General features: G+C 69.2%; 190 protein-coding genes, 1 tRNA gene and 3 pseudogenes (2 of these 194 running past the window's edge). 101 read left to right on the top strand and 93 right to left on the bottom strand.

Annotated elements, in window-relative coordinates:
- From cmk to OG205_RS20545, 6 genes are all read left to right on the top strand, one after another.
- Nucleotides 1–127 carry the 3' end of a (d)CMP kinase gene (gene cmk / locus OG205_RS20570; protein WP_330278197.1) on the top strand. 560 nt of this gene lie to the left of the window's left edge, so only the last 127 of its 687 coding nucleotides appear in the window; its start codon lies off the left edge, out of view; its stop codon occupies nt 125–127.
- Nucleotides 124–756, top strand: coding sequence for a lysophospholipid acyltransferase family protein (locus OG205_RS20565; RefSeq protein ID WP_330277857.1), 633 nt, complete (start codon nt 124–126; stop codon nt 754–756). The genes cmk and OG205_RS20565 overlap by 4 nt, the downstream gene beginning before the upstream one ends.
- Complete coding sequence (der, locus tag OG205_RS20560) at nt 753–2,174, top strand: ribosome biogenesis GTPase Der (RefSeq protein WP_330277856.1); 1,422 nt, start codon at nt 753–755, stop codon at nt 2,172–2,174. The genes OG205_RS20565 and der overlap by 4 nt, the downstream gene beginning before the upstream one ends.
- Before the next feature lie 65 nt (nt 2,175–2,239).
- Entirely contained in the window at nt 2,240–2,872 is a 633-nt protein-coding gene (locus OG205_RS20555; RefSeq protein ID WP_330277855.1) for a response regulator transcription factor, read from the top strand.
- Entirely contained in the window at nt 2,869–3,981 is a 1,113-nt protein-coding gene (locus tag OG205_RS20550; protein WP_330277854.1) for a sensor histidine kinase, read from the top strand. The genes OG205_RS20555 and OG205_RS20550 overlap by 4 nt, the downstream gene beginning before the upstream one ends.
- Nucleotides 3,982–4,153: 172 nt before the next feature.
- Nucleotides 4,154–4,227: transfer RNA gene (locus OG205_RS20545), tRNA-Pro, on the top strand.
- An 82-nt stretch (nt 4,228–4,309) separates the two neighbouring features.
- On the opposite strand, the gene OG205_RS20540 is transcribed toward OG205_RS20545, so the two are convergent.
- Together OG205_RS20540 and OG205_RS20535 are read right to left on the bottom strand one after the other, a co-directional pair.
- Nucleotides 4,310–5,482 carry a tyrosine-type recombinase/integrase gene (locus tag OG205_RS20540; protein WP_330277853.1) on the bottom strand — a complete coding sequence of 391 codons (1,173 nt, stop codon included), beginning with the start codon at nt 5,480–5,482 and terminating at the stop codon, nt 4,310–4,312.
- A gap of 619 nt (nt 5,483–6,101) precedes the next feature.
- Nucleotides 6,102–6,587, bottom strand: coding sequence for a hypothetical protein (locus OG205_RS20535; RefSeq protein ID WP_330277852.1), 486 nt, complete (start codon nt 6,585–6,587; stop codon nt 6,102–6,104).
- A 382-nt stretch (nt 6,588–6,969) separates the two neighbouring features.
- On the opposite strand from OG205_RS20535, the gene OG205_RS20530 reads away from it, so the two are divergent.
- Genes OG205_RS20530 through OG205_RS20520 form a run of 3 tightly spaced genes read left to right on the top strand, consistent with a single transcriptional unit; the run spans nt 6,970 to nt 17,343 of the window.
- On the top strand, nt 6,970–10,089 hold the full coding sequence (locus OG205_RS20530) for a LamG domain-containing protein (protein ID WP_330277851.1): 3,120 nt from the start codon (nt 6,970–6,972) through the stop codon (nt 10,087–10,089).
- Between the two features lie 31 nt (nt 10,090–10,120).
- Complete coding sequence (locus OG205_RS20525) at nt 10,121–16,870, top strand: polymorphic toxin-type HINT domain-containing protein (RefSeq protein ID WP_330277850.1); 6,750 nt, start codon at nt 10,121–10,123, stop codon at nt 16,868–16,870.
- A gap of 5 nt (nt 16,871–16,875) precedes the next feature.
- A complete protein-coding gene (locus OG205_RS20520) occupies nt 16,876–17,343 on the top strand; it encodes an SUKH-3 domain-containing protein (protein WP_330277849.1) in 468 nt (155 codons plus the stop codon).
- A gap of 531 nt (nt 17,344–17,874) precedes the next feature.
- On the opposite strand, the pseudogene pssA reads toward OG205_RS20520, so the two are convergent.
- A pseudogene (gene pssA / locus OG205_RS20515) lies at nt 17,875–18,776 on the bottom strand (CDP-diacylglycerol--serine O-phosphatidyltransferase).
- Between the two features lie 720 nt (nt 18,777–19,496).
- On the opposite strand from pssA, the pseudogene OG205_RS46820 reads away from it, so the two are divergent.
- Nucleotides 19,497–19,583, top strand: a pseudogene (locus OG205_RS46820) (transposase); the annotation flags it as partial.
- A gap of 225 nt (nt 19,584–19,808) precedes the next feature.
- Here the strand turns inward: OG205_RS46820 and OG205_RS20510 are convergent.
- On the bottom strand, nt 19,809–20,852 hold the full coding sequence (locus OG205_RS20510; protein ID WP_330277847.1) for a DUF2330 domain-containing protein: 1,044 nt from the start codon (nt 20,850–20,852) through the stop codon (nt 19,809–19,811).
- 271 nt (nt 20,853–21,123) lie between these two features.
- On the opposite strand from OG205_RS20510, the gene OG205_RS20505 reads away from it, so the two are divergent.
- Together OG205_RS20505 and OG205_RS20500 are read left to right on the top strand one after the other, a co-directional pair.
- Entirely contained in the window at nt 21,124–21,564 is a 441-nt protein-coding gene (locus tag OG205_RS20505; protein ID WP_330277846.1) for a hypothetical protein, read from the top strand.
- A complete protein-coding gene (locus OG205_RS20500) occupies nt 21,561–22,451 on the top strand; it encodes a TIGR01777 family oxidoreductase (RefSeq protein ID WP_330277845.1) in 891 nt (296 codons plus the stop codon). The genes OG205_RS20505 and OG205_RS20500 overlap by 4 nt, the downstream gene beginning before the upstream one ends.
- 729 nt (nt 22,452–23,180) lie before the next feature.
- Here OG205_RS20500 and OG205_RS20495 read toward each other — a convergent pair.
- From OG205_RS20495 to OG205_RS20455, 9 genes are all read right to left on the bottom strand, one after another.
- Nucleotides 23,181–23,990, bottom strand: coding sequence for a CHAP domain-containing protein (locus tag OG205_RS20495; protein ID WP_330277844.1), 810 nt, complete (start codon nt 23,988–23,990; stop codon nt 23,181–23,183).
- A 67-nt stretch (nt 23,991–24,057) separates the two neighbouring features.
- Nucleotides 24,058–24,942, bottom strand: coding sequence for a peptidoglycan-binding domain-containing protein (locus tag OG205_RS20490; protein ID WP_330277843.1), 885 nt, complete (start codon nt 24,940–24,942; stop codon nt 24,058–24,060).
- A gap of 1,030 nt (nt 24,943–25,972) precedes the next feature.
- A complete protein-coding gene (locus OG205_RS20485) occupies nt 25,973–26,677 on the bottom strand; it encodes an AAA family ATPase (RefSeq protein ID WP_330277842.1) in 705 nt (234 codons plus the stop codon).
- A gap of 23 nt (nt 26,678–26,700) precedes the next feature.
- Entirely contained in the window at nt 26,701–27,516 is an 816-nt protein-coding gene (locus OG205_RS20480; protein WP_330277841.1) for a hypothetical protein, read from the bottom strand.
- A gap of 15 nt (nt 27,517–27,531) precedes the next feature.
- The gene (locus tag OG205_RS20475) at nt 27,532–28,029 is read right to left on the bottom strand and encodes a hypothetical protein (RefSeq protein ID WP_330277840.1); all 498 of its coding nucleotides are present in this window, start codon (nt 28,027–28,029) and stop codon (nt 27,532–27,534) included.
- Nucleotides 28,030–28,034: 5 nt separating this feature from the next.
- On the bottom strand, nt 28,035–28,187 hold the full coding sequence (locus OG205_RS20470; protein WP_330277839.1) for a hypothetical protein: 153 nt from the start codon (nt 28,185–28,187) through the stop codon (nt 28,035–28,037).
- Between the two features lies 1 nt (nt 28,188).
- On the bottom strand, nt 28,189–29,907 hold the full coding sequence (locus OG205_RS20465) for a hypothetical protein (protein ID WP_330277838.1): 1,719 nt from the start codon (nt 29,905–29,907) through the stop codon (nt 28,189–28,191).
- Between the two features lie 17 nt (nt 29,908–29,924).
- The gene (locus tag OG205_RS20460) at nt 29,925–30,383 is read right to left on the bottom strand and encodes a hypothetical protein (RefSeq protein WP_330277837.1); all 459 of its coding nucleotides are present in this window, start codon (nt 30,381–30,383) and stop codon (nt 29,925–29,927) included.
- Nucleotides 30,384–30,508: 125 nt separating this feature from the next.
- Nucleotides 30,509–31,087 carry a hypothetical protein gene (locus OG205_RS20455; RefSeq protein WP_330277836.1) on the bottom strand — a complete coding sequence of 193 codons (579 nt, stop codon included), beginning with the start codon at nt 31,085–31,087 and terminating at the stop codon, nt 30,509–30,511.
- A 230-nt stretch (nt 31,088–31,317) separates the two neighbouring features.
- On the opposite strand from OG205_RS20455, the gene OG205_RS20450 reads away from it, so the two are divergent.
- Nucleotides 31,318–32,022 carry a hypothetical protein gene (locus tag OG205_RS20450; protein WP_330277835.1) on the top strand — a complete coding sequence of 235 codons (705 nt, stop codon included), beginning with the start codon at nt 31,318–31,320 and terminating at the stop codon, nt 32,020–32,022.
- Nucleotides 32,023–32,245: 223 nt separating this feature from the next.
- On the opposite strand, the gene OG205_RS20445 is transcribed toward OG205_RS20450, so the two are convergent.
- The 6 genes from OG205_RS20445 to OG205_RS20420 are packed head-to-tail and all read right to left on the bottom strand — an operon-like array spanning nt 32,246 to nt 41,662.
- Nucleotides 32,246–34,417, bottom strand: a complete 2,172-nt coding sequence (locus OG205_RS20445; protein WP_330277834.1) for a CATRA conflict system CASPASE/TPR repeat-associated protein — start codon at nt 34,415–34,417, stop codon at nt 32,246–32,248.
- Nucleotides 34,414–34,704, bottom strand: coding sequence for a CATRA system-associated protein (locus tag OG205_RS20440; protein ID WP_330277833.1), 291 nt, complete (start codon nt 34,702–34,704; stop codon nt 34,414–34,416). The genes OG205_RS20445 and OG205_RS20440 overlap by 4 nt, the downstream gene beginning before the upstream one ends.
- Before the next feature lie 25 nt (nt 34,705–34,729).
- Entirely contained in the window at nt 34,730–35,296 is a 567-nt protein-coding gene (locus OG205_RS20435; RefSeq protein WP_330277832.1) for a hypothetical protein, read from the bottom strand.
- Nucleotides 35,296–38,544, bottom strand: a complete 3,249-nt coding sequence (locus OG205_RS20430; RefSeq protein ID WP_330277831.1) for a CHAT domain-containing protein — start codon at nt 38,542–38,544, stop codon at nt 35,296–35,298. The genes OG205_RS20435 and OG205_RS20430 overlap by 1 nt, the downstream gene beginning before the upstream one ends.
- Complete coding sequence (locus tag OG205_RS20425; protein WP_330277830.1) at nt 38,544–39,335, bottom strand: hypothetical protein; 792 nt, start codon at nt 39,333–39,335, stop codon at nt 38,544–38,546. Before OG205_RS20425 ends, OG205_RS20430 begins: the two co-directional genes overlap by 1 nt.
- Nucleotides 39,336–39,385: 50 nt before the next feature.
- Nucleotides 39,386–41,662, bottom strand: a complete 2,277-nt coding sequence (locus OG205_RS20420; protein WP_330277829.1) for an ATP-binding protein — start codon at nt 41,660–41,662, stop codon at nt 39,386–39,388.
- Nucleotides 41,663–41,744: 82 nt separating this feature from the next.
- Here OG205_RS20420 and OG205_RS20415 point away from each other — a divergent pair, with 82 nt between their 5' ends.
- From OG205_RS20415 to OG205_RS20395, 5 genes are read left to right on the top strand one after another with little or no spacing between them, the layout of a single operon-like run.
- Complete coding sequence (locus OG205_RS20415; RefSeq protein WP_330277828.1) at nt 41,745–42,989, top strand: cyclopropane-fatty-acyl-phospholipid synthase family protein; 1,245 nt, start codon at nt 41,745–41,747, stop codon at nt 42,987–42,989.
- Nucleotides 42,986–44,197, top strand: coding sequence for an FAD-dependent oxidoreductase (locus tag OG205_RS20410; protein ID WP_330277827.1), 1,212 nt, complete (start codon nt 42,986–42,988; stop codon nt 44,195–44,197). The genes OG205_RS20415 and OG205_RS20410 overlap by 4 nt, the downstream gene beginning before the upstream one ends.
- Nucleotides 44,194–45,450 (top strand): NAD(P)/FAD-dependent oxidoreductase, encoded by a 1,257-nt coding sequence (locus OG205_RS20405; RefSeq protein ID WP_330277826.1) that lies wholly within the window; start codon nt 44,194–44,196, stop codon nt 45,448–45,450. The genes OG205_RS20410 and OG205_RS20405 overlap by 4 nt, the downstream gene beginning before the upstream one ends.
- Nucleotides 45,447–46,163: a DUF1365 domain-containing protein gene (locus OG205_RS20400; protein ID WP_330277825.1), complete on the top strand. Its 717-nt coding sequence runs from the start codon at nt 45,447–45,449 to the stop codon at nt 46,161–46,163. The genes OG205_RS20405 and OG205_RS20400 overlap by 4 nt, the downstream gene beginning before the upstream one ends.
- A complete protein-coding gene (locus tag OG205_RS20395) occupies nt 46,160–47,368 on the top strand; it encodes a cyclopropane-fatty-acyl-phospholipid synthase family protein (RefSeq protein ID WP_330277824.1) in 1,209 nt (402 codons plus the stop codon). Before OG205_RS20400 ends, OG205_RS20395 begins: the two co-directional genes overlap by 4 nt.
- A gap of 10 nt (nt 47,369–47,378) precedes the next feature.
- Here OG205_RS20395 and OG205_RS20390 read toward each other — a convergent pair whose 3' ends face one another.
- Complete coding sequence (locus tag OG205_RS20390; protein WP_330277823.1) at nt 47,379–48,593, bottom strand: glycosyltransferase family 4 protein; 1,215 nt, start codon at nt 48,591–48,593, stop codon at nt 47,379–47,381.
- A gap of 62 nt (nt 48,594–48,655) precedes the next feature.
- Between OG205_RS20390 and OG205_RS20385 the strand changes: the two genes are divergently transcribed.
- Both OG205_RS20385 and OG205_RS20380 read left to right on the top strand, forming a co-directional pair.
- The gene (locus tag OG205_RS20385; RefSeq protein WP_330277822.1) at nt 48,656–49,666 is read left to right on the top strand and encodes an NBR1-Ig-like domain-containing protein; all 1,011 of its coding nucleotides are present in this window, start codon (nt 48,656–48,658) and stop codon (nt 49,664–49,666) included.
- On the top strand, nt 49,639–50,505 hold the full coding sequence (locus OG205_RS20380; RefSeq protein ID WP_330277821.1) for a hypothetical protein: 867 nt from the start codon (nt 49,639–49,641) through the stop codon (nt 50,503–50,505). The genes OG205_RS20385 and OG205_RS20380 overlap by 28 nt, the downstream gene beginning before the upstream one ends.
- Before the next feature lie 231 nt (nt 50,506–50,736).
- On the opposite strand, the gene OG205_RS20375 is transcribed toward OG205_RS20380, so the two are convergent.
- From OG205_RS20375 to OG205_RS20360, 4 genes are read right to left on the bottom strand one after another with little or no spacing between them, the layout of a single operon-like run.
- Complete coding sequence (locus OG205_RS20375; protein WP_330277820.1) at nt 50,737–51,891, bottom strand: trypsin-like peptidase domain-containing protein; 1,155 nt, start codon at nt 51,889–51,891, stop codon at nt 50,737–50,739.
- Nucleotides 51,888–54,851: an ATP-binding protein gene (locus OG205_RS20370; protein ID WP_330277819.1), complete on the bottom strand. Its 2,964-nt coding sequence runs from the start codon at nt 54,849–54,851 to the stop codon at nt 51,888–51,890. The genes OG205_RS20375 and OG205_RS20370 overlap by 4 nt, the downstream gene beginning before the upstream one ends.
- Nucleotides 54,838–55,878, bottom strand: coding sequence for a hypothetical protein (locus OG205_RS20365; protein WP_330277818.1), 1,041 nt, complete (start codon nt 55,876–55,878; stop codon nt 54,838–54,840). Before OG205_RS20365 ends, OG205_RS20370 begins: the two co-directional genes overlap by 14 nt.
- A gap of 13 nt (nt 55,879–55,891) precedes the next feature.
- Nucleotides 55,892–56,899, bottom strand: a complete 1,008-nt coding sequence (locus OG205_RS20360; RefSeq protein ID WP_330277817.1) for a hypothetical protein — start codon at nt 56,897–56,899, stop codon at nt 55,892–55,894.
- 408 nt (nt 56,900–57,307) lie between these two features.
- Between OG205_RS20360 and OG205_RS20355 the strand changes: the two genes are divergently transcribed.
- From OG205_RS20355 to OG205_RS20345, 3 genes are all read left to right on the top strand, one after another.
- A complete protein-coding gene (locus OG205_RS20355) occupies nt 57,308–59,068 on the top strand; it encodes a hypothetical protein (protein ID WP_330277816.1) in 1,761 nt (586 codons plus the stop codon).
- Nucleotides 59,065–60,531: an ABC transporter substrate-binding protein gene (locus OG205_RS20350; protein ID WP_330277815.1), complete on the top strand. Its 1,467-nt coding sequence runs from the start codon at nt 59,065–59,067 to the stop codon at nt 60,529–60,531. The genes OG205_RS20355 and OG205_RS20350 overlap by 4 nt, the downstream gene beginning before the upstream one ends.
- A 440-nt stretch (nt 60,532–60,971) precedes the next feature.
- Nucleotides 60,972–61,736, top strand: coding sequence for a hypothetical protein (locus tag OG205_RS20345; RefSeq protein ID WP_330277814.1), 765 nt, complete (start codon nt 60,972–60,974; stop codon nt 61,734–61,736).
- Here the strand turns inward: OG205_RS20345 and OG205_RS20340 are convergent.
- The gene (locus OG205_RS20340; RefSeq protein ID WP_330277813.1) at nt 61,664–63,196 is read right to left on the bottom strand and encodes a TIR domain-containing protein; all 1,533 of its coding nucleotides are present in this window, start codon (nt 63,194–63,196) and stop codon (nt 61,664–61,666) included. The two genes, OG205_RS20345 and OG205_RS20340, sit on opposite strands and share 73 nt — an antisense overlap.
- Before the next feature lie 223 nt (nt 63,197–63,419).
- Between OG205_RS20340 and OG205_RS20335 the strand changes: the two genes are divergently transcribed.
- Both OG205_RS20335 and OG205_RS20330 read left to right on the top strand, forming a co-directional pair.
- On the top strand, nt 63,420–66,941 hold the full coding sequence (locus OG205_RS20335) for a helix-turn-helix domain-containing protein (protein WP_330277812.1): 3,522 nt from the start codon (nt 63,420–63,422) through the stop codon (nt 66,939–66,941).
- A gap of 60 nt (nt 66,942–67,001) precedes the next feature.
- Nucleotides 67,002–67,940, top strand: a complete 939-nt coding sequence (locus tag OG205_RS20330) for a hypothetical protein (protein WP_330277811.1) — start codon at nt 67,002–67,004, stop codon at nt 67,938–67,940.
- A gap of 30 nt (nt 67,941–67,970) precedes the next feature.
- Here the strand turns inward: OG205_RS20330 and OG205_RS20325 are convergent, their stop codons facing one another.
- Nucleotides 67,971–68,588: a TetR/AcrR family transcriptional regulator gene (locus OG205_RS20325; protein WP_330277810.1), complete on the bottom strand. Its 618-nt coding sequence runs from the start codon at nt 68,586–68,588 to the stop codon at nt 67,971–67,973.
- Nucleotides 68,589–68,654: 66 nt separating this feature from the next.
- On the opposite strand from OG205_RS20325, the gene OG205_RS20320 reads away from it, so the two are divergent.
- The gene (locus tag OG205_RS20320; protein WP_330277809.1) at nt 68,655–70,721 is read left to right on the top strand and encodes a 2Fe-2S iron-sulfur cluster-binding protein; all 2,067 of its coding nucleotides are present in this window, start codon (nt 68,655–68,657) and stop codon (nt 70,719–70,721) included.
- Here OG205_RS20320 and OG205_RS20315 read toward each other — a convergent pair.
- On the bottom strand, nt 70,711–71,682 hold the full coding sequence (locus OG205_RS20315) for a helix-turn-helix transcriptional regulator (RefSeq protein ID WP_330277808.1): 972 nt from the start codon (nt 71,680–71,682) through the stop codon (nt 70,711–70,713). The genes OG205_RS20320 and OG205_RS20315 overlap by 11 nt on opposite strands.
- Before the next feature lie 62 nt (nt 71,683–71,744).
- Here OG205_RS20315 and OG205_RS20310 point away from each other — a divergent pair, with 62 nt between their 5' ends.
- The 9 genes from OG205_RS20310 (at nt 71,745) to OG205_RS20270 (ending at nt 87,563) form a co-directional block, all read left to right on the top strand.
- Nucleotides 71,745–72,206 (top strand): VOC family protein, encoded by a 462-nt coding sequence (locus tag OG205_RS20310; protein WP_330277807.1) that lies wholly within the window; start codon nt 71,745–71,747, stop codon nt 72,204–72,206.
- A 175-nt stretch (nt 72,207–72,381) separates the two neighbouring features.
- Nucleotides 72,382–73,392, top strand: coding sequence for a beta-ketoacyl-ACP synthase III (locus OG205_RS20305; RefSeq protein WP_330277806.1), 1,011 nt, complete (start codon nt 72,382–72,384; stop codon nt 73,390–73,392).
- Nucleotides 73,393–73,531: 139 nt separating this feature from the next.
- Nucleotides 73,532–74,281, top strand: a complete 750-nt coding sequence (locus OG205_RS20300) for a PP2C family protein-serine/threonine phosphatase (protein WP_330277805.1) — start codon at nt 73,532–73,534, stop codon at nt 74,279–74,281.
- Nucleotides 74,278–75,456 carry an FHA domain-containing protein gene (locus OG205_RS20295; RefSeq protein ID WP_330277804.1) on the top strand — a complete coding sequence of 393 codons (1,179 nt, stop codon included), beginning with the start codon at nt 74,278–74,280 and terminating at the stop codon, nt 75,454–75,456. Before OG205_RS20300 ends, OG205_RS20295 begins: the two co-directional genes overlap by 4 nt.
- Nucleotides 75,453–76,922 (top strand): serine/threonine-protein kinase, encoded by a 1,470-nt coding sequence (locus OG205_RS20290; protein ID WP_330277803.1) that lies wholly within the window; start codon nt 75,453–75,455, stop codon nt 76,920–76,922. Before OG205_RS20295 ends, OG205_RS20290 begins: the two co-directional genes overlap by 4 nt.
- A gap of 105 nt (nt 76,923–77,027) precedes the next feature.
- A complete protein-coding gene (locus OG205_RS20285) occupies nt 77,028–83,192 on the top strand; it encodes an Ig-like domain-containing protein (protein ID WP_330277802.1) in 6,165 nt (2,054 codons plus the stop codon).
- Nucleotides 83,193–83,216: 24 nt separating this feature from the next.
- Entirely contained in the window at nt 83,217–84,185 is a 969-nt protein-coding gene (locus tag OG205_RS20280) for an AAA family ATPase (RefSeq protein WP_330277801.1), read from the top strand.
- A gap of 1 nt (nt 84,186) precedes the next feature.
- Nucleotides 84,187–85,335 (top strand): DUF58 domain-containing protein, encoded by a 1,149-nt coding sequence (locus OG205_RS20275; RefSeq protein WP_330277800.1) that lies wholly within the window; start codon nt 84,187–84,189, stop codon nt 85,333–85,335.
- The gene (locus tag OG205_RS20270) at nt 85,332–87,563 is read left to right on the top strand and encodes a transglutaminase-like domain-containing protein (RefSeq protein WP_330277799.1); all 2,232 of its coding nucleotides are present in this window, start codon (nt 85,332–85,334) and stop codon (nt 87,561–87,563) included. Before OG205_RS20275 ends, OG205_RS20270 begins: the two co-directional genes overlap by 4 nt.
- Before the next feature lie 13 nt (nt 87,564–87,576).
- Here the strand turns inward: OG205_RS20270 and OG205_RS20265 are convergent, their stop codons facing one another.
- The 3 genes from OG205_RS20265 to OG205_RS20255 are packed head-to-tail and all read right to left on the bottom strand — an operon-like array spanning nt 87,577 to nt 89,942.
- Nucleotides 87,577–88,539: a hypothetical protein gene (locus OG205_RS20265; protein ID WP_330277798.1), complete on the bottom strand. Its 963-nt coding sequence runs from the start codon at nt 88,537–88,539 to the stop codon at nt 87,577–87,579.
- A complete protein-coding gene (locus tag OG205_RS20260; RefSeq protein WP_330277797.1) occupies nt 88,536–89,030 on the bottom strand; it encodes a SigE family RNA polymerase sigma factor in 495 nt (164 codons plus the stop codon). The genes OG205_RS20265 and OG205_RS20260 overlap by 4 nt, the downstream gene beginning before the upstream one ends.
- A 27-nt stretch (nt 89,031–89,057) precedes the next feature.
- Nucleotides 89,058–89,942: an SAM-dependent methyltransferase gene (locus OG205_RS20255; protein ID WP_330277796.1), complete on the bottom strand. Its 885-nt coding sequence runs from the start codon at nt 89,940–89,942 to the stop codon at nt 89,058–89,060.
- Nucleotides 89,943–90,165: 223 nt separating this feature from the next.
- Between OG205_RS20255 and OG205_RS20250 the strand changes: the two genes are divergently transcribed.
- The 11 genes from OG205_RS20250 (at nt 90,166) to OG205_RS20200 (ending at nt 101,379) form a co-directional block, all read left to right on the top strand.
- On the top strand, nt 90,166–92,949 hold the full coding sequence (locus OG205_RS20250) for an AIR synthase-related protein (RefSeq protein ID WP_330277795.1): 2,784 nt from the start codon (nt 90,166–90,168) through the stop codon (nt 92,947–92,949).
- The gene (locus OG205_RS20245; RefSeq protein WP_330277794.1) at nt 92,946–93,614 is read left to right on the top strand and encodes a phosphoribosylformylglycinamidine synthase subunit PurQ; all 669 of its coding nucleotides are present in this window, start codon (nt 92,946–92,948) and stop codon (nt 93,612–93,614) included. Before OG205_RS20250 ends, OG205_RS20245 begins: the two co-directional genes overlap by 4 nt.
- Nucleotides 93,615–93,701: 87 nt before the next feature.
- Nucleotides 93,702–94,781: a serine hydrolase domain-containing protein gene (locus OG205_RS20240; protein ID WP_330277793.1), complete on the top strand. Its 1,080-nt coding sequence runs from the start codon at nt 93,702–93,704 to the stop codon at nt 94,779–94,781.
- Between the two features lie 232 nt (nt 94,782–95,013).
- Nucleotides 95,014–96,165, top strand: a complete 1,152-nt coding sequence (locus OG205_RS20235) for a sensor histidine kinase (RefSeq protein ID WP_330277792.1) — start codon at nt 95,014–95,016, stop codon at nt 96,163–96,165.
- A complete protein-coding gene (locus OG205_RS20230) occupies nt 96,162–96,821 on the top strand; it encodes a response regulator transcription factor (protein WP_330277791.1) in 660 nt (219 codons plus the stop codon). Before OG205_RS20235 ends, OG205_RS20230 begins: the two co-directional genes overlap by 4 nt.
- 49 nt (nt 96,822–96,870) lie before the next feature.
- A complete protein-coding gene (locus OG205_RS20225; protein WP_330277790.1) occupies nt 96,871–97,398 on the top strand; it encodes a hypothetical protein in 528 nt (175 codons plus the stop codon).
- Nucleotides 97,399–97,423: 25 nt separating this feature from the next.
- A complete protein-coding gene (locus OG205_RS20220; RefSeq protein ID WP_330277789.1) occupies nt 97,424–98,332 on the top strand; it encodes an ABC transporter ATP-binding protein in 909 nt (302 codons plus the stop codon).
- Nucleotides 98,332–99,120, top strand: coding sequence for an ABC transporter permease subunit (locus OG205_RS20215; protein WP_330277788.1), 789 nt, complete (start codon nt 98,332–98,334; stop codon nt 99,118–99,120). The genes OG205_RS20220 and OG205_RS20215 overlap by 1 nt, the downstream gene beginning before the upstream one ends.
- 63 nt (nt 99,121–99,183) lie before the next feature.
- On the top strand, nt 99,184–99,681 hold the full coding sequence (locus OG205_RS20210) for a hypothetical protein (protein ID WP_330277787.1): 498 nt from the start codon (nt 99,184–99,186) through the stop codon (nt 99,679–99,681).
- The gene (locus OG205_RS20205) at nt 99,678–100,652 is read left to right on the top strand and encodes a hypothetical protein (protein WP_330277786.1); all 975 of its coding nucleotides are present in this window, start codon (nt 99,678–99,680) and stop codon (nt 100,650–100,652) included. Before OG205_RS20210 ends, OG205_RS20205 begins: the two co-directional genes overlap by 4 nt.
- A gap of 79 nt (nt 100,653–100,731) precedes the next feature.
- Complete coding sequence (locus OG205_RS20200; RefSeq protein WP_330277785.1) at nt 100,732–101,379, top strand: hypothetical protein; 648 nt, start codon at nt 100,732–100,734, stop codon at nt 101,377–101,379.
- A 4-nt stretch (nt 101,380–101,383) separates the two neighbouring features.
- Here the strand turns inward: OG205_RS20200 and OG205_RS20195 are convergent, their stop codons facing one another.
- From OG205_RS20195 to OG205_RS20180, 4 genes are all read right to left on the bottom strand, one after another.
- Nucleotides 101,384–102,193, bottom strand: a complete 810-nt coding sequence (locus OG205_RS20195; RefSeq protein ID WP_330277784.1) for a hypothetical protein — start codon at nt 102,191–102,193, stop codon at nt 101,384–101,386.
- Nucleotides 102,190–103,068, bottom strand: coding sequence for an ABC transporter ATP-binding protein (locus OG205_RS20190; protein WP_330277783.1), 879 nt, complete (start codon nt 103,066–103,068; stop codon nt 102,190–102,192). Before OG205_RS20190 ends, OG205_RS20195 begins: the two co-directional genes overlap by 4 nt.
- 76 nt (nt 103,069–103,144) lie before the next feature.
- The gene (locus OG205_RS20185; RefSeq protein WP_330278196.1) at nt 103,145–103,792 is read right to left on the bottom strand and encodes a response regulator transcription factor; all 648 of its coding nucleotides are present in this window, start codon (nt 103,790–103,792) and stop codon (nt 103,145–103,147) included.
- A complete protein-coding gene (locus OG205_RS20180; RefSeq protein ID WP_330277782.1) occupies nt 103,792–104,937 on the bottom strand; it encodes a sensor histidine kinase in 1,146 nt (381 codons plus the stop codon). The genes OG205_RS20185 and OG205_RS20180 overlap by 1 nt, the downstream gene beginning before the upstream one ends.
- A gap of 93 nt (nt 104,938–105,030) precedes the next feature.
- Between OG205_RS20180 and OG205_RS20175 the strand changes: the two genes are divergently transcribed.
- The 6 genes from OG205_RS20175 to OG205_RS20150 all read left to right on the top strand — a co-directional run bounded on the left by OG205_RS20175 (nt 105,031) and on the right by OG205_RS20150 (nt 111,942).
- Nucleotides 105,031–105,759 carry an ABC transporter ATP-binding protein gene (locus OG205_RS20175; protein WP_330277781.1) on the top strand — a complete coding sequence of 243 codons (729 nt, stop codon included), beginning with the start codon at nt 105,031–105,033 and terminating at the stop codon, nt 105,757–105,759.
- Entirely contained in the window at nt 105,760–107,667 is a 1,908-nt protein-coding gene (locus tag OG205_RS20170) for an FtsX-like permease family protein (protein WP_330277780.1), read from the top strand.
- 452 nt (nt 107,668–108,119) lie between these two features.
- Nucleotides 108,120–110,516, top strand: coding sequence for a sensor histidine kinase (locus tag OG205_RS20165; RefSeq protein WP_330277779.1), 2,397 nt, complete (start codon nt 108,120–108,122; stop codon nt 110,514–110,516).
- A 25-nt stretch (nt 110,517–110,541) separates the two neighbouring features.
- A complete protein-coding gene (locus OG205_RS20160; protein ID WP_030475700.1) occupies nt 110,542–110,979 on the top strand; it encodes a roadblock/LC7 domain-containing protein in 438 nt (145 codons plus the stop codon).
- On the top strand, nt 110,976–111,353 hold the full coding sequence (locus OG205_RS20155; RefSeq protein WP_330277778.1) for a DUF742 domain-containing protein: 378 nt from the start codon (nt 110,976–110,978) through the stop codon (nt 111,351–111,353). The genes OG205_RS20160 and OG205_RS20155 overlap by 4 nt, the downstream gene beginning before the upstream one ends.
- The gene (locus tag OG205_RS20150) at nt 111,334–111,942 is read left to right on the top strand and encodes a GTP-binding protein (RefSeq protein WP_330277777.1); all 609 of its coding nucleotides are present in this window, start codon (nt 111,334–111,336) and stop codon (nt 111,940–111,942) included. Before OG205_RS20155 ends, OG205_RS20150 begins: the two co-directional genes overlap by 20 nt.
- Nucleotides 111,943–111,994: 52 nt before the next feature.
- On the opposite strand, the gene OG205_RS20145 is transcribed toward OG205_RS20150, so the two are convergent.
- The 5 genes from OG205_RS20145 to OG205_RS20125 all read right to left on the bottom strand — a co-directional run bounded on the left by OG205_RS20145 (nt 111,995) and on the right by OG205_RS20125 (nt 117,945).
- The gene (locus OG205_RS20145; RefSeq protein ID WP_330277776.1) at nt 111,995–113,356 is read right to left on the bottom strand and encodes a tryptophanase; all 1,362 of its coding nucleotides are present in this window, start codon (nt 113,354–113,356) and stop codon (nt 111,995–111,997) included.
- Between the two features lie 25 nt (nt 113,357–113,381).
- Complete coding sequence (locus OG205_RS20140) at nt 113,382–114,566, bottom strand: tryptophan dimethylallyltransferase family protein (RefSeq protein WP_330278195.1); 1,185 nt, start codon at nt 114,564–114,566, stop codon at nt 113,382–113,384.
- 288 nt (nt 114,567–114,854) lie between these two features.
- On the bottom strand, nt 114,855–115,811 hold the full coding sequence (locus OG205_RS20135) for a lysyl oxidase family protein (protein ID WP_330277775.1): 957 nt from the start codon (nt 115,809–115,811) through the stop codon (nt 114,855–114,857).
- Entirely contained in the window at nt 115,787–117,121 is a 1,335-nt protein-coding gene (locus OG205_RS20130; RefSeq protein ID WP_330277774.1) for an NAD(P)/FAD-dependent oxidoreductase, read from the bottom strand. Before OG205_RS20130 ends, OG205_RS20135 begins: the two co-directional genes overlap by 25 nt.
- Nucleotides 117,121–117,945 (bottom strand): glycosyltransferase, encoded by an 825-nt coding sequence (locus OG205_RS20125; RefSeq protein ID WP_319973587.1) that lies wholly within the window; start codon nt 117,943–117,945, stop codon nt 117,121–117,123. Before OG205_RS20125 ends, OG205_RS20130 begins: the two co-directional genes overlap by 1 nt.
- 361 nt (nt 117,946–118,306) lie before the next feature.
- Between OG205_RS20125 and OG205_RS20120 the strand changes: the two genes are divergently transcribed.
- Both OG205_RS20120 and OG205_RS20115 read left to right on the top strand, forming a co-directional pair.
- The gene (locus OG205_RS20120) at nt 118,307–119,626 is read left to right on the top strand and encodes a sugar transferase (RefSeq protein WP_330277773.1); all 1,320 of its coding nucleotides are present in this window, start codon (nt 118,307–118,309) and stop codon (nt 119,624–119,626) included.
- Nucleotides 119,605–120,843: a putative glycoside hydrolase family 15 protein gene (locus OG205_RS20115; protein ID WP_442916794.1), complete on the top strand. Its 1,239-nt coding sequence runs from the start codon at nt 119,605–119,607 to the stop codon at nt 120,841–120,843. The genes OG205_RS20120 and OG205_RS20115 overlap by 22 nt, the downstream gene beginning before the upstream one ends.
- On the opposite strand, the gene OG205_RS20110 is transcribed toward OG205_RS20115, so the two are convergent.
- The 11 genes from OG205_RS20110 to OG205_RS20060 are packed head-to-tail and all read right to left on the bottom strand — an operon-like array spanning nt 120,824 to nt 130,791.
- Nucleotides 120,824–121,921: a glycosyltransferase family 4 protein gene (locus OG205_RS20110; RefSeq protein WP_330277771.1), complete on the bottom strand. Its 1,098-nt coding sequence runs from the start codon at nt 121,919–121,921 to the stop codon at nt 120,824–120,826. The genes OG205_RS20115 and OG205_RS20110 overlap by 20 nt on opposite strands.
- Nucleotides 121,918–122,982, bottom strand: coding sequence for a glycosyltransferase (locus OG205_RS20105; RefSeq protein WP_330277770.1), 1,065 nt, complete (start codon nt 122,980–122,982; stop codon nt 121,918–121,920). The genes OG205_RS20110 and OG205_RS20105 overlap by 4 nt, the downstream gene beginning before the upstream one ends.
- Nucleotides 122,979–124,379, bottom strand: a complete 1,401-nt coding sequence (locus tag OG205_RS20100; RefSeq protein ID WP_330277769.1) for an oligosaccharide flippase family protein — start codon at nt 124,377–124,379, stop codon at nt 122,979–122,981. The genes OG205_RS20105 and OG205_RS20100 overlap by 4 nt, the downstream gene beginning before the upstream one ends.
- A complete protein-coding gene (locus tag OG205_RS20095) occupies nt 124,376–125,626 on the bottom strand; it encodes a glycosyltransferase family 87 protein (RefSeq protein WP_330277768.1) in 1,251 nt (416 codons plus the stop codon). Before OG205_RS20095 ends, OG205_RS20100 begins: the two co-directional genes overlap by 4 nt.
- A complete protein-coding gene (locus OG205_RS20090) occupies nt 125,623–125,763 on the bottom strand; it encodes a hypothetical protein (protein WP_330277767.1) in 141 nt (46 codons plus the stop codon). The genes OG205_RS20095 and OG205_RS20090 overlap by 4 nt, the downstream gene beginning before the upstream one ends.
- A complete protein-coding gene (locus OG205_RS20085) occupies nt 125,760–126,002 on the bottom strand; it encodes a hypothetical protein (RefSeq protein WP_330277766.1) in 243 nt (80 codons plus the stop codon). The genes OG205_RS20090 and OG205_RS20085 overlap by 4 nt, the downstream gene beginning before the upstream one ends.
- A complete protein-coding gene (locus OG205_RS20080) occupies nt 125,999–126,853 on the bottom strand; it encodes a hypothetical protein (RefSeq protein WP_330277765.1) in 855 nt (284 codons plus the stop codon). The genes OG205_RS20085 and OG205_RS20080 overlap by 4 nt, the downstream gene beginning before the upstream one ends.
- Nucleotides 126,850–127,878 (bottom strand): glycosyltransferase, encoded by a 1,029-nt coding sequence (locus OG205_RS20075; protein ID WP_330277764.1) that lies wholly within the window; start codon nt 127,876–127,878, stop codon nt 126,850–126,852. Before OG205_RS20075 ends, OG205_RS20080 begins: the two co-directional genes overlap by 4 nt.
- Entirely contained in the window at nt 127,860–129,032 is a 1,173-nt protein-coding gene (locus OG205_RS20070; protein WP_330277763.1) for an O-antigen ligase family protein, read from the bottom strand. The genes OG205_RS20075 and OG205_RS20070 overlap by 19 nt, the downstream gene beginning before the upstream one ends.
- Nucleotides 129,023–129,967 carry a polysaccharide deacetylase family protein gene (locus OG205_RS20065; protein ID WP_330277762.1) on the bottom strand — a complete coding sequence of 315 codons (945 nt, stop codon included), beginning with the start codon at nt 129,965–129,967 and terminating at the stop codon, nt 129,023–129,025. Before OG205_RS20065 ends, OG205_RS20070 begins: the two co-directional genes overlap by 10 nt.
- Nucleotides 129,964–130,791: a hypothetical protein gene (locus OG205_RS20060; protein WP_330277761.1), complete on the bottom strand. Its 828-nt coding sequence runs from the start codon at nt 130,789–130,791 to the stop codon at nt 129,964–129,966. The genes OG205_RS20065 and OG205_RS20060 overlap by 4 nt, the downstream gene beginning before the upstream one ends.
- 124 nt (nt 130,792–130,915) lie before the next feature.
- Here OG205_RS20060 and wecB point away from each other — a divergent pair, with 124 nt between their 5' ends.
- A complete protein-coding gene (wecB, locus tag OG205_RS20055; RefSeq protein WP_330277760.1) occupies nt 130,916–132,040 on the top strand; it encodes a non-hydrolyzing UDP-N-acetylglucosamine 2-epimerase in 1,125 nt (374 codons plus the stop codon).
- Here the strand turns inward: wecB and OG205_RS20050 are convergent.
- Both OG205_RS20050 and OG205_RS20045 read right to left on the bottom strand, forming a co-directional pair.
- Nucleotides 131,973–132,839, bottom strand: coding sequence for a sporulation-delaying protein SdpB family protein (locus OG205_RS20050; protein ID WP_330277759.1), 867 nt, complete (start codon nt 132,837–132,839; stop codon nt 131,973–131,975). The genes wecB and OG205_RS20050 overlap by 68 nt on opposite strands.
- On the bottom strand, nt 132,824–133,384 hold the full coding sequence (locus OG205_RS20045) for a hypothetical protein (RefSeq protein ID WP_330277758.1): 561 nt from the start codon (nt 133,382–133,384) through the stop codon (nt 132,824–132,826). The genes OG205_RS20050 and OG205_RS20045 overlap by 16 nt, the downstream gene beginning before the upstream one ends.
- Nucleotides 133,385–133,831: 447 nt before the next feature.
- Here OG205_RS20045 and OG205_RS20040 point away from each other — a divergent pair, with 447 nt between their 5' ends.
- The 15 genes from OG205_RS20040 (at nt 133,832) to OG205_RS19970 (ending at nt 162,378) form a co-directional block, all read left to right on the top strand.
- Entirely contained in the window at nt 133,832–136,882 is a 3,051-nt protein-coding gene (locus tag OG205_RS20040; RefSeq protein WP_330277757.1) for an AfsR/SARP family transcriptional regulator, read from the top strand.
- Between the two features lie 102 nt (nt 136,883–136,984).
- Nucleotides 136,985–139,879: a BTAD domain-containing putative transcriptional regulator gene (locus OG205_RS20035; RefSeq protein WP_330277756.1), complete on the top strand. Its 2,895-nt coding sequence runs from the start codon at nt 136,985–136,987 to the stop codon at nt 139,877–139,879.
- A 105-nt stretch (nt 139,880–139,984) separates the two neighbouring features.
- Nucleotides 139,985–140,716 (top strand): thioesterase II family protein, encoded by a 732-nt coding sequence (locus OG205_RS20030; RefSeq protein ID WP_330277755.1) that lies wholly within the window; start codon nt 139,985–139,987, stop codon nt 140,714–140,716.
- Nucleotides 140,713–143,874, top strand: a complete 3,162-nt coding sequence (locus OG205_RS20025; RefSeq protein ID WP_330277754.1) for a non-ribosomal peptide synthetase — start codon at nt 140,713–140,715, stop codon at nt 143,872–143,874. The genes OG205_RS20030 and OG205_RS20025 overlap by 4 nt, the downstream gene beginning before the upstream one ends.
- Nucleotides 143,875–143,888: 14 nt before the next feature.
- Nucleotides 143,889–147,098, top strand: coding sequence for a non-ribosomal peptide synthetase (locus OG205_RS20020; protein WP_330277753.1), 3,210 nt, complete (start codon nt 143,889–143,891; stop codon nt 147,096–147,098).
- The gene (locus OG205_RS20015) at nt 147,095–150,067 is read left to right on the top strand and encodes a type I polyketide synthase (RefSeq protein ID WP_330277752.1); all 2,973 of its coding nucleotides are present in this window, start codon (nt 147,095–147,097) and stop codon (nt 150,065–150,067) included. The genes OG205_RS20020 and OG205_RS20015 overlap by 4 nt, the downstream gene beginning before the upstream one ends.
- Nucleotides 150,064–155,790, top strand: a complete 5,727-nt coding sequence (locus OG205_RS20010; protein WP_330277751.1) for a condensation domain-containing protein — start codon at nt 150,064–150,066, stop codon at nt 155,788–155,790. Before OG205_RS20015 ends, OG205_RS20010 begins: the two co-directional genes overlap by 4 nt.
- Nucleotides 155,790–157,136, top strand: a complete 1,347-nt coding sequence (locus OG205_RS20005; protein WP_330277750.1) for an MFS transporter — start codon at nt 155,790–155,792, stop codon at nt 157,134–157,136. The genes OG205_RS20010 and OG205_RS20005 overlap by 1 nt, the downstream gene beginning before the upstream one ends.
- Nucleotides 157,137–157,145: 9 nt before the next feature.
- A complete protein-coding gene (locus OG205_RS20000) occupies nt 157,146–157,322 on the top strand; it encodes an MbtH family protein (protein ID WP_093588364.1) in 177 nt (58 codons plus the stop codon).
- Nucleotides 157,319–157,546, top strand: coding sequence for an acyl carrier protein (locus OG205_RS19995; RefSeq protein WP_319973562.1), 228 nt, complete (start codon nt 157,319–157,321; stop codon nt 157,544–157,546). Before OG205_RS20000 ends, OG205_RS19995 begins: the two co-directional genes overlap by 4 nt.
- A complete protein-coding gene (locus OG205_RS19990; RefSeq protein WP_330277749.1) occupies nt 157,546–158,847 on the top strand; it encodes a hypothetical protein in 1,302 nt (433 codons plus the stop codon). Before OG205_RS19995 ends, OG205_RS19990 begins: the two co-directional genes overlap by 1 nt.
- Nucleotides 158,844–159,860: a 3-oxoacyl-ACP synthase III family protein gene (locus tag OG205_RS19985; protein ID WP_330277748.1), complete on the top strand. Its 1,017-nt coding sequence runs from the start codon at nt 158,844–158,846 to the stop codon at nt 159,858–159,860. The genes OG205_RS19990 and OG205_RS19985 overlap by 4 nt, the downstream gene beginning before the upstream one ends.
- A gap of 13 nt (nt 159,861–159,873) precedes the next feature.
- Nucleotides 159,874–161,727 carry an HAD-IIIC family phosphatase gene (locus OG205_RS19980; protein WP_330277747.1) on the top strand — a complete coding sequence of 618 codons (1,854 nt, stop codon included), beginning with the start codon at nt 159,874–159,876 and terminating at the stop codon, nt 161,725–161,727.
- Nucleotides 161,720–161,965 carry an acyl carrier protein gene (locus OG205_RS19975; protein WP_093588359.1) on the top strand — a complete coding sequence of 82 codons (246 nt, stop codon included), beginning with the start codon at nt 161,720–161,722 and terminating at the stop codon, nt 161,963–161,965. Before OG205_RS19980 ends, OG205_RS19975 begins: the two co-directional genes overlap by 8 nt.
- A complete protein-coding gene (locus tag OG205_RS19970; RefSeq protein ID WP_093588358.1) occupies nt 161,962–162,378 on the top strand; it encodes a VOC family protein in 417 nt (138 codons plus the stop codon). The genes OG205_RS19975 and OG205_RS19970 overlap by 4 nt, the downstream gene beginning before the upstream one ends.
- On the opposite strand, the gene map is transcribed toward OG205_RS19970, so the two are convergent.
- Nucleotides 162,360–163,187, bottom strand: a complete 828-nt coding sequence (map, locus tag OG205_RS19965) for a type I methionyl aminopeptidase (protein WP_330277746.1) — start codon at nt 163,185–163,187, stop codon at nt 162,360–162,362. The two genes, OG205_RS19970 and map, sit on opposite strands and share 19 nt — an antisense overlap.
- A 123-nt stretch (nt 163,188–163,310) precedes the next feature.
- Here map and OG205_RS19960 point away from each other — a divergent pair, with 123 nt between their 5' ends.
- On the top strand, nt 163,311–163,865 hold the full coding sequence (locus OG205_RS19960; RefSeq protein WP_330277745.1) for an EF-hand domain-containing protein: 555 nt from the start codon (nt 163,311–163,313) through the stop codon (nt 163,863–163,865).
- 172 nt (nt 163,866–164,037) lie between these two features.
- On the opposite strand, the gene OG205_RS19955 is transcribed toward OG205_RS19960, so the two are convergent.
- Complete coding sequence (locus tag OG205_RS19955; protein ID WP_330277744.1) at nt 164,038–164,862, bottom strand: alpha/beta fold hydrolase; 825 nt, start codon at nt 164,860–164,862, stop codon at nt 164,038–164,040.
- Between the two features lie 101 nt (nt 164,863–164,963).
- Nucleotides 164,964–165,785: an AraC family transcriptional regulator gene (locus OG205_RS19950; RefSeq protein ID WP_330277743.1), complete on the bottom strand. Its 822-nt coding sequence runs from the start codon at nt 165,783–165,785 to the stop codon at nt 164,964–164,966.
- A gap of 128 nt (nt 165,786–165,913) precedes the next feature.
- On the opposite strand from OG205_RS19950, the gene OG205_RS19945 reads away from it, so the two are divergent.
- From OG205_RS19945 to OG205_RS19930, 4 genes are read left to right on the top strand one after another with little or no spacing between them, the layout of a single operon-like run.
- On the top strand, nt 165,914–168,628 hold the full coding sequence (locus OG205_RS19945) for a helix-turn-helix transcriptional regulator (protein ID WP_330277742.1): 2,715 nt from the start codon (nt 165,914–165,916) through the stop codon (nt 168,626–168,628).
- 40 nt (nt 168,629–168,668) lie between these two features.
- The gene (locus OG205_RS19940; protein WP_330277741.1) at nt 168,669–169,133 is read left to right on the top strand and encodes an SRPBCC family protein; all 465 of its coding nucleotides are present in this window, start codon (nt 168,669–168,671) and stop codon (nt 169,131–169,133) included.
- 16 nt (nt 169,134–169,149) lie between these two features.
- Nucleotides 169,150–169,770, top strand: a complete 621-nt coding sequence (locus tag OG205_RS19935; RefSeq protein WP_330277740.1) for a hypothetical protein — start codon at nt 169,150–169,152, stop codon at nt 169,768–169,770.
- A gap of 9 nt (nt 169,771–169,779) precedes the next feature.
- Nucleotides 169,780–170,250, top strand: coding sequence for a MarR family winged helix-turn-helix transcriptional regulator (locus OG205_RS19930; RefSeq protein ID WP_330277739.1), 471 nt, complete (start codon nt 169,780–169,782; stop codon nt 170,248–170,250).
- A gap of 12 nt (nt 170,251–170,262) precedes the next feature.
- On the opposite strand, the gene OG205_RS19925 is transcribed toward OG205_RS19930, so the two are convergent.
- Entirely contained in the window at nt 170,263–170,961 is a 699-nt protein-coding gene (locus OG205_RS19925) for an alpha/beta fold hydrolase (RefSeq protein ID WP_330277738.1), read from the bottom strand.
- A 152-nt stretch (nt 170,962–171,113) separates the two neighbouring features.
- On the opposite strand from OG205_RS19925, the gene OG205_RS19920 reads away from it, so the two are divergent.
- From OG205_RS19920 to OG205_RS19910, 3 genes are read left to right on the top strand one after another with little or no spacing between them, the layout of a single operon-like run.
- Nucleotides 171,114–172,082 (top strand): hypothetical protein, encoded by a 969-nt coding sequence (locus tag OG205_RS19920; protein WP_330277737.1) that lies wholly within the window; start codon nt 171,114–171,116, stop codon nt 172,080–172,082.
- Nucleotides 172,083–172,095: 13 nt separating this feature from the next.
- On the top strand, nt 172,096–172,386 hold the full coding sequence (locus OG205_RS19915) for an antibiotic biosynthesis monooxygenase (protein WP_330277736.1): 291 nt from the start codon (nt 172,096–172,098) through the stop codon (nt 172,384–172,386).
- The gene (locus tag OG205_RS19910) at nt 172,383–173,237 is read left to right on the top strand and encodes an alpha/beta hydrolase family protein (protein WP_330277735.1); all 855 of its coding nucleotides are present in this window, start codon (nt 172,383–172,385) and stop codon (nt 173,235–173,237) included. The genes OG205_RS19915 and OG205_RS19910 overlap by 4 nt, the downstream gene beginning before the upstream one ends.
- Before the next feature lie 6 nt (nt 173,238–173,243).
- Here OG205_RS19910 and OG205_RS19905 read toward each other — a convergent pair whose 3' ends face one another.
- Entirely contained in the window at nt 173,244–173,801 is a 558-nt protein-coding gene (locus tag OG205_RS19905; protein ID WP_330277734.1) for a hypothetical protein, read from the bottom strand.
- Between the two features lie 28 nt (nt 173,802–173,829).
- Here OG205_RS19905 and OG205_RS19900 point away from each other — a divergent pair, with 28 nt between their 5' ends.
- Nucleotides 173,830–174,237 (top strand): winged helix-turn-helix transcriptional regulator, encoded by a 408-nt coding sequence (locus OG205_RS19900; RefSeq protein WP_330277733.1) that lies wholly within the window; start codon nt 173,830–173,832, stop codon nt 174,235–174,237.
- 51 nt (nt 174,238–174,288) lie between these two features.
- Here OG205_RS19900 and OG205_RS19895 read toward each other — a convergent pair whose 3' ends face one another.
- Nucleotides 174,289–175,764 carry a tannase/feruloyl esterase family alpha/beta hydrolase gene (locus OG205_RS19895; RefSeq protein ID WP_330277732.1) on the bottom strand — a complete coding sequence of 492 codons (1,476 nt, stop codon included), beginning with the start codon at nt 175,762–175,764 and terminating at the stop codon, nt 174,289–174,291.
- Between the two features lie 93 nt (nt 175,765–175,857).
- Here OG205_RS19895 and OG205_RS19890 point away from each other — a divergent pair, with 93 nt between their 5' ends.
- A complete protein-coding gene (locus OG205_RS19890) occupies nt 175,858–177,444 on the top strand; it encodes a serine/threonine-protein kinase (RefSeq protein ID WP_330277731.1) in 1,587 nt (528 codons plus the stop codon).
- Nucleotides 177,445–177,510: 66 nt separating this feature from the next.
- A complete protein-coding gene (locus OG205_RS19885) occupies nt 177,511–177,984 on the top strand; it encodes a cupin domain-containing protein (RefSeq protein WP_330277730.1) in 474 nt (157 codons plus the stop codon).
- Nucleotides 177,985–177,986: 2 nt separating this feature from the next.
- On the opposite strand, the gene OG205_RS19880 is transcribed toward OG205_RS19885, so the two are convergent.
- Both OG205_RS19880 and OG205_RS19875 read right to left on the bottom strand, forming a co-directional pair.
- Entirely contained in the window at nt 177,987–178,181 is a 195-nt protein-coding gene (locus tag OG205_RS19880; RefSeq protein WP_330277729.1) for a ferredoxin, read from the bottom strand.
- Nucleotides 178,182–178,184: 3 nt separating this feature from the next.
- Nucleotides 178,185–179,393: a cytochrome P450 gene (locus tag OG205_RS19875; protein ID WP_330277728.1), complete on the bottom strand. Its 1,209-nt coding sequence runs from the start codon at nt 179,391–179,393 to the stop codon at nt 178,185–178,187.
- 74 nt (nt 179,394–179,467) lie between these two features.
- On the opposite strand from OG205_RS19875, the gene OG205_RS19870 reads away from it, so the two are divergent.
- Nucleotides 179,468–180,106, top strand: a complete 639-nt coding sequence (locus OG205_RS19870) for a TetR family transcriptional regulator (RefSeq protein ID WP_330277727.1) — start codon at nt 179,468–179,470, stop codon at nt 180,104–180,106.
- Here OG205_RS19870 and OG205_RS19865 read toward each other — a convergent pair whose 3' ends face one another.
- A complete protein-coding gene (locus OG205_RS19865) occupies nt 180,107–180,421 on the bottom strand; it encodes a hypothetical protein (protein ID WP_330277726.1) in 315 nt (104 codons plus the stop codon).
- 68 nt (nt 180,422–180,489) lie between these two features.
- Here OG205_RS19865 and OG205_RS19860 point away from each other — a divergent pair, with 68 nt between their 5' ends.
- Nucleotides 180,490–181,353, top strand: a complete 864-nt coding sequence (locus tag OG205_RS19860) for an aminoglycoside phosphotransferase family protein (RefSeq protein WP_330277725.1) — start codon at nt 180,490–180,492, stop codon at nt 181,351–181,353.
- On the opposite strand, the gene OG205_RS19855 is transcribed toward OG205_RS19860, so the two are convergent.
- Genes OG205_RS19855 through cysD form a run of 6 tightly spaced genes read right to left on the bottom strand, consistent with a single transcriptional unit; the run spans nt 181,343 to nt 187,492 of the window.
- A complete protein-coding gene (locus OG205_RS19855) occupies nt 181,343–181,795 on the bottom strand; it encodes an SRPBCC domain-containing protein (RefSeq protein WP_330277724.1) in 453 nt (150 codons plus the stop codon). The genes OG205_RS19860 and OG205_RS19855 overlap by 11 nt on opposite strands.
- Nucleotides 181,792–182,571 (bottom strand): SDR family oxidoreductase, encoded by a 780-nt coding sequence (locus OG205_RS19850; RefSeq protein WP_330277723.1) that lies wholly within the window; start codon nt 182,569–182,571, stop codon nt 181,792–181,794. The genes OG205_RS19855 and OG205_RS19850 overlap by 4 nt, the downstream gene beginning before the upstream one ends.
- A complete protein-coding gene (locus tag OG205_RS19845) occupies nt 182,571–183,719 on the bottom strand; it encodes a sulfotransferase family protein (protein WP_330277722.1) in 1,149 nt (382 codons plus the stop codon). The genes OG205_RS19850 and OG205_RS19845 overlap by 1 nt, the downstream gene beginning before the upstream one ends.
- Nucleotides 183,716–184,771, bottom strand: coding sequence for a DUF1214 domain-containing protein (locus OG205_RS19840; protein WP_330277721.1), 1,056 nt, complete (start codon nt 184,769–184,771; stop codon nt 183,716–183,718). Before OG205_RS19840 ends, OG205_RS19845 begins: the two co-directional genes overlap by 4 nt.
- Nucleotides 184,772–184,829: 58 nt before the next feature.
- On the bottom strand, nt 184,830–186,605 hold the full coding sequence (gene cysC / locus OG205_RS19835; protein WP_330277720.1) for an adenylyl-sulfate kinase: 1,776 nt from the start codon (nt 186,603–186,605) through the stop codon (nt 184,830–184,832).
- Nucleotides 186,605–187,492 (bottom strand): sulfate adenylyltransferase subunit CysD, encoded by an 888-nt coding sequence (cysD, locus tag OG205_RS19830; RefSeq protein WP_330277719.1) that lies wholly within the window; start codon nt 187,490–187,492, stop codon nt 186,605–186,607. The genes cysC and cysD overlap by 1 nt, the downstream gene beginning before the upstream one ends.
- 72 nt (nt 187,493–187,564) lie before the next feature.
- Here cysD and OG205_RS19825 point away from each other — a divergent pair, with 72 nt between their 5' ends.
- Nucleotides 187,565–188,179, top strand: coding sequence for a TetR/AcrR family transcriptional regulator (locus tag OG205_RS19825; protein ID WP_330277718.1), 615 nt, complete (start codon nt 187,565–187,567; stop codon nt 188,177–188,179).
- Between the two features lie 16 nt (nt 188,180–188,195).
- Here OG205_RS19825 and OG205_RS19820 read toward each other — a convergent pair whose 3' ends face one another.
- Nucleotides 188,196–191,339: an AfsR/SARP family transcriptional regulator gene (locus OG205_RS19820; protein ID WP_330277717.1), complete on the bottom strand. Its 3,144-nt coding sequence runs from the start codon at nt 191,337–191,339 to the stop codon at nt 188,196–188,198.
- A gap of 220 nt (nt 191,340–191,559) precedes the next feature.
- On the opposite strand from OG205_RS19820, the gene OG205_RS19815 reads away from it, so the two are divergent.
- Nucleotides 191,560–193,422 (top strand): AfsR/SARP family transcriptional regulator, encoded by a 1,863-nt coding sequence (locus OG205_RS19815; RefSeq protein ID WP_330277716.1) that lies wholly within the window; start codon nt 191,560–191,562, stop codon nt 193,420–193,422.
- Here the strand turns inward: OG205_RS19815 and OG205_RS19810 are convergent.
- The 6 genes from OG205_RS19810 to OG205_RS19785 all read right to left on the bottom strand — a co-directional run bounded on the left by OG205_RS19810 (nt 193,409) and on the right by OG205_RS19785 (nt 199,643).
- Nucleotides 193,409–193,942 carry a cysteine dioxygenase family protein gene (locus tag OG205_RS19810; protein WP_330277715.1) on the bottom strand — a complete coding sequence of 178 codons (534 nt, stop codon included), beginning with the start codon at nt 193,940–193,942 and terminating at the stop codon, nt 193,409–193,411. The two genes, OG205_RS19815 and OG205_RS19810, sit on opposite strands and share 14 nt — an antisense overlap.
- 30 nt (nt 193,943–193,972) lie before the next feature.
- Entirely contained in the window at nt 193,973–194,968 is a 996-nt protein-coding gene (locus OG205_RS19805) for a YeiH family protein (protein ID WP_330277714.1), read from the bottom strand.
- A gap of 69 nt (nt 194,969–195,037) precedes the next feature.
- Nucleotides 195,038–195,940: a LysR family transcriptional regulator gene (locus tag OG205_RS19800; protein ID WP_330277713.1), complete on the bottom strand. Its 903-nt coding sequence runs from the start codon at nt 195,938–195,940 to the stop codon at nt 195,038–195,040.
- Between the two features lie 54 nt (nt 195,941–195,994).
- On the bottom strand, nt 195,995–196,636 hold the full coding sequence (locus OG205_RS19795) for a hypothetical protein (protein ID WP_330277712.1): 642 nt from the start codon (nt 196,634–196,636) through the stop codon (nt 195,995–195,997).
- 68 nt (nt 196,637–196,704) lie between these two features.
- A complete protein-coding gene (locus OG205_RS19790; protein WP_330277711.1) occupies nt 196,705–198,423 on the bottom strand; it encodes a S8 family peptidase in 1,719 nt (572 codons plus the stop codon).
- A 143-nt stretch (nt 198,424–198,566) separates the two neighbouring features.
- The gene (locus OG205_RS19785; protein WP_330277710.1) at nt 198,567–199,643 is read right to left on the bottom strand and encodes an alpha/beta hydrolase; all 1,077 of its coding nucleotides are present in this window, start codon (nt 199,641–199,643) and stop codon (nt 198,567–198,569) included.
- Between the two features lie 128 nt (nt 199,644–199,771).
- Here OG205_RS19785 and OG205_RS19780 point away from each other — a divergent pair, with 128 nt between their 5' ends.
- A complete protein-coding gene (locus OG205_RS19780; protein ID WP_330277709.1) occupies nt 199,772–201,730 on the top strand; it encodes an NACHT domain-containing protein in 1,959 nt (652 codons plus the stop codon).
- Here the strand turns inward: OG205_RS19780 and OG205_RS19775 are convergent.
- The 4 genes and pseudogenes from OG205_RS19775 to OG205_RS19765 all read right to left on the bottom strand — a co-directional run bounded on the left by OG205_RS19775 (nt 201,727) and on the right by OG205_RS19765 (nt 204,646).
- Nucleotides 201,727–202,308 carry an RHO alpha subunit C-terminal catalytic domain-containing protein gene (locus tag OG205_RS19775; protein ID WP_330278194.1) on the bottom strand — a complete coding sequence of 194 codons (582 nt, stop codon included), beginning with the start codon at nt 202,306–202,308 and terminating at the stop codon, nt 201,727–201,729. The two genes, OG205_RS19780 and OG205_RS19775, sit on opposite strands and share 4 nt — an antisense overlap.
- A 37-nt stretch (nt 202,309–202,345) precedes the next feature.
- Nucleotides 202,346–202,639: pseudogene (locus OG205_RS46815) on the bottom strand (aromatic ring-hydroxylating oxygenase subunit alpha); the annotation flags it as partial.
- 98 nt (nt 202,640–202,737) lie between these two features.
- Complete coding sequence (locus OG205_RS19770) at nt 202,738–203,292, bottom strand: TetR/AcrR family transcriptional regulator (RefSeq protein ID WP_330277708.1); 555 nt, start codon at nt 203,290–203,292, stop codon at nt 202,738–202,740.
- Nucleotides 203,282–204,646: a cytochrome P450 gene (locus OG205_RS19765; RefSeq protein ID WP_442916828.1), complete on the bottom strand. Its 1,365-nt coding sequence runs from the start codon at nt 204,644–204,646 to the stop codon at nt 203,282–203,284. The genes OG205_RS19770 and OG205_RS19765 overlap by 11 nt, the downstream gene beginning before the upstream one ends.
- 49 nt (nt 204,647–204,695) lie before the next feature.
- On the opposite strand from OG205_RS19765, the gene OG205_RS19760 reads away from it, so the two are divergent.
- Nucleotides 204,696–205,838, top strand: a complete 1,143-nt coding sequence (locus OG205_RS19760; RefSeq protein ID WP_330277706.1) for a HEAT repeat domain-containing protein — start codon at nt 204,696–204,698, stop codon at nt 205,836–205,838.
- A gap of 159 nt (nt 205,839–205,997) precedes the next feature.
- Here OG205_RS19760 and OG205_RS19755 read toward each other — a convergent pair whose 3' ends face one another.
- Entirely contained in the window at nt 205,998–206,738 is a 741-nt protein-coding gene (locus OG205_RS19755; RefSeq protein WP_330277705.1) for a DeoR/GlpR family DNA-binding transcription regulator, read from the bottom strand.
- Nucleotides 206,739–206,787: 49 nt separating this feature from the next.
- Here OG205_RS19755 and OG205_RS19750 point away from each other — a divergent pair, with 49 nt between their 5' ends.
- Nucleotides 206,788–207,150, top strand: a complete 363-nt coding sequence (locus OG205_RS19750) for a DUF4406 domain-containing protein (protein ID WP_330277704.1) — start codon at nt 206,788–206,790, stop codon at nt 207,148–207,150.
- A gap of 196 nt (nt 207,151–207,346) precedes the next feature.
- Nucleotides 207,347–208,465 carry a metal-dependent hydrolase family protein gene (locus OG205_RS19745; RefSeq protein ID WP_330277703.1) on the top strand — a complete coding sequence of 373 codons (1,119 nt, stop codon included), beginning with the start codon at nt 207,347–207,349 and terminating at the stop codon, nt 208,463–208,465.
- On the opposite strand, the gene OG205_RS19740 is transcribed toward OG205_RS19745, so the two are convergent.
- A complete protein-coding gene (locus tag OG205_RS19740) occupies nt 208,462–209,052 on the bottom strand; it encodes a phosphoribosylanthranilate isomerase (RefSeq protein WP_330277702.1) in 591 nt (196 codons plus the stop codon). The two genes, OG205_RS19745 and OG205_RS19740, sit on opposite strands and share 4 nt — an antisense overlap.
- Before the next feature lie 117 nt (nt 209,053–209,169).
- Between OG205_RS19740 and OG205_RS19735 the strand changes: the two genes are divergently transcribed.
- A complete protein-coding gene (locus OG205_RS19735) occupies nt 209,170–210,894 on the top strand; it encodes an L-aspartate oxidase (RefSeq protein WP_330277701.1) in 1,725 nt (574 codons plus the stop codon).
- Between the two features lie 40 nt (nt 210,895–210,934).
- Here the strand turns inward: OG205_RS19735 and OG205_RS19730 are convergent, their stop codons facing one another.
- From OG205_RS19730 to OG205_RS19720, 3 genes are all read right to left on the bottom strand, one after another.
- Complete coding sequence (locus tag OG205_RS19730; RefSeq protein ID WP_319973515.1) at nt 210,935–211,369, bottom strand: cupin domain-containing protein; 435 nt, start codon at nt 211,367–211,369, stop codon at nt 210,935–210,937.
- A gap of 40 nt (nt 211,370–211,409) precedes the next feature.
- Nucleotides 211,410–213,566: an ATP-binding protein gene (locus OG205_RS19725; RefSeq protein WP_330277700.1), complete on the bottom strand. Its 2,157-nt coding sequence runs from the start codon at nt 213,564–213,566 to the stop codon at nt 211,410–211,412.
- A gap of 210 nt (nt 213,567–213,776) precedes the next feature.
- A complete protein-coding gene (locus OG205_RS19720) occupies nt 213,777–213,947 on the bottom strand; it encodes a hypothetical protein (RefSeq protein ID WP_330277699.1) in 171 nt (56 codons plus the stop codon).
- Here OG205_RS19720 and OG205_RS19715 point away from each other — a divergent pair.
- Entirely contained in the window at nt 213,946–214,485 is a 540-nt protein-coding gene (locus tag OG205_RS19715; protein WP_330277698.1) for a hypothetical protein, read from the top strand. The two genes, OG205_RS19720 and OG205_RS19715, sit on opposite strands and share 2 nt — an antisense overlap.
- A gap of 1 nt (nt 214,486) precedes the next feature.
- Here OG205_RS19715 and OG205_RS19710 read toward each other — a convergent pair whose 3' ends face one another.
- The 3 genes from OG205_RS19710 to OG205_RS19700 are packed head-to-tail and all read right to left on the bottom strand — an operon-like array spanning nt 214,487 to nt 217,138.
- Nucleotides 214,487–215,518, bottom strand: a complete 1,032-nt coding sequence (locus OG205_RS19710) for a CU044_5270 family protein (RefSeq protein WP_330277697.1) — start codon at nt 215,516–215,518, stop codon at nt 214,487–214,489.
- Nucleotides 215,511–216,047, bottom strand: coding sequence for an RNA polymerase sigma factor (locus tag OG205_RS19705; RefSeq protein ID WP_330277696.1), 537 nt, complete (start codon nt 216,045–216,047; stop codon nt 215,511–215,513). The genes OG205_RS19710 and OG205_RS19705 overlap by 8 nt, the downstream gene beginning before the upstream one ends.
- Before the next feature lie 50 nt (nt 216,048–216,097).
- The gene (locus tag OG205_RS19700) at nt 216,098–217,138 is read right to left on the bottom strand and encodes an acyltransferase family protein (RefSeq protein WP_330277695.1); all 1,041 of its coding nucleotides are present in this window, start codon (nt 217,136–217,138) and stop codon (nt 216,098–216,100) included.
- 105 nt (nt 217,139–217,243) lie between these two features.
- Between OG205_RS19700 and OG205_RS19695 the strand changes: the two genes are divergently transcribed.
- The gene (locus tag OG205_RS19695; protein ID WP_330278193.1) at nt 217,244–218,527 is read left to right on the top strand and encodes a glycosyltransferase 87 family protein; all 1,284 of its coding nucleotides are present in this window, start codon (nt 217,244–217,246) and stop codon (nt 218,525–218,527) included.
- On the opposite strand, the gene OG205_RS19690 is transcribed toward OG205_RS19695, so the two are convergent.
- A complete protein-coding gene (locus OG205_RS19690; RefSeq protein WP_330277694.1) occupies nt 218,472–219,053 on the bottom strand; it encodes a DUF4360 domain-containing protein in 582 nt (193 codons plus the stop codon). The two genes, OG205_RS19695 and OG205_RS19690, sit on opposite strands and share 56 nt — an antisense overlap.
- 87 nt (nt 219,054–219,140) lie before the next feature.
- Nucleotides 219,141–219,965, bottom strand: a complete 825-nt coding sequence (locus OG205_RS19685) for a class II glutamine amidotransferase (protein WP_330277693.1) — start codon at nt 219,963–219,965, stop codon at nt 219,141–219,143.
- Between the two features lie 98 nt (nt 219,966–220,063).
- Between OG205_RS19685 and OG205_RS19680 the strand changes: the two genes are divergently transcribed.
- The 4 genes from OG205_RS19680 to OG205_RS19665 all read left to right on the top strand — a co-directional run bounded on the left by OG205_RS19680 (nt 220,064) and on the right by OG205_RS19665 (nt 222,850).
- Nucleotides 220,064–220,447 (top strand): hypothetical protein, encoded by a 384-nt coding sequence (locus OG205_RS19680; protein WP_330277692.1) that lies wholly within the window; start codon nt 220,064–220,066, stop codon nt 220,445–220,447.
- Between the two features lie 395 nt (nt 220,448–220,842).
- Complete coding sequence (locus tag OG205_RS19675) at nt 220,843–221,046, top strand: hypothetical protein (protein ID WP_330277691.1); 204 nt, start codon at nt 220,843–220,845, stop codon at nt 221,044–221,046.
- Nucleotides 221,046–221,867, top strand: coding sequence for a helix-turn-helix domain-containing protein (locus tag OG205_RS19670; RefSeq protein ID WP_330277690.1), 822 nt, complete (start codon nt 221,046–221,048; stop codon nt 221,865–221,867). The genes OG205_RS19675 and OG205_RS19670 overlap by 1 nt, the downstream gene beginning before the upstream one ends.
- Nucleotides 221,868–222,424: 557 nt before the next feature.
- Nucleotides 222,425–222,850 (top strand): helix-turn-helix domain-containing protein, encoded by a 426-nt coding sequence (locus OG205_RS19665; RefSeq protein ID WP_330277689.1) that lies wholly within the window; start codon nt 222,425–222,427, stop codon nt 222,848–222,850.
- Nucleotides 222,851–222,896: 46 nt separating this feature from the next.
- Here the strand turns inward: OG205_RS19665 and OG205_RS19660 are convergent, their stop codons facing one another.
- On the bottom strand, nt 222,897–223,385 hold the full coding sequence (locus OG205_RS19660; protein ID WP_330277688.1) for a GlcG/HbpS family heme-binding protein: 489 nt from the start codon (nt 223,383–223,385) through the stop codon (nt 222,897–222,899).
- A 111-nt stretch (nt 223,386–223,496) separates the two neighbouring features.
- Here OG205_RS19660 and OG205_RS19655 point away from each other — a divergent pair, with 111 nt between their 5' ends.
- Complete coding sequence (locus OG205_RS19655) at nt 223,497–224,459, top strand: sensor histidine kinase (RefSeq protein ID WP_330277687.1); 963 nt, start codon at nt 223,497–223,499, stop codon at nt 224,457–224,459.
- Nucleotides 224,456–225,061, top strand: coding sequence for a response regulator transcription factor (locus tag OG205_RS19650; protein WP_330277686.1), 606 nt, complete (start codon nt 224,456–224,458; stop codon nt 225,059–225,061). The genes OG205_RS19655 and OG205_RS19650 overlap by 4 nt, the downstream gene beginning before the upstream one ends.
- A gap of 3 nt (nt 225,062–225,064) precedes the next feature.
- On the opposite strand, the gene OG205_RS19645 is transcribed toward OG205_RS19650, so the two are convergent.
- From OG205_RS19645 to OG205_RS19635, 3 genes are all read right to left on the bottom strand, one after another.
- Entirely contained in the window at nt 225,065–226,399 is a 1,335-nt protein-coding gene (locus OG205_RS19645; protein ID WP_330277685.1) for a serine/threonine-protein kinase, read from the bottom strand.
- Between the two features lie 87 nt (nt 226,400–226,486).
- Nucleotides 226,487–227,059 carry an ester cyclase gene (locus tag OG205_RS19640; RefSeq protein WP_330277684.1) on the bottom strand — a complete coding sequence of 191 codons (573 nt, stop codon included), beginning with the start codon at nt 227,057–227,059 and terminating at the stop codon, nt 226,487–226,489.
- Between the two features lie 10 nt (nt 227,060–227,069).
- Nucleotides 227,070–228,086, bottom strand: a complete 1,017-nt coding sequence (locus OG205_RS19635; protein ID WP_330277683.1) for a hypothetical protein — start codon at nt 228,084–228,086, stop codon at nt 227,070–227,072.
- An 80-nt stretch (nt 228,087–228,166) separates the two neighbouring features.
- Here OG205_RS19635 and OG205_RS19630 point away from each other — a divergent pair, with 80 nt between their 5' ends.
- Entirely contained in the window at nt 228,167–228,835 is a 669-nt protein-coding gene (locus tag OG205_RS19630) for a TetR/AcrR family transcriptional regulator (RefSeq protein ID WP_330277682.1), read from the top strand.
- Here the strand turns inward: OG205_RS19630 and OG205_RS19625 are convergent.
- On the bottom strand, nt 228,808–229,125 hold the full coding sequence (locus OG205_RS19625; protein ID WP_330277681.1) for a hypothetical protein: 318 nt from the start codon (nt 229,123–229,125) through the stop codon (nt 228,808–228,810). The two genes, OG205_RS19630 and OG205_RS19625, sit on opposite strands and share 28 nt — an antisense overlap.
- 65 nt (nt 229,126–229,190) lie before the next feature.
- Between OG205_RS19625 and OG205_RS19620 the strand changes: the two genes are divergently transcribed.
- Complete coding sequence (locus OG205_RS19620; RefSeq protein ID WP_330277680.1) at nt 229,191–230,021, top strand: phosphatase PAP2 family protein; 831 nt, start codon at nt 229,191–229,193, stop codon at nt 230,019–230,021.
- Between the two features lie 84 nt (nt 230,022–230,105).
- Nucleotides 230,106–230,686, top strand: the 5' portion of a protein-coding gene (gene bla / locus OG205_RS19615; RefSeq protein WP_330277679.1) for a class A beta-lactamase. Its footprint extends 280 nt past the window's final position; 581 of the gene's 861 nt are visible here — the first part of the coding sequence; the start codon lies at nt 230,106–230,108; its stop codon lies off the right edge, out of view.

Here is a 230,686-nt window from a genome sequence, read left to right as displayed (position 1 = left end):
CGCCGTGTCGCCGTTGAAGGCGGCCGTCGACGCGGTGGAGCTCGACAACACCGACCTCGACCTCGCGGGCACCATCAGGGCGTTGCTGGAGCTCGTGGAGCGCCGTGGGCTGCGGGTGACCGGGTGAGCGTTCCCGCGGGGACGGTGCCCTGGCTGTTCGACCTCGGACGCTGGATCGGGCGGGTTCCCTACGCCTGGCAGTTCCGGATTCGGGTGCACGGCCTCGACCGCGTACCCTTGAGCGGCGGCGTGGTCGTCGTCGCCAACCACAGCTCGATGTCTGACGGGCCGATCCTGTTCGGGGCGCTGCCCCGGCGCGTGACGTTCCTGATCAAGCAGGAGATGTTCAAGGGCGTCGTCGGCACCCTTTTGCGCAAGATCGGTCAGATCCCCGTCAAACGGGGCGAGGCCGATCGCACGGCACTGGTCACCGCGCAGTCCCTGCTCAAGGCCGGCGGCGTGATCGGGATCTTCCCCGAGGGCACGCGCGGCGAGGGCGACGTGGCGAGTGCGCAGAACGGCGCCGCGTGGCTGGCCAAGACGTCCGGCGCGATGGTGCTGCCGATCGCCTGCCGCGGGACCTACCAGGCCAAGGGCTGGCGCCCCGAGGTCGACGTGCTGATCGGTGAGCCGTTCCACCTTCCCGAGGGGAAGGGACGGGCTGCTTTGGGCGTTGCCACCGAGCAGGTGCGTGATCGCCTGGCGACACTGGTCGCCGAACTTGATGGACTTCGTATGAGTGAGGGAAGACGATGACGGACCTGGACGGCACCTGGGAGGACGAGGCCGACTGGTCAGCCTTCGACGACCTCGACGGCTCTGACGGTGGGGAAGCCGCGCCGCCACAGCCGGTGCTCGCGGTGGTGGGACGGCCGAACGTCGGCAAGTCCACGCTGGTCAACCGCATCATCGGCCGCCGAGAGGCCGTGGTGCAGGACGTGCCCGGCGTGACGCGCGACCGGGTCGCGTACGACGCGCTGTGGAACGGCCGCAAGTTCACCGTGGTCGACACGGGCGGCTGGGAGCCGGACGCGGTCGGGTTGCAGGCCTCCGTGGCCGCGCAGGCCGAGCTCGCGATGGCGACCGCGGACGTGATCCTGCTGGTCGTGGACGCGTCGGTGGGCGCGACGCAGACCGAGGAGGCCGTCGCGAAGGTCCTGCGCCGGTCCAAGAAGCCCGTGATCCTCTGCGCGTCCAAGGTGGACGACGACAGGCTGATGGCCGACGTCGCGTCGCTGTGGTCGCTGGGCCTGGGCGAGCCCGTCGCGGTGTCCGGCCTGCACGGCCGCGGCTCCGGCGACATGCTCGACATCATCCTGCAGAAGCTGCCGGAGACCCCGCGCGACGACTTCGGCGCCGGCAACGGCGGCCCCCGCCGCGTGGCGCTGGTCGGCAAGCCGAACGTCGGCAAGTCGTCGCTGCTCAACCGCCTGACCGGCGAGAACCGCTCGGTCGTCGACTCGGTCGCGGGCACCACCGTCGACCCGGTCGACTCGCTGGTCGAGCTCGACGGCGAGATCTGGCGTTTCGTCGACACCGCCGGCCTGCGCAAGCGGGTCAAGTTCTCCGGCGGCGCCGAGTACTACGCCTCGCTGCGCACCAAGTCCGCGATCGAGACCGCCGAGGTCGCGGTCGTGCTGCTGGACGCGCACGAGCCGTTGGCGGAGCAGGACCTGCGCGTGCTGACGATGGTCGTCGAGTCGGGCCGCGCGTGCGTGCTGGCGTTCAACAAGTGGGACCTCGTCGACGAGGACCGCCGCACCGAGATGGTCCGCGAGCTCGAACGCGGCCTGGTGCGCGTGCCGTGGGCGGACAAGGTCAACATCTCGGCCCTGACCGGCCGCGCAGTGCACAAGCTCGCCCCCGCGCTGCGCACCGCTTTGAACTCGTGGGACACCCGCGTTCCGACCGGTCGCCTGAACCAGTGGCTGACCGAGCTGATCGCGGCCACCCCGCCGCCCGTGCGCAGTGGCAAGCAGCCCAAGGTGCTGTTCGCGACGCAGGCCTCGACCCGCCCGCCGACGTTCGTGCTGTTCACGACGGGCTTCCTGGAGGCGTCGTACCGCCGGTTCATCGAGCGCAGGCTCCGCGAGGAGTTCGGCTTCGAGGGCAGCCCGGTCCGCATCTCCGTGCGCGTGCGCGAGAAGAAGAAGGCCGGCGCCGGCAAGAAGTAGTTTCTCCGGGTGACGACCCAGCCGATCTGGTTGCCCTTTGTCATGGGGTGCGGTTGGTTGGGTCAGTGGCCGTACGCGTGGTGCTAGCCGACGACGAGGCCCTGCTGCGGCGGGGCCTGAAAGTCCTCCTCGAGGCCGACGGACGGGTAGAGGTGGTCGGCGAGGCAGCCGACGGCGCCGAACTCGTCGAAGCGGTCCTGGCCCACCTGCCGGACGTGGTGCTGGTGGACGTCCAGATGCCGGGCGTCGACGGCCTGGAGGCGGTGCGCAGGCTGCGCACCTGGGCCACGCCACCCGCCATCGCCGTGCTGACCACGTTCGACCTGGACGACTACGTAGCGACCGCCCTGGACCTCGGCGCCCAGGGCTTCCTGCTGAAGGACGCCGAACCGGAAGCCCTGGTCCGCGCCGTGGTCGACCTCGCGGCAGGCGGAGCCGTCCTGGACCCGCGCATCACCGCCCGCCTGCTACCGCGCCTGCGCGGCTTCCGCGCCAACCGCCAGCTCGACTCGCTGTCGGCCCGCGAACGCCAGGTCCTCGGACTGGTCGCGGCCGGCCGTTCGAACCACTCGATCGCCGAGGAACTCTGCCTGTCCGAAGCGACGGTGAAGAGCTACGTCTCCACCGTCCTGACCAAACTGGGCGTGGAGAACCGGGTGCAGGCGGCTCTCGTCGCGCACCAGGTCGGTGTGTGGTGAAACCGGTCCTGCGCGAAGTCCTCACCGTCGCCGTCACCACGGGAGTGGTCCTGCTGACCCAGGACCGCCCGTTCGAGTGGTCCCTGGGCGCCGCGATAGCCGCGTCGCTACTGCTGCCCTTACGCCTGCGCTGGCCGTGGCTGGCCTCCCTCTTGTGCATCCCCGCCGTAGCCGGCGGCCTGGGCTGGGCGCCAGCGCTGGTAGCCCAATACCGCTTGGGAAGCAAGGAGAAGTCGATCCCGGTCCAGCTCTTCTGGGCCTTGCTGATGACCGTGGCCTCCATAGCCCCCGTCCTCATGACCGAGGCCATCCCCCTAGGCCCACTACTGCTGGCCACCGCGTTCGCCTTCGGCCTGGCCGCCGCCCCCACAGCCCTGGGCGCCCTGATCACCACCCGCAAAGAGCTGACCCAGTCCCTCTACGAAACCCGCCGAGCCAGAGCCGCCGAACTAGAGGCACAAGAAACCTCGGCCCGTGCCGCGGAACGAGCCCGAATAGCCCGCGAAATCCACGACGCGGTAGGCCACCACGCAACCCTGATAGCCGTCGAGTCAGCCGCCCTGGCCGCCACAGCCCCAGACGCAGCAGTACGCGAGACCGCCCTCCGCCTACGCGCCCTGGCAAAGGAATCGCTGTCCGAAATGCGAGCGGCCCTGGGCCTCCTGAACTCCGACACCTCCTACCCGTCCCTGCAGGAACTGATCGAGCGAGCCCGAGTAGCAGGCGTGTCCGTGACGCTCTCGGAAACAGGCGACACCCCACTGTCCCCAGCCGTCTCCAGAGCCCTCTTCCGAGTAGTCCAGGAATCCCTCACCAACGTGACAAAACACGCCCCAGGCGCCGCCGTGACCGTAACGGTGGACCGAGCCACACCAGTGCGCGTAGCAGTGGTGAACGGCCCAGGCGACCTACCGTCCCTGGCCGACGGCGGAGGCGCGGGCCTGCACGGCCTGTCAGAACGAGTCCGCCTCGCCGGCGGCACCCTGACCACCTCATACCGAGCAGACGGCGGCTTCAGCGTCAGCGCAGTCCTACCGCCCGGTAAGTCGAAGGTTGACGGACAAGACTCGACTTTCGGAGGTGGCGCCCGAGACGCCGCCACCGCATGATCTGGGTGTCGGTCGAGGATCGGGGGATCGGTCGGACCGAGGGACGCGGGGACCCGAACTTCGGGTCCCCGCCGTATTTCCGCAGCTCGAGGCCTGTTTCGGGGGTCGTTTTTGATCTCTGTCCGGGGTGTTGTAGGATTTCCCATGCACGCCGGGAAACCGGACGTGTGGCCGGGACGTGGCGCAGTTTGGTAGCGCACTTGACTGGGGGTCAAGGGGTCGCAGGTTCAAATCCTGTCGTCCCGACGGCCAATGACCAGCGGGTTTACCTTTAGAGGTAGACCCGCTGGTGCCGTTTTTGCCCGATTGTGGTCGCAAAGTGGTCGCGCTACGCCGCTTCAGCTTCTTTCAGTGCCGTCTCGATCGCCTTCACCGCATCTAGCGCGACGTGCCGGAGCAGGTGGCCGTAGATCTCCGTGGTTGTCGACAAGGTCGAATGGCGCAGCGTCTTGGATGCCATGGCCAACGGAACCTGTGAGCTGAGCATCGTGGTTGCAGCGAAATGACGCAGGTCATGTACCCGGATCCTGGGCAGTCCGGCCTGCTCGGTGAGCTTGTGGAGTCGGTGCAGGACGTACTCGGGCCGCAGCGGTTGTCCTCCGCGGCGGGTGAACACCAGCGCGCGATCAGGTTGGCGTTCGGCTTGGTTCTGGAGTGCGGCGGTAACCCGGTTTGAGAGTCCGACCCAAGCGAGGCTGCTCTTGGTCTTGGGAGTCGTGAAGACCGGCGTCGTGTTGTTGACGTTGGACAAGGTCTGACGCACGAAGAGCACGTGCTCATCGAGATGGACGTCGGCCCAATGCAGTGCGAGCGCCTCGCCCTTGCGCATGCCGGTGCCGATGATCAATTCGAAGAGGTTGGTCAACGGTTCGTCGTGGTGAGCGCAGTACTTCAGGAACTGCGCGGCCTCAGCCGGAGACCAGCACGTTGGCTCATACTTCGTGGGGCGCACGACAGAGACGTATCTGGCTGCGTTGTACGGCAGACGGTGCTGCCGCACGGCGTCGCCCAGGGCGCTGGAAAGCGTTGCCAGGCAGCGGCGAAGTGTTGTGTGCCCGCGGCCGGCCTCCAGTTGGTTGCGGACATAGAGAACGACGTGCTGGTGGGAGAGATCTTCGAGTCTGATCAAGCCGATGTGTGGGATCAGATCCTTGTGGACATACGCGTGATAGTTCGCCATTGTGGTCGGCTTGAGCGTCAACGCCTTGGTACGCAACCAAGTAATGAGGTAATCGGCGACCGTCTGCCGATCGTCGATGACGATGCCGGTGCGTTCGTACTCCAGTACCTTGCCCAGCGCGGTCTGGGCGTCCGCCTTGGTGACGAAGCCGCTGCGACGGCGCGTCCGGCGCTTGCCGTCAAGCGTGGGTAGATCGACTGCGAAGGTCCAGGTTCCGTGCTTGCGGTTGGCGAGCTTCGGGCAGCGGGCGCCCAGTTGGCGACCATCGGCGCCACGGCAGGCACAACGGCGGTAAACGCGACCGCGGTTCGGGTTCTTCATGACGATGTCCTCCGGTTTCCTGCCACATCTGCTCCTGTTGGAGCAGTCAGAAACCGGAGCATGCGCCGGATGCGACCACTTTGCGACCACAGCTCGCATCATTGCTGGTCCGACCGATGCCACTTGTGACCATGTCAGCTGGCCGTCTGATCGAGCGTAGGGCGCGCCGTGAAGATCCTGTGGAGGACGGAGGCGTGATCAGCGCTGCTCGACCTGACCCGGCGCCTCACTCTTGGAGTCGTTCGGTTTCACTCGGATCGGTGACCAGATCGATGAGGAAGATGGGCTCTCTTCCAGGAATGGATCAGTTCCGCCAGGCCGGCCGCGCGTTGGGTGCGGAGTTCGGTCGCGTGCGTCATGACGTCCAATTCGTCGGTGGTCGCAAGCTCCGTGCAAGAACTCCCGCGGGATCCCGGTGAGAGCACGAAACGGGATGCCGTGCAACGCCGTGCGATCGTCCAGCTGCCTACGTTCTGGAAGCCCGGCGCGACGCGTGACCGCGGGGAGTAGCGGTTCGATCCGCGCTCACAACTCGTCGAACACGATCCAGGGAAGCTGCGCATCCTCCTGCATGCCAAAGTAAACGCATGGACGATCAACAGTGTTCCAAGATCATTCTTTAGGAGTTCCTGGTTTTGTCCGAGCTTCTCAGATCCTCGATGATCTGCTGCACGGCTTCCTTGATCTCGTCGTTCGACGGCAGCTCGTACACGTGCACCCGCACATTCCACCGCCCGGCAACGGCGTGCACCGACAGTTCCCCGTCTCCGGACTGCCCGGCCTCACAGGACTTGGTCTCGGAGTCCAGCACCCCGCTGGTGCAGAGCATCGGTGTGAGCCGCTCCGACTCCTCCTGACTCGCGTAAGCGACGAGCCCCAGACTGAGAACCTTTTTCCCGGTCGAGACGAACACCTGACAGCTGTTGGCCTCCGCGGAGTTCACCTCCGAGACCTCGAAGCCCTTGGTGATGACCGCCAGCGGTTCGGGCTTGAGCGGGCCGGGGCAGCCCGACTCCACCTTGTCGGCCAAGCCGGCTGGCACATCGGTGCCACACGCGGCCACGAGCGCGACTGCCGCCAGCGTGCCTACGAATCTGATTCTCACTTGTTCCCCCAGTTTCCGGTGCCTCATCGCGCGGCGCGACATGGCCGCACGCCGTGTCGGTGGGCCTGGAACGGACAATGTGGGCAGGGTCACTGGTGCTACCCGTTGTCAGATCGAGGTGACGTTCAGTTAGACCGGTTGGACGATTGCCCTCAAGCGAACGCTGGTCAAGGCTGGCTGTCGCTTAGGGGGATGTGTCTGACTTGGGGGGATCTTTGTGATGCGCCATAGACCGGCGCGCGGCTTTGGCATGCGCTCGTTCATTCTCGTGCTGGCTGTATCAGCTGGCTTGATCACACCTGTTGGGAGCGCGGAGGCTGCGCCGACTGAGCTTCCGACTGAGGCGTCTGCCCTTGCTGCGGCGCGGAAGTTCGATACGCCGGTGAAGGTGTCCGAGCTTACGACTGAGGCGTCGGAGACTTCGGCGAATCCGGACGGCACGATGACGGTGACTCAGACGCTCCGTCCGGAGCGGGCCAAGCGTGGTGACAAGTGGGTTCCGGTCGATACTGAGGTGCGCAAGCACTCGGACGGTCTGATCCGTCCTGAAGCGACCTTGGTGGATCTCCGGCTCGCCGGAAAAGGCAAAGGCACGCCGCTGGCTGTGGTGGCCAGGGATGGCGTTGAGGTGGGTCTGAGCTGGCCTGAAGCGTTGCCGGAACCGACGGTGGACGGTGCCACCACGACGTATCGGGAGGTGTGGTCGGGCATCGACCTGACGGTCACGGCGACCGAGACCGGCTTCAGCCAATTGCTGGTGGTGAAGACCGCGGAGGCGGCGAAGTCGGACAAGCTGCGCAAGATCACCTATGGCTCGCATGTCAAGGGCGGCACGCTGAGCCAGCGTGACGGCTTGCTGGAGGTCAAGGACAACAAGGGAGCCGTGCGGTTCACGGGTGACGCGTCGCAGATGTGGGATGCGACCGGTCGCGTGGCCAGGATGGGAGTCGAACTGACGGCTGAGACCATCTCAGTGGTTCCTGATCAGGCGTTCTTGGCTTCGTCGGAGACGACCTTCCCGGTGTCGATCGATCCGAGGTACGACTGGGCCGGATTCAAGAACCACCACGCGGTCGCACAGGAGAGCAATCCGGAAGCCCGCAACTACGACCGCACCGACGGGGAACTGGGTGACCTCAAGGCGGGCTGGCACAGCAGCACCGGCTTCTCTGTCTCCTATGTCGAGATGAACTTCGCGCCGATGGTCGGAAAGAAGATCCACTCGGCGAAGCTCGCGGTGAAGGTGATCCACTCGGCGAACTGCGACCTGGTAGAGCCGACCGCCGCGTGGCACACCGGGCCGATCGGTCCCGACACCAGGTGGAACGCCGGCCCTGCCTGGTACACCAAGCAGTCCTGGACGAACAAGAAGAACAACGCCAACTACTGCCCGAGTGACGGGCTGACTGAGTTCGACGTGCTTGGACAGGCGCAGCACCAGGCGGACAACGGCTTCACGAACCTGACTGTCGGGTTTGCGAGCGACAACTACGCGACGAATGACAAGGCGTGGCGCCGGTTCGATCTCAACCCGGTGCTGCGTATCCAGTACAACTCGCCTCCGTTGCCGCCATCAGACCGCAGCATGGAGCGTGGCTTGTTGCCGTGCCGAGAGGGTGGGATTGAGAACAGGGTGTACGTGCCCACCAGGACGCCCCGCATGCGGGCCAAGGTGGAGGACCCGGACGGCGGCGTGTTGTCGTCGGACTTCTGGGTTGGCAAGCCGGGGCGGCTTCCCGTGACCGTTGCGAGCTACCACGTCAACGACACCCCCTCGGGTTCCTATGCGGAAGCCCAGGTGCAGCCGGGAGCCATCACCGAGGATGGCGCGTATTACTGGAATGCGAGCACCTCTGATGGTGAACTCACGGGTGCATGGCCTACGTGGCTGGGCGACCCAGTATGTCGTTTCATCGTCGATACGGTGAAACCCGTTGTACCGGAGACGACTTCCGTCGAGTACCCGGCGTCGACGCCGGGGGGTGGCGTCGGTGTAACGGGGACGTTCGAGCTGGACTCGGTGAAGTCGGCGAGCGGCGACGTAGCGAAGTTCGTCTACTCGTTCACGCATGACGGCGGCGATGGTCTGGGCAAGGAGATGGCCGCCGGTGCGGACGGCAAGGCGACGATCCGGTGGACGCCAAACACCGCGGGCACCCAGACGCTGTTCGTGAAGACGGTGGACAAGGCCGGAAATCTGTCTGAGCTGAAGCGGTACGAGTTCATCGTGCTCACTGGTGGTCCTCCCGTCGCGCAGTGGGCCCTGGACGGCACGCTGACCGACTCCAACGGTGGCAACGCATTGACGTCGAACGGCGCTCCGAACCTCGCGGCCGCGGGCTATTCGGGCAAGGCTGCCGGTCTGAACGGGACCCAGGACTACCTCAGCGGCAGTGCGGTCATCGACACTTCGAAAAACTTCACGTTGTCGGCGTGGGCGAAGATGAACAGCGCTGATTCAAGCCGCGTCGTTCTATCCACAGTGGATAGTGCCGCCTTCAGTTCCAGCCTGTACTACGACCAGGGCAACAAACGTTGGGCGTTCGGCATGACGGCCGCCACCAACAAGGCCGACGCCAAGGTGGCGCATTCACTGCGCGAGGCACAGGTCGGTGTCTGGACACATCTGGCCGGCACCTACCAGGCAACGACCAAGACGCTCGCGCTTCACGTCGACGGCATCAAGCAGAGCGAGGTCACAGGGCTGGAGGGCTGGCAGGCGTCGCAGTTGCTGGTGGGCCGCCATCGCTGGAACGGCCAGGACGTCAGCGGTTTCGTCGGGTCGGTCGACGAGCTGAAGGTGTACAACCGCACGTTGAACGACGCCGAGATCAAGGTGCTGGCCAAGTTGGCCGGGGTCCGTGCCCATTACAAGATCGGTGAGGGCACCGGCACCTTTACGAAGGACGAGGTTACTGCCCGGAATGCCAGTCTCGGTGGCAAGGTCGGCTGGGAGAAGGACGGTGATCTCACGTCATTGCTTCTCAACGGGCCTGACGCGGAGGGTAACCCGCAGGACCTTGAGGCGTACGCCTCGGCCCCTGCTCCGGGTATCCGCACGGACCGCTCCTTCACGGTCTCGGCGTGGGCGCGGCTGGACCTGGACGCGCACGAGGACAAGGCGCGGACGGTCGTGAGTCTGGTGCACAACGGCATCTCGCAGCTCGATATCCGTTATGGCGGCGCTTCGAAGAAGTGGGAGTTCGTCATGGGCGATACCACTGTCGCGACCGCTTATCGCGCGGAGCTGCAGGAGTGGACGTACCTGACGGCCGTGCACGACACGACCGCCTCTGAGATGCGGCTCTACCTCAACGGTGTCTACATCACCAGGGTTCCGTTCACCGGTGGTTCGGCCACGACAGAGTCCACTGTGGAGCTCGGCAGGCTCACATCGACGACGGCCGCTGGTGCTTTTTGGAAGGGCGGCATCGATGACGTACGCGTCTACGTCGGCGCGCTCTCGGACGACGAGATCCTCGCGCTGCGAACCCACAGCTGATCCAGCACCTCACTCCTAACAGAGGAAGTTCATGCGCAACCACAGCAGGTGGTCGCGCGCTCTAGCCCTGTCGCTGGGCTGGGTCATGATCGCCGGCGTCGTTTCCCCGACGCCGGCGCTTGCCCAGCCCACGGGCAGAGACGTGCGCAAACCCGACACTCAGACCGAGAAGAACGTTCCCGGCGAGCCCGCGAAGCTGCGGCCCGTCACACCGATCGTGGCGAGCAGCCAGCCGGCGCCGAAGGTCGCCTGGCCGACGGCGGGCAAGTCCGACGTCGCCGCCGCCGGTGACCTTCGGCAGGCCGGCACGTCGCCGGTCAAGGTCAGCAAGGCGGACGCGGCCCCGGTTCGGGTCGAGACGTTCGGCCAGGACACGTCTGCGAAGATCGGCGTGGCCGGTGTCGTGCTCAAGGTGTCCGACAACGCGGGCAAGTCTCTCGGTAAGACGTCGGTCCAGGTCGACTACTCGGGCTTCGAGCACGCGTACGGCGGTGACTACGGTTCGCGCCTGCGGCTGGTGCGGTTGCCGGAGTGCGCACTGTCCACACCGGACAAGGCAGAGTGCAAGACGCGTACTCCGGTGCAGTCGCGCAACGACGTCAAGACGAAGAAGCTGACGGCCACCGACCTCGCGCCCTCCTCGGGTGCGATGGTTCTCGCGGCCGAGCCCGCCGCGGGTGGCGCCGGCGGTTCGTTCCAGGCGACCTCGTTGTCTCCTGCGGGAAGCTGGTCCGCCGGCGGTTCGAGTGGTGACTTCACCTTCAGCTACCCGATCAAGCTGCCGGGTTCGGTCGGAGGAGGCGCGCCCCAGGTGGCGCTGGGCTACTCGTCCAGTGGTGTTGACGGGCGCACCAGCGCGACGAACAACCAGGCGTCGTCGGCCGGTGACGGCTGGGACCTCAGCGCGGGTGGGTTCATCGAGCGCCGCTACAAGAGCTGCGGTGAGGACCTCAACGCCGCGATCGGTCAGAAGAAGACGGCCGACCAGTGCTGGGTGACCGACAACGCCACGATCCAGCTCGCCGGCATCTCGTCGGAGCTCGTCAGGGTCGGCACCACGGAGACGTGGCGGGCCAAGAACGACGACGGCTCGAAGATCGAGCGCCTCTACCGCACGCCGGTCGCGGGTGGTGACAACAACGGCGAGTACTGGAAGGTGACGACCCCGAACGGCACCCAGTACTTCCTGGGTTCGCGCGAGGCGGAGTCGACGTGGACCGTCCCGGTGTTCGGCAACCACCCCGGCGACCAGTGCTGGGCGGAAGGCAAGCAGTTCAAGGACCTGTCGTGCCGCCAGGCGTGGCGCTGGAACGTCGACTACGTGGTGGACCCGAAGGGCAACGTCACCCGGTTCTACTACCAGACCGAGAAGAACCGCTACGGCCGCAACCTCGAGGCCACCGACGGTGTGGAGTACGAGCGCGCAGGCCGGATGGACCGGATCGACTACGGCCTGCACAGCTCGGACGAGAACGCTCCGGCTCCCGGCCGGGTCCAGTTCCACTACTCGGAGCGATGCATTCCGTCGTCCGGGTTCGACTGTGCTCCGGGCAAGCTGAACAAGGACAACGCGAAGCAGTGGCCGGACGTGCCGTTCGACCAGATCTGTGCGCCCGGTGCGCGCTGTGAGAACCAGTACTCGCCGACGTTCTTCAGTCAGCTGCGGCTCACGAAGATCAGCACCCAGGTGCGCAAGGAGAACGTCGCCGCCGAGTGGCGTGACGTCGACCAGTGGGAGCTCGGCCAGTCGTTCCCGCCGTCCAACGACGGTCTGGACCCGGCGCTGTGGCTCGACAGCATCAAGCACACCGGTCTGGTCGGCGACGCGAAGTCGTTGCCCGCCACGAAGTTCGAGCGCATCACGCTGGCGAACAGGGTGGACGGCGACAGTGACGTGTACCCGCCGCTGCTGCGTGGCCGCGTCAAGCGCGTCCAGCACGAGGCCGGCGGCATCACCGAGGTCGAGTACACCGACAAGGACTGTGTGCCGGGCACGCGCATGCCCGTCCTCGCCAACGCGCACCTCAACACGATGCGGTGCTTCCCGTCGTACTGGACGCCGGAAGGCGCGCTGGAGCCGCAGCTGCACTGGTTCCACAAGTACGTCGTGCGCGCGGTCATCGCGGACGACCGGGTTCGCGAGCTGAGCGAGCAGACCAAGGTCTATTACGAGTACGAGAGCATCGCCGGCGCCCCGTTGTGGCACTACGACGAGAACGACTTCGGTGACCCGAAGTACCGGACGTGGTCGCAGTGGCGTGGCTACAACAAGGTCCGCACGATCTCCGGTGACACCAACGAGCCGGACCGGCCGGTCACCGAGAAGATCTACCTGCGCGGTATGGACGGCGACACCGTGCCGGGCGGCAAGCGGGATGCCTGGGTCGAGTACGACGGCGACCGGATCGAGGACCACGAGCGGCTCAAGGGCGTCGAGTGGAAGACGTTCTCGCTCAATGGCGGCGCGGTCCACTCGAAGACCACGAGTGAGCCGTGGATGTCTCCTGCCACCGCGGAGAACGGCGACGACAAGGCGTTGCTGCTCAACACCAAGACGGTGACCACGAAGACCTCGCTGGGCACCGACCGGTGGCGGACCAAGCGGGCGAGCACGACGTTCGACGACGCTTACGGCCGCGCCCTCACCGTTCAAGACGAGGGCGACATCGACGTCACCGGTGACGAACGGTGCACGACCACCACCTACGCGCCTAACGAGGCCGCGTGGATGTGGAACTACGCCAGCCGGATCCTCACCTACGCCGCGAAGTGCGATGTCGCGGCAACGGACGACAACACCGTCAGCGACACCATCTCCGCGTACGACGGCAAGGCGTCCGGGGAGGGCCCGACCAAGGGCCTCGTCACCACCGCGTCACGGTGGAACGGTCAACGCACGAGCCCGCGCGTCTACCAGGCGATCACGACCACCGAGTACGACGTCTACGGCCGGGTCAAGAAGACGACCGACCCCGCGCTCGGCGACACGAGCATCGTGAACGAGCCGGCGTTCGGCTTCCCGGTGCGCAAGGTGACCACCACCAACGCCAAGGGCCACAACTCGATCGTCGAGTACGACCCTGCACTCGGCCTGCCGGTCGCGCAGGTCGGACCCAACGGTGAGCGGATCGACGCGAAGTACGACGCGCTGGGCCGGTTGACCCACACCTGGCTCCCGCACCGAGAGCGGGATCTGGACGCGAGTGCTCAGTACGAGTACGTCTACGACGAGGCGACGGCGACCGTCATCGAGGTCTCGAAGTCGTTGCGCGAGCGCGACCAGCAGTACAACGTGTCGTACAAGATCTTCGACGGCCTGATGCGTGCCCGGCAGACCCAGGTGCCCGACGGTGAGCAGAAGGCCGGGGATCTCGGGCGGATCATCACGGACACGTTCTACGACTCGCGTGGCCTGGTGACCAAGACCAGCAACGCGTACTTCAACAAGCAGGCGCCCGACGGCAAGTTGTTCGTGGTGCTGGACGTTCAGGTGCCCAACCAGGAGTTCACCAAGTACGACAAGCTGGGCCGTCCGGTCAGCGTGGCCTTCCACAAGTTCGGCACCAAGCAGTGGGACACGACCACGGTGTACGCGGGCGACCGCGTGCACGTGACGCCTCCGGCGGGCCAGATCCCGACGACCGTCGTCAGCGACGCGCACGGTCGCGAGATCGAACGCATCCAGCACAACGGTCTCGGCGCCGACGTGACGAAGTCGAAGTTCAACTTCAAGGGACAGCTGGAGCAGGTCACCGACCCCGCGGGCAACAAGTGGACGTACGAGTACGACCTGCTTGGCCGCAAGTGGAAGGAGACCGACCCGGACCGCGGCACGAGCACAGTCGAGTACAACAACCTCGACCAGGTCGTGAAGACGACCGACAGCGAGAACCGGTCGGTGTCTGTCAAGTACGACCAGTTGGGCCGCAAGACCCAGATGCTCTCCGGCGAGACCAAGCTCGCCGAGTGGGCCTACGACACGAAGAAGAAGGGCATGCTCGACTCGGCCACCCGGTTCTCCGGCGGCCAGGCCTACGTCCAGCGGATCACGAGATACGACGCGTACAGCCGAATCCGCGAGTCGCAGGTCGAGATCCCCGCGTCCGAAGGAGGACTGGGCCGGACCTACAAGTTCGAGCGCGACTACACGCCGGTCGCTGGCGAAATTCTCTCCTCGCAGACGCCCGCCGCCGGTGGTTTGGCCGCGGAGCGGGTGTCCACCTTCTACAACGACCAGGGCGCACCGACCAAGACCGCCGGGTTGACCACCTATGCCAGCGACCACATCTACTCGAAGTTCGGCGAGACGCTGCGCCTGACCCTCGGCCCGGAGCCCAACCCCATCGACGGCGGCAACCAGCTGTGGCTGACGAACTACTTCGAGGAGGGCAGCCGCCGCCTCGAACAGTCCATCGTGGACCGTTCGCGTGACACTGACTGGCGGATCTCCAACCAGAAGTACTCGTATGACACCGGTGGCAACATCACGCGGATCGCGGACGAGCCGACCGACAAGTCGGCGTGGGACACCCAGTGCTTCCAGTACGACAAGCTGCGCAGGCTGACCAAGGCGTTCACTCCTCTGTCAGGCGACTGTGCGACCACCGTGGTCGGCGGCGCGGCCCCGTACCAGCACGAGTACCAGTACGACTCGATCGGCAACCGCACGAAGGAGCTCACGACCACGGGATCCAACGTGGTCGAACGCAAGTACAACTACGACACCGCGAACCAGCCGCACGTAGTCCGCTCCATCGAGGAAAGCGGGCCGTCCGGCACCGCCATCGACGAGTTCGGCTACGACAAGACCGGCAACACCAGCACCCGCAAGGTGGGCGGCAACACCCAGACGATCTCCTACGACGTCGAGGGCCGCACGTCCAAGGTCGTGGAGGCCTCCGGCAAGGAGTCGTCGTACCTGTACGGCGCCGACGGCAGCCGCCTGATCAAGCGCGAACCCGGCCGCACAACCCTGTACCTGCCCGAGGGCATGGAACTGGTCAAGGACGACGCGACCAACACGGTGTCCGGCAAGCGCTACTACGCGCACGGCGGCAACGTCGTCGCGGTGCGGACCTCCACCGGCCGGCTGTCGTACGAGGTGGGCAACCACCAGGGCACCCCGACGGTGTCCGTCAAGGCCGGAGACCTGACGTACCAGCGTCAGTACTTCGACCCGTTCGGCAAGGCCCGCGGCCCCAACGGCGGATCCTGGCCGGACGACAAGGGATTCGTCGGCGGCACCCGGGACACGTCCGGTCTGACGCACCTCGGTGCTCGCGAGTACGACCCGGCGACCGGCCGGTTCCTCGCCGACGACCCGATCATGAACACGGCGAACCCGCAGCAGGTCAACGGGTACTCGTACAGCAACAACAACCCCGTCACGTTCAGCGACCCGTCAGGCATGTACCTGGAAGGCGGCACGGACGGAAGCGGTCACAGCTGGGGCATCGACAAGGAACGCGACATCATCGTCGGCAATCCGCCAGGCAACAGCGGACTTGCACAAGCGTATCCGAGCGCTTCCAGGAAGCAGCAGAGGGGACAGGCTTCCACTGCGGCGGCACAGCAGGCCCGTTACGATGCTGCTGGCGGCAAGGACAAGTACGAGGAGTACCTGCGCGAGGCCAACAACTCGCAGTCCTGGTGGAGCATCATCGTTGCGGAGCTTCCTGACCTGTTGATGGATCTCACTGGCATCAACGACGTCAAGGACTGCTTCACCAACTTCGACATCCTCGCTTGCGTCAGCCTGGTGCCCGCGGCCAAGGCCTTCAAGCTGTTGCAGGCCGGTGAGCGGATCGTGAGAGCGATCGTCAAAGCGAACAAGGTCTTCGACAAGATCGCAGACGCCGCTAAGAGGTTGCGTCGGATCGAGGAGAAGGCCGAAGAAGCCGTTGAGGACGCGGCTGAAGCTCTGGATGCGGCGTCGTGTCTGGTCAACAGTTTCAAAGCTGGCACACGTGTGCTGATGGCGGATGGTTCGTCGAAACCCATCGAAGAGGTGAAGGTCGGCGACCAGGTACTTGCTGCTGCCCCCGAGCAGGACAAGTCCGAAGCGAAAGCGGTCGTGCGAACGATCGTCGGCAACGGAGAGAAAAACCTGGTTGAGGTCACGGTCGACGTCGACGGTGCCGCAGGTTCGGCCGTCGAACCGATCACGGCAACTGGCGGCCATCCGTTCTGGTTGCCTGATGAGCAGCGTTGGGCCAAGGCCTCGGAACTGTCTGTCGGGAAAGTTCTGCTCAACTCGAACGGTGTTCGGCAGAAGGTCAGCGGGGTGCGGGCATGGACCGAGCACACACGTGTCTTCAACCTGACGGTCGAAGGCATTCACACGTACTTCGTGCTGGCAGGCATCTCAGCGGTCCTGGTTCACAACTGCGGAGTCGAAGACGCCGCCAAGGCGGCAGCTGCGTCAGCACCTAAGGATGCCACGATGAGTGCAGCAGCTGGATTCCGGGGTTATGATGATCTGATCGAAACCGGGTACTCCGGGCACTCTTCTGCTCCGTCATTCTATGAAGCCGCGATCAGTGATGCGTTGCCCGCTGGTGGTCAGGTCGCTGGTCGGACAGCTGACAACTGTGCGGAAATTCGAGCCTGCAATAATCTGATCGCAGTACACGGCGGCGAGTTCTTCGAGAGGACGAACCGCGAACCGGAGTTGTCGGACATAATATTTTCCACGGTTCGCAACTCGACGCGCAAAAGAGAAGGGGCATGTATTTCGTGTCTGAATGTGCTGGTTCGTAGCGGTGCGAGAGAGTTGGGGTGAGAGAAGTGCGTGACACGGAGCTGAAAGAGTTTCTCGTCTCGTTCGGTTGGAATGAGGCTGAGGTGCGCGGCGAAGCGGGCGGCGCCGTAGTGGATCTAGAGCGCGTCGGCTTCGTCTCTCATCCGGAAGCGAGATCTTTCCTGGCTGCGTATTACGGCCTGAAGATCGACCATCCGCCGACCACGGTCATTGAAGGAAAGATGATCTCAAGTTGGACGAGCTTTGATCCGACTGCTGTGTGCACTGCCCGCGATGCGGACGTGGCTCGTCGATGCGCGGAGGTGGCTGATGCTGTTCTGTTCCCTGTCGGGGTGGACAGCTTTCATGTGACCTTGTACTCGGGAAACGACGGAAAGTTCTACGCGGGGTTTGACTCATCGGTCTACCAGTATGGGGAAGATCGAAATGAGATGTTCTCCATGATCAAGAACGGGGATCGTCCCATCCTTTTGGGTGAATGGCTGATGCAGTGAGATAGTGCTCGAGGCTTAGATGGCAAGTGGGGCCTTCGTCGATCGTGAAGTCGGCGAGGGCCCTGCTTCGTTTTCGGCTGCAGATTCGGGATGGGGCAGAAGCGTGTGACGCGCTGCACGGCTCTGGTGACGCTGGTCAGCATGGTGGTCCTGGAGATCAGGACCACCGCGAGGTCGCGGCGTGCTCCTGGAGCGGAGGGCGACGACTTCGTTGCTCGGATGTGGACGCTTGCCGACGGCGTCGACATTTTCGCATTTTCTGGGGAATTAGGTGCGAACGGCCTCGTGGCAAGGGTGCTTTCCAAGTGCTGGAGTGCGCTGGAAGTATCTCCGCCGGATGTGTACTTGGATCACCCGGCTTATGGCGCGGGACGAAGCTGCCATCACGGACTTCATCGATGTTGAGCGCGTTTGAGCGCGAGAAAGTTCGTGAGAGGGCTGAGAAGATGCCATGCGGCTAGTTCGAGAGTTCAGACGCCGAGGGTTGGCCACAACGATGGCGTTTGGCCCTCAGTCTGCTCCCGAGCACGGTCAGCGCTTCGGCTGGCGCCTCAAGCCCAGTCGCCGCCACGAGCGACGACGGCTGTTGGCCGAAGACGCACTCTCCCGCCGCGGTGGCAGCGGAGACGTCGCGCCGTGGCCGACGCACCGCGCGCACCAGCGACGCGGCCGCGCAAAGGCTGACGCAGGCCGAGACGGCGGGCAGCGACACCGTGCGCCCGCTTGATGGCCCGGCGATCAGCACCGGTGACGGTCCAGGCTTCCGGGTGCTTGGACAGCCACATGTACCGCCGCACCGAGTAGGGCAGGTGTGCCAGGTACACGACCATCGCGATGATCAGCGCTACCAACGGGTACGTGATGATCGCGGCCGCCAGCAGGCCGACGGCGACCAGCAACGGGGCCACCGCGCGCGGCGGCACCTTCACCGTCTTCACTGACAGGGTGGGGATTCGCGACACCAGGAGCATCGCCACCAGGACGGTCCACGCGCCCACGACGTAGGAGTTGTTCCACCAGCCGGCGGTGCGGACCTGCTCCTCGATGATCAGGGGCAGCAGCAACAACAATCCGCCTGCGGGAGCGGGGACGCCTACGAAGAACTCCTTCGCGAACGGCGGTTGTTCCTTCTCCAGCAACGTGTTGAAGCGGGCGAGGCGGACCACCATGCAGACCGCGAAGATCAGTGCGATGACCCAGCCGGCGCGGTTGCCCTCGAACTTCCACAGGTAGATCGCGAGGGCCGGCGCCACGCCGAACGAGATGGCGTCGGCTAGCGAGTCCAGCTCCGCGCCCATCTTCGACGTCGCGTCCAGCATGCGGGCGATGCGGCCGTCCAGGCCGTCGAAGACGGCGGCTGCCGCGATCGAGGCGATGGCCGCGCCCCACATGCCGACGTTCGCGAAGTGCACCGCGGACAGGCCCGAGCACATGGCCAGGACGGTGATCGCGTTCGGCAGCAGGCGGACGAAGAGTCGCTGGAGCCATCGGTTCTTGCTGCTTCAAGACTGTGGCGCCCTATCGGATGAGACCTGCAGATAGACGGTTTCGGCAACGGCCTGCTGGACTTCTTCGTGCGGCGTCGCAGGTGGAGCGAAGTCGTATGAACCTCAGGCACGAAGGAGTGGATCTTGGGCGGCTGCGTAAAAGGCAGCAACGCACTTGAGTTGCATCAAGTGCGCCGAATTGCGTCCAACGCGCCTGTTTTCGCAGGTCAGCGGCCTGTGAACCCGTATCTGGGGGATAAGTGCGCTCAACTGCGCTCAACGTCTTGTTTCTGTGGCTCGTAGGTTGTGAACGCCCTCATAGATAGCGCCATGCGGCCGGGCTCCGCGTAAGGGGAGAACCTTGGCGTCCCAGCGGTCGTGTTCTGGCACGGCGGCCCCCGCCTGGCCAGGCGGGGGCCGCCGCCGACGAAGACCACCCCGCTGTGCAGGGAGAATCTGGTCGGTGAGTGACCGCTCGGACATGCTGGAACGACCTCAGCCTGCGCAGAAAGAAGCACCCCGCCGGCCGTGCATGGCCTCAACAACTGCGGACTGTGGCGCACCCGGATCCTCGGCGGGCTCAGGAACGCGATCTCCTCGAACATGCTCTCAGTCGGGGCAGCCTGGCCGATTACGCAGACACGATGACTTTCCGAGCGGCACAGGATCGCCTGGCGACAGCTGCCCCACGGCTTCCCGCCCGCGAAGACCATCTACGACATCTTCCGCCGCTGGGCGAAAGTCGATGTGTGGCAACAGGTTCACGACGCACTGCGTGACCTGGTCCGCCTTCACGACGGACGGGATCCACTACCCACCAACGCGATCGTGGATTCCCACACAGCGCGCGGCGGCGACACCGTTCCCACCGCGAGCACCGGTTACGACGCGGGCAAGAAGACCAAGGGCCGCCACGACGCCAAGTTCCGGCGTAGTGCGCGCCCGCGCCCTTCGGTCACCCGTGAGCTACCAGGGCCCTCACTGGCGTTGTCGACGCCGCCGCACCAGGATGACCGTCCCGGCCGCGAGCCCGACCAGCACTACGCCGCCCAGCACCACCAGTGTCACCTCGGTGGTGGACGGGCCTCGGACGTACCGCGTCTGGACCACCACCGCCCGGTACGTCTCGTCCTCGGCCGCCTGGGTGAGGTGGATGTCGTCGGTGACTTTCGCCGGGTCGACCCGCGCTTCGTAGCGGGTCAGGAACCGACGCTCGGTCACCAGCTTCGCCAGCTCCGGATGCTTGTCGAGTTCGTCGGGCGTCAGCCAGTCGGCGAAGGTCAGGTCGGGCTCGCTGTCGCCGGGGGTGGGGTCGGTGACGTCCGTCTTGTGGTCGGCGAGCACGTACAGCCGCAGCGGTTGGCTGCGCTTGGCGGCGGCCGACAACCGCATCGGGTAGACCGGCTCGTCGGTGGCGAAGCTGATCCGCATCGGCGGCAACCCGTCGGCGAAGGTCTCTTTTGCCGCCTCCGGCCGCAGGTGCACCGCGATGACCAGCCAGCCCTCGGCCAGGTACGGGCCGAGGTGCGTGGCGAGGTCAGGGGGCAGGGTGAAGTCCTTGGCGGTGAGCCAGTCGCTGACCGCGCGGTTGTCGGTGCCGGTCAGTTGGGCCAGCTCGTAGGGCCCGACCTCGACGTGGTCGACGACCGTGACCTCGCCGCCTGGCGCCTCGACGCCACCGGCTCCGTTGCCGTCGATCCTCTTCTCGCGGTACTCGACCCTGGGCCGGCTCACCTCGTCCAGGTCGGTGAACAATGCAGCGTCGGCGATGGCGAACTCGGCCCGGCTCGGTACCGGCATGAGGAACGCCACCGAGTCCGACGTGGTGTCGGCGGTGATGTTCACCGTGACGTGCTCGGTCGGGCCATCCAGCTCGACCAGCGCGGTCTCCCGCACCGGCGTCAGGTTGTCGGCGATCGCCGCTCCGCACGCACAGGCGTTCGCCACGCCCGGCCCAACCAGCACCGCCCCGAGCAGGGTGAGCACGGTGAGCAGCCAGCGTGCCAGCACGAAAAGTCGCATGGTTGCTCAGAGTGCACCAACACTCTTGCGGTTCACGCCGTGACCAATCCGTTGTGACAGTCAGGCGGCGAGGTCGAGTGCGTCGGGGAGGTGGGCGCGCACACGTTGTCCCTGGCGACCCTCTTTGCGCATCGTGACCCGACACCGATCCCAGGTTCGGAACTCTGGGAGCCACCCAACCATCGAGTGAACTGCCCGGAGCAGGCACACGGGCCCGTGATGTCTCACGTGCGTGTCGTTGTTATGGTCGCGGAGGCGAGGGGTGGGCGGGATGGTCGTGATCGTCCAGCTGGTGTACCTGGTGTTGACGACACTGTGGCTGGGGTCGATGGTCTACAGCCTGGTCGTGGTGCAGCCCAGGGTCGCCAGGTTCTTCCGGGATGACGAGCAGCGCGAGGAGTTCCTCGTCGTCCTGGCCAACGGCAACCGGTGGCCGGTCGTCGCGCTCGTCGTCGGGCTGCTGTTCAGCGGGGGTGGCGTCGCGATCGCCGGCTCCGGGGCGGTGTCCGTCGGCTTCACCCTGGCCGTGGGGCTCGACGTGGTCGCGGCGGGGATCTTCGTCGACGTCTCGTGGCGGCACTGGCCGGCCAGGATCTTCGCGCTGCCTGAGGAAATTCCCGGCTTCCGCCGTCGGCTGACCGTGCGTGCGGCTACCATGACTGTTCTTGTCGGAGTGTCCTATGTGGTCGCTTTGGCAGTGAGTCTGCGATGAGGATCGTGATCGCGGGTTCGAGCGGTCTGATCGGGACCGCGCTGCGCCGGTCGTATGCCGCGGACGGGCATACCGTGATCCGGTTGGTTCGCAGGGAACCCACCGCCGCCGACGAACGACGCTGGGACCCCACTGCTTCACCGGATTCCGGATTGCTGGCCGGCGCCGACATCGTGGTCAACCTCGCCGGAGCCGGGCTCGGCGAGCGGCGGTGGACGCGCGCGTACCAAGACGTACTGCGGCGCAGCCGGATCGACACCGCGCACGCGCTCGCCGTGCTGACCGCGCAGGCCGACCCGCAACCCCGGATCCTGCTCTCGGCGTCGGGAATGCGTTACTACGGCGTGGATCGCGGTGAACTCGAGCTGACCGAGATCGCCGACTCGGCCCGGTCCGGTTTCCTGCCAGACCTCACCCGGGAATGGGAACGGGCCACCGAACCGGCCACGATTCCGGTGTGCCATCTGCGTATGGGTCTCGTGCTCGCCCGCGAAGGTGGGTTACTTCCCCAGTTGCTGCCGTTGTTCCGCAAGGGACTCGGTGGCCGGTTGGGTTCCGGCCGCGAGTACTGGAGCTATGTCGGCCTCACCGATGCCGTGCGCGCCATCCGGTTCCTCGCCGAATTGCCCGGTGCGCGAGGCCCGTACAACATCACCACGCCGAACCCGGTTCGCAGCATCGAGTTCACCCGCACCCTGGCCAGGGTGGTCGGCCGGCCCGCCGTGCTGCGCGTACCCACCTGGACCATGCGGCTGGCACTGGGCAAGGTCGCCCCCGAGGTGCTCGGCAGCCTGCGCGTGCTTCCGGCCCGTCTGACCGAGGGCGGGTTCCGGTTCACGCAGCCGGAGCTGAAACAGGTACTGCACCACGAACTCGTGCGGCGCTGAGTCACAGTCCGACGTGGAAGCCGGGGTTGGTGAACAACACCGCGACCGCGACCGGCGTCGATCGCTCAGGCACACCGGTGTCGCACCACAACGGGCGGCTGACCAACAGTGGCGACTTGGCGCGTTCACAAGGCCCGATCCATTCAGCGGATCTTGAGCAGCCGCACAACGAGCGCGAGCGCACTTGACCGTTCGTCAAGTACATCCAACTGCGTTGAGCGTCTTGTTTCTGCAGGTCAACGGGCTGTGAACGCGTGTCTGGGGGTCGAAGGGTCGCAGGTTAAATCCTGTCGTCCCGACGGTCTGGAAAGGCCCTCTGATCGTGACATAACGCCTGATCAGAGAGTCTTTTGCATGTCGCCGTTTTGATCACGCTCGTGATCTTGCTGGGGACCATTTGGGGACCTGAGTGACTAATTGAGCGACAACGGTCTAACCCGCCAGCGGGAAATGTCGTTCATCATGATGGCCGCATGCTGCATCCCGGGCACGATCTGATGGCGGTACACCGTCTCCGTGACCGTCGTGCTGCTGTGCCCGACCAGCGGGCGATGTCCTCGATCTTCACGCCGGACGCTGACAGCACCGAAACGAAGCTGTGCTTCATCTCCTGCGGCGTCCACTCCTTGGCGTTCAGCCTGGAGGCCTGGGCGTCTCGGGCTGCGTGGTAACCGGCGAACTCGAGGTGCCGTTAGGACTACCGGCACCTCGAGGGTGATCACTGGCCGGTCAGAAGTGGAGCATCCACTGGAAGTCGGCCTGGGCGTTGCTCACGTGGACGTTTTTGCGGGTGCCGTAGGCGAGTGGGTTGTTCCAGTTGTATTCCTCGACGTCGAACGAGCCGTCGGAGTGGACCGCGTTGACGTAGGCGACGTGGCCGACCCTGTGAACGTCGTTGACGGCGATGGCGCCGACCTTCGGGGTTTTGTTGACCGTGACGCCGCCGACGCGGCGGGCGGCGTCGTCCCAGGTGCCGGCGTTGCCCCAGGTGGTTCCGCCGTAGGAGTTGCTGAAGCTGGGGACGCCGAGCCTGCTGGCGACCCGGTAGGCCGCGAAGGCGGTGCAGTTGTTCTGGGCGAACCCGCGGGGACGGCCGTCGTAGTCGTTGGTGGGGCTTTGTGAACCGCCGCCGCCCCCGGTGAGGAACTTGTGGCTGGCGTTGTTGTTCTTCAGTGTGGCGTTGAGATTGCCGGCCGCGCCGGGTGCGAAGTCCTGGCTCGCTCCGCCGTAGCCGCTGTTGAAGTAGACCCGCACCGTGTGGCTGGTGCGGTTCCGCACTGATGCGGCGTTGTTCTTCACGCACACGCCTTTGCCGGCGCCGGCGCCCTTGAACTCGTAGCAGGACGGCTGAGTGGCGCCGAGATCGCTGATCGAGCCGGTGAAGTCGGAGAGCGAGCCGGCCTGGTTGCTGTTGTAGTAGTAACAGAACTCTCCGCTGTCGCAGTCGCCGTCCCTGCTCGCGGCGGACGCGGGCGAGGCGGTGGCGGCCATGAGGGGCGCGACCAGGGCCAGTGCGGCCCCGGCGACGGCGAGCGTCATGCGTGCGATTTTCACGGGTTTCCCTTTGGTGAAGTGTCAGTGATCCGGGTGGTGTCTGGGCTTCTGATCAGTTCGCGCGCTGGTAGTCCTCCCACGTCCGGATCGGGATGCGGGGGCCGTCGTCCGGGCGGTGGTTGGCGAGGCCGTTGAAGCCGAGGTAGTAGTCACCGACCTGGTTCTGGGCCTGGGTGGCCTGGTCGGTGTCGTTGATCGCCACGGCGTGGATGTGCCACGGCCAGTCGCCCTGGGACGGGCTGCGGACCCAGGCGGCGAAGCCGACCTGGCGCAGCGCACGGGCGATGGCGGTGCGGGTGGCGGCGGACATGCCGTCGACGTTGATGTCCACGACGCCGCCGCCGTCGTGGGTGCCGGCGGAGGTCGGGTCGCCGCCGGGGTTGTAGGAGCCCTGGTCCAGCACGAGGCGACGCCCCAGCAGACGTTCGGTCTCGGTGAGCATCGCCTGGGTACGGGTGTTGACGACGTACCCGTCACGCTGAACCTTCGAGCCTGGTTTGATCACGTGGGAGACGGTGAACCGGCTCTGCCCGAGCGTGGCCAGCGAACTCGGGCCGGGCAGCCCGTTCGCGGCCAGTCCGGTGTATCCGAGCGAACGCTGGTAGGCCGCGTACGCCTTGATGGTCGTGGTTCCGAAGTAGCCGTCGACCCACTGGGCGTCCAGCAGATTGCGTGCCTGGAGTGCCCGCTCGACGGCCAGCACGGAGTCCTTGGCGCCTGGGGTCAGCGTGTCGTCGGCGCGCCGGGGATCGATCTGGGCGGCCAGGACGGTGGCCTCCATGTTGACGACGGGCAGCGCGGCGGCGGTTTCGGCCGGGGACGGCAGCGCCCGCGGGGCTGCGGCTGAAGCCTGAGTCGCGCTCAACGTCAGGCAGCCCAGGACAGCGAAGGTCGCCAGTGCCGTAATGGCGCCCTGGGTCTTCATCTTCGTCTTCATGCGGTGGTTTCTTTCCGTTCGGTCAAAGCCTGGCCACGGCCTCGGTCCAGCGCCGGGAATCGTGTGCGTGCGGCTTGTCGTGGAAGTGCATTTCCTACGGCCAGCGGGTCAACTGCAGAGGTCGGCCAATGCGGTGGCGTCCTCGGAGGTGGACAGGGTGGAGGCCTGCGCGGTTCCTGCGGCGCCTACGAGGACCGGCAGAGTGACAGCCACGGCAGTGACCATTTTGGACATGGTTGTTCCCTTTGTTCTGGCAGCGGGACAGCGTGTGCGCAGTGCCCTTGGGCAAGGCTCCGACATGGCGCTGACAAAGCTCTGACACGGCGACGAGCAGAGGCTGTTCCTGCTGCTGGCAAGAGGCGACGGGCCCTGTTCTCCCCCTGCCGTTGCGCTACATCCCTGCCCGCAATGGGCCGCCCTGGTGTCCCTGGCTGCCGGGCACCTTGAGTCCTGACAGCGTGTGCTGTTGGGCGAGAGGATGTCGTCTCGTCCGACGAGGTATCCGGCGTTGTTCCGCCAGGATGCGCTTGCATGCGACATTGCGGTCGTGGGTGCGGGATGCGCGGCGGGCGAAGGACCGGAGCAGGTGGCGCAGGCCGAGCAGGCCCTGGAGACTGCGGCGATGCGCAAGCGCCCGGCAGAACTGGAGAAGGAGATTCTCCGCAAAGCGCTGTCTGTTTGCGCACGAGATGGATCGATGATCTACCGCTACCGGTTCATGTCCGAGCACCGCGCCATCTGTGGAGTCAGCGGTTGTGCCGATCCTCGGGCTCCGGCGGCAGGGATTCTACGAGTGGCTCGCCGCCGAGGCCGACCGTGACGGCCGGGCTGGGCGTGACGAAGGTCGGAGCATTGCCGCTCTGACACTGGATCTGGTCGCGGGCCGGGCCATGGCCTCTTCTTCACGTGTTCGCCCGCCTGTTGAAAGGCGGCCCACCGGCGCGCGACGGTTCGTGGCGTCGGAGTTCTCCAGGAATCGGCGTGCGAAAGGCTTAGAGCGATGCGTCGACGGCTGCACCCGCGGGGTATGTCAGCCGAGCACAACCCTGCGGGCCGCAGCCGGCTGATCGGCCGTGGCACGGGTCCGGCCAGACGCCGGGATCGCCCGGTCTCGCAGCTGCCTGATCTCCTCGACCTTCTCCGGCGCCGACCGCAGCAGTGGGATGACGTTGCGGAAACAGCTCAGGTAGTAGTCCTCACCGACGTTGTGGTCGCCGATCCGGATCGCTTCGTGGCAGATCTCGGTCACCGCCGACTGGATGTCGGAGCCGGCGAACCCGTCGCTGATCCGCACCAACTCGTCAACGAGGTGAGGCTCGACCGGCGTCCGCAGGTACTTGCGCAGGTAGATCGAGATGATCTCGCGCCGTTCGTCGGGCTCGGGCAGGTCGACGAAGAACATGTCGTCGAACCGGCCGCTGCGCAGCAGTTCCTGTGGCAGTGAGCGGACGTCGTTCGCAGTGGCGACCACGAACACTCTCGCGCGCGATTCCTGCAGCCAGTAGAGGAACTGACCCACCAGGCGGGTGGTGACGCCGGTGGAGTCAGTGCCGGAACCGGCAAGCCCCTTCTCGATCTCGTCGATCCAGAGCACGCACGGAGCCACGGTGTCCGCGGTCGCGAGGGCTTCGCGCAGGCGTTTCTCCGACTGGCCGACGTACGCGCCCAGCACCGAGCCCATGTCCAGGCGGTAGAGGGGGAGTTGCCAGTCTGAGGCGATCGTCTTGGCGGACAAGGACTTGCCGCAGCCGGGTACGCCTACGAGCAGGACGCCGCGCGGGGCTCGGATCCCCGGTCGCGCAGGTCCATGGTGAGCAGGTCGCGTTTGCGGTCCAGCCAGTGGCGGAGGCCGCTGAGGCCGCCTACTTCGTACTCGCCGGGGCGCAGTTCCACGCGTTCGATGCCGGAGAGTTCGCTGAAGATGGAGTCCTTGGCGCGGCTCAGTTCTACGAGGTCGGCCTTGGTGATCTCCTTCTTCACAACGAAGGTGGCGAGGATGTTCTGGGCCTCGGTCTTGGTGACTCCCGCGAGGATCGACGCGGCCTGCTCGTAGTCGGCCGGGTTCCACTCGATGCGGATGTCGGTGGTGTACGGGCGGAGGAACTCCCTGATCGTTTGGTGCATCTCGTCGAAGTCGGGGAGGTCGAGCCGCACCGACATGCCCATGCGCTGCAACGTGCTCCACACCGGGTCGGACGTGATGATCACGATGCAGCCACCGTGTTCCTCGGCGAGCGTGGCCAGGTCGGCGAACCGCCGCGACACGTCGTTGTCGTCGGAGAGGTGCTGTACGTCGGTGAAGACGATCGTGAGGTTCGACCTCGACTGGAACCACTCACCGGCGAGGTCGAGCGCGCCCAGCAGCGACTTGTCATCGCTGATCACGCTTCTGGTGCGCAGGTCGCGCAGGCCCTGGCTCAGGGTGTGTACCAGGACGTCGAGCTGCTTCTCGCGGGCCAGCTCGCCGAGCGCGTCCAGCACGCGGGTGCGCTCGACGGTGCGGATGGAGACGAACGGGATCCGGGCGAGCAGATACGACTCGACGCGGGCTTTGGTCTCCGCTCCGTTGGGCATGTGGTTCTCCGATGCTCAGATGATCACTCGCCGGCCAGGGCTCTGCCCGCCCGGCGCAGGGAGAGGGGGCGGTGCGGTCGTCAGCCGGTTGTCGCGCACCACCGCCTGCAACGCGATCGGCGCGTGCCGGACCGAGTCCTCAAGGCTGCGCTGCGAGGACCGCAAGGTCTCGTCGAGCGCGGAGGTGAGTTCTTCGCGCAGCGCCGGTGTCATGGCGGGGGACGCGCAGAACTTGCGCAACGGCGCGAGCCGGGTGCGGGCACTCGCCAAGATCGCAGCCAGGGCGTGCACCGGATCGCCGGTCAGGGTGCCGAGGTCGCGCTGGAACGTGTCCGCCCAGCGGCGTTGCCGTTGGGCGAACGCCTCGGCGATGTGTCGCATCAGGCGCTCCTGCACGTGCGGCCCCATCTGTTCGCCGATCGGTGCGAGGTGCTCGGCGGGCAGGTCGATGCCTTTGGCGAACGCGTCGAGCCACGCGCGCCAGTCCGCGTACGGTCCGGGAGCGTGCCGCATCGGGGTTACCGCCTGCGGTGGCGGTCGAGGAACTCCACGGGAGGCATGAGGTCCCACGTGGGCAACTCCAGGGCCATGTCCCGTTCGGTGACACCGTGGCGTGGCGTGACCGCCGGTTGTGGCACGCGCTGGTCCCGAGTGTGGGCTGGACCGGGCATGTCAGGCTCCTCGCAGCTGGTCGGGTGCGGTGGCGACGAAGGCGGTGGCGGTGAGCCCTTCAGCGAAGGCGCGCAGCGAGCCCGCTTTCGCGATCTCCTGCTGCCACTCGCCACGCAGGTCGACGAGTTCGGCGATCGCCCCGCGCAGCCGCACCACGGCGGCGACGCGGCGCTGGTCGCCCTTGCGGCGGATCTCCGCGCGGCGGGCGGGCAGCGCCCTGAGGTCGAAGGCGGCCCACGCGCCCAGCGCTGCCGCCACGAGCAACAAGAACAACGCGAACCCGCTGGCGCCACCGACCGCCGAGAGCAACGCCACCAGCAGTGCCAGGCCGCCGAAGATCGAGGCGGCCTGCGCCGCACCGCTCATCCGCACCTCGCTGACGGCCTTCTCCGTCTCCCGGTCGATGTGCTCGGACAGCGAGCCGACCAACTTCTGCTCGTCGGTGTTGCCGTCGACCCAGCCGGTCCAGCCCTCGGCGCGCAGTTCGACGCGGGACGGCATCGCGGCGATGTTGTCCGCCTCGAGCCTTCCCGCACCCTGCGTCAGCCAGTCGCGCGCCAGCGCCAGCGTGAACCGCTGGGTGCCGGCGGAGGCTCCGGCGCGGTCGCCGTGCAGGGCGGCGTTGCTGAGCAACGTCAGGAAGTCGACCGCCTGCTCGTGCAACGGGTCCTCGGCAGCCATCTTCCGCTTGGCCACGTCGTGGTCGCCGTCCGCGTCCACGACGGCCTGCAGCCAAGCCTCCCGCTTGCGGTACGGGGCTTCCTCGGCGTCGAAGTCGCGCACCAGGTTGTCGAGGATGTTGTCCACCCGCTCGTGGAGATCCTGGCTCTGCGGGATGGGCCCCTCGAACGTCGCGCGCAGCATCTCCTCCGCCGCGCCGTGCACGGTCGCGCCTTCGAGCAGGTCCTTGAGCTGCGGCCACGTCGGGCTGATCACGGGCAGCAGCTCGTAGCACGCGTCGGCCGGGCGGCGCATCGTGTCGATCATCTTCGCCCAGCGCTCGACCTGTCTGTCCACAGTGTCCTGATCCTGGCTCAGCCGTCCGTACCACTCGGACATCTGCTCCAGCAGCATCGGTTTCGCCTCGCGTCCGAACGCGCCGGTCGACACGGCGTCCAGCACGACGACGAACTCCCGGGAGAGCTTCGTCGGGTCCTGTCGCGCCGCGTACTGCCGCACCCAGGCGGCTGTTGCCCGGTCGCGCTGGTGCCGGCGCAGCACGAGCGCGAAGAACAGCGACGCCTTGTCGTTGTCCCTGCGCAGTGCCTCGCCGATCGCTTTCGTCGCGAGTTCCGGCTCGTCCCTGATCCAGGCGGCGACCGCGATCAGCGCGGGCGCGAGCCAGTAGCCCGGCGTGCGCAGCATCAGCTCCTCGGACAGGTCGCGGATGGCGCCCTGCGAGACGATGCCCGCGTCGAGCGCCTGCAACGTGCCGGTGGCGAGCTCGCGCACGTCGGCGAACTTCCCGAACCTGTCGTTCAGCTCGCCGCGCACCTCCAGGATCTGGACCTGGGCCAGTTGGAGGTTCTGCCGCAGCTCGTCGCGCCGGACGTACTCGACGAACTGCGCCTTGAGGCCCAGGAGCTCCTGCTGGGTGGTGTCCTGGTTGCGCTGCACGGTCGACATGGCGTTGTGCAGGACGACCTGCTGGTCGCCGAGCGCCTGCTGGTTCCGCGTCACCTGGTTCAGCGTGTTGACGACCTTGGAGAGGTCTGTCACGGATACATTGGTCGTGTTCACCGGTCACTCTCCAGCAGAACGGTCGAGCCGTCGGGACGGACGCACATCAGACGGTCCGGGTAGACCTCGATGGCGAGGTAGCGTTCGGACTCCGCGAGGGATCGCGCGCGATCCATGCCGTGCGGCAACGGTTCTCCGGCGCGGTAGTGCGAGATGATCGAGCCGTCCAACGCGAGCGTGTGCACTTCGTACGGCGCGCCGAGGTAACAGCGCGAGACGATGCCGAGCGGTGTCGTGCAGAACTTCTCGGCGAACTCCTTGTGCACGGAGCCGACGAGTTCGTCGACGTCGGCCGTGCTGAGCTTGCCGGAGCCGTCGAGTGCCTGCAGTGAGCGCAGATAACGCGCCGACCTGCGCTCGGAGAGCACCTTCGTCCGCGCCGATGCGTTCGACCTGGTCGTCCGCCCGGTCCAGGTCGTGGGCTCGGACCTGTTGTTCATCAGTGGCCTCGGCACGCCACCAGCTCCCTCATGTCCATCGAGGACGTCACGCGTTCGATGCCGGTCTCATCGAACGCAGCTCAAAAACCATTACGCCGTGCGGAACTTCCGTCGAACAGTCACTCGACCGGAGCAACCGTTCACCGCGAGAACACCAGCAGCCAGGCCACCGTGAGCGCAGCTCCGGCCCACAGGACGACGTTCAGCACCTCGGCGCCGCGCAAGATCCGTTGGGGTAGCGGCAACCTGGGTCGCGAAGCCTGTCCACCGTCCGTGACCAGCTCTCGGACCAGCACTGATCCCGTCCTGTCGACCCGGCCGTACACCTCGACGCCGGTACCCTCCAACGGGAGGCCGTGTGTCATCGAACCCCTGACGCGGCAAGGGTGTTCCGCGCCGGTCGCGTCCGTGACCCAGAAAGGGTGCACGTCGACCTTGTCCGGCTTCGGCGTCCAGCGGCGCAGAGCGCACGCCGCCGCCGTGACCACAAAGGTGGCCACAAACGCCTTGGCCAGCAAGGACATCCCGCCGAGTACAGGGCTGAACGCGACCTCGGCGACGGTCAGCGCGACACATCCCCACACTGCGACGGTCAGGCTGGTTCTTCTCACGAAGGGTTCCTGACGGACGGTGCCGATCCGGGTGACGGTGCCGACCGCCACCCGGCCCGGCACGCGCTGGTCCGTCAGATCTCCTGCTGCGGGACGGTTGTCGGTCATCGTGCTCTCCTCGTCATGCGAGAAACATCGCGCGATGCGGTGGCGATTGTTTCTGGTGGATGAGGTCTCGGGAAGGACGGACCGGCATGGAAGACGCCGCGAACACCGATTTGACAAGGAAAAACACGGAACCGCCGCGAGCTTCGCTGTGGGGTCCGGCACCGGTGAGGGGCACGCCGCCACCTGTCTCGCCGGCGGTGCCGATCTACGAGGATCCGCCTGCGGAGGTCGTGAGTGAGTTCATCTCGCCACCTGCGCCGCGGAAGTCCATGGAGGGCAAGGCGATCATCGCGGCCGTGGTCGCGTCGTTCGTAGCCGTGACCGCCGTGGTGGCCGTCAGTTTCGTGCGCGGTGACGAGAAATCTTCGACCGGGCAGAACGTTGGTGCCGCGCCAGTCCCCGTGACATCGAATAGATTGGGCCCCGTCACCACGACCACGACGGTGCCCCAACGGAAGTACACGACCACTCGACCGTCCACTTCGGTGTCCAGTGTCGCATCGACTCCGACGGGATACCGCGCGGTGACCGGTCCGAACGGCATCTTCGTCTCGATCCCGCAGACCTGGACGGTCGCCGCGGGCAGCCAGACGACCAACCACCAGGCGGACGATCCTGCCACGCCGGGCGCGCTCGTCCGGTACGGCGCGAGCGCGTCCGAGGTCCGGCCGCTCTACCACGCGGTCGCCGCCAACGAGTCCGGGGTGAAGACCGGCTACCAGCGGATCAAGCTGGCCACCGTCTCGTCCAGCGCTGAGGTGGTGGAGTGGGAGTTCCTGTACACGGCGGAAGGTGTGCAACGGCATGCGTTCGCGCGCTACTGGCGGCGGGCGGGTCTCGACTACATCGTCTACGGCGCTTCCAACGCCGCCGACTGGAGCCAGATGCAACAGGTCGTCGACCTCGTTCTGCGCACGGCCGGTCCCATCGCCTGACCGTCCTGTGAGGTCTGTTCTCATCGGCCCAGCGGCGTGAACCCGGCCCAGCGCTCTGAACTCCTGCGGCATTTCCTCAGGCAGCACGCGGCCGGGGCCGAGCATCCACAGCTGCGCCTGGCGCAACGCCTTTGCTGTCGACAGCCCTTCGTTGAGGTGGCGGTAGAATGCGGCAGGCTGCCTCACGTTCAGGAGGCCCCGGGCGGCCGCATGTCGCGGCGTGTCAAGGGTTCGGTTCGAAGCGGAGATCCAGCACCGTCGCGGCTGCTGTCGCCCAGGTCCGGTGTGTGGCCATCTCGGCTTGAACGGCTCGTGCGGTGTCGAAGGCGGCCACCCGGTTGCCCATGATCGTGTTGATCATCGAGCCCCACCGCTCAACGTCCACCTCGTCGCGGTCCACCACCGGCACCACGACGCGATCCGCGAGCTCTCTGGGCAGGACCTCGTGCAGGAGCATGCCCAGGCCGCTGTCGGCGCTCACCAGCAGTGGGGTGCCCGCCGTGATGGCCTCTGCGCCCACCAGCCCAAACCCTTCGGCGCGGGACGGCATCAGCACGAGGCTCGCGCGGCGGAGGTCTTCGCCGATGTGCTCGGAGTTGGTGGTGTAGGGACGGACGACGACCTGGACCATGTGGTGGCCGGCCCAGTCGCACACCGCGACCTGCACCGGCTCGGATTCACCTGGCGCCGCGCCGCGCACCAGCAGTTCCCACTTCTCCTGCGCGGATGAGAGCTCCCTGGCGCGGCCGAGTGCCTTGGCCGCGAGGTCGAGGCCCTTGATTCTCGCGTCGTCGATCCGGCCCATCACGAGGATCTGCGGATCGCCGTCGAGCGGTAGGCGAGACCTGTCGACCCCGCGGTCGAAACCGGGATCGATGCGGTGGACCGGCGGTGTCGTGCCGTTGAGTGCGGACAGATCGCGCACCGCCCATCTTGCGAGCTTCGGTCCGACGGGCAGCACTCTGGCTGCGTGCCGGGCGAGGTCCAACTCGGCGCGGGTGCGTTCGTCCGCGCGGCTGCCGGCGTCGGTGGCCCGGTCCTGCTTGAACCATTCGAGCTGATCGGGTGCCATGTGGAGCAGGTGCAGCCGCGCGGAGCCGGGGAAGTGGTCCTCCGCCTGGCACTTGGCCATGGGGCCGGTGATGCGGCCGTGCCCGATCACGATGTCAGGCGGGGTGCCGCCGGGCAGCACGGGTTTGCGCATCAACCTCTCGCGAACGGTGCTGCCGGGCAGATCAGGCGTGACCACCAAGACGACACCGGCTTCGGCGGCGTCGTCACGTTCCTCGCCGGACGCGGTGGGCAGCAGGCACATCACCTCGGCGCCGGCCTGGGCGACGGCGATGCACAGACGGCGGTTGAACACGCTGAGCCCGCCCTGGCTCGAGAACCACTCGTCGGCCACGGCGAGCACTCGGACCGGCCTGTCTCGAGGAGCCTCCACGGCCGCGGAGGGCGCCGTGCCGGGGCTCAGCGCGCCGTCCAGGAACGTGTCCAGGTAGACGATGGCGTCGTCGAGCCGCTGCCGGAACCACGCCGCGAGCTCCCGGTCGTCGGCCAGCGGATCCGCCGCATCGATGTCGGTGTGGTCGTGCGCCAGCGCGGATCTCGCGTTGGTCGTGGCGATGTCGACTGTGTGGCGCATCGCTTTGGCAGCGCTCACCGCTCGCGTCAACGCCGCGACGTCGCCGTAGTGGTTGCCGCACAGCTCGGCGATGTCCTGGAATGCCGACCAGACCCGCAGCTCGTAACGGATCTTGGCCACGTGCATGAGGTACCGCGCGAGACGCGGCATCTCCGGACGTCCGTCGTGCGACCACGTCCAGCTGCCGAGCGTCCAGTCGTCCTGAGGAACCGAGAGCGCGACGAACCGCCGGTGCGACCGTTCGTCGTCCAGCGGACCCAGCTCCCACAGGGCGAGTGAGCCGGCGAGGGAACTGTCGCGCCAGTCGGACGAACCGGCCCACGCGGGCAGGGCCGGACGTGCGAACGGCTCCTCGCTGTTGCCGATGAGGAAGAGCGCTGATCCGAGCAGAGGCTGGTCGTCCGCTGGTGTGAACAACGTGGGATCGGTGTGCTCCCAACGTCCTGTCGCTCCGGTGACCATGATGGACAGCGCCAGGACGTCGTGCTCGATGCGCAGGATCAGCTGGGCGGTCCGGTCGGGGCGCTGCGCCGCCGCCACCAGTGCTGATCCCGTGACGGCAGGCCGGGGGAGTGTCTGCGGGATGCGGGTCGGCAGACTGGTCGACGGAATCGGCGCTGTGGCGCCGAAAGCCTGCTGACATTCTGTCCACCTCTCCCGCACGAGGTCGTCCGCGGCGGAGACAGACCCGTCGAGCGGCGCGAAGAAGTGCGCGACCACAGCCTGGTTCGTCACGTCTGGTCGAGTCACCGCGATGGTCCGCTTCCCTGGTCGCCACCGAGCGCGTGCACCAACTGGTTCAGCCGGTCACGTACCGGTGGAGGTGGAGGTCCTGCAGGTTCCGATCCGATCGTGGGGATCCTGCGGGCCGCCATCTCCAGCTCGACGACCACCGCCAGCATCCCGTCGAGGTCGTTCGCGGCTCGTGCGCTCTCCATGCGGTGGAGCAGCGCGGTCACCTTCTGCCAGCGTTCCGCGCTCAGCCTCAGGTCGCTGACTTGGTTGAGCATCGAGAGAATCTCGTCTCGCGCGGACATGTCGGTTCTCCTTTCCGCTGGGCAGTCACCCGCTGCTGATGGCGAACAGCTTCATCTTGTCCTCGTCGGTGTTCTGAAACGGTTTCCCGCTCCACCTCTGGTTCGCGAACGAACAGTCGGCAGGGGTGCTCTGCACGTTGTTCTTCACCATGTTCAGCACCCAGTTGCTGATCTGCCCGACCGTCGGCGACTCCGGGTTCGCCCAGACGGCTTCGAACAGCGTGCCGTGGTTGAAGGTGTCGTAGAGCACCGCGCACATCGAACGGTCCTGGGTGATCGCGCTGTAGTACTTGCCGATCCGCAGGTTGCGGTTCAGATCGTTGACCCATTCGACCGTCGCGGTCACCTCCGGCGCGTCGACGGTGATCCCCGTCGAGATCTGCATGGTCCACAAACCTGGCTGCGCATTGGTCATGTCGACGTACGCGAGGGTCAGAGCGCCGCCGTGGTAGACGGTGAAGGCCTCGAAGTTCGGCAGTACGCCGATCGGGTGGTCCCCGACGCAGCCGGGGTAGATCCGCTCGAGGAACTGCCTGCAGTAGTGCACAGATCTCGTGATCAGTTCGGTGAGCCGCGGGTCTGGTGCTGTCATCAGCGAGTCTCCTGAAGTCCACTGTGGATGAACGGGGCCCATGAGAAGAACGGTCGCGGGTACGCGAGCGCCGAGCGGCCGTCCCGCACGGCGCACATCGCGTGGTGCAGCGCCGCGGCCGAACCGCACCGCGGATCAGCCAGCAGAGCGCGGTAGAAGAGCACGGCGACCTCGCGGGCGGGGCGGTCGGGGACCGGCCACCTGGTGGAGATCACCGAGCGGAAACCGGCTTGCTGGAACGCACCGGCGACGTGGATCGGCTCGTCGGCGATGTCGAGCCGGCCGCGGCCGCTGTCGCACGCCGACAGGTAGGCGAGCTCACCGGTACCGCGTTGCAACTCGGCGACCTGGAGGCTGGTCAGCGGACCGGTGGTCACGTCGTCGTACGGGATCAGCAGCGCGCTGTCGGGACGGTTCTGGTCGAGCTCACCGTGCCCGGCGAAGTGCAGCCAGCTGTGCCGCGCGATCTCGTGGGACAGCCTTGCGTGCGTGACTTCCTGCTCCAGCAACAGGACTCCGGCGCCGACCTCGTGCGCGACGGCCTCGGCCTCGATGCCCGCGTTGGCGATAGTGGGCTTGATGCCGCTCTCCGTGGTGGAAAGCCCGACGGCGAGCACGTCCGGTGGCCCAGGTGGTGGTGCCGGCCTGCCCAGCCCATCGACCAGCATGCGGATGGTAGGCGTGTAGGAGGAGATGACGTGGTCCATCGTCGACTGGCCGACCACGCGCTCGCCGTCCCACGCCCCCGGTCTGGCGCGGTACCACCCGGCGGCGTGCAGGGGCAGGCTGTGAACGAAACCCGTGGGGCACCACCAGAGCCGGGCGAGCCGGCCGTCGTGTGCAGGGAGCCCGAGTGCGTTCAGCACCGGTTGCACCGCGCCTCGCCACAGCCAGGTCATGACGGCGTGGGCGGTGCGCAGATCGCCGTCGTCGTTCTCGAGACACCGCAGGAACAACGAGGTCTGCCGCACCACCGCGTCGAAGCTCAAGCCCGGCAACGGCACCACGCGTACGGCACCGCGCCCCACCAGGATCGCGTCCGACCCGGCCCTCGCGACGTTGATCACCACGACCTGGCGGTCGCCGAGCATCGACACCAGTTCGGAGCACGGCGGCGGCAGGAGGAACCGGCCGAGGCCGCCACCGAGGGCACGGATCTCGCGCAGCACGTCGTCCTGGCGCCGCTGCACCTGGAGGCGGTGCTCGACGTCGAGCGCGGGACCGAGGTGGCCATCGAAGGCCGTGGTGCTCAGACACGCGAGCTCGGCCATCACAGCGGTGTACTCGTCGGCGAGGCCTGGTTCGGTGCGGCGCAGGCAGGTCACTGCCACACGTTCGAGATGGGGGTGTTCGACCAGGACCGCTCTGCCCTGTTCGAGCAGCTCCACGGCGAGTTCCTGGCGACCGGCGCGGATGGCGCACGCAGCGGCTTCCGAAGCTACCGCGAACACCTTCGGCAGCTGGCTCACCCGGTCGGCTCGTCGCCACGTGGCCGGACCCAGCTCGGTGAAGAGCCCAATCGCCGTGCGGTAGTGCTCGGCGGCCGAATCCCAGTTGCCCTCGACGGCATCCACACGGGCGAGGCTCGTGGCCTTCCGGATGCGCACGATCGGCGCCGTGACCTCGGAGTCCGCGGTCGCCTGCCACAGCCCCCGCAACTCGGCGGCCATCACTTCGTCGTCCTGCGCCTCGCCCAGTCGGTGCGAGAGGATCTCGCCCAACTGGCTCTCGAACACGGTCCTGGCCCTGTCGTTGCGCTGGGTGCTCGCGAGCAATGCCCGCATGAGCTGCTCCGGACGGTCGAGAACGGAGAGCGGCGCACCGCCTTCTGCCTTCTCAAGAGCAACGGAGACGAGGGTGTTCACGAGCAGGTCGTAGCCGCGGCCGGCCGAGGTCAGCCGGCTGAACGCCTCTTCGACGATCTGTTCCGCCTCGTCGAGGAGCCGATGTTCTCGCTTGGCGCGGTACACGTTGAGCAGTCCGACCGCGTAGTTGTTGACCAGGACGGGCGCCAGCGCGCCCCGGCCGAACGCGGAACCCAGGGCTGTCCGGAGGTGCCGCAGACCTTCATCGCGGTCTGTGGTGGCGGCTTTCTGGTCGAACTGGATGTCCGCGCGGTCGGTGAGGTATCCGCCCAGCGTGCTCAGCACGGCCGGTCTGAACGAGTCCGAGTCCGGTAGTGAGCCGGCGCCCCTGCGCAGCACGTCGATGGCGGAATTGAGCGCATGAGGTGCGCCGGTGAGCTCGTACCTCTGATGCAGCGAAGTCGCCAGTTCGTGCAGGGCACCGCCGAAGTCGACGGACTCGGGGGTGATCGAGCCGAGCGCCTCCTGGCACAGTTCGACGGCCGAGTCGACCAGAGCGATGTCACCAGAGCGACCGAACTGGAGGCGCCGCACGTTGCCCAGCCCGATCAGCGCCGCCGGACGGACCCGATGACGCGCCGGCAGCATCGCCAGGGAGGCCTCGAAGGCGCGTTGTGCCTGATCGAGCGCCGCTGCTTCCGAGGTCTCGGAGTAGAGCTCGACGAGTGCGTTGCCCCAGCTGTTCAGATTGATCGCGCGGTGTTCGACGGACCCCTCATTGCATCCCGCGGCGACTGCCGCGACCTCAGCAGCCTCCTGCAGCAGAGCGAGGTCGCCGGAGATCTGGTGCTTGAGGTGGAGCGCGTCACTCAGCTCGGCTTGCGCCACCGCGAGTGCGATCGGCTCGACGGTCGATGCCTTGACCGCCAGCCGGCACAAGATCAGGCGTTCGTCCAAATAGGATGGAAAGCCGGTCAGGTCGTACCGGTGTCGCAGCACCGTCGACAGCCCGGCGAGAGCTGCCTGGCAGTCCGGGAGCAGTCCGAGGCAGCGGCGGTACGCGGTCTCGGCGGTGTCGAGGTCGGCGACCTGCTTGCTGGCCTCGAACCGGTCCATCGTCGCGCAGGCGAGGTTGATCAGCGCGACGAGCAGAACGAACTCGGTGATGCCTGGGCACGCCGCCGCCTGTTCGCCGGCCTGCACGGACAGGTCGAGGAGCTCGACCTGTCCGCTGTTGACTGCCAGGTCCCGCAGGACGCGGCTGAGCACGCTCAGCCGTTCCGACCGGTAGTGGGCTCCGGGAGCCATCCGTGCGATCTCCCGTTCGAGCAGATCGCGGGCCTGGTGCAGCGCCTCGACGTCGTTGGTGTGGCGTGAGTGGATCAGCAGGCGTTCGGCCTGGGTCACCACAGGGTCCTCGTGCGTGTACGCGGCAGGGATCATCAGTCCTCGTCGTCCCACCGGGGGATCTCGTCGCCGCACTCCCACAGGAAGCTGTCCGGCCCGGTCATGAGCTCGTGGAAGCGGGCGATCATGCGGCGCAACGGTTCGTGGCAGACGGGGTTCCAGTGCCAGAGGAAGTCGATCATCTGGTCGGGCATTCTGAGCAGCGTCTCCCCGTCCTGGCCGCGATCCACCATGAACTGGTCGTGGAACTGGGCACGAGCGCGCTCGTCGTTCGCCTGCTTGAAGAACGCGAGCGCACCGCTCGCCGCGACCGCCCTCCTGGTCCTGTCGACGAGTTCGACGACGTTCTCCGCGGTTTCGGGTTTACCGGTGTCGCGCAGGATTCCGAGGTAGAAGTCGGGGAACAGGTCAGGGATGTCGCGTTCACCGGGTGGCGCTCCGACGAGGTAGCCGTCCACCGCGCGGCAGAGGCGGTCTGCTTCCTCCTTGTGCAGGAAGGTGGTGACGTAGAGGCCGCATCCCTCGTACGACACGAAGTAGTTGCCGTTGGGACGGACGACGAGTTCTGTGCCGCGGATGCGGGAGGCGCTCGCCTCGTTGATGACCTCGCCGCGCTTGAGCTGGAAGACGCGTGTCGTGGTCACGACGGTGACACCGGAGTTCCACGTGACATCCACTCCGACCGCGACGAGACGTTCGTCGGCGCCGAGGTTGTTCAGCAGGGATTCCTGTTCACGGGCCAGTTTCCGGCGCGCGTACCTGTCGTCGTTCACGAGTGCGATCAGGACGGCTGGCATGAGATCGGGAGTCGGACTGAAGAGACTCATGTGTCCTCCGGGGCGGCGTGTTTGAAACTTCGCCGGTCCGGCATCGGGTGTTACTCCGAATCTCTTTCTCTCCCAAGTGGAATCAGCTTCGTGCGGACGAGTTCCGCATCGGGGTGCCACAGCGACTCGAGGATGGCGAGCGCTTCTTCGCGCAGCGTGCGGGACGTGTTCCCGGCACCGGTGAGAGCGTGCAGATCGGCGAGCCGGTCGAGCGCGTAGGCCTCCCAGTAGCGGTCGCCGAGGCTGCGGTCGATGTCGAGCGAGCGCGTGTACGCCGCGATCGCGAGCTGGTGACGGCCCAGCTCTTGTGTGGAGGCACCGATGTGGGTCAGCACGTCCGCCACGCCTTCGGCGTGCCCGAGTCTGGAGTAGAGCGACAACGCCCGAGTCCCGTGCAGCAGAGCGTCGCGGTGCTCGCCCAGCGCGGACAGCTGAGCCGCTACCGACGTGTGACCGTCCGCTTTCGCCAGCAGGTCCGGCGCCCGCTGGGCGAGCCTCAGCGCGAGCCGCGCGTGTTCGAGCGCGCGGGCGTGCTCGCCTGCCGATTCCCGTGCTCGCGCCAGGGACAGGTGGGTCTGCCGGCTGCCGTCGTCGTGGCCGAGCGAGTGGAACTCCGCCAGCGCGGTGTGCAGCAGGTCGAGGGCGTTGTCGTGCTCACCCAGGCGTGCTGTCGCGTCGGCGAGCAACCGGAGGATCGTCGCGTGCGCGAAGTGGTCGCCGGCTCGCCGAGCGGCGGCGAGTGCGATCCGGTGCACGGCCACGCGGTCCTCCCGCCGTCCGGTGCGGCGCAGGAACACCGTGCAGGCCCAAGCCAACCGCCACGCGTGCGCCTCGAACCCGTGGTGACCGGCGTAGCTGATCAGCGCGCGCAACGACGCGAACTCGGCGCTGAACCACGCCAGCGCCTGGTCGTAACTGGTGATCGCGGGCTGCGACCAGTGGTGGAACACCGGTGGGATGTAACCGGTCCAGCAGGGCTGCAGGTATCTGTTCGCCAGCAGTGCGGTGTCGAGGTAGTGGTCAAGCAGGCGACCTGTGGCCGCGCGCCTCTCGTTCTCGTGCTGTGCAGCGAGATCGGCGGCGTAGGCGTGCAACAGATCGTGGAACTCGAAACGTCCGACCGTGCGCTCTGCTACGAGGTGGGCGCCGGTGAGCCAGGTGAGCTCAGCGCGTGGGGGCTGCCGTTCGTCGGTGAGTGCGGCGCACGCGTGCAGCCCGATGCCGGTGCCAGGATGGTTGCCCAGCAAGCGGAACAGCTTCGCGGCGGCGTCCGGAAGGCGCGCGTAGGACCATTCGAACACCGCGCGCAGGTCGAGGCCGGGGTCCTGTGTGCTCAACGCGGCCAGCCCTTCGTGCCGCAGCTCGTCGGCGAGCATCGACAGCGCGGCGTCGGGGACGGCGGTCGCGCGGGCGGCGACGATCGCGAGTGCGAGCGGCAGCCTGCCGCAGAGGTCGACCAGTTCACTCGCGGCGCCGAGCTCGGCCGGCACGCGTTCGCCGATGCGATCTCCGAGTAGCGCCAGCGCGTCTTTCGCGGGCAGGGCACCGACGGTGACCCGGTGCGCGCCATGCCTGGCGACCAGCGCGTCCATCCGGTCGCGGCTCGTGATGATCACGATGCTGCCAGTGGTACCGGGCAACAGCGGCGTGACCTGCTCGGCCGACGCGGCGTTGTCGAGCAGGATCAGCAACCTGCGGTCCGCGACCAGCGTGCGGAACCGGGCCTCGCGGGCCTCGAGATCGGCGGGGATCGCGGTGGGGTGCATGCCGAGATCCTGCAGGAACCGGTGCAGCACCTGGGCCGGGTCTGCGGGCGGGGTGAGGGCGAACCCGCGCAGGTCCGCGTGCAGCCGGCCGTCGGGGAACCTGTCCACGACGTTGTGCGCCCACCGCAGCGCGAGGGTCGTCTTGCCCGCGCCCGCTGTGCCGTCGATGATCGCGACCGGTGCGCCGGCCTGAGCGAGGACGTCCAGGTCACGCAGTTGCTCCGCGCGCCCGATGAACCCGGCCGCGACCGCGGGGAGCTGGTGAGGTACCGGCGTCGCCGGGACATCGCGACGCTGCAACTGCCGTTCCAGGTCGGCGGCGTCACGCAACGTCGCCAGGTGCGCGAGCTCAGAACCCGGTGCGCCGATCGCGGTCAGCAGCGCGTCGAGGACGTCACTCGGCGGCAGACTTGTCCCGTTGAGGTAGCCGTAGACCGACGACTTCGAAACGCTCGTGTCACGGGCCAACGCCTTGCGGTCCAGACGCTTTCCCAGGCGGCGTTCGGCGCGCAGCACGGCGGCCTTCAGCTCCGCGACGAAGCGGTCCGTCTCGCGCGGCACGGCGCTCCTCTGCTGCTCCGGTTGATTCCGGCGTTTTCCAGGCTCCCCACTTTCTCGGTCGTCCGTTTGATGGCGTTACGGCATGACGACCCAGTTCTCGCCACACGCCGGCGGCATCGCGCGCCGGATCGCCACGACGACCGAATCCGTTTTCGGCACCCCGTTCCCGGTCGGTCTGCGGGCATGGGACGGCAGCACGGGCGGCGCCACCACCGGGCCAACGGTGACGATCAGGTCGCCGCGGGCGGTCAGGCATCTGCTGCGCCGGCCTGGCGAGCTCGGGGTGGTCCGCGCCTACGTCACTGGCGACGTCGACATCGAGGGCGACTTCAAGGAAGGTCTGCGCGCGTGCCGTGAGCTGGCTGAGCGCATCCGCGCCACGGGGCCGCCCGACCTGGCGAACTGGCCCACGCTGCTGGGGCTGCTCGTCCGGCTCGGCGGTATCGGGCCGTTGCCCCGAGTACCCGTCGAGGAGCTGCGGGTCGGGGCCAGGGCGAACAGCAGGTCACGGGCCAAGGCGGTGGTGGAGCACCACTACGACCTCGGGAACGACTTCTACGAGCTGATCCTGGACGAGTCGATGTCCTACTCGAGCGGATTCTGGTCGGAGGAGACAGGGGACGACCTCGCCGCCGCCCAGCGGGCGAAGCTCGACCTCGTCTGCGACCAGCTCGGGCTGCGGCCGGGGATGCGGCTGCTCGACGTCGGCTGCGGCTGGGGTGCGCTGGTGCGGCACGCGGCCGCGCATCGCGGTGTGCACGCGACCGGCGTGACGCTGTCGGCGCGGCAGGCTGAGTTCGCCCAGGCCAAGGCGGCGGCGATGGGCCTGTCTTCTCTCGTGGAGATCCGGTGCGCCGACTACCGGGACATCTCCGGCGGCGACTTCGACGCGGTGGCGTGCATCGAGATGGGCGAACACGTCGGCGAACGCGGCTATCCCGACTTCTGCGCCAGGCTCGCGGGCGCGTTGCGTCCAGGAGGTCTGTTGCTGCTCCAGCAGATGGCGCGCGGTGACAGGTCACCCGGTGGTGGAGCGTTCATCGAGTCCTACATCGCACAGGGCATGACGATGCGCTCGTTGCCGAAGACGTTGGCACACCTGGAGAAGGCCGGGTTCGAGGTGCGCCAGGTCCAGTCGCTGCGCGAGCACTACGCCCGCACGATCGACGCTTGGGCACACAGGCTGGACGCGTGCTGGGACGAGGTGCTCCACCGCTACGGCGGTCGCCGCGGCCGGATCTGGAGGCTCTACCTCGCTGGTGCCGCGCTGGCCTTCGAGACCAACCGGATGAGCGTGCACCAGGTACTCGCCGGGAGAGCGGCATGAGGATCGCGATCATCGGTTCGGGCATCGCCGGCCTCACCACGGCGTTCCAGCTGAGCCGTCACCCGCACAGTGAGCTGACGGTGTTCGAACAGGACGAACAGTTCGGTGGTCGAGCCAACGTCACCGAGGACGGCGAGCACTGTCCGCGGTTCTTCATGGACGACTACACCAGGCTCTTCGACGTGCTGCGGCAGATCGAGTGCGCGGACGGCGGCACGACGGTCTTCGGTGAGCTGCGCACCGTGCGGCGGCTCACCCGCGTCGACACCGGCTGGACCGAGATCTCCCACCTATACCGCTTCATGGCGAGGGAGGTCCCGTCGCGGGACAAGGTCCGCGCCGTGCTGGCCTGGCGTCCCTCGCCGCTGGTGGCGGAGCGAGGTCTGCACGACAACCGGTACGGCTCGTTGCGCAACTACTCGCCTGCCTCGTTGCCACGCCTGCTCGGCAGCATCCTGAAGTCGAAGACGGGGTACGTCCTGCCCGGACCGACAGACCGTCACCTGATCGACCCGTGGGTGCGTCACCTGCGTGCCAATGGAGTCGAGTTGCACGCCGGAACGCGGATCACGCGGATGGAACCGGAACCCGGTGGCGTCGTGCTGACGAGCGCGCGGGGCGGGGAGCTGTTCGACGCGGTGGTGGTCACGACGTTCGTACCGGAGCTCGTGACGTTGCTGAACGCCTCACGCCTGGACCACACGATCGTCGAGGTCGGTCACACGCACTGCGTGGCCCACACCGTCGAACTGCACCCGGACGAGGTCGTGCTGGCGTCATCGCAGCCGACCTTCTACTCCCACAACGGAATCAACGTCCTCGTCCAGCCGGAGCGCGCTCGGTGTGTGGTCCTGTGCACGCTGACGTCGCGCACGGACACGCCCTACGTGCTCGGCCAGGTACGGGACTTCCTCAAGCTGGAACACGAGTTCCGCTCGGTGCTGCGCAGGTCCAACCAGCGTCCCGGCGAGGCGGTCTACGCGGCCGACTACCTCAGGCCCGGCCGGATCCTGCGCAGACCGGCACCGGGCGTGTACTTCGCGGGCTCCGCGATCCGCAACACCTACCCCGTCGACTCGGCAGAGGGGGCCGTGCGCAGCGCACTGGCCGTGGTCCAGCAGGTGCGCCGCGACTTCGGCCTGCTCGTCCCCGCTCCGGTCGAGATCTGCTCGATGACCGGCAACACGGGCTGGGGGCGAGACCGGTGACCAGGGAGCACATCGCGGTGATCGGGGCGGGGGTCGCCGGGCTGACCGCCGCGCACCTGCTGAGCCGCTGCCACGACGTGGTGGTCTACGAGGCGGGTACGAAGCCGGGCGGTCACGCCGACACACGGACGATCCGCACCCCCGACTCCGCGTTCGTCCAGGTGGACACCGGCTTCATCGTCCACAACGGACCGAACTACCCATGCCTCACCAGGTTGTTCGAGGAACTCGGGGTCCGCACACGGACCTCCGACATGTCCATGAGCGTGAGTTGCCGGGAGTGCGGCCTGGAGTACGCGGGCGGCAAACGTGGCGCCGGGCTCGTGACGCCGGGTGCGATGCGCGCCGGGAGACGCTACCTGGGGATGCTGGCCGAACTGCCGCGGTTCAACCGCACTGCCCGGCGGCTGCTGGCCGGCCGCGACACCGGTGCGAGTCTCGGCGAGTTCCTGGTGCGGGGCCGGTTCTCCCGCTACTTCGTCGACCACTACGCGTTGCCTCTGGTGTCCGCGGTCTGGTCGGCGGGCGAGGAGGTGAGCACCCGATACCCGGCCCGCTACCTGTTCGCGTTCCTGGACCACCACGGACTGCTCGGCATTCGGCCTGCCAAGGGGTGGCGCACCGTCGTGGGCGGCTCCCAGACCTACGTGGACCGGATCGCGGCGGGGTTGTCCGTGTTGAAGACGGCGACCCCGGCACGGGCCGTGCGCCGCCACGACACCCATGTCGAGATCCTGGACCCGACCGGCACCTCGTCGATGTTCGACCGAGTCGTGCTGGCCACGCACGCGGATCAGGCGCTCGCACTGCTCGCCGACCCGACCGCCGCCGAGCGACGCGCGCTCGGCGGGTTCCGATACTCCCGCAACGAGATGTGGCTGCACACCGACTCGGCCGTGCTCCCCAGATCAGAGGGGGCAAGAGCGTCGTGGAACCACACCAAGCGAACCTGCCGAGGTGCCGGCCCCGCCCTCGTCAGCTACGACCTGAACAGGCTCATGGGCCTGAGTGAACCTCTCCGCTACGTCGTCACCCTCAACGGAGAATCCGATGTGGACTCTTCAGCCGTGGTGGCGGAAGCGGTGTACGAACATCCTGTCTACACGAGTGCTTCTGTCGCCGCTCAACGGGAACTTCCTTCGCTGAACACGGGCAGGACCGCGTACGCCGGTGCCTACCACGGCTGGGGCTTCCACGAGGACGGCTGCCTGTCCGGCGTGCGCGCTGCGCGGGCGTTTGGTGTGAAGTGGTGAGCGGACTGCCGGCGCTCTACGTCGGGCACGTCGTCCACGTGCGCCACGATCCGACGCTGAGGGTCTTCCGTCAGCGGATCTGCCTCTGGCTGGTCGATCTCGACGCGCTGCCGGTGCTGCCCCTGCTCGTGCGGCCACTCGCCGGATTCCGCGCCACCGACCACCTCGGTGAGCCGAGACGCCTGATGCGCGCCGCGGTGGACGAGTGGCTCGCGGCCAGGGACATCGATCTCGAGGGCGGCCAGATCATCATGCTCGGCGCCGCGAGGGTGCTCGGTCACGTGTTCAACCCGATCACCGTGTACTGGTGCCACGGTCCGGACGGCGTGCTGCGTTGCGTGATCGCGGAAGTCGGCAACACCTACGGCGAGAAGCACCGCTACCTGGTCGGCATCGGGGAGTCAGACGTGGAAAAGTCCTTCTACGTCTCTCCGTTTCTGCCGATGGAGGGCAGTTATCGGATGCGGCTGCCGCTGCCGGACGATCTCGCCTCGCTCACGGTCGCACTGCGCAGCGACGAACGACTGCTGCTGACCGCGGTGCTCACCGCACATCGGCGGCCTGCCACTCCTCGCGAGCTGATCCGCCAGCTGAGCACAGGAGCATTGTTGCCGTTGCGGGTGAGCGCGCTGATTCGGGCGCACGGAACGGTGTTGCGACTCAAGGGTTTTCGCCGCACGAGACGACCGCGGCACGAGGAAGGTGAGTCATGACAACAGAACAGGTGATCTCCTGGCCTGGGCTGGCGTTGCCCGCGCCCGCGCCGGTACGGGTATGGCTGCTGGAGCGGTTGTTCCGGTGGAGGGCGGCAGGTCTGCCCATCCGGATCGTGTTCCCCGGTGGCGAGACGATCGGCTGCGGCGGTCCGCACTCACCAGTCATGCGCGTGGTCCGGCCCGGCGCGCTCTTCCGCCGCCTCGCCAGGGTCGGGCCGATCGGTTTCGGCGAGGCCTACCTCACCGGTGACTGGACGAGCCAGGACCCGGCGGGCGTGCTGACCCCGTTCGCGATCAGGCTCACCAGACCGGTCAGCCGCACGGCGGTCGCGCTGCGGCGCGTGCTCGACGCACGGGTGCCTGAGTCCGAGCGGAACACGGAGCAAGGCGCGCGCAGAAACGCGCGGTACCACTACGACCTGCCCGCCGAGTTCTTCGCGCTCTTCCTCGACGAGTCGCTGACCTACTCGGGCGCCTGTTTCGACGACACCGACGACCTGCTCACCGCCCAGCTGAACAAGATCGGCCGCGTGCTCGACGACGCTGCTGTCGGCGCGGGCACCAGGGTGCTGGAGATCGGCACGGGGTGGGGGACTCTCGCGATCATGGCGGCCCGGCGCGGTGCCGAGGTCGTCAGCGCGACCGTCTCCCCTGAACAGCACCGGGTGGCGACGTCGCGGATCGCGGCGGCCGGGCTCGGTGATCGAGCCACGGTGCTGCTCAGCGACTACCGGGAGCTCAAGGGAACCTACGACGCGATCGTGTCGGTCGAGATGGTCGAGGCGGTGGGTGCCGAGTACTGGCCTGCGTACTTCGGCTGTCTTGACCACCTGCTCGCGCCGGGCGGCCGCGTCGCACTGCAGGCGATCACCATGTCGCACGACCGGATGCTGGCCACCATGAACGTCCACACGTGGATCCAGAAGTACGTCTTCCCCGGCGGACAGGTGCTGTCGGTCAGAGCGGTCGAGGAGCAGCTGGCGCGCACGAGGCTGCGCGTGCTGTCCCGGCGCAGTTCGGGTTTCGACTACGCGCGGACCTTGGAGACCTGGCGGGAACGGTTCCTCGCGAGCAGGGAGGAGGTGGCGCGCTTCGGGTTCGACGAGACCTTCGCGCGGATGTGGGAGTACTACCTGGCCTACGCGGAGGCGGGGTTTCGCGCCGGCCACCTGGACGTGTGGCAATTCAGCCTCGGCAGGTGACTGTGCGGGATCACACGAGGTCGGACTGGTGGACACCGAGCTCTCCCAGCAGCGACGTGACCGCGGAGTCCCACGAGAAGCGGCTTGCCAGGTGCTCCCGAACGGCGTGCGCGCGGGCGAAGGCGGCCGCGCGGTCGTTCAGCACGGCTTCGACGGCCCGCGCCCACGCCTCGGCGTCCTCGGCGTCATCTCCGGACACCGGCACCACGAACGGCCGTGCCGCGTCCGGCCCGAGTTCCTCGACGAGCAGCAGACCGAGACCGCTGGTGCTGCTCACCAACACCGGCGTGCCGGCGCTGATCGCTTCCGCGCCCGCCAGGCCGAAGCCCTCGGTGCGCGACGGCATCAGCACGAGGCTGGCGGTTCGCTGTGCGGCTGCCAGCCGGGTCATGTCGCTGGTGTACGGGCGCACGACGACGTTCAACCCCGGATGCCCGGACCACCGCAGCACGTTGGAGCGGACGGCCGCCGACGTGCCGGGGCGCGCGCCGTACACCACGAACTCGACCCCTGCGGTGCCCCGTCCGCGGCGGCGCGTCGCCAGCCCGACCGCGCGAGAGGCGAGGTCGAGACCCTTGATCGAGAAGTCCTCCACCCGGCCGGACAGCAGGATCTTCACCGGTGCACCCGGCGGTGGGGTGCGCGGAACCGAGGAACCGGAGTCGAAGCCGGGGACGAACCGCAGTGGAGCCGGGCTGTCGAACGCGGACAGCTCGGTCAGATACCTGTTGTGCAGCAAGGGACCGATGGCCACCGCTCGGTCCGCGGTCCTGGCCAGCTCCAGCTCGAGCGCGGTACGGCGTTCGGCACGCTCCCCGGCGTCCTCGCCGCGGCGGTGCTTGAACCACTCGATCTCGTCCGGCGCGACGTGCAGGAAGTGCAGCCGCCGCGCGGTGGGGAAGTGGTCCTCGGTGATGCCACGCGCCACCAGCCCGGTGAACCTCCCGTGGCCGATGACGAGGTCGGGCACCACCCCGCCGGGCAGGCGTGGGCGCCGGGCGAGTGCAAAGTCTCTCGGGCCCGGCGGTGCGGGCACGAGCACGACACCCTGCCGTGCCGCGTCGGCGATCGCCTGGTCCGAGGACGGGGAGACCCGGCAGAACACTCGGAGTCCCGCGCGGGCCAGCTCGACGCAGATCCTCTGGTTGAGCATGTCGATCCCGCCGGTCAGCGAGTGCCATTCGGTACCGACGGAGAGGACAGTGACATCCGGCTGTGTGCTCATGCCGAACAGAGTGCGGCTAAGGCATTTTTCCGCGCGAACGTAACCGAGGGAGGAGGGCGCCGGTGAGTCCAGGCAGGAGGGGACGGCCCAGAGCGGTCGCGCTCACGCACATGGTCGTGATGAAGGAGCTGTCCGCGGCGATGCGGCAGCTGCGGTCGGCAGCCGGGTGCGAGCGGCTGGAGGAAGCGGTGGAGGTGCTCAACGCCGCGATCGCCGAGCTGTACCCGGACTTGGACCCCGCACGGCCCGCAGGCAGCACGCTGTCGCTGCCGCATCCCGTGACGGTGGGCTATGTGTCCGGCATCGAGACCGGCAACACGACGAAGGCACCGATACCCGCTTGGCTGCGGTCGGTCGGCGCTTACCAGCGGGAGCAGTTGCGCGGAAGCCAGGTTCCCGCGTGGCTGGTGCACGCCTACGACGTGGCGTTCCTGGCCGACGGCTATCTCGTCGACATGTACCGGTGGGCGGTGTCGCTGCAGGCCGACCAGTCCGGGGACCCGCCCCGCGCCCCCGCACACGCCCGGCTCGCGCAGATCGGTCCCGACGGCTTCGACGCCGAGGTCGCGATGTTCCTCGACGGCCCGGAACACATGCGCGCGGCCGTGCACGACATGCGCGCGGCCATCCGCCGTTATCCGAGCATGCCCGCCACCGCGTCGGACTGGCTGCCCGACCACGAGGACCGGTGCAACAACGTGGTCAACCGGGAGCGCGATCTGCCAGAAGGGGTTGTGGTGGCGCCACGGACGTACGTCCTCGGCTGGTGGAGGCTGCGCAACACAGGAGTGCGGCCGTGGGCCAACAAGGTGTTCTACCGCGCGGGAGGCGGTGACGCGGGACTGCGAACACCCCCATTCGTACCGGTGCCCGACGCGCCTCCCGGCGGTGAGGTCGACATCGCGGTGCCCATCCAGGCCCCGTCCCGTCCCGGCACCTACCGCCTGTGTCTGCGCCTCGGCTGGCCCAACGGGGTCTACTGCTACCCGAGCACGCTGGTCGGGGCGATCATGAGCCTCATCGTGCTGCCCGACAGGTACGCAGGATGCGAGACACCCTGGCGGACGACATGACCGAGCCCGCGGACCTGCTCGCTGAGACCCGCAGAGCGCTCGGTCTCTCGCTCGCGGACTTCGCGCACCGACTGGAGAGCCGCTCCGGGCCGAAGCTCACCCGCCAGCGGCTGAGCCGGCACGAACAGGGCAGCAGCAAGATCCCCGAGCGGCTGCTCCGCGCGATCGCTGAGACGTGCGCGGCCGACGAGTTGCTCGACGCGGCGTTGCGCGCGCGGTGGCGGAGCCTGCTCAGCGGACCAGACCCGGTGATCACCGCCACCGACCAGCGGCGGCGACTGCACGACATGGCCCGCCGGGTGCGCGGAAATCCCCGCTGGCCGCTGTACGAGCAGCTGGCGCGCGAGCACGGCGCTGACCTGAACGCGTTGCTCACCGAGGCGAGTGCGCTCCTCGCCCTGCCGCCACAGGACGACTGGACTCCCGTCGCTGGCGACGCCGTCACGGTGGTGCGCAAGGAGAGTGCGCTCGAGGTCGCGCTGGCCAAGGGAGAACTGTTCGTGCTGTTCGGAACCTTGCGCAACAGCGGAACCGTTCTGTGGCGGCAACGGCTGCTGACCAGACTGGGGCCGTCCGTCACGTCCAGTCTGGCCTTCACACCGCCGGTTCTGCCGGTTCCGGAAACCCCGCCGGGCCAGACGTGCAGGATCGTGATCCCCGGCCGCGGACCGTGGTTTCCCAACGAGAGCCTGGTCACTTACGTGATGACGTTCCCCGATCTCACTCCCTGCCTTCCGGGGAGCCTGATCCTGCTGGTCGACGCGAGTACGCAGGACGACGTGGTGAGCCACCCGGTGCCGGCCGACATCGCCGCACGTTTCCGCGGCAGGCCGGGCTAGCAGATCACAGCGTTGGGAACTGGACCTTCTTCGTCATCGCCTCGAACACTTGCCGCCGATGTGCAGGCGGTCGCCTTGTCGTACTCGGGCTTGATCCGCTGCTGGTTCGCCGGTCCCCGATCACCGCGTCGAATCCACCATGACGTCGAAGTCCTGCCTGTCCCGGCCGGTGATGGCCAGGACGACCGTAGAATCCCGAGCCGTTCCCCTGGCCACACCGACCGCAGGAACTCATTTCTGGACTGACACCTGCGCGTACAGGTCGGGGTGTGCGTCCTTGAGATCCGCGAGTATCAACCCGATCGGCGTGCCGTAGTTCTCCTGCTTGATCGATCGGCCCCACACCTCGACCGGATCGCCAGGAATCATCCGCCACCCGCGGTGCAGCGCCGCCACGAACCAGGCGTCGTCGCAGATCGGCGACCCGGACGCACCACCGGCCGTGTCGGTGAGATAGCTCAGCCGGTCATCGGTGCCGGTGACCACGAAGTTGTTGCGGAACCCCAGCCGCATCGGCTCCCCGCGGGGGTGCTGCAGCACGTTGACCCGCTCCCGCAACGCCCGGCTCGCCGGCTTGAGCACCGGCTCTGTCCGCAGGCGCAGCGCCGGCCGCTCGTCGTCGGACAGCTGCAAGATCGCGTAGTCGAGTTCCCTGTTGCTGGCCGCACAACTCACGCTGTGCACGGTGTGCCCGTCCTTGCCCCTGTCGTAGAAGTCGAACTGCACCTGGGTGGACTTGCCCTGCAGCTCGAAGTCCGCAGTGGAGGCCATCGGTTCGAGCGGCAGGCGTGCGTCAACCACGTGCCAGTTCGTGATCAGCAGTCCGGGCGCCAGCACCCACCCCGTCCCGAGCCCGAGGTCCGGCTTGCCGCCGGCCAGTGTCGACGGCCTGCCGTCGAAATGCCGGTGCACCGCGAGCTTCGCCACCGACCGCGCCACCGCGGCCCCGTCGTGCAGGAACGCCACGTCGATCGTGTCGTCCTCACCGATCACGACCTGCAACCCGTGCGCTCCCCGCGGCAACGCGGCGATCTCCGCGGGCAGGTCCTCTTGCGGAACAGGGTCCGTCGGCAACGCGATGCCGTCGGCCGACGCCAGCTCCAGCGCTTCCAGGAACACCCGCTCCTCCGGCACGCTGCCGGCCATCGTGATCGCGTTCTGCAGCCAGGTCATCAACGGCACTTCGCCCGACACCAGTGCTCTGGTGACGTTCATCCTCCTGCTCAACGTCAACAGCTTGGCCACGTCGGTGGCCCCGGTGGCGAAACTGCCCACAAAGGCGGGCGAGACCCCGGCGTTGAGCCCGGCGTCACCGGCGAACCCGAGGCCGATGGCGGTGCGCTGGACCTTGGCGAGCACGTCGTCGGACAGGAAGCGGAACGTCATGGCGCACTCCGGGGGAACAGTGGAACAACAAAGCGCACAAGGCCTTGCACGACCATTTGCCTTGCCTGCACCGGATCACTGGTGTGGTCCAGCACGAACGACACAACGTGCCCTGCGCGCCCCATGTGCACGGCCTGCCCGGAGATCTCGGTCGTCGTACTCGCGCGCATGCCGAGTTGCGTCGCGAGTTCGGCAAGCGACTCGGGCGTCACCCTGGCAAGCAACCTGTCCAGCACGAACGCGTCCGAGCGGAACACCTTGTGCTCCGGCTCCCCGACTTCGGCGGCAGCGTGGTGCAGCAACGCGGGCTCCGTCTCACCCGCGGCATGAAGCACTCGGCACACGAGGTCCGGTTGCTCGCGGAGCACCTGCCTCGACAGTCGCACGAACCTTGCGGACAGCTCCTCGCCGAGCCCCGTTGGTGCGCCGTTGAGAGCTCGCACGGCGAATGCCAGCACATCGACCCCGCGGTCCGGTTGACCCAGCATGTCGCACGAGCGCGCTGCCCATCGCGCCGCAGTCTCGACGCCGCGCGGGTCGTTCCGCGCCACGTACACCTGCACCGCGCATTCTGAGAGCTGCTCCTGTGTTCGCCGGTCACCGCTGTTCTGCGCGCTCTCGATGCCGTGCCGCAGCACGCCTTCCGCCCCGCCGATGTCGCCCAGTTCCAGCCGTGCGTTGACCTCGGCAGCGAACAACCTGCTGCCCGGCAACCGTTCGTGGCGTTCGGCGAGCACTTCCAGCGCGCGGTCCGGTTTGCCGGACGCGAGCCACGAGGCAGCGCGCGATGCCGCCTCCGCCTCCCAGTCCTCCTGGTCCCACTCCGTGCGGTCGTCTCCGGACGTGCGGCCGAGCCGTCGTTCCAGCCATCGCCGTGCCCGTGCCGGTAGCGGTTCGCTCAGCGCCGGTTCCAGCAGCGACCGCAGCTCGTCGGTCCACAACTTGCTGAAGCCACGCGGATCCTGATCGCTCATCAGCAGGTGGTAGAGCTCCTCCGCGCGTGACCCGAGCCCGGTTTGCCTGCGGTAGTAGGCGATCGCGAGCTGATGGATCCGCGCCACGGTCGCGGCTCGGCCGGGGTCGTCGAGCATCGTGCGCAACATCAGCCTGCGCACGTCCTGCCGGTGCCGCAGCGCTCCGCCCTCCCGGTCGAACATGCTCACCTCGCGCTGGAGCTTCGCGAAGATCTCCCTGGCACAGGCTGGATCGAGTCCGCACGGCTCCGCCAGCACGTCCCGCAGCACGCCGACGGTGACCCGCCGGACCGCCAGGCCCGGATACGCGACGCGGACCACCTCGGGATCGGCGATGTGGCTGAGGATCCTGCCGTAGAGCATTCCCTGGACCATGTCGGCGGCGGCCTCCGTGAGCGCCTCGGCCTGCCCGGCCGGTTCGATCCCGTCGACGCTCGCGTTCCTCATGGCCTGTGCGGCGAGCCGCAGGGTCAGGGGGTTGCCACCGAACTTCTCGACGATCGCTGCGCGCAGTGCCGGTTCCTCCACGCCGAGGTGTGCCAGCACTTCCTCGGCGATGTCGGCGTCGAGCTCCCCGAGATCGAGCACCGCCTCCGTGCCGGCGCGGGGGAACACCACCTGCTGGCTGCCCCGTCCCGCGACGATCACCTTGATGCTCGGAATCCTCAGGCGCAACGTCTCCACCAGGTACAGCACGTCCTCGACCGCACCTGGTCCTCTGGCCTGGACCTCTTCGAAGGTGTCGAGCACGAGAACGAGCGCGGGGGCGTTCCCTCGCCGGACCTGGCGCAGCCGCTCGGCCAGCTCTTCCAGCCCCACCAGCGGAGAGACCTTCTGCGCCTTGCGATCGATGCCCGAGTAGGTGGACTCCAGCGACGAGAACGCCCGCGCGTCGTCGTCCAGCGAGTGCAGCAACCGAAGCTGCCTGCTGATGTGGGCGAGCAGGCGTTCCCACTGACGCGGGTCGTTGGCCGGCCGGTCGAAGTCGATGTAGGCGAAGGAGATCGGCACGCGGTCGGCCTGCCGTTCCAGTTCCAGCAACACCCTGCCGAGCACCGTCGACTTGCCCGCGCCGCCCGCGCCCTGGACCACCATGATCGGCCGCTGCGTCCGGCCGTGCACGTGATCTTCGAGCAGACGGACCTCGTCGTCGCGGCCGCTGAAGTGCCTGCCGACCAAGGCGCGCAACGGATCGAGCACGAGCCGCCGCTCCAGCGCCGACTGCACGACCACCCGCACCGGCGCGGGCACCAGTCCTACCGGCTCCATCCAGTCGAGCACGGTGCTGTACTCGTCGAGCTCGTCGGTGCTCAGCTCGGCGAGGCGCGTGGGCAGGCCGTGGTGCAGCAGCTCGGCGAACATGTCCCGTTTGTTGTCCTTCAGGCCGGCGTTCGCTTGCAGCGCCTGGTCCAGCTGGTTGAGTTCGTGCAGGGCGGACAGACACTCACGACGCACGTCGTCGCGCAGCGACCAGTGCCCGGCGAAGTCGACGTGCACGAAGCCGGCCAGGGCCGTCAGCGCGGAAGTGTGCGAAGACCCGGAACCCGGTAGAGGGTGCAGACCGGTCGGCCAGAAACTGCCCAGGACACAAGCCGCCGCCGTCCACGGCAGATGCTGGTCGTCCAGCGCCCGCGACTCGTCCGGTGGTTCGACCGCTGCCAACGCCGTGCGCAGCGAGGTCGTGAACTCGTCCTGGTCTGCCGACGGCTGATGACGTTCGGCCGCGCGGACGTGGCGGTAGTACTTCTGAACCGCGGCGACGTCGTCCGCGCGTTCGGGGACGACCGCGGCGAGCGCCTCGAACAACCTCTCGTGCAGCGCGGGATCGGAACGCAGCCGGTCCACCACGCGGCTCGCGTACGCGGCGATGTTCGCCCCGCCGCTGCGGATCAGCGGGATTCCCTGCAGCACCAACGAACGTTCGAGTTCCTGTGGGTCGTCGAACAGCGCGATCAGCAGACGGTGGAGCCGCTCATCGGTGTCCATTGAGCACCCCTGTCAGGTGGCGGTGCACCGCGGCGCAGTGCTGCGCCACGTAGCTGAGCCTCATGTGCGGGCTCGGCTTCCAGGCGTCGACCTGTTCGAGCACCATGGCCGCGGCCTTCGCGTAGTCCGTGGCGGATCTGCCCGGCAGCGCGAGCGCGAACCACTGCTCCAGCTCGGCGCAGGTGATCTCCGGCAAGGTGTGGCGGTGCGCGGCGTCCGGCAGGTTGTTCAGCCCACTCGCCAGCAGGTCGTCGGCGAGCACGATCATCCGCAGGCCGCCGGAGTAGAGCGGATCCTGCTGCACCTCGTTGAGCAGCTCGTCGACGAACGCGAGCACGCCCTCGTCCTGTTCGCTGCCCTGCAGGTTGACCACGAACCACGTCGGCCGCCCGCCATCAGCGTCCCGCGCGAGCAGCCGCGCCTGCCTGCGCGGGTCGAGCGTGAACACCGGGGCGGACAACGGAATGCTCATGCGCAGGCGGGTGACGAGGTACTCGACGACGCACGCGTCGCCGGTGCGCCGCAGGTGGTTCACGACGGGGACGACCGAATGCTGCCTGGCGAGGTCCTCGACGTAGGCGCACATGGTCCGCTTCCCGTGCCCGGCGGGCGCCTCGATCGCGATCGCGGGCGGTCCCACCCCGATCGCCATCGACTGCACCACCGTGCGCAGCGCGGACCGGTCGGCGAACGGCTGGTCGAGGGGCATCCAGAGGATCTCCGCACCCGGCTGCGCACCCCAGCGGAGCTCGCCGCGTTCCAACCGGTCGGCGAGCGCCTGCAGCTCGGCCAGCAACCCGGACTTGTCGACCTCCCGCAGGACCTTGACGAACAGCGCCGAGGTGAGCTCGCTCTCCATGTGGACGATGAACGAGTGAGCGTCCCTGAACGGCCCGGACCGGCTTGGAACCGTCCGCAGCACCTGCGCACCGAACAGGTCCATCGCCGCGGTGCCGTAGAACTGTCCGTTCAGGTGGTCGACGATGAGCGTCGCGAACAGGTTGCGCTGGTCTTCGGTCAAGAGCACGCTCGTCTGCCCTTCAGGCTCGTACCCCGGCCATGCCGGTGAGGAGCTCGATGACCCGCGCCTGATAGTCGGTGCTGTCCACGGCGGCCTCGTTGCCCGCCCCCATGGCGGACAACGACTGGTTGGCGCGGTCTGCGAGTTGCCGCGCGGTCTGCGGGTACAGCAGGCGGAGACCGCGTTTGTCCACTGGGGACAGGTCGATGCCGTTTCCCGTTGGCGAGCAGGGACTCGGCGCGTTCTTGTAGAAGAAGTCCGCGAAGACGTAGAGCATCACCGACGCGCGGTCGAACGGGCCCAGCACCAGCTCGGGGTCGTTGTCGGTGCGCAGGTTGTGGTCGACCTTGGCACGGGACCAGAAGTTCGGTGCGCCCGCCAGGTAGGTGTAGACGCCCGGCCGGCGGCCGGCCGTGTCCGGGACGTACGTGCCTCGCGGGTCCCGGGTCGGCTGGTAGCCGGAGTCGTCGTCCCATCGGAACTCGGCCGCGCACGGGCCACGCATGTTCTGGTGTGCGTGGTGGAAGCCGAGCGCGTGCATGAATTCGTGGCGCACGGTGCCCTCCCACTTGGTCGGACGGGAGGTGGTGAAGCCGCCGAGGTTGAGGCTGCGCTGATCTGGGCGGCCGCCCACCGGCAGACCCGGTGCGCCGACTGTGCGGTCGGTGCTGTCGGTGCCGACCAGGGAGAAGTAGCCGCGCTGGTCGAAACTGACGCGGATCTCCGCGGCGTAGGACGTGTCGCTCTCGGTCCACCTGCGGTATTCGCCGTCGGTGAGGCCGAAATCGAGGGTGAGATTGCAGGAGTCGGTGATCTGCTTCGTCGCTTCGGCGATGTCCTGGTGCAGGGATTTGTCACCGTCGAGGAACGCCACGCGTACCGCCTCGCCGAGAGGCCAGCGGGTGAGATCGGAGACGATGAACTCGAGACCCTCGCCGGACTCGGACAGCTTGCGGCGCCAGGCATCACGGATTTCCAGGCTCGCGACGACCTCGTCGGGCAATGATTCCAGCACAACGGGCTCCATAGCGGCTCCTCGGTTCACACGATGCACTAGGAGTCGCGGTTTCGTCGTCCGTGGTTACCAGGGAACGCGGCGGCGATCGGGTGAATCACTGAGAGGGGTCACCTCGGCTACCGAACGTTCCCGAGCTGTCCTTGTATTGGCCAGTATTCCACTGCGGCGTCCACCGGCTCGCGTGTATTCCACGCGAGCCCTGGCTAAAATCGTTGCCCTGCAAGGAATCTGGATTCGTTTGGCTCTTTACAGCTGAAGAAGAAGATGCTCATACTCTCTCGCTCATCGGACCTGGAGTGAATCATTGAGAGGGTCATGGCCGAGAAAGAAAAACGTATCGCCGGAGTGAGGGGCATCGGTCAGTTCGTTGATGAGCTGGTTCGGCGTCCGAACCGGCAAAGCCGATCGGTGCCCGTCGTGGTCGCACTCGGGCCGAGAGGTGCCGGCAAGACGGCATTGGTGAACGCGCTGGAGGAGAGCTTCACGGGACATGTGCCCAGGGTGCTTCTCGACTTCGAGAAATACCCGGATGCCCGTCCGCACGAAGTGTTCTCGAAGCTGGCCGTCGGATTGAGCAGGCACTGCCCGCAGTTCGGCAGGCTGCCGTTTCCGCTTGTCTCGTTGTGTGCGGCGGTCGTCGCCAGGAAAACAGGCACCGGAGCCGGGGCGCGCGTCGGTGACGAGCTGCGCGCGGTGATCGACGAGGTCAGTCCTACGGTCGGTTTCGCCACGAGGATGGGGGATCTGGCGCGCAGGGTGACCGAGGCGGGCACCGTGCCTGAGTTGGGCGGCGCGGTGGACGTGCTGGTGAAGCTGATCGCGGCGGCGGAGGGACGGCGGCTGTCGAACCGGTTCCGCACCACCGGCGCCGGTGACGCGCAGTCGGTGCTCAGCGATCTCATGACGGCGATCGGTGACGGTGTCGACGACGACGCTGTGGACACGACGTTCGGCAAGGCGTTCTTCGCCGATCTCCGGTACGCCTTCGCCGGTTGGGTCAACAGCGCTCGCAGGTCGGCGAACTGCCTCGTGCTGCTCGACAACACTCATGTGCGGTCAGGACAGGCGTTTCTGGGAGTGCTCCATCGAGTCAGGAGTGAGGATCCGGTCGCGTTCGTCGCGACGAGCAGGGAGTGGAACGCGTCGTGGAGGGACGGGTGGCAGCGGCCGGGAATCGCCGACGAGCGGGGCACCACGCTCTCGCCTCCGCGTCGTCCTGACCAGGTGGCTGGTGACAGCACGGATCCCGAACGGTTGAGTGCGCACTGGTACCTGGTCCTGCTGGGTGAGTTCACCGAGCAGGACACCGCGGAGGTGGCGGCGTCACACGCTTCGTTCGTGCACCGCCTGACCGGGGGACTGCCGTGGGCGGTGCGGCGCGTGGCCTCCGCGCTGCCGGAATCTCCCACCACGGCGAATCTGCGCTCGGTGCTGGACGGACTGGCGGAAGAGTGCACCGAATACCTGTTGCGGGAGTTCGGGAGCCTGACCGAGCGGGACGACCTGATCACCGCCAGCGCGGGGCCGGGCATCGAACTGCTCGCGGACACCAAGGTGCTCGGCTCCGAGATGTCCTACGGCCTCCACGAGCTGAAAGCGCCGCTGGTCAACAACTTCTGGGTGCGCAGGCAGGACGGGCGCCTCGTGCTGAATCCCTGGCTGCGCCGCGTTCTGCTGCATCAGCTGGCAGCGCGTCCCGCCGATCACCGGGCCAGCTGGAACAGGGTGCACACGCAGTGCCGGGTGCGTCACGAGAAGCACGACAGCCAGGTGGACGCTCTCTACCACGGCCTCGCGCTCGGGGACATCGAGGCCGTCGTGGCCCATCTGAGCGGTCCGCTCGACGCCGACGAGGTCCTCTTCGACGAGGACGCGGGCAGGGAATGGCTCCAGGACCTGGACGCGATCACGGCCGCACCCAACCGGCTGACCGCGGACGCCGACCCGCGCGACCAGGTCGAGCAGCTCATCGGAACGGCCAGGCACGCCAAGAACTCCCGGGCACTGTCCCGCCTCGTAGCGGCACAGTGGCTGTACGGCGATCCGCTGGCAGATCCACTCAGGACATTGCGGCAGACGATCGCGACGGCGCTCGACCACATCGCGATCCAGGTGCACGGCGCGGGGACGCTGGCGCTCCAGGACCGCGCGGAAGCGTATCGAAAGGGCTTGTTGTGAGCACGTTGGTCACCCCGCACGTTCCCAGACCCTGGTGGCGCAGGAAAACGCCGTGGATCTTCATCGCGGTCGCCGCGCTCCTCGCCGGCGGCGGTGTCGCGGTACCGATGGTGCTGAACGCCGCACGCACGTGTGCTGACGGCGTTGTGCATCGTGATCATGAATGCGTTGGGGTGACGGACGGCAGTTACGAGTTCGATCCAGCACTCGCCGACGTCCAGCGCCGCATCCGCGCCGAGAACGAGGACGTTCTGGGATCCGGGAAGCCTTACGTCACAATAGGATTCTTCGCGCAGATGACGGTGACGGAGAAGGACTCGGTCTCGATGGGCTGGGTCAAGCACCAGCTGCAGGGCGCCTATCTCGCGCAGTACCGCGCCAACCACGACCGCGTCGCCGGCGATCTCCCGCTGGTCCGGTTGCTGATCGCCAACGCGGGCAGCCAGATCGCGGCGTGGGAACCCGTCGTCAACGAACTCCTGACCAGGACGGCCGCGCCCGATCACCTCGTGGCGGTCGCCGGGATGGGGACCAGCACCGAGAACGCGCGGAAGGCGATGAATCGGCTGTCCGAGCAGGGGATCCTGATGCTGGGTTCGACGGTCACGTCGGACGACCTGCGGAAGATCCCGAACCTGCTGCGGATGGCGCCGACGAACTCCGGGCAGGCGAAGGCCGTCGCCAGTTACATCAAGCCGAAGGTGCGCAAGGCATTGCTGGTGCAGGACGACAGCAGGTCGGATCTCTACCCGGCCACGCTCGCCACGTCGTTCACGGACAACTTCCCCGACCAGGACCACAAGCTCGTGGGTCAGACCGAGTTCTACGACTCCAGTCTGCCGAGCGTCGACAACACGTTCCTGCAGATGATGCCGAACATCTGCAACAGCAAGCCGGAGGTCGTGTTCTTCGCGGGCCGAGGCAAGCACCTCGCCTCGTTCGTCACCCAGCTGACCGGACGTCGTTGTCAGGAGCACCGGATCACCGTCCTCAGCGGGGACGACGTGTCCACCGCCGTCTTCGGCGAAGGTGTCGTCCGCAGGGCGTTGGATTCCGGTGTGGAGGTCGTGTTCACCACGCTCGCACACCCGGAGGCGTGGAATCGCGAACCGAAGGCGTTCGAGAAGGACGCCACGTTCATCTTCGCGGAGCGGATCTGTTCGTACTGCTTCCCCACCGCATTCCCGGACGACTCGCTGGAGGACGCCGCCGCGATCATGGCCTACGACTCGGTGCTCACCGCGGTCTTCGCGATCCGCCGTTCGAGCGGGAAGACCGCGGGTGTGGTCAGCGCGAAGGAGGTCCTCCAGACGAGAAACCGTCTGCACGACACCATGTCCGTGCCCGGAGCCAGTGGGTGGCTGTCGTTCGACAAGGACGGCACGGCTGTGGGCAAGGCTGTGCCGATCGTGAAGCTGCGCGCGGACGGCACCGCGGAGTTCCTCAGCTTGTCGTCGTCATGACCGGTGAGGTGGAAGGAGGCGGGTGGGCTGTCATGGGCGCGGTCGTCTGCCAGATCTCAGCCGCCGAACTCCGCCAATTCGCCCGAGACGTCGTCCGGACTGTTGAGCACGGCAGACACGACCTTGCGGTACAAGTTCGTCGTGTTGCCGTGATTCTGCCTGAGCAGGTCGTACGGGAACGTGGTGCGCAGAAGAACGCAGCACAGATCCTGTCCAGCAGGCGCACCAGGCTCCAGCCGTTGCCCGCGCGGGCAACGGCTTCCGCGGCCAGTTCATGAACGGCGTATCGACCCTTTCAGAATTCCGTTACCGCAGTTGATCAGCCTTCTCGTGTCCAGTTTGTTGTCCATTATTTCGTTGGTGTGGAACGGTAACGCGGGTCCCGGGGTCGGCGAAGTAAGGCGGTGGAAGGTTCAAACCCCTTGTGGAGGCCGCGAATCATGGCCGAGGCCATTACTGACGCGAATGTTTCTGCGGTTCTCCGGGTGTTCGTCCGGGGCTGCGGGCTGATGATCGAGCGGTTGCGGGAGAAGGGAGAACCGGTCGACGTCGGTGAGACCGAGGTGGCCGGCGGCGTGCTCGGCAAGATGCGGGGCCGGCTGACGCAGGCGAGGTTTCCCGGTTCGGACTCGTGGGCGCGGATGGACGTGGACGACCGGACGGACTGGTGGTTCAACAGGGTCGGGCGGCTGACGGCGTTGGTCACGTCGTTCACCGGTCTTGCGCCCGTGATCGGCGAGCGGTTGCCGTTGCAGGACATGCTCGGCTCGGCAGGGCAGGGACTTCTGTTGTGCGCCATGGCGTCCGAGCGCGGCATCGATGACGACGGCACGAAGGTGCGGTTGGTGGGGGCGGTCTTGTTCGGCCGGGACATCGATCTCGCGATGGCGGCGGGCGACGGCGACGACGAGCACGACGAGGAGGTGGTCGGCCGGCTGGCGGCTGACGCCGTTGCCGGGAACTCCGTGGAACCGCGGAGGGGCACGAAGTTCGAAGTCGCCGCGGCTGCGAAGCTGTTGTGGCGCCAGGGACGAATGATCTCGGCCATCCGCGAAGAACTGGAGAACCGGCCCAAGGGCCACGCCCATCACGTGATCGTGGGCAAGGTGCCGGTTGTCGGCATGGCGAGCAGCTACCTCAACGAACGGGCGGCTCTCAAGCGGTGCGCCAAGACCGCGAACGAGTGGATCGCGGTCAACGGCTGAGATGTCCTCCGAACCACATCACCGGAGCACGACCTCGGTGTGCTCGCGGCGTGCACGACGTACGGGTCCAGCCGCCACTCGGTGCCCTCACGCGAGGCCACGAACCGGTGCAGCAGCGACTTCAGCGCGTTGCCGAGCTCCGAGGGGCTGATGTCCGGCAGTTCCTTTCGGAGCGCCGCGGCCGGGAGGGTTGTCCCGGACTCGTTGGCGACTCGCAGGAGCAACGACTCGATCGTCGTCATGTGGTCCAGGACGGGGTGCACGTGCGCGAACACGGCTTCCGCCACTTCCGGCAACGCCGCGAGCTCGTCCTCGAAGGACACGTAGGACGACAGGCCCTGGCGGTCGCGCAGGTAGTCGCCCATGGCCGTGAGGGCTCCCGCGTTGTGTCCCAGCCGGCGGATCAGGTGGTCGCGTGCGGCGCGGTCCTGGTCGTCGTCCGGTTCGCGGTAGACGTCGAGCAGCGTGGTCGCGTCCTCTGCCGGGAGCGGGCCCACCCTCACCACCGGCAGGGTGTCGCGGAACTGGTCGACCTCGCTGATCAGGATCGTTCGCGTGTGGGTGCCGGTGGGCAGCGGCAGGAGTTCCAGCACGTCTGTGCCCGCGTCCGGTGGGATGTCGTCGATGATCCAAAGGCTGCTCTGCTCGTTGTCGCAGAGACGTTCGACCAGGTCTGCGTCGGGCACGTCGTGCAGTTTCCGGGCCTGTGCGATGCGACGGAGCTCGCCGAGGTAACGCTCGTGCGGGGTGGCGTCCGGTGCCCCCGCCAGGCTGAGCCATTCGACGCCTCCCGGGAACGCCGCGGCGAATCGCCAGGCGTAGGCCGTCGCCAGGGCCGTCTTGCCCGCGCCCGGCAGGCCGGACACGGCGGCGGCCGGGCTGCCGATGGTGTCCGCCTGCAGTGGGAAGCCGGTCGCGTGCAATGCGCTGTGCAGATCCCAGAGCTCGCGGTAGCGCCCGGCGAAGTTCTTCAGGTGTTTCGACCTGTGCACTGGCCACTTGCCGGGGAAGCTCGGTGCGGTCGCGCCGATGGTGCCTTCGAGAGAGGCGGCGCGCTTGGCGACCAGCTGTGCCAGAGCCTGCACGTCCGTCCCTGGCAGGGCGTACTTCGCGTCCGCGAGCTCGATCGGGCGCAGGTGCTCTTCGGTCTGCTCGGGGTTGATCACCATGATCCGCTTGCAGCCGTCGCCCTCGCGTTGACCTGCGAGGAAGGCCATCATCAGCTCGTGCCGGCATGCCACGCGGGCCGCGTACTTCTCCGAGTAGTAGGCGACCAGGGACCTGGAACAGCGCAGGCCGTCGAGGATGGTGTCATTGATGCCGGAGAAGGTCTCGATGCTGTGCTCGTCGAAGAAGACTCGCAGGCCGTGAGTGACGCGCAGTTCCTCGGCCAGCTCGCGGCCGGATGACCGGTCTACGCCGGAGAATGACAGGAACACGTCGTACATTGGGTCGCGCAAGTCGGTGGATCCTCTCCGAAGACGACGTCGTCGTCCCTGGCACTGTCGCGGTCGAGGGTCCTCATTGGTATCAGCAGTCCATCGTGGACGGTGCCAGAACGGCGTTCCACAGCGTTACAAACCCGGTTTGAAACGGTGTGGAACGTAGCCGGCCGCTGACACCGCGTGTTCGTGCCCGATCATTGCAGGTGGCGCGGCAAACGAACGTTCGTGAGGAGGCGCTGTGGACGACTCGAAGACCTTCGGCGCCAGAGTGCGCGAACTGCGCATCGCTCGCGAACTTTCCACGAAAGCGCTCGGAGACCTGATCCACTACAGCAAGGCCCAGGTCAGCAGGGTGGAGCAGGGACATTCACCGCCCACCACCGCGTTCGCCGCGGCCTGTGACCGGGTCTTCGGGACGGGCGACGAGCTCGCGCAGGCCGCGGCGGCGCGTGCCGTCAGCGCCAGGCGTGCGGAAACCGTGCTCGTGTCCGACCTGCCCAGCGCGCCGCCCAGGCTGATCGGCAGGGAGGCCGAGGCCGGTGCGGTGATGCGGCATCTACGCGCCGGCGACACCCACACGGCGCGGGTGTGCCTGTTCCACGGCATGCCCGGCGTGGGGAAGACGGCGATCGCGCTGTGGGTCGCGGGACTGCTGCGTGAGGACTACCCGGACGGTCAGCTCTACCTGGACCTGCAGGGCTACCAACAGGACAACCAGCCCGTCACGCAGGACGAGGCGCTGTCACGGGTGCTGCGGAGGCTGGGCGTGCCCGGTGAACTGCTGGTGTCCAAGAGCACCGGCGAGCGTGGGGCGCTGCTGAGGCAGAAGCTCGCGAACCGCAGGGTCCTGCTGATCCTCGACAACGTCAGCAGTGCCGAACAGGTGTCGCACCTGCTGCCGTCGAACGGCCGGTCCGCCGTGGTCGTGACCAGCAGAAAGCCACTCACCTCGCTGGGTTCCACGCTCATCAGGCACGTGCGCGAGCTGGCGCCGGCGGACGCGGGGGAACTGTTCCGCCTGGTGGCGCAGATGGTGCCCGGTTCGGACGACCGCGGTGACCCCGCGCAGATCGCCGAGATCACCAGGTTGTGTTACGAACTGCCGCTGGCCGTGTGCATCGTCGCCTCCAGGTTTCGCGACAACCCGGTCCGGCGCCTGGAAGACGTGGTCGCGCGGCTGACCGACCAGTCGGCGCGGCTGCGTGAACTCGACGACGGCGAACGAAGTGTGACGGCGGTCTTCGCCGCGTCCTGCGCGACCTTGTCCGAGTCGCACCAGGCGATGCTGTCCCTGCTCGCGCTGCATCCCGGACCGAGGGTGGACGCGTACGCGGCGGGCGCGCTGGCGGGAATCAGCCCCGCCCTCGCGGAGGACGTGCTCGACGACCTGATCCGGTCAGGCATGCTCGAACGTCACTCGCACAACGCCTACCGGCTGCACGACATGCTGCGTGATCATCTGCGCAGCCCGTCGGGCGGGTTCATCTCCTCCGCCGAGGCCTCCGCCGGTCGGCGGCGACTGTACGACTACGTCCTGCACACCGCGGCCGCGGCGAACACGCGGGCGAACGAGAACCGCTACCGGCTCCCGCTGGATCCGCCGGCCACGGCCGTGATCAGTCCGCAGTTCCCCGACGCGCTGTCGACCAAGCTGTGGATGGACCTCGAAGTCGACAACTTCCTGCCGTTCGTGGTGGACATGAACGCGCGGGAACACCACAACGAGTGCTGGCAGTTCGCCCACCACCTGCGCGAGTACTTCTACGCCAGCAAGCAGTGGGAACTCATGGCGTCGTGTTCGGCGATCGCGCTCGACTCGGCCACGCGCGTCGGGAGCCACCAGGCCACCGGCGTGACCCTGAACGGTCTCGGCCTCGCGCACAGCCAGCTGAACAAGCCGGAAGAGGCGATGCGGTTGTACACGCGGGCCAGGGCGGAGTTCCTCGCTGCGGACGACGTGTACGGCGAGAACAACGTCGTCGCGAATCAGTCGTGGCTCGCCTACGACAGCGAGGACTTCGAGGTCGCTCTGGGCCTCAGCAAGACGGCATGGGCCTTCTACCTGCGTCACGACCAGAAGTTCAACGCGGCGATCGCCCTGGATCTCATCGCCCGGTGCAAGTTCCGGCTCGGCATGTGGAAAGAGTCCGAGGAACGTTTCCTGCAGGCGCTCGAATCCTTCGTGGAGCTGGACTTCCGCGACGGCGACATCGCACAGCTGCTGTCCCACCTCGGCCGGGTGCAGCTCGTCAGAGGGCGGACCGAGGCGGCGACCGAGACCTTCTACGAGGCGATCCAGCGTGCCCGCTTCGGCAAGGCGCCGCGGGAGGAGGCGGTGGCTTTCGAAGGAATCAGCGAGGCGGCCGCAGCGTCGGGGAACCTCGTCGAGTCGAACGCTCACCGAGCCGCAGCCATCGCGTTGTTCGAGGAGGTCGGTGCCATGGACGACGCCGTACGCCTGCGGGTCAAGGCGGTCACCACGATGGGTCCCGAGCCCAAGCCGGCGGTCAGCGCCACGCCGCGCGTGAACGTCTCGCCGCGGCGCTTGACGCTGCTGAGCGTCAACACCGAGTGGTCGTCCGGCAACGGTGGCCTGAGCACGCTGAACCGGGAGCTCTGCGCCGCGCTCGCAGCGCGGGGCGCCGATGTCTACTGCTCCGTCCCCGGTGCGACGGAGGACGAACGTGCTCACGCCGAGTCGCTCGGCGTTCACCTGGTCCACCCGCCACCCGCGCTGGGCCCACCGGTGAGCGCGCTGTCCCGTCCCCCGCGGTTTCCCGACGGTGTCGTTCCGGACGTGGTGATCGGGCACGGCCGTCAGACGGGGGAGCCCGCCATGTGGCTCGTGGAGGACCACTTCCGCGACGCCAAACTCGTGCACTTCTGCCACGTGATCTCGGACCGGGTCGAACAGGTGAAGGAACACGGCGACGGCGAGGACGGGGTGGCGAAGGCGGATCAGCGCTGGAAGGCCGAGCTCGTCATCGCGGAACGCGCCGAACTCGCCGTCGGTGTCGGCCCCGTGCTGCACCACTACCTGCGTGACCGTCTGCGGGGCACGACCGGCAGGGAACCGCATCGCCTGGATCCGGGGTTCGACACGTCGGGAAGGGCTGCGGAGCAGCCGCCACCGAGTGACACGGTGCGCGTCCTGTTGGTGGGCAGGCTCAGCCTTCGCGAGGCCAGGCTCAAGGGCGTGGACCTGATCGCCCGTGCGCTCGGGCACGCGCTGGCGCACCGGGGAGCGCACGATCCCGACGTGGAACTCGTTCTGCGCGGCGTGCTCGACAGGGACGGAACTGCGCTGGTCGAGCAGGTGCGGAAGTGGGCGGGCGCGGTGCCGTTACGTGTTGTGCCCCGCCCGTACTCCGCCGACGCGGCGACCCTGGCGCAGGACCTCTACCAGTCGACGGTCGTGGCCATGCCCTCACGGGCGGAGGGCTTCGGCCTGGTCGGTCTGGAAGCGATCACCACCGGGGTGCCGACGCTGGTGAGCAGGCGCAGCGGTCTGGGAGCCCTGCTCGACGAGGAACGCGGTGATCTCTCCGTCGAGCTCACGAACCGCCTGATCCCCGTGACCGACGACGAGAAGGTGGACTCCCTGCGGTGGGGCGACGCGCTGTCGGCTCTGCTGAACAACCCGAAGCCGGCGTTCGCGGCGGCGCGGGCGCTCCGCGAGGAGATGGCCGTCAAGCGGACCTGGGCGATGGCGGCGGAGAAACTGCTGACGGAGCTCCACTCTCTTGTGCGGAAGCACTGATCGGCGGAACGGGATCGAAATCGACGCTGGGGGAAAGGCGTCGGTCCTAAGCTGCGTCACATGGTCGATGACGACGCTGTCGCCGGGTGCAGGCTGAAGGTCACCGCGGAGTTCGAGGTGGACGTGGCCGACCCGGCGGCGCTGGAGCGGGCGGCGCTGGCGCACATCGGCGGAATGGTGTTCGCGCTGGACGAGGACTCCGAGGAAGCGCAGGAACAACTGCGTGCCGCTGAACGTGATGTCGTCGCAGGGGACTCGGCCGCCGCGCTGTCGCTCCTTCTCGACCTGGACGCCGTCGTGGACGTCGACGGTGTCGAGGTCGGCGGTGCGGAGTACTCGGTCGAGACGAACGGTCATTCGCGACCGGTGTTGCCTGATTTCGCCGCGTTGTTCGAGGTGTGCGCGTGCGGGCTGCCGTCGTGCGGGCGGTGTGCCGGGATTCAGGTGACATCGCGTACGGCGGCTGTGTTGTGGAACATGGCGGGGCTGCTCGCCGATCACGCGTACGACGACGTGATCGAGTACGGCGATGATCCGGTGACGACGACCGCGCAGTGGTCGCTGTTCGACGAGTTCCCGCGGATCACGTGGAGGCAGAACGCGATCTGGCGTCGTCAGGCGGCGCGGTCGTTCGACGATCTTGCCGAGGATCTGGCGGCGGGGCGGGTGCCGCAACCGTGTTGTGCGGCGGAGGAGATGGCGCTGCACCTCATGCTGAGCCACGCGAGTGACGCGGTCGACGACGGCTGGTCGGGCCTGGAGAACGATTTCAGCGCACTTCCGAAGCACACCGACGATCTCGACTGGGACCTGCTGAGGGAAGTCCTCTTCCAGGACAACGACATTCTCGAGCTGTTCGATCCCAGCCGGGACGGCATCGAGGATCCGGACGACGAGCAGAACAGGTACCTGCGGATGGGCGACTACACCGCGCCCGCGTGGTTCACGCCCTTCGACGACCCGTCGACCCGTGATCCGCGCAGGCCGTTCCGCCGCTGACCGCGATCGACCAGGTCCGCGCCTGGTCTTCTAGTCGCCGCGCAGGTAGCGGGTGACCATGTGCACGAGCTCGTTCTCGAACGTCTCGACCGGGGTCGTCTGCGGGGACGCGGCAAACCGGTGGGTGTTGAGCTCCACTGTGAACACGATGAGGTCGACCGCGGTGTCCAGGTCGTGCACCCGGACGTCGGGGTGCCGGGCGAACAGGTCGCGGACCTGGGCGACGCGCTGAGCGCCGTGCCGGGTGATCGTGTCGCGCAGCTCCTGCGAGAACTGGCCTTCCTCGACCATGATCCGGAGCAGCTGGGGGTCGTCGCGGTGGTTGTCGATCGCGTCGCGGACCAGGGCCCGCACGACCGGTTCCAGGGTTCCCGGTGCCAGGTCGAGCTCTTCGGTTCCCGTCCACGTGCCGCGGTCCACGTGGCGCACCAGAAGCTCGGCGAGGATCGCGTCCTTGTTCGGGAAGTACTGGTACAGCGAACCGATCGAGACGCGTGCCCGTTCGGCGATGCGGTTCGTGGTGCCCGCCGCGTAGCCGTGCTCCGCGAAAACGTGAGCAGCCGCGGTGAGGATGCGGTCCCTGGTGAGTTCCGCACGAACCTGTCGAGGCTTCCGACGTGGGTCGATGTCGCGGTGGGCCGACGGCATGACGGTCTCCTCGAGGGGCGGCAAAAGCGAGTATTCAAGACGTGAGCAAAAGCTCATAATAGTGGTATGAGCTGGGAAAACAAGCTGGAAGACAGTCGTCTGCTCACGACAGTGGACGAGGTCGAGGCGGTGGTCGGACGGCCCGCGTCGATGGTCGTGTTGAAGCAGCTCAAGGCACTCGACGAGGGATGCGTGGAGGTGCTCACCCGCAGTCCGATCGCGGGGTTCGGGTACCGGGACGCGGAGGGCGCGGCCACGACGTTCGTCGGCGGCAGGCCCGGGTTCGCGCGGGTGCACTCGCCGACGCGGATCTCCTTTCCGGTGAACGGATCCGTCGCCGACGGGCCGGGGTCGCTGGTCTTCCTGCTGCCGGGCGTGGGGGAGACGTTGCGGGTCAACGGGGTCGCGCGTGCTGGCGCCGAGGTGACCTTCGACGTCGAGGAGGTGTACGTGCACTGCGCGCAGGCCGTCCTGCGTTCCGGGTTGTGGCAACCACCCGCACCGGCGGAGCCGGCCCCCGAGATCAGCGACGGTCCGCTCGCGCAGGCCGGTGTCGCGGACTTCCTCGTGGCGGCACCGTTCCTGGTTCTGTCCACATGGGACTCGACGAGTGGGAGCGACACCAGTCCGCGCGGTGACAGAGGAGCGGTCGTGCGGATCGTGGACGGCCGCACGCTCTTGATGGCGGACCGCAAGGGCAACAAACGCGCCGACTCGTTGCACAACCTGCTGCAGGACGACCGGCTCTCGTTCGCCGCGCTGGTCCCGGGACGGACCGGTGTGCTGCAGGTCCGCGGCCGGGGGAGGATCACCGTCGATCCCGCGCACCTGGAACCGTTGGCGCTGCACGGAACGCCGCCGCACGCCGCGTTGCTCATCGACGTCGAGACCGCCGAGCTGGTCGTGAGCGACGCCGTTGCGCGGGCGCGGATGTGGACCGCGGACGTCGATCGCGACGTGCCGGACCTGATGGCGCTGGCGGGCCGGCACCTGGCCGCCAACACGGGCAGCAGGCTGCTCGGGATCACGCGGCTGATCCCGGAGAAGTGGCTGCGGGCGGTGATGAACCTGGCCTACCGCTCCGGCCTGCGCAAGGAGGGCTACGAGATCGCGAGCCTCCGGCCCCGTGCCGCCGCGCAGGACCCGTTGCGGGAGGTGCGTGTCGTCGGGGTGCGCCGCGAGACGCCGAGCGCGGTCACGGTGGTGCTGGAGGACGGGAAGCCGTTCGACTTCAAGCCCGGCCAGTTCTTCACGCTGGTGGCCGATGTCGACGGCCGCCGGGTGCGCAGGCCCTACTCGGCGTCTTCGGCACCTGGTTCGTCGCGATTGGAGGTCACGGTCAAGCAGGTCGAAAGTGGACGGTTCTCGACCCACGTCCACGGTCTCGCGGTCGGCGACAGGCTGTTCGTGCGTGGCCCGTCAGGCGCGTTCCACCTGCCAGAGGATTCCGGCGACGGTGTGGTGCTCATCGCGGCGGGCAGCGGTGTCACGCCGATGATGAGCATGATCCGCACGCTTCTCAGCACATCCGGCACGGGTCGAATCGCGCTCCTGTACAGCAATCGCGGTGTCGAGGAGACCATCTTCGACGCCGAGCTGACCAGGCTGGGCGAGCGACACCCCGGCCGTTTCTCGGTGACGCACGTGCTGACGTCCCGGGAAGGGCGCCTGGACGCCGCCGGCGTGCAAAAGTGGATCACCGCCCTTGCGTTGCCCGGCCCCAGGTTCTACGTCTGCGGACCGGAACCGTTGATGGACACCGTTCGGCAGGCGCTGAACGAACTGGGCGTCCCCGGCGAGCACGTTCTCGTCGAGCGTTACGCCAGTGGACCGTCCGCGGCGGTCGTTTCCGACACACCGCAACGGATGCGCGTCGAGGACGGCGGGCAACCCGTTGGCGCGGCGGTGGTCGAGCCCGGTCAGACCCTGCTGGACGCGGGGCTCGCGGCCGGTCTGCCGATGCCGTACTCCTGCACCGTCGGCAGTTGCGGCGAGTGCGTCGTGAAGCTGCTGGGCGGCAAGGTCTCGCAGCAGGAACCCAACTGCCTCACCGTGCAGCAGAAAGCCGCCGGGCAGGTGCTCGCCTGCACCAGCACGCCGCTGACGGAGGTCAGCGTGGACGTCAAGGGCTGAGCGCTGCCCTGGCGGCGCGGCGGGACAGGTCGGCGAACGCGTCGCGCAGGGCGGGCGGGCCGACCACCTCGACGTCGGCGTCGAAGTGGGCCAGCTTCGCGGCGAGCGCGGCCCACGACCACGCGCCGGTCAGCAGCCTGGTCCGGGTGCCGGCCTCCTCGGCCGTGTCGCCGCCGGTGAACGGGGCCACTTCGGCGAGCGGCAGGTCGAGGATCACCTCGCCGCGGCAGGGCCAGGCGTCGGTGTCGGAGCCCTTGAACCGGGCGGACAGGAACGCGGCGACGTCACCTCCCGGCACCTCGCGCGGCTGGAAGCGCGGGCCGTTGGGGGTGCGGAGCGTCATGCGGTCGGCCCGGTACGTCCGCCAGTCCTCGCGTTCCGGACTCCACCCGACCAGGTACCAGCGGCCCGCCCGGACCACGAGGTGGTGCGGCTGGACGCGGCGCGGCGGCCCCGGCGTGTCCGGGCGGCCCGGGGCGGCGTAGTCGAACCGCAGTTCCTCGCAGGCCCGGACGGCGGTGCTCAGCGCGAGCAGGAGGCCGGTGTCCACCTGAGGGCCGCGACCGGCCGGTTCGATCTCCAGCGCGTCGATGCGCTGACGCAGGCGGGACGGCATGACCTGGCGGACGGTCGCCAACGCCCGTGCGGCGGCCTCCTCGATGCCCGCGCCGGTGCCGACGGCGATCCGCAGCGCCACGGCGAGCGCGACGGCCTGGTCCTCGTCGAACAGCAGCGGGGGCACCTGAGTGCCCGCTTCGAGCCGGTACCCGCCGTCGGGGCCCTTCACCGCGTGGACGAGGTAGCCGAGCTCACGCAGCCGGTCGACGTCGCGGCGCACCGTGCGTTCGCTCACACCCAGGCGCTCCGCCAGCAGGCCGCCCGGCCAGTCGCGGCGGACCTGCAGCATGGACAGCAACGACAGCAGGCGACCGGACGTGGTCGTCGAGGCGGCGATCGGCATGCGGTCAGCCTCGCACAAGTAGCGGACGTTCCCTGTCCGCTACTGCTGACAGAGTCCCTCTCATGTCACTCAACGCAGTTACCCACCTGAACTTCCGCGGCCAGGCAAGGGAGGCGCTGGAGTTCTACCGCTCGGTGTTCGGCGGGCAAATCACCGTCATGACGTACGCCGACTTCGGCATGCCCGCCGAGGTACCCGGCGCCAAGAACGTGGTGTTCGGCGAGGTCGTCGGCGAGAACGGCTTCCGCGTCATGGCCTATGACGTGCCCGGATCCGGCGAGCCGGTCGCGCCCGGCGAGCCCACGACCCACCGGGTGAACGGCACCACGGTCACCGAGGAACCGTTCTTCCTGTCCGTGCGTGGCGAGAGCGTCGACGAGGTCGCGCCGGTCTGGGAACGGCTCGCCGAGGGCGCGACGGTGATCGAGAAGTTCGGCCCCGCGCAGTGGTCGCCCGCTTTCGGCATGCTGGCCGACCGGTTCGGCGTCACGTGGATCGTCGACGTCGCGGCCGCCCACGTCTGAGGCCGTTCAGGGGGCGGGATCACCCCCCGCCCCCTCGGTCGACCTGGACCGGTCCAGGTCGCTGAAGTCCTTTCAACGGAACAACTCCGTCTCGTAGATGGGAAAGGACATCGCGCTCCCGCCCTGTACGTTCAATCTCATTCCCCCTTTGAGGCTGTGAGAAAGAGGACGCACGGTGAGTGAGCACACGCATCGCCCGGTACCGGTGCTGGAGGCCGTGGCCGGAATCGTGCCGCCACGGGTCGTGTCCAATGAGGACCTTCCGGCGCACTGGGACACGAACGATGTCTGGGTTCGCAGGCGCACCGGGATCGGCACCCGGCACTGGGTCGACGAGGGCACCTCGACGGGGGATCTCGCGCTGGCCGCGGCGCGGGCGGTGCTGGCGAAGAGCCCGGCCGGTGACGTGGACGCGGTGCTGGTGGCCACCTCGACGCCGGACCACCCGATGCCGGGGATGGCTCCTGTGCTGGCCACGCGGCTGGGGCTGGGCGGCGTGGCCGCTTTCGACGTGTCCGCGGTCTGCACCGGCTTCGTGTACGGGCTGGCCACGGCGAGCGGGATGATCGCGGCCGGCATCGCGCGGCGGGTGCTGCTGGTGGCGGCGGACGTCTACTCGACGTTGATCTCGCCGGACGACCGAGGCGCCGGTGTGGTGTTCGGTGACGGGGCCGGTGCGGTGCTCCTGCGCGCGGGCGAGTCCGGTGAGGCGGGCGAGGTGCTGGGGTTCGACCTCGGCAGCGACGGTGCGGGTCATGACCTCATCACCGTGCCCGGCGGGGGTGCGCGCGGACGGGCGGAGCCGGGGCGGTACGGGCCCACGGACTGCCATTTCCGGATGAGCGGGCGTGAGGTCTTCCAGCACGCGGTCACTCGAATGACTGAATCTTCCCTTGCCGCACTGAAGAACGTGGGCTGGACCACAGCGGAGATCGACCGCGTCGTCGCCCATCAGGCCAACGCCAGGATCCTCTCCCTGGTGGGACAGCGACTGTCCATTTCGGACGACAAGGTCCTCGGCAACATCAGCCGCGTGGGCAACACCGGCGCTGCCTCCATCCCGCTCGCGCTGGCCGACGCCGTGGCTCGCGACGAGATCCACGCGGGGGAGAAGGTGCTGCTCACCGCGTTCGGCGGCGGGTTCACCTGGGGGTCCGCCACCCTGGTGTGGCCGAAGATCGTCTGAGCTCCGTCCGACGAGTGCATCGCTGCTCGCGGCCCGGACGTTTCCGATTCTCCCTGGCCACTTTTTGTCCCTGATTCCGCATAACGCTTCGTGAACGCCGAGCGATGAGAGGTCCGAACGGCGGAGCGGAGGTGGTGCGGTGAGCGCGGTGCTGGCGGGCGTCGCCACGCATCCCGGTGTGGTGCGGGAAGTCAACGAGGACAGCGCGATCGCGGGCAGGCAGGTCTTCGCGGTCGCCGACGGCGTGGGCGGGCACGCGGCCGGAGAGGTCGCGAGCGCGTTGCTCGTCGCGTGCCTGCGGGACCTGGACCAGCAGGACGTGCCTGGGCCGGAGGACGTGCGTGCCGCGCTGTCCGTCGCGGGCAGGACGCTGGAAGAGGCCGACCACGGTGGCATGACGACGGTCGCGGGACTCGCGCTCGTCACGCTGTCCGAGCGGCCGCACTGGGTCGTGTTCAACATCGGTGACTCGCGGGTCTACCGGTTCGACGGCGCGGGGCTGACGCAGCTCACCGTCGACCACTCCGAGGCGCAGGAACTCGTCACGGCGGGCCTGCTGACCGCAGACGAGGCCAGGAACTACCCGCGCCGCAACGTCGTCACCCGCGTGCTCGGCAAAGCCGGCATCGGAGACCCTGACCTGTGGTTGTTCCCGCCGCGCGTCGGAGAGCGGTTCGTGATCTGCACGGACGGGCTGACGAACGAGCTCGCCGACGACGAGATCGAAGAGGTTCTCCGGCTGCACGCCGACGCGAAGGACGCGGCGGCCGTGCTGGTGGATCGTGCGGTGGCGGCTCAGGCGCGCGACAACGTGACCGCGCTCGTGGTCGACCACCTGGTCGTGGCGGAGACGTCCAGCTGTGACACGGCACCTCGGAGCCCGAGATGACCGAGGTCGAGTACGTGCCGGGCACGTGGGTCGCGGTGGTGGGGGAGCGCACGTGGCTCCTGTTGGCCGTGGCGCCCGAATCCGCTCTCGTGCGCCGGTGCTGGGAGTTGGTGCGGTCGGACGAGCCGCTCGACGAGGTGCTTTCCGCGATCGTCCTCGAGGGTTTTCGCGCGGTGAGCGGCTTCGCGCTGCTGACCGCGAACCGTGCGGTGGTGCGAGGTGAGGCGCGGCTGCAGGTCATGAACGCGGCCGGTGCCGTCGAGGAGATCACCGCGGCGGGCGTGGGGACGTGGGTCGACCGCAACCTCGACGACGTCGCACGGTTGCGCGTCGTGGCCGGGGTGAGCGGGCCCGGGCTGCCGGTGCGCGCTGGAGTGGTGCTCGCGAACGAGCTTCTGGTCGCGGTTTCCGACACCGCGCCGCAGCCGGTGCCGCAGTCCGTGCCGGTGCCGCAGCCGGTGCCCGTGCCGGTCGAGCACATCGTTGTGCAGCAGGAAGAAGCGGTCGAGCTGACCGTCGTGCGTGAGCAACCCGCGCCGCCGCCGACGTCAACTCAGATCACCCAGGTCACCGGCGTGATCCAGTCGTTCGACTGGGCGCCCCAGAACACCCCGGCAGCCACCCCCGCGCCACCGGTTCCGGCCCGGCAGCCCGTCACGGAGACGGTGCTGCGCACGACCATGATGTCCCCCAACGACACCCAGATGCTGCAGGGCACCAGAACGGGTCTGGTGCGGGCGAGGAAGTGCCCGGCGGGTCACCTCAGCTCGGACTACGCCGTGTACTGCCGGGTGTGCGAGGTTCCGCTGCCGGAGCAGGTCGCCGCGATGTTGCCCGTGCCGGTGCTCGGGTTGCTGCGACTGTCCACTGGAGACACGATCTCGCTCGACCGCAACGTCGTGATGGGCCGTGATCCCAGCGGTGACCGCGGCGGCGTGAACCTCGTTCAGGTCGGCAGGGAGAACGACACGGAGATCTCCCGGACGCACGTGGAGATCCGGCCGGCGAACTGGGACGTGCTGGTGCGCGACCTCGGTTCGATGAACGGCACCAGCATCTCGCGGCCGGGCTGCCCGCCGGAGAAGCTCGCCCCGCACATCGACGAGATCCTCTATCCGGGCACCCGCGTGACGCTCGGCGACCAGTTCTTCTTCGTCTTCGAGGTGAGCGGATGACCCTGGGACCTCCGGCCATCCCGCACTTCGAGTACCGCGGCGACATCGGCGGCGGCGGGTTCGCGATGGTGTACCGCTACTACCACCACAAGCTCAAGCGCGACGTCGCGGTGAAGGTGCCCAAGGCGACCGGACTGTCCGACGATCTGCGGGAGCGGTTCATCGCCGAGGGCGAGTCGATGGCGGAACTGGGCAACCACCAGAACGTCGCCACGGTCTACGACACGGACACGGCGGCCGACGGACGTCCGTTCCTGGTCATGGAGTACTGCCCCGGCGGCGATCTCGCGAAGCTCTCGGCCGCGGCGCCGTTGCCGGTCGGGGACGTGCTCGACATCGGGGTGCAGATCGCGTGCGCCGTCGAGACCGCGCACGAACGCCGGATCCTGCACCGCGACATCAAACCCGCGAACGTGCTCATGAACGAGTACGGCAAGCCGTGTCTCACCGACTTCGGCATCGCCGGCCGTTTCGCAGAGAACGACGCGGAACGCCAGGTGATGCTGTCCGTGCCGTGGTCGGCCCCGGAACTGCTCACCGGCGCCGCCAAGGAGAAGAACGCTGTCCTGACGGAGGTGTTCTCGCTCGGGGCGACGTTGTGGCACCTGATCGTGGGGCACTCGCCGTTCATGCCGCCCGGCACCGACAACTCGATCGAGGCCGTCGACCGGCGGATCGTGTCCGGCTGGTTGCCGTCCGCGCTGCCCGCGCCGGAGGACCTGCGGCGGTTGCTGCTGGCCGCCATGGCGACGGAGCCGGAGGAACGGCCGCTGTCTGCGCTGAAGCTGGCCCTCGGACTGCAGCGAATCCAGAAGGCGCAACGGTACGGCGAGACCGCGCTGGTGCTGATGCCCGCCGTGGCACCCCGCAGGCAACCGGCACCCGCCGCCCCCGCGTTCGTGCCGCCCCCACCGCCGGTCGCGCCGCCGACGCAACGCAAGATGTTCACGTCTCCGCTTCCGGCGAGTTCGGCGCCGCACACCGTGGTGCGCAAGGAGATTCCGCCGCCGCGGACGATCCACGAGGCACCGCCGCCGCAGCCTGATCAGCCGGTCCGCCTGCGCTGGCCCCACTACGCGGCCGGCGCGCTGGCGACGGTCGCGATCGTGGGGGTGGGCGTGTTCCTGTTGTCCGGTCAGGAAAAGCCGGGCAACGGACCGGCGGTGAGCACCGTCGCCGACGACGGTTCCGGCCAGAACGCGGGCGCGGACAACGCACCGCCCGGCAGGCCCGCGATCACCGCGACGAGACTGGACGCGAAAACTGTCCGGTTCACTTGGAATTATTCGGCCCAGCAGGCGACGGACACGTTCTCCTGGCGCACTTCCGACGACGCCCGCAGCGGCGTCGCGAAGGAGCCGCAGGTGGACGTGGAAGGCGCGCAACCCCTTTGCCTGCAGGTCAAAGTGGTGCGCGCGGACGGCGGCAACGCGACCGCGGACTGGTCGCAGGAGAGCTGCGGATAATTCTTCGCCCGCAATCGGGTGAATGCTGCAACGAATTCGTGGATCGGCCCGATAGGCGGTTGACGGAACCGCCGATGACGGCATGCGATCTCTGCGAGGGGAACAGTGGGATTCTTCCGAAAGCACCGGACCACGCTCGCGTCCGGAACGGTGCTCGTTCTCGCGGCCGCCTCGCTCGTCGCCTACGCGTTCTCGTCGAACGGCAATCCGGTCCGCCAGGTCGATCTCAACGACGGCGGGGTGTGGGTGACGAGTGATCGCGACGGATTGTTCGGAAGGCTCAACAAACCCGTCGGGTCGTTGGACGCCGCGATCAACCCACCCGGTGGCGCGCAGCAGAACTACCAGCTGGACATCGTTCAGGACGCCGCCGCGGTGGTCGCGCGGGACCGTGCGGGCGGCAAGCTCTACCCGGTCGACGTCGCCCGTTCGGTGACGCTGGGTGACCACGGACTGGTGTTGCCCAGCGGTGGTCAGGTCGCGCTCGCGGGCGGCACGCTCGCCGTGCTCGACCCCGCCGCGGGCAAGGTCTGGGCGAGCCGCGTCGACGTCGACGCCGGCGTGAGCGCACTGGACCAGCTGAGCCAGGAGTCCCCGCCGCTGGCCACTCTTGACGGAGCCGATGCCGCCGCACTCGCCGTGGGACTGGACGGCACGGTGCACGCCGTGTCCGCCAACGGCCGCACGGTGAAGGTGACGCCGGCCGAGACCGGGTTCGCCGAGCCGTCGTACGGAAAGCTCGCGACCGCACCCAAGGCACCGCGAATCACGGCGGTGGGTAGCGAGGCCGTCGTGCTCGATGCCGAGTCCGGCACGCTCTTCCTGCCCGGCCGCACGACGCAGGCCGGACGTGAATCCGTGTTGCAGCAGGCAGGACCCGCTGCTGAAGCGGTCGTCGTGGCCACCAAGGACCAGCTCAAGACGTTCGACCTCGACGGCGACGGCACATCGACGCTGCACGAGGGCGTGGACGGTGCCCCGGCCGAACCCGTGCGGCTCGGCGAGTGCGTGCACGCCGCGTGGGCCGGCGCGTCCGGCGGCTACTTCCGCTCGTGCGGCGGCCAGAAGGCGTCGGCCGGCAACCTCAAGGACGCGAAGGCCCTGGTCCAGCCGGTGTTCCGGATGAACCGCAGGGCGATCGTGCTCAACGACGTCGCGACCGGCGCGGTCTGGGACCTGGGCACCCAGAACAAGGTCGACGACTGGCAGTCGGTGCGGCCCCCGCCCGAGCAGAAGCCCAGCGACAAGGACAAGAACGACAACACCACCGAGTCGGCGAAGGACAAGCCGCCGAAAGCCACCGACGACACGCTCGGCGCGCGGCCCGGCCGCACGACGGTGCTGCACGTGCTCGACAACGACTCCGATCCCGCCGGCAACATCCTGTCCGTCACGGCCGTGAGCGATCTCGACCGCAAGGACGCCGGGCTCGCGATCGCCCCCGACGGCCAGACCGTCGAGGTGACGCTGCCGGAGCAGGCCCAGGACGTGCACTTCAAGTACACGGTCGATGACGGCAAGGGCCTCAACGCGACGGCCGCGGTCACCGTGCAGGTGCGCACCGAGGCGCAGAACGAGGCACCGGCCGTGCGCAAGGGCGCGGAGCCGTACGAGTGGTCGGTCGCGTCGGGCGGCCGGTTGACGCTGCCGGTGCTCGCGGACTGGCGCGACTTCGACGGCGACCCGGTCGTGCTCGTCGAGGCCGGTGCCAAGGCCGGTGTCGCGACCACCACGAACAGCGGGTTCGTCGAGTACGCGGCTCCGATCGAGGCGGGCCAGCAGACCATCGACTACAAGGCCACCGACGGCATCGCCGAGCCCGTGGCCGGTGCCGAACGCGTGCGCGTCCTCGACCCGGCCGCCCCCACCGCGTTGCCGCCGGTCGCCCGCCCGGACGTGGCACGCGGCCAGGTCGGCACGCCCGTGCTCGTCCGCCCGCTGGAGAACGACCTGCCCGGCGCCGACCCCGTCGACCCGTCGGCCGAACTGCGGCTCGCCGCCGACGTGGCACCGCTCGCGGGAGCCACGGTCACCACCGACACCAAGACCGGACTGGTGACGCTGACCGCCACCAAACCGGGCACCTACCCGCTCGACTACACCGCCGCGTTCGGCAACGCGCCGTTCGCCAAGGGCGCGATCCGCGTGGACGTCACCGCGGCCCCCGAGACGCCGCTGCCGCCGGTCGCGATGCCCGACAACGCGGTCGTGCGCGGCCAGGAACCGGTCGTGGCCGACGTGCTGGCCAACGACTTCAGCCCCGCCGGATCGGTCCTCGGCGTGCAGCACGCGGAGAGCACCAGCGGGCAGCTGGAGGTGGCCGTCGTGAAGGGCCGGTGGCTGCGGATCAACGCGACCGCGCCCGCCCTCGACCGCAACCCGCAGGTCGTGCGCTACACCGTGACCGACGGCGTGACCGGCCCGATCACCGGCGAGGTCACCGTCACCCAGCTCGCGCCGCCCGCCGACGACACCCCGGTGCCCAAGGACGACCGCGCGACCGCTCGTGCCGGCGACTCGGCGACGATCCCGGTGCTGGACAACGACATCTCACCCGCCGGAGCGCCGCTCTCCCTGCAGTCCAACGTGCAGGGCGCGCCGGGCACCGGCAGGCTGACCGTCACCGCACGGGACGGCCGCAAGGACCCCGGCACCGCCTACGTCTCCGGTGACGTCGTCCGCTACCTCGCCCCCGATCGCCTCGACACCCCGTTCGTCGCCGAGGTCTCCTACGTGGTGCAGAACCCGGACGGCGACCAGGCCGTCGGCCGCGCGCACGTGACGGTGAACCCGGCGCCGACCCCGGCCAACCCGAACCAGCCGCCCGCCCCGGAACCCGTCGAGGTGCGGGCCGTCGCGGGCGACCGGGTGACGATCACGATCCCGTCCAGCGGCGCGGACCCGGACGGCGACTCGGTCGCGGTCACCGGCATCGCGTCCGCGCCCACCCTCGGGCGGGTCGTCGGGATCGCCAGCACCTCGCTCACCTACGAGGCGTTCCCGACGTCCAACGGCACCGACTCGTTCGGCTTCATCGTCACCGACACCTACGGCCGCGAAGGGCAGTCGCTGATCCGCGTGGCCGTGGTGCCGCCGGGAGATCCGCAGCCGCCGGTCGCCGTCGACGACGTCGTGACGGCCGCACCCGGTGCGCGTCTCGCGGTGAACGTGCTGGTCAACGACGTGCGGGCGCCCGGCGACACGATCACCGTCGAGCCGCTGAGCACGCGCAACCCGTCGTTGCCCGGTGACGTGAAGGGGCAGGACGGGCGGATCGAACTGACCGCGCCGGACCTGACCGGCAAGCCGCTGGTGATCACGTACGGCATCACGAACGGCCTGGGGCAGCCGTCCATCGCGACGCTGACCGTGCGCAGCCGTGAGGACTACGCGATCCCGCCGGTCGCGGGCGAGCTGTTCCCGGTGGCGAAGAAGGAAGACAGCACGATCGAGGTGGATCTCGGTCCCGCGATCGCCGACCCGGACGGCCCGGCGGACCGGCTCGAGATCACCAAGGTCTTCCACGACCAGGCCAAGGTGTCCGGCCGCAAGGTGACGGTGCCGGTCGGCGACCACCCGCGCACCCTCGCCTACGAGGTCAAGGACGCGTCCGGCGCGACCGCCGCCGGCCTGATCCACGTGCCGTCCAAGGGGACGGGAGCGCCGAGGGCGATCCCGGACAAGCTGATCTCCGTGCCCGCAGACGGTTCGACGTCCGTGCAGGTGAAGGACTACGTCGAGGTGCCGTCCGGCAAGCAGCCGAAGCTCACGACCGTCGACAAGGTGACCGCCGCGCCCGCGACCGGGCTGGAGGTCCGCAACGAGGGCGACACCGGGCTGGTCCTGACCGCTCGCGGCGGCTACACCGGACCGGCGGCCGTCACGTTCCAGGTCACCGACGGCAACTCGCTGACCGACCCCGAGGGCAAGTTCGCCCTGATCACGGTGCCGGTGCAGGTCGGGCCGGACACCCCCGTGCTGCGTTGTCCCGCGTCGGCGCTGACCGTCGTCGAGGGCGGGCTGCCGGTGAAGGTCGACGTCACCGCTGTGTGCCACGTGTGGGTCGCGGACCGCTCCAAGCTCGGCGACGTCCGGTACTCGGCGGCCTGGGCGGAACAACCGGACGGCGTCTCGCTCGAAGGCTCCGGCGAACGCACGCTGACCGTCACGGCGGCGGGCGGCGCGAAGCCCGGCACGACCGGAACGATCGAGGTCAGCGCGGGCGACGGGCCGAAGGGCAAGATCGCGGTCAAGGTCGCGGCCGCCCCGCCGCCCACCGTCGCCCCGGTGACGCTGGACGGCGTGAAGGCCGGCGACACCGCCACCGTCGACCTCGTCTCGTACGTGCGGTCGCAGCTGCGTGACCCGAAGATCGCGGTCGTCTCCGTGAACCAGATCGGCGGTGCGGCGGCGAGCGCGAGCAACGACGGTTCGACCGTGCGCATCACACCGAACGGCGACGCGCACGGCGCTATCGACTTCAACGTCGTCGTGACCGACGTCGCCGACACCAGCCGTGAGGACCGCAAGGTCACCGGACGGATCAGGCTGAACGTGCTCGGCGTGCCCGACGCCCCCGGCACCCCGGCGCCCGGCCGCACGGTGCTGAGCAAGGTCGTCGAGCTGTCGTGGAGCGCGCCGTCCGGCAACGGGGCGCCGATCGACTCCTACGAGGTCGGCTACGGCGGCGGCAAGCAGGTGTGTTCCGCCTCGCCGTGCACGATCAACGGCCTGTCCAACGGCACGGAGTACACGTTCACCGTGCGCGCGCACAACCTCGTCGGTTGGGGCAAGCCCAGCGGCGCGTCCGCACCCGCACAGCCGAACACGGTGCCAGGCGCGGTGTCTGGGCTGAGCACGTCCACGCCGCGTGACGGTTCGTTGCAACTGAGCTGGGTCGCGGCGCCGAACGACGGCACGCCCGTGCTGCGGCACGAGATCACGTGGTCCGGTGGCGGCCGCACGACGGCACCGGGTGGTGCCACGGGCGTGACGGCCAGTGGACTCGACAACGACGCGAAGACCGTGTTCACCGTCATCGCGGTCAACTCGCAGGGCCCCGGCCCGGCGGTCACCGTCGAAGGCCAGTCGGCGGGCGCGCCGCAGGCTCCGGCGGCGCCGTCGTTCACCGCGACGAACGCCGCGAACGCGCAGACCCGTGCCGTCACGGTGTCGTGGGGCGCGGTCGGAGCCAACGGGCCCGGCCCGACCAGCTACACGCTCACCCGCACCGGCGGCGGCACCAAGACCGTCTGCACCAAGGTCACCGCCACCACCTGCCTCGACGACGGCCTGCAGAACGACGGCACGATCTACAGCTACACCGTCGTCGCCGCGAACGCCGCCGCCGAGTCCGAACCCGCCGGCCACATGTCGCCCGCCAGCGCCGCGGCCCAGATGGAGGCGACCGCGACCCCGGACCCGATCACCGGGTTCACCGCGACGCCCACCGGGTCGGACGGGCAGGCGACGCTGCGGTTCGACGCGCCGGCCTCGCACGGCAAGTCCAACACCGTGACCTGCACGTGGTCCGGCGGCTCGTGCGGGACGTGGACCTATCCGACCGGCGGGCAGGCCGGGGCGACGCAGACGATCACCGGGCTGCCGAACGGGCAGCCGGTGACGATCAACCTCCAGGCGTGCAACGGCAGCGGCGGCGGTGCCTATGCGGGCAACCCGTGCAACAGCGCCGTGTCCGCCGGGGTGACGACGTACGGGCCGATGCGCGACCTCGTGCTGAACACGTCGAACAGCAACACGGTCGTCAACTTCTCCGTGTCGGTGAATCCGAACGGCAAGCCCGCGAACGTCCAGGTGACGACGAGCCGTGGCTTCAACCAGTCGTTCACCACGGGCGTGGGCGGGTGGAGCTGGTCCGGCAGCCAGGACGCCGGCTACTCGGCGAACGTGACTGTCACCGTGACGGTGTCGGACGCGGGCAGGCCGACGCTCAGCCAGTCCCGGCAACAGACCACACCGCCACCCCCGCCACCACCCTCCGTGACTGTCTCGAAGGGTGCGCCGTGTCCTGCGGGAGGCTGTCACGCGACGGTGGGGGAATGTCTTTCAAGCGCGTGTGCCTACATCGTCGTGCAGACGGCGAATTTCCCCGGCAATGTGACGTGCACTTTCACCAGCAGTCGCGGCGGCGGGTTCGTCAACGAGAACTTCGGACCGAATGAGCGACGGCAGACGAGAAACTTCTTTGGATATCCGGGGTCAACGGTCACGGCCACTTGCGGCGGTGTCTCGGGATCAATGGTCTGGTGACGTGCGAACAGTGAAGGAAGAATCATGACCGCCTCTCCTGAACAGGCTCGGCTGTTCGCGCAGACCTTCGAGCAGATGGTGCTGAACATCTCCCGTGCCATTTCCGGCAAGGAGCACGTGATCCGTCTCGCGCTCACCTGCCTGCTCTCCGACGGCCACCTGCTGCTGGAGGACTACCCCGGCACAGGGAAGACGTCATTGGCCAAGGCGCTCGCGAACACGGTGCAGGGCAAGAGCACCCGCATCCAGTTCACGCCGGACCTGCTGCCGTCGGACGTCACCGGTGTGCAGATCTACGACCAGCAGCGCGGGGTGTTCCGCTTCCACCCCGGCCCGATCTTCGGCTCGATCGTGCTCGCGGACGAGATCAACCGCGCGTCGCCGAAGACGCAGTCGGCGTTGCTGGAGGTGATGGAGGAGGGGCGGATCACCGTCGACGGCGAGACGCACCCGGTCGGGTCGCCGTTCATGGTGATCGCGACGCAGAACCCGATCGAGCAGGCCGGCACCTACCGGTTGCCGGAGGCGCAGCTCGACCGGTTCCTGATGAAGACCAGCGTCGGCTACCCGGACCACAACGCCACGGTGGCGTTGCTGGCGGACGCGGCGACGCGGGACAGATCGGTGAACGTGCCCGCCACCATCGCCGCGAACGCGGTGTCGCAGCTGACCGCGCTCGCGGACCTCGTGCACGTCGACCCGGCCGTGCTCGGGTACGTCAGCCGGATCGCCGAGGCGTCGCGGGCGCATCCTGCTGTGCGGCTTGGGGTTTCGGTGCGTGGCTGCCTCGCGTACGTGCGGTGTGCGAAGACGTGGGCGCTCGCGCAAGGTCGCAGTCACGTGGTGCCCGACGACATCCAGGAGCTAGCGCATCCCGTGCTGGGGCACCGGATCCTGCTGCACCCGGAGGCGCAGTTCGACGGCGCGACGGTCGAGAAGGTGATCGACTCGCTGTTCGCGGACATCGAGCCGCCCGTCCGGCGAGGTGTCTGACGTGGGGCGGCTGCTGGAGGCCGTCTCGCCGTCCGGGCGGCTGCTCGCCGTGGTCGCGGCGGGGACGTGGGTTCTCGGTGCCTTGCTGGGCTGGGACGAGTTCGTGCTGCTCGGCGCCACAGGTGTGCTGTTGCTGGCACTGGCGTGCGGGCTGACGCTGGGCCGTGGCGCGGTTCGGGTGCGGGTCGACGTCACCAAGCGCCGTCTGCAGCCTGACGAGTCCACGCGGTGTGCGGTCGAGGTCGAGCACCACGGCCGGAGGTCGTTGTTCGCGCCCGAGGTCGAGCTTCCGATCGGCAAGGACCGCGTCGAGGTGTTCGACCGCGGCCGGGAGATCGAGATCGCCGGACTGAAGCGCGGCGTGATCGCGGTCGGTCCCGCGACGACGGTGCGCGGCGACCCGCTCGGACTGGTGCGGCGGACGGTCGGCATGACGGAGGTCGTCGAACTGTTCGTGCACCCGCTGACCGTGCCGCTCGCGCCACTGGGCACCGGGCTGCTGCGCGACCTGGAAGGCTGCACCACCAACGACGTCTCGATGAGCGACCTGGCCTTCCACGCCCTGCGCGAGTACGCGCCGGGCGACGACCGGCGGCACATCCACTGGCGTTCCACGGCGAAGCTGGCTGCGTCTACTCAGGACGGACGGTTCCTGGTGCGACAGTATCTCGACACGCGGCGGGCGCACATCGTAGTGATCGTCGACGGCGCGGAACAGTCCTATTCGGACCCCGAGGTGTTCGAGATGGCCTTGTCTGCCGGTGCCTCCGTGGTGACACGCGCCGCGGCGGACGAGATCGACACCACCGTGGTCGCGGCGGGGCACATCTCCGGCCGTGGCGGCGGACAGCACGTGCTGGACGTGTTCGCCCGCGCCGAACTCGGCGGTCTCGGCCTCGCCGGAGCCGCCACCCGTGCGGTGGCCGCGGCACCGGACGGCACCCTGGTCGTGATCATCACCAGCGCGCGGCACAGCTACGCGGACCTGCGGGTCGCGGCGTCCGCGTTCTCACCGGAGGTGCGCAAGGTCGTGCTGCGGGTGGACCCGGCCGAGCACACCAGACGAGCGGCGAGCACCTCCTTCACCGTGCTCACGTTGCGGCAGCTCGGCGACCTGCCGGGGCTGCTCGCGGGAGGGACCCTGCAATGACCGGACTCGTGCCCCGCCGCGACGACCTCGTCGACGCCGCTTTCCTGAGCGCGTTGTTCGTGTTGGCGTTGCTGGGTTTCCGCAGCACCTACACCGGCTGGGGCTTCCTGCTCGCCGGGGGCGCCGGACTGGTGCTCGGCGTGCTCGCCGGGCACGTGGCCTCCGTGCTGCGGCGCCCGATGATCGCCGTCGCCGCGATGACGGTGGCGGTGTTCTTCCTCCTCGGCGGCGCGGTCGCGATGCGCGGCAGCGGGGGAGTGCCGACGCCGGACACCCTCGCGGGCCTGGCCGATCTCGGTGTCCACGGCTGGAAGCAACTGCTCACGACGCTGCCGCCGGTCGACGGCTCCGGTCCGTTGCTGGTGATCCCGTACATCCTCGGTCTGCTCTGCGGTGCGGGCGGTTTCACGCTGGCCCGCCGGGTCAAGGCCGGCGCGGCTCCGATCGGCGCGCCGCTCGCCGTGCTCGCCGCGGTGATCCTGCTCGGCACCGGAGAAGCGGCCGGGATGCTCGGTGCCGCGTTCGCGGCGGTCGGCGCCGGCTGGCTCGCGGCGCGGGCGGCACGGCATCGCACCGGGGCGCGCGTCCGCGGGATGCGATCGGTGACCGCGGTGGTGCTGGTGAGTGCTGCCGCGGGCCTGGCGTTGCTGGTCGCGCCGGTGCTGCCCGGCACCGGCAGCGCGGATCGGCTGGTGCTGCGCAACTACGTGGAGCCGCCGTTCGAGATTGGCGCGTACGCGAGCCCGTTGGTCGGCTATCGCAAGCACACCAAGGACGCCAACCAGCTGTGGGACCAGACGCTCTTCACCGTGCAGGGCCTCCCCGAGGGCGAGCGCGTTCGGATCGCCACGCTCGACGGCTACGACGGCCGGGTGTGGGGCGCGACCAACGATCCGTCCGGCATCGCCGGTCCGTTGCAGCGCAACAACTTCCAACGCGTCGGCGCGCGCATCCCGGTCACCGGCTCCGGTGCCGAGGCGGACGTGACGATCCGGATCGAGGCGGCCTACGCGACGGCGGACGAGTTGAGCGCGTGGCTGCCGACGGCCGGACGCGCGCGGGAGATCGCGTTCGCCGGTGACCGGAAGGCCGGCCACACCGAGAACCTGCGCTACAACCTCGCGACCGCGTCCGGCATCGTCGCCGACCGGCTGCGCGAGGGTGACACTTATGAGCTGCGCACAGTCCTTGCGGCGCAGGGAATCCCCGACGACGCCCAGCCGTTCGGACGGCCGTCGGTGCGCACCGGTGACCTGGCGTTCGTGCGCAGCAAGGTCGCGAAGTGGGCCGGCGACGCGACGACGATCGCCGGTCGTCTGAAGGCGGCCGCCGCGTACCTGCGCGACAACGGCGCCTACACCGACGGCGGTCCCGGCGAGACGGAATACCTGCCGGGACACAGCACCTCCAGGCTGACGGCGTTCTTCAACGCCAAGCGACCGGCGGGCAACGACGAGCAGTACGCCGCCGCGTACGCGTTGGTGGCCAACGAGATCGGCATGCCTGCCCGCGTCGTGCTGGGCGCGCTGCCCGGTTCGGGCGGGGTGGTGCGCGGCGAGAACGTGCAGGCGTGGGTGGAGATCCACCTCGCGGACGGCACGTGGGCCGTCGTCCCGAACACCGAGTACATGCCCGACCGCTCGAAGAAGCCTGATCACCAGCCGCCGCAGGAGATCGAGAACACCGATGCCTCGGTCGTGCCGCCGCCGAACACCGTGAAGATGCCCAGCTCGCTCGTCGACGCGAGCCGGGCGGACGCGGCCGGGGTCGGCACCGGTCCGATCGACCAGCCGTTCCTGCCGTCGTGGCTCAGGGATCTCCTGGTCACCCTCTGTTCGGTGCTGCTCCCGATCGGCGCGTTGATCGGCCTGCTCGTCGGGGTGAAGTCCCTGCGGCGCCACCGAAGGCGGACGCGCGGCAGTCCGGCGGCGAGGTTCGCCACCGGCTGGCGCGAGATCGTCGACCACGCCCGCGACCTCGGGGCGAAGGTGCCGCGGGGACTGACCCGGCGCCAGCAGGCGGCCGCGCTGGCCCGGTTCGACCTGCGCGGTCTCGCCGTGCACGCGGACGACCACGTGTTCGGCCCCGGTACACCGGACCAGGCCGCCGTGGACGCGTACTGGACGGCCGTGCGGGAGACCAGGAACCGGATGCGTGCGACGGTGCCGCGGTGGCGCCGCTGGCTCGCGGCGCTGGACCTGCGGACGTTCCTGCCCCGGTACGAGTGACCCTGACCCGCTGTCATCGCGGAATGAACGTCACCCGCCAATCGCCCGTGGTGCGTTCGGGGATCACCGTGATCTTGACCTGCTGACCCTCGGTCAGCTGGAGCCCGTGTCTCGTCCAGTCGCCGGGCAAGGTCTGAGTGCTGCCCACGCCGTAGGTCCAGTGCGAGTAGTTGATGACCTCGACGTCGTTGACGAGAATCCGCATCCTGCCAGGCGTGTTCATCTCCGCGTGCAGCATGTTGTCGCCAGGCCAGGCGGCGGTGATCTCCTTCTGCCGTGCCGGGTCCGCCGCGTCGGACCGCACCTCGATCGCCGGCTCCCCGAGGCTCGGCTGGAACGTCTCCAACGTCTGCGGGCGCGGCGGGAACGGGTACTCGTTCACCGGCACGGCCTCACCGACACCGAGGGCGAACGAGCCGCTCTCCGGCAGCGGCAACGCCGGCGGAGGGCCTGGGGCGCCGGGGGTGCCGCTGCCCTGCTTGCCGTCGATGGTCAGCGTGATGACGGACGGCTGTCCCGGCACGACGCCGAGGGCGCTCCAGTTCGCGCTGGACCCACCGCCGCAGGAGTTGCGCTGCACGAACGGGTGGCCGTTGACGGTGGTGCTCATGAGCAGCTGCTCGTTCGGCCCGATGTCGCACTTGGTGAACAGCACGAGGTCCAGGGACTTCGGCACGAACCGCACGGTGACGCTGGTCGAGGGCAGGTCTCCCCAGGCCTGGGTGAGCAGTCGCGTGCCCTGCTGGTACTCCGGCAGGCTGCGCGGTGGGACAGCGGGTTCGGGCTGCTCGAGGCGGGGCAGCAGCGCGTAGACGATCCCGACGAGCGCGAGCACGACGAAGGCGGCCCCGGCGGCGGCACGGCGGTGCTTGGCAGCCGTCACCCTGGCGCGCACGCCCGCCATGCGCGCCTCGTGGGAGGAGTCGGCGAGCTCGGCGCGGTCGCGCAGCACCTCGCTGAGGTCCGTCAGGTTCATCGCCGCACCCCTTCGAACGTGATCGTGTCGTCGAGCCGGAGCTTGGCGAGCGCCTTGCTGGCCTGGCTCTTCACCGTGCCGACGGAACAGCCGAGCAGCCCGGCCACCTGCGCCTCGGTGAGGTCCTCGTAGAACCGCAGCACCAGCACGGTGCGTTGCCTGCGCGGCAACCGGCCGAGCGCCTGCCAGAGCCACTCGCGCTCGTCCACCGCGCTCTGCGGCGACTCGCCGAGCCGTTCCGGCAACTCGGCGGTCGGCTCCTCACCTCTCCACCGGCGCCGCCACCAGGTGGCGTGCGAGTTCACGATGATCCGCCGCACGTACGGTTCCGGATCACCGTCGATGCGGTTCCAGGCCCGCCACGCCCGCGCCAGCGCGGTCTGCAGCAGGTCCTCCGCGTGCCCCGCGTCCCGCGTCAGCAGAAAAGCCGTCCGCAGCAGCCGCGGCGACGCGATCGCCACGAACTCCTCGAACCCCTCAGGTGAGCGCACCACTTCACGGCCTTTCGCCTCAGTCCGTCACCGGGACCTACCACTCAGGCCATGCGAATGGTTGCCTGCCGTGGCGATCCTGAGTGTCGCGGAGGCCAGCCAGGCCGCCGGCACCGGTGCGACCAACCTGCCGTGCCCGATCGCGGGGTCCACGCCCGCGTGCGTGCTCGCCAGCCACCCGGCGGCGCCGAGCCAGTCCGTGATGTCGTCGCGGGCCGACCGGAAGGCCACGCCGTGCTTGCCCAGCCCGCCGCGCACCTGCGCGCCCTGATCGCTGAGCATCGAGACCTGGAGGTGTTCGAGGAACAGGTGGCTGCCGGGTGCGGACAGCGCGGTCACCGCCGCCAGCAGCGCGTCGCACTCCTGCGGCGTCAGGTACATCAGCACGCCCTCGACCAGCCACGCGGTCGGCCGCGCCTGGTCGAAACCGGCCGCGCGCAACGGCGCCGTCCAGTCCGTCGTGAGGTCGGCGGCCACCCCGATCCGTTCACACGAGGACACGAGGCCGGACCGCGCGACCAGTGCCGTCTTGAACTCGGTCATGTCCGGCAGGTCGAGCTCGAACCAGCGGGTGCCGGGCGGGCACGGCAGGCGCGCCGGACGGCCGTCCACGCCTGCCGCGAGGGTCACGACCTGCCGCACGCCGCTGTCCAGCGCGTCCCCGATCCGGTCGTCGAAGTACCGGGTGCGCACCACGTGGTACGAGGGGAAACCGCTGGAGGTGATCTTCATCTGCTCGATGAACGCGGCCACGGCGGGCGACGTCGGGTGGTCCTTCAGCTCGGCGAGGAGGAAGGTGGCCAGCGGGTCGGTGAACAACGGCCGCGGGTGCTCGCCCTCCTGGTGCCGCACCCAGGCCGTGTAGAGGGCGGTCTGGCTCAGGCCGTCGGCGGGGATCTTCAGGTCCGGCATTCGTTCTCCTCGCGGCGACAGGTCAGGCGGCCCGGTCGGGGTCGCGTGACCAGTCTTGCGGGCGTGACGCGCGTCGCGTTCCGCCGATGCGGGTCGAAACGGCCTCACCGCCTAGGGTGCTGCATGTGTCGCAGTGCGGCCTCGCCCGGTTGCCTGGGTGCCTGCTCGAGCGCGGTCGCCGCCCAGGACAATTGGCTCCGACCGTTCAGCTCCAGGAGGATTGTTGATCCACAAGTTCTCGGTTCGCTCCGCCGGCATCGCGGAGCCCGACATCCGTGAGCTCGGCCGATCGTGGGAGCTCGACGACCTCGAGGTGTGGCGCGACTACTACGTCGAGTTCGAGGGCACGCCGGACCCCGCCGCGCTGAGCGAGGTGGGCGCCGTGCTCGGCGACCAGCTCGACGTCGAGGTCTCGCTGGACCAGCCGCTTCCCGCGGGCGCCGTGCAGGTCGCCTACAAGCGTGGCGTGGTCGACAACGAGAGCGACTCGATCATCACCGTGTGCGGGCTGCTCGGCGTCAGGGCGCGGGCGGGCAAGGTCGCGACCAGCTACAGGTCGGCCTCGCCGAACCTGCGGGACCTGATCGTCTCGACGCGGTTCAACTCCACGATCGAAGAGCTGCACGACGAGGAACCGCACTACGACACCCTCGTGCCGCAGGGGCACTACGAGTCGGCGGCGCAGTACGACCTGCGCGGGCTCGACGACGCCGGGCTCACCGAGCTGGGGGTGGCCGGGGGCCGCAACCTCTCGCTCGCCCAGATGAAGCACGTGCAGCACGTCCAGCAGACGCTCGGCGACGAGTTCGTCACGGACGTCCTGCTGGAGGCGCTGGACGCCCGCTGGAGCGACCACTGCGCGCACACCACGTGGAAGTCGCTGGGCAGCCTGCTCGGCAGGCTCGTCCAGGCCGCGAAGGACGTCGACAACCCGAACGTGCTGAGCATGTTCCACGACAACGCGGGCGTCTGGGACTTCTACGACGGCCACGCGATCGCCATCAAGGCCGAGACGCACAACGGGCCGTCGGCGATCTCCGGCTACTTCGGCCAGCTGACCAAGCTCGGCGGCGTGCTGCGCGACATCCTCGGCACGGGCCTGAGCGCCGACCCCATCGGCAGCTTCGAGTACACCGCGGTCGGCGAGCCGGAGGCGCCCGCGCCGATCAAGGGCCGGCCGGACGCGCGCAGGCTCGCCGGCGAGACGATCCGCGCGATCAAGGAGTACGGCAACACGTTCGGCGTGCCGATGATGTCGTCGCGCATGACGTTCCACCCCGCGTACCGCGCCAAGCCGTTCGCGCTCGGTGGCAGCATCGGCCTGCTGCCCGTGTCGGCGGCGCAGCGCGGCACTCCACGACCGGGTGACTTCGTCGTGCTGATCGGCGGCCTGACCGGCAACGAGGGCATCCACGGCGCGTCCGCGAGTTCCGCGGGTGCCGTGATGGACACCGCCGCCGTGCAGATCGGCGCGCCGCTGGAGCAGGTCAAGTTCCGCAAGGCGCTGATCGAGCTGCGCGAAGAGGGCTGCATGAGCGCGCTGACCGACGTCGGCGGCGCGGGCCTGAACTCCGCCGTCGGTGAGATCGGCGAGGCGTGCGGCGTGTGGATCAACACCGCGCTGGTGCCGTTGAAGACCGCGGCGCTGCCGATGTGGCGGATCCTGCTGTCCGAGTCGCAGGAACGCATGCTGCTCGCCGTGCCGCCGGAGCACCAGGAGCGGGCGAAGAAGATCCTCGATCGCCACATGGTGCGGTCGACGGTCATCGGCCGGTTCGCGGACACGGGTCGCTACCACGTGTTCCACGCCCCGGATCTCACCGAGGAAGCCCTGATCGCCGCGGCGCCGGACGCCGTTCCCGCCCACAACGGCGAACTCGGCTTCGACGTGGCGTACGACCTGCTGGACATCGAGGTCGAACGGTTCGAGGTCGGCCCGCCGCCGCGTCCATCCGACGTGGTCGAGTGGCCGGAGCTCGCGCCCACGCAGCTCGCCGGGCTGCTGGAGGAGGTCGTCGCCGACGCGGAGATCGCCTCGCAGCACTTCGCCGACTCGCAGTACGACTCCACGGTCCAGGGCAACACCTGGTACGGCCCGCACTACGGCACCGAGAACTCGGTCCGCACGGCCTACTGGGCGGGCACGCCCGTCGTGGGTTCGCCCGCCGCGGCCGTGCTCAACACCGCGTTCAACCCGTGGATGTTCGACGCCGACCCGGTCGCCGCGACCCGTCAGATGTTCTGCGCGGCGATCGCGGGCCAGGTGCTCGCGGGTGTCGCCGTCAAGGACATCTGCATGTGCGACAACTTCTACACCCCGCACCTCTCGCCGCACTGGCGCGAGTGGCTGGTCGGCATGGTCGACGAGCTCGCGGTGCTGGTCCGCCACTTCGGCGTGCCGCTGATCTCGGGCAAGGACTCCTCGGCCGGCTCAGTGCAGACCGACGAGGGCCTCGTCAGCGTGCCGCCCGCGGTGTTCCTGTCCGCACTGGGCAAGGTCCCGCACACTGACGACCTGCTGCGCGAGCAGTGGACCACAGCGGGCAACGTGCTCGTGCGCATCGGCCTGGCCACGGGTTCTCCGGTCGGCACGGTCGCCGCGCGCAAGCTCAGCCTGCCGATCGGCGCGCTCGACGACCTGGAACTGTCCGATGTGGACAGCTACCTGACCGCGCTCGCCGCGAGCAGGGCTCTGCTGCGCAGCGGTGCCCGCATCGGCGCCGGCGGCGTCGCGGGTGTGCTGGCCCAGGGCGTGCTGGCCAGCGGCATCGGCGTGAAGCTGGAGTCCGCGACCACCGAGTCGCTCTTCGCCGAGCATCGCGTCGGCGCTGTCGTCGAGGTCGCCCCCGAGGACGTCGCCGCCCTGCCCGCCGAGCTCGACCCGGTCGTCCTCGGTGTGCTCGAAGGCACGCTGGAGGGCACCGGAATCGTGCTCGAAGGCATCGACCTGTTCGCTCCGGCCGCGCGCGACGGCTGGCTCAACTCGTTCACGGCGAGGATCGCATGAAGCCGACCGTCAACGTCCTGTACCTGCCCGGCACCAACTGCCAGGAGGAGACCGTCCGAGCGTTCGCCGAGGTGGGTGCGGAGCCGCGGATGCGGTTCGCCGCAGACCTTCTCGCGGGCACCGAACGGCTCGACGACGCCGACATCCTCTGCATCCCCGGCGGGTTCTCGTTCGGCGACCACCTCGGCGGTGGCGCGGTGGCGGCGGCGTTGCTGCGCAGCCACCTCGCGGACCAGTTCGAGGCGTGCCGTCAGCGTCCGCTGATCGGCATCTGCAACGGATTCCAGATCGCGGTGCGCGGCGGGTGCTTCGGCAAGGTCGGCCTGAAGGTCAACAGCGCCGGCACGTTCCGCAACGAGGAGAACCAGCGGCACGTCGTCGAGACCGACAACGACAGCCCGTGGCTCGCCGGCCTGGGCGGTCAGACCCTCACCTTCCCGTGCGCGCACGGCGAAGGCCGCTTCGACCCTGGCAGCGAGACCGAGGGCTACCGCGTCGCACTGCGGTACGAGAAGGACTCCAACCCGGACGGGTCGTTCGAGGACGTCGCGGGCATCACGAGCGCCGACGGACTGGCGTTCGGCCTGATGGACCACCCGGAGCGGGCGATGGACCGCGAGGTGCGGCTGGCGTTCTTCGCCAACGGCGTCAGCGCGGTTCGTTAGTTGTAGAACGGCTTGGTGCTGGCCCTACCGCGAGCGCGGGGGCCAGCGCCATGGTCGTGACCCGGCCGGCGCGGCACGGTGGTGATCATGAAGTCACTCCTGATCGCCGCCCTGGTCGCGGTGACCCCTTTGCCGCCGCTGCAACCGGAACTGCTGCACGCGGCCATCGCCGACCTGGAACATCCGGTCGTGACGTCGGCGCAGTTGAGGGTCTCCGGCGAGGCGGGCCGCTGGTACGGCGCCGAAGGTGTCGCGGAGCAAGGACGTCCGGTCCGGCCTGACGACCGGTTCCGGATCGGCAGCGTCACCAAGGTGTTCGTGGCGACGGTCGCGCTGCAACTGGTGGCGGAGCGCAGGCTCAGCCTGGACACGAAGGTCCGGCACTACTTCCCCGACCTGCCGGAGTCCATCGACGCGGTGACGGTCGGGCAACTCCTGAACCACACCAGCGGAATCCCGAACGAGGTCGGTTACCCCGACCTGAGCACGCCGGACAAGGTCGTCGCGCACCGGTACGACCAGTGGACGCCCGAACAGCTCAGGGCGCTGGTCCCGCCGACGGAGCCCAAGTTCACGCCCGGCACGAAGCAGGAGTACCGGGGCATCAACTACCTGCTCGCCACGATGATCATCGAGAAGGTCACGGGCTGCGATCTGGCGCAGGAAGTCGAAAAGCGCATCACCCGTCCGCTCGGCCTCACCAAGACCTACCTGCCGGGCCGCAACGAGACGAAGATCCGCGGCGCCCACGTGCACGGTTACCTGAACGTGCCGGGGCAGGGCCTGGTCGACGTCAGCGACTACAACTCCTCCAGGGCCCACGGCGAGGGCGACATGGTCTCCACGACCGGTGACCTCACCAGGTTCATCGCCGCGCTGTTCGACGGGCGGCTGGTGCGGAAAGACCTGCTGGAGAAGATGTTCACGGTGCCGAAGGTGTCCATGGTGGACGGTCGGCCCGCCGCGTACGCCACGGGCCTGCAGACCTTCACCGTCAACGGCGTCGAGGTGTGGGGCAAGACGGGGGAGTGGTACGGCTTCAACGCGGGCGTGTTCTCGACGCGGGACGGGCAGCGGCGCATCGGGTACTCGTTCACGCCGACCGTTCGTGACGCCACACAGCAGGAGATGACGTTGCGGATCGCGAACGCGGTGACCAGCGCGTGACCTGCTGATCTTTCTCGGATGAATTCGCACACCCCGGCAGTTGCGTTCCGGTAAATCGCCGATTTACCGGAACGCAACTGCTTGCCGTCCCTTAGGGGGCATTCGCGGATATACTGCGGTCGCGGTACTTGGAACACCTGCGCCGGCAGGACGTGCTTTCCCGCCCGGACAGCAATTCTTGCGAGGACAGAATTCGTTGTTCCGCGCCGGACGGGTGAGCGATGTGCTGGTGATGAGAAGAATCCGCGCGGTGACGCGGGAGCATCCGTTCGTCGTCGACGCGACCGGTGCCGCGGTGTACTTCGCCGTGGTCGTCGCGAACGGCCCGGACACCTCGCTGGACGTCTGGTCTCTCCCGGTCATCGGTCTGCTGGCGGTGGTCAGCGCGAGTCTCGCCGTGCGCCGCGCGTGGCCGCTGTGGACGCTGGCCGTCACCGCCGCAGGGACATGGCCGGCCACCGCGTCGGGGGCCGATCTGGAGCCGTTCCTGGTTCCGCTGGCCGTGGCGGTCTACACGGTTGCCGCGCACGCCGAGAGGTGGACATCGCGCCGTGCGGTCGTGACCGGTGCCCTCTTCGTCGTTCCCGCTGTCGCGCTGCTGATCGGGTCGTCCGGTTTCACCGCCGAGAACCTCGGCCGGTTCACCCTGATCGGCATGGCCGCGGCGGTCGGGGAGGCGACGCGGAGCAGGCGGGCCTTCATCGCCGCGATCGAGGAACGGGCGGCGCGCCTCGAGCTGTCGCGTGAGGAGGAGGCGCGGCGCCGGGTCGTCGAGGAGCGGCTGCACATCGCCCGCGAACTGCACGACGTGGTGGCCCACCACATCTCGGTGATCAACGTTCAGGCCGGCGTCGCCGGGCACCTGCTCACCACCCGGCCCGAGGCCGCCGCGGAGGCGTTGAAGAACGTCCGGCTGTCCAGCCGCGCGGTGCTGGAGGAGCTGCACGGCCTGCTCGGCGTGCTGCGCAGGTCCGACGAGACGGGTGAGCCCACCGAGCCCGCTCCCGGCATGGCGCGGCTGGGACCGCTGGTGGAGTCGTTCCGGACGTCCGAGCTCGACCTCCGGTGGACCTCGGCCGGTGAGGAACGGCCGTTGTCCGCGACCGTCGACCTGGTCGCCTATCGCGTGGTCCAGGAGGCGCTGACCAACGCCCACCGGCACGGAACCGGCGTCACCGACCTGTCGGTGACCTACACCGCGACCGAACTCGTGATCGAGGTCGTGAACTCCCCCGGTCGCGGGTCTGGTGCCGGCGGTTCGGGACTCGGACTGGTCGGCATGAGGGAACGGGCGAACGCCGTCGGCGGCTCGGTGCGCACAGGTCTCGAAGCCGACCGCCTGTTCCACGTCCACGTCAGCCTTCCCGCCGGGAAGAGCTCATGACCATCCGCGTCCTGCTCGCCGACGACCAGCCGCTCATCAGGGCCGGCTTTCACGTCCTCATCGACTCCGCACCCGATCTGGAGGTCGTGGGCGAGGCCGCGGACGGGGTGGAGGCGCTCGACCTGCTGCGCACGACGCGTGCCGACGTCGTGCTCATGGACATCCGGATGCCCCGGATGGACGGGCTGGAGACGACCCGCCGGATCACCTCCGACGAGGACTTCGCGGGGGTGAAGGTCCTCGTGGTGACGACCTTCGAGATCGACGAGTACGTGGCGCAGGCCCTCCAGGCAGGAGCCAGCGGCTTTCTCGGCAAGGGCGTCGAGCCCTCCGAACTGCAGGCCGCGATCCGCACGGTCGCGGAGGGGGACGCGTTGCTGTCCCCGAAAGCGACCAGAGCCCTGATCGGCCGGTTCCTCACCCAGCGCGGCAGCGATCCGATCGACCCCGGCCGGTTGGCGGTGCTGACCCAGCGCGAACGTGAAGTGGTCGCTTTGGCGGCGCACGGAATGTCCAACCACGAAATCGCCGAGAAACTGGTCGTCTCGCCGCTCACCGTGAAGACCCACGTGAATCGGGCGATGATGAAACTCCAGGCGAGAGACCGCGCCCAGCTCGTCGTGGTGGCCTATCAAACAGGTCTCGTTCGTTTCTAGTGGATTCCGCCGATTCCTCGGCGACGCCATTTTTGGAAGAAGGAAGAAGATGAGTACTTCCACCGCGTCTCGACCCGTGTCACGGGCACGGGACAACCAGGTGCGCTGGCGACTCCCGGTACGGCTGCGCAAGACCGTCCTGGTCGCCCACGTCGGGTCGGCGGGAGCGTGGATCGGGATCGACGTCGTCTCGGCCGTGCTCGTGCTGATCGGCTGGACGCGCTCCGGCGACGGCCGCACCACCACGTACCAGGCACTCGCGGACCTGTTCGTGGTCCCGATGCTCTATACGGCCCTCGCGGCCGGCGCGATCTGCCTGCTCACCGGCGTTCTGCTGGGGCTCGCGACCAAGTGGGGCCTCGTCCGGTACCGGTGGGTCGCGGTGAAGCTGGTCCTCAACGTGGTCGCCTGCGCGATGATGCTCGCCTTCCTCGGCCCGATCACCGAACTCTCCACGGGCGAACAACCGTTGCAGGACATCTGGTTCGTCGCCTTCCTCGCCTCCACGGCCATGGCACTGCTGAGCTTCGCGATGGTGCTCTCCGTGTTCAAACCGTGGGGCCGGATCCGCACATGACTCGCAGCACCACTTGGGAGACAACATGATCGAGGTCGAGAACCTCACGAAGCGGTACGGCACGACCACAGCGGTCGACGGACTGAGCTTCACCGTCCACCCAGGAGTCGTGACCGGATTCCTCGGCCCGAACGGCGCCGGCAAGTCCACCACCATGCGCGTGCTGCTGGGCCTCGACGCGCCGACGTCGGGAACCGCGAAGATCAACGGAAAGCCGTACCCGCACCACCGGGCGCCCCTGCGGGAGGTCGGCGCGCTGCTGGAGGCGAGGGCGTTGCATCCCGGGCGCTCGGCGCGCCATCACCTCCAGGCCCTCGGCCACACGCACGGCATCGGTGCCGGCCGGGTCGACGAGGTGATCGAGGCGGTCGGTCTCACCAGCGTGGCTCGGCGCCGGGCCGGCAGGTTCTCGCTCGGCATGGGGCAGCGGCTCGGCATCGCGGCGGCGTTGCTCGGCGATCCGCAGACGGTGATGCTGGACGAGCCGGTCAACGGGCTCGACCCCGACGGCATCAGGTGGATTCGCCATCTCCTCAAGGACCTCGCCGACGAAGGCCGGACCGTCTTCCTCTCCTCGCACCTGATGAGCGAGATGGCTCTGACCGCCGACCACCTCGTCGTGGTCGGCCGCGGCAGGCTCATCGCCGACACGTCGGTCGCCGAACTGATCGAGTCCACCGGCAGCGGCGTGCACGTGCGCACGCCGAGAGCCGACGATCTCGTTCACGTGCTCAGCGGCGACGGAACACAGATCACCACCCTCGAGCGGGACGTCCTCCAGGTGACCGGTGTGTCCACTGAGGACATCGCCGTGCGGGCGCTGAAAGCCGGGATCCCGTTGTACGAACTCACACCACAGCGCGCGTCGTTGGAAGAGGCGTACACGGCACTGACCCGTGACGCCGTCGAGTACCAGGGCGAAGGGGCAGCCTGATGAGTGCCACGACCGGCGGCATCGCCTTCCGAGGCGTGGTGCGCGGCGAATGGGTCAAACTCCGCTCGTTGCGCTCCAGCGTGTTCACCGTGCTGGCGGCGGCCGCCGTCCTGCTCGGCGTGGGCCTGATCTTCGCCGCGACCGCCGGCACCGACAGCGACGGCGCCAACGGCGTCACGGAACCCGCCGGCATCACCCTGACCGGCGCGATGTTCGCGCAACTGGTCATCGGGGTGCTGGGGGTGCTCGTGATCACCGGCGAGTACGCGACCGGCATGATCAGATCGACCTTGACCGCCGTGCCGTCCCGGTTGCCCGTGCTCGTCGCGAAAGCGGGCGTCGTCACCGCGGTGGTCTTCCCCGTGATGATCGCCGCTGTGCTGGTGGCCTTCTTCGGCGGCCAGATCATCATGGGCGCCAACGGGTTTCCGACCACGACGATCAGTGCTCCCGGCGTGACCACCGCGCTGCTCGGCACCGCCGCCACGATGGCCGGCGTCGCGGTCATGGGCGTCGCGCTGGGCACCCTGCTGCGCAACACGGCGGGCGCGATCACCACTCTCGTCGCCCTGCTGTTCCTGGTGCCGGGGCTCGGCGGCCTGGTGCTTCCGGTGTCCTGGCGCGACAACGTCCTGAAGTACCTGCCCTCCACCGCGAGCGAGGCGTTCACCAGGGTCGTTCCTGGCCCGGAACTGCTCAGCGCCGGGACGGGCGCGGCCGTGTTCGCCGCGTGGGTGGTGGTGCCTCTCCTCGCCGCCGCCGTCACGTTGCGCGGCCGCGACGTCTGACCTGGCCCTGAAACGGTTCGTTCGGGCTGTAACGCTCGGCCGGGCGGGGCGGATGAACCTGCCATGAGTTTGGTCACGGTCGAGGGAAACGCCGTCAGGTTCAGCGAGTCGGTGGCACGCATCGCCGACTCGCTGAGCCCGCTCGGACCCGCCGGGCGGTGCGTCGCCGAGTCGTACGCGCTGAACACCGAGATGCGCCGGGTCGGTGAGTCGAAGGCCGCGCACGACAAGGAGATCACGCTGGCGTTGCTGGACCAGCGCCGCCGCGAGTCCTCCACCACGTTGCGCCAGATGCAGAAGCACCTGGGCAGGGCGGACCGCAGTGCCGCGGCGTTGCGGGAGTGCATGGTCAACATGCAGCGCGAGACCGTCAAACCAGGGCTGGCACTGGAGGAACGCCGCGCCTACATCGACCTGACCTCGCACTTCACCACCATGCTCGTCCAGCACCACACCGACCTCACCGGCGGCGTCGCGAACGTCATCGACAAGGTGCTCAACGGATCCGGCGCGGCCGCTCTCGCACCGGCCGGCCGCAAACCCGGCCGTCACCGCAGGTGAGCCGCAATCGGAGCGGCTGTGGCGGCTGCGCGTTCGCGTTGCTGGCCCTGATCTTCGTACTGCCGCTGGGAATCGTGCTGGTGGCACCGGCGTTCGCGGCCCGCATCCTCGTCGACGGCCTGCCGGAGCAGCAGCCCTACCTGCACGAGTGGCTCTGGGGCGCGGCCATCTCGGTGCCGCTGGCCGTGCTGCTGGTGAGGTCCGTGCTCAAGCGCGGTGGCCGCGTGCGCGGGACACCGCCGCTGAAGCGCTGGGCGGGGTTCCTCACGCGCGGCGTCGTGCTGCTCACCGCCATGAACACCTTCGCCTTCCTGGAGCGGAAGCCGTCCGCTCCCGGCGAGCACGTCGTCGACGACGGCATGCCGCTCTTCGGTGGTGCGGCACTGATCGGTGTCGTCGTGCTGGTCGCGACGGCGTTGTGGGACCGCCGCCCCCGCCGGGTCACCGTCGAGGAAGTGCGCACCGCGGCCGTCGAGGCCGACCGCACGCTGAAACGCGTCCGTGCCGAGAACGTCCGAGTGCGCCGCCAGGCCGAACAGGTGCAGGCCCGCCTGGTGAAGCTCCAGGCCAGGAACCCGGCACGCCCCGACGTCGAGTTCCACTCCCTGCGCGTCTTCCACCGCGAGTCGTACCAGTGCGCCGACACCGCCCACCTGGCCTACGGGTCCGCGCAGACCTCGTTGCACACCATGTCGTTCCTGGTCCGTCACGCCCGAGTCGCACCGCTTCAGCTGGTGGTGAGCAAGCGGGCCCGTGCCGACATGCGCGCCGCCGCGGCACATCTGCGGAGCTCGCACAGCGAACTTCGGTCCCAGGTCGAGCAGGGGCTCGACATGGTCCGCACGTTGAACACCAACACTTCCGAGCTCAAGCACGAGATCCGCGACAGCTGCGGCACCCAGGGCCAGCGGTGGTTCGCGGACCTGGAAGAACGCGTCGCACTGAAGCGCGAGGAAGAACGCACGCGCTGAAATCCGTCACCCGGTCGTGCGGCTGGTCAACCGCGCCAAATCACCACCGGAAGATCAAGAATGTGCTGAACTGATCGGCATGGGCACGCGCGCGATCCGTCTCACCGCACTCCTGGCCACCATCGCGGCCCTCACGGCCTGCACCGCGCCGCCGGAACCGCCGATGGCCTCGCCGGGACCCGCACTGGACCCGCAGGCGGTCAACTACGACAACCTCGACTTCAACCGGTCGCGGCCGCCCGTCTTCGACGGCAAGTGCGAGTCATTGCCCTCGAACCTCCAGTCGCTGCTCGGGCTCGAGTCGAAACCGGCCACGGCCATGGGCGGCGGGTGCCTCGCACGAGAGCCGTGGGGCGACCTCAAGATCCAGCTGTTCAGCCCGTTGTCGAACAGGAAGTCCCAGGCCCAGTACTTCGTCGACGACTGGAACGGTGACCTCAGCGCCGGCCACTACTTCCAGCGGTCGATCCTGCTGGACCGCTACTACGCGATCACCAAGATCGTGGGGTCGGTGAACGACACCTGCGTGGTCACCGTCGACACCGGTTCCGAGCGGCCGTTCGAGGTCGAGGCCTCGATGGAGTTCCAGGAGAGCATCGCCCTGGCGGACCGGGACGTCGACCAGCCGATCGACCGCGCGCTGCGCGACTTCTGCCCCAGGGCCAGGGAGGCCGCGGAGAAGCTGCTGCCGGTGCTCGACGAGAACGGCGGCAGCAGGGCCCGCTGACCCCTCAGCCCGCGTCGCGCCGGCTGAGCGAGACCAGTGAGACGGCGAGCAGGCCCAGCCAGACGACCAGCGACGAGATCGTCTGGAGCCATCCCGCGCCTTCGCCCGCCATGTGGAAGGCCGCTTCGAGCGGGTAGACCAGCCCGAAGACCTCCGGCAGCATCATGCGCGCCAGGGCGAGCAGCGGCACCGCGATGAAGAACACCGTCAGCGAGCCGCCCGTGTTGGGGATGAGCAGCGAGACGATCAACGCCGTCAGCAGGACCTGCGCGGTGGCCAGCATGGCCACGCCGAGCACCCATCCCGGCCGGGAACCGAGCAGGTAGTTGTGGTTGAGCCCGGTCGCGGCGGTCTTGATCAGGACCGGGTACAGGATGAACGTGAACACCGTGCACACCAGCCACACGCCGGCGAGCACCGTGCCCTGCGCGAACAGATAACGCATCCGTGAGGGCTGCACCAGGAGCGTCGGTTGCACGCTCTTGTACTGCCATTCGCCCGCGACGAGCTTGATCACCGTCGCGAAGACCAGCAGCAGCCCGAGCTGGATCACGAAGAGCATCGGCACGACCTGCCTGCCCGCGCTCGCGAGGTTCGTCTGCGGCAGCGTGAACAGCGCCATCAGCCCGACGAGGAAGAGCGGGGCGACGGCCAGCACGATCTTGTCCGAACGGGTGCCGACGAGCTTGCGCGCCTCGACCGCCACCAGCCGCCAGAACGACGAGGAACTGCTCGCGCGGGCGGCCCACGGCATGTTCGGTGCGGGCGGCTGTTGCTGTTGCTGCTGCCAGGCAGGCGGATGCCCGACGGTCATGACCTACCCCCACTGGTCAGCCGGAAGAACAGGTCTTCCAGGCTCATCTGCTCCTCGCGCAGCCCCAGCAACGGGATGCCCGCGGCGAAGGTGACGTCGGAGATCTTCTCGACCGGCGCGTGCGCGGCGATGAAGCCGTCCGGCGCGGGCTGGATGGCGATGCCACCCCGCTGCAACGACTCGGCGAGGCGGTTCATGTCCTTGGCGCGCACCAGGGAGCGGGCGGAGCTCGTCAGACTGGCCAGCGGCCCGTCGGCCACGATGCGACCGTTGCCGATCACCAGCACCCTGTCCGCGGTCTGGTCCACTTCGGACAGGACGTGGCTCGACAGCAGCACCGTGCCCCCGCGGGAGGCGTGCCCCCGCAACAGGTTCCGCACCGCGCGGATGCCCTCGGGATCGAGGCCGTTGATGGGCTCGTCGAGCACCAGCAGTGGCGGGTTGGTGATCAGGGCGTGCGCGATGCCCAGCCGCTGGCGCATGCCGAGGCTGTACTTGCCGATCTTGCGGGTGGCCGCGTCGGCCAGCCCCAGCATCTCGAGCACCTCGTCCGCCCGGCGGGCGGGAACGCCGGAAAGCGTTGCGGCCATGCGCAGATGGCCCCGCCCGCTCCGTCCGGGATGGACGGCCGCCGCGTCGAGCAGCACCCCGGCGACGTGCGACGGGTTCGGCCACGCGGTGAACGGGCGGCCCGCGATCGTCGCCTGGCCGCGGTCCGGCCGGGTCAGTCCGGTGATCATCCGCAGGGTCGTCGACTTGCCGGCGCCGTTGGGCCCGAGGAAGGCCGTCACGGTGCCGGGCTGGAGCTCGAAGCCCACCTGATCAACGACCGTGCGACCCTCATAGGCCTTGGTCAGCCCCCACGCTGTGAGCACACACCCACCGTAGCGGTAGTCACTGTCCGTCGCGGGCTGATTCGCGCAGCGAGTCGATCTTCGGGGGTGCAGTTGATCAGCCCGCGGTCCGGTCGCCCAGGTAGGTGAGCGTGGCGAGCACCCGCCGGTTGCGGTCCTCGCCGGGCACGAGTCCGAGCTTGGCGAAGATGTTGCCGACGTGCTTGTTCACCGCGGCCTCGGAGACGACGAGCCTCTCGGCGATGCCCGCGTTGGAGCAGCCCTCGGCGATCAGGCCCAGCACCTCGCGCTCGCGGTTCGACAGCCCGGCCAGCGGGTTGCGCCTCAGCAGCTTGCGGACCACCTCGGGGTCGATGACGGTCTCGCCCGCCGCCACCCGGCGCAGGGCCGCGAGGAACTCCCGCACGTCGCCGACCCGGTCCTTGAGCAGATAGCCGACGCCGGTTCCGTTACCCGAGTCGAGCAGGTCGGCGGCATAACTCGTCTCCACGTACTGGCTCAGCGCGACGACGGGCAGGGCCGGGTTCGCCCGGCGCAACCGGACCGCGGCGCGCAGGCCCTCGTCGGTGAAGCCCGGCGGCATCCGGATGTCGGTGACGACGAGATCCGGTGCGTGTTCGGCCACGGCGGCGATCAGGGCGTCGGCGTCGGCGACCGTTGCCACCACTGGGAAACCGAAGCGGTCGAGCAACGCGGCCAGGCCTTCGCGCAGCAGAGCGCCGTCTTCTGCCAGGACTGTGCGGATCAGCACGGGAACTCCGCTCGCACGGTGGTGGGTCCGCCGGAGGGGCTGGACAGGGACAGGGTGCCGCCGAGAGCCGCGCAGCGGTCGGCCAGGCCGGTGAGACCGGAACCGTGCGAGGCGTCGGCACCGCCGTGGCCGTCGTCGGTGACTTCGACGGTGAGAACGTTGCGCCGCAACGATGCCGCGACCTGGATCGTGGTGGCGCCGCTGTGTTTGGCGGCATTGCTCAGGGCCTCGGCCACCACGAAGTACGCGGCGCCCTCGACGGTGCCGGGAGGGCGTTGGGGAACGACGCAGTGCACGGTCACCGGAATCGGCGAGCGGTCGGCCAGTTCTCTCAGTGCGGCCGGCAAGCCCAGGTCCGACAAGGCCTGCGGGTGGATTCCGTGGATGAACTCCCGCAGTTCCACCAGCAACTGCTTCGCCTGCGAATGCGCGTCGGCGACGGACTCGGTGCCGGGGGAGTCCGGTGGCAGCTCCAGCTTCGCGACGCCCAGTCGCAGGATCAGGCTCACTACCCGTTGCTGGGCACCGTCGTGCAGGTCGCGTTCGATGCGGCGCCGTTCCGCGTCGAACGCGGTGACAAGACGTTCGCGCGACTGGGAAACCCGCACGAGTTCGGTCCGCAGCCCGCTGCCGGACGGGTACAGCAGGGCTCGCGCGATCGTCGCGTGCACACCGGCCACGAGCGCGAACAGGTACAGCAGCAACGGAAACAGCGCCAAGCCCGCGAGCGCGTACGGCAGCGCTTCGGACACCGTGCGGGCTTCGCCGAAACCGAGGGCGAGCGCGCGGTCCGGTGCCACGAAGAACGGGCCGGAGATCAACGCGAGCACCAGCGTCAGAGCCAGCGCGAGCACCAGGGACGGCAGCGCCAGGAACGCCACGGCGCACAGATAGCCGACGTCCCACCAGGAAGCGGGGCGACCGGCCCGCGCGGCATCGACGAGTCGCAGCCGCCGGCGTTCGAGCAGAGCGACGGGACGAGCCACCGCCGGGCCGCCCACCAGCGCGAACGGCAGCGCGACCAGGCTCAGCAGCGCCACCACCGGAGTGCTCAGCACGTACGCCGTCGCCCGCCACGGCCACCTGGTCAGCAGGAACCGCCGCCGCCCGGCGGATTCCCAGATCGTGCGTTCCCCCACCCGGACCACCGTAGTCAGGTAGAGGTTTCACCACCTGCGAAGCGGACATCAACGCCAGTGACTCCCGCCCGCGGCGCGCGGTTGAGTGCTCCCATGTCGTATCCAGCCGTAGAACTGCGCCAGGTCACCCGCTTCTACGGAACCAAGAACACCGGTGTCGCCGCCCTCGACGACGTCAGCCTGGCCTGCCCGGCCGGCACGTGGACCGCGATCATGGGGCCGTCGGGGTCGGGCAAGTCCACGCTGCTGCACTGCGCGGCCGGGCTGGACCAGGTCACCAGCGGCCGCGTCGTGCTGGCCGGGCGCGACATCACCACGGCAACGGACGGTGTGCTCACGGAGATGCGGCGGCGCGCGATCGGGTTCGTGTTCCAGAACTTCAACCTGATCGGTTCGCTGACCGCCGAGCAGAACGTCGCGTTTCCGTTGAAGCTGGCCGGAATCCGCGCGTCCAGGAGCGACGTGCGCCAGGTCCTCGGCAGCGTCGGACTCGCGGACCGGGCCACGCACCGGCCGCGTGAGCTCTCCGGCGGCCAGCAGCAACGGGTCGCCATCGCCCGCGCGATGATCTCCCGCCCCGCCGTGCTGTTCGCCGACGAACCGACCGGCGCGCTGGACTCGCGGTCGGCGAGGGTGGTCCTGACGCTGTTGCGCGACATGGTGCGCGGCGCCGGGCAGAGCATCGTGATGGTCACCCACGACCCCGCCGTGGCGGCCAGTGCCGACGCGGTGGTCTTCCTCGCCGACGGACGGATCGTGGACCGGGTGACCGAGCCGACCACGCACCAGGTCGCCGAGCGGCTCGCGCGGCTGGAGAGCTGAATGTTCCGGATGTCGTTCGGCACGTTCCGGGAGCGGTGGGAACTGTTCGCGGGGGCCGTTCTCAGCGTTGCCGTCGGAGTCGCGCTCGTGCAGGCCTCGCTCCTCGTCCTCGCGGCCACGGGGGAGCCGCGGATCCCGGAAGGGCTGTCCCGCCAAGCCGAGGACAGGATCCGCGAAGGGTTCGTCGGCGCCGCGACGGTGATGGGCATGACCGCGTTCCTCGCCCTGTTCCTCGCGGTCTTCATCGTGAGTTCCACGTTCGGCTTCACCGTCGACCAGCGCCGCCGCGACCTCGCCCTGCTGCGGCTGACCGGTGGCAGCCGCGGCCAGGTGCGGATGTTGCTGCTGTCCGAGTCGCTGCTGCTCGGGATCGTCGGATCGGCGCTGGGGGTGCCGATCGGGCTGATCGCGAAGCACGTGCAGACGTGGCTGCTCGTCGAGATCGGCCTGGTGCCGGACGGTTTCACGGCCCCGTGGCGGCTGTGGGCGGTGATCGTCGCCGGGGTCGCCGGTGTCGGTGTCGCGCTGACCGGGGTGTTCGCCGCCTCGCTGCGGGCGGCCCGGATCCGGCCGCTGGACGCCCTGCGGGAGACCGGGAAGGCCGCCAGGGTCATGACCGCCTCCCGCTGGTTGCTCGGCCTGTCCAGCACGGCCTGCACGGTCGCCATGGTGGTGTGGGCGCACGGCGCGAACCTGATCGGCGCGATGATGGCGGCGCTGGGCATCTCGATGGTCGGTGCGGTCGCGATGAGCACTCTGAGCCCGCTCGTCGTCCCGTTCGCCGCCTGGCTGTGCGGCCTGCTCGCGCCCGGCAGCCTGGCCATCGCCTCCCTCAGGGACGGCGTGCGGCGCAGCGCCGCCACCGCGTCCCCGCTGATCGTGCTGGTCTCACTGCTGCTCGGCCTCGCGGGCACGTTCGGCTCGCTCGCCGACGCCGGAGGGGAGGAGGCGAAACGGTCGCTGAACGCCCACCTCGTGGTCACCTCGACGGGGGAACAGGCGGAACGGCTGCCCGGAATCGAAGGTGTGGCCGTCGCGTCCCGGCAGAACGCCGTGGACATCACGATCACGGCGGGGGACCGGCGCGGCGTCCACTCCGGGATCATCGCGGTCGACGCGGCCGACTACATGCACACGCACACCCTTATTCCGGCGAGCGGTGACTTGAACGCACTCACCGGTGACACCGTTTTCGTCGGCCCCGCCCAGCACTCCGAGTGGATCGGCCTCGGCGAGGTGCTCAGCGTGGACGCAGAAGGAAAACCGCTGGGCCTCACCGTCGTCGGAGGACTTCCGGAGACCCTCGAACCGGGCGAGAGCTTTTTGGTCCCGCGGCGGATTCTGCCCAGGCAGGTGTGGGCGAACGCGCCGACGGAGACGGTCATCCAGGTCGTTGCGGAACAAAACCCCGGTGTTGTCGCCGAACGGATCGAGCGTGCCGGTATCGGAGAGGTGCACACCGTGCAGGATTGGGCGAGGGCGCGCGCGGGCAGAAATCAGGCAGGAAACGTGCAGATCCTTAGTGTGCTGATGGGATTGGCCGGGCTCTACGCGCTGATGGCCGTCGTGAACTCGGTCGTGATCGCGGGCACCGAACGCCGCCGCGAGTTCGCCGTCTTCCGGGTGACCGGGCTGAGCCGGCCTCAAGTCGCCCGGACGGCTGTGGCCGAGGCCACTGCGGTGGCGATCATCGGACTGGTGCTCGGATGCGCGGTCGCCGCCGCCGGATTGGCGGGCATCGGCGGTTCCGTGCGCGCCGCGATCGGGGTGACCGTCGTGCACGTTCCTTGGGCGCTCCTCGCGGTGGTCGCGGCCGGTTCTCTCGCCGTAGTGGCGGTGACCAGCGGTATTACCGCGTTCTTGACGACACGGGAGCGCCCTGTCTCGTTGATCACGACCAAGGAATGACCTGTGTTGATCACGGCGTGGCGAGGTGATCCGCATGCGAATTCACGAATAAGAGCCGGTAACGGAAAGCGACGCTCGGTTGCGCTCCGTTCTGCTTAGAAGATGCCGCACGCCGCTGTCAAGTTCGGGGCAATAGCCGCCGCGTTTCCACTGTTCAGTTAGCGAAAGCCCAGCTCGCGTCCTTTCGCCCACTCGGTCACGACCGCGCGACCTCCCTGCGAGAGCGTGCACATCACTGCAACAGCTGGGGATCGAACCGGAGAACGGGGGTGTTGCGTTGCGCATCTGACTGAGTACTCTGCACTCACCCCCTCAAGATCATCGCTGTTGGTCATGTTGATCATGTGGTGTTATCTTTCCGTCGCCAATTCGGGTGGTCGTGGAGCGTTGTGAAGCTGAAGAACGTGCCTGAGACGAATTACAAGACAATTCGTTCCCGGCTCACTGGTGTCGTGGTGGTTCCCAGCGTCGTCCTTCTGGCCATGTGGGCGCTGTTCTCGTCCTACACGGTGTTCGAGGGTCTCTACCTCCAGCTGGTCGCCTCCGGCGCGCGGGACGCCTCGATCCCCGCGGTCCAGTCGTTCGCGTCGCTGCAGAAGGAACGCGAGCTGAGCATGACGAGCCTGAGCCGCTCGGGCTCCAGCACGTCGGCGTTGCTCAAGCAGCAGCAGGACACCGACAAGGACGTCGAGAAGATGAAGTCGGCGTTCGCCGAACTCGCTTCCCAGGCGCCGCAGGAGATCGTCGACGGCATCAACAAGCTCAACGGGCTGCTCGACCAGCTGCCGGACCAGCGCGAGCGCCTGGAGTCCGGCAACGCGTCCAAGGACGAGATCTACCGCTACTACAACAGCGTTCTCGACGCCGGTGGCTCGCTGTTCGGCACGCAGGCCCGCATCGTGCCCGACGCCGAGACCGTGCAGGGCGCACTCGGTGCGCTGCAGTACTTCCAGGCCTCCGACGCGATGTCGCGGTCCAGCTCGGTCGCCGCGGGCGCGCTGGCGGCGGGCAAGTTCACGCCGGAGGAGCACCGCGAGTTCGCGAACCTCGTCGGCGCGTACCACTTCACGCTCAACGTCATCGAGCCCACCTCGCTGCCGGACGTGCGCGAACACTTCAAGCAGCTCACCGGCAGCGCGCCGTACCAGCAGCTGGTGACCCTGGAGAACCGCCTGCTGCAGAACGCGGAACGGCCCGTCGGGCAGCAGGTCACGCTGGCGGACTACGAGAACGCGACCCGCGCCGTGTCCACCGAGCTGACCACGATGGTGCAGGAGCAGTCCACCGGCGCGGTCAACATCGCCATGGCCAACGGCAAGGACAAGTTCACCACCGTCCTCATCGGCAGCCTGATCGCCCTCATCGCGGTCATCGCCGGCATCTTCGTCGCGGTCCGCGTCTCGAACCGCCTCGTCAACAAGGCGTTGATCGTCCGCCTCATCGCACTGAAGAGCGACTCGCTCAAGCTCGCGCACGAACGCCTGCCGAACATCGTCGAGCGGTTGCGCGAGGGCAAGCACGTCGACGTCGCCGCCGAGGTCCCCGCGCTCGACTACGGCAACGACGAGATCGGGCAGGTGGCCGACGCGTTCAACGCCGCGCAGTACACCGCCGTCGCCGCGGCCGTGAAGGAGTCGCAGACCCGTGAAGGCGTGAACCGGGTCTTCCTCGACATCGCGCGCCGCAACCAGGGCCTGGTGCACCGCCAGCTCAAGATCCTCGACAAGCTGGAGCGCGAGGAGGAGAACCCCGACCACCTCGACGCGTTCTTCCAGCTCGACCACCTCGCCACCCGTGCGCGCCGCAACGCCGAGAACCTGATCATCCTGACCGGCGAGCAGCCGGGCCGGCAGTGGCGCAAGCCCGTGCGCATGCTCGACGTCGTGCGCGCCGCCGTCGCCGAGACCGAGCAGTACGCCCGCGTGAAGGTCAACCCGGTGCCCGAGGTCGCGCTGGTCGGCGCCGCCGTCGCGGACACCATCCACCTGATCGCCGAGCTCGTCGACAACGCGACCTCGTTCTCCTCGCCGCGCTCGCAGGTCGAGATCCACAGCAGCGAGGTGCCGCAGGGTCTCGTCATCGAGATCGAGGACCACGGCCTCGGCATCAAGCCCGAGGACCGCGAGCTGCACAACAAGATGCTGGAAGCGCCGCCCGACTTCGAGGCGATGAGGCTGCGCGGCGAGTCCCGCCTGGGCCTGTTCGTCGTCGCCCGGCTGGCCGCCCGCCGCCACATCCACGTCGAGCTGCGCGACTGCCCGTCCGGCGGCACCATCGCGCTGGTCCTGATCCCGTCCGAGCTGATCGTCGGCGAGGCGGGCGCGGCAGACCCCGCGGACTCGGTCCAGATGCCCAAGCCGACGTTCCGCCAGCAGACGCTCCAGCAGGCCTCGCGGTCACCGGAGGCCCTGGAGTCCTCGGTCCCGATGCAGGGCGACCTGACGCGGGACCCCCGGCCCGCCGAACGCCCCACCGAGACCTTCCACCTGGACGAGTTCTGGGCCGGGAGGGCAGTGGGAAACGGCCGGAGCCCAGGCCCGGAAAGGGACCTGGACAGCAGCAGCGGGCAGATCGAGCTGCCCCGGGAAGACCGCCTGGGAGGCGTCTGGCCGACAGACGACCCGGCGGAAGGTGAGGCGACGACGCGTCAGAACGCCCGGCCGGAGCTGCCGCGCCGGAGGCGGCAGCAGCACCTCGTACCTCAGCTGGCCAACGACGAACCCCGGCCGATGCCCGAACTCGCGGAGTTCAACCCCGAGGAACGGGCGGAACGCACCCGCGACGGAATGTCCGCCTTCCAGCAGGGCACGCGCAGCGCCCGCCAGGCCGACGACGTCGTGGAACCGTGATCACGAAACTGAAAGGGCTATTTCCGTGGACGACCTGACCGGCGGGCACCCCGAGCTCAACTGGCTGCTGGAGGACCTCGTCGCGAGAGTGGTCGGTGCCCGGCACGCGGTGGTGCTCTCCGCGGACGGCCTGCTGCTCGCCCACTCTCCCGAGCTGTCCAAGGACGACTCCGACCACCTCTCGGCGATGGCGTCGGCGTTCCAGAGCCTCGCTCGCGGAACCGGACGCCACTTCGGAGGTGGCCAGGTCCGCCAGACCATCGTGGAGATGGAGCGCGCGCACCTGTTCGTCACCGCGGCGGGGCAGGGAGCCTGTCTCGCGGTGGTGGGCGACGAGGACGCCGACATGGGCATGATCGCCTACGAGATGAACATGCTCGTGAAGCGCGTAGGCGCCTACCTCTCGTCGGCACCGCGAACACTGGCGTCGCCGAGGATGCCCAACCCCCTCGGGTTGTCATGAGCAACTCCTCCGACTGGTGGTACGACGAGGCGGCGGGCCCCATGGTCCGCCCGTACGCGATGGTGAACGGCCGCACCAGGCCCAAGCCCGCGGGTGAGGACCTGACCCTCACGACCCAGGTCCGGGCACTGCGCACGACAACGGACCAGGGCACGCTGTCGGTGGAGCACCTGGAGATCATCAAGCTCTGCCGGAAACCGCTTTCCGTCGCGGAGGTCGCCGCCTACCTGCACGCACCGCTCGTCGTGGTGAAGGTGCTGCTGAGCGACCTCATCCAGCGCGGAGACGTCATCACCAGCGGCCCGGCCACCACGGTGGTCCCGGTCGACATGAACCTACTCCAGAAGGTGCTCGATGGTGTCCGTGCAATCTGATCGGCCTGATTCCGGGCAGGGGCGTGAGGAACTCACCATCCCCTCCTCCGTCAAGATCGTCGTCGCCGGCGGTTTCGGCGTCGGCAAGACCACGATGGTCGGCGCGGTCAGCGAGATCACCCCGCTGCGGACCGAGGAGCTGCTCACCGAGGCCGGCGAGGAGATCGACGATCTCTACGGCGTCGAGGGCAAGACCACGACCACGGTCGCCCTGGACTTCGGCCGGATCACGATCAACCCCGAACTGGTGCTCTACCTGTTCGGCACGCCGGGCCAGGACCGCTTCTGGTTCCTGTGGGACGAGCTCGCCGTCGGCGCGATCGGCGCGGTCGTCCTGGTCGACACCCGCAGGCTCGACGCGGGCTTCGGCGCGATCGACTTCTTCGAGCGGCGGGGCATCCCGTTCGTCGTGGCGGTGAACTGCTTCCAGGGCAGCCACTCCTACACGGCGGAGGAGATGCGCGTGGCGCTGGACGTCGCGGACACGGTGCCGTTGGTGCTGTGCGACGCCCGCGACCGCGAGTCGTGCAAGGCGGTGCTGGTCCGCGTGATCGAACACGCGATGAACCGGCTCGACGTGATGGCCTGAGCTGACCTTTGTTGAAGCCCTTGGCGTTGTGCGCCAAGGGCTTCAACTGTTGCTAAGGCTTGATCTGCTCGAGCCGGCAGCGGAACGGCCTGAGGATCGGCGGCACCTCGGTGAGCCGGTAACCGGGCACCTGTTCGGGATCCTTGGCGATCCCCGCCAGCGTCTCCGCCACGTACTCCAGGTGGCTGCGCGTGTAGACCCGGCGCGGGATCGCGAGCCGCACCAGTTCGAACGGCGCGGGCGTGATCAGGTCCCCGGAGGAGTCGATGTCCCCGAGGTAGAGCGATCCCACCTCGGCACAACGGATTCCGCCCGCGAGGTACAGCTCCGACGCGAGCGCGTGCCCGGTGAACCTGCTCGGCGGGATGTGCGGCAGCAGCCTGCCCGCGTTGAGGTAGACCGCGTGCACGCCCGCCGGCCGCACACTGTCCACACCGGCCTCACGGGCGCAGTCGGCGAGGTATGCGGTGGCCTCGGCCCGCTCGCGCAGGTACATCGGATCGGTGACCTCGAGCAGCCCCTGCGCGCACATGTCCAGGTCACGGCCGGAAAGCCCGCCGTACGTGCTGAACCCCTCAGTGGCGATCAGCAGGAGTTCGCACTGCTTGGCCAGGTCGGGGTCCTGCAGCGCGAGCATCCCTCCGATGTGGACGATGCCGTCCTTCTTCAGGCTCAGCACGCACCCGTCGGCGAGCCGGAACGCCTTCTTCGCGACCTCACGCGGAGTGTGGTCGCGGTACTTCTCCTCCCGCTGCGTCACGAGCCACGCGTTCTCGGCGAACCGGGCCGCGTCGAGGATGAACGGCACACCGTGCCTGCGGCACAACTTCCGCACGGCCTTGAGGTTCGCCATCGACACCGGCTGCCCGCCGCCGCCGTTGTTGGTGATCGTCATGAGCACCAGGCCGACGTCCTCGGGGCCCTCCAGCAACTCCTCGAGCGCGACGAGGTCGATGTTGCCCTTGAAGGGTTCGTCGCTGTCGAGGTCCGCGAAGGCCGGCGACGGCAGGTCCCGCACCACGCCGCCCGCCAGTTCGACGTTCGCACGGGTGGTGTCGAAGTGCGTGTTGCTGACCGAGATCTGCCCGGGTTTCAGCAGCGAGCCGAACAGGATCCGTTCCGCCGCCCGGCCCTGGTGCACGGGAAGGATGTGCTCGTAGCCCGTGAGTTCCTCGGTCACCGCGCGGAACCGGAACCAGGAACGGGAACCCGCGTAGGTCTCGTCGCCGCGCATTCCCGCGGCCTGCTGCTCGGCGGACAACGCGCCCGTGCCGGAATCGCTCAGCAGGTCGATCGTGACGTCTTCAGCCGTGAGGTTGAACTGGTTGTACCCGGCCTTGGCGTAGCGGCGTTCCCGGAACTCGCGGGTGGTGATGGGAATGGGCTCGACGACCTTGATGCGGTACGGCTCCACAACGGGCCTTTCTTCGGTGCGGCGGCTAAACAAGCAGTGCTTTGGCGCGGGAGGGGGTGACGTCGTACGCCTCGGACGACAGGTAGACCGAGACTCCCGGTTTCGGCCTGCCCAGCCGCAGCGACACGTGGGCGATCAGGCCCACGCCGTCACCGAGGGGGCGCTGGACGAGACTCGCGAGCGCCATGACGAACGGCGCCGGGTCGAACCCGCACCTGGCCATGATCGCCAGGACGCGCTCGCAGGCCTCGAGGTCGTCCTGCACGTAGTCGCGCACCGGGATGTAGAGGGAGTAGCCGCTGGGTCGCTCGGTGTCGCCGGACAGGAAGGTGTAGCTCGACATCAGCGGACGCCGGGAGAACGGTCCCGCGCCGCCGCAGGCGAGTTCGCAGACGTCCGCCAGGAGCACCGGGTCGACGTCGGGGACCGCCGCCGCTGCCGCCACCACGTCCGCGATCGCCGCGTCGTCGTGCGACACGTAGGTCTTCACCCGTGCCTGGTTCTCGTCCGTGAGGTCGAGGGCGAAGAACGAGAACCGGTCCAGCCCCTCGCGCCGCAGCCCGTGCTCCGAGATGGCCGGGATCGCCGCGCTCAGGCCGAGCCGGGACAGTCCTTCACCGACCAGGGCGGTCGCGCTCTCACGGCCGCGCACGTCGGGGTTGAGGTAGACCTTGATCGCGGGCGGCGTCTCCGGCCCGACGATCAGCGAGTACCAGAACGCGAACGCACCCTGCGGGTCGTCCGGCAGGAACAGGTCGCGCACCCGGTCGAGTTGTCCGAGGTTCAGCCCGCGCCGCCGTGCCAGCCGGTCGAGCACGCCGAGCGCCGCGCCGAGATTGGCGCGCGGGCCGGGCTGTTCGGCGAGCGATTCGACGATCATGCGGACGACCGGGCGTTCGTTTTGGGCCAAAGCCACCGAGAATTCGACGGGGGTGTGGTCGTCGGCGACATTGGAGGTCCAATGGGGCACCGCGGAGAGAGGCAGTCTGCAACCAGGGCCCAATGTCTCACCCAGCAGTTTTGTCGCGCTTTGCGCCGAGTCCGCTAAACCGACGGCGCGAAGGAGGTCGCGTAGTTGTCCGATGGCGAAATCGTGCAGGGAGACGGCTGGCGCGCTCAAGATGGGGCACTCCTGATCGGGCCGGTAATCCGGTCGGTTGCAATCCTGACGGGGTGGAATCGCAACGTGAATTCTCTCAACCAGCCACATGCCCAGGTCAAGAGCCAAGGGGGTTGCGTGCGACACTCTGCGCTGTGATCAAGATTGCACCGCTCGGTCTATTGACTTGATCGGTTCCTACTGTCTTCGTGCGCAATTGTGTCTGCGGGCATGAGTGTGCTATGCGTGATCGCCAATGGTGTCGCAGAGTGAAGGATTGTGCTAATCGCGGGCGTCGTGGTATTACGTTCGTTTTCGGCCCGTTTGTCCCGGTACAAAAGAAAAACGGGGGTGCCCGCATCGCGGAACACCCCCGTTCGGGGCTTGTTTCGGCACTTCTCAGCCGTACGTCTTCGCGCACCGCTCTTTACCGGGACAACTGCGGATCATGCGCACCGAAGGGGCCTCGTCGATCCTGTCGGGAGGGTTCGCCGCCCCGTCCGGCCACTGCACGGAGATCGCGATCGACGCCGCGTTGTTGTCGTAGTTCTTCTCCAGCAACGCGTGGTCGGAGTTCACGACGTTGACCACGTCGTAGATGCCGGACTTCACGTGGGTGAGGTCCAGCCACTGGAAGTCGACGTCGTGCTTGTAGTCGTCGCCGGAGCCGACCGAGATGCCGAACACGACGTCCACAGCGGACGGGTTGTGGTGCTCGCACATGTGCCCGTCCAGGCGCTCCGCGAGCTTGCCCGCCGGGCTGTCCGGGTCCGCGGGCCGGTGCTCGAGGTAGTCGGAGACGGTGTAGCGGTCGCCGATGCAGAACCCGTTCTTGCGGTCGGTCACGACCACGCCGCCGTCGGGGGTGCGCAGCTGGAAGTACTCGAAGTTGAGCAGGTGCCAGTGCGTGTGAGTGGGAGCGGGCTCGTAGTACGCGCTGGAGTTCGTCTCGCGCCGCGCCTCGTTGTACGAGCCGGCGATCGAACCGTCCACACCGGACTGGACGGCCTGACGGACGTTCATCGTCGGCGTGGACGTGCTGTCACGGTGCGCGTGCAGCAGCAACGGGCCGTCGCCGACGTTGTCGATCGAGGTGGTGAACCGCAGGCGGACGGCCTGGGCGGTGCCGCCGCGGTACATGCACTTGCCCCGTGCCGCCGAGGCGTCCTCCACCAGGCACACGTCCCAGGCTCGGCACAGCAACGGGGAGCCGTCGTGGCCACCGGGACAGCCGATGGGCGCCTGGCGGAGATCGGGCAGCAGCGGCGCGGGATCGGCCTGGACGTGCTGCGAGGAGACGAGGTTGACCGCGGTGACCGTGAGTGCTGCGATCACCGCGCCGATTCTGCTGACCATGCGGCGTTCTCCTGGGTCGAGGAGCTCCTGGCGGCGCGCAGGAGCGTGTCCGTCACGGAGTTGGAGAGCTCGACGCTGGAGTTCCAGCTCGTGACGTCGGGGTAGACGTGGGCCGTGGTGGCGAGCAGCAGTCGCGTGCCGGGCACCTCGACGGGCGGCCGCTTCGTGAGATACCCCAGCGGGTATACCGGTTCGACGAACGGCGCCTTGAACACGCGCACCTCGTCGACGTCGTCCGGCGTGAGTCCTTTGTGGATGTTCAGCAGCTGCTCGGTCCAGCGGCGGGCGATGCTGTCGGAGTCCTCGCGGTACAGCGCGGACTCGCGATCGGTGTAGTGCATGACGTACACGAGATGCCGGTCGCCGTAGCGCTCCGAACCCGTCAGCGGGGTCATCTCGATCACGCCGTCGAAGTCCGTGCCGCAGCGCAGCACCGGCGCCCAGTAGTGCCCGGACAACGGCTTGCGCAGGAAGAACAACGTGTTGACGACACCCTGGTACGGCAGCTGGACCTCGGGCAGCCGCGGCGCCAGCTCGGCGTCCGCGATGGCCCGCAACGCCGGCAGCGGGACCGTGGAGACCGCGTGGTCCGCCTCGATCGTCTCGCCGTCGGCCAGCGTCACGACCACCCGGTTCGCCGAAGCCTCAAGCCTGCCAACGGGAGCGGAGACGCGGACCTCGCCGCCGTGCGCCTCGATGGAGGCCCTCAGTGCGTCGATCACGCTCTTGTAGCCACCGGCCGGGTAACCGCGGACCGCCTCGTTGCTCTCGCGGCCCAGGCGCTGCCACACGTACAGCGCGGGCACGTCGCCGAACGCGGAGCCGAACTTGGCGCCGAACATCGGCGCGAGCAGCATCTCCCAGATGGTGTCGCCGTACAGGCCGCGCAACCAGTCCTCGGTGCGCAGGTTGTCGAGGTCCTTGCCCTTGCCCAGCCTGCGCAGCAGCAACGAGACCACGCCGAAGCGGATCCGGTTCACGAGGCTGAGCGGCCGGAACCGCAGCAGGTCCAGAGCAGAGTTGAACGAGCGGTGCTCGCCCTCGACGATCATGCCCATCGTGGTCGGGTTCCAGCCGACGCTCTCGCGCAGGCCGACCTCGTCCAGCAGCGCCAGCAACGCCGCGTCGGTCGGCATCACGCAGTGGTAGAAGCGTTCCACCGACCGGCCCTGCGACGTGAAGAACGTGCCGAGGCCGCCGAGCTGGTCACTGGCTTCGAGAAGCGTCACGGCCATGCCCTCGCGGGCGAGGCGGTGCGCGGTGGCGAGGCCGCAGATGCCCCCGCCGATCACGACGACCCGCGCGGCCATCAGAGCTTCCGGAACGGAACGGGCGCGAGGCGGTCACGCGTCAGCAGGAGCAGGTACTGCTTGAGCGTGCGGCCGAGCCGGAGCTTGCTGGCGCCGGGCTTGCGGTCGTAGCGCAGGTGCAGCGGGATCTCGCTGACGATCGGCCCGCAGTGCCGCAGCTTGAGCAGGAGCTCGACCATGCAGGCGAACCCGCGTTCCTCGACCAGACGCTCGCCCCAGTGCGCGGTGGCGCGGCGCAGCAGGCTCACCCGGTAGGCGCGGAAGCCGCTGGTGAAGTCGCGGACGCCGTCGAAGTGCAGGATCTTGCCGAACACGACGCGGGCGCCGCGCGAGAGCAGCCTGCGCCACTGCGGTGCCGTCGAGTCGTCGCCGCCGGAAACGAAGCGGGAGCAGATGACGACGTCCGCGCCGGCCTTGATCTCGGCCAGCATCGCGGGGAAGACGCCGGGGTCGTGGGTGTCGTCGGCGTCCATGACGATCAGGACGTGCTCCGGCGAGGCCTCGGCGAGCACGGCCCGCAGTCCCGACTGGACGGCCTGGCCGAGCCCGAGGTTGACCGGGTGGGTCACCAGGCGGACGTCGAGGCCGCGCACGCCGGTCACGCTGGCGCCGGTGCCGTCGGACGAGCCGTCGTCGACCACCCACACGGTGATCCGGTCGGCGAGATCGGTGCCGGCGATGCGCGCCAGCAGCGACGGGAGCGCCACCGCCTCGTTGTAGGCGGGCAGGACGACGTGCACATCGCCGCACGTGCGGATCGGCTTCTGCACGATCGCGACCGGTTCGCCGGCGGAATGCCGGATGCCGTGTTCGTCGACTCTCACGCTCAATGCCCCCTCTTCGGTGGCTCGTGGTTGGTGGCGTGAATTATTGACACGGCGTGCTAAAGCTTTGAGGCGGCCCTGGGTGAGTTCAGGGCAGGAACTACGTCGAAACCTCACCTACTGCGTTCACGCGGGACACAGAAGAGGGATATTGATACCCGAAGAGATGATTTCTCAGAGTTCATTCACTCTTTCGTGCGCTCCTGCGGCCAAAACTCCTTCGATCGGATGATCTTCCATGAGGCGATTCTCGGCGGTTGCCGTTCCAGCAGCTCCCCTCCCCGCGCGCGAGGCTGAGCACAGACGCCCTCCGCAACGCCCCCTCAAACCGTCGTCGGTCCGCCGGGACCTGCTCAGCCGGGTGAACGCGGTCGCGGTCCTGCTCGTCCTCGCCGACGCCGTGACGCTCGCCGCCGTGTGCGCGCACCGCGGTCTCGGCTGGGGCTGGAGCGCCGCGGTCGTGGCCGCGATGATCACGATCAGGGGAGCCTGGCGGCTCTACCGGCGGCGGCTGTGGCTGTCGTGGCTGCAGGACCTGCCCCGGTCCGCGGCGAGCACGGCGCTGGCGTTCGCGCTGCTGTCCGGCATCGGCCTGATCGGCGGCTCCGACGCGGCCGACCTGGCCGCCGCGCAGTGGGCGATGATCGTGTTCGCGCTGGTCATCGAGCCGGTCCGGTGGTGCGTGTTCGCGTTCGGCCGGTGGTGCCGCCGCAAGTTCGACCGCTGCGACCGCACGATCATCGTCGGCGCGGGCGAGGTCGGCGTGAACCTCGCGCGGACCATGCTGGAGCACCCCCAGTTCGGCCTGCGGCCCGTCGCGTTCGCCGACTCCGGCCCCGACCCGGACCGGCAGCCGCCGCTTCTGGAGGTCATCGACGGCGACCTGGCCGACGCGATCGTCCGGCTCAAGGCGGGCACCGTCGTGCTCGCGTTCTCGCACACCCGCGACTCGCCGCTGGTCGAGGCCGCGATCACCGCCCACCGGCTCGGCTGCTCGACGCTCGTGGTGCCCCGCATGTACGAGCTGCACCCGGACGGCCCCGGCATCGAACGGCTGCGCAGCTACCCGCTGATGCGCCTGGGCACCGCCCCGACCAGCAGGCCGACCTGGTGGATCAAGCGCGCCGCCGACCTGCTGCTGGCCGCGTTCGCCCTGGTCGTGCTGTCCCCGGTGATCGGGCTGTGCGCGCTCGCCGTGCTGGTGGAGAGCGGCCGGCCGCTGTTCTTCCGGCAGGTCCGCGTCGGCATGGACGACCGCACGTTCACCCTCTACAAGATCCGCAGCGTCCGGCAGTCCGGCGAGGACGACTCGCAGGTCAAGTGGTCCGTCGTGGGCGACTCGCGGGTCGGGCCGGTCGGCCGGTTCCTGCGCAGGACGTCGCTCGACGAGCTGCCCCAGCTGTGGAACGTCCTGCGCGGCGACATGTGCGTCGTCGGGCCACGCCCGGAGCGTCCTGGTTTCGTTCGCGAGTTTTCCGCTATTCACGAGCTATATTGGGCGCGCCATCGCGTTCCGACCGGCTTGACTGGACTAGCCCAGGTGCACGGTCTGCGAGGTGACACTTCAATCGCCGACAGGTCTCGATACGACAACTACTACATCGCGAATTGGTCGTTGTGGCTCGACCTGAGGATTCTACTGATGACAGCGGGTGAGTTGTGTTGTCGGAGAAATCGCTGATACGTCGATTCGCCGCTGTCGCTCTCGTACTTCTTTCGAGTGCATGTGCGGTCAGTGCCGCCGAGTCGGACCCGATCATCACCGGGCCGACGCCGAAACCGCTGGCGCCCTGCGCGTGGTGGTACGGCATCGGCGACTCGCCCTCGTCGTGGGAGATCCGGGCCGCCGCGAAGCACTACGACGTCGTCGTGCTCAACGCGTGGGAGACCTCGGCCATGCGCAAGCTGCACGAGCTGAACCCCAGGGTCAAAGTGCTGGTGTACAAGGACTTCTCCAGCACCCGCAACTACTACGGCGCGGTCGAGGGCGACCGGGACGCCCGGTACCTGCCCACCGGCGTCGGCTACGTCGCCACCGAGCAGAAGCAGCCGGGGTGGTTCGCGATCAGCACCCTCGGCCAGCGCATCGAGTGGGACGGCTACCCGAAGCACTGGCAGATGACGGTCTGGGACCCGGCCTACCAGAAGGCGTGGGCGGACGCCGTGGTCGGCGAGGTGCTGCGCGAAGGCTGGGACGGTGTGCTGGCGGACAACGACTTCAGCTCGCTGCGGTACTACTCGCCGTCGATCATCGCGGGCACCGCCGACTCCGCCGGGTCTGACCGGCTGCTGCGCGACGGCCTCGACGGCATGCTCCAACTCACCGGCGACGCCCTGGAGAAGTCCGGGAAGATGCTGATCCCCAACGTGTCGGAGTCGCAACTGACACCGGGCCGCTGGTCGGCGCACTCCCGGTACGCGGGCGCGATGGAGGAGAACTTCGGCCTGCAGGGCGACGACGGCACCGGCGAGCTGATCACGTTCCAGGGCAACCAGTTCAAGGAGCAGCGCGCCCAGGCCGCGCTCGGCGAGTCCTGGCTGCTGCTGATCACGCACACGAAGTCGGACAAGGAGGAACGCGTCGGGTACGCCTCGGCCGCGCTCCTCGCGAGCCCCCACACGTGCTGGACCAGGGCCGAGCCGGACTACAAGAACCCGTACTGGTCGCTGTACCAGGACGCGCGGCTCGGCGAGGCGATCGAGACGGCCAACCGCCTGCCGAGCGGCGTGTGGAACCGCCGCTACTCGGGCGGCTGGGTGGCCGTGAACCCGACGAAGACCTCCGTGCTCCTCACTCCTCCGCCGGGTCTCGTGACGCTCAAGGGCGAAGCCGTGCCGGACCGGCTCGACCTGCCGTCGGCCGACGCGGTGGTACTGGTCAACGGTCCGAAGCGGTGAGCTTGCGGTAGAGGTCGAGGTGCCGTCGCGCACAGACCTCCGCGGTGAACCGCTCCCGTGCCCTCGTGGCGAGCCGAAGCCCGGTGCTCGCGGGGTCGGGGTCGGCGAACAACGCCTGCAGCCGTGCCGCGAGTGCGGGCACGTCGCCGGGCTTCGGGCAGTCCTCGCCGGGAATGCCCAGCATGTCCGCGACACCGCCGGTGTCGGTGGCGACGACGGGTTTGCCCGCCGCCATGGCCTCCGCGACCACGAGCGGCTGCTGCTCCATTGTGGATGGCAGCACCAGCGCGTCGTGCTCCAGCAGCAGTTCGGGGACGTCGCTGCGGAATCCCAGGAACTCGACCCGGTCCGCGAGACCCCGGCGCGTCACCCTGCCCTCTGCCTGGAGCCTGAGCGGACCGTCGCCGACGACCGTGAGCGTGGCATCCTCCGGCATCGTGGTCTCCAGCGCGTCCAGCAGGTTCAGCAGACCCTTGCGTTCGACGAGCAGGCCCACGAACACCAGTTTGCGCACGGGCTTGGTGGGCGGGTTCGCGGCACCGACCTCGACGCAGTTGTCGATGTGGGTCATGCGGTGCGGGGGCACGTAGAGGCGTTCGCGCAGGAACCGGCCCATCTCCCTGGCGGGGACGACGGTCCGGTGCACGACGCGGGCGACGGCGGCGTCGGCGGCCAGCACCGCCCTGGTGTAGGGCGGGGGAGGGGTCGCGCCGCGGACGTTGCGGAACCACGGCTCGGCCACATCGTCGGGCACGCCGTGGTAGGTGTGCACGATCTTGGTGCCGGTGGTGGCGAGCGCGGCGCTGACCAGTCCGGACCGACGATCCTGTGCGTGCACGACGTCCGGGCGCCAGGCTTTGAGGGCGGCCCGCGCCTGCCGTGCGGCGACCATGTCCCCCTTGCGCATCACCAGGGTCTCTTCGAAGAACGGGTCGATCAGCTCCGCGCCACGCCGGGGCCGCGGGCCGAACACGCGCACCTCGGCGTCGCCCGACTTGGCCAGCGCGGCGGCCAGGCGCACCGTCACGTCCACCGGGCCACCGCTGTCCTGGGTGAGCAGGTAGGCGATCCGTGTCATCGTCGTCCTTCCTCGGAGACCAGGGTCTCGGTGAGCGTCACGATCTGGTCCGCCATGCGGTCGCGGTCGAACAGGGTCTCGGCCCTCTGCCTGCCGCGCTTTCCTTCCGCGGCCGCCAGTTCCGGATCCGCGAGCCTGAGCGCAATCGCTTGCGCCAGGGCTTTCGTGTCGCCGGCGGGGACCACCTCGCCCGCGTCCCCGAGGCTTTGCTCGACGCCTTCGACGTCGAACGCGACCACCGAGCGTCCGCAGGCCATGGCTTCCAGCGGCACCAGCGCCATGCCTTCGGCGCGGGACGGCAGGACCACGACGTCGGCCTCGGCGTAGAAGTCCTCGACCTCGTCGCTGTGGCCGTGCCAGCGGGTGTTCGGGGTCGGGGTGGCTTGGAGTTGTGCCGCCATCGGGCCGTCGCCGACGATCAGGAGTTCGGCGTCCGGGACCTTCTCGAGCACCTGGGGCCAGGCTTCGAGCAGCAGGTCCTGGCCTTTCTGGTGGGCCAGTCGTCCGACGCACACCGCGGTGGGGATGTCGTGGGTTTTCGGTCGGGGGCTCAGGCGTTGGGTGTCGACGCCGTTGCAGACGACCTCGGCCCGTGCGGTCACTCCTGCTGCGCGGCCGGCTTTGAGCTCGTCGTCGCTGACGCACAGGAGCACGGCCGTCCAGCTCGAAGCCTTGGCCTCCCAGAAACGGCAGACGCGGCTGAGCAGCCCGGTGGCGACGCGGAACGACCACAGGTGGGGCTGGAAGATCGTCGGGACGCGGCCGCGCAGGACGAGCCTGGCCAGGCCTGCTTTGGAACTGTGCAGGTGAACGACGTCCGGTTTTCGGTCTCGCAGGATCTTGCGGAGGTTTCGGAGTTCTGAGGCGGTACTCGGTCCTGGTGTGCGGGTCGCTTGCCAGGGGTGGAGAGGGATTCCGGCTTTGGTCGCTTCGCGGGCCAGCCAACCCGGCGGGCAGGCGATGCTCACGTTCCAGCCCCGCTGTTGCTGGGCCTGGGCGAGGTTGAGGACCACGACGGCGACTCCGGCCTCGACCGGCTGCGTCACGTGGACGATCTTCACGCGCGCTCCTTCAGTCCGATGAGGACGGTGCGGTTCAGGGGGAGGGTGATCGCGCAGTAGGTCGCGAGCAGGACCAGGCCCGTGGCGACCAGTCCCGCGACCGTCTTGGTTTCCGGCAGGAGGGTGCTGATGGCCGTACAGACGAGCGCGGCGCCGATGACGCTTGTCGTGGCGCGGAACGGGAGGGGGAACGCGAGGCCGTGGCGGGCCAGAACCAGCCAGGTCACCGGGACCAGCAGCCAGACCACGGCGAGTTGGGTGAGGGCGACCGCCTGGGGGCCGAGTTCGGTGGTGAACGCGAGCGCCGTCAGCAGGGCGACGAGGTGGGTGGCTTCGAGGGCGAGGTACTGGCGGGCGTGTCCGGCGGCCCTGATCACCTGGTACCAGACGTGCAGCAGGCTCAGGCCGAATCCGTAACCGCACAGCAGGACCAGGATCTGTGCCGCGCCAGCCCACTGCTCGCCGAGGACCACGATGCCGTGCGCGGACAATGCCGTGACGACGTACAGGCCGCCGGTGATGACGAGGGTCGCGATGGTGAACCGCTGGAGTGTCGTGGACAACTGGCTGCTCTGTCCATTTCGGACCAGTTCGGCGCAGATCGGGAACAGGACGCCGCCCAGCACGACCGCGATCATGATGTACGGCACCCAGGCGATGCGGAAGGCGAGGCTGTACCCGCCCACCGCCTCGGGCCCGAGGACGTGCCCGATCGCGAGGTAGTCGACGTTGATCAGCAGCACCGCGATCAACGCGCCAGGCCCGACGACCGCGAGCCACCTCGTCGCTTCCGTCGCGGCGTCACGGTCCCAGACAGGCCGGATCCGCGCCCCCGCGACGGCGGCGAGCACGGGTTGGGCGACCGCCGTGCAGAGCAGACCGAGGACCAACGCCGTGGGCCCGGTTCCGTTGGCTGCCAGGGTGACGGTCACGACCGCGCCGATGAGCATGCCGCCCGCGTCGGGGAGCATGCGGCGCCGGAAGTCGAGGTTGCGGTGCATCAACGCCATCTGCACCCCACCTGCCGCGGTGAACGGCAGGGTGAGCGCCGCGAGCCGCAGCATCCCGGCTGCCTCCGGTGCCCCCAGCGCGGTGGCGATCGGGCCGGCGGTGGCGATGATGATCGCGGCGAGGGTGACCCCGGCCGCGATGCTCATCGTGAGTACGGTCCCCGCTGTTCTTCGTGGATCCAGCCTGGTGCGGCTGACGATGTCGTAGACGCCCATCGCCTGGACGACCTGGCCGATGTTGACGATCGACACGACCAGCGCCACCGCGCCCAGGTCGGCTTCCGTGAGGAACAGGGCGAGCGCGAGGGTCACCACGATCTGGCTGCTCTTGCTCACCAGGTTGACCGCGAAGAGCCACAACGACCCCCGCACCGCCACGTCGGTCATGCGCTACGCCGCACGTGTCGTATCGCAAACGCCGTGAGGATCACCCAGGCCGCGACGACCGCGACCCCGTCCAGCGTGACAGCGGCCCGAGCTCCCAGGAGACCCTTGACGGCCGTGTCGACGAAGTAGAGATGCGCGAACGGAACCGCGAGCAGCAAAGTCGCGACCCCGGCCCACCGCCAGTGGCTGTCCCTCCGCCGCCGCCAGCACACAACGGCCAGCGCCGTCATCGCCGGCACCGCGATCAACACGTCGCCCGGCTGGTGCACGAGCGCGACCACAATGCCAAGGCAGGTGAGCAGATCGGCCGCCTCAGCCCCGTTCTCCGTGCGGTCGAGCTTGCGCGCCAGAAGCGCCGTCACCGCGAGAACACCGCACAACGCCAGCAACTCCGCCGCGGGCGGCAACCACCCGGTGGCGCGGAAGAACACCGCCGGCAGGTCGACGCGTTGCGCCGTCATGGAGTCGACCGCGCCGTATCCCGTGCTGCTGGCCCAATCGAGGTTCCGCTTGATGACGTCGAGGAACTCACCGACCCCGCCGCCCCTCATGACGAGCAACCCGGCCACCGGCACGCTGGCCAGCGCGGCGATCGCCGTGCCCATGAGCGCGACCTTCCGGTCACCGCGCACGAACAGCAGCAGTGCCAGCGGAAGCCCGAACTGCGGCTTCAACCAGGCCAGCGCCAGCGCCGCGGAAGCCCACCCAGGACTCTTCGTGCGCAGCAGCAACGCCCCGGCCGCGCCGACCGCGATCAGCGGGTTGACCTGCCCGACGTACATCTGCGCCTTGCCGACCTGGCTCGTCACCAGCAGCGTGCTGATCACGACCGTGCCCGCGACGATCGGCAGCCGTGCCCGTCCCGCGGCCATGACGGCGAGACCGATCAGGAGCATCAGGCACGCCAACGCGAACGCCACCGCGCCCACCCGGTAGTCCGGCAGCGCGAACGGCAGGTGCAACACCAGGTGGTAGGGCTGGTAGAGGTTGAAGTTCTGGCGTACCGGCCAGTGCTCGAACATCACCGCCGGGTCGTAGGGGTTGCCGCCGTTGAGGAACTCGCGGATGGGGAAGTACAGCGCGTCCCGGAAGTCCTGCATCCGTTCTTCCGGCAGGTTCGCCTCGGTGGGCAGCGGCACCTCCCACGACGGCCTGAGCGCGCGGACCGCACTGAGGACGCCTGCCAGGGCGACGAGGGCCACGCCGATCGTCTTGGCGAGCCCGGCCCGGTTGGTGGTGGTGATCATCGCGCTACCTCCAGGACGACGGCGGTCGCGGCCAGGGCGGCGAGCGCGGCCAGTGAGGTGAGGCGGGCCGTCGTGATGAGCGCGGCCGGGATGTCGTTGCTGCGCACGGGGGCGCTCCAGCGGAGTGGGTTCGTCATTCCGGCACCACCGCCAGCACGACCGACGCTGCCGCCACCACGGCGACCGCGGCGAGCGCCGCCAGCGCGGTGAGCCCCGCCACCGTGAGCACGGTCGTCATCCGGATCGATTCGGACTGACCGGCCCCCTGGGGGGAATCGGCCCCCACTCCTATCGTCTCAGGCAGGTCTGACAATTCCGGATCGGCTTCGGCGGCGAGGCCGGTGTCCAGAGCCGTGGACTTGGACGTCGCGATCACGCCAGCACCACCGCCACCAGCACCGACGACGCCGGCAGCACAGCGAGGGCCGTGGCCAGGTCGTGGCGCCGCGCCCGGTCGTTCGACGCGACCGCGATCACGGCCGTGCCGTCCGCGGGCTCGGAAGCCTTGTCCGGCAACGCCCGCGCGAGCGCCTCGGCACGCTCCACCAGCGACGGGCTCACCGCCAGCACGCGCACCGGGCGAGCCGCCGCCACGCACAACGTCGTCAGACGGTCAGCAAGTTCGGGATCATCACCGGTGGTGACGACGACCGGGCGCGTGATGCCCGCACCGGAGAGCGCAACCCGCACGGTGTTGCCGCGCAGCCGCCGCAACGCCATGACGGCCACCCCCGCGATCACGGCCGCGACCAGGGCGAGGCCGGTGGCGAGGCGCCAGTCCGGCGTCACCTGGGTGGTCTCGGGGCGCGGGTCCAGGAGCCGGAACTTGGCGGCGGGCGCCAGCAGGTCCGCTTCGATCACGGCCTGAGCCACGGCGGTGACGGCGGCCGAGGCGTGGGCGGCCGAGTCGGCGCGCACCGAGATCCTGGCGACGCCGGACGCCGGGACCAGTTCGACGGCGATGGCGTCGGACAGGCGGTCCGGTGTCGTTCCCGCTGCGGCAGCGGCCACGTCCAGGACGGACGGGCTGCGGACCAGTTGCACGACGGCCGGGGTGGCGAGGGAGGTGACCTCGCCGAACTGGGCACTGTCGGACGCGGACGGAGTGGCGAGCAGGGTGAGTCTGCCCTCGGTCACGCCGTCGCGCAGGGCGACGGCCAGCAGGACGGCGGCGCCGACCAGAACGGCGGCCAGCAGGCCCTCCAGTACAGCTCTCGGAGCCTTCATCGTCCCTCCAGGACGGTACGCAGCAGTTCGTCGTAGGACTTCATCAACGTGTGCGCGTCGGCCGAGCCGTCGTGAGAGGCGGCCACCGAACGCGCGGTGGGGGAGTAGAGCAGGCCGCGCAACGCTTTCGCGGTCTGCGACGGGCTTCGGCGCGGGACCATGACTCCGCCGCCGCCGGACAGGACCTCGCGCACCCCGTCCACATCGGACGCGACGATCGGGCGGCCCGCTGCCAGCGACTCGAGGAGCGCGATCGGCATGCCCTCCCAGTCGCTGGTGAGCACGGTGACGTCCGCCGCCTCGAGCAGGTCGCGGACGTCGGTGCGGGTGCCCAGGAAGCGGACACGGCCGGGAGCCCTTGCTTCCAGCGCGGAACGCAGGCTGCCGTCGCCGGCCAGCCACAGTTCGGCGTCGCCGGAGATCTGGGCCCACGCGTCGAGCAGGACGTCGTGCCGTTTCTGCGGTTCCAGGCGGGCCGGGCAGAGCGCGACGGGCACGTCGAGCGGGGTGCCGAGCCGGGCACGCACGGTCGCGCGGTCCGCGGAAGGCACCGAAGGGAAGGCCGCGTTCGGGATCACGACCACGGAGTCGAGGCCGGACAACCGTTGGGCGGCGGCCGAAGCGACCGTCACGACGACGGTCGACACCCGCCGCAGCACCCGGACGGCACCGGACACGTCCTCCGAGGCGACGCCGTGGAACACCGTCACGACCGGTCGTCGCGGAGAGGCGAGGCGCGCGACGAGCGACGCGGAAACGTTGTGCGCCAACACGACGTCAGGCTTGAACCGGCGCAGGGCCGCCCGCACCGCCCACGTCGCGCGCAGCACACCCAGCGCGGAGCGGCGCGCCACCGGCACGTCGAAAACAGGCACCCCGGCGGCACGCAACGCGTCGACGCGGAACCCGCCGCCGCTGGCCACCGCCGACTCCCAGCCGACGTCGCCGCCCGCGAGAGCCATGCCGGCCACGAGCGCCTCCGCACCGCCCGCGCCCATCTCGCTGATCACGTGGAGGACGCGCATCGACTCTCCTCAGAAGAACGCCGCTCGATCGCGACCGCGATGGCGACGAGTGACCACAGGGGCAGGTAGTACTGCTCGGACAGGAAGATCGAGGCGACCAGCACGGCGATCAGCGCCGCCTGCACGGCCACGGCCTCACGCCGGTCCGCCACCCGCCGCAACGCCCGTTCACCGGACACGAAACCGACCGCGATCAGCCCGATGAGCAACGCGAACCCGGGAACCCCGAGCTCGGCGGCGACTTCGAGGAACAGGTTGTGCGCCACCGGGGTCTGCTCGTCGATCTCCGCGTTGTGCCCGGCCGCCGCGTACTCCTGGCGGAATCCGCCGGGGCCGACGCCGAGCACCGGGTTGTCGGCCAGCATCCGCGACGCCGCCTGCCAGCGCAGCATCCTGGTGTCCGCGTTGGTGCCCGCGATGTGGCTCTTCTCCTGGAACGCCCGTGACAGCTCGGCCTGCGCCGTCGACGCGAACACCAGCGCCGCCACCCCGGTGACGGCCGCGGTGACGACCACCGCGCGGACCGGCAGCCCGCGCCGCGCGATCAGCCACACCAGCGCACAGGCCAGCGCGATCCCGCCGCCACGGGAGAACGTCGCCGCGGCACCGGCCAGCAACACCGCGCCCAGCAACAACAACACGATCCGCGACCGCCCCCTGGCGGGCAGGGCTACCAGCAACGGCAGCGCCGCCACGAGGAAGAACGCCAGGTCGTTGGGGTCCTCCAACGGCCCGGTGGCGCGCAACGAGCCGCCGGCGACGCTGAACAACCCGCCCGCCGCCGCCACGACCGCACCGGCGACCGTCGCCGCGAGCAGCGCGCGGACCGGTACCTCCCGCGCGGCCACGTCGGCGAGCACCACCGTCATCACCAGGAACGGCACCCACCGCACCAGGTACTCCAGCGTGAACGGCTCGGCCTCGTGCACCGCGGACGTCGCCAGCAGCACCACCGCCAGCAACGCGATCAGCAGGTGCAGCGGATGCGGCGCGGGCAACCGGCGTTGCCGGTACAGCGAGAACAGCCACACGCCGATCAGCAGCGCGGGCACGACCTTGGCCGACTGCCCGTGCACCTGCAGCAGATAGCCCTCCAGCGGGGCCAGCGCCACCGTCCCGCAGGCGAGGGCGCGCAGCAGGGCGGTCAGCCACATGCGACCGGATCCCGTTCGCGCAGCCGGGAACCCGCGACCCGTTCGACGTGCTCGCCGGTGCCGACCACGTCGAAGTGCTTGCGCAGCAACGACAACACCCAGCCGAGCAGCTCTGCCTTCTGAGCACCCGGCAGGGCCATGCCGGGGAAGAACTCCATCCCGGGAGCCTCCGCACCCGAGAGCACGTCCGTCGGATGCAGCAGCAACGACGGGGAGACGTTGCGCGCCAGGCACAACCGCAATGCCGTGCGGAAGTACCCGCGAGCCAGCCGGGGCGAGATCTGGTGCAGCTGCAACAGGTACGCGCCGTGGATCGGCACCCGGAGCAACGGCATCGTCGTCACCGGCAGCTCGATCAGTCCGTTGTCGCGCCAGCGATACGCGGTGTTGGGAGCCCGGACCTTGCCGAAGCCGCCGAACAGGTCCTCGCCGCCGTCGGTCGAACCCGCCGTCCGGTTGTGGTAGGCGCGAGCCAGCGGCCCGATCCACGTCGGCAGAACGCTGGCGTCGTACCGATAACCGCGCCGCGCGAGCACGTCGAGCAGGGCGGGCGTGACGCTGTAGCCCGGACCGCGGAACCCGATCGGCTTCGGAGCCCCGGCCGCCATGATCGCCTCCTCGGCGCGCATGACCTCCTTCTCGACGTCCTCGTCGGAGAACCGGTGCAGCCAGGGCTGGTGCCAGAACGAGTGGTTCGCGATCTCGTGCCCGGCCGCGGTCATCGACGCCACGGCCTCGGCGCCGTCGTCGCGTTCCGCGTCCGCGCCGACCACGAAGACCGTGGTGGTCAACCGGTGTTCGCCGAAGACATCGAGCAGGCGCGGCACCGCGGACGGCAGGAAACTCGGCCTGCTCTCCCACCGAGGATCGCCGTGCGTGCGCAGGTACGCCCACAGGTTGTCGAGGTCGAGCGAGACACTGGCGACGGGCTTCATCGCTCACCTCTGGCGGAGACCAGTTCCCGAGCGGGCTTCGCGGCGTATCCGAGCACCAGCACGCCGGACACCACCAGCAGCACGCCCAGCACGACCCACCACTCACGCCCGGCCGCGATCTGGTCGCCCATCAGCGCGAGCCCGGCCACCGAGCCGATGACCACGGTGGTCGCGTCCATCGAGGCCACCGCGGACGTGGCCGAACCTCGCTGCAACGCCGTCGCGAGGCACGCCTGCCCGACGAACGCGGCGATCACCATCAGCCAGGTCAGCGGGTGCAGCACCAAGTCGAGCACCGGCTTGCCGGCGACGTTGCGCGCGGCCACCGCGACCACGGCGAACGCGATTCCGGCGAGCACCGGCGTGACGGCCTTGAAGGTCCGCGCCAGCGGCAGCACCGCCAGAGTCAGCAGCCCCAGCACGACCAGGGCGGGCACCAGCGGGAGCTCACGGGCCGTCGACGGCGCCGCCGCACCCGTCAGCAACAGCAGACCACACGCCATCACCACCAGCACCGCGATCTCGACGCGCCGGATCCGCCAGCCGAGCAGCAGCACGCCGATCACGGTGGCCAGGCCGACCGCGCACGACGACCCCGCCTGCACCAGGTAGAGGGGCAGGTCCTCACGAGCGAGGAACGCGAACAGGAAACCGCCGACCTGACCGGTGAACCCCAGCAGGTACACCCGGTCCGCGGCGAGCCGCGCGAGCAGCCCCACCCCGGTGCCAGGACGTTCGTCGGCCCTCCGCGCGGCGACGGTCTGCGCGACTATCCCCAGGCCGTAGAGGACAGTGGACACCGCAAGTGCCAGATGACCGGACATGAGCGCGGACACTACGACACGCCTGTGCCGCAACACTTTCGAGCGATATCCCAGGCAACTCTTTCGGGTGAACGCCGGTGAGATTCGCCCGGATTCGTCAAGATCGATGAAGTACCTTGCCGCGGTGCGGGAAACGAACAGCGTGACGATCGTCTGCGGCACCAGGCCGGAACTGATCAAACTCGCGCCGCTCGTCGAACACTTCGGCAGCGCGTGCACCATGATCTACACGGGCCAGCACTACGACCGCTCGATGTACTCGCTCATCCGCCGCGATGTGCCGGAACCGGGCGGCTTCCACGAACTGCGGCTGGGCGGCCTGCGCCGGGGCGACCAGCTCGGCCGCGCCGTCTCGGCCGTGGACGAGGTGCTGGCCGCGGAACGCCCTGCCGCCGTGATCGTGCAGGGCGACACGACCTCCGCGCTCGCCGGCGCGCTGGCGGCCAACGCCTGCGACGTGCCGCTGGTGCACGTGGAGGCGGGCCTGCGCAGCTACGACCGCGCGATGCCGGAAGAGCACAACCGCGTGCTCATCGACCACCTCTCCGACCTCTGCTGCGCGCCGACGTCGTTGAACCGCAACAACCTCCTGGCCGAAGGCGTCGCGGACGGCCGCATCGCCGTCACCGGCAACACCGTCGTGGAGGCGCTGGCACACGCGTTGCCGTCCGCGGACGAGGAGGACGTGGTCCTGGGCGACCTCGGCCTCAAGCACGACCGCTACGTCCTCGCCACGATCCACCGCCCGGAGAACGTCGACGACGCGGGCAACCTGGAGACCATCCTGCGCGAGCTGGGCCAGCTGCCGCTCCCGGTCGTGCTGCCGCTGCACCCCCGCACCGCGCAACGCGTCGCCGCCTTCGGTCTCGACGGCCTGCTGCACGGCCTGCAGGTGATCGAACCCCAGCCGTACCGGACCTTCCTGGCCCTGGCGCACGGATCCGCGGTGATCGTGTCGGACTCGGGCGGCATCCAGGAGGAGGTGAGCGTGCTGAAGCGGCCCGTCGTCGTCGTGCGGCGCAGCACCGAACGGCCGGAGATCGAGGGCACGTTCGGCACGCTCGTCCCTCCCGGCCCGCTGGTGGGCGACTCGGTGCTGGCGTGGCTGGACGACGTGGAAGGGCATCGGGCCGCACTGCGGGAGATCCCCTCCCCCTACGGCACCGGTTCGCCGTCGGAACTCATCGCCTCGGCAGTACGGGCGCTCGGCACTCCGAACGGCCGCTGCTCGCCGCGGCCACGAGGCTGATCATCACCAGTCCGAAGCTCACGAGGCCGAGTGCGAGGACGATGCCGCCGTGCAGAACGACGGCGAGTGCGAGGCCGATGCGGCGCAGTCTCGAATTTCCGAGCACGCAGATCACGATCGCCGATTCGAGCAGGATCGTCCCCCACGTGACCGACGTTGTCAGCACGTTCCATTCCAGTAAGCCCGTGAGTTCGGAAGCGACTCCGAAATACGCGTCCTGCATCACATGACGCATCGCGCTGCCGTCACGCCATTCCAGCTCGACGACTTTGAGCCAGATCGCCTGTCCGTAGACGATCACGACCTGCAGGCGGATTGTCAGATGGGTGACGTAGGCGCTGCCTCGCGGCCACTCCGGTAACGGGGTGACGGGGCGTCTCCAATGCCAGATCCGGTCGTCGGCGAGGCACAGCGGGATGAGCAGCAGAGTGAGGAATCGGGCCACGTTCTCGCCGCCGTTGGGCACGTGGATCGCGGCCGCCAGGCTGAAGGTGGCGTACCAGTGCGGAATGCACGTCCAGCGCGGGCGGTAGCCCGAGGCGGCGAGCACGAGTGCGGCGATCGTCACGAACCGGGAAATCGTCTGGGCGGTCGTCGACGAGTCGAAACACCACAGTGAAAGGGCGCGCAGACCGTCGCAGCGAGGGCCCGTTGGTCCATTCGGCACAACGGGGAATAGATCGGTGTCCGAGGTGAACACGAGTACGGTCAGCTCGGCGATCGCGACCAGCGAACGGGCGATGCCGAACGCCGGCGTCCTGGGGTCGAACGCCAGCGCGCGGACTACCGGGGTGCGCATGTGAGGTCCACGGCGGCGACGCGGACGACGTGCCGCGACGAGGTGTCCCGGCTGGGGCGCTCGATCGCGAACACCGTCGGGCCGCAGGGTGTCTCGGCAGAGAAATAGCTGTTCAAAGCCACTCTTGGAGCCTGGGAGAGAACGGCGGCGCAGTCGGAGACGGTCGCCGCCGTGCAGTCCTGCCAGGACTCGCCGGGAAGCTCGTCCACGGTGGCCAGCAGCCGGGTCAGGTCGGCGTACGACGCCCGGTCGAGACCCGCCAGGTAGTCCCGGTCACCCGCGGTCCGGGTGATCGGGACGAACGTGCCGGCGGATTCGTCGTGGTGGTACGCGACCGTGAACTCACGCCCCGCCGCATTCGTGAAGAGCTTCATTCCTTGCGGCCAGAACAAACGGAAAGCATCCTTCTGAGCGCCTATGTGCTGCCCGACGACATCGGTGGGAAGCTGGGCGGCGGTGGTCGCGAGGAGAAGTATCCCGAGTGCGGCACCGGTGAAGGCCATGCCTTTCGCGGCACGGGCCTGGGAATCCATTTCGGCGGACATCGGACCGGTTGCCCGGTCGGTCAGCACGCACCTGTCGTGCAGGGCCCGATGATGAGTGCGGTCCTGTTTTCTGAATCAGTGGGTTGAACGTCCGACGCGGAACTCGCGATGGTCACGGCGACAAGTGCCACGGCAGCCAAAAGTGCGCCAAAAAAACCGGCCCGTCTCATCTTTCTTGATCCCCTCCTGGATGCGACGAGGAACCTCCCTTCCTCATCACTGCGGAGGGAATATGGCAGCGTTTGTCCACTTCGTCAACTGGTAACGGGCCGTGTGCGACCGGCTGCTCTGGGTGATTCCACGTGACACTGAATCGGTACAGGGAATCAGGCGTATCTTTCTGCCTCATGCCGACTCTTAAAGGTGATATCTCATATCACCGCTGCGGTGCCACTGGTGTCTCCGCCGGCTCCACCGTCGTACTCCGAGATGGAAGCGTGCGTCCGAATGGATTATCGCATTTTGGGCCCGCTGGAACTGCGGTCCGCCGGGCGCCCCGTCGCGCTCGGCGGAGAACGTCAGCAGAAGCTGCTGGCGCTCCTGCTGCTCGGCACGGGCACCGTCGTGTCCTTCGACCGCCTGATCGACGAACTGTGGGAGGACCCGCCGCAGACCGCGCGCCGTCAGGTCTGCAACGCGGCGGCCGCGGTGCGCCGCGTCGTCACCAGGGGCGGCGGCAGGCTGACCACCAGCACCCACGGCTACCGCCTCGACCTGCCGGACGGGCGGCTCGACGCGGATCTGTTCCGCGCCCAGGTCCGTGACGCCGAGGTTGCCGCACGGGAGGGCACTCCGGCACAGGCCGTGGCTCTGCTGCAAAGCGCGCTCGACCTGTGGCGAGGACCGGTACTGGCCGGGCTCGGCTCGGCGTCGATCGACGCGGCGGCGGAGGGACTGCGCGAACAACGCCTCCAGGCCGTGGAACGACTCGCGGAACTGCGCCTGGAACTGGGCGAGGTCGCCTCGCTGCTGGGCGAGCTCACGGGTCAGGTGGCCGAACATCCGCTGCGGGAGTCGTTGCGCGCCACGCTGATGCGCGCACTGGACCTCGCCGGTCGCCGGGGCGACGCGCTGACGGTGTTCGAACAGGGACGGCGAGCACTCGCCGAGGAGCTGGGCGCCGACCCCGGTCCCGAGCTTCGAAGCCTGCACGCCGAACTCCTCCGCGCGGAACCGAAGCCGGAACCGGAAAGACCGGCCACGCGGATCAGCCGGTCGTCGCTTCCTTTCGACATCCCCGACTTCACCGGCCGGGAGTCCGAAGTGGACTTGCTGGTCGAGGCGATCGGCACGCGGTCACCCGCGATCGTCACCATCGAGGGCATGGGTGGCATCGGCAAGACGGCGCTGGTCGTGCACGTGGCGCACCGGCTGGAGGACCGCTTCCCGGACGGGCGCTGCTACGTCGACCTGCGCGGGTTCACCGCGGACACGCCGCCGATGGCCGCCGGTGCCGCGCTCGAGTCGCTGCTGCGCCAGATCGGCGTGTCACCGGATCAGATCCCGGTGGATCCGGCGGCGCGCCGCGACCTCTGGCTGACCGAGACTGCACAACGGCGGGTGCTGGTGGTGCTGGACAACGCGGCCGACGCCGCTCAGGTCAGGCCACTGCTTCCGGGTGCGCCGGGCGCGGTGGTGCTGATCGTGAGCCGGTGCCACCTGATGGCGATCGAGGGCGCTGTCCCGGTGTCGCTCGACGTGCTGCCCGCCGCCGACGCGGTGGCGTTGTTCCGCCGGATCGCCGGCCCCGAGCGGGCGGACGCCGAACCGGAGGCGGTCGCGGACGTGATCTCGTTGTGCGGCAGGCTTCCGCTCGCGATCAGGATCGCCGCCTCCCGGTTCTGCCGAAGACCGTGGAGCGTCGCCCACCTCGCCGAGCAGTTGCGCGACCGGCAACGCCGTGCACGCACGTTCACCGCGAACGACCTGAGCGTGGCGGGCGTGCTCGCCCTGTCGTACCACCACCTCGCCGCGGACAGGCGGAAGCTGTTCCGGTCGCTGGCCCTGGTTCCCGGCACCGATTTCGACGCGTACGCGGCGGCGGCGCTCGCCGGAGTGCCGGTCTACGACGCGCAGGACGTGCTGGAGGAACTGGTCGAGTGCAACCTGCTGATGCAGCGCAGCTCCGACCGCTACTGCCTGCACGACCTCGTGCGCGACTGCGCCCGTGACCTGGCCGACGCGGCGGACCCACCGTCCGAACTGGACACCGCTCGCCGCCGGTTGTTCGACTACTACCTGCACCTGGCGGACGTGCGCGGCCGGCGCAGCCTGCCTGGGCGGCGTGGCTTCGAGACCGGCCTCACGTGGGAACCGGAGCTCCCGGCATCGGCGTCCGAAGAGGACGACATCCGCCAGCTGCGGGCCGAGTACAAGAACATGGTGGCGGTGGCCGACTACGCGAGCGCGCACGGCTGGCACGTGCACGCGTGGCAGCTGCCGTGCCTGCTCACGCCCTACCTGACCCGCGTCGGACTGCGTTCCGGCGTGCTCGAACTGTCCCGCAACGCGTTGAAGGCCGCGCAGGCGCTGGGCGATCGGTGCGGCGAGTCCATGGCGCTGACGAACATCGCGTTCGCACTGCGGGAAGCCGGTCGGCACGGCGAGGTGCTGGAGTTCCTCGACCGGGCCATCGCGATCAGCCGTGAGCTCGGCGACCTGCCCGCGGCGGTCGGCGGCCTGCGCGACCTGGGCGCGTCCCAGGTGCAGGCGGGCATGCTCGACGACGCGGCGGCCAGCTTCGCCGAGGCGGTCGCGCTCGCGCGGTCGATCGACGATCAGCGGGCCGAGGTGAACTCGACCATCGACCTCGGGTTCGTGGACTGCAACCTCGGCCGATACCGCGAGGCAGACGCCCGGTTCCGCGACGCGCTCGCGATGCACCAGCTGGGCGGCTACGTCGGCGGCGAGGTCGTGGTGCTGATCAACATCGGCTGGCTCGCGCAGTTGCGGGGACGCGACGCGGAGGCGGCCGTCGCACTGGAACGGGCCGTGCGGCTGAGCCGGGAGATCGGCATGAGCCGGGGCGAGGGGATCTCCTTGGCGTGGCTGGGAGTCACCTACCGGCGGCAGGGCAGGATCGCGGACGCCCTTGCCGTGGGCAGGGAAGCGCTGGAGTCGGCGCGGCGCATGGACCTGAGGGAACCCGAGGGCGACGCGCTGAACGGGCTCGCGGAGACCTGCCTCGCGGCCGGGCGGCTGCGCGAGGCGGAGGCGTTGCTGTGGGACGCGGAGGAACTGGCGATGGCCGGCGCGTTGCCGATGGTGCGGGCACGGGCTCATGAGGGACTCGCCCACGTCGCCGCCCGGCGGGGAGATCCCGACTGGGCCCGCACGCACTGGGAGCGGGCTGTCGCGCTGTATCCGGACGGAGCCGTGGACGCGGAGAACCCCCGCGCGCACCTCGATGATGCTGGCGCACAGTGCATGCGTTGTGTCAGCGGCCAGGAGACGCCGAGGGCGCTGACGGTCGTGCGCGAGATCGCGTCAGTGGGCTGACCAGGCACGACATCCGTGCATCGGTCGTCGATGCGGCACGGATGCAAGGCATTGATGCACTCCTTCCCGACAGGTCGTACGGCGAGGAAGTGGTGTTCGAAGATGCTGCAGCCCGCGTTACCCGCAAGGCTGGTGGACAGGCCCGCACTGATCGCGACGCTCGACGCCGCGTCCGCCCACAAGGTGGTCGTGGTGAAGGCGGGAGCTGGTTGGGGGAAAACGACTTCGGTGGCCGCGTGGGCGGAGACGCGACGTGCCTGCTGGTTGAACGTCGACGCGGGCACCTCGCTCGAACGCCTGTCGCGCGGACTGTTGCGGGCTTTGCGGCAGCGGTTGCCGCGCCTGCCCGCGGAACTGATCACGACCACCGCCCAGGGCGCGGACACGGTCGCGAGCCTGATCCGAGGGCTGGTGGACGTGCACCTCGACGAGCCGGTGGTGCTGGTGGTGGACGACGCGGGTGTGCTGCCCGCCGGTGGTGACGCCGCCCGGTTGGTCGAGTCGTTGTGCCTGCGCGGCCCGGAACTCCTCAGCGTGGTGCTGCTGACCCGCGGCGAGCTGGGGTTCGATCCCGGACCGGCCGTGGTGCTGACCGGCGAGGGCCACAGCGAGGACGAGCTCGCGGCGTCCAGGCTCGCCGCGGAACCCGAGGAGAACCGGGAACTGTTGCGTGCCATCGCAACGCTCGGCCGGGTGAGCACGGCGCTGTGCGTGGCGCTCGGGTTCACCGACGTCCGGGAGACGCTGCGCGGACTCGCGCGGCGCGGTCTGCTGACCGGCCCGGACTGGAGCGTCCTCGAACCGGTCGCGGAGCTGGTGCGCCGCGACGCCGAGGATCCGGAGATCCGCGTCAAGGCCGCCGTGTTCTGCGAACGCACCGGCGCGCACGCCGAAGCCCTCAGACACCTGGTCGCCGCGCGGAAGTGGGATCTGGTCGCACAGCTGCTGCTGCGCAGGGACGAGCGGATCGTCGCGGGCGGTGACACCGACGCGGTGCTCGCGGCCCTGGAACAGCTGGAGATCGACGACTCCCGCCTGTACCTGGTGTGGGGTTTCGCCTTGCAGCACAAGGGCGACTGGCTCGGGTCGCTGCACTGCTACGAACAGGCGGGCGAACGCACCGTGAGGTCGTCGTGGCGGATGGGGCAGCTGCACGCCCTCACCGGGCAGACCGACAAGGCCGTCGAGGTGTTCGAGCGCACGGTGTTCGACGACGTCGCGTCGCTGGACGAGGTGCGGCTGCTGTCGCTGGCCGTGCGCTGGTTCCGCGAGACCGGGCGGCACGAGAAGGCGCGGGAGTTGGCCGGCAGGTGCGCGGAGGCGGCCCGCCGGTGCGGTGGCCATTCCGCGTTCGCCTGGAGCAGCAGGGCATGCGGGCTGCTCGCCGGGTTCGACGGTGACCGGGCGGCGTTCGAGATGCACTACAGGCAGGCCGTGGACCGGGCGCGACGGGCGGGCTGCCGGATGCTGGAGCTGACGATCCGGTCCGAGCGGGCGTGGTTCCTGGCGGGAGAGGCCGGTCCGGCGCAGGCGCTGGCCGAGATCGACGAGGTGCTGGTCCTCGGCAGGCAAGCGGGTCTCACCGGCCACGAACCGGACTGCCTGGGCATCCGGGCGCTCGCCGCGGTCAGGCTGGGGAGGTTCGACGAGGCTCTGCGTGACGCCGGCCAGTGCCCACGCCACCTGGTGATCAGGGCCGAGGTGCACCGCCGGCGTGGCGAGCCCGGCCAGGCGCAGGCGTTGCTGGACGAGGCGCTGGCGCTGCCGGGCACCGATCCGCTCGTCTGCGCGACGCTCGCCAGGGTCGTGGCGGGCGAGGATCCCGGCCGGGCACGACAGCTCGCGGAACAAGCCGTTGCCACCAGCCAGGTCCTGCGGTTGCGGGAGGTGCCCGCGTTGCTCGCCCGCGGCTGGGTCGCCGTGCTGGCAGGTGATCGGGAGACGGCGCGGGCCGACGCGGCCACGGCACGGGCGCTGGCGGGCCGTCGCGGTGACAAGGCGGGACTCGCGGACGCGTTGCAGCTGGCGGCGGCGACCTCGGCCGATCGGAAGGCGTTGCTGGCCGAGGCCGTGATGGTGTGGCGGGCGGCGGACGATCCGGTCGGCGCGTCGACCGCGGAACTCGCGGTGGCCCGGCTGACCGGGGTGGACGTGGCCCGGTTCGAGAACGCGGTGCACGCGCACGGAGTTCGCACCGACGTCTCGATGGCCGACGTGCTCGGTACGGGCGCGCCGAGGACCGCGCGGATCGTCGTGCGGACGCTCGGCGGGTTCCAGGTGCTGCGTGACGGTGCCCCGGTGCCGTCCGCGTTGTGGCAGTCGAAGAAGGCGAGGGATCTGCTGAAGATCCTGGCGGGCAACAGCGGGCGGCCGGTGCCGCGGCCGCAACTGGTGGAGCTGCTGTGGCCGGACGACCTGTCGGCCCGCACTGCGAACCGGCTTTCCGTGCTGTTGTCGACGTTGCGGACCGTGCTGTGCGTGCCGGGGTTACCCGCCGACGCTGAACCGCTGGTCGCCGACCGGGACACGGTGTCGCTCGATCTGTCCCTTGTGGACCTCGACGTGGCGGCGTTCCTCGGCGCGGCGAGCACCGCGCTGGTGGCTCACCGCCGAGGCGACCAGGCCGCGGTGCCGTTGCTGATCGCCGCGGACGAGCTCTACCTCGGCGAGTTCCTGGCCGAGGAACCGTACGAGCAGTGGGCGATCCAGGTGCGCGAGGAGGTGCGGGGCAGGTACACCGCCGTGCTGCGCGCGTTGGTGCAACTCGTGCGCGATCCCGATCAGCAGGTCGGGTACCTGGTCCGGATGCTCGAACTCGACCGCTACGACGAGGGCGCGCACGTGCGGCTGGTGAAGGCGCTCAGGGCGGCCGGACGGCACGGCGAGGCCCGCCGGCGGTATCAGGTCTACCTGGAGCAGATGCGCGAGATCGGCGTCCTGCCCACCGAACCGGATCTGTTCGGCAGCAGGCCCTCTGAAGTTCTTCGGGCGGGCTGAGCTGCGCTTTTCGGTGGCGATAAGGGAACCATCATGTTTCCCGAAGGCTGCGTTAAGGGGCACTTCGTAACTTCCTCGCAGTGAAGGAACACGGGGGTGTTACGGGTGGGGAGTAGCTGGCTGATCTGTCCTCGGCCTCGGCCGGAGGCGGCGCTGCGGGTGGTGTGCGTTCCGTACGCCGGCGGTGGTGCGTCGGCCTTCTGGGACTGGCCGGACCTGCTGGGCGACTCCGTCGAGCTGTGGAGCGCGGTGCTGCCGGGCAGGGAACGGCGGTTCGGCGAACCCGCGGTCACCGACGCGGCGCTGATCGCCGCGCCACTGGCCGAGGCGATCCGCGCGGAGGTCCCGACACCGCTGGTGTTGTTCGGCCACAGCATGGGCGGACTGCTCGCGTTCGACATCGCCCGCAGGCTCGGCGACCAGGTCGAGCACCTGTTCGTGTCCGCGGCCAAGGCCCCGCACCTGGCGTTCGGTGGCGAGCCGCACCTGCTCGATGACGACGGTCTGCTCGACTGGATGACCACGCTCGGCGGTGTGCCCGCGGATCTGCTGGCGCACGAGGAGATGCTCGGCCTGCTCCTGCCGACGCTGCGCGCCGACCTGACCGTGTGCGCCGGATTCCACGGCACGCGGGACGTGATCGACGTGCCCATCACCGCGTTCGCAGGCACCGACGACCCGCTCGCGAGCGTGGCCGACGTCGCAGCCTGGCAGCACCACACCGTGGCGGGCTTCGACCTCGTGGTCCGCCCCGGCGGCCACTTCTACCTCAAAGACGATCCGGCAGCGGTGACGAGCGTCCTGCGTTCAGCGACCGCCAGGGAAGGTGTGCAGTGACCCAGCAGCACCCCGCGGCCACCCGCGGTCAGCAGCAGATCTGGTTCTCCGACCAGCTCGCGCCGGACGCCACGTTCAACACCGTGCCGGTGTACGTGGAGATCACCGGCGAGCTGGACACCTACGCGCTCGCCGCCGCGCTGACCGCGGTGGTGAACCGGCACGAACCGTTGCGCACCAGCTACCGCCTCGACGGCACCGAGCTGGTACCGGAGATCGCGCTGGAAGCGCACGTGTCGATCGCGACGCGTGACCTGCGCGATCTTCCCCCCGCCGAACGCTCGGCGCGCGCGGAGGCGTTGGTGGCGGCCGAACTCGCCCGCCGCGTCGACATCTCCGGCGGGCTGCCGCTGCGCATCGTGTTGCTGCGCCTGGAGGACGACCGTCATCAGCTCGTCCTGCTGGTGCACCACATCGCGATCGACGGTGCATCGGTCGCGGTGATCCAGGACGAGTTGCCGCGCTGCTACCAGGCCGCGGTGGACGGACTGGACGTCTCGCTGCCCCGGCCCTCGGTCGCCTTCCGCGACATCGCGCCGTTGGCCGGAGAGGTCGACCACTGGCGTTCGGAACTGGCCGATCTGCCGGAACCGCTGGAGCTGCCAGGGATTCGCACCCGCCCGGCCCAGACCGACTTCGCCGCCGAGGCACTGCCGCTGGTCGTGCCCGAGGAGCTGGCGAACGCGGTGCGGCGCGCGGCGAGCACGCACCGCTCGTCGTCGTTCATGGTGCTGCTGAGCGCGTTCTCCGTGCTGCTGCACCGGTTGACCGGCTCGTCGGACATCGTGGTCGGCTCCCCGTCCGCCGGACGGGAGCACGCCGACACCCACGACCTGGTCGGCTACTTCGTCAACATGCTCGCGTTGCGCGTGCGGCTCGGCTCCGACCCGACGTACCGCGAGGCGATCGACGTCGTCCGCGACACCGTGCTGGACGCGCTCGACCACCGCGACGCGCCGTTCCACCAGGTCTGCGAGGCGCTCGGGCAGACCGGCGACGTCGACCGGCACCCGATCTTCCAGGTGGTCTTCGCGTCCCCGCCGCCGCTGGCCGGTCCGCTGGCCGCCGGTGGCTGCGTCTTCACGTTCACCCAGGGCACCAGCGACCAGGGGATCTACGACCTCGAACTGCAGCTGCCCGACTCCGGCAGCGGTGAGATGCGCGGCTGGGTCAAGTTCCGCACCGCGCTCTACCGGCGTGCCGACGTCGTCGACCTGACCGAGCGTTTCGCCACCGTGCTCGGCCAGCTCACGACCACACCCGACGTGCGGCTGTCCAATCTCTCGTTGCTGTCCGGTGACGAGCGCGGCCGGATCGTCCGCGACCTCAACGCGAACGCGACGGCGTACCCGGCGGACGCGACGCTCGTCGAGCTGTTCGAGCAGACCGTCGACCGGTACTCCGGCGACATCGCCGTCGAGTTCGGCGGCGTGCGGCTCACCTACGCGGAACTGGACCTGCGAGCCAACCGGCTCGCCGCACACCTCGGCACGCTCGAGGTCGGCACCGGAACGCCCGTCGGCATCCTGATGGACCGCGGCGTGGACTGGATCGTCGCCGCGATCGGTGTGCTCAAGGCGGGTGGTGCGTACCTGCCGCTCGACCCGGCGTATCCGCTCGACCGCCTGCAGGCCTTGTGCGCCGACGCTTCCGCCGCTGTCGTCGTCGCGGACCGGTTCGTCGAGCTGTCCGGCGTCGAGCTGTTCGATCTGTCGGCGATGGTCCTCACGTGCCCCGCTGACCGTCCACAACGGACTTTGGCCGCGGACGACCTCGCGTACGTGATGTACACGTCCGGTTCGACCGGCATGCCGAAGGGCGTGTGCGTCAGTCACCGCAACGTCGTCCGGCTGGTCCGCGACACGAACTACGTCGACTTCGCGCCTGGTGACCGGGTGGCGCAGGCGTCCACGACCACGTTCGACGCGGCGACGTTCGAGATCTGGGGCGCGTTGCTGAACGGCGGCCGGCTGATCGGGCTGTCCAAGGACGTCGCGCTCGACCCGGCGGCGCTGGGGGAGTGGTTGCGGGCCAACGAGATCGACACGTTGTTCCTCACCACCTCGGTCGCCATGCACGTGGCGCGGGAGATGCCCGGCGCGTTGTCGGGGTTGCGCTACTTCGTGTTCGGCGGCGAGCAGCCGGACGAGCACGCGATCGCCACCCTGATCGCGCATCCCGGCGGTCCCAGGCACGTCGTGAACGGCTACGGGCCGACCGAGACCACGACCTTCGCGTCCAGTCACGAGTGTGAGCGAGCGGAAGGCCGTGTTCCGCTGGGGCGTGCGCTGAGCAACACGCAGCTCTACGTGCTGGACCAGTACCTGGAACCGGTACCGCCGATGGCCGTGGGTGAGCTGTGCATCGGCGGTGACGGCGTCGGCCGTGGCTATGTCGGCAATCCCGCTCTGACCGCCGAGAAGTTCGTGCCCGACCACCTCGGCGGCAAGCCCGGCGCACGCCTGTACCGGACCGGTGACCTGGCGCGGCTGTTGCCCGACGGGACGTTCGAGTACCTGGGGCGGGCCGACCGGCAGGTCAAGATCCGCGGGTTCCGGATCGAGCCGGGTGAGGTCGAGGCCTGCCTGCACTCGTCGGGACTCGTTCGCCAGGCCGTGGTGATGCCTCGTGAGGACGCTGCCGGGGACGTGAGTCTGGTCGGTTACGTCGTGCTGGAGCAGCAGGCGGAGGAGCAGCTCGACGAGCTGATGCGGCACGTGCGGGACGCGCTGCCCGCCTACCTGGTGCCGTCCGCGCTGGTGTCGCTGGACGCGTTGCCGTTGACCCGCAACGGAAAGCTCGACGTGAGGGCGCTACCGGACCCGGAGATCACCGCCGAGGTGCTGGAGGAGCCGCAGACGCTCACCGAGGTCGCGATCGCGAACCTGTGGCGGCAGGTGCTCGGCGCGGAGTCGATCGGCCGGGACACCGACTTCTTCGACCTCGGCGGCCATTCGCTGAAGGCGGCCCGAATCCTCACGCGCATCGAGAGCGAACTGGGGGTCCGGCTCCCGATGCGGTCTCTGTTCGACCACCCGACCGTCGCCGGCATCGCCACCGAGGTCGATCGCCTGCGTGACACCACACCCGTATCCGTCGGTGCGATCCGAGCCGAGGCCAGGTCCTCGCTCTCCGTCGCCGACCTGCTCGATCTGTGAAAGAGGGGGAAATCGTGCAGGACGTGTTGCAGCGCTTGAAAGCGCTGGATCCCGACAAGCGCGCGGCCGTGTTCGCGCAGCTCGCCGAACGGGGTGAGGACTTCGGCGTGTACCCGGTGTCGTCCGGGCAGCGCCGCCTGTGGTTGCTCGACCAGCTGCACCCCGGCAGCCCCGTCTACAACGTGCCGTACGCCTTCCGGCTGCGCGGAACCGTGGACAGCGCCGCTTTGGGGGACGCACTGCTGGAGATCGGCCGGCGGCACGAGGTGCTGCGGACCGTGTTCCTCGACCTCGACGGCGACCCGCGGCAGGTGATCCTGCCGGAGCCGCAGTTCTCGCTGGTCGTCACCCACGTTGACGTCGTCGACCGTGACGGCTTCGCGGTCGCTCGTGCCGCTGAGGCCGCACAGGAACCGTTCGATCTGGCGGACGGGCCGTTGCTGCGGGCCGAACTGGTGGTGTTCGACGAGACCGACGCGTTGTTGCTCGTCTCGATGCACCACATCGTCTGCGACGGCTGGAGCACCCAGCTGCTGTTCGCCGAGTGGCGGGCCGCCTACGAGTCGCGTGACCTCGGCCCGGCGCCGACGCAGTACCTGGACTTCAGCCGCTGGCAGACGGAGTGGCTCGGTGGCGCGGACGGCACCCGGCTGCTGGACTACTGGACCTCGCAGCTCGCCGGGGTACCGCCGGTGCTCGAACTGCCGACGGATCATCCGCGTCCGGCCGTGATGAAGATGCGGGGCGGTGCCGTCGAGTTCGCCTGGCCCGCCACGCTCAAGGAGCGGCTCGACTCGTTCTGCCTGGCCGAGCGCGTCACGCCGTTCATGGTGCTGCTGACCGCGTGGAACGTCCTGCTGCACCGGTACTCCGGCGCGGACGACATCGTGGTCGGTACGAACGTCGGCAACCGCAGGGCCGAGATCGAGAACGCGATCGGCTTCTTCGTCAACACCGTCGCCATTCGGTCCGGTGTGGACTCCGCCGCGAGCTTCCGGTCGTTGCTGCAGCAGGTGCGGGACACGACACTGGCCGCGCAGCAGCACCAGGACCTGCCGTTCGAACGGGTCGTCGAGGCCCTCGCCCCGCCGCGCAGCACCGCGCACCAGCCGGTGATCCAGACGATCGTCGGCATGGAGGACAGCCAGCACGAGATCTTCGCGCTGCCCGGTGTCGCCGTCGAACGGGTCGCGTCGCACTCCGGGACCGCGAAGTGGGACCTGGAACTGGGCGTCACCTCCACCGAGGGCGGGATCACCGGCCTGCTCGAGTTCGACAGCGCGTTGTACGAGCCCGCGACCGCGCGTCGCCTGCTCGGCCACCTGGAAACGCTGCTCACCGCCGGTCTCGCCGACCCGTCGTGCCCGATCGGCCGCCTGACGATGATCACCGGTGCTGAGCGCGTGCAGATCCTTGACGAGTGGAACCCGCCGGCCTCCGCACGGCTGGACGGCGTGCTGGTGCACGAACTGGCCGAGGCCTCCGCCGACCGCACGCCCGACGCCGTGGCGCTGGTGTTCGAGGACCGGCAGCTCACCTACCGCGAGCTCGATGAGCGGGCGAACCGGCTCGCGCACGTGCTGCGGGCACGCGGGATCGGCCGCGGCGACTTCGTCGGCATCAGCCTGCCGAGGTCGCTGGACCTCGTGGTGGCGCAACAGGGTGTGCTCAAGTCCGGCGCGGCCTACGTGCCGCTCGACCCGGAGTACCCGGCGGATCGGCTGGCCTACATGGTCTCCGACTCGGGCCTTCGCGTCGTCGTGACACTGGCGGCGCTGGCCGGGCGCTTTCCCGGTGTGGCGACGCTTCCGTTGGACGAGACCGACTTCTCGGGCGTTCCGGATGCGCGCCTGCGACGGACCGTGGAGCCGGACGACCTCGCGTACGTGATCTACACGTCCGGGTCGACGGGCAAGCCGAAGGGCGCCATGCTGCCGCACCGGGGCGTGGTGAACCTTGCGGACGAACTGGCCAGGATGCTCGGCATCGGCCCCGGCAACCGGATGCTGCAGTTCGCGTCGTTCAGCTTCGACGTGTCCGTCGCCGACATCATGGTCACGCTGCGCTCGGGCGCCACAGTGGTGCTGGCCGCGCAGCACGACCTGCAGCCCGGCCCCGACCTGGCCCGCACGATCACCTCGCAGCGGGTCGACATGGCCTGCCTGCCGCCGACCGTGCTGCGGCTGACCGACCCGGCGCTGGTGCCCGGCCTGCGCACGCTGATGGCCGGCGGCGAGGCCTGCCCGGACGAGGTGGCCGCCGCGTGGGCGCCGGGCCGCCGTTTCATCAACGTCTACGGACCGACCGAGGCGAGCATCTGGATCACCGCGGCGGAGTGTGACGGCACGGAGAGCCCGTTGCCGATCGGCCGCCCGATCACGGGCAGCACTGCCTACGTGCTGGACGAGAACCGGGAACCGTTGCCCGTCGGGGTGCCTGGGGAGCTGTACCTCGGCGGAGTGCAGGTCGCCCGCGGCTACCTGAACCGGCCGGAGCTCACAGCTGAGCGGTTCGTGTCCGATCCGTTCAGCAACGGGCGCTTGTACCGGACCGGCGATCTCGCGCGGTTCCTGCCGGACGGGCAGGTCGAGTTCCTGCGGCGGATGGACGACCAGATCAAGCTGCGCGGCTACCGCATCGAGCTGGGCGAGATCCAGACCGCGGTGAGCCAGCACCCCTCGGTGCGCGCGGCGGTGGTCATCGCTCGCGAGGACGTGCCGGGGGACGTGCGGCTGGTCGCCTACGCGGTGGCCGCGGACGGGTGCCGGATCGACGGTTCGGAACTGCGGGCACACCTGCGGCGCGGGCTGCCCGAGTACATGGTGCCCTCGGCGTTCGTCGAGGTGCCGACGATTCCGCGCAACCCCAACGGGAAGCTCGACCACCGGGCGTTGCCGAAGCCGGAGTCGGTGCGGACCGAACGGGTCGTGGTGCCCGCCGGCAACCAGACCGAGCGCGCGATCTCCGACGTGTGGCGCGAGGTCCTGCGGATGGACCGGGTCGGTGCCGACGACAACTTCTTCGACCTGGGCGGCAACTCCGTGCTGCTGGTGAAGGCGCGGAGCAGGTTGGCCGAGCTGTTCGCACGCGAGGTGCCGACGGTCACGTTGTTCACCTATCCGACTGTTCGAGCGCTCGCAGCTCACTTCGACGGAAGCGGTCAGGTGGAGACGCGGGCCGTTGGCGGCCGTAAGGCTTTGCTGGCAAGGGGGAGAAAGTCGTGACCGAGTACACCGGACTGGAGATCGCGGTCGTCGGCATGGCCGGCCGTTTCCCCGGAGCGTCCACTGTGGATGAGTTCTGGGCCAACGTGCTCGCCGGTGAGACCGGCGTGCGCCGCTTCACCGACGAGGAGCTCGACGCCGCGGGCGTATCCGTGGAAAGGCGCGCGGATCCGGGTTTCGTACCCATGGGCGGCGCGCTGGACGGCATCGAGTTCTTCGACGCCAAGCTGTTCGGCTACAGCCCGCGTGACGCGGCCGTGCTGGACCCGCAGCAGCGGGTGTTCCTGGAGTGCGCCTGGCACGCGCTCGAACACGCCGGGCACCTCGGCGGCGGGCAGGACGTCGGCGTCTACGCGTCGGCGAGCATCGACACCTACCTGTTGCGGCACCTGTGGAACAACCCCGCGGTGCCGGGCGGGTTGCAGCCGCTCGACCTGCTGCTGGCCAACGACAAGGACACGCTCGCCAGCCGGGTCGCCTACCACCTCGACCTGACCGGGCCCGCGATCACCGTGCAGACGGCGTGCTCGTCGTCGCTGGTGACGATCCACGTGGCCTGCCAGGCGTTGCTGGGCCACGACTGCGACATCGCACTCGCCGGCGGCGTGTCGATCAGGCCGCCGGTGCACGAGGGCTACCAGCACACCGAGGGCGGCATCCTCGCCGCCGACGGGCGCTGCCTCCCGTTCGACGTGGACGCGCACGGCGTGGTCGCGGGCAACGGTGTCGCCGCCGTGGTGTTGCGCCGCCTGGAGGACGCGATGGCCGACGGCGACACGATCTACGCCGTCGTGAAGGGCACCGCGGTCAACAACGACGGCGCGGACAAGGTGGGCTTCACCGCGCCCAGCGTGAACGGCCAGGCCCGGGTCATCAGGGCCGCGCACGACCTGTCCGAAGTGGACTCGTCGACGATCGGCTACGTCGAGGCGCACGGCACCGCCACGCCGCTCGGCGACCCGATCGAGGTGGCCGCGCTGACACAGGCGTTCGTCAGCCCGCCAGAGGCCTGTGCGCTGGGGTCGGTCAAGGCGTTGATCGGGCACCTGGACGCGGCGGCCGGTGTCGCCGGGTTCGTCAAGGCCGCGCTCGCCGTCCAGAACGGCGTGGTGCCGCCGAGTCCGTACTTCACCGCGCCCAACCCCGAGACCGGGCTGGAGAACAGCCCGTTCTTCGTCAACCGCGAGGCAATGCCGTGGCCGGGATCGGGGCCGCGCAGGGCCGGGGTCAGCGGGTTCGGCATGGGCGGCACGAACGCGCACGCCGTGCTGGAGGAGCCGCCGTCGCCCGAACCGATGCCGCCGGGCAGGTCACGGCACCTGCTGGTGCTGTCGGCCGCGAGCGAGAAGGCCCTGGAAGAGAGCCAGAAGCGGCTCGCCGGGCACCTCGCCACCAGCAGCCAGTCGCTCGCGGACGTCTCGCACACCTTGAGGACGGGGCGGCGGGTGCTGAGGCACCGGATGGTCGCTGCCGTGTGCGGCGGGGAGAGCACGGGCTCCGCCGCCACCGCGCTCTCCGAGGCGTGGATCGGCACTGGTGACAGGCGGGACGTGGTGTTCCTGTTCCCCGGCCAGGGTTCCCAGTACGCCGGCATGGCCTCCCAGGTCGCGGACGAGGAGCCGGTGTTCCGCGCCGCGCTGGACGAGTGCGCCGCGCTGCTGCCGTTCGACCTGGACGAGGTGCTCGCCGACGCGGACCGGCTGACCCGCACGAAGTACACCCAGCCCGCGCTGTTCGCGGTCGAGTACTCGCTCGCGAAGCTCTGGGAGCACTGGGGTGTGCGGCCGAGCGCCATGCTCGGGCACAGCGTCGGCGAGTACGTGGCGGCGTGCCTGGCCGGGGTGTTCTCCCTGGAGGACGCGCTGAAGCTGGTCACGGCACGCGGTGAACTGATGGACGCGCTGCCCGCGGGCGCCATGCTGTCGGTGCCGCTGGGTGCCGACGACCTGGTGCTGCCACAGGGCGTGTGCCTGGCGGCGAGCAACGCGCCGAACATGAGCACGGTCGCGGGCACGTTCGAGGCGATCGAGCGGTTCGAGGCGGGGCTGAGCGTCACCAGCCGGCGGTTGCACACCTCGCACGCGTTCCACTCGTCGATGATCGACCCGATGCTCGGCGAGTTCGCCGCGCTGGTGAGCCAGGTCGAGCTGCACGAGCCGCGGATTCCCTTCATCTCCAACGTGTCGGGCACGTGGATCACCGCGGAGGAGGCGACCGAGCCCGGCTACTGGGCACGGCACGCCCGTGCCGCCGTCCGGTTCAGCGAAGGCCTGCGGGCGATGCTCACCGACTCGGTCACCGTGCTGGAGGTCGGGCCTGGCAACGTGCTGACCACCCTGGCCCGCCAGCACGACCTGGCCGGTGCCAAGGCGTTCGGGTCGCTTCGGCACCCGCGTGAGGACAAGCACGACCTCGACACGATGCTGGCCGCGGCCGGAAGGCTGTGGATCGCCGGTGCCGAGGTGGACCTCGGTGCGCTGACGGCGGACGAACGCAGGCGCCGGGTTCCGTTGCCGCAGTATCCGTTCGAGCGGGCACGCCACTGGGTCGATCTTCCCGGTACGGCACCGCGCGAGATCGAAGTCATCGAGGTGCTGCCGCAGGCGATCGACACCGCGGTGGGCGGCGACCTGGCCGTGATCACCGGCATCTGGCAGGAACTGCTCGGCATCGCGCGCATCGGCCCGAACGACGACTACTTCGAGCTGGGCGGGCATTCGTTGCTGGCCACGCAGATCCTCGCGCGGATCACGGCGGAGCTCGGCGTCACGCTGCCCGCGGCCGCGATCTTCGAGGCACCGACGCCCTCGAAGCTGGCCACCAGGATCGACCAGTCGCGCGCTGACGCCGCGCCGGCGCAGGACGACGAGTTCGCCCGCCTGCTCGCCGAGATCCGCGACATGTCACCGGAAGAGCTGCGGGCCGAACTGGACCGCGAGCGGGACGCCCAGGAGATCTCCCAGTCATGACAGACCACCTGACCAGCTCGCTGACAGAAGAGCAGCGACAACTCCTCGCGCTGCGGCTGCGCAACGCCGACCGCTCGCAGCCGGTGTCGTTCACGCAGGAACAGCTCTGGTTCCTCGACCGCCTCGACCCCGGCAACCCCGCCTACGCGATCCCGTTCGGGCTCAGGCTCACCGGGCCGCTCGACCGCACCGCCCTCGAACTGGCCGTCGGCCGGGTCGTGGACCGGCATTCCGCCTTGCGCACCACGTTCTTCGAGCGTGACGGCGCGCTGCGGCAACGGGTTCGCGACAACGTGTCGATCGCCATCGAGGTCACCGACCTGTCGGAGAACCCCGAGCGGGCCCAGGAGATCGCGCTGGAGCACGCCCGGCACGTGTTCGACCTGAGCGCGGGCCCGCTGGTGGCGTTCCGGCTCGTGGTGCTCGGCGAGCAGGAGCACCTCCTGCTGGTGACCGCGCACCACATCGTGTTCGACGCGGCGTCGGCAGAGGTCTTCGGCGCCGACCTCGTCGCGTACTACGGCGGCGAAACGCTGCCTGACTTGGCAACGTCGTTCGGTCGTCACGCGGCGGCAGAGCGTCGCAGGCTGACCGACGAGGTGATGGACGAGCACCTGGCCTACTGGCGGGAGAAGCTCGCCGACAGCCCTGCCCGGTCCACCGTGCCGTCCGACCTGCCGCGCCCGGCCGTCCAGACGCACACCGGGGGACGGCACCACTTCGTCGTCCCCAAGGACCTGACCGAGCGGCTGGCGGCGAGGGCTCGTGAGCTCGGCGTGTCGCTGAACGCCGTGGTGCTCAGCGGATTCGCGGCGCTGATCGGCCAGGAACGGGTGCTGCTCGGCATGCCTGTGAGCGGCCGCGGGCGCCCAGAGCTGGAGACGATGATCGGCTCGCTGGCGAACATGCTGGTGCTGCGGGTCGATCTGGACGGTGACGCGAGCGAGGTCGTCCGGGGCACGCACCGCGCCATCAGCGAGGCCTACTCGCACCAGGACGCGCCCTACGCGCGGGTGGTGGAGGCCGTCGACCCGCCGCGCGACCCGAGCCAGAACCCGTTGTTCCAGGCCATGCTCAGCCTCACCGAGGCGCCGGCCGCACGGATGGCGGGCGGCGTCGAGTTCAGCCCGTTCGAGGTCGACAACGGCCTCACCGACTTCGACCTGTTCGTCGTGCTGTCCAGAGTGGACGGCGAGCTGCGCGGTGTCCTCGGCTACAACGCGGACCTCTACCTCGACGAGACCGTCGGCGAGTTGGGCGAGCAGTTCCTCACCGTGCTGACCGGGCTGGTGTCGGGTCAGCCGCTGCGGAACAGGGAACGGATCTCGATCGCGGCCACGTTCACCGCGGACCCCGTGCGCGAGCCCCTCGACGTGCTCAACGGTGTGCTGCGGCTGCCCGTCGACGTCGAACTGGCGCCCTACCAGCAGATCGTGCGGCACCTGCTCGCCGGTGACGGTGGCAGGCTCGCCGACGTCGTGCTGCTGCGCTGGGAGGACTGGCGGCGGCACGGCGACGCCGTCGAGGCGAACTGGCAGGACCTGGAGACCGCGGTCACCGCCTACCGGCAACGGTCGCAGGCACCGCTGTACCTCGTCGTGTGCCCGTCCGAGCAGACGTTCGGTCATCTCGACGACCGGCTGGCCGTGCTCGCGGACCAGACCGAGAGCGTGCACGCCGTGTGGTTCGCGGACTGGGCCAAGGCACTGCCGGTCAGCGGCACGTTCGACCCGCAGGCCGACAAGCTCGGGCACGTCCCGTACACGCAGGAGATGTTCGCCGCGCTGGCGATCCTGCTGGCCCGCAAGCTGCACCCCGGCGCGAATCGCCTGCACCTGCTGGAGACCGCGCTCGGCGACCCGGCGTCGCTGTCCGACCGCGCCGCGCCCGCCATCAGGGCCGTCGCGATCGACACGCCTCCGGTGGCGCCGCGCACGAAGACCGAGGAGCGGCTCGCCAAGGTGTGGCGGGAGGTGCTCAAGCTCGACGAGGTCGGCGTGACGCACGACTTCTTCGCACTGGGCGGACACTCGTTGCTCGCGACGCAGCTGTTGTCGAAGGTGTTCGCCGAGTTCGGTGTCGACGTGTCGCTGCACGCGCTGTTCACCCACCCGACCGTCGAGGCACTGGCCGCGCTCGTCGACGAGCCGCAGGAGACCGGGCATCCGCTGTCGCCGGTCTCCCGCACCAATGCCCTGGAACTGTCGGCGATCCAGCAACGCATGTGGGCGGCGACCCAGCTCGACACCACCACGACCCGGATGAACACGACGTTCGCGGTCCTGTTGCGCGGATCGCTGGACGTGCCGGCGTTGCGCGGCGCGGTCGCGGAAGTCGTGCGCAGGCACGAGATCCTGCGCACCACGTTCGCCGAAAAGGACGGCCGGCCCGTCATGGTCGTGCACCAGGACATGGACTGCTGGCTGCCCGAGTCCGTCGGCTCGCCGGAAGAGTTCCTGGTCGAGCACACGAACCACGTGTACGACCTGGAGAACGGGCCGCTGCTGCGAGTACGGCTCGTGCGGACCGGTGCGAACGAGCACCACCTGCTGCTCGGCATGCACCACATCGTCTGCGACAACACGTCCTGGGGCGTGCTGCTCGCCGAGCTGTCCACCTGCTACGCCCAGGGCGACCTGCCCGAGCTGGCGGTCCAGTACGCGGACTACGCGGCGTGGCAGCAGGAACTCCTCACCGAGGACGCGCTCGAACCGCACCTGAACCACTGGCGCTCCTACCTCGCCGACGCCCCGTCACAGCTGGAGGTGCCGGCGGACCGCCCCGAGCGCAACGAGACGCGCCGCACGTCCTCCGAAGTGCCCGGCAAGGTCGCGGAAGCGCTCAAGGAACTGGCCCGCGCCGAGGGCAGCACGCCGTTCGCCACGCTGCTCGCGGCGTACGCGGTGGTGCTCTACCGCCGCAGCGCTCAGCCGGACGTCGTGCTGAGCGTGCCGCAGCAGGGCAGGCCGCGTCCCGAGGTCGAGCACCTGATCGGCTGCTTCACCGACCTGCTGCCGATCCGCGTGGACCTGGCCGGACGCTTGACGTTCCGGCAGATCCTGCAACGGGTGCACCGTTCGATGGTCGACGGCTACCAGCACGCCGACGTGCCGTTCTCCAGCGTCGCCCACGTGCTGCCGCGGCAGAAGGGGCGGCACCCGGTCTACCAGTGCGCGTTCAACTACGCGGACCTGCCCGACGAGGCCATGTCGTGGCCCGGGCTCGACCTCGTGCCGCTGGAGGTGCCGGTCACCAGCCTCGACTTCGACCTGTTCCTCACGCTGACGACCGAGCACGGCGAACTGGCCGCGACCCTGGAGTACAGCGCCGACCTGCTCACCCCCTGTGGGGCGGACGAACTGCTGGAGTCGTTCGTCTCGCAGCTCACCGAGCTGGTCGAGGCACCGGACACGCAGATCGTCGTGGAGCGGGTCGAGTCCACTGTGGATGGCTGCCCGATGAGCATCGTGTCGTCGCGGCCGCTCGACGGTGTGCTGCCGGTGCTGTCGTCGTGGGCGGACAGGCTCGACCTGCCGATGACGGTCCGCACCACGCCGGCAGGTCAGGTCCTACGACCGTTGCTGGACCCGGAGGCCGGGCTCGACGGCGTGGAACGGGAGACGACCGCGCTGGTGCTGCGGTGGGAGGACCTGTTCGACGGCGGCGTCGGCGAGTTCGAGAACGCCTTCGCCCGGCTGTGCTCGGCGATCGAGCGGTGGACCGGCCGCACGGGCTCGGGGCTGGCGGTGCTGGCCACGTCCGAGCGCGACGAGAAGCCGTGGCCCGGTGTGTTCGGTCACGCGACCGACCGCCTCGCCCGGCGCTTCCCGGCGGTGTCCGTCGTCGACCTGCTGATGGCGGAGGGCAGCCAGGACGTCGTGCTGGGCAACGCACTCGCCCGGCTCGTGCACTCGGGCGAACTTCCGGAGGACACGAGCACGACCGAAGCCCCGCGCACCGACGAGGAACGCGCGCTCGCGGCCGTGTGGCAGGACGTGTTGAAGCTGTCGGAGGTCGGCGTCCACGACGACTTCTTCGCGCTCGGCGGCGACTCGATGACCGCCATTCAGGTGGTGTGGCTCGCGAACCAGGCCGGGATCAAGTTCACCCCGGCCCAGCTCACCGCGAAGCGCACGATCGCCGAGTTGCTGCGGGTACCGATGTCCGAGGAGCAGCAAGCGCTTGCGGCCGTGTGGTGCGAGGTGCTGAAGCTGTCTGAGGTCGGCGTCCACGACGACTTCTTCGCGCTGGGCGGTGACTCGATGACCGCGATCCAGGTGGTGTGGCTCGCGAACCAGGCCGGCATCAAGTTCACGCCCGCCCAGCTGACCGCCAAGCGGACGATCGCCGAGCTGTGCGCTTCGGCGGCACCACACCAGGTCGCGGACCAGGGACCCGTCGAGGGCGACTTCCCGGCGACCGGTGCCCAGCGTTGGTTCTTCGAGGCGCTGGCGACGTCGATGGTCGCGCCCGCCCACTTCAACCACCCCTACTACCTCCAGTTGCGCGTCCCGGCCACGCCGGAGCAGCTGGAACAGGCCACGAACGCGCTGGTCGAGCACCACGACGGAATGCGTCTGCGGTTCCGGCGCGAGGGCATCGACTGGCACGCCTCGCACGGTCCGGCCGAGGGCGCGATGCCGTTCGTGTCGTTCGACGTCTCCGGCGCCACCGACCGCGAACAGGCCATCGAGGACCACCTCAACGAGGTCCACCCGACGCTCGACATCGCGGACGGCCCGCTGGCCAAGGTCGTCCACTTCGGACTCGGCGGGCACGAGCCCGACCGCGTGATGGTCATCTGCCACCACCTGGTCACCGACGGCATCTCCCGCAGCCTGATCCTGGAGGACTTCCAGAACGCGCTGCGCCAGGTCCTCGCGGGCAGGAAGGCCGACCTCGGGCCGAAGACGACGGCGTTCAGGGACTGGGCGCTGAAGATCGACGAGTACGCCCGCGGCTCGAAGCCGTTGGAGGAGCTGGAGTACTGGGAGCGCCAGGCGCCAGGAACTGAGGAGATCACCGCCGACCTGCCCGGCCGCAACACGTTCGGCGTCATGCAGGACATCCACACGACCATCGACGCCGAGACCACCGCGCGGCTGCGCGAGCTGGCCAAGGCACACCAGGTCGGTGTGAGCGACCTGCTGGTCTGGGCGTCCGTGCGGATGGCAGCCGACCGTTCTGGTAGTCCTGAGTGGACGATCGCGACCACGGGACACGGCCGGGAGGCGTTGTTCGACGGCCTCGACCTGTCCCGCACGGTCGGCTGGTTCCAGGTCATGTACCCGGTCCGGCTCACGCTGCCCGACGCGGGCGACACGGCCGCGATCGTCTCGCTCGCGGACCAGCTCAGGCGGGTGCCGGTCAACGGCATCGGCTACGGCCTGCTCCGCTACAACAACCCGGATCCCGCTGTGCGGCAACGCCTGGAGACGCCGAACCCGCAGCTGACCGTGAACTACGCCGGCGCGTTCGGGTTCACCGACCTCTCCAGCGCCGACGAGCTGTTCGACCTGTGCCAGTCCGAACTCGGTGTCCTGCAGGACAGGGGAACGGTGTGGCCCGGCCGGATCGACGTCGTCGGATCGCTCGTCGACGGCCGGATCCGCGTCGAGATGAACTACGGCACCGAGATGTACCTGCCCGAGACCGCGCGCCAGATGCTCGGCGACATCGAAGAGCTGCTTCGCCGGCTCGTTGACCAGAACAGGATGAGGTAATGCCCAAGCCTTCGGGATTCGGCGCGTTCACGATCATGTGGGTAGGACAGCTGCTGTCCGCGCTCGGCACCCGCATGACGAACTTCGCGCTCAGCATCTGGGTGTGGCAGCACACCGGTTCGGCCACGGCGATGGCGCTGATGATGTTCTGCGGCTTCGGCTCGACGGTCCTGTTCAGCCCGATCGCGGGCAGCCTGATCGACAAGTGGAGCCGCAAGACGTCGATCATCGTCAGCGAGATCGGGTCGATCGCCGTCACGTTCATCCTGCTGGCGCTCTTCCTCACCGACTCGACCGAGCTCTGGCACCTCTACCTCGTCAACGTGCTGACCGGCGCGTTGCTCGCGATCCAGGGGCCGGCGTTCGGGGCGACCATCGCGCTGATGATGGAGAAGGGGAAGTTCCTGCGGGCCAACGCGATGATGTGGTCGGTCAAGAGCTTCCCGGTGATCTTCGCGCCGGCGTTCGCCGCCACCCTGCTCGGGCTGACCGGCATCAAGCTGATCCTGTTCGTCGACGGGCTCACCTACGTGGCCGCGATCATCACGGTGCTCGTGGTGACCATCCCGCCGGTGCCGGGGCAGGACCGCGAGAAGACCACCTTCTGGCAGGACTGCGTGTTCGGGTTCCGGTACATCGTCGAACGCCCGCCGCTGCTGGCCGTGCAGGTCGTGCTGTTCTCCATCAGCCTCCTGGCCGCGCTGGCGTGGGCGTTGATCGTGCCGCTGGTGCTGGCCCGCACACTGGGTGACGAGGGCACGCTGGGCCTGGTGCAGAGCATCGGCGCGGTCGGTGGTGTGCTCGGCGGCACGTTGCTCGCGTTCATGCGGCCGCCGCGCCGGAAGATGCTGGTGGTGCTCGGCGCGATCCTGGTGTTCAGCATCGTCGGCCGGATCCTCTACGGCGTCGGCGACGGCCTGATCGCGTGGGCCGCGGCGATGTTCTTCGTCGAGCTGACCATCCCGTTCATCGACGGTCTCGCGCAGACCATCTGGCAGGAGAAGGTCGACCCCGCCGTGCAGGGCCGCGTCTTCGCCGCTCGCAACTTCTTCGAGAACCTGTCGGTCCCGATCGGTTTCGCCGCGGCGGGTCCGCTGGTGGACAAGGTGCTGGAACCGGCGATGCGCGGAGACACGGCGCTGGCCGACACGTTCGGCTGGCTGGTCGGTACCGGACCGGGCTCGGGCATCGGGCTGCTGTTCGTGGTCGTCGGCGTGCTCGGCGCGGGTGTCGGTGTCGCGGGCTTCTTCAGCCGCAACGTCCGCGAGGTCGAGACCCTCGTCCCGGACCACGAGCCGGAGCCGGAAGCCAAGCCGCTCGACCGCCAGCCCGCGCTGGCCGACTGAGGAGCCGACGTGACTCATCGAGTTGTCATCAACGACGAAGAGCAGTACTCGCTCTGGCCCGCGCACAAGGACAACGCGCCGGGGTGGCGTGACGCGGGGGTCAGCGGCACGAAGGACGAGTGCCTGGCGCACATCGGTCGCGTGTGGACGGACATGCGCCCGCTCAGCCTGAGAGGACGGTCATGACGTTCACCGATGTGGTGGCCGGAGCGCTGGACGTCGATCCCGCGCACGTCACCGACGACGCCGGCCAGGACACGCTGGCGAGCTGGACCAGCATGCGGCACATCCAGCTGATCGTGATGCTGGAGGAGGCCTACGGGCTGTCGTTCGACTACGAGGAGATCGCCGACGCGCGCACCGTCCGGGACGTCCGGGAAGTGCTGCGGGCCAAGGGGGTCGAGGTCTGATGGACGTGCGTCTGCGCTGGCAGGAGATCGCGAGGACCGAGGTCCGCCCGGCCGTGAGCGTGGGGCTGCTGGCGAGCTACACGATCGACCCGCTGATGCCGTACGTCGGTGTCGCGCTGCACGACGCCGGGCTGCCGGTCTCGTTCAGCACCGCGCCGTTCAACCAGATCGTGCGGCAGTGCCTGGACGACACGTCGGCGATGGCGCTGGCGAGGCCGGACGTGCTCGTGGTGGCTCCTCGGTTCGAGGAGCTGGGCGACGAGCTGCAGACCGCGGTCGACGCCGCGCTGTCGGCGGCACGGCGCTGGAAGTCGTTCCTGGTCGTCGTGTTGCCCGCGGTGCCGGAGGAACGGGCGTTCGGGCACCTCGACGACGGGCGGGCCGCGGGAACGGCCGCAGTGGCCCACGAGGCCAGGGAGGCGATCCGGGCCGAGCTGGCGAACAGGCCGGACGCCTGGGTGGTCGACGCCGAGCAGGCGGTCCGCGCGGTCGGCACGGCCAAGGCCCACCACGCCGCGATGTTCAAGTTCGCCAAGATCCCGTACACCGAGGCGGTGTTCGGTGAGCTGGGAGCTCGGCTCGCCGGCGTGCTCCGGGCCGTGTACGGGCTGACGCCGCGGGTCGTCGTGGTGGACCAGGACTCGGTCGCCGCGTTCGGCGAGCCGGTGAACCGGCTGCGCGAGTCCGGGGCCAGGGTCGTGGTGCGGACGGGGACGGAGGAGGTCGCGGCGCTGGCCGTGGCGGCCGGTGTCCCTGCCGAGTCCGCGGTCCTGTTGCGGCTGGACGCCAAGCCCGACGCGTGGCGGGACGAGCTCGTCCGGTCCGGGCTGCTGGACCGCCTTCCCGCCCCGGACACCACCGTCCGGCGCGCTCGGCGCACCGCCAGGGAGACGGTCTCGCTGGACGACTTCATGGCGGGCCTGAACGTCGAGGTCGACCTTCAGCCCGTGGGACCCGACTCGGCCGCCAAGGTCGTCGAGGTCGTGTCCAGGGCCAAGGACTTCACCCTCGGCACCGAGAAGCTCGACTTGTCCGAGGACCGCGAGGTGTTCGCGGTCCGCGTGAGCGACAAGTTCGGCGAGTACGGCGTCAGCGGCGCGGTCGGCATCACCGGTGACGGCGTCGTGGACGTGTTCTCGCTGTCCTGCGTCGTGCTCGGCAAGGGAGTCGAGGACGTCGTGCTCCAGCGGCTGCGCGAAGAACACGGCGACATCGCCTTCCGGCACCGCCGCACCCCGCACAACCAGATCACCGCCGGATTCCTGACGGACGCCGGGGCCAGAATCGAGGAGATCCCGTGACCGTCCACTTCGGAATCATGTCGCTCGGCCACGTTCTCGGGGATCCCGTGGACGTGGCGTCCGCCGCCGCCGACTACACCGGCGACGTCGACCGCGTGCTCGGCTGGGGCTACCGGACGTTCCACCGCGCGAAGGACGGGGTCGGCCTCACCGACCTGGCCGCCGAGGCCGGTGCGAAGGCGCTGAGCAACGCGGGCGTGCAACCGCACGAGGTCGACCTGATCGTGCTGGCGATGTCCGACCTGTCCGAGCACCTGTACTGGGACGCCGCCGGCGCCACCCAGGCCAAGATCGGCGCGCACGGGTCGGAGAACGTGCTGCTGACCCAGGCGTGCGGCGGGGGAGTGGCCGCGTTCGACGTCGTCGCCGGCAAGTTCGCCACGCACCCGGACTACCGCACGGCGCTGATCATCGGCGCCAACCGGGTGTGCGAGCCGTACTGGAACCGGATGGAGATCAACACCAGCATCTTCTCCGACGGCGCGGCGGCGGCCGTGGTGCAGCGCGACCACCCGCGCAACCGGTGGCTGAACACCGAGATCATCAGCGACGGCCGGTACGCCGACTTCATGATGATGGACGTCGGCGCCGCTGCCCGGCCCTTCGCCGGGCAGACGGACGTGGGCGTGAAGAGCCCGCAGAAGCGGCTCGAGGAGTTCTTCGCGGGCGACATCCGCAAGATGTTCGAGTTCGTCTCGACGATCCGCACGAACAACCACGAGGTCGTGCGCCGGGCCTGCAAGCGGGCCGGCATCACGCCCGGCGACCTGCGCAAGCTCCTGCACCTGCACGACAGCGTGCCGGCGATGACGTTGCTGGCCAAGGACCTCGACCAGGGTCCTGAATGGACGAACACCGAGGTCTCGCAGGCGTACGGGCACGTCGGGTGCGCCGACCAGCTGATGTCGCTGGAGCACTACCTCACGACGGAGGAGCTCACCGAGGGCGACGTCGTGGCACTGACCAGCACGGCCAGCGGCATGCACTGGCTGTGCACGCTTCTGGCGATCTGAGGGGGAGAACACCGTGGAGACCAAAGAGATCCTGGCGCGGATCCGCCAGTTGACGAGACCGGACGCCGCCGCCGACCCGGCGCTGCTGACCGATCTCCAGCAGTTGAAGGACGTTCCGGCGTTGCTCGAGGCCGGACGGCTGCTCGCGAAGGTACCGGCGGGGCTGCTGGGGAAGCTGAAGCCGTTGAAGATCGCGATCACCGGCACGTTCACCGCGTCCGGGGTCGCGCCGCTGCTGCGGATCGCGTTGCTGGGCAAGGGGATCGCGCCGGAGATCCACGTGTCCGGCTTCGACCAGCTGGCCGTCGACCTGAGCAGCCCCGACTCGCCGCTGGCGTCGTTCGAGCCGCAGGTGACCCTGTGCCTGCTGCACGACGACTGGTTCGTCCCGGCGGAATGGGACGACGTGGAGTCGTTCGACAACAACGTCCGCGGCCGCTGGTCGATGTTCGACAACCTGGTCCGCGCCTTCACCGAACGCTCCGGCAGCGCTGTCCTCGTGCACACCGTGCCGTTGTCGCCGGTGGAGATGCGCGGCGTCGTGGCGTTCGACGGCAGGGCCGCGCTGGGCAGGGCCTGGCGCGACCTGAACAGCGACCTGCTCGGCATGGCCCTGCGCCACGACCAGGTGCACGCGCTGGACCTGGAGGCGTACCTGGTCGACGCCCCGGCCCGGCTGCGCGACGAACGGCTGTACCGGTTCGCCAGCGCGGCCTGGACGCCCGAGGTCGAGCAGGTCTACGCCGCCGAAGCCGCGAACTTCTGCCGCGCGTTCCTCGGCCTGGCCAAGAAGGTCCTGGTGCTCGACCTCGACAACACGCTGTGGGGCGGTGTCGTCGGCGACGACGGCCCGAGCGGCATCCAGATCGGCTCGATGTACCCCGGCAACGCCTTCCGTGAGATGCAACGCCGCGCCGTCCAGCTGCGCAAGCAGGGTGTGGTGCTGGCGCTGGCCAGCAAGAACGAGGCCACGATCGTCGACGAGGTCCTGAACGACCACCCGGACATGGTGATCCGCCCCGCCGACATCGCGGCGAGCGCGGTCGACTGGCAGCCCAAGGACCACAACATCCGCGGGCTCGCGAGCCGCCTCAACCTCGGCCTGGACAGCTTCGTCTTCGCCGACGACAGCACGTTCGAGACGCAGCTCGTCCGCGGCTCGATCCCCGAGGTCACCGTCGTGCACCTGAACGGCGACCCGGCCGACCACGTGACGGCGTTGCAGCGCAACGGTTCGTTCGACGTGCTGACCACCACGGCGACCGACCGCGACCGCACGCAGCTCTACAAGGCCCGTGCCGAACGGACCGAGTTCGCCGGCTCGTTCAGCTCGGTGCAGGACTACCTGCGCAGCCTGGAGATCCAGGTCTCGGTCCGCGAGGCCGACGAGTTCAGCCTGCCGCGGCTCGTCCAGCTGGGGCAGCGCACCAACCAGTTCAACATGATCGGCACCTCGCACGCCGAGTCCCGCACCAGGGAGATGGCCGCGTCCGAGGACCACGTCGTGCTGGTCTTCGAGGTCGCGGACCGGTTCGGTGCCGAGGGCGTCGTCGGCGGCGTCTGGGTGTCGAAGCACCACGACCACTGGCTCGTCGAGAACTTCGTGATGAGCTGCCGGGTCTTCACCCGCGGCGTCGAGCACACCGTCGTGCAGCACATCGCCGACCGCGCCGCGTCCTCGGGCGCTGTGCGGCTGGAGGCCGACTTCGCTGCCACCGAACGGAACAAGGCCGCGGCCGCGTTCTACCCGGACGCCGGCTTCGAACGCCTGGCGGACGGCCGTTTCGCACTGCCGCTGCACCCGCGGCCGCAGATCAGTCCTGAGTGGACGAACCTCGTCGTGGAAAGGGAGTCGGCCGATGTCTGAGGTTTTCGTGGAGGTCGCGGACCTCGTGGGCCAGGTGACGGACCTGCCGGCCGAGGACATCTCGGCCGACGCGCGGTTCGACGCGCTCGCCAACTGGACGAGCTACGACGCGTTGCGCCTGCTCACCGGCATCGAGCAGAAGTTCGCGGTGCGCCTGGACCTGCAGGAGTACTTCGCGATCAAGGACGTCGGCAGCCTCGTCGCCGCCGTGTCGAGCGCACAGGAGAAGTCGGGATGATCCTGCGCATCGACCACGTAGGCGTGGTCACCAACGACATCAAGGCCGCCGCGTCCGGCATGGGCCTGATGGACCTGAAGTGCACCTACGAGGACGACGTCGACGTCTACGGCGTGGCGACCTCGTTCTGGCAGTGCCCCGGCGACACGACGTCGATCGAACTGGTCGCGCCGGTGCGCCCCGACGCCGCCGTCCACGGGCACCTCGCGCGGCTCGGCCCCGGCCTGAACCACGTGGCGTTCGAGGTGGACGACATCGACGCGGATCTGGCGGCGCTGCAGGACCGCGGCGCGATCCTCGTCGACGAGAAGCCGTGCCAGGGTGGACGGCCCGGGCTGCGGGTGGCGTTCGCGCACCTCGGGCCGTCGACGGGGCTGCTGGTCGAGCTAGTGGACTACGGCAACCGCGCCTGAGTGGACTCGGAGGCCTCGGGCCCTGCCTGAGGCCTCAGCTCGCTCTTGCGGCGCGTCAGCACCAACGGCCCGTCCTCGGTGATCGCGACGGTGTGCTCCGAGTGCGCGGTGCGCGACCCGTCGGCCGAACGCAACGTCCAGCCGTCCTCGTCGTAGATGATCTGGTCGGTGGTGGCGGCGAGCCACGGCTCGATCGCGATGGTCAGCCCGGGCTTGAGCTTCATGCCGTGCCGCCGACGCCCGTTGTTGGCCACGTGCGGCGCCTCGTGCATGGTGCGCCCGATGCCGTGCCCGCCGAACTCGAGATTGGGCGTGTACCCGAGCCCGGTGCAGACCTCGCCGATCGCCGCGGAGATGTCACCGATGCGATTACCGGCCTGCGCGACCTCGATCGCGGCCGCCAGCGCCACCTCGGTGGCCCGAACCAGCCGCAGGTCCTCCTCACGCGGCGTGCCGACGACAACGGTCATCGCCGAGTCGGCCGCCCACCCGTCGACGGTGACCGCGATGTCCATCGTCAGCACGTCACCGTCCTCCAGCACGTAGCTCTTCGGCAGCCCGTGCAGCACCGCGTCGTTGACGGCCAGACAGGTCACGTTGCGGAACGGCCCACGCCCGAACGACGGCGAGTAGTCCCAGTAACAGGACACGGCGCCGCGCTCCTCGATCATGTGACGCGCGTGATGCTCGAGGTCGAGCAGGTTCACACCCACCGCGGCCCTGGCGGAGAGCTCGTCGAGCACCTCCGCGATGAACTGGCCGGTGACATGCATGCGCTCGATCTCCGCGGGCGACTTGAGCTCGATCAACGTGTTCCTCCATCAGCGGGTGCCGGTATAACTATACCGGCTTCGCGGAACCGGCTGAACAACACCACCCAGGAGGGGGACGCGCGTTGCGCCGACGGCCCGGCGTCACCACAGTGCCTGGTCATGAAGCAGGTGCTGCAGCACAGGATCGACTCGACCTTCGCCCACTACGACGTCAACCGCAACGGCGTCATCGAACTAGCCGACGTCTACGCGCTGGCCAACCGCCTGCTGCAGGCGTTCGGCGAACCAGCGTCCTCGGAGCGGGGCCGCGAACTCGTCGAGGCCTACGACCGCTTCTGGGAGATGCTGGCCGACCACTGCGACACCGACCGCGACGGCCGCATCGGCCCCGAGGAGTACCGCGAGGCCATGATCGAGGCGTTCGTGGAGGGCGGCCCGATCGCCATGGACTTCCTCGAGGTCGTCCAATCCCTCCTGGTCATCATGGACACGAACGGCGACGGCCGCGTGGACTCCGCCGAGTTCGGCGTGCTGCTGAAGGCGCGCGGCCTGGCCGAGGCCGACTGCCTGACGGCGTTCATGCACCTCGACACCGACGGTGACGGGGCGATCAGCGTGCACGAATACGTCACGGCCGTGCGCGACTACTACACGAACCCGGCGGAGGACACGCCCGGTAGCTGGCTGTACCCGAAGGCGCTGCAACGCGTCTGACGGCTCGCACGGCAGGCGAGCACCCCGCTCATGGCGATGGGGGCTTGACCTTGAGGGGTTGGATGCCGCCCTGTTCGGGCTCGGCCGGGGCGCTGTGAACCCCGGTCTTTGAGGCCGACTACGCGCCCAGCCAGAGGCTCAAGGTCAAGCCTCGATGCAAGCCGACCCGACGTCAGGACCGGATGAACTCCAGCAGGTCGGCGTTGATCACGTCCGCGTGCGTGGTCGGCATCCCGTGCGGGAACCCCTCGTAGACCTTCAAAGTCCCGTTCTTCAACAACGGCGCCGACAACAACGCGGAATCGGCGATCGGCACGATCTGATCGTCATCGCCGTGCATCACCAGCACAGGCACGGTGATCTTCCGCAGATCCTCGGTGAAGTCGGTCTGCGAGAACGCCACGATCCCCTCGTAATGCGCGAGCGCAGACCCCATCATCCCCTGCCGCCACCAGTTCCGGATCAAGGCTTCCCGAGGCTCCACCCCATCCCGGTTGAACCCGTAGAACGGCCCGGACGGCAACGCCAGGTAGAACTCCGACCGATTAGCGGCCAGCTGAGCCTGAAGACCCTCGAACACGGACAGCGGCAGCCCGCCAGGATTGGCCTCGGTCTGCACCATCAGGGGCGGCACGGCGGCGAGCAGAGCTGCCTTCGCCACGCGGGACTCTCCGTGCCGGGCGAGGTAGTGCACGACCTCGCCGCCACCGGTGGAGTGTCCGATGTGGACGGCGTCGCGCAGGTCGAGGTGGTCGGTCAGCGCGGCCAGGTCGGCGGCGTAGTGGTCCATGTCGTGGCCGGTGGCGACGTGGGACGAACGGCCGTGGCCGCGGCGGTCGTGCGCGATGACCCGGAAGCCCTGCCGGACGAAGAACAACATCTGGGTGTCCCAGTCGTCCGATGACAGCGGCCAGCCGTGGCTGAACACGATCGGCTGACCGGTGCCCCAGTCCTGGTAGAAGATTTCCACGCCGTCCTCGGTGGTGATCGTCGGCATCGCGGTGCTCCCTGTCGGCTCGGTGCTGTCAGGGGTGACTCTGCTCCGCCGGTCACGCCTTCAGGGTCTGTCACATGACTGGACCGTGGCAGTGGCGACGGTCAGCGCGACGCGGACTCCCGGCGGAACCTCGCGGGCGACGTGCCCAGCGCCGCGCGGAACGCCTGGCTGAACGCCGACTCGGACCGGTAGCCGACCTCGCCGGCGACCCGCGTCACCGACAGATCGGTGCTGCTGAGCAGGTCGGCCGCGGCCATCATCCGGATCGCGGTCAGGAGCGTCGCCACGGTCGTGCCGGTCCTGGCGCTGAACCGCCGCAGGAACGTGGCCCGCGACATCGATGCCTCGCTCGCCAGCCGGTCGATCGTCCACGGCTCGCCTGGCTGCTCCAGCACGCCGGTGATCACGCGGCCGAGCACGTCGTCGCCCATCGCCGTCCACAGTCCCGGGGTGTCCAGGCGCTGGTCGGGGCGGCTGCGCAGGGTCATGACCAGCAGCGCGTCCAGCAGGGCGGAGATCACGGCCTGGGAGCCGGCGCCCGCGGACACCGCCTCCGCGCGCAGCACCTCGGCCAGCGCCAGCGCGGGCGGGTCCAGCGTCACGTGCACGACCGGCGGCATCAGCCGGAACAGCAGCGAGCCGGCCTGGTCGAAGCGGTAGTGGCCGCAGAACAGGTCGATGCTCTCGTCCGACGTCACGACGTGCGCGTCACCGTGCGGCAGCAGCGCCATGTCGCCGGGCAGCAGATCGACCGAGCACGTGCCCGACGTCAGCGTGCAGGCGCCGTCGAGCAGCAGGTGGAACGGGACCGCGCCGCGCTCGGCCGCCGGGTTGTCGAGAGTCACGCCCCCGGCCATCAGGCAGCGCACGTCGATCTCGCCCGCTGGTCGCGCCAGCCGGACGAGCCCGCTCAGATTAGTCACGATTTATTATTATCATATTTCATGACTAGATACGATTTCGACGGAAGTTGAGCCGCTCGGACGTGGCCATCTCGATTGGCGCGAGCGATGCTCCCGCGGGAGCATCGCACCTCGGGAGGGACCGGCCAGTGTCGTTGATCGGCCGTGAGCAGGACATCAGTTCGATCAGGGCGTACTTCGACACCGCCGGAGTGCGCGGTGGAGCGCTGCTCGTCTCCGGTGACGCCGGAGTGGGCAAGACCGCCGTCCTCGACGAGCTCGCCGCCCGGGAGAGCGGCGCGCAGGTCCTCAGGGCCGCCGGTGCCCAGTTCGAGTCCGAGGTCGGTTACTCGACGCTCAACCAGCTGCTGTTCCCCCTCGGCGACGAGATGCCGCCGCTTAATGAGGCCCACCGCACGGCGCTGAAGCGCGCGCTCGGGTTCGACGTCGGCCCCGTTCCCGATCGGCTCGTCGTGTCGAACGCCGCTCTGATGTGGCTGCGCGCGGTCGCGAAACGACAGCCGCTCCTGATCATCGTCGACGACCTGCACTGGGTCGACCGGGCGAGCGCCGAGGTGCTCGGCTTCGTCGCGCGACGGCTCGTCGGCAGCCCGATCGTGTTCCTCGGTGCCTGCCGCACGGGCGAGCGCGGGTTCTTCCAGCAGAGCGGCCTCAACGAGACAACGTTGTCGCCGCTGCCCGTCCCGGCCTCACGGGCGCTGGTGAACGAGAACTTCCCCGACCTGGCGCCGGCCGTGCGCAGGAGACTGCTGGAGACGGCGGCCGGCAACCCGCTCGCGTTGCTGGAGCTGCCGTCCGCGCTGGACGGTGAGCAGCGCACCGACTTCACCACCCTGCGCGAGGCGTTGCCGCTCCCGGAACGCCTCCAGGTGCTGTTCACCGGCCGCGTGCGCGAGCTGCCGGAGAAGGCTCGCCTGATGCTGTTGCTGTGCGCGCTCGCGGGCAACGTCGACTTCGCGCGGCTGCGTTCCGCCAACAACAACGACTGCGTGCTCGACGACCTGGCGCCGGCGGAGGAGGCCCGGCTGGTGCAGATCGGCCCGAACCGGCTGACGTTCCGGCACCCGCTGGTCAAAGCCGCGGTCGTCGAGGCGTGCACGGAGACCGAACGGCGCTGGGCGCACGGCGTGCTCGCGACCGTCGCGGACTCCCCGGAACGGCGCGTCCGGCACCTCGCGGAGTCCACCCTGGACCCGGACGAGGACATCGCGGCACAACTCGAGGCGGCGGCCCACGCGCTGTCGAAACGGGGCGACGCACTGGGCGCGATCGTCGCGCTGACCAGGGCTGCCGAACTCAGTCCGCACCAGGACGCCCGTGGCAGAAGGCTCGCCGAGGCCGCGTACATCGGCGCCGAGAACGGCGGCGAGATGGCCACCGCCACCAGGCTGCTCGGGGACGCGCGGCAGACCGGCGTCCCGGAGACGCTGTACGCCGCCGCGGCCGCCGCGCACCTGCTGATCAACAGCGATGGCGACGTCACCACGGCCTACCGGCTGCTCTCAGGCGCCGTCGAGGCCGGTGACCACGGCTTCGACGCCGAGGACCCGGTGCTGACCGAGGCCATGCACAGCCTGATGCTCATCAGCTGGTGGGTCGGCACGGAGGAGGCAGGACGCCATCACCGTTCGCTGGTCGACAAGCTCGTTCCGGAACCGTCGCCCGTGACGCGGGTGAACGCGGCCGTGTTCGCCGACCCCGCGAGCGCCACCACCGACGACGTCGCCACGCTCGACGCGCTGATCGACTCGGTGGACGACGACGAGGAACCCACCAGGCTCGTGCGGATCGGCACGGCCGCGTTGTTCGGCGACCGCCTGCACCGGCTGCGCGGTCCGGAACGTCTCCTCGTGCAGCACGGCCGTGAGGGCAACGGCCCGGCGCGGCGCTACATCGGCGCGCTCATCCACCTCGCCGTCGACGAGTTCCACTCAGGACGGTGGGACGAGGCGTGGGAACTGGCCGACGAGGGCATCGCCGTGTGCGCGGAGCACGGGTTCCGCTTCTTCCGCTGGTACTTCGACTGGGTGCAGGCTCTCGTCGCGGCCGGCCGGGGTCAGGTCGAGGCCGCGCGGCAGCTCACCGACACGACGGTCCGGTGGGCGCAGGCGAACCGCGCGCTGGGCGTCTCGTACTTCGCGCTCCAGGCCCGCGGGCTCGCCGAGATCGGCGCAGGCGACTTCCCGGCGGCTCACCGGTACGCGACGAGGGTCAGCCCGGCCGGACAGCTCGCGCACTTCCGGCCCACGGCGCTGTGGTCGGGCCTGGACCTCGTCGAGGCCGCCCTGCACACCGGACGCCGGCAGGAGGCCGAGCAGCACGCGGCCGCGATGGCCCCCATGAAGTTCCTCTCACCGCGGATGAGACTGCTCGCCACGGCGGCGAACGCGTTGACAGCGCCCGACACCAAGGAGTTCGAGGTAGCGCTCTCCGCTCCGGACCTCGACCTGTGGCCGTTCGACACGGCACGCGTGCGGCTGCTCTACGGCGAACGCCTGCGCAGGCAGCGGGACACCGGTGGCGCCCGAGAGCAGCTCACGCTCGCCCACGACGCCATGAACGCACTCGGCGCGGTGCCCTGGCGTGACCGGGCCGCGGCCGAGCTGCGTGCCACGGGCATCACCCGCCAGGCGACGGCCGAGTCGCTGCTGACCCCGCAGGAACGCGAGATCGCCGAGCTGGCGGGCGGCGGCCTGACCAACAAGCAGATCGGCCAGAAGCTGTTCCTGTCGCACCGGACCGTCGGCGATCACCTCTACAAGATCTTCCCCAAGCTGGGCATCACCTCCCGTGCCGCGCTGCGCGACGCGCTGACCTCGTACGACGACCGGACCGTCATGTGACGGATGCTGTCGCGGCGGCGCTCGCGACACGCTCGGGGGCATGACAGACGTCCATTGGCCTCCCGGTTGGGGGCCGGAGCACTGCGACAGCTTCGTCAACCACGAACGGCTCGTGGCGGCGGCGCCGCCGGATGCCGTGTTCGGCCACCTCACGGCGCCGGGGGAATGGCCGAGGTGGCAGCGCGGGACCACCGGCGTGCAGGCAGAGGGCGAACTCGCGGTCGGCAGCGCGTTCCTCGTGGTGACCGCGCTGCACACGCTCGACGGCATCGTCGGCGAGCTCGAACGCCCTGAGCGGTTCGGCTGGATCGCGGTGAGCGACGGTCTGAGCTTCTACCAGTCGTGGTTGCTGCTCGCCGAGCCCGGCGACCGCACCCGCGTGCACTTCCAGGAGGCCTCGCGCGGGCCTTCGGCGTCCCTGCGGGCGACTCGACGCCTCGACGAGACGGGGGAGTGGCTGGCCTCGCTCGATATGGTCAGCTATCGTGACTATCACGATCGATGACTAGTTGGGAGACGTCATGGTCACCACGCTCGACCACGAGGCGGTTTTCGAGCAGGCCTGGACCTCGGCCGGCGCCACGACGGCGGACCTGCCGCCGGTGCGGGTCAACGACGTGCTGCACGAGCGCTACGTGGTGTCCCCGCCGTTCGAGTACACGGGCGCGCAGCTCTGGGACATGGAGGTCCGCAAGGCCAAGGCGCCGGACGTCTTCATCCCGACCGTGGTCCTGCCGGGCGCCGAGAAGTTCCCGAGCGTCTGGCGCGGTCAGGTCGAGGAGTTCACGCGGGTGTCCGAGCAACGCCTCTGGACCGACAGGGCGCGCACCGCGCTGATCATCGAGCACGTGCGGCTCGACCACGAGAACCGCCGCGCGTTCTTCGTGGGCGACGAGCGGTTCGAGGCTCCGGACGGCCGCGTGTTCACCGCGGGCACCGGCCAGCCGATCTTCCACGTCGAGCACTCGGTGGGCGGCAGCGAGCAGGACCCGCTGAACCTGTGGCGGATCGTGAACCTGACCGATCAACGGGATCCCGCGCTCGCGGCCGCGTTCGACGAGCTGGCCCACGACCCTTACCTGCGGGTGTTCATCGAGGTCCATCTGAGGGAGGTCCTCGGGCGCGAACTGGTCCGTCGCTAGGGTGTTCCGATGGTCACCCGCGCGGAACGCAACGCCTCGAACCCCGATCTGGGAGTCCTGTCGGGCCGCCTGCTGTTCGCCGTGCAGCGCGAACTCTTCCAGACGCTCGCCGAGCTGGGGTTCGGCGACCTGAAGCACCGCCACGGCGCGGTGCTGGCCTATCTGGACCCGGAAGGGGTGCGCGCGACGGACCTCGCGCACCTTTCCGGGCAGCACAAGCAGATCATCGGCACGCTGATCGACGAGCTGGAGACGCTCGGCTACGTCGAACGGCGGCCGGACCCGAGCGACCGCAGGGCGAAGCTGATCTGCCCGACCGTGCGCGGGCTCGCGCAGATGCAGGCGGCGGACCACATCATGGCCGCCATGCAGGAGCGGCACGCCGAACGCGTCGGCAAGGGCGAGTACACGCGCTTCAAGCGCATGCTGGTCGACATCACCGAACACCAGCGCCTGGCCGGTCGGTCCACACAGGACTGACCGGCCACCCGCTCACGCGTTCGCGGCGCGCAGGATCACGTCGGCGACCAGATCCGGGTTCGAGGCGAACACCGCGTGCGAGGCACCCTCGACGCTGACGATCTCCGCACCGGCGCGTTCCGCCATGAAGTGCACGGACGCGGACGGGATGTTCCTGTCCGCCTCGGCGATCACGAACCAGCTCGGCAGCCCGCGCCACGCCTGCGGGCCCTCGGCGGCCTCGTTGAGCGCGGCGATCGTGATCGGCCGCTGGGTGATCGCCATCAGCCGCGCCTGCTCGGCGGGCACGTCGGCGACGAACTGCCGGTGGTACAGCTCCTGTGCGACATAGGCGTCCTGCCCGCCGTCGGGCAGGTCCACGGTGCGCAGCGTCTCGCCGAGCGTGCTGCCGGGGAACTTGCCGGACAGGCTCGCGCCGCTCTCCCCGGCCTCCGGGGCGAACGCGGCCACGAACACCAGAGCGGTCACGTTCTCCGCGCCCGCACCGGCCTTGCTGATGACCATGCCACCGTAGGAGTGGCCTACCAGCACGACGGGGCCCTCGATCGAGTCGACGAGCGCCCGCACCTGGGCGGCGTCGTAGGCGACCGAGCGCAACGGGTTGGCGGCCGCGACGACGCGGTGTCCCTCGGCCTGCAGGCGGTCGGCGACGGGACCCCAGCCGCCGGACTCCGCGAAAGCTCCATGGACCAGAACGATGGTGGGTTTCATGTCTCCATCGTGGTCGTGGCGTCCTCGCACAGCGTCCGTCATCTGACGGTCGGGGCGACGGTCGTTCTCACGACGGTCATTTGACAGACGCGCGGTCACCGCCCTGTGGCGAAACATTCCTCCTGCAGGAACGGACTGTCCACGGAGGACTCATGACCAGCACGCTCGTTCAGCCCGTCGCGGGAGCCCTGCGGGTGACGCGGATTCCGCTGACCACGTTCGCCATCGGCTTCGGCCTGGCTGGACTCGCCGGGGCGTGGACGTGGGCGAGTCCCGCGCTCGGACTGCCGCGCGCCGTGTCCCAGGTGTTCTGGGCGGTGGCGGCGATCGCCTGGGTCTGGTTGATCGTCGCGCACCTCGTGCGGGGCGCGAGAAGCGGCCAACGGCTGATCGACCAGCTGCGGCATCCGGCGCAGGGACCGATCGCGTCGCTGGCGCCGGTCACCGCGATGTTGCTGGCGGCGCAGCTGCACGCGTACTCGCACGTGGCGGGGTGGGCGCTGTACCTGGTGGCGCTGACGGCCTCGGCGACGCTGGTGGTCGTCGTGTTCGGCTTCTGGTTCGAGGGGAGGCTGGAACCGGCGTCGCTGCACCCCGGTTACCTGCTGCCGACTGTCGCGCCGGGACTCATCGGCGCCGACGTGGCGATGAAGTTCGGGAACAGCGGTCTGGCGTGGGCGTTGTTCGGGGCCGGGGCGTTCTTCGGCGTCGCGCTGACGGCCGTCGTGGTGCCGCGCCTCACGTTCGGCGGCCCGCTGCCCGACGCGCTGGTGCCCACCACGATGATCCTGCTGGCACCGCCGGCCGTCGGCGGCCTCGCGTGGTTCACGTTGAACGGGCACGTGGTGGACCCCGTCGCGCAGTCCATCGCCGGCCTCGGCGTGGTGTTGCTGCTGATGCAGATCGGGATGCTGCCGCGCTACCGCGGGCTGAAGTTCTCGCCCGGCTTCTGGTCGTTCACCTTCCCCCTGGCCGCGTCGGTCTCGCTGACGGCGCAGTGGCTGAACCTCACCCAGCCCGCCGGATGGCGCCTGATGACCGGAGCACTCGTGGGAGCGCTGACCGTGTTCATCGGCGCCATCGGATGGCGCTCACTGCCTGGATTTAGTCACAAATCATGACTATCATCAGTTTATGACTACTTCGGTGGAACTGACCCGCTTCCGCGTGGTGCCCGAGAAGGTCGAGGCGCTGCTCGCCGCCCGTCCGGCCATGGTCGCCGACTTCGAGGCGGACCGAGAGGGATTCCTCGGCGCCCGGCTCGTGCGGCTGCCTGGCGACGAATGGCTCGACATCGTCGAGTGGCGTTCGTCGGAGGACTACGCGGTGTCCAGCCGGAAGGGCCCGAACCGGCCCGGCATCAAGGCGTTCTTCGACGCGATCGACTCGCTCGTCACCGCAGAGGAAGGCGAGCTCTCCGCATGACGATCCCGCTGTCTCGCAAGGTCGCTTACGGCGCCGAGCCGTCCCAGTACGGCGTGTTGCGCCTGCCGTCCGGTGACGGCCCGTTCCCGGTCGTCGTGATGATCCACGGCGGCTGGTGGGCCGCGATGTGGGACGACACGGCCGTGCAGCCGCTGATCGCCGACCTCGTCGATCAGGGCTACGCGGTGTGGAGCATCGAATATCGCCGCGTCGGCGAACCCGGTGGCGGGTGGCCCGGCACGTTCGAGGACGTCGCCCGTGCCGTCGACCTGGTGGCGGAACTCGATGCGCCGCTGGACCTCTCGCGCGTGGCCGTCGTGGGTCACTCGGCCGGTGGTCACCTCGCGACGTGGACCGCGCACCGGGCCGGGCTGCCGGACGGTGTTGCCGGCGCGCGTCCGGCGGTCCGGCTGGTGGGCGCGGTGTCGATCGCCGGTGTGCTCGACCTGGTCTCCGCCGACAACGCCCGGCTCGGCACCGAACTGGCCGACCTCGACGGCGAGCCGCCGAGGGGTGCGCCCGGACCGTCCGGACCCGACGCCTGGCCGATCGTGGCGGCCGGGGTCGGGAACGGCATGACGCGGCTGCTGCTCGGGGCCTCGGCGGTGGAGGATCCCGGTCTGTACGCGGTCACGTCACCGGTGGAGATGGCGGACGGCGGTGTGCCGGTGCTCGCGATCCACGGCGCCGCGGACGAGGTGGTTCCGGCGGAGTTCAGCCGCACGTACGCGAAGACGCACGCTCTGGCGGAGTTCGTGGAATCGCCCGGCGGCGACCACTTCAGCGTCATCGAACCCGACGGGCACGCGTGGACGGTGGCGCGGAAGTGGTTGGGGGAGAAGCTCTTCTGACGGCGGTCAGATCCGGCGGTCGACCGCGATCCAGTTCGTCTCCCACGTCGTTCCGCCGTCGCCGGAGAAGGCCTGCTCGAACCTGGCCTTGTCCTGCCCCTGGCGGAAGACGAGGAAACGCACCTTGATCGGGCGGCCGCCGAGCTGGTCGTCGCCGTAGAACTCGCCCGCGCCGTCGCGGAATCCGCCGAACGCCGCCGGCGTGAGCAGCCCGTCGCGCAGGCTGACGAAGCTCAGGCTCCAGCGGTTCGCCTGCGGTTCGAACAGCCGCAGGTTCATGCCCTCGATCCGGCCGCTCTCGCCCGCGATCTTGAGCTCGACGACGTTCGCCCGCCGGTCCATGAGAGGACGCACGAGGCTGGTACCGGTGAACTGGAGCCATTCGTCCGCGGACTCCGACAGCGGTTCGGCGAGCACGCGCACGCTGGTGCGCCAGTTGCCGATCTCCCAGTCGAAGTCGCGCTGACCGCCGGTGGCCTGAGGCTCGGCGGCGGCCGCGGCCGCCGCGGCCACCATCAGGAAGGACAGGACCGCGATCAGGATTCGCTTGTGTGGCAAGGTCATGGCCTGACTATCCGAGCGGAGTGCGGCCATGGACAAGAAGGCACCTGCGGGTAACCCCTCGCGCCCCAACCCGCTGCCCGGCTGCCCGATGGCCGCCGCGTTCGCCGCGATCGGCGGGAAGTGGAAGCTGACCCTGCTCTACTGGCTCGCCCACGGGGAGACCCACTTCGCCGGGCTGCGCCGCCGAGGAGCGCCGATCACGCCCAAGGTGCTGGCCGAGCAACTGCGCGAGCTCGAAGCCGACGGGCTCGTCGAACGCGTGGAGACCGGACCCGTTCCGGCGCCGGTCATCTACCGGCTCACGCCTTACGGGGAAACGGTTCTGCCCGTCGTCGAGGGAGTCCGGGTGTGGGGTGAGGCTCATCTCGTGCGCACGCACGGCGAGGCCGCGCCGACCGACGCGATGAGCTGTGGCGGTTCGCTCAGAGGTCGATGACGACCGGGACGACGGCGAAACTCCGCCGCCGTCCCGAACGGCCGGTACGACTTAGACGCAGCGGTAGCTGGAGGCCGCCTTCGGGTCGCCGTGGGCGTACCGCGAGGTCTTCGGGTACGGGCACAGGTTGCGGGTCGAGTCGGCCGTGGCGGCGGTCAGCGTCGCCGGGGCCTTGCCGCGCTCGACCCAGTCGACGAGCTGGCTCAGGGCATTGGTCGGCTGCGGGCCGTCGCCACCGAAGCAGTGGTCGACGCCGGGCGCGGTGAACAGACGGTAGAAGTCGTTCACGTACCCCATGCGCCGTTCGACCGCGTCGCGGTACTTCAGCGTGCCGCCGGGCGGGATCAGCTGGTCGTTGGTGCCGACGAACGTGATCAGCCTGCCACCCGAGCGCCGGAACGCCGACAGGTCGGGGTCCGAGGTGCCGATGACGCCGTCGAACTCGCGGACCGACTGCCGGAACAGGTCGCGGTACTGGGCGTAGGTGAGCTTCGAGGTGTCGAAACCGGGCTGCTTGAGAAGGAAGCTCTGCACCCACTGCGCGGCGACGGGGAAACCGGGGCCGGGGAAGCCGGGAATCGTGCCCGCCAGCCAGACCGGGTCGGCGCCCTTCGGCAGACCTGGCCAGAGGGTGCGGCCGCGTTCGTCGGCAGGGCCGTCCCAGATCTTGCGCATGACGTCGGCGTCGGCCTTGGACACCGTGACTTCGTTGCCCTCGCACAGGATCTTCGCGCCGACGAGCTGACGCGGGTCGTAGCTGCAACGGTCCGGCCGGTCGACGATTCCGTTCGTGACACCGTCCTGCGCGTCGCACGCCTCGATCGCGGCCTTCTGGAACGCCTGCAGTACGCAGTTGCCGACGACGTGCCCGTCGTTGCCCTGCACGACCTGCGGCCACAGCGTCGCGACGGCGAACTGGGACCAGTTCACGGCGGGCGCGTTGGCGAGGACGCCGTCGTAGTCGTCCGGGAACCGCTGCGCCTCCGCGTAACCCTGGCGGCCGCCGGTCGAGCAGCCGTTCCAGTAGGAGTAGCTGACCGAACGCTGGTAGTGCTTGCGCACGACCTGCTTCGCGATCACGGCCGCCTCGTGCACCGAACGCGTGGCGAAGTTGGTCAGCAGCGTGCGGTCGATCTCGCCGTTCTTGAGCGCCCAGCTCGTGTTGAGACCGTCCAGCACGCCCGCGTCGGTCGTCACGGCCGCGTAGCCGTCCTTCACGGCCTGGGTGAACGGCGCGCCGGTGTCACCCGCGGCGTACGCGCTGCCGCCGACGCCCTGCAGCCGGCCCGTCCAGCCGGTCAGCGGAAGACCGACGACGACCTTCACGTGGTCGTCGGCGTGCGTGAGCGTCACGGTGATCTCGCAGTGCTCGGGACGGCTCACGGCGTCCACGGACTCGATCTTCGCACCGGCGGGGGCGGTGACCGCGACCGTCGTGCAGTTCGGGGTGCTCGCCGATGCCGGCGCGAGGGGCGCCAGCCCGGTCAGGAGCAGCGTTGTTGCCAACAGCTTCGTCAGTCGTCTCACGCCGCGCGACGTTAAGCGGGGCCTCCGGCCCGTCGCGCCCGTCAGATGACGCTGCGCGTGTACGTCACTGGACCGGGTGAAAGACTGCCGCGCATGCGCGAGGTGGGCAACAGACGCTACCGGCTGGAACGCGAGCTGGGCCGGGGTGGCATGGGGGCCGTGTGGCTCGGAAAGGACACCGTCCTCGGCCGCGACGTCGCCGTGAAGGAACTGCTTCTGCCCGTGGGCGTGCCGCCTCAGGAACGCGCCGTGTACCAGGAACGCGTGCTGCGCGAGGCACGCATCGCCTCGCAACTTCGGGACCCGGCCGTGGTCACCGTCTACGACCTCATCTCCGAGGACGACCAGACGTTCATCGTGATGGAGCTGATCAACGCTCCGACGCTGGAGTCGCTGGTCGAAAGCTCCGGACCGCTCAGTGCCCGCGCGGCCGCGACGCTCGCGGGTCAGCTGCTGAACGCGTTGGAGGCGGCGCACGGGTCCGGTGTCGTGCACCGGGACGTCAAGCCCGGCAACGTGATGGTGCCCGGCAGGGGCACCGCGAAGCTCACCGACTTCGGCATCGCCCAGTCCGTCGACGATCCCCGGCTGACCGCGACCGGCACGTTGATCGGCTCGCCCGCCTACATGTCCCCGGAACGCCTCGCGGGCGGCGAGGCATCGCCGGCCTGGGACCTGTGGGCGTTGGGGGCGACGCTGTTCTTCGCGGTGGAGGGGCGCGGCGCGTTCGACCACCCGACCACCTCGGCCACGATCCTCGCGGTGATGAGCGAACGCCCGGTGCCCAGGGTCGCGGGCCCGCTCGGCGAGCTGATCACCGGCCTGATGGAACCCGATCCCGCACGCAGACTTGGCGTGGCCAAGTCACACGAGCTCATCGAGCACGCACTGGCCGTCGCGGAGCTCTACCCGGCCAGGCCACCCGTGGTGACCGGTCCGGTGGTCGATGGCGGGCCGACGGTGGCCGGCCCGACGCTGGGCGTGAACCTCGCCGCAGCGTCCGGAAGCGGACCCCTGCCCACGTCCGGTCCGGTGGCCATCGGCCAGTTCGCTCCCGCCCCGGCCTTCCCGGTTCCTCCTCACCGCAAGCGACCGGTGGGCCTGGTCCTGACGGTGACGCTGATCCCGCTGTTCCTCGTCGGCGCGCTCGTCCTGTTGTACGTCACCGTGTTCAGGCCGATGCTCATCGCCGCGGCCCCGCGCGTGCCGGACGACCCCGCGAGCACCGCCGCGATGCAGCCGGTCCTGACCATCGGCCCGGACGGCGATCTGGAGGACGGCACGCTGTCGCTGGCGTTCCGGAACTCGTGCCTCACCTGGCTGCCCGCGAAGGGCGCCCCGAAGATCCAGGCCGAGGACCGTGTCGGCTGCTACGCCGCGCACGACGTCGAGTCGCTCGACACCGTGCTCGCCGACATCGAGATCGAGAAGGACGTGCCGTACCCCGGCGCCGAGCAGCTCACCAGGATGGGCGGCTCCGGCTGCACGCGGACGTTCCTGTCGGACAAGGTGACCGGCCAGGACAAGGAGAAGACCCTGCGGTACTGGGTGATCATCCCGACCGCCGAGGCGTGGAAGGTCAAGACGGAGAACGGGTACCGCACCTCGGACCGCCTCATCCACTGCTTCGTCGGCAAGGCGGACGGCTCGAAACTGGTCGAGCCGTTGGTGAAGCAGTAGCTGTCACATTCTCGTGGGCAATCCGGTCTTCCTGGTGAAGGAATCCACGAGCAAGGGATGAACACCATGTCCTACCCCGAGAAGGTCTACTTCGGCGAAGCCGGCGAGGTGAGCGCGCGCTACCGGCCCGCGAGCACCCCGATCGACAACGGTGTGCCCGACAGCGGCATCCACTACCTCGCGACCACCGAGACCACGCGCGGCGAGTTCGGCCTGTACCGGGTCGTGATGAGGCCGAGGGCGGGAGGTCCGGCGACACACTTCCACCGGACCATCTCCGAGTCGTTCTTCATCCTCAACGGCGTCGTGCGCCTGTACAACGGCGACAAGTGGGTCGAGGCGGGAGAGGGCGACTTCCTGCACGTTCCGCAAGGCGGGTTGCACGCCTTCCGCAACGACTCCGACGCACCGGCCGAGATGTTGCTGCTGTTCACGCCCGGTGCGCCGCGCGAGGAGTACTTCGAGCGGCTCGGCGAGGTCGCGGCGGCCGACCGCGCCGCGTTCCTCGACGAGCACGACTCGTACTTCGTGGAGAGCTGAGGTCAGTCCTCCACCGCGATCGCCGAAGCCGGGCACACGGCCGCCGCGTGCCGCACGTCAGCGAGGCGCTCCGGCGGTGGGCTGGCGTCCAGCAGGTCCACCAGACCGTCGTCGTCGCGCTGGTCGAACACGTCGTCCGCCGCGAGCACGCACTGCCCGGCGCCGACGCACTTTCCCTGATCCACCACTACCTTCACGGCCTACCTCCAGGTGACGGGCAGCTCGGCGACGCCGCCGGTGAGCGTCGCGCGGACCTGCAGCTGGTCGAGGTCCTTGGCGAGCCTCATCGACGGCAGGCGCTTGGCCAGCGCGGCGAACACCACGCGCAGTTCGGTGCGGGCCAGGGAGGCGCCGATGCAGAAGTGGGCGCCGTGGCCGAAGCCGAGGTGTGTCCTTTCCGGACGGTCCGGGTTGAACTCCTCGGCCTCGGAGTACACCGAGGCGTCGCGGTTGGCCGCGTTGATCGAGAGGACCAGCGCGTCCCCGGCCTGGATGGTCACGCCCGCGATGTCGACGTCCTCCCGCGCGTACCGCAGCAGGCCGAGGTCACCGGGTGCGCCGAGGCGCATGACCTCCTCGACCACCGCGTCCACGCGGCCGTCCGGGTCGGCGACGAGCGCGTCCCAGCGCGAGCGGTCGGTGAGCAGGAACAGCACGCCGAGGCCGATGCGGTTGACGGTGGTCTCGTGGCCCGCGAACAACAATCCGACGCAGAGCCGGACCATCTGCACGTAGTCGTACGACGCGTCCTCGGCCTGCGCGCGCACGAGGTCGGAGATCACGTCCTCGCCTAGCTGCCCGCGCTTGGCTTCGACGAGCCCGACCATGTAGTGGAAGAACTCCTCGCGCGCCTTGTGCGCCTCCTCGCCGATCTCCGTGCCCGCCATGCGTTCGGACAGCGACGCGAACTTCTCGTTGTCCTCCTCCGGCACGCCGAGCAGCCGGCAGATCATGGCCACGGGCAACGGGAACGCGAGGCCGTGGTGCAGGTCCACCACGCCGCTCGACGAGTGCTCGGCGATCAGCTGGTCGATGCAGGCGTCGACCAGCTCCTCCATGTTGTCGCCCAGCATGCGCATCCGCTTGGCGGAGAACGCCGGCGTCAGCAGCCGCCGCATGCGCGTGTGGTCGGCCTCCTCGGTCTCGTACTCGCCGGTCGGGCCGTCCTGGACGGCGGCGGTCGAGATGCGGGACGCCTTCTCCGGTTCTGGGTGCGACCGGCCGAAGCGCTTGTCGCCCAGCAGGAGGCGGACCTCCTCGTACCGCGTCACGAGCCAGGCGGGGTCGCCGGCCGGTGTCGTCACGGGCGCGATCGGCGCCTCGCGTCGCAGCACCTCGTAGAGCGGAGCGAGATCGAGGACGTTCGGCCTGGCCAGCGGCAGCTTCAGGCGCTCTGCGTCAATGCTCATGCACCGACCGTAGCGCTTAATGGCAGATGGTGCCAATAAATGTTCCCGGCCGGGTGACGTGCTTAAATCGCCCGATGACGGACGTTGCGACAGAAAAGCCTCGCCGGGGCAGGCCGCCGGTCAGCGACGAGCAACGTCAGCGTCAGCGCCTCGACATCTCGCGCCACGCGGTCCGGTTGTTCGCCGACCAGGGCGTCGCCGCCACCTCCGGCGAGCAGATCGCGCAGGCCGCGGGCGTCTCCGAACGCACGTTCTGGCGCTACTTCCCGCACAAGGAGAGCTGCGTCGAACCGCTGCTCACCAAGATGGTCGACGCCTTCTGCGAGGTGCTGCACGACTGGCCGCGCGAACTCGAACTGGTCGACCACCTGCGCGAGGCCTACAGCCCGCTGCTGGACGCGGCCACCGACGAGGACATCGAGGCGGTACTGGCCGTCGTGCGGCTGACCCACGGCGAACGGGCGTTGCGCGCCGCCTACCTGATGCTGCGCGAACGGGCGGAGGACGCGCTCGGGGAGGTGCTCGCCCAACGCGCGGGCCTGGCGCGCGACGCCATCGAGGTCCGCGTGCAGGCCGCCGCCATGAGCGCGGTGCTCAAGGTCGCCACGGACGACGTCGCGACGGCCGCGGCCGACGGCGTCACGAGGGAGACGCTGGAAGGGCACCGCGAGCAGATCGCCACCGCGCTGCGCGGCCTGTCCCGGATGCTGTAGCTACACCGACAGATTCGACAGGGCCCACACGAACACCACGATCAGCGTGATGACGACGACCACGCCGACCGTGCCGGCGAGCGCCATTCCCGTTCCGGCAGAACGCCAGGGAGCGGGAGTGGCCATCTTCAAGACCAGGCCGACGACGGCCGAGCCGAGCGCGATCCAGATGAACGAGTAGGCGTATTCGCCACCCTGCCAGCCGAACGACTCCAGGGCATCGGTCTGGAAGGCGACGACGGTCAGCACGAGCAACACGGCGGTGGTGGCGAACCCGGCCAGAGCGGCGAGGCGGCCACTGTCGATTTCGGTCACACGTCGAGAGTGCCGACGGTTCTCGCGGCAGGCATCGGTACAACTACTCAGCCGGTAGCGTCGGGCCGGTGGAAGATCAGGCGAGCATGACGGCGCGGCTGGCCAGGCGGTTCGGGCCGGAGGTCGCCGGCTGGTGCGCGGACGTCCCGGCGCTGGTGGACCGGGTGAGCGCGCGGTGGGGGCTCGTGCCGGGGGAGGCGCTGGAACCCGGTGCCGTGTCGGTGGTGCTGCGGTGCTGGTGGGCCGACGGCACTCCGGCGGTGCTGAAGCTCAGTCCGGACACGGAGTTGCTGGCCGCGCAAAGCGAGATGCTCGCGCTGTTCGCGTCGTCGGGGCGGGTGCCCGAGGTGCTCGCCCAGGAACGGGACGCCGTCGTGCTCGAAGAGGTGCTGCCGGGCACGCTCGCCGAGGACCTGCCGTTCGCCTCACTGCCCGGCCGGTGGGCCGATCTGCTGGCGGCGTTGCACGGTGTGCCGGCGCGGCCGGTGGGGCTGTTGCGCGGGCGGTGCGAGGAGTCCTTCGCACGGGTCGGGCGACGGCTGGCCGAACCGGTGATCGGGGCGCGGATCAGCGAAGCCCTGTGGAGCCGGGCGATCGCGCGGTGCCGGAAGCTGCTCGACACGGAGGCGACCACGGTCCTGCTGCACGGTGATCTGCACCTGGGCAACGTGCTCGACGGCGGTGAGCGCGGGCTGATGGCCATCGATCCCAAGGCGTGCCTGGGTGATCCGTGCTTCGACGCGGCCGACCTGGTGGTGGCCGGAGCCGGGCAGGAGGGGGTGCGAGCCCGGTGCGAGGCCGTGGCGGCCGCGTGCGGGCTCGACGGAGATCGCCTGTTCGCCTGGAGTCAGGCGATCGCGCCGATGCTCGCCATCGCGCACCTCGCCCACGACGGTGACGAGGCGGCGATCGACGAGCTGCTCACACTCTGAGCAGCGAGACGACCCGGTCGCGCAGCGCGTGGGCGACGGAGTCGAAGCCGTTCTGCACGTACGTCCGCTGCGCCTCGAAGACCGCGTCGGCGTACCTGCCGGTGAACGTCTCGAAGGTGCGGTAGCTGCACCGCTGCGGCCCGAGTGGCGTGATCAGCTGGTCGCGCGTGCCGAGCAGGCCCGGGAACGTGTCGCCGGTGTCGTAGCGCAGCAGACGCGGTGGCTCTACCTCGCGGATGTACTCGCGGCTGACGAACGTTCCCTCGCCGCCGTCCGGGCGGGGCAGCGTGAGGTCGATCGGCGAGTCGATCTCCAGCGTCGTGGCGACCGCCAGCGTGTAGGGATTCCACTGTGGATAGTTCGGGTAGTCGAGCAGCACTTCCCACACGAAGGAGGCAGGCGCGTCGATCTCGACGACCACGGATTCGATGAGGTGAGTCATGCCGGCATGTACTCCCCGCCGTTGACGTCCAGCACGGCACCGGTCACCTCGGAAGCGTGCCGGGACAACAGGTACAGCACAGCGCCGGCGCAGGCGTCGTCGGTCGGGATGCGGCCCAGCGGGTTGCGGGCGGCGATCTCGTCGTAGACCTCCTGCTCGGTGATCCCGCGCGCCTCGGCGGTGAACTTGAGGTAGAAGCGCACGCCCGGTCCGTCGAGCCAGCCCATCACGGCCTGGTTCGCGCGGATGCCGTGCTCGCCCAGTTCCAGGGCCAGGAACTGGGTCGCGGTCGCCATCGCGGCCTTCGCCACGGCGTAGCCGCCCTCGCCGCGCATCGGTTTGCGGGTCGTCATCGTGCCCACGTTGACGATCGACCCGCGCCCGGCGGCCTTCATGTGCGGCACGACCTCGCGCGTCACGTTCAGCGCGCCGAACAGGATGATGTCCATCGACCGGCGGACCGCCTTCTCCGGCGTCTCCAGCAGGTCGAACCAGCCTGGGTGCCCGAACGCCGAGTTGACCAGGCCGGTGATCGTGCCGAACCGCGCCACGGCCGTCTCGACCAACTCGGCCACCTGCTCGGGCCTGCGCACGTCGCACTGCACGCCGACGGCCTCGCCACCCGCCGCGACGATGTCCTTCTCCGCCTGCTTCATCACATCGGCGGAGCGGGCGGCCATCACGACCTTCGCGCCCTCGGCGGCGGCGCGGACGGCGAGCTTCGAGCCCAGGCCGGGGCCGACGCCGGTGATCACCACCACCTCGTCTTGCAGCATCACAGGTAGACCTCCGAGTAGAAGGCGAAGTCACGGCGCAGCCGGTCCTCGGACAGCCCGAAGTCCTCCGGCGTGTAGGAGTGCGAGCCGTGCCGTTCGGTGCGGTTGCGCGCCAGGTAGGTCTCGAACGCCGCCTCGTCGGCAGGACCGGCCGGCAGGCCGAGCGCGTCCAGCACCTGGCGGGCGACTTCGAGTGGTTTGCTGACGGTGTCGGCGAAACGCACGTCCACGAACCGGTCCGGGCGCGCGGTCCGTGCCGCGGCGAAGTCCTGCAACGTCCGGGCGAACCGGCGGGACCAGTACTGTCCGATAAGGACCGGATCGACGTTGTCGCTGTACTGCGAGGACATCGCGCGCACCATCGACGCGTACGACGGCACGGCGTTGACCGGTGAACGGTGCGTCATCACTATCTTGCAGTCGGCGAACTCGTCCAGCACCGTGTCGACGGCGGTCAGGTGGTGCGGCGACTTGAGCACCCAGGGCAGCGAGCGGGAAGTGTTCTGCCACTGCAACACCTGCAGCCACTCGCGCAGCTCGCGGTAGGCGGGGCGCTGGTCGGCGGAGCGCAGCCAGTCACCGTAGGAGGGAACCCAGTAGAACGAGTCGAAACTCATCGACACGAACGTCCGGTCCAGCAGGATCACGTCCTCCTCCGGCCCGTCCCACACGACCGTGTGCAGGTCGCCGAAGTCGGGGGAGAGCTGCGAGAACATCTCCATGCGTTCCTGCGCACGACGTTTGCGCTGCTCGGCGTCCGGGCCTTCGCCGGGGAACGGCAGCGGGTAGGCGACTTCCCACGAGAGCGTGGACGTGACCTGGGGCGACGCCGCCAGCAGCCGGTGCAGCAGCGTCGAACCGGTGCGCGGCAGACCGCAGATCTCGGCGGCCACCCGGACTTCGACGTCGAGCACCTCGGGGTTGGCGCGCTGCAACGCGCGCAGCCGCAACCGGTCGGACAGCAGCGCCGTCAGCCGGCGCCTGGTCAGCTCGAAACCCAGCGGGGACAAGGCGGCCTCGGTGTTGAGGCTGCGCACGAGCACGTCCAGCGGCTCGCGGAACCAGTCGTCGCCGAAGTCCGAGAGCCCGGTCTTGGCGGACGCGTTCTCCAGCAACTCCGGCACGTTCAGCGCGGTCGTGACCGTCATCGAACCTCCTCCAGGGGCACCACGCGGCACTTCGGGATCGGGTGAACGCTCGCGCCGAGCCAGCGCAGCAACGCGGTGCCGGAACTGTGGCCGCAGGTGTCGATCCAGTTGCCGACACCGGGATCCTCGGCGGCGACCACGATCGTCAACCGCCCTTCGGACAACGTCGCCGTGTGCTTGTTCACGGTGATCTTGCGGCGGTGGTCGAGCGACTCCATCCACCAGTTGTCCAGCTGGAAGTTCCAGTACGGGCAGTCCGGCACGTCGGTCTCGATCACCCACGCCTCACCGGGCTCGAGCACCCAGTACCCGTGCAGGTAGAAGATCCCCGGATCACCGCCGGCCCGCTGGAACATCTCCTGGCCGAAGTCGGGCAGTTCGTTGGGACGCGCCATGAACGTGCGCGTCCAGTGCGCGAAGGTCGCCGCGGTGCCGTGCACCGACAAAGCCGCCCGCTGCAACGCTTTCGCCAGGAACTCGGGCGTCAGCGCGGCTGGTTCGGCGGGGCCGCCGATCTGCTCGATGTGCCACCGGCCGGGAAGCTCGGAGTCCCGGTCGAGGTACGTCTGGCGCACCACCAGACCGGTGGAGTCGGGGGCGAGCGGCAGCCAGTTCCCGTCCTGGGGAGCGGCGCTCGCGATGATCTCCACCGTGCCGTCCGGTGCGATCGTCAGGTCCGCGTCGGAGAGTTCGCCGGTCGACGCCATCGTGCCGTCCTTGGCGTACCGGTTGGCCTTCGACCCGATGCTGAAGTACGCGATGGTGCCGCGGGTACCGGTGATCCGGTACGTGCGGTCGCCGCGGACGTTCGCGGACAGGTAGACGTTGTCCGGGTTGTCCGCGCCGATCTTCACGAGATCGAGCTCGTGGAAGCGCGGGAAGTCGGGATCGGCGTTGTCCAGGCAGGAGTACAGCATCTCGCGCGTGAGCCGGGCGAGGTACCGGTAGCCCTCCGCCCGGTCCAGCGGAGCGTCCGGCGTCTGGTCGGAGAGCACGACCTCACCGGCCTTCTCCAGCGCCCGGCAGAACTGGGACCACGCCTGATCCGGCACGACTTCCTCCAGAATTTAGAACGTGTTCTAGCTGAACGTACACGATTTTGGACAACGTTCAACAGACGCCGAGCGTGCGAAGCCTGGCCACCACGGCGTCCGCCGCCGCCTGCGGGCTCAGCGTCGTCGTGTCGAGCCTGATCTCGGGTTCCAGTGGCGGTTCGTAGGGGGAGTCGATGCCGGTGAAGTTCGCCAGCTCACCCCGCCTCGCCTTGCGGTACAGGCCTTTCGGGTCGCGCTGCTCCGCCACGGCCAGGGGCGTGTCGACGAAGACCTCGCAGAACTCGTCGCCGCCGACGAGGTCCCGTGCCAGCGCCCGCTCGGCCGTGAAAGGCGAGATGAACGAGACCAGCACGATCAGGCCCGCGTCGACCATCAGCGCGGCGACCTCGGCGATCCGCCGGATGTTCTCGACGCGGTCCGCGTCGGTGAACCCGAGGTCGGAGTTGAGGCCGTGCCGGACGTTGTCGCCGTCGAGCAGGAACGTGTGCCTGCCCTCGGCGTGCAGCGTCTTCTCGACCAGGTCCGCGATCGTGGACTTGCCCGCGCCGGACAGCCCGGTCAGCCACACCACGCACGGCCGGTGCCCGTTGCGCGCGATCCGGGCCTGCTTGTCGACGGTGAGCGTCTGCCACCGCACGTTCGACGGGCTCAGCGCGAAGTCGATCATCCCGGCCCCGACGGTGGCGTTGGACAACCGGTCGAGCACGACGAACGAGCCGAGATCGCGGTTCGCCCGATAACCCTCGAACGGCACGGGCGCGTCGAAGTGCACGGTGTCGACGCCGATCTCGTTGAGCCCCAACGCCTTGGTCGCGGTGAACCCGACCGTGCGCGCGCCGATCTTCGCCAGGTACTGCCGGCCGGGCAGCAACCCGTCCTCGTGCAGCCACACCAGCCGCGCCTGGAACGAGTCCGCGACGCCCGGCGGATCCTGCGCGGCACCCAGGACGTCGCCCCGGCTCGCGTCCACGTCGTCGGCCAGCACGACGGTGACCGACGATCCGGTCGGCGCCTCGTCCAGGTCGCCGTCCATCGTGACGATCCGGGCCACGGTGGTGGTCCGGTTGCCGAGGCGGACCGTCTCGTCTCGGCGCACCGTCCCGCCCAGCACCCGCCCGGACAGCCCGCGGAACGTCGCGTCCGGCCGGTTGACCCACTGCACGAGGAACCGGGACGGACCGGCTCGCCTCGCGCGAGGTTCGACCGTTTCCAGCCACTGCAACAGGGTCGGCCCGTCGTACCAGGGCGTCAGCTCGCTGCGCCCGACCACGTTGACGCCCTCGGTCGCCGACATCGGCACGCAGGTGATCTCGTCGAAGTCCAGCTCCCTGGCCAACTCGGCGAACGAAGCGCTGACCTCGTCGAACACCTCCTGCGAGTAGCCGAGGAGGTCGAGCTTGTTCACGGCCACCACGACGTGCCGAACTCCGAGCAACGAAGCGATGCGCGCGTGCCGGCGCGTCTGGCTGAGCACGCCCTTGCGCGCGTCGAGCAGGATCACCGCGGCGTCGGCGGTGGACGCGCCGGTGACCATGTTGCGGGTGTACTGCTCGTGCCCCGGGGTGTCCGCGACGATGAACCGCCGCGCCTCGGTCGCGAAGAACCGGTAGGCGACGTCGATCGTGATGCCCTGCTCGCGTTCGGCCGCCAGCCCGTCCACCAGCAGCGCGAAGTCCAGCTCGCCGCCGCGCGTGCCGACCCGTTTCGAGTCCGCCTCCAAGGCCGCGAGGTGGTCGGCGTAGAGCAGCTTCGACTCGTAGAGCAGGCGCCCGATCAGCGTGCTCTTCCCGTCGTCCACGCTGCCGCAGGTGATGAACCGCAGAAGCTCCATCAGAAATACCCCTCCCGCTTCTTGCGCTCCATCGACCCGCTCTGGTCGTGGTCGATCACCCGTCCCTGCCGCTCCGAGGTCGTCGCGGTCCGCATCTCCTCGACGATCTCCGCGACCGTGCGGGCCTCGCTGCGCACCGCGCCCGTCAGCGGATAGCAGCCCAGCGTCCGGAACCGGACCAGCTCCTGGCGTGGTTCCGAGGACAACGGCATCCGGTCGTCGTCGACCATGATCAGCGCGCCGTCGCGGTCGACCACGGGCCGTCGCGCCGCGAAGTACAACGGCACCACAGGAATCCGTTCGCGTTCGACGTAGCGCCACACGTCGAGCTCGGTCCAGTTCGACAGCGGGAACACCCTGATGCTCTCGCCGGGCGCGACCCGCGTGTTGTAGAGCCGCCACAGCTCTGGCCGCTGGTTCTTCGGATCCCACTGGTGCTGCGCGGTGCGGAAGGAGAACACCCTTTCCTTGGCGCGCGAGGCTTCCTCGTCCCGCCGGGCGCCACCGAACGCCACGTCGAACCGGTGCTCGTCCAGCGCCTGCCGCAGCCCCTGGGTCTTCCACAGGTCGGTGTGCCGCGCGGAACCGTGGTCGAACGGGTTGATGCCCGCGGCCACGCAGTCCGGGTTGCGGTGCACGATCAGCTCCAGGCCCAGTTCGGCGACCGTGGCGTCCCGGAACTCGATCATCTCCCGGAACTTCCACGTGGTGTCGACGTGCAGCAACGGGAATGGCGGCCTGGACGGGTAGAAGGCCTTGCGCGCCAGGTGCAGCAGCACCGAGCTGTCCTTGCCGATCGAGTAGAGCAGCACCGGCCGCTCACTCTCCGCCACGGCCTCGCGGAAGATGTCGATGCTGTCGGCTTCCAACTGGTCGAGGTGGTCCACACCCTGAGAGTGCCACCAAACCGAACAACGTTCAATATGCTTCTGAACGTTGTTCAAAGTAAGCTCCGGTTCGTGAGCACCGAGCAAACGGCCTGGGGTGACGCGGAGGGCAGGCGGCGCGACATCCTGTCCTCCGCCGAGCTGATCCTCGAAGAGCAGGGCTACGCGGGCCTGACCATGCGCGCGATCGCGGTCGGCGCCGGCGTCAGCTCCGGCACCGTCTACCAGTACTTCTCCGGCAAGGAGGACGTCTTCGCGGCGTTGATGGAACGCCGCCTGGACGACCTGCAACGCACCCTCGCGACCGTGGACCGCAGCCTCGGGATCGCGGGCGTGCTCAAGGAGATCGAGCCGCAGATCACCGAGCTGTGGCGGCGTTTCGGCCGTTCGGCGGCGCAGTGGGAGGCCAAGGTGCTCTCCGGCGGCCGCAGGGGCAAGGAGGTCGCCGGATCGGCCCAGGACTACCGCAAGACGCTCAAGGCGCTCGCGAAGGCGTTGAACGAGACCGCGGAGGCCTGCGGCCAGAAGCTGATCGACGACCCCGCGTTGCCGCACTGGGTCTGGGACTCGCTGATCGGCCTCGCCGACGACCTGCTGCTGCAGGGCGCGCGGATCAACCGGGTCAAGCCGGCTCAGCTGATCGCGTTCGCCACCGGTGCGATCGAGCGGGGCGTCCTCGCCCGATGACGAGCGGGAGCGGCGGTCACCTCCACGTCGACGGTTCTCGTGACCGGACCAGAGCGGACAGGGCGCGGTCCAGGCCTTGATCGCACTGCGTGCTCTCGTGGATCGCCACTGCTCGCTGCGCCTGCCCGGCCGCTGCCGCCGTGTCGCCGCGGCCGTGGGCGAACTCGGCGAGCAGGGTCCGCGCGGTCGCCTCGTGGATCTGGAAGCCGGCCTTCCCGCTGACGCGGAGCGCTTCCTCGCAGTGCTCGGCCGCGGCGTCGGACCGGCCGGTGGCGTGCAGGGTGGCCGCGAGGCCGAGCAGTGCCGCGACCTCGAGGTAGGTCATCCGGTTCGCCCTGGCGCGACTCAGGCCCTGTCCGTAGAGGAGCTCGGCTTCCGCGTGGTCGCCCTGGTGCAGAAGCACTTTGGCGACGATGGTCTTGGTGGCGGCGTCGACCCGCGGGTTGGCGATCTCCTCGGCGATGGCGAGCGCGGCATGGGCGTGTGTCAGGGCCTGCGCGGGTTCGTCGCGGTACAGGTGCAGTGAAGCCAGGTTCTCCAGAGCGCTCGCCTCGCCGGCACGACTGCCCGCCTCGCGGTGCAGGGCCAGCGCGTCGGCGTTGTACGCGAAGGCCAGATCCAGCCGCCCCATGAGGCCGTGAATCGCGCCCAGCGCGTCCAGGCTGAACGCGTGGGCGGGCTTGGTTTCTGGGGTGCGATCGACCGCGAGCACACGGGAGTGTTCCCGCAGCGCGTCCTCCAGGCGGCCCATCTCCTCGTAGATCGTCGCGATGTTGGCGCGCAGTCCCGTCTCGCTGAGTCCGTTGCGCTCCTGCATGTCCAGGGCCGCGCGGAACCAAGTGAGGGCCTGGTCGAGATTGCCGAGTTCACGATGCACCGAGCCAAGGCTGTTCAGCACCGCGACGTGCCGCTGCGGCAGCCCGGCCTGGCGGCAGCGGGCGATGGCCGGCTCGTACGTGTGGATCGCGCGTTCGTAGTCGCCGAGGTTCCAGTGCGCGTCGCCGAGACAGTGCCTGGCCACGATCTCGCCCTCGGCGTCGCCGTCGGACATCGCGGCGCGCACCGCGGCGTCGCCGACGGCGAGCCATTCCGGAGCGGAGCGGCTGAGCCAGAAGTAGGTGCGGAGCTGATCGCACAGCCACCAGGCGACCTCGCGCGGTCCGTGGTCGGCGGCGTGCACGACCGCGGCGACCAGCCGGGCCCGATGGGCGTCCAGCCAGGACATGGCGCTGTCGGCGTCCGGGATCTCGAGGTCCGGCAGGCGGGTGCCGACGGGCGGGAGGGGCATCCGCACCAGCGACACGCCCAGGGCGGCGATGGCGGTCTCGGTGTCCTGGAGGTAGGCGTCGAGCAGCCGCCTCACCGCGACGGCGCCGTCGTCGCCGGTCTTCTCCCTGGCGTAGACGTGGAGCAGGTCGTGCATGGCGAACTGGTCCGCGGCCTTGCGCTCGACCATGTTGGCCGTGATGAGCACGTCGAGCACCGGTCCGGCACGGTCCGGGGTGACCGCCAGCAGTGCGGCGGCGGCGCGTGGGGTGAAGTGGTGTCCCGGTACGAGCCCGAGCAACCGGAACAGCCGCTGGGCCTCCGGGTTCAGCGGCTCGTACGACGCGTCGAACATGGTCCTGACAGGACTGGGCTCGTCGTCGACCGCGAGCAGGTCGAGCGTCTTCGTGGAGCCGAAACCGGAGACGTAGTCGCCGATCGACAGGTCTGTGCTGACGATTCTGGCCGCCGCCAGCCGCAGGGCCAGGGGAAGGTGGGCGCACAGGTCTCCGAGCGTGGCGAGCGCGGCCGGTTCGGTCTGGGCCCGGTCGGTTCCGAGGAGGCGGATCAGCAGTTGGCTCGTCTCGGCGGGATCGAGGCGGTGCACCACACGCAGCCGTGCGCCGTCGAGCGCGACGAGGCCGGTGAGCCGGCGGCGGCTCGTGACGAGGGTCAGGCAGCCGGAGTCGCCCGGCAGCAACGGGCGGACCTGGTCGGCGGAACCCGCGTTGTCCAGGATCACCAGGATCCGCCGGCCCGCCAGGAGCGACCGGTAGGTGGCCGTGAGCGCCGGCTCGCCGGTGGGCATGGTCTCGTCGGAGACACCCAGTGCGCGGAGGAACGCGATGAGCACCTCGGCAGGGCCGGCGGGCTCGTGGGCGCCATGTCCGCGCAGGTCGGCGTAGAGCTGGCCGTCGGGAAAGCGAGCGGCCACCCGGTGCGCCCACTGCACTGCCAGCGCCGTCTTGCCCACTCCCGCCGTACCGACGAGCGCCGCTGTCGTCGCGGCGTCCACGACGGCCATCTCGTCGAGCACCTGGTCGAGCCAGGCCAACTCGCCGGCGCGCCCGGAGAACCCCCACACCGCGGGCGGTAGCTGCCTGGGACGAACCGGCGGCCGTCCTGGCGGAGCCGGCGGGTCGAGTTCGGTGTCGGAACGCAGGATCTTCTGGTGCAGGGCGCGCAGCGCGACGCCGGGCTCGATCCCGAGCTGTGCCCTCAGCAGTCCGTCCACCTCGCGATAGGCGGCCAGGGCCTCGGTCTGCCGGCCGGACCGGTAGAGCGCGAGGATCCGCCGGCGCCACAGCCCTTCGTGGAACTCGTGCCGGGCGGTCAACGCGGCGAGTTCGCTGATGAGCAAGGCGTGCTGCCCCAGCTCGAGGCGGCTGTCGACGCCGTCCTCGATCGCCGCCAGCCGCAGGTCGTCCAGGCGGGCGACGTCGGGCCGCACGACGTCCGGTGTGGACAGCCCGTCCATCACCGGCCCTCGCCACAGCCCGGTGGCCTGAGCCAGCCGCTCGGCGGCCAGGGCGTGCCGGCCCGCGGCCTGTGCCTCCCTGCCCTGCGCGACGAGCCGTTCGAACGCCAGGACGTCGAGATCCTCCGCGGCCGCGATCAGCGAGTACCCGTCGGCATGTGTCTCGAGTGCCGGACCGGGGCTGCCACCGGCTGCCAGGAGTCGGCGCAGGTTCGACACGTAGGTGGAGACGTTGGCCGCCGCGGACTTCGGGGGCCGGTCACCCCACAGCCCGATCCAGATGGAGTCCTTCGACAGCACCGTGTTCGCGCGCAGCATCAGCATCGCCAGCAGCACACGTTCCTTGACGCGCCCCAGCGGGAGTGGACGCTCGTCGCCGTCGCGGGCTTCGACGGGGCCGAGCACTCGCAGTCGCATCTACCCCCCGATGTCCACGGTGCCGCGCTCATGTGTACCGCATGTGTGGGCTTGGTGGGGACGGCTTCTTGTCGGAACGACCTGCTCTGAAGAGGGCAAAGGCCCCCGCGGCTGGAGCGCTCCATGATCAGCCATACGACCGTGTGTATCGCACGTATGACCCTGTCGGGCACGTTACGCGCGGGCGGCGAGGGAGTTCGGTCGGGGGGAGTCGGACGGTATGACACCAGGTTTCCGGTTCAACGTCCTGGGTTCGCTGGAGGTGTGGCGTGACGGGCAACTGGTTCCCATCAGGACCGCCAAGCTGCGGGCGTTGCTGGCCGCGTTGCTGATCGACGCCAACCAGGTGGTTCCGATCAGCACGCTGACGGCCCGCCTGTGGGACGAGGACGCTCCCGACGGTGCGCGGAACACGCTGCAGAACTACGTTCTGCGTCTGCGTCGCGCCCTGGGCGGTGGGGCGGCCGGCCTGGTGGTCACTCACCCGGCGGGCTACCGGATCAACGTCGCCGACGGCTCCTGCGACCTGCACCGCTTCGACGCGCTGACGGCCGAGGCCCGGCGGCTCGCCGAGTCGGGAGACGTGTCGCGGGCGTCCACGTCGTTGCGCAGGGCCACGGATCTGTGGCGTGCACAGCCGTTCCTGGACGTGCCGTCCGAGAAGGTGCAGCGTGACGTGGTGCCCGCGCTGATCGAGAAGCGTCTCGACGCGATCGAGTCCCGCATCGACATGGACATCGACCTGGGACGGCACGGGGACGTGCTCGCGGAGCTGCGCGAGTTGACCGCCGTCTACTCGTGGCGGGAGCGGTTCTGGTCGCAACGCATGCTGGCGCTGTACCGCGCAGGGCGACAAGGTGATGCCCTGAAGTGCTACCGCGACGTCCGTGCCGTCCTCTCCACCGAGTTGGGCGTCAGTCCCGGTGCCGAGCTGACCGATCTCTTCCAGCGGATTCTGGCCGCTGACCCCGAGTTGCTGCGCGAGGTGCCCCGCCCGGCGACCCGCGAGGAACCCCGCGTCGCCGGCAACCTCGCGGCCGAGACGACGGCGTTCATCGGTCGCCGGAAGGAACTCGCGCACCTCGGCCGGCTGCTGGAGGCGGGCCGGTTGGTCACCCTCACCGGGGCGGGCGGCGTGGGGAAGTCCCGGCTGGCCCTGCACCTGGCGGCACAGCGGGCCGGCACGTTCGGCGGTGGGGTGTGGGTCGCCGATCTCGCCGAGCCCGGCGGTGTCGATCGGACACTCGCCACCGAACTGGGAGTGCGGGCGGAGCCCGGCCGCGGTGACCGGGCCGGCGTTGTCGAGCACCTGCGCGGCGAACGCGCGTTGCTGGTCCTCGACAACTGCGAGTTCTCCGTCGGCGAGGTCTCAGCGGTGGTGACCGAGTTGCTAGGAGCACTTCCCGATCTGCGGATCCTCGTGACCAGCAGGCAACGCCTCGGGCGACCCGGTGAACACGTGGTGGTCGTCGCACCGATGAGCGTGCCGCCGCGCTCCGGGGACTGCCGATCGCCGGCCGGACACGACTCGGTGGAGCTGTTGCTGAGCCGGACGTCGGCGGCGGCGCCGGAGTTCAGGATCACCCACGTCGACCGGCGCGACGTCCAGACGTTGTGCGAGAGGCTCGACGGCCTCCCGCTGGCCATCGAACTGGCCGCGATGCGGCTCGGCGTCCTGTCTCTTCGTGACGCCGTCGAGAGGTCGGGTGATCTGTTCGCGCTCCTGGACAGCCGGGGCGCTTCGCACTCGTTGCGCGGTTCGGTCGAACGGAGCTGGGAGCTGTGTTCCGAACCGGAGAGACGCCTGTGGGTCCGGCTGGCGGTGATCCCCGGCGAGTTCGGCCTCCGGGAGGCGGAGAGCGCGTGTGCCGGCCACGGCGTGGCCGGCGGTGAGCTCGTGGAACTGGTCGCCGGGTTGGTGTGCAAGTCGATCCTCGTCGCGGACACCAGCGGCCCGCGGACCCGCTATCGGATGCTCGGGATGCTCCAGGAGTACGGACGCCTGCGCTCGGTGGATCTCGCGGCGACGGAGCACGGCTCGCAGGTTCCGCGACTCCGGTCCGTCGCCGTCAGCGCCCGCTGACGAGCTGGTCGTAGCGCCGCCGGATGCTCGTGCCCAGCACGCTGACGTCGGCGCCGTAGACGTGGATCGAGATCGCCACGGAGCTGGAGTTGTTGCACACCTTGTGGATGTCGCCCGGCGGCACCAGGTAGGACGCCACGCCCTCCGGGGTCTTGTTGAAGCGCAACGGAATCAGCCGATCGCCGCGCAACCGGTAGGTGGTCTCTTCCTCCTCGCCGACGTAGGTGCCGACGACGCACCACGAGACGTGGTCGTGGATGCACGTTTCCTGGCCCGGCAACCAGACCAGCGCCACGACGGAGAAGGTCCCGTCCGGTTCGACGTGCAGGACGTGCTGGCGGTACGCGTCCGGGTCGGGTTCCCGTTGCGCCGCGCTCAGCAGGAACGGGTCGGTGAGGTGGCCTTCGAGCGTCCTGGACACCCGTGCGGCGACGGCCGCGTCGTCACCGCCGCCGGCGATCGCGGCCCGGAGCGAGCCCACCAGAAGCGTGGCCGTGGGGGAGAGCAGGCTGTGCGTCATGAGCGGGTCCTCCTTCGAGGAACGGGGAGATCAGCCGATCAGCACCGTGCCCGTCAGCACGAGGACGACGATCACCGTGGTCGAGAGCAGGCCCAGCAGCAGCACCGCCGGGCCGGAGCGGATCAGGGAACGCAGGCGCACCGCCGTGCCCAGGGCGAACATGCCCGCGGCCAGCAGCACGTTGTCCACGAACGTCGCCGCCGACAGCACGACGTCGGGCAGCAGGCCGGTCGCCCGCACCGCCGCCATGGCGAGGAATCCGAGCACGAACAACGGCACGATCGGCGGACGCTGCCCGGACGTCGGGTACTTGAGACGTTCGGCGAAGCTCACGGCGGCGAGCATCGGCGCGAGCAGCACGACCCGCGTCAGCTTCACCGCGACGGCGATCGCCAGCGCGCCGGTGACCGGTCCAGCCGCGGCGACGACCTGCGCGACCTCGTGCACGCTGCCGCCCGCCCACACCCCGTACTGCGCGGGTGTGAGACCGGTCAGCGGGAACAACGCGGGCAGGCTGAACATCGCGACGGTGCCGAAGAGCGTGACCAGGCCGAGCGCCTTCGCGACGTCGTCCTCGTCCTGCTCGCGCACGCTGTTCATCGCGGCGACCGCGGAGGCGCCGCAGATCGAGAAGCCGGTCGCGATCAGCAACGACAGGCCCTCGCTCACCCCGAGCACCCGGCCGAGCCACCGCGTCACGACGAACGTGACGACCACGGCGACGACCGCGAGCAGCAGGATCTCGTAACCGAGCTTCAGCACGTCCTGGAAGACCAGCTTCAGTCCGAGCAGCACGACACCCAGGCGCAGCAGACGGCGTCCGGCGATCTTCACACCCGGAGTGACCGACCGCGGCAGCGTCACGACGTTGGCCACGACGGCACCGAGCAGCACCGCGACGGTGAGCGCGCTGACCGAGGGCTGCAACCAGGACACGACCATCGCGACCGCGACACCGCCCGCGACCAGGGCCAGGCCGGGCAGCACCGAGTCGGTCGTGCGCGGAGTGGTCCTGACGATGCCCATACCGCCAACCATGACCAGTGCGAGCTATGCGCAGTAGATGGCCATTTGTTGGGGGCTTATAAGGCGCGCTTATGCCTTCGCCGACGCGGAGATCAACGCGTCCACCGTCGCGCGCATGATCGGCAGTTTGATCAGGTCCGGCCACGTGTAGAGCGAGGTGAGCCGTTGCGCCGCCGACGCCACCTCGACCACCGTCAGACCGGGGTGCTTCAGGAACGACAACAGCAGCCGCGGCACCAGCGCGACGCCCAGACCTGCGGTGACGAGACTCTGGATGGCCAGGTTGTCGTCGGTGGAGCAGGTGATGTCCGGGACGAACCCGGCCGCCCCGCACGCCACGTGCAACGCGCGCTGGCACCGCACACAACCGGCGATCCAGCGTTCCTCAGCCGCCTCGGACAACGACACGCGTTCGCGACCGGCGAGCCGATGCCCCGAGGGGACCAGCAACGCGAGCGGTTCGCGCAGCAACGGCACGCTCAGCATGCCGTTGACCGTGGCCTCGTCCTGCGGTTCGTCCAGGTAGCTGAAGCTCAGCACCACGTCGACCTCACCGCGCCGCAGCAGCGCGAACGAGTCCGGCGGCTCCTCCTCGACGAGCTCGAGCCGCAGCTGAGGCCGTTCCTCTGCCAGGATCGCCGCCGCCGCGGGCACCAGGGAGACGTTGGCACTGGGGAACGCGCAGATCCGGATCGTGCCGATGTCGTGCGTCGCGATCGCGCTGACCTGCTGGTGCGTCGTGGCCAGCTGGTCGAGCAGGTCCGACCCGCGTTCGGCCAGGATCCGCCCGGCCTCGGTGAGGTGCAGCCCGCGACCCGTCCGCACGAACAGCGGTCCGCCCACCTGCCGTTCCAGCGCCCGCATCTGCTGGCTGACGGCGGGCTGGGTGCAGTGCAGCAGTCGTGCGGCGGCGCTGAACGATCCGGTTCGCGCTACCGTCGCGAAGACCTCGAGCTGGCGGGTGTCGAACATTTCCGCACTCTAGGGCCTGTATCGAGGTCTGGTCCGCGATGAAGGCCCTAAGCCTCACTTGCCGGTGACGAGCGAGTCCAGCGTCGCGCCGTTGTGCTCGCCGCAGTGCCGGCGGGAGGCGTCGAGCGTCATCGGCTTGTCCGCCTCCGCGGGTGTGCCGACCTGCCCGAAGAGCCGTCTGAGCAGCTCGACCTGTTCGTCGACGCCCGCGCGGAGGAAGTCGCCGCAACTGGACTTGACGGTGAGCCGGTCGTCCGACGGCATCAGGTCCACCGGTCCGAGGATGAACAGGAACGCGATGATGATCGCGAGCCCGAACCCGATGACCGCGCCGCTGGTGGAGCTCTTGCGCGGGGCCAGCCAGATCTCGGCCTGTTCCACGAACGGCTCGGCGGGCGACAGCTCGGTGTCGATCCAGAACTCGACGCTGTCGCCGCCGGTCACGTCGAACTGGACGTGCCCGGCGGCGAGCATGATGCGCACTATCTGGCCGCGGTCGTAGGAACCCGTCCAGAACGGCTCGGGCCGCACGAGCACCAGCCGGTCGGGCAGCAGGAACACGACGTCGCGCTCGCCCCTGGAGAGCCGCTCGGTCTGGCCGGGGCCGACGACGGTGCCGGCCAGCCGGGCCATCACCAAGGCGTGTTCGTGCTCGTCGAGGGCCTCGGCGGCCGACGACCACAGATCGGGTTCCACGTCACTGCTATCGCTGCAGGCAGGGACGTTAGTTAGCCGTGGCCGCCGAGGTTCCTCCGAATGCCGTTCTAGAAGGTCAGCTTCCAGGAGTTGATGTAGCCGGTGTCCTGCGCGGCGACGTCCTTGACCTGCAGCTTCCAGGTGCCGTTCGCGACCTCGCTCGACGCGTTGACCGTGTAGCTCGCCACGACGTTGTCGGCACCGTCGTTGCTGCTCGAGGCCTTGAGCCGGTACGCCGTGCCGTCCGGGGCGATCAGGTCGATGACCAGGTCACCTCGGTAGGTGTGCACGATGTTGACGTCGACCTTCAGCGTCGCCGGGGCGTTGCCGGTGACGCCCGAGACCGCGATGGGGCTGGTCACGGCCGCGCCAGCGTCCGGGATGGCCACGTCGGCGGTGTTCTCGAACGAGTTGCCGGGGGGAGTGCCGGTGTCGACCGCGGCGAACGCGTCGGCGCGGCCCTCACCGAAGAAGTTGTTCTTCGCCGCGGTGCCGCTGCACCGGCTGTCGGAGCAGCTCAGGTCGTCCGCCTGGGTCGCCAGCAGCGTGCGCAGCTGGGCAGGGGTGGCGGTGGGGTTGGTGGACTTGAGCAGCGCGGCGACGCCCGCGACGTGCGGGGAGGCCATCGACGTGCCGGACTTGGAGCCGTAGCCGCCACCGGGGACCGTGGAGTAGACGCTGTCACCGGGTGCCGAGATGTGGATCTTGTCGGTGCCGAAGTTCGAGAACGACGACTTGGCGTTGCCCGAGGTGATCGACGCGACGCTGACGACGCCGGAGAGCTCGGTCGGGACGCTCAGGCAGGCGTTGGTGACGGTGCGCGTCGCCGGGGTGGAGTCGTTGGGGCTGGTCGTGTCACGGGACTTGCTCGCGAGGTTGTAGTTCTCGTTGCCCGCCGCGGCGACGTTGAGCACGCCCTTGCCCTCTGCGTAGGCCACCGCGCGCTTCACACCTTCGAGGATCGCGTCCTGGTCGGCGTTGTCCGGGCAGTTGAACAGGAACGGGTCGGTGTAGTAGCTGTTGTTGGTCACCTCGAAGCCGCGGTCACCGGAGAAGACCATGGCGCAGATGGTGTTCTCGGGGAAGAACAGCCCGCTCGGCTTCTCGGCGATGCGCACCGAGGCGATCTTCACACCGGGTGCGACACCGACGACGCCACGCCCGTTCTTGGCCGCCGCGATCGTGCCCGCCACGTGCGTGCCGTGCGTGTCGGTGTCACGCCACGAACCCGCACGCGTGTCGAGCTTGCCGTAGGCGCACGAGCCGGAGTTGGCGGCGTCGAAGTTGCTCTTGAGGTCGTCGTGCAGGTCGTCGACACCCGTGTCGAGCACACCGACCGTGACACTGGACGACCCCAGGTTCTTCGCCCACGCCCTGTCGGCGCCGATCTGAGTCATGTCCGAGCGCACCGGCTCAGTCGTCGACGGGGCGGCCTGCGACTTCGCGGCGGGAACCGGCGGGTTCGCCGCCTCGGCGGGGATGTCACTGGTGCGCGTGGCACCGACCTTCTGCACACCGCTGATGGCGCGCATCTTGGTGGCGAAGTCAGCGGCACCAGAGTGCGCGACGATGACACCGATGGCGTCGTAGCTCGTCCACACCGTGCCACCGTTGCCGCTCACAGCCGTCGCGGCACCGGCAGTGGCACCGGGCGCCGTGATGACGAGATAAGCACGCGTACCTGCGGCGGGTGCCGCCGCGGCGGGGGTGGCCGCCGTCAGCACACCGGCGCCCACGGCCGCGGCGATGACCGCGGTCCGCAGGCGTGATCGTGAACCCAGGAACACGATTCCTCCAACTCCTAAGCGGGCGTCGCCCGCGCACTTCGCGCAGGTGCAGGGGCCCGTCAGACTCATTAGAGGAGGCAGGACGGCATTCAGGACGCGCGATTTCAGAAATGCCCCGTTCGGCTCACTACGAACGTCGCACGTCAGGCGTGGCGCGTGAACAACCCGACGAAGTGGTTCATGTCGGCCTGCACGCACGCTTCGTCCGCGTGCTTGCCCGTGCAGCCCGGCGCCCACCCGCTGCCGTCGCCGTAGTCGGAGAAGTGGAACCCGATGCCCGCCGCGGTGAGGTTGGCGGCCGTGACCAGCGCCGTCTCCCTGGCCCGGTGCTCGAACACCGCCTGGATCGGGTTGACCGTCAGGTCACCGCCGTTGCCCGTGTACAGCGCGATGCCCATGCCCCTCAACGACGCCACGTTGTGCGCCGGACTCTGGGCGTTCCAGATGCCGTCGAACGGCCAGATCGGCGGCCCGAAGACCGCGTCGACGTTCACGGTCGGCGTGCCACTGGCCGGGTTGACCAACGTGGCCGTGATCGCCGCGCGCAGTTCGGAGTTCCGCAGGTCGAGCCCGCCGGAGAAGCTGCCGGCGTAACCGAACAGGTCGGGCCGGTGCTCGGCGTAGTGCAGTGCCCCGAAGCCGCCCATCGAGTGCCCGACGATCGCGCGATCCGCCTTGGCCGCCTTCGTGCGCAGGTTGGCGTCCACGAACGGGATCACCTGCTCCAGGTGGAACGTCTCCCAGTTCTGCGGCCCCGCGGCGCCGGGGTTCACCCAGTTCGAGTACCAGCCGCGGCCGCTTCCGTTGGGCTGCACGGTGATCAGGTCCGTCCCGGCCGTCGCCTTCTCGACGACCCGCTGGTTCCACTGCGCGTCGGGCCGGTCGGGGTGGCCGTGCAGGTAGTACTGGACCGGGTAGCTCTTGGTCGTCGCGTTGTAGTCGTCCGGCAGCGTGACGACGATGGCGTGCCTGCCGGGTTCCTGGCCCTCCAGGAGAGTCGGCGTGGGCACCTGGTTCGTGGACACGCTGAAGATGAACGTGCGGTGGTTCTCGTCGACCCAGCGCGGCTGGCTCGTCACGACCAGGCCGAATCCGTCGGTGAATTGCGGTGGCGCCGCGTCTGCGGCTTTTGCCTCGGGACTGGACAACGCCAGTGCGGCGGTCAGCACGGCGAACAAGCACGTTCCGCGTTTTCGCGCGGTGCGAAATCGAATCGACATGGAATTCCCCCTCCGGTTTCCTTCCGAGCACGTCGATCATGGCGTTGTGCCTCCTCAGCGGCCAGGCCACAGACCGGCCATCGGTGGCCGGGTGGACACGCCGAGCCGCATTCCGGGACCCTGACGCCATGACCGAGCCGTCGAAGCAGTTCCCGATCCGGGCAACGGCCTCGGGATTCGGTTCGGAGCTGAAACTGGGTGCGGCGCTGCGGCGAAGAAACGACCTGATGAATTCGCAGGCGGAGAAACTCGCGGAGACCGTGAGCCGCCGCTGCCGCCGGGAGGAGGAGAACCGCGGCTTGTACGACCCCGGCCCGCTGGCGGTCCGGTGGTGGCCGCGGACCGCCCTCGGCGCGGGGAAGGAGGGGGACACGATCGCGGACGTCTACGAGAACGCCCCCGACGGACGGCTGGTCGTGCTCGGCGAGCCCGGCTCCGGCAAGACGATGCTGACGATCCGGTTCGTCCAGGAGTTCGTGCGGAAGCGCGCCGCCTCGGACCCGGTGCCGGTGATCTTCAGCCTCGCCTCGTGGGACCCGGCGCGCCTCGGCCTGCGCGACTGGCTGATCGAACGGTTGCTGCGCGACCACACGGGCATGGACGCACGGGTTCCCGGCGGCACGAGCCTCGCCGCCGAACTGGTCGAGGACGGCTGGATCCTGCCGGTGCTCGACGGCTTCGACGAGATCGCGTCCGGTCTGCACGACAGAGCGCTGGAGAAGCTGAGCTGCTCGAAGCTCCCGTGGTTGCTGACCAGCAGGCTCGGCGAGTACGAGAAGGCGAGCCGCCCGCTCGCCAGGGCGGCGGTCATCGAGCTGTCCGGCGTCACCGCGGCCGACCTCTCCGCCTACCTGCCGGACACCGGTGAGTGGGCGCCGGTGCTCGCGGAGATCGAGGCCCATCCGGAGGGCCGCCTCGCCGAGGTGTTGCGGACACCGCTGATGGCGTCCCTCGCGCGAAAGGTCCACAGCGGTGCCGAGAGCCCGTCCGCGTTGCTCGACGCGAAGCGGTTCCCGGACGAGCCCGCCACCGAGGAACACCTGCTCGGCGCGTTCGTACCGGCCGCCTACCGCGACTGCCGCCGGTGGGATGCCGACGACGCCCGCCGGTGGCTCGGGCACCTGGCCCGGCTCGGAACGCGGGATCTGGCGTGGTGGGAGTTCGGCGGCACGATGAGCCGTTTCCGGCGCATCGCCTCCGTCGGGCTGGCGGTGTCACTGCTGACCGCGCTCTTCGACTGGATGGTCTACCTGCCGGTGTACTCGGCCGAGACAGGCGTGGCGAAGGGCGTGCGCACGGCGTTGCTGGAGGGCATGTTCTTCGCACCTGCCGCCGGCATCATGTTCGGCCTGATCTACGGCGTGATCACGATGCGAGGCCACGTCGTCAGGCCGTCGCGGGTACGACTGCGGCTGTGGGGCCCTCGCACGGGACGGTCCGTGCGCGGCTCGATCACCCTCGGCCTGAGCGGAGGATTCGGGCTGGGAATCGGCTACGCCGTGGTGACCACGCTGGTGCGCATGTTCTTCGGCGAGTTGTTCGGAGGCGTCCCAGAGGACGTGACCGGCGCCGATGTGCTCGTGATGACGGTCGTCAACTCGATCGTCTGGAGCCTGGTCTTCGCCATCGCGGGTGGTGCGGTGCTCGGCCTCGCGGCGGTTCTCGAGTCGCCGCTCGACGTCAGCAGAGCCTTCGACCCCGTCAGCCTTCTGGCCGAGAACCGCGTGACCGCCCTGCGTCAGGCCACGGCGCTGGTTCCGGCGGTCACCCTCATGTTCCTGTTCAGCGGCTACGTGGTCGTCAAGCTGCTCAACGGGGTCGTCGGCGTCCTGGACTCGCGGCTGCTCGCCCTTGTCGCGATCGGAGGCATCAGCGGCTGCGTCGGTGCGCTCGGTTACCTGGTCACGTTCACCGCGTGGGGCCAATGGCTGATCCTGGTCCGCTTCTGGTGGCCCGTGACCGGGCGGATGCCGTGGGCGATGATCGCGTTCCTCGAGGACGCCTACGAACTCGGCGTGCTGCGGCAGTCCGGTGCGAACTACCAGTTCCGCCACGAACGGCTGCGCGACCACCTCGCCCGCCACTAGTCCGCGGCAGCGCGATACGCGTCCAGCAGCAGGCCGTGGAAGTGGTGCACGCCGTGCTCGGACAACCCGGTCCCGGCAGGGTCGTAGACGATCCGCCCCTGATCGAACGCCGGCGTGCGCATCCCGCGTTGCACGCTCTCCACGATGCCGATGTCCTGCTGCTGCAACACCTCGTCGATGTACCGGACGCCGTCCAACTCCGCGGCGGTCAGGTCGGCGGTCTCGAAGTAGAAGTCCCACGTCTCGTGCGTGCGGTCCGGGCCGTCCGGGAGGATCTGCAGCACCATGAAGTTGGATCTGCCGGGGTAGCGCAGCAGGCACGTGTTGGGCCACAGCCACCACACGGCGTGCTGGTTGACCGTCGCGCCGGACACGTCGTACGCGCTGTTCGCCTGTTTGCCGGCTTCGGCGAAGTGGCTCGACCAGATGCCGTGCGTCTTCACGTCGTAGGTGCCCATGTCGACGAGGTCCACGAACTCCGGGTGCGCGATGTGGCAGTGGTAGCACTCGAGGAAGTTGTCGACGACGTTCTTCCAGTTGGAGTCGATCGTGTACGTGAGTCTGCGGGCGTGCGTCAGCTTGGCGACGTCCGGTGCCCAGTGCGGCCTTCAAGTCGCCGCTCAGGTCGTACGTCCACGCGTGGTACGGGCAGACGATGTTGCGTGTCACGCCGCTGCCGGTCAGGAGTTCGTGCGCGCGGTGTTTGCAGACGTTGTAGAACGCGCGGAGGATCCCGGTTCGGTCTCGCACCACCACGATCGGCATGCCTGCCACGGTCGACGCGACGTAGCTGCCGGGTTCGGTCAGTTGTCCGACGTGGCAGATCCATTGCCACGTACGGGAGAAGACCGCGCGGTCTTCGAAATCGGCCCAGAGAGGTTCGACGTACGCCTCGGCTCGCAACGACATCGAACGCGCGGGATCGGGGTGGTGACCGGTGGCGATGCGATGAACGTCCTCCGCCGTGACCTTCATGTGTCCCAAGGTAGAGCGTATTGAACGGTCGTTCAAGAGAGTGCGATGTCCTCGCACAGCGCGACAGCCCGGCGCAGTGACGCGCGGTCGAGGCCGAGCAACGCGGTGAGCCACATGCCGTTCTGGATCACGTCGACGTCCGCCGCCCGTTTCGCGCACTCGTAGCGGGACAGTTCCGGTCGTGCCGCGCGGATCAGCCGCGCCAGCCCGGCGCGGTACCGGCCCTGTGCCTCGGTGTTGATGCGCTCGAACTCCTCGCCGGCCTGCGCCAGCGACCAGAGCTGAAGCCGCAGCGACAGGTACTCGGTCGTCAGGAACTCCGGGTCGGCCACCCGCCGCAACGCGACCCGCAGCCGTTCGGCGGGAGGCAACGACGGATCCGGCTCCACCAGGGCGATGTCCTGGTCCTCGATGCGGCGCAGGGCCGCGCAGATCAGGCTGGTCTTGTCGTCGTAGTGGTAGTTGACCAGGCCGAGAGCGACGCCGGCTTCCTTTGCCACGGCACGCATGCTCACGCCGCCGATGCCGTGCCGGGACAACAGGGTCAGGACGGCGTCGAGGATGCGTCCGGCCGAATCAGTGCTCACCCGCCGAGCCTAGAACGGTGGGCAGGCGTTCGAAGCCGCGCAGGATGCGGGTCGGGCGGCGCCGCGCGCCGGGCAGCGTGGCGAGGTCCGGGAAGCGGTCGAAGATCGTGCGCAGGCCGATCTCGCCCTCCATGCGCGCGAGCTGGGCGCCCAGGCAGTAGTGGCGGCCGGCGCCGAACGACACGTGGTCGCGGGCGTTCGGGCGGGCGACGTCGAACGCCGCCGGGTTCTCGAAGACCGACGGGTCGCGGTTGGCTCCGGCGAGCACGGTCGTGACGAGCTGGCCTCGGTGCACGGGGATGCCGGCGATCGTGGTGTCGCGGGCGCACATGCGGCCGGTCAGCAGCACCGGTGGATCGTGGCGCAGCACCTCGTCCACGGCGTTGCCCCACAGCTCCGGGCTTGAACGAAGCGTCTCGAGTTGCGCGGGATGCTTGGTGAGCAACGAGATTCCGTTGCCGAGGAGGTTCACGGTGGTCTCGAAACCGGCGGCCAGCACGAGGCCCGCGGTGGCCTTCAGCTCGCGTTCGGTGAGGCCTACGCCGTCCTCGCGGGCGGTGATCAGGCGGCTGAGCAGGTTGTCGCCGGGGTTGGCGCGCAGGGAGTCGAGGTGGCGGGAGAGCCAGGCGTCGAACGTGTTCAGGCCGGTCTCGACGTTGCGGAACACGCGCCACGACAGGCCGAGGTCCAGGCTCGGTGCGGCGGCCGCGCCGAGAGCGAGGACGGTCGCGCGTTCCTGGGGTGGCACACCGAGGATCTCGCTGATCACGGTGACCGGCAGCAGGCCGCAGTAGGCCTCGATCAGGTCGACCGGGCCGGCCGGGTCGAGGTCGTCGAGCAGGTCGTCGGCGATCTGCTGGGTGCGGGCACGCAGCTGTTCGACGGCGCGGGCGGTGAAGACGCGGGTGACGAGCTTGCGGTAGCGGGTGTGCGCGGGCGGTTCGACGGCCAGCAGCGACGGCGGCTGGACGGGGTGCATCACCTCGGTTGCCGACCACGCGGCGAGTTTGCCGAGGATGCCGGCGCCGAAGCGCGGGCGAGCCGTCACGAACGCGTCGTCGGACAGGATCGCCTTGACGACCTCGTGTCGTGTGGTCGTGTGGCCGATCTTCGTGGCGGCGAGCGGGCCTTGCGCGCGGATCTCGTCGAACAGGCCGGTCAGATCGGCGCCGGTGGAGGCCTCGACGGTGATGCGGCCCTGCAGGTCGCCGCGGCGGGCCGCCAGGCGCAGCACGGCACGCGGCAGTGCGTGGCCGATGCTCCAGCGCACCGCGGGTTTGACGTGCTCCTCAGCCAGGCTCGTCACGGTTCGCAGCGTGCCCAGTACGCCGCTGCGAGTCAAGGTCTCGGCCATCCGGTGGAACCCGAGGTCCACTTGGGACGACGCGCTAGGGTGCCGCGCCATGGAGCTCCGGGCGCTGCTCGACCGCATGGACGACGACCGCTTCAGACTCGAGGCCGGGGACTTCGTGCGCGAGCAGGCGATCACGACGTTCGACGGGCTGATCGAGCTGATCACCACCTCCGAGGACGGTCAGGTCGTGCGGCAGGGCTACCGGGTGTTCTCCCTGGTGCGGGCGGACGACGAGACCTACCTCGACGCGTTGCGGCACCCCCATCACGGGATCCGCCGGGCGGCCGCGAGCATGTTCCGGGGTGAGACGGCGCTCAAGCACGCGGCGACGCTCCTGCCCGTGCTCGCCGACGAGGACCACTACGTGCAACGGGAAGCGTTGTGGGCGTTCGGGACCATGGGACCGGATGTGTTGCCGTTGCTGCAAGAAACCCGCCGCACGGCCAAAGGCGCGTTGCGCAGGGGAGCGTTGATCGGCATCGCGGAGGTCGCCGGACCGGACGCGTTCTCGCCGGAGGACCGCGAGGTGGTCGACCGGTTCGTCCGGTTCAAGCTCGAAGACGACCTGTACAGCGTCGACGAGATGCACCTCTGCGGCGGCTGGTACGCGATCAAGACCGAGAACCAGGCGGCGGTGCTCGAGGTCTGCGGGCTGCGGGAACCGGTGCCGGTGACCAAGGTGCTGGGCGCCCAGGCCTGGAACAACGACCACCACGCGTGGACCAAGGACGACGAACACGTCCGGTGCGCCAGGGTGTACGTCACGGGTTCGTGGGACGGCTGGACGCTGGTGTTCGGCGAGCCGTTCGAGCACGCGACCCGTCCGGTGACCGAGATCTGCGCGGTGCTGAGCGCCGTGTTCGGCGAGGCGCACTACTACGGCATGAGCTGCGGCGACGGCTGGACGGCGTGGTGCGTCGCGGAACAGGGCGAGATCGTCCGCTACTACGACGCGTTCAAGCCGGACGACCAGGTCGGTGAGCTCGACGTGGAGGACGGCCGAGGCCTGCCGCACGACACCAGCGACGAGAACGACGACCTCGACGACATCTGGGCCACCGAGATCGCCGAGGAACTGTCGGTCAACCCCGGCTACTTCGAGGGCGACGTCGAGGGGCACGGCGTGCTCGCGCTGACCGAATGCGGCCGCACGCACGGCTCTCCCAAGGGCTACCTGCAGGTCATCAGCTAGGCCGTGTCCTGCAGGTCTCGTCCCCGATAGTCGCGGCCGAGGGCCCCGGAGGCGGCACCGCCGGAACGCCCGAATACGCCCGGTATGAGGGCGCTCCGGCGGCACCGCCTCCGGGTCTCTCGACCGTGACTCTCATCGAACGGACCTGCAGGACACGGCCTAGGCCTGGATGACAGGCACCTCCAACGCGCGCACGGTCTCGTTGTCCGCGTCCGTGATCACGCCGGCGACCTCGGCGAACGGCAGCACGGAGAACCGCGACGCCGTGCCGATCTTCTCCGAACTGGCCAGCACGTAGGTGTCCGCGGCCTGATGGGCGAGCGCGCGCTTCATCGCGGCCTCGTCCGCGTCACCGGTCGTGAGCCCTGCTTCGGGGTGCACGCCCGTGACACCTACGAAGAAGAGGTCGGCGTGCACGCCTCGTGCGGCTTCTACGGCAGCGGCACCGCACGCGACCATCGAGTGCTTGAACAGCCGCCCTCCGATGACGTAGACCTCCACGTCCCGGTGCTCCTCCAACGCGCTCGCGATCGTCGGACTGTGCGTGACGACCGTGGCCTGCAGATCGAGCGGTAGCGCGCGCACGACGGCAAGCGTGGTCGTGCCGCCATCGAGGATCACGGTGCTGCCCGGTTCGATCAACGCGGCCGCCGCTCGTGCGACCCGTTGCTTGCCATCGACCTGCACGCCCTGACGCGTGGCGTAGTCGGCGATGGCCGGGGATACGGGCAGTGCGCCGCCGTACACGCGTTGGCAGAGGCCCGCCGCCGCCATGTCACGCAGGTCGCGGCGGATCGTGTCCTCGGAGATGCCGACTTCGGCGGCGAGGTCCTTGGCGACGATCCGGCCGTCGGTGCGCAGTCGTTCGAGCAGCAGGTCACGGCGTTGGGCAGCCAACATGCACGTTTCTCCTTGTTTTTGCCGAGTCTTGCACATTATGGTCGGTGGCATGCTGATTCTGATCGCAGGGCCCTACCGATCCGGCACCGGGGACGACCCCGCACTCATGGCGCGCAACCTCGAACGGCTGGAGGAGGCGGCATGGCCGATCTTCCGCAGCGGCCACGTGCCGATGATCGGCGAGTGGGTCGCGCTGCCGGTGCTGCGCGGCGCAGGGGGAAGCTCGCCGACCGACCCGATCGCGTCCGAGATCATGTACCCGACCGCGCAACGCCTGCTGGAACGCTGCGAGGCGGTGCTGCGGCTGCCCGGTGAGTCGACCGGCGCGGACGAGGACGTGCGGATCGCCCGCGAGCGCGGACTGCCGGTCTACCACCGGGTCGAGGACGTCCCCGGCTACCGCGCGGCCTAGTGGCGCGGCACGGAAGGTTGCCGGGGGAATTCGCGGTCAGACGGGTGCATCGTGGTGCCGCCCCCACGTCCTCATACCGGATGTATGGGGGCGTGGGGGCGGTGCCGCGAGGCGCCCTGCTGAGCGTGGATTACCTCGCCAACATTCCGGGTCGCGCCACTAGCCTGGACCCCAGTCACATGTGTTGGGGGACACCATGAAACAGGCCATTCGGGCAGCACGGATCTTCGACGGCGAAAGGGAGATCACCGGCGAACCGGTCGTCGTGGTCGAGGACGGCAGGATCGTCTCCGCTGACCCGGCCGGCCTGCCGGTGACCGACCTCGGTGACGTCACGCTGCTGCCGGGTCTGGTCGACTCGCACGTGCACCTGGCCTTCGACCCGTTCGGCGTGGCGACCGACCAGACCGACCCCGACGACGTGGTGCTCGCCCGGATCCGCGCCAACGCCTTGGAGGCGCTCCAAGCGGGCATCACGACCGTCCGTGACCTCGGTGATCGCGGCTACCTGACGCTCCAAGCTCGCGACGCCGGCCCGGAGGTGCTGGTCTCCGGCCCGCCCGTCACGACGACCGGTGGCCACTGCTGGTTCCTCGGCGGCGAGGCGGACGGGCTCGACGGCGTGCGGGCCGCCGTCACCGAACGGGTCGAGCGCGGCGTGGACGTCGTCAAGATCATGGCCACCGGCGGGTCGATCACGCCCGGCTCGTCGCCGTTCGACCAGCAGTACACGACCGAGGAACTGCGAGCGGCCGTCGAGATCGCACACGCCGCGGGCATCCCGGTCACGGTCCACGCGCACGCGTCCACCGGCATCAAGGCGGCGGTGGACGCGGGCGTCGACTCGATCGAGCACGCCTTCTTCCTCGCACCCGGCGGCCTCGCCGTCGACTGGGACACTGTGGACACGTTGGTGCGCAAGGAGATCTACGTCAGCACCACGACCGCGCGCCGCCCGACCGCCGAACCCGCCACCCCGGTCAGCCTGACCCTGCGCGAGAACTTCGGCCGGATGCGCGAACGCGGCGTGCGGCTGGTGTGCTCGTCGGACGCGGGCATCGGCCCGTTCAAACGCTTCGACTCGTTGCCGCACGGCGTCATCGAGTTCGGCGAACTCCTCGGCTTCAGCAACGCCGACGCCCTCGCGTCCGCCACCAGCGTGGCCGCGCGGGCGTGCGGCATCGGCGAGCGCAAGGGCAGAATCGCGCCCGGCCACGACGCCGATCTCCTTGCCGTGGCAGGCAATCCGTTGCAGGACCTCAGCGCGTTGCTCGACGTGCGCGCGGTGTTCCGCGGCGGCGAACGCGTCGTCTAACCGCGTGCGGCGAGAACGAACTCGCGCATCCGGCCGTGGTCCTTCACTCCACGGCTCGACTCGATGCCGCTGGACACGTCCACGCCCCACGGCTTCGCGACGCTGATCGCCCCGGCCACCGTCTCCGGAGACAGCCCGCCCGCCAGCAACCACTTGCCGGTGGGCGGGTTCTCGGCGAGTCGCGTGATGTCCCACTGCTCGCCAGAGCCCGCGACCGGGGAGTCGATCAGCAGCAGCTCCTCGCCGAACGCCCCGGTGAGCACGTCGGTGTCCGGTCCGAGCGCCGTCGCCCGAACCAGCCCGAACGGCAGGTCCACCAACTCGTCGAATGCCTCACGCGGGTAGTCGCCGTGCAACTGCAACGCGCGCACGCCCGTCTTCAGCGCCAGCTCACCGGCTTCCGCAGCGCCGATTCCGCGCACCACCGCGACGGTCAGGATCTCGGCGGACACCTCCGCCACGAGCCGGGACGCCAGGTCGACGTCGATCTGGCGGGGACTGCTCGTCAGCACGAAACCGACGGCGTCAGCCCCGGCCTCGACCGCCACGGCGACATCGGACTCGGTGCGCAGACCACAAAGCTTCACGAACACACCACTGACCCTAGTGGTGTGTCCACGGACGCACTGTCACGCAGCTAACAGTCACAAGCAGAAGCGCTGCCCGGTCCTACTTAATGGAAGAGACGGGCAACGGAGGCCGCGATGACTGAACAGCAGATCGCAACGTCAGTGCTGGTGATCGGAAGCGGGGGCGCGGGACTGCGCGCCGCCATCGAACTGGCCGAACGCGGAGTCGACGTACTGGTCGTCGGCAAGCGACCCAAGAACGACGCGCACACCGCCCTCGCCGCCGGCGGCATCAACGCGGCGCTGGCGACGATGGACCCCGCCGACACGTGGCAGCAGCACGCGGCGGACACCATCAAGGAGAGCTACCTCCTGGCCAATCCGGAGATCGTGCGGGTCGTGGCCGAGCAGGCGCCGCGCGGCATCGAGGACCTCGAACGCTGGGGCATGCCGTTCGCGCGGGAGACCGACGGGCGCATCTCGCAGCGGTTCTTCGGCGCGCACACGTTCCGCCGCACGTCGTTCGCCGGCGACTACACCGGGCTGGAGATCCAGCGCACGCTGGTGAACCGGGCCACGCAGCTCAACGTCCCCATCCACGACTCCTGCTACATCACGCGGATCCTGGTGCGCGACAACGTGGTGTTCGGCGCGTACGGGTTCGACCTGAACACCGGCAAGCGGTACGTGTTCCACGCGGACGTCGTCATCCTCGCCGCGGGCGGGCACACCCGGATCTGGCGCCGCACGTCGAGCCGCCGCGACGAGAACACCGGCGACTCGTTCCGCCTGGCGGTGCTCGCGGGCGGCCGCATCCGCGACCCCGAACTGGTGCAGTTCCACCCGTCCGGCCTGCTCGAACCGGAGAACGCGGCCGGCACGCTGGTGTCGGAGGCCGCCCGCGGCGAGGGCGGCATCCTCACCAACGCCCAAGGTGAGCGGTTCATGGCCCGCTACGACCCGCGGCGGATGGAACTGTCCACACGGGACAGGGTGGCGCTCGCCGCGTACACCGAGATCAAGGAAGGCCGCGGCACCCCGAACGGTGGCGTGTGGCTGGACGTGTCGCACCTGCCGCGCGAGCAGATCATGCAACGACTGCCCAGGGTCTACCAGACACTGCTCGAACTGCAGATGAAGGACGTCACCCAGGAAGCCATCGAGATCGCGCCGACCGCGCACTACTCGATGGGCGGCGTGTGGGTGTCACCCGCGGACCACTCGACGGGTGTCGACGGCCTCTACGCGATCGGTGAGGCGTCCAGCGGCCTGCACGGCGCGAACCGCCTCGGCGGCAACTCGCTCATCGAACTGCTGGTGTACGGCCGGATCGTCGGAGAGGCGGCGGCCGAGTACTCGGCTTCCCTGGACGCGCAACGGCGTTCGCACACCGCGCTCGGCGAAGCGAGGTCCGAAGTGGACGGACTGCTCGCCGCAGACGGCCAGGAGAACGTCCGTGCCCTGCAACGCGCGCTGCGCAACACGATGACCGAGCACGCGGGCGTCGTGCGTGACGAAGCCGGGCTGCGCAAGGGACTCGCGGAACTGGACGAGCTGGAGGCACGCATCAGCAACGTCGGCGTGCACCCCGACCTCGCCGGTTTCCAGGACCTCGCGCACGCCTTCGACCTGGTGGCGTCGGCGCTCTCCGCCCGCGCGACGCTGGAGTGCGCCCTCGAACGCCGCGAGACCCGTGGCTGCCACAACCGGTCGGACTTCCCGGACATCGATCCCGCGCAGCAGGTGAACCTCGTCTGGGCGGGCCCCGGTCAGGTCGAGCGCGAGGAGATTCCCGCGGTGCCGGACGAGATCACGTCGCTCATGAGGGACGTCGACACGGCCGGCAAACTGGTCGAGTGAGAAACGAGGGGCGGGGAGCAGTCCCCGCCCCTCGCGTTCGTCACGGCCGGGGTGCCCTGAGGTGCTTGCGCGCCTCCAGTTCGTCCGCCTCCACGACGGTCAGCATCGGCTGGCCGGGCGCGCAGAACATCGTGACGACGAAAGCGGATTCCTCGTCGGCCAGGTGGTTGCCGTCCTGGTAGTGGATGACGTCGCCGCCCGGCTCCCAGAACGTCCCGCCCGCGCGCACGACCCGTTCGGGCTCGCCTTCCAGTTCGAAGACGATGGCGCCCTTGACGACATAGCCGTACGCGGGACCGGAATGGCGGTGCGGCGGCGCTCCGGGACTCGACGGCGGCAGCGTCACGAAGATGGTCATGGCCTCGGCGCCGTCCGGGATCTGGGGCGCTCCCGGCACGGTGCCGATGACCTCGATCTTCGGCGGGGGTCCGCTCTTGTCTGGGTTGTCCAGCTGGTGCGTGTGTTCGTGGCTCATGAAAAGAAAGACCGGACACACCGCCGATCTGTGACAGCGCCTAGGTGAGCCTGGCGCGGAGAGCGTCCGCTTCCGGCGAGTGCAGCGCTTCCCACTCCTCGACGGCCTGCTCCCACGTCTCGCGCGCCTCGGCGTGGTTGCCCATGGCCTCGTGGGTGTCGCCGAGGTGGGTCAACGCCTCGGCGAGCATGTACCGGTCACCTGCGTTCTCGGCGATGCCGATCGCCGTCCGGAAGTGCTGCACGGCCTCGCCGTGGTTGCCGCGGCAGTGCTGGATGTACCCCAGCGTGTCGATCCGGCCGGCGCTCACGACCTCGCCGGCCGCGATCGCCTGTTCGGCCCGCACCAGCGCTTCGTCGTACTCGCCGAGCATCGCCAGGCACCAGGCCACGCCGTTCAACGCGTCCGCCTCGGCCGAGCGGTTGCCGGATTCCTGGAAGCACGCGACCGTTTTCGACACGAGGTCCAACGCCTCGCGGTGGTCGCCCCGCCCGCCGGCGAGCCGGGCCAGGCCGAAGTACGTGTAGCCGAGCGCGTTGGTGTCGCCGGACGCGAGATCGATCTCCAGGGCGTGGTCCAGCAACGCCCGTGCTTCGGTGTGACGTCCCGCTCTGGTGTGCACCCGCGCGATCAGCTTCCACAGGGCGACCAGTTGCCCTTGGTCCTGGGTGAACGCGATCGCCCGGTGCAGGATGTCGACGTTGGCGGACAACCGGCCGTTGACGTCGAGGAAGTTCGCGATGGCCCGGACCAGGGCGACCACCTCCCGCGGGAATCCGTGATCGGACCGCACGATCGCGAGCAGGGCGGGTGTCTCGGTCTCCAACCACGACCTGGCGGCGGTGACGTCGGCGTAGGCGACGGCCACCACTCCGTCCGGCGGTGTCGGCTCGGCCGGCGTGCCGGGGTGTTCTTTGGCACGGGCGTGTTCCGCGTTGTGCCGGTAGTGCGCCACGAGCCGATAGAGCGCATCGTGCCGTTCGTCCGGCTGGACCTGCTCGGCCGCATAGGCGCGCAACAGGTCGTGGAACTCGAAACGCCCTGGCGTGCGTTCCACGATCAGGTGGGCGCGGGTGAGTTCCTGCATCACCCGCCGCGCCGACGTCAGCCCCGTGACGCTGGCGGCCGCCGCGAGGGAGATCTCGGTGCCTGGGTGCAGGCCGAGCAGCCGGAACGCCCTGGCCGCCGCCGGGCTCAGCGCCAGGTAGGAGCAGGCGAACACGGCCCGCAGGTCCGTCGCCTCGTCCCCGCTGCCGAACCCGTCCAGACCGCCCAGTTCCTCGGCGTAGGCCGTCAGCGAGAACGACGTGTGCGCGGCGCGTGCGGCCACGACGGCCAGCGCCAGCGGCAGCCCCGCGCACCGGTCGATGATCTCCGCGACGGCGGCGGGCTCCGCGTCCACCCGCTCCGCGCCGAGGCGGTCGGCCAGCAGCGCGTGCGCCTCCTCCCGGCTCAGCAACGCGAGCGGCAGGCCGCGGGCGTTGGTCGTCGCGATCAGCCCGGTGAGGTCGTGGCGGCTGGTGACGACCACGAGGCTGCCCGGCGTGCCCGGCAGCAGCGGACGGACCTGGGCTGCGTCGCGGGCGTTGTCGAGCACGACCAGCATCGCGCGACCCGCCATCAGCGTCCGGAACTTCGCGGCCTGCGCCTCCACGTCGTCGGGGACGCTGCGGGCCGGCACGTTCAGCGCCTCCAGGAACGCCCGCAACGCCTCACCGGGCGCCATGACCGTGCCGCCGGGGTCGAAGCCGCGCAGGTCCGCGTACAGCTGGCCGTCGGGGAAGCGGTCGGCCACCCGGTGCGCCCAGTGCAGCGCGAGGGTCGTCTTGCCGATCCCGGCCGTCCCGGAGATCGCGCTGATCACGACGGTCGACGTCGCACCGTCGTCCAGGACCGCATCGAGCCGGCCGAGCGCGTCGCCGCGGCCGACGAAGCCCGCGAGCTCGGGCGGCAGCTGGCGGGGCGCCGGCACGGGTTCGGCACTGGCGGCCGAGAGGAGGTCCTCCTGCTCCTGAGGCCGCAGCGCCAGCGCGGCCGCGAGCTGCCGGACGGAGGCGAGCTGCGGGTTGCGGCGCTTGCCGGTCTCCATGCCGCGGATGGTGCTGACCGAGATCCCCGACCGTTCGGCGAGGGCCTCCTGGGTGAGGCCCGCACGGAGCCGGAAACGCCGGACGGCCCCGGCGAACTCATCAGTCACGGACATTTCGTACCAGGTCGCGACGATCTTGCGCGCTCGTTTCGGGGTGAGTCGAAACATCGCCGACAGGTCACAGACGTGCGAGGCGGAAAAGGCCACGCGGCACGCCGTCGTGTGACAGCGTCGGATCCTCACCGGAGAGGATCGCAGGTGCACCAAGAGGAATCGGTCGCCGGCTGGGCGCTGGTCCCGCCACAGTGGCCAGGAGAACTACCGAAAGCGGCTGGCCAACGGGATCACCGTCCACGCCCGGTGGGACGGGACGGGCACGGTCGAGGCGTACGTCGAGCCGGCCGGCATCGGACGCACGCTCACCAGTGGCCGCAAGGAGTTCCACGACAAGGAAGCGTTCTTCACGGCCGCGCGGCTCGTCGTGGACATGGCCGCGAACCTGCCGTCGTTCCGGATGGGCACGGAGACGCACGCGGACCACGTGCTCACCGGTGAGGTCGCCGGGTCCGTCGCGGCGGTGCCGGGGTCGGGTGCGTTCCCGGAAGCCGAACTGACGTTCACGCTCACCGACGGACGCGCGATCACGCTCGTCCTCGGCGAGGAGCAGGCGCACGACCTCACGTCGAGCATCTACTCGCTCGACAAGCACGTGTGGTCCGAGCAGCACGAGGCGGAACCCGCACCGGCGACCGAGGCGGAGGTGCCGGACGTCAGCGACGTGGACGCGGGTCCGGACACCGCCCACGAGCTGATGATGGTGCTGGAACAGCGGTTCGGCGTCACGCGGGACTTCATGCTGGCGCACGTCGACTGGTCCGCCGTGGTCGTCGTCGGCGAACCGGCGGTCAGCACGCTGCTCGAACGCGCGGACGAACTCGCCGAGGCCGTCGCGCCGAGGTGGTTCCCCGGCGCGACCGAACGGCCCGGCGAGTTCTGGGTCGTGCTGTACCGCGACTTCGCACGGTGACTCAGGCGGCCAGCCCCATGCCCGCCACCACCTTCGTCGTCACCGAGGTGGTGCCGACGACCTGGCCGCGCTTCAGGCCCCACGCGTCCTTCGCCAGCACCGTGCGGGAACCGAGGTACTCGCCGGTCGCCTGGTCGATGACGATCTGCTCGGTCGTCTCGTTCTCGGTGACGCCGAGCGCGGTGCCGCTGCGACTGTCGATCACGGCCGTCTTCTCGACGATCTCCAGCTTCGGCAGGTGGCTCAGCGCCTGGTAGACCGCCGATCGCACGGCAGCCGGGTACACGCCGGTGTCCAGGCCGTCGTTGACCATCTGCAGGAAGACCAGGCCCTCGTCGCCCGACACCTCGTCGCGGAGCTTCTGGTACAGCTCCTTCGGGTCGCTCGGCAGCGAGGCGAGGTACTCCGGTGACGGGTCGCGAAAACTGGCCTTGATCTTGTCGTGCAACGCGGGGCCGCCCTCCGACCGGTACTCGTCGCTCCCGTCGAGATGCGAGTTCAGTTCGGTGGGGGAGAGGTCCTGCGGCGACCCGATCAGCCACTGCCGGTCGCCGACGGCGTCGCGCCGGTAGAGCCACGAGCCCTTGCGGTCGGCCGGGATCCACGTCTGCAGCTTCTGGTCCTGCAGGTACATCCACCTGTGGTCGTACTCGGTCATCGACCAGCGGGCGTTCTGCAGCACGTACAGGTACTGGCCCGGCTGCAGCGTCGCGTCACCGGTGAGGTTCGCGGCCTGGCTGAGCAGTTCGGCCGCGGCGGCGCTGCCCACGTTCGGGCCCTTCTCGCGCGACATCATCGACGGGGCGACCAGGGCGGCGCCCGCGATCACGACCATCGCGGCGGCCGCGGCCACCACCGGGATGCGGCGACGGCGACGGGGTGCCAGCGCGACGACCTTGCCGGACTCCTCGGCGTCGATCCGGGCGAGCAGTGCCGCGCGGCCTCGGTCGAACGCGTCGTCGCTCATCGGGGCGACGTCCGACATCGCCCACTTGACCGTCTCGTCCTCGACCTGACGAGTCACGTCACGCATCGTCGCCACCCTCCTGTCCGTTGATCTTCGCCCGCAGTTTGGCGCGTGCCCGGAACAACCGGGTCCGCACCGTCGCCACCGGCGTCTCGGTCACCTCGGCGACCTCGGCCGCGCTCAGATCGGCCCACGCCACCATCAGCAGCACGTCCCGTTCCTCCGGCCGCAGGTCCGCGAGCGTCTCGCCCAGGTCGCTCAGCAGCGACTTGGCGTCCACCACCGACGCCGTGCGGTCGTCGACGTGGTCGGCCACCGCGCGCCTGCCGTGGTCGCGCGCCCAGGCCCGCAGGCGTCTGCCCTCGGAGCGCACGTGCTGGCGCAGCAGGTTCGTCCCGATGCCGAACAGCCACGCCTTGACGCTCGCGCGGGCCGGGTCGAAGCTCTCACGGCGTTCCCAGGCGATGAGGAACGCCTCGGACACCAGGTCGTCGGCGATCGCGGTGTCCACCCGCAGCGCCAGGTAGCGGTGCAGATCGCGGGCGTGCCGGTCGTACAGCTCGACCCAGGCGTCCCTGTCCAGAGGCTTCGTCACCCCCGGCCCTCCTGTTCGCGCCGGCGGCGCTGTCTCGGTGCTCACGGAAACTATTGGCCGATCGGTGCCAACGCGTTCCCGGCCGGACGGTGTGACCTGCCTCGCCTGATCATCGGCAGCTCGACGAACCGGTAGGTCAGATTGGCGATCCCGATCGCCACCACTGACGTCAACAGTGCCATGACCAGGCCTGATGTGCCCGTGAGCAGCACGATCGAGTGCGCGATCGACTGCACCAGGTAGATCGAGTACGACCGCTCGCCGAGCCACTCCATCGGGCGAGCCGACAGCGCCCGTTGCGCCAGCCCCGGCGCCAGCAGCGCGGGCAGCATCAGCCCCACGGCGACCGCGTAGATCGGCACCACCGACACGAAACCGGGGATCGCGCCGTCCAGCGCGCCGGAGATGTACGGCACCGACAGGTGCACGCCGAGGAACAGCAGGATCACCCACGGCGTCATGAACGGCCTGATCACCGCGAACCCCCGCTTGCTGTTCATCAGCAACGCCAGCACACAGCCGACGAGCACGGTGAAGTAGTGCACCGACCAGCCCTTGGGGTCGGACGACACGGTGAACGGCACCACGGCCAACGCGAGCGCCATCAGTCCGACGGTCACCGCCGGACGCCAGCGCGGCAGCAGCGCGAACGCCAGCAACGGCCACACGAGGTAGAACTTCTGTTCCACGCCAAGAGACCACGACTGCCCGTACGCGCCGCCGTGCCCGAACTCGTTGAGGAACGTCAGGTACAGCGGGAAGTCACGGCCGAGCGGGTTCTGCCAGAACTGCCCGGCGACCAGCAGGCCCGCCGCCGTGACGAGCAGGACCACGAGGTAGACCGGCAGGATGCGGAACGCCCTGCGGCGGTAGAACTCCTTCAGGCTGATCCGGCCGTCGCGCGCCTGTTCGCGCAGCAGCAACGTGGTGATCAGGAACCCGGACAGCACGAAGAAGATCTGGACCCCGAGCCATCCCTGCAGGAAGCCCGGCCCGCCGTAGTGGAAGAACACGACCATCAACGCGGCGATGGCGCGCACACCGTCCAGTGCGGGAAAGCGCTTCAGCGCAAGGAACTGCTCGTGGGTCATGTCCCCTCTTGGTCGATGACCCCCTGAGCGTTCCCATGAGGACTGTCACATTCCTTTTGGTGAAACGCCGATCCGCGATCCGGCCAAGAAGTAGTCGTGAACGAGATGCTGTTGATCAAGGGGCTCGCCGACGAGGTCCCGCCGATGTCCACCGGCGCGTTCGAGTCCGGCAGGAGACGACTGCTGACCCGGCACCGCTGGGTGGCCGCGCGCAAGGTCGTGCGCGTGCTGTGGTTCGTGGCGCTGGCCGCGTTGCCGATCTCCTTGATGGGCATGGGTTTCTACTTCCTGGACCTGCAGGTCTACCGCACCGGCGGGGTGGCCTGGACGCAGGGACAGGCCCTCTACGTCGACTTCCCCGGTGCGCTGGACGGCCCGAGGCTGCCGTTCACCTACCCGCCGATCGCCGCCGTGCTGTTCAGCGGCCTGACGTTCCTGCCGATCTGGGCGGCGAACTCGCTCGTGGTCGTGGTGAACTTCCTGTGCCTGTCGGTGGTGAGCGTTCTCGTCACCGCACGCCTCACCCGGCGCTCGGACGTCGTGTGGACCGTCGGGCCCGCGGTCGCGATCCTCGCGGTGGCACTGGAACCGGTGATCTCGACGTTCCTCTTCGGACAGATCAACCTGGTGCTGATGGCGCTCGTGGTGGTGGACTGCCTGGCCGTGCGCGATCCGCGGTTCCGCGGCCTGCTGGTCGGGGTGGCCGCCGCGATCAAGCTGACCCCGCTGATCTTCCTGCTGTACTTCCTGGTGCGCAGGGAATGGCGGGCGGCCGCGATGTCGACGGTGGCCTTCGCCGGCATGGCGGTGCTGGGATTCCTGTTCGCCGCCAAGGATTCCGCCGAGTTCTGGTTCCACGCGCTGCTCGACCCGAGCCGCGCCGGTGGTCTCGCGTACATGGCGAACCAGTCGTTGCGCGGTGTGCTGCACCGGATCAACCCCGGCGAGCACGCGGAGTCGTTGCTGTGGCTGGGGTTGTCGCTGATCGTCGTGGCGCTCGCGGTCGTGGCCGCGCACGGGGCTCGTAACGAGGTCACGGCGCTGACAGCGATCGCGACGGCGGGCCTGCTCGTCTCGCCGGTCTCGTGGTCGCACCACTGGGTCTGGTGCGTCCCGGCGTTCCTGGCACTGGGTTTCGCGCGCGGGAACTGGGCGTGGCCGGCGCTCGGCGCGTTGCTGGTGATCTTCCTGGTGCAGCCCTTCACGTGGCTGCCGAGCACCGGCGACAAGGAGATGCTGTGGTCGTGGCAGGAACACGTCTACGGCGACGCGTACACGTGGGTCGCGATCATCGGCCTGGTGGCGGCGGCGATCACCGCCACCAGGCGGGAGCTCAGCAGCGCTTCACGCGCACCGCGCCGCGACTGGATTCCACGATCGCGAAGTTGAGCCGGTCGGGGTCCGCGGACCCGAGCGTGACGCGGACCTCGGCGTTGATGTTGATGTTGCGCCGTTCACCGCACGGCGCCCACTGGATCTCGGCCGAACCTGGGCGGTAGTGGGTCTGCCAGCTGTCGCTGAACGGACCGGTGAACGACTGGCTGACCGTCGCGGTGGGCGAGGTGCCCTGCAGGTAGGTGCTGACCCGGCTCAGTCCGGTCGCGCCGTTCTGGAGGTGCGCGTAGCCCTCGTAGGTGGTTCTCGCCAGGCCGTAGGTGAAGCCCTCCGGCACGTTCACCCGAAGGTTGACCTGGCAGTTCTTGCGCTGGTCGAGCGGGGACGAGCCGTTGCCCGCCCGCGCCAGGAAGGTGTGGTAGCCGATCGTGAACGTCCGGCCGTCGGTCTGGACGTCGGCGTCGCCCGCCGGACACCCCGAGCCGTTGACGGTCACGACCTCCAGAACGGGTGCCGGGGCCTCTTCCGCGGGTGCGAGGGCGGATAGGGCGATGAGTGCTGCCGCTGCCGTGGTGAGCATGTGGAACCTCTCCGAGGGGTCCGTGGCGGCGGCAGCACCAGACGCTATGACGAATCGCGGTTCGTCAACTGACGGTCACCTGACGATTCACGGCTTGAACGGCATGAGTTCCTCCTCGACGCCGGGCCTGACCACCACGCAGGTCGACTCCGGCACCTCCTGCCAGGCCCCCACCAGGTCGGCCAGCGGTTCGGACACGATGAGCCGCGAGTCGTCGGTGAGGTGGTGCAGCGCCGGGTTGTCCGGGTACTGACGGCGCAACGTCGACACGTCGGTGCTGTGGAACAGGCTCCGCGACTTGCCGCGGCTCGAGTAGCGGAACGCCCAGGTCGTCGAGCCGTCCGTGACCGCGACCGTCATCTGGATCGGGTACTCGACGCCCGCGCGCCTGCCGACGTCCTCGACGAACTCGACCATGCGCGCCACCCCGGCCGGCGGGTCCTGCTCCATCCCGAAGCTGATCGCCAGGTAGAACATGATCTCCGAGTCCGTCGACCCCTCGATCAGCGGGAACAGCACGGGGTCGATCGCCAGCATCAGCTCGCGCCGCACCAGCGGGAACTTCGCGATCAGCCCGTTGTGCATCCACAACCAGTTCTGGTGGCGGAACGGGTGGCAGTTCGACCGCTGCACCGCGCCGCCCGTGGAGGCCCGCACGTGCGCGAACACCCGGTCGACGGTGATCTGCGCGGACAGTTCCCGCAGGTTGCGGTCGTTCCACGCCGGCTCGGTGCTCAGGAAGAGACCGGGAGTGCTCGTGTTGCCGTACCAGCCGATGCCGAACCCGTCGCCGTTCACCGCCGTGGCGCCCAGCTTGGCGTGCTTGGACTGCATGACGAGCGAGTTCTCGGGCGCGTAGAGCAGTTCCTCCAGCAGGACCGGAGAACCGGAGTACGCGAGCCACCGGCACATGACGAACCTCCCTATAACCAGGCGTTACATGGGAACACGTACGTCATGTGAAATGCGAGGTTTGCGGCGGCGCGCCTTCCTCGGGCAGCATGGCGGGGGTGACGGTCCCTCCCGGCTTACGGCCCCCGCCCTACGAGCAGCCGCGCGGGAACTTCGAGACGATCGAGGTGTACGCGCCTGTCGTGCAGGTGACGCCCCCGGCGGAGCCCTCGCAGGAGCCTGAGGAACGCTCGGACATCGCCGTCATCGGCCCGATCGCCGCACTCGTGCTGGCCCTGACCATCAGCACGCTGATCCTCGAACACCCGGCCGCCCGCGCCGTCGCCGCCGGCCTGGCCACGATCGGGCTGATCGTGGCCGTCGCGCTCATGCTGATGAGCAAGAAGCCGAAGCCGGGCAAGCACGTGGCTCGGCACGCCATCGACCCCGAGGCGACGGAGCGGATCAATCCCGGCTGGGGCGCGACCGAACGGCGCCGGTGACCGGAGGCTGGCACCCCCGGCCACCGCAGTACCTCCCGGTGCACGTCCGGAGTCACCAGTCCGCGGTTCGAGCAGGCACAGCGCTTTCGCGCCGCGGCCAACACTATTCGTCCCGCGAAACCCCGCCAATTGGACGCGGCTGATCTGCGCGTCCACGGTGTCCATGACAACCGCGTGGACGGTCCTGGACGGTCCTGGACGGCGGTAAACGTTCCGAGTCTGTCCCACGGCCGTCCCCACTCGCGGCGACACGCCCGTTCTGGCTGGCACGCCTGAGTTTTCCCGGTGCAGCATGGGTGAGCAGGCTCCGCAGAACCTGATCACCACGAGGCGGCTGGCACCGCCGGTGACGGGGCTGGAGCGAAGTTCGGAGTCACCAAAAGACGGGACGTCCCATGCAGTTCGAGTTCAACCTGCCCTTCTTGCGCAAGCTCACCGCGATGCCGCACACCAACCCGTTGCTCGGCAACATCGCCCTGATCTGGGCGATGACCGAACGCGGGCACAGCGCGAGCCTCGTGCTGGAGACCGTCGTCATCGTCAACGCGATCGTGGTCGGCCTGGGCATGCTGTCCCAGTTCGGCGGGCACGCGCGCTGATGTCCGCCGAGACACCCGAGGCCGCCGCCGGCCTGGCGGCGGCTCTGAGGGCCGATGTGATCCGGCGCTGGAACCTCGCGGGCAGACCCGCTCCCGACGACCTCGCCGCCGGCAGTGGGCGGGCGGAAGCACTGTTCAAGGACTTCCTGGACGGGCGGCAGGGGCTCAATCCGCACCTGCAGTGGCTGGCGATGAACGACGCCCTGCCCGCTCCCGGTGAGCACGACAGGAAGTTCAAGGAGGCGGTGTGGCGATGGGTGCGGGAGGTCAGCGGGCCGCCCACCCAGCCGTCGCTGAGGCCGATGCGGGCTAAACCCTCCGCGAAACCGGCGACCCCGTTGCAGGGGCCGGATCCGCTTGTCCAGGCCAGGCGGGTGAACTCGGCGCAGCAGTTCAACCACCAGCTGCGGCGGCTGATGATCCAGACCGGGACGTCGTTCACCGACATCGGACGCCGCAGCGACAGCCTGCCGCGCAGCACAGCGCACCACCTGGTCAATCACGAGCGATTACCGGCGCGTGAGGAACAGGTCCGCGCGTTCGTCCAGGCCTGCGGCGTCGGCGACGCCGCACAGGACGAGTGGGTCGCGGCGTGGCAGGAGGCACGCGTCCGGCTGACCGGTGCCGCTCCCCAGGCCGTCCGGACCAGGCGCCGGCGCCGAGACCGTGTGCTGTTCACCGTCACGATCACCACGCCCAGACGTGGGCGGGCGTGCACGGTGACAGCCGCGCGTGCCGGTCGTGCGGCGCTGGTCGCGCTCATGATGATGCTGTGTTTGATCACCGCGTTGTGGCCTTTGGCTGCGGCGCGGTTCGGGTGACCGAATCGCTATTTGTTGCCGCGTCCACCAAATTGCTTTCGTGTGATGGGAGCAGACCCTGTTCCCGCAGGGTCTGCTCCCGATGTCCCGTGCCGCGTCCGGATCCTTTGCAGAAGATGCAGGCCTGGCCGGGAGTTCGTGAGGGCCGTGAACGAATTCGCTCAGTGCCGTCCGGACGTTACACGCTCGCGCGGCCGTTTCAGGGTGGTGGAACGGCTACGTGACGTCGTCGGACGCCCTACCTGCGGGATCTCTCCGTGTTCCGTACCGGATCGAGTGATGATCGACTGATCGACGCATTGTTGAGCTACTGATCAGTGTTCACCGACAGTCGATGCGGGTGTTGCTTTGGGTGGATGGAGCGCGTCGATTTCTTCGGTCGCAGTTGCGCGTGTAAGGTCACGACCCTCTCTCGTGGGATGCCGGTATTCCCGTACCGCTGCCACGCAGGTGAGAGGTCGCGTTCGGATCCTTTGCAGAATGTGGAGCAATTCTTCATGGCTAGGAATTCGAGGGGTGCTGAAGGGCACCCCGAGATTGGGCCGGACCCGGCCGGCATGCGGACCACCACGGCCTTCCTCAACGGCCTCAGAACGGTGCGAACGCGGTCCGGCATGACGTTCACCGAGATGGCCAAGCGCAGCAAGGATCTCGGCTATCCGCAGTCCCGCAGCACCCTGCACAAGATGTGCCAGGAGGAACACGGCAGGCTGCCTTCGACGTTCGGGCGCGTCGAGCACTTCCTGCTGGTCTGCGGCGAGCCGGAGGACCGGATCCCGGCGTGGAAGAGGGCCTACTTGCGACTGCGCGAGACGCCGGAGGTCGCGGCGGAGCCGATGCCGATTGGTGAGGTCGGTGACTACGTGCCGGACTTCGCCGACTTCGACCGGCCGGTGCGCACCCGCCCGTCCCTGACGTGGCTCGCGGGCACGTTCCTCGTGGGAACGGCCCTCGGCGGTGCGGTGGTCGCCCTGCTGATGTGAGCCGATGGAGGCCGTCCGTTCCCTCGCATGGACGGCCTCCATCGCATCATTTGAGGGTCGCGAGACCCGCCTTCGCGAACTTCTCGTCCAGGTCGCCGCTGGGCGCGCCGCCGACACCGATGCCCGCGACGGACGTGCCGTCGACCGCCACCGGCACGCCGCCTGCCAGGAACAACGTGCCGGGGATGTCCCGCAGCGTCGCGCCCTGGCCCGTGACGCGGCCGGCCAGCTCCGAGGTCGGGGCGTTGAACGACACCGCGGTGAACGCCTTGCGCCGCGCCGACTCCTCGGTCTGCGGGCCCGCTCCGTCACCGGCCAGCAGCACCACCAGGTCGCCGCTGCGGTCGACCACGGCCACGGTGACGCGCTGGTTCTCCTTCTCCGCCGCGTCGAGGGTGGCCTGGGCGGCCCTGATCGCCGCGTCGACGGTCAGCACCTTCTCGGTGCGGGTGGTGGTGCGCTGGTCGGCCGCCGCGTAGCCGCCGCCGATGCTCAGCACGACGAGGGTGGCGACTGCGATCTTCTTGAGGTCCATGGCACCAACGATGCGCTGGTCAGCGCTGTTTTCCCTGGTGGTGACGGTTGAACCGCGGTTCAACCCATCGGTTGACCCGCCGTGGTGTGCCTGTCGCCTAAGGTCGCCGATGTGTGGCTGCACAGAGCGATGCACGCGGGCTTCTACGTGCTGCTGACGGCGTCGGCGGCGCGGTACGTCGCGTACCACGGCGCCGATCTCGTGGTGCTCGGCCTCGCGCTCGCTCTCGCCGTGTTCTATCCCGCGAGCGTGCGGTGGACGCGGGCGTTGCCGGTCGTGCTCGCCGTGTGGCTGGTGCTGGTGTGGCTGGCGCCGAGCTTCGGCTGGTGCGCGATCCCGTTGTTCTTCCAGTGCCTGCGCCAGCTCAGGCCGCGGGTGGCGTTGCCGATCGCGGCCGTGCTGACGGCGGCGGTGGTGCTGGCCCAGATCAGGCTCGCGGCGACGTTCGACTGGTCGCTGGTGCTCGGCCCGGTCGGTGTCGCGGTGCTGACGGCGGCGGTGTTCTTCGATCGCGCCCGGCTCCTGCACGAGGCCGGGGTGCTGCAGGAACGCCAGCGCCTCGCCCGCGAGATCCACGACACCCTGGCCCAGGGCTTCTCCAGCATCAACCTGCTGCTGTCGCTCGGGGAGTCCGAGCGGGCCGCCGAGGTCGCGCGCGAGAACCTGGGCGAGGCACGCCGGTTCGTCCGCGACCTGTCGCCGATCCAGGGCACGCTGGTCGACGCGCTGCACCGGCTGGTCCCGCACGTGGAGGTGGACGGCGACCCGTACGCCCTGAGCGTGCAGACAGAGGTGGCGTTGCTGCGGGTCGCGCAGGGCGCGGTGGCCAACGTGGCCGAGCACGCGGGAGCCGGCCGGGTGGCGATCACGTTGTCCTACCTGGGAGACGCGGTGACGATGGACGTGGTGGACGACGGCCGCGGTTTCGACCTGTCGGCGGTCCGCACCGCGGACGGCCGCGGCTACGGGTTGGCGTCCATTCGCGGGCGCATCGCCGAACTGGGCGGCACCGTGTCCGTGGAGAGCGCGCCGGGGGAGGGAACCGCGGTGGCCGTGACGGTGCCGACGCCATGAGGGTCCTGGTGGTCGACGATCATCCGGTGGTCCGGTTCGGACTCGTCGGCCTGCTGTCGCGCGACTTCGACGTGGTCGAGGCCGCGAACGGCGAGGAGTCCGTGCAAATCGCGTCCACTGTGGACGTAGTGCTGATGGATCTCCAACTGGGCAAGGGAATTGACGGCGTGGAGGCCACCAGGCAGATCCGCGCGGTGGAGAACGGGCCGCAGGTCGTGATCCTCACGACGTACGACTCGGACGCCGACATCGTGCGCGCGGTCGAGGCAGGCGCGATCGGCTACCTGCTCAAGGACTGCGCACCGGAAGAACTCGCCAGGGCCGTGCGCACCGCCGCGACGGGCCAGACCGTCCTCTCCCCGGACATCGCGCAACGGCTGCTGGGCCAGGTCCGCGACCCCGCGCCCAAGCTCAGCAAACGCGAGATCCAGATCCTCGAGAGCCTCGCCAAGGGCCTCGCGAACCGGGAGATCGCGAAGGAGCTGTTCATCAGCCAGGCCACCGTGAAGACCCATCTGGTGCGGATCTTCGCGAAGCTCGGCGTCGAGACCAGGACGGCGGCCGTGACGACCGCCGTGGAACGCAAGCTGATCCGGCTCTAGCCGCTAGTGCCGTCCCGCGTGCGACTCCATCGCGGCGCGCAGCAGGTCGAGCACCGCGCTCGCGTCGAGTGCCCGCTGGTGCACGTCCGCCGGCGTCGGACCGGTGAAGGTCCAGCGCAGCCGCAGTTCGGCGTCCGGCCCGTACTTCAGGTGTGCGTGCACCGCGCCGTTCTGAGGTCGTTTTTCGCGCTTGTGTTCGCGGACGACGCCCAGGAGTACCGCCTTGCCCGCGGTGTCGTGTGTGGACAGACGGAGCGGTTCGAACGTTTCGAAGGTGACCACCAGGTCGCCCAGTGAGATCGTCCGTGCCGCCGCGTCGATCCGCACGTCCGGCAGTGCCTCGCGGAGGTCGTCGTGGGCGTCGGCGAGGATCTCGTCCAGGTCGGCCAGCGCCCGGTGGCGCAGGCCTTCCTGCCGCTCGGTGTCCGCCTCGGCGGCCGAGGCCGAGGTCTGCCGGGTCATGAGGCGTTGCTCGACCCCCAAAGCCGCGTTGACCAGCGAGTCCTGTTGCGGTGTCAGGGCGTAGGTCGCGAGGCCGTCGTAGACCGCGCGGGCGTCCTGAGGGCGTTCGGCCGGGCGCTTGTGCAGCAGGCGCAGGACGTGGCGGGCGATCTTGGGGGAGAGGTCGTCGAGGGCGGGTGGGGCGTCGTGCAGGTGCTGGCGCCGGAAGTCGTCCTCGGGGCCCTTGAACGGCAGGTCGCCGGTGAACACCTCGAAGGCCAGCACCCCCAGGGCGTACAGGTCCGACATGGCGTCCGCCGGATGGTTGAGCCACAGTTCGGGGGCCGTGTAGGGATCGGTTCCCCACCCCGCCAGGGTGTAGGTCCCGGTCGCCTCGGAGAGGTCCCTGGACAGGCCGAAGTCGGCGATCTTCCAGACAGCGCCGAACTTCAGGACGTTGGCGGGCTTGAGGTCGCGGTGCACGATGCTCTGCCGCGAGAGCTGCTGGAGACCCAGGGCCACCTGGCGCACCACGTCGACGCCGGCGGCCGTGGAGAACGGTTCGTCCTCCAGGGCGGCTTTCAGCGACTTCTCCGCGCGCGGCATGACGATCAGCAGGTCGTCGCCCAGGAAGCAGTAGCCGTGGGGTAGGACCAGGTGGCTCGTGTCGTGGCCGGACCGCTTCGCGAGCAGGAGGCGTTCGACGATCTCGATCTCGCGGTCCCGTTGCCGCTTCTTGCTCTCGGTGGGGCGGGGCAGGACGATCTTCTTGATGGCGACGGACGTGCCGTCGGCCGCGTGACCGGCGAACACCTGGCCCATTCCGCCCCGGTCCCCGATCGGAGCGCCCTCGTCCAGGCGCCACTCGGTGCCGTCGTTGTCCTCGAAGCGGATCATCGACCCACAAGCCCCTTCCTCCGCGCGCGACGCGATCAGGACCTTCGTCGATCGCGCGCGCCGGGGCGTTTCGGGGGCCTTGAAGTACTACTCGTTCGGAGCAGTGAGATCTGGAGGCGTGGTGTTGGTCAGGCGGGCGTCCGGCCGGCTGCCCGACATCGCGAGCACGCCCCGCAGCACCTGCAACAACTTCCGCAGACCGCTCGGCTTCTTGCGGTCGATGCCGCCGATCACCTGCTTGAGCACGGACAGCTGGTCGAAGTAGATCCGCTCGGTGACGAGGTTCTCGTCGGCGTCGAAGATGAAGTACGCGTTCATGCGCGTGCGGTGCTTGCCGCCGGTCGCCGGGATCTTGCCCAACGGCCCGAGGTGCGTGCCCAGCAGCCAGAACTCCACGATCACGGCGTCGACGCTGTGCCGGAACGAGATCAGCTCGTGGTGCTGGTCGGGGAACGCCACGCGCGTGTCGGTGTAGTACTGCCGCACCGCGTCGTCGCCGTCGTGCACGACCATCTGCGCGATGACCTCGTAGTGCGGGTGCGGGAACGTCGAGAGCGTGGCGTCCCAGTCGTGCGCCACCTCGTCGCGGAAGTGGTCGAGCACGAGTTTTTCGCGTGCTTGCAGGACTTCCTCGGGCGGCAGGACAAAACGCGAAGGCATCGAAAGCTCCTCAGTGGACGATCTGGCGGTGGCTGAACGTGGGCCTGGTGCCGGGGTTCGTCCAGGCGCCGGTGAGTTCGCTGGAGGGGAAGAACTGCACGAACCGCGGGTCGGCCTGGCTGCGGTCGGCGAGCGTCTTCTCCAGGATGATCGAGTTGTACTGGTCGGCGGTGGTCTCGACGGTGTTCGCGTTGAGCACGACCTCCTGCTGCCACCGGCGCGTCCACGACGCGAGGCCGGGCAGCTTCGAGTGCTCGGGCGTCAGTGCCTCGGCGGCGATCACGTTCTCGCTGCTCACCCAGATGCCGGTCGAGGTGTTGACGACGAGGCTCTGGTTGCCGAACACGTGGCCGGGGGTCTTGATCACCGCGACGCCCGGACCCAGCACGACCGAGCCGTCGATCGGCAGGAACGCCTCCTGCGGCAGGTCGCGGTAGGTGTCCGGCTGGTACCACGGCTTCTGCAGCGGGTGCAGTTCGGTCAGGGCCGCCAGTTCGTCGCGTTGCACGATCACCTTGGCGTTCGGGAAGTACGGCGTGGCGCCGATCCAGCGCCGCAGGTCCTGCGTGTGCAGGTGGTCGAACATCAGGTAGTCGACGTCCTCGGGCGCGATGCCGAGCCGTTCGAGATGGCCGGGCACGGTGCCGTGGACCTTGACCATGCGCCGTTCGATCACGTCCGGCGTCCGGCCCGACAGGTCCTCGAAGTACGGCGTGTACCGGCCGTACTCGTGGTCGCTCGGCTCGAACAGCAGGATCCGCTCGCGGCCGCCGTCGTGCCAACGGATCACCAGCATGCGGTTCGTGATCGACAGGAACGGCGCGATCGCCCGCGACGCCCTGAACAGCCCGAACCGCGTCGGGTACGGCAACGTCACGAGGTCGCGCGTGACGATGCTGCCCGGCGTGCCGGTGGTGGCGAACTCTCGCCGGAACGCCTCGCCGCGTTCGCGCACGACCCGCAGCCGCGCGCCCGGCCCGCCTTCGACGTCCATCTTGTCGAGCGTGTCGATCCTGGTGAAGCTCATCATCCCCTCCAATACCCACACTGTGGGTTAATTTGGAGGTTAAACCCACGGCGTGGATATCCGCAAGGCACAATGGCCGGGTGACTGAACCGCGCCGAGGGCGTCCGCGCACGCCGCTGCTGTCCCGCGAGTCGATCGTCGCGGCGACGCTGCAGGTCATCGACGTGGAAGGCGTCGCGGCCGTGGGCATGCGCTCCGTCGCGCGTGCGCTCGGGGTCGACGCGAAGAGCCTCTACAACCACGTCGACGGCAAGGACGGCCTGCTCGACGCCGTCGCCGAACACCTGCTGGGCGGCCTGGTCCTGCCGGAGCCCACCGGCGACGCGCGCCGCGACCTGCACGCCATCGCCGACGCGTTCCGCTCGCGCGCCCTGGCCCACCCCGGCGCCGCGCCGCTCGTGCTGACCCGTCAGCTGTCGTCGCTGGAGGGCCTCGCGCCCGTCGACGCGGTGCTCGCCGTCCTGCTGGCCGCGGGTGCCTCGGCCCAGGAATCCGTGCACCTGCTGCGGATGCTGCTCGCCACGTTGATCGGCACGTTGCTGCGCGAGGTGTCGGCGGCACCGACGTTCGGTGGCGACGACGGGGCGCGCCGGGAAGTGCTGGAAGCCGCCGGGCTGACCTCGGTGGTCGCGACGGCGCCGCACCTCGCGGAGTTCGACCGCGGAGTCGAGTTCGAGTACACGGTGGACCTCGCGATCACCGCCGTGCTGGACCGGATCGGTCAGCGGTCGGGGCCCAGGTCCTCGTAGAGGCCCTGCACCAGCCGCCCGGTCGGCTCGCCGCCGGACGTCTCGACCAGGGCCCAGCCGGGATCACCGGGGCCGGGGTCGTCGAGGAAGTGCAGGGCGGCGAACAGCGATTCGAAGGCGACCATGCGGGCGAACGCCCGCAGGTCCTCGGGCGCCGCTCCCAGCGCCAGCAGCCGCTCCTGTGCGGCCTCGCCGACCTGGTGGGTCTGGCCGTTCGGCGGGCCGTGCTCGTCGACGATCGCCCACATACCGCGCAGGAACCGGGATCGAGCCTCGTCGTGATCGTCCATGCCGGACAGCATGCCGGTTGATCTTCAGGAAGCGCGCTGGGCCGAACGGCGGCAGACTTCCCCGCGTGAACTATCGACGGTGGCCCGTGGTCGCGGCGGCGGGGTTCGTCTTCGCGGCGATCGTGTACGTGCTCGCGGTGCTGACGAAGGCCGGCCAGACCATCGAGAACGCGGCCCTGCGCGGCGCCGACCAGGACAACGTGTCCGAATCGGACGCCGCCTGGAACGCGCTCGGGCAGATCACGATCTACTCGCTGGCCGCGGCGGTCGTGGCGGTCGCCCTCGTCGGTGTGCTCAGAAAGCGCTGGGACCTCACGATCGCGGCGGTGGGCGTGATCGTCGCGGGGCAGGTCGTCGTGCAGGCGCTCAAGCGGTTCCTCCTGCCGCGCCCGGCGCTGGTCGAGGTCACCGGCGACTACGCGCACAACAGTCTCCCGAGTGGACACACGACGATCGCGATGACCGTGCTGTTCGCGGCGATCATCGTGGTGCCGTGGAAGTGGCGCGGCGTCATGCTGTTCTTCTTGCTGCCGTGGGCTACCGCGATCGGGCAGTACACGCTGACCGCGAAGTGGCACCGCCTCAGTGACACGCTCGCCGCCGACGGCATCGCGCTCGCCATCGCGGCGCTGGCGGCGTGGTGGTTGCAGCGCAAGGGATCCCTGGAGCCCTACACCGGACCGCGGCGCGTCGGCCGGGTCGTGCTGGTGGTGTTCTGGTCTTTGGTCGCCACAGCCACCCTCGCGCTGGGCGCGATCCTGTGGGTGTTTCCGCTGGCCCAGGAGGGTCTGAACGCCGACGAGTGGGTCATCTACCTCGGTGCCGGCTCGTTCGCCTCGGCCGGGTCGCTGATCGCCGCGCTCACGTACCTCGCGTGCTGGCGCCGAATCGCGTGACAACCAGTTGATCTCTCGCGCGTCCTGTCCTGTGGAGAGGTTTCCGAAGAAGGGGACAGGACGTTGAGCGTTAACCGACGTGCCGTGCTGGCATTGGGCGCCGGAGCGGCGCTGGCCGTGGCCGTGCCCGCCACAGCACAGGCCTCGACGGTCACCGGCAAGCTGCGTGAGCTCGAGAAGCAGCACAACGCGCGCCTCGGCGTGTTCGCGACGGACACCGGCTCCGGTCGCACGGTGCTGCACCGGGCGGACGAGCTCTTCCCGATGTGTTCGACCTTCAAGACCATCGCGGCGGCGGCGATCTTGCGCAAGGACCGCGACGGATCGTTGCTGAACAAGGTGATCCGCTACACGAAGTCCGATGTGGACAAGTCCGGCTACGGGCCGATCACCGGCAAGCCGGAGAACCTCGCGAACGGCATGAAGATCTCGGCCCTGTGCGAGGCGACCATCACCTACAGCGACAACTGCGCGGCGAACCTGCTGCTCAAGGAACTGGGCGGCCCCACGGCCATCAGCCGTTTCAGCCGCTCGATCGGTGACCCGGTCACGCGCCTCGACCGCTGGGAGCCGGAGCTGAACTCGGCGGAACCGGGCCGCGTCACCGACACGACGTCGCCGCGCGCCATCGGTCAGAGCTACGCGCGCTTGACACTGGGCCACGC

This window comes from Lentzea sp. NBC_00516 (genome assembly GCF_036346835.1).
Taxonomy (GTDB): Bacteria; Actinomycetota; Actinomycetes; order Mycobacteriales; family Pseudonocardiaceae; genus Lentzea; species Lentzea sokolovensis.
Note: the sequence above shows the minus strand (reverse complement) of the source record. Positions and strands in the feature narration are given on the sequence as shown.

Bases quoted from the DNA above. Each gene is read 5' to 3' on its own strand.
- der (WP_330277856.1), top strand. From the start codon at position 753: ATGACGGACCTGGACGGCACCTGGGAGGACGAGGCCGACTGGTCAGCC.
- OG205_RS20540 (WP_330277853.1), bottom strand. From the start codon at position 5,482: ATGAAGAACCCGAACCGCGGTCGCGTTTACCGCCGTTGTGCCTGCCGT.
- OG205_RS20525 (WP_330277850.1), top strand. From the start codon at position 10,121: ATGCGCAACCACAGCAGGTGGTCGCGCGCTCTAGCCCTGTCGCTGGGC.
- OG205_RS20510 (WP_330277847.1), bottom strand. From the start codon at position 20,852: ATGCGACTTTTCGTGCTGGCACGCTGGCTGCTCACCGTGCTCACCCTG.
- OG205_RS20505 (WP_330277846.1), top strand. From the start codon at position 21,124: ATGGTCGTGATCGTCCAGCTGGTGTACCTGGTGTTGACGACACTGTGG.
- OG205_RS20500 (WP_330277845.1), top strand. From the start codon at position 21,561: ATGAGGATCGTGATCGCGGGTTCGAGCGGTCTGATCGGGACCGCGCTG.
- OG205_RS20495 (WP_330277844.1), bottom strand. From the start codon at position 23,990: ATGACGCTCGCCGTCGCCGGGGCCGCACTGGCCCTGGTCGCGCCCCTC.
- OG205_RS20490 (WP_330277843.1), bottom strand. From the start codon at position 24,942: ATGAAGACGAAGATGAAGACCCAGGGCGCCATTACGGCACTGGCGACC.
- OG205_RS20480 (WP_330277841.1), bottom strand. From the start codon at position 27,516: ATGCCCAACGGAGCGGAGACCAAAGCCCGCGTCGAGTCGTATCTGCTC.
- OG205_RS20475 (WP_330277840.1), bottom strand. From the start codon at position 28,029: ATGCGGCACGCTCCCGGACCGTACGCGGACTGGCGCGCGTGGCTCGAC.
- OG205_RS20470 (WP_330277839.1), bottom strand. From the start codon at position 28,187: ATGCCCGGTCCAGCCCACACTCGGGACCAGCGCGTGCCACAACCGGCG.
- OG205_RS20455 (WP_330277836.1), bottom strand. From the start codon at position 31,087: ATGACCGACAACCGTCCCGCAGCAGGAGATCTGACGGACCAGCGCGTG.
- OG205_RS20440 (WP_330277833.1), bottom strand. From the start codon at position 34,704: ATGTCCGCGCGAGACGAGATTCTCTCGATGCTCAACCAAGTCAGCGAC.
- OG205_RS20435 (WP_330277832.1), bottom strand. From the start codon at position 35,296: ATGACAGCACCAGACCCGCGGCTCACCGAACTGATCACGAGATCTGTG.
- OG205_RS20430 (WP_330277831.1), bottom strand. From the start codon at position 38,544: ATGATCCCTGCCGCGTACACGCACGAGGACCCTGTGGTGACCCAGGCC.
- OG205_RS20425 (WP_330277830.1), bottom strand. From the start codon at position 39,335: ATGAGTCTCTTCAGTCCGACTCCCGATCTCATGCCAGCCGTCCTGATC.
- OG205_RS20415 (WP_330277828.1), top strand. From the start codon at position 41,745: ATGACGACCCAGTTCTCGCCACACGCCGGCGGCATCGCGCGCCGGATC.
- OG205_RS20410 (WP_330277827.1), top strand. From the start codon at position 42,986: ATGAGGATCGCGATCATCGGTTCGGGCATCGCCGGCCTCACCACGGCG.
- OG205_RS20395 (WP_330277824.1), top strand. From the start codon at position 46,160: ATGACAACAGAACAGGTGATCTCCTGGCCTGGGCTGGCGTTGCCCGCG.
- OG205_RS20390 (WP_330277823.1), bottom strand. From the start codon at position 48,593: ATGAGCACACAGCCGGATGTCACTGTCCTCTCCGTCGGTACCGAATGG.
- OG205_RS20380 (WP_330277821.1), top strand. From the start codon at position 49,639: ATGCGAGACACCCTGGCGGACGACATGACCGAGCCCGCGGACCTGCTC.
- OG205_RS20375 (WP_330277820.1), bottom strand. From the start codon at position 51,891: ATGACGTTCCGCTTCCTGTCCGACGACGTGCTCGCCAAGGTCCAGCGC.
- OG205_RS20370 (WP_330277819.1), bottom strand. From the start codon at position 54,851: ATGGACACCGATGAGCGGCTCCACCGTCTGCTGATCGCGCTGTTCGAC.
- OG205_RS20360 (WP_330277817.1), bottom strand. From the start codon at position 56,899: ATGGAGCCCGTTGTGCTGGAATCATTGCCCGACGAGGTCGTCGCGAGC.
- OG205_RS20345 (WP_330277814.1), top strand. From the start codon at position 60,972: ATGGCCGAGGCCATTACTGACGCGAATGTTTCTGCGGTTCTCCGGGTG.
- OG205_RS20330 (WP_330277811.1), top strand. From the start codon at position 67,002: ATGGTCGATGACGACGCTGTCGCCGGGTGCAGGCTGAAGGTCACCGCG.
- OG205_RS20325 (WP_330277810.1), bottom strand. From the start codon at position 68,588: ATGCCGTCGGCCCACCGCGACATCGACCCACGTCGGAAGCCTCGACAG.
- OG205_RS20320 (WP_330277809.1), top strand. From the start codon at position 68,655: ATGAGCTGGGAAAACAAGCTGGAAGACAGTCGTCTGCTCACGACAGTG.
- OG205_RS20315 (WP_330277808.1), bottom strand. From the start codon at position 71,682: ATGCCGATCGCCGCCTCGACGACCACGTCCGGTCGCCTGCTGTCGTTG.
- OG205_RS20310 (WP_330277807.1), top strand. From the start codon at position 71,745: ATGTCACTCAACGCAGTTACCCACCTGAACTTCCGCGGCCAGGCAAGG.
- OG205_RS20295 (WP_330277804.1), top strand. From the start codon at position 74,278: ATGACCGAGGTCGAGTACGTGCCGGGCACGTGGGTCGCGGTGGTGGGG.
- OG205_RS20290 (WP_330277803.1), top strand. From the start codon at position 75,453: ATGACCCTGGGACCTCCGGCCATCCCGCACTTCGAGTACCGCGGCGAC.
- OG205_RS20280 (WP_330277801.1), top strand. From the start codon at position 83,217: ATGACCGCCTCTCCTGAACAGGCTCGGCTGTTCGCGCAGACCTTCGAG.
- OG205_RS20270 (WP_330277799.1), top strand. From the start codon at position 85,332: ATGACCGGACTCGTGCCCCGCCGCGACGACCTCGTCGACGCCGCTTTC.
- OG205_RS20265 (WP_330277798.1), bottom strand. From the start codon at position 88,539: ATGAACCTGACGGACCTCAGCGAGGTGCTGCGCGACCGCGCCGAGCTC.
- OG205_RS20255 (WP_330277796.1), bottom strand. From the start codon at position 89,942: ATGCCGGACCTGAAGATCCCCGCCGACGGCCTGAGCCAGACCGCCCTC.
- OG205_RS20245 (WP_330277794.1), top strand. From the start codon at position 92,946: ATGAAGCCGACCGTCAACGTCCTGTACCTGCCCGGCACCAACTGCCAG.
- OG205_RS20240 (WP_330277793.1), top strand. From the start codon at position 93,702: ATGAAGTCACTCCTGATCGCCGCCCTGGTCGCGGTGACCCCTTTGCCG.
- OG205_RS20235 (WP_330277792.1), top strand. From the start codon at position 95,014: ATGAGAAGAATCCGCGCGGTGACGCGGGAGCATCCGTTCGTCGTCGAC.
- OG205_RS20230 (WP_330277791.1), top strand. From the start codon at position 96,162: ATGACCATCCGCGTCCTGCTCGCCGACGACCAGCCGCTCATCAGGGCC.
- OG205_RS20225 (WP_330277790.1), top strand. From the start codon at position 96,871: ATGAGTACTTCCACCGCGTCTCGACCCGTGTCACGGGCACGGGACAAC.
- OG205_RS20220 (WP_330277789.1), top strand. From the start codon at position 97,424: ATGATCGAGGTCGAGAACCTCACGAAGCGGTACGGCACGACCACAGCG.
- OG205_RS20215 (WP_330277788.1), top strand. From the start codon at position 98,332: ATGAGTGCCACGACCGGCGGCATCGCCTTCCGAGGCGTGGTGCGCGGC.
- OG205_RS20210 (WP_330277787.1), top strand. From the start codon at position 99,184: ATGAGTTTGGTCACGGTCGAGGGAAACGCCGTCAGGTTCAGCGAGTCG.
- OG205_RS20200 (WP_330277785.1), top strand. From the start codon at position 100,732: ATGGGCACGCGCGCGATCCGTCTCACCGCACTCCTGGCCACCATCGCG.
- OG205_RS20195 (WP_330277784.1), bottom strand. From the start codon at position 102,193: ATGACCGTCGGGCATCCGCCTGCCTGGCAGCAGCAACAGCAACAGCCG.
- OG205_RS20175 (WP_330277781.1), top strand. From the start codon at position 105,031: ATGTCGTATCCAGCCGTAGAACTGCGCCAGGTCACCCGCTTCTACGGA.
- OG205_RS20170 (WP_330277780.1), top strand. From the start codon at position 105,760: ATGTTCCGGATGTCGTTCGGCACGTTCCGGGAGCGGTGGGAACTGTTC.
- OG205_RS20155 (WP_330277778.1), top strand. From the start codon at position 110,976: ATGAGCAACTCCTCCGACTGGTGGTACGACGAGGCGGCGGGCCCCATG.
- OG205_RS20150 (WP_330277777.1), top strand. From the start codon at position 111,334: ATGGTGTCCGTGCAATCTGATCGGCCTGATTCCGGGCAGGGGCGTGAG.
- OG205_RS20140 (WP_330278195.1), bottom strand. From the start codon at position 114,566: ATGTGGCTGGTTGAGAGAATTCACGTTGCGATTCCACCCCGTCAGGAT.
- OG205_RS20135 (WP_330277775.1), bottom strand. From the start codon at position 115,811: ATGGTCAGCAGAATCGGCGCGGTGATCGCAGCACTCACGGTCACCGCG.
- OG205_RS20130 (WP_330277774.1), bottom strand. From the start codon at position 117,121: ATGGCCGCGCGGGTCGTCGTGATCGGCGGGGGCATCTGCGGCCTCGCC.
- OG205_RS20110 (WP_330277771.1), bottom strand. From the start codon at position 121,921: ATGACACGGATCGCCTACCTGCTCACCCAGGACAGCGGTGGCCCGGTG.
- OG205_RS20100 (WP_330277769.1), bottom strand. From the start codon at position 124,379: ATGACCGACGTGGCGGTGCGGGGGTCGTTGTGGCTCTTCGCGGTCAAC.
- OG205_RS20095 (WP_330277768.1), bottom strand. From the start codon at position 125,626: ATGATCACCACCACCAACCGGGCCGGGCTCGCCAAGACGATCGGCGTG.
- OG205_RS20090 (WP_330277767.1), bottom strand. From the start codon at position 125,763: ATGACGAACCCACTCCGCTGGAGCGCCCCCGTGCGCAGCAACGACATC.
- OG205_RS20080 (WP_330277765.1), bottom strand. From the start codon at position 126,853: ATGAAGGCTCCGAGAGCTGTACTGGAGGGCCTGCTGGCCGCCGTTCTG.
- OG205_RS20075 (WP_330277764.1), bottom strand. From the start codon at position 127,878: ATGCGCGTCCTCCACGTGATCAGCGAGATGGGCGCGGGCGGTGCGGAG.
- OG205_RS20070 (WP_330277763.1), bottom strand. From the start codon at position 129,032: ATGTGGCTGACCGCCCTGCTGCGCGCCCTCGCCTGCGGGACGGTGGCG.
- OG205_RS20065 (WP_330277762.1), bottom strand. From the start codon at position 129,967: ATGAAGCCCGTCGCCAGTGTCTCGCTCGACCTCGACAACCTGTGGGCG.
- OG205_RS20060 (WP_330277761.1), bottom strand. From the start codon at position 130,791: ATGTCCGGTCATCTGGCACTTGCGGTGTCCACTGTCCTCTACGGCCTG.
- OG205_RS20050 (WP_330277759.1), bottom strand. From the start codon at position 132,839: ATGCGCACCCCGGTAGTCCGCGCGCTGGCGTTCGACCCCAGGACGCCG.
- OG205_RS20045 (WP_330277758.1), bottom strand. From the start codon at position 133,384: ATGTCCGCCGAAATGGATTCCCAGGCCCGTGCCGCGAAAGGCATGGCC.
- OG205_RS20040 (WP_330277757.1), top strand. From the start codon at position 133,832: ATGGATTATCGCATTTTGGGCCCGCTGGAACTGCGGTCCGCCGGGCGC.
- OG205_RS20035 (WP_330277756.1), top strand. From the start codon at position 136,985: ATGCTGCAGCCCGCGTTACCCGCAAGGCTGGTGGACAGGCCCGCACTG.
- OG205_RS20010 (WP_330277751.1), top strand. From the start codon at position 150,064: ATGACAGACCACCTGACCAGCTCGCTGACAGAAGAGCAGCGACAACTC.
- OG205_RS20005 (WP_330277750.1), top strand. From the start codon at position 155,790: ATGCCCAAGCCTTCGGGATTCGGCGCGTTCACGATCATGTGGGTAGGA.
- OG205_RS19995 (WP_319973562.1), top strand. From the start codon at position 157,319: ATGACGTTCACCGATGTGGTGGCCGGAGCGCTGGACGTCGATCCCGCG.
- OG205_RS19990 (WP_330277749.1), top strand. From the start codon at position 157,546: ATGGACGTGCGTCTGCGCTGGCAGGAGATCGCGAGGACCGAGGTCCGC.
- OG205_RS19975 (WP_093588359.1), top strand. From the start codon at position 161,720: ATGTCTGAGGTTTTCGTGGAGGTCGCGGACCTCGTGGGCCAGGTGACG.
- OG205_RS19970 (WP_093588358.1), top strand. From the start codon at position 161,962: ATGATCCTGCGCATCGACCACGTAGGCGTGGTCACCAACGACATCAAG.
- OG205_RS19960 (WP_330277745.1), top strand. From the start codon at position 163,311: ATGAAGCAGGTGCTGCAGCACAGGATCGACTCGACCTTCGCCCACTAC.
- OG205_RS19955 (WP_330277744.1), bottom strand. From the start codon at position 164,862: ATGCCGACGATCACCACCGAGGACGGCGTGGAAATCTTCTACCAGGAC.
- OG205_RS19940 (WP_330277741.1), top strand. From the start codon at position 168,669: ATGACAGACGTCCATTGGCCTCCCGGTTGGGGGCCGGAGCACTGCGAC.
- OG205_RS19935 (WP_330277740.1), top strand. From the start codon at position 169,150: ATGGTCACCACGCTCGACCACGAGGCGGTTTTCGAGCAGGCCTGGACC.
- OG205_RS19930 (WP_330277739.1), top strand. From the start codon at position 169,780: ATGGTCACCCGCGCGGAACGCAACGCCTCGAACCCCGATCTGGGAGTC.
- OG205_RS19925 (WP_330277738.1), bottom strand. From the start codon at position 170,961: ATGAAACCCACCATCGTTCTGGTCCATGGAGCTTTCGCGGAGTCCGGC.
- OG205_RS19920 (WP_330277737.1), top strand. From the start codon at position 171,114: ATGACCAGCACGCTCGTTCAGCCCGTCGCGGGAGCCCTGCGGGTGACG.
- OG205_RS19915 (WP_330277736.1), top strand. From the start codon at position 172,096: ATGACTACTTCGGTGGAACTGACCCGCTTCCGCGTGGTGCCCGAGAAG.
- OG205_RS19910 (WP_330277735.1), top strand. From the start codon at position 172,383: ATGACGATCCCGCTGTCTCGCAAGGTCGCTTACGGCGCCGAGCCGTCC.
- OG205_RS19905 (WP_330277734.1), bottom strand. From the start codon at position 173,801: ATGACCTTGCCACACAAGCGAATCCTGATCGCGGTCCTGTCCTTCCTG.
- OG205_RS19900 (WP_330277733.1), top strand. From the start codon at position 173,830: ATGGACAAGAAGGCACCTGCGGGTAACCCCTCGCGCCCCAACCCGCTG.
- OG205_RS19890 (WP_330277731.1), top strand. From the start codon at position 175,858: ATGCGCGAGGTGGGCAACAGACGCTACCGGCTGGAACGCGAGCTGGGC.
- OG205_RS19885 (WP_330277730.1), top strand. From the start codon at position 177,511: ATGTCCTACCCCGAGAAGGTCTACTTCGGCGAAGCCGGCGAGGTGAGC.
- OG205_RS19875 (WP_330277728.1), bottom strand. From the start codon at position 179,393: ATGAGCATTGACGCAGAGCGCCTGAAGCTGCCGCTGGCCAGGCCGAAC.
- OG205_RS19870 (WP_330277727.1), top strand. From the start codon at position 179,468: ATGACGGACGTTGCGACAGAAAAGCCTCGCCGGGGCAGGCCGCCGGTC.
- OG205_RS19855 (WP_330277724.1), bottom strand. From the start codon at position 181,795: ATGACTCACCTCATCGAATCCGTGGTCGTCGAGATCGACGCGCCTGCC.
- OG205_RS19850 (WP_330277723.1), bottom strand. From the start codon at position 182,571: ATGCTGCAAGACGAGGTGGTGGTGATCACCGGCGTCGGCCCCGGCCTG.
- OG205_RS19845 (WP_330277722.1), bottom strand. From the start codon at position 183,719: ATGACGGTCACGACCGCGCTGAACGTGCCGGAGTTGCTGGAGAACGCG.
- cysC (WP_330277720.1), bottom strand. From the start codon at position 186,605: ATGGAGCTTCTGCGGTTCATCACCTGCGGCAGCGTGGACGACGGGAAG.
- OG205_RS19820 (WP_330277717.1), bottom strand. From the start codon at position 191,339: ATGCGACTGCGAGTGCTCGGCCCCGTCGAAGCCCGCGACGGCGACGAG.
- OG205_RS19815 (WP_330277716.1), top strand. From the start codon at position 191,560: ATGACACCAGGTTTCCGGTTCAACGTCCTGGGTTCGCTGGAGGTGTGG.
- OG205_RS19810 (WP_330277715.1), bottom strand. From the start codon at position 193,942: ATGACGCACAGCCTGCTCTCCCCCACGGCCACGCTTCTGGTGGGCTCG.
- OG205_RS19805 (WP_330277714.1), bottom strand. From the start codon at position 194,968: ATGGGCATCGTCAGGACCACTCCGCGCACGACCGACTCGGTGCTGCCC.
- OG205_RS19800 (WP_330277713.1), bottom strand. From the start codon at position 195,940: ATGTTCGACACCCGCCAGCTCGAGGTCTTCGCGACGGTAGCGCGAACC.
- OG205_RS19785 (WP_330277710.1), bottom strand. From the start codon at position 199,643: ATGTCGATTCGATTTCGCACCGCGCGAAAACGCGGAACGTGCTTGTTC.
- OG205_RS19780 (WP_330277709.1), top strand. From the start codon at position 199,772: ATGACCGAGCCGTCGAAGCAGTTCCCGATCCGGGCAACGGCCTCGGGA.
- OG205_RS19765 (WP_442916828.1), bottom strand. From the start codon at position 204,646: ATGGCCGAGACCTTGACTCGCAGCGGCGTACTGGGCACGCTGCGAACC.
- OG205_RS19760 (WP_330277706.1), top strand. From the start codon at position 204,696: ATGGAGCTCCGGGCGCTGCTCGACCGCATGGACGACGACCGCTTCAGA.
- OG205_RS19755 (WP_330277705.1), bottom strand. From the start codon at position 206,738: ATGTTGGCTGCCCAACGCCGTGACCTGCTGCTCGAACGACTGCGCACC.
- OG205_RS19750 (WP_330277704.1), top strand. From the start codon at position 206,788: ATGCTGATTCTGATCGCAGGGCCCTACCGATCCGGCACCGGGGACGAC.
- OG205_RS19745 (WP_330277703.1), top strand. From the start codon at position 207,347: ATGAAACAGGCCATTCGGGCAGCACGGATCTTCGACGGCGAAAGGGAG.
- OG205_RS19735 (WP_330277701.1), top strand. From the start codon at position 209,170: ATGACTGAACAGCAGATCGCAACGTCAGTGCTGGTGATCGGAAGCGGG.
- OG205_RS19730 (WP_319973515.1), bottom strand. From the start codon at position 211,369: ATGAGCCACGAACACACGCACCAGCTGGACAACCCAGACAAGAGCGGA.
- OG205_RS19715 (WP_330277698.1), top strand. From the start codon at position 213,946: ATGGCCGCGAACCTGCCGTCGTTCCGGATGGGCACGGAGACGCACGCG.
- OG205_RS19720 (WP_330277699.1), bottom strand. From the start codon at position 213,947: ATGTCCACGACGAGCCGCGCGGCCGTGAAGAACGCTTCCTTGTCGTGG.
- OG205_RS19710 (WP_330277697.1), bottom strand. From the start codon at position 215,518: ATGCGTGACGTGACTCGTCAGGTCGAGGACGAGACGGTCAAGTGGGCG.
- OG205_RS19700 (WP_330277695.1), bottom strand. From the start codon at position 217,138: ATGACCCACGAGCAGTTCCTTGCGCTGAAGCGCTTTCCCGCACTGGAC.
- OG205_RS19695 (WP_330278193.1), top strand. From the start codon at position 217,244: ATGCTGTTGATCAAGGGGCTCGCCGACGAGGTCCCGCCGATGTCCACC.
- OG205_RS19690 (WP_330277694.1), bottom strand. From the start codon at position 219,053: ATGCTCACCACGGCAGCGGCAGCACTCATCGCCCTATCCGCCCTCGCA.
- OG205_RS19685 (WP_330277693.1), bottom strand. From the start codon at position 219,965: ATGTGCCGGTGGCTCGCGTACTCCGGTTCTCCGGTCCTGCTGGAGGAA.
- OG205_RS19675 (WP_330277691.1), top strand. From the start codon at position 220,843: ATGCAGTTCGAGTTCAACCTGCCCTTCTTGCGCAAGCTCACCGCGATG.
- OG205_RS19670 (WP_330277690.1), top strand. From the start codon at position 221,046: ATGTCCGCCGAGACACCCGAGGCCGCCGCCGGCCTGGCGGCGGCTCTG.
- OG205_RS19665 (WP_330277689.1), top strand. From the start codon at position 222,425: ATGCGGACCACCACGGCCTTCCTCAACGGCCTCAGAACGGTGCGAACG.
- OG205_RS19660 (WP_330277688.1), bottom strand. From the start codon at position 223,385: ATGGACCTCAAGAAGATCGCAGTCGCCACCCTCGTCGTGCTGAGCATC.
- OG205_RS19650 (WP_330277686.1), top strand. From the start codon at position 224,456: ATGAGGGTCCTGGTGGTCGACGATCATCCGGTGGTCCGGTTCGGACTC.
- OG205_RS19645 (WP_330277685.1), bottom strand. From the start codon at position 226,399: ATGATCCGCTTCGAGGACAACGACGGCACCGAGTGGCGCCTGGACGAG.
- OG205_RS19640 (WP_330277684.1), bottom strand. From the start codon at position 227,059: ATGCCTTCGCGTTTTGTCCTGCCGCCCGAGGAAGTCCTGCAAGCACGC.
- OG205_RS19635 (WP_330277683.1), bottom strand. From the start codon at position 228,086: ATGAGCTTCACCAGGATCGACACGCTCGACAAGATGGACGTCGAAGGC.
- OG205_RS19625 (WP_330277681.1), bottom strand. From the start codon at position 229,125: ATGGACGATCACGACGAGGCTCGATCCCGGTTCCTGCGCGGTATGTGG.